The organism is Nonomuraea sp. NPDC049725 (assembly GCF_040674795.1).
Classification (GTDB): Bacteria; Actinomycetota; Actinomycetes; order Streptosporangiales; family Streptosporangiaceae; genus Nonomuraea; species Nonomuraea ceibae.
This window is the reverse complement of record NZ_JBFANJ010000013.1, coordinates 54,313-267,194: the sequence shown is the minus strand read 5'-3', so window position 1 is coordinate 267,194 and position 212,882 is coordinate 54,313. Positions and strand designations below refer to the sequence as shown.

The 212,882-nt window shown below is 73.9% G+C and carries 201 protein-coding genes and 1 riboswitch (1 of these 202 running past the window's edge); of the genes, 98 read left to right on the top strand and 103 right to left on the bottom strand.

The features are described from left to right. Positions 1 to 404, top strand: a 404-nt coding sequence (locus tag AB0J53_RS31615) for a transposase (protein ID WP_364179222.1), incomplete at its 5' end; no start/stop codon positions are given. Positions 405 to 899: 495 nt separating this feature from the next. Here the strand turns inward: AB0J53_RS31615 and AB0J53_RS31610 are convergent. Continuing rightward, a complete protein-coding gene (locus tag AB0J53_RS31610) occupies positions 900 to 1,490 on the bottom strand; it encodes a hypothetical protein (protein WP_364179220.1) in 591 nt (196 codons plus the stop codon). Positions 1,491 to 1,644: 154 nt separating this feature from the next. Here AB0J53_RS31610 and AB0J53_RS31605 point away from each other — a divergent pair, with 154 nt between their 5' ends. Further along, complete coding sequence (locus AB0J53_RS31605) at positions 1,645 to 2,592, top strand: DUF1731 domain-containing protein (protein ID WP_364179218.1); 948 nt, start codon at positions 1,645 to 1,647, stop codon at positions 2,590 to 2,592. Positions 2,593 to 2,747: 155 nt separating this feature from the next. Then, positions 2,748 to 3,350: a hypothetical protein gene (locus AB0J53_RS31600; RefSeq protein WP_364179216.1), complete on the top strand. Its 603-nt coding sequence runs from the start codon at positions 2,748 to 2,750 to the stop codon at positions 3,348 to 3,350. 6 nt (positions 3,351 to 3,356) lie between these two features. On the opposite strand, the gene AB0J53_RS31595 is transcribed toward AB0J53_RS31600, so the two are convergent. The 3 genes from AB0J53_RS31595 to AB0J53_RS31585 form a co-directional block, all read right to left on the bottom strand. Further along, positions 3,357 to 4,271 carry a pirin family protein gene (locus AB0J53_RS31595; RefSeq protein ID WP_364179214.1) on the bottom strand — a complete coding sequence of 305 codons (915 nt, stop codon included), beginning with the start codon at positions 4,269 to 4,271 and terminating at the stop codon, positions 3,357 to 3,359. A gap of 34 nt (positions 4,272 to 4,305) precedes the next feature. Beyond that, positions 4,306 to 5,427: an MBL fold metallo-hydrolase gene (locus AB0J53_RS31590; RefSeq protein WP_364179212.1), complete on the bottom strand. Its 1,122-nt coding sequence runs from the start codon at positions 5,425 to 5,427 to the stop codon at positions 4,306 to 4,308. An 87-nt stretch (positions 5,428 to 5,514) separates the two neighbouring features. After that, on the bottom strand, positions 5,515 to 6,330 hold the full coding sequence (locus tag AB0J53_RS31585; protein ID WP_364179210.1) for an SDR family oxidoreductase: 816 nt from the start codon (positions 6,328 to 6,330) through the stop codon (positions 5,515 to 5,517). An 83-nt stretch (positions 6,331 to 6,413) separates the two neighbouring features. On the opposite strand from AB0J53_RS31585, the gene AB0J53_RS31580 reads away from it, so the two are divergent. Next, a complete protein-coding gene (locus AB0J53_RS31580) occupies positions 6,414 to 6,992 on the top strand; it encodes a helix-turn-helix domain-containing protein (RefSeq protein ID WP_364179208.1) in 579 nt (192 codons plus the stop codon). Between the two features lie 14 nt (positions 6,993 to 7,006). Here the strand turns inward: AB0J53_RS31580 and AB0J53_RS31575 are convergent, their stop codons facing one another. From AB0J53_RS31575 to AB0J53_RS31565, 3 genes are read right to left on the bottom strand one after another with little or no spacing between them, the layout of a single operon-like run. Then, complete coding sequence (locus tag AB0J53_RS31575) at positions 7,007 to 8,437, bottom strand: carboxylesterase family protein (protein ID WP_364179206.1); 1,431 nt, start codon at positions 8,435 to 8,437, stop codon at positions 7,007 to 7,009. A gap of 60 nt (positions 8,438 to 8,497) precedes the next feature. Then, positions 8,498 to 9,172: a DUF3152 domain-containing protein gene (locus AB0J53_RS31570; protein WP_364179204.1), complete on the bottom strand. Its 675-nt coding sequence runs from the start codon at positions 9,170 to 9,172 to the stop codon at positions 8,498 to 8,500. 55 nt (positions 9,173 to 9,227) lie between these two features. Continuing rightward, positions 9,228 to 10,514 carry an FAD-dependent oxidoreductase gene (locus tag AB0J53_RS31565; RefSeq protein ID WP_364179202.1) on the bottom strand — a complete coding sequence of 429 codons (1,287 nt, stop codon included), beginning with the start codon at positions 10,512 to 10,514 and terminating at the stop codon, positions 9,228 to 9,230. Between the two features lie 34 nt (positions 10,515 to 10,548). Here AB0J53_RS31565 and AB0J53_RS31560 point away from each other — a divergent pair, with 34 nt between their 5' ends. The 3 genes from AB0J53_RS31560 to AB0J53_RS31550 are packed head-to-tail and all read left to right on the top strand — an operon-like array spanning position 10,549 to position 12,983. After that, positions 10,549 to 11,757 (top strand): Tm-1-like ATP-binding domain-containing protein, encoded by a 1,209-nt coding sequence (locus tag AB0J53_RS31560; RefSeq protein WP_219509484.1) that lies wholly within the window; start codon positions 10,549 to 10,551, stop codon positions 11,755 to 11,757. Beyond that, complete coding sequence (locus AB0J53_RS31555; RefSeq protein WP_219509483.1) at positions 11,754 to 12,575, top strand: phosphoenolpyruvate hydrolase family protein; 822 nt, start codon at positions 11,754 to 11,756, stop codon at positions 12,573 to 12,575. Before AB0J53_RS31560 ends, AB0J53_RS31555 begins: the two co-directional genes overlap by 4 nt. Further along, positions 12,576 to 12,983 (top strand): cupin domain-containing protein, encoded by a 408-nt coding sequence (locus AB0J53_RS31550; protein ID WP_364179199.1) that lies wholly within the window; start codon positions 12,576 to 12,578, stop codon positions 12,981 to 12,983. 21 nt (positions 12,984 to 13,004) lie between these two features. On the opposite strand, the gene AB0J53_RS31545 is transcribed toward AB0J53_RS31550, so the two are convergent. Then, entirely contained in the window at positions 13,005 to 13,436 is a 432-nt protein-coding gene (locus tag AB0J53_RS31545; protein WP_357588357.1) for a type II toxin-antitoxin system PemK/MazF family toxin, read from the bottom strand. 160 nt (positions 13,437 to 13,596) lie between these two features. On the opposite strand from AB0J53_RS31545, the gene AB0J53_RS31540 reads away from it, so the two are divergent. Next, a complete protein-coding gene (locus AB0J53_RS31540) occupies positions 13,597 to 18,984 on the top strand; it encodes a metallophosphoesterase (RefSeq protein WP_364179196.1) in 5,388 nt (1,795 codons plus the stop codon). Positions 18,985 to 19,014: 30 nt separating this feature from the next. Here AB0J53_RS31540 and AB0J53_RS31535 read toward each other — a convergent pair whose 3' ends face one another. The 3 genes from AB0J53_RS31535 to AB0J53_RS31525 all read right to left on the bottom strand — a co-directional run bounded on the left by AB0J53_RS31535 (position 19,015) and on the right by AB0J53_RS31525 (position 22,127). After that, positions 19,015 to 19,722, bottom strand: coding sequence for a DUF2071 domain-containing protein (locus tag AB0J53_RS31535; RefSeq protein ID WP_364179195.1), 708 nt, complete (start codon positions 19,720 to 19,722; stop codon positions 19,015 to 19,017). 61 nt (positions 19,723 to 19,783) lie between these two features. Then, positions 19,784 to 21,049 carry a phosphopyruvate hydratase gene (gene eno, locus AB0J53_RS31530; RefSeq protein WP_364179194.1) on the bottom strand — a complete coding sequence of 422 codons (1,266 nt, stop codon included), beginning with the start codon at positions 21,047 to 21,049 and terminating at the stop codon, positions 19,784 to 19,786. 139 nt (positions 21,050 to 21,188) lie between these two features. After that, entirely contained in the window at positions 21,189 to 22,127 is a 939-nt protein-coding gene (locus tag AB0J53_RS31525) for a winged helix-turn-helix transcriptional regulator (protein WP_364179192.1), read from the bottom strand. Between the two features lie 151 nt (positions 22,128 to 22,278). Here AB0J53_RS31525 and AB0J53_RS31520 point away from each other — a divergent pair, with 151 nt between their 5' ends. From AB0J53_RS31520 to AB0J53_RS31510, 3 genes are read left to right on the top strand one after another with little or no spacing between them, the layout of a single operon-like run. Beyond that, positions 22,279 to 22,605 (top strand): PadR family transcriptional regulator, encoded by a 327-nt coding sequence (locus tag AB0J53_RS31520; protein ID WP_219509477.1) that lies wholly within the window; start codon positions 22,279 to 22,281, stop codon positions 22,603 to 22,605. After that, the gene (locus AB0J53_RS31515; protein WP_364179190.1) at positions 22,602 to 22,958 is read left to right on the top strand and encodes a DUF1048 domain-containing protein; all 357 of its coding nucleotides are present in this window, start codon (positions 22,602 to 22,604) and stop codon (positions 22,956 to 22,958) included. Before AB0J53_RS31520 ends, AB0J53_RS31515 begins: the two co-directional genes overlap by 4 nt. Position 22,959: 1 nt before the next feature. Beyond that, positions 22,960 to 23,286 (top strand): DUF1048 domain-containing protein, encoded by a 327-nt coding sequence (locus tag AB0J53_RS31510; protein WP_364179188.1) that lies wholly within the window; start codon positions 22,960 to 22,962, stop codon positions 23,284 to 23,286. On the opposite strand, the gene AB0J53_RS31505 is transcribed toward AB0J53_RS31510, so the two are convergent. Continuing rightward, complete coding sequence (locus AB0J53_RS31505; RefSeq protein WP_364179186.1) at positions 23,255 to 24,808, bottom strand: MFS transporter; 1,554 nt, start codon at positions 24,806 to 24,808, stop codon at positions 23,255 to 23,257. The two genes, AB0J53_RS31510 and AB0J53_RS31505, sit on opposite strands and share 32 nt — an antisense overlap. Before the next feature lie 92 nt (positions 24,809 to 24,900). Here AB0J53_RS31505 and AB0J53_RS31500 point away from each other — a divergent pair, with 92 nt between their 5' ends. Further along, positions 24,901 to 25,503, top strand: a complete 603-nt coding sequence (locus tag AB0J53_RS31500; protein WP_364179184.1) for a TetR/AcrR family transcriptional regulator — start codon at positions 24,901 to 24,903, stop codon at positions 25,501 to 25,503. A 178-nt stretch (positions 25,504 to 25,681) separates the two neighbouring features. Here the strand turns inward: AB0J53_RS31500 and AB0J53_RS31495 are convergent, their stop codons facing one another. Next, on the bottom strand, positions 25,682 to 26,443 hold the full coding sequence (locus AB0J53_RS31495) for an MBL fold metallo-hydrolase (RefSeq protein WP_364179182.1): 762 nt from the start codon (positions 26,441 to 26,443) through the stop codon (positions 25,682 to 25,684). A gap of 93 nt (positions 26,444 to 26,536) precedes the next feature. Here AB0J53_RS31495 and AB0J53_RS31490 point away from each other — a divergent pair, with 93 nt between their 5' ends. The 9 genes from AB0J53_RS31490 to AB0J53_RS31450 all read left to right on the top strand — a co-directional run bounded on the left by AB0J53_RS31490 (position 26,537) and on the right by AB0J53_RS31450 (position 35,420). Beyond that, on the top strand, positions 26,537 to 27,004 hold the full coding sequence (locus tag AB0J53_RS31490; protein ID WP_364179180.1) for a GNAT family N-acetyltransferase: 468 nt from the start codon (positions 26,537 to 26,539) through the stop codon (positions 27,002 to 27,004). 94 nt (positions 27,005 to 27,098) lie between these two features. Then, positions 27,099 to 28,346: an MFS transporter gene (locus AB0J53_RS31485; protein ID WP_364179178.1), complete on the top strand. Its 1,248-nt coding sequence runs from the start codon at positions 27,099 to 27,101 to the stop codon at positions 28,344 to 28,346. Positions 28,347 to 28,746: 400 nt separating this feature from the next. Beyond that, a complete protein-coding gene (locus AB0J53_RS31480; protein WP_364179176.1) occupies positions 28,747 to 29,802 on the top strand; it encodes a SagB/ThcOx family dehydrogenase in 1,056 nt (351 codons plus the stop codon). Beyond that, the gene (locus tag AB0J53_RS31475) at positions 29,799 to 30,794 is read left to right on the top strand and encodes a SagB/ThcOx family dehydrogenase (protein WP_364179174.1); all 996 of its coding nucleotides are present in this window, start codon (positions 29,799 to 29,801) and stop codon (positions 30,792 to 30,794) included. Before AB0J53_RS31480 ends, AB0J53_RS31475 begins: the two co-directional genes overlap by 4 nt. Further along, positions 30,794 to 31,825, top strand: coding sequence for a ThiF family adenylyltransferase (locus tag AB0J53_RS31470; protein WP_364179172.1), 1,032 nt, complete (start codon positions 30,794 to 30,796; stop codon positions 31,823 to 31,825). The genes AB0J53_RS31475 and AB0J53_RS31470 overlap by 1 nt, the downstream gene beginning before the upstream one ends. Continuing rightward, positions 31,818 to 32,780, top strand: a complete 963-nt coding sequence (locus AB0J53_RS31465) for an ABC transporter ATP-binding protein (protein ID WP_364179170.1) — start codon at positions 31,818 to 31,820, stop codon at positions 32,778 to 32,780. The genes AB0J53_RS31470 and AB0J53_RS31465 overlap by 8 nt, the downstream gene beginning before the upstream one ends. Beyond that, positions 32,777 to 33,541, top strand: a complete 765-nt coding sequence (locus AB0J53_RS31460) for an ABC transporter permease (protein WP_364179168.1) — start codon at positions 32,777 to 32,779, stop codon at positions 33,539 to 33,541. Before AB0J53_RS31465 ends, AB0J53_RS31460 begins: the two co-directional genes overlap by 4 nt. Then, the gene (locus AB0J53_RS31455; protein ID WP_364179166.1) at positions 33,541 to 34,317 is read left to right on the top strand and encodes an ABC transporter permease; all 777 of its coding nucleotides are present in this window, start codon (positions 33,541 to 33,543) and stop codon (positions 34,315 to 34,317) included. The genes AB0J53_RS31460 and AB0J53_RS31455 overlap by 1 nt, the downstream gene beginning before the upstream one ends. Then, complete coding sequence (locus AB0J53_RS31450) at positions 34,317 to 35,420, top strand: metallopeptidase TldD-related protein (RefSeq protein WP_364179164.1); 1,104 nt, start codon at positions 34,317 to 34,319, stop codon at positions 35,418 to 35,420. Before AB0J53_RS31455 ends, AB0J53_RS31450 begins: the two co-directional genes overlap by 1 nt. Before the next feature lie 39 nt (positions 35,421 to 35,459). On the opposite strand, the gene AB0J53_RS31445 is transcribed toward AB0J53_RS31450, so the two are convergent. Next, positions 35,460 to 36,221, bottom strand: coding sequence for a LuxR C-terminal-related transcriptional regulator (locus AB0J53_RS31445; RefSeq protein WP_364179162.1), 762 nt, complete (start codon positions 36,219 to 36,221; stop codon positions 35,460 to 35,462). A 339-nt stretch (positions 36,222 to 36,560) separates the two neighbouring features. On the opposite strand from AB0J53_RS31445, the gene AB0J53_RS31440 reads away from it, so the two are divergent. Further along, entirely contained in the window at positions 36,561 to 36,866 is a 306-nt protein-coding gene (locus tag AB0J53_RS31440) for a hypothetical protein (protein WP_364179160.1), read from the top strand. Here the strand turns inward: AB0J53_RS31440 and AB0J53_RS31435 are convergent. The 6 genes from AB0J53_RS31435 to AB0J53_RS31410 form a co-directional block, all read right to left on the bottom strand. Further along, complete coding sequence (locus AB0J53_RS31435; protein WP_364179158.1) at positions 36,842 to 37,240, bottom strand: DUF6223 family protein; 399 nt, start codon at positions 37,238 to 37,240, stop codon at positions 36,842 to 36,844. The genes AB0J53_RS31440 and AB0J53_RS31435 overlap by 25 nt on opposite strands. Positions 37,241 to 37,359: 119 nt before the next feature. Further along, entirely contained in the window at positions 37,360 to 38,379 is a 1,020-nt protein-coding gene (locus AB0J53_RS31430) for a hypothetical protein (RefSeq protein WP_364179156.1), read from the bottom strand. Then, complete coding sequence (locus AB0J53_RS31425) at positions 38,376 to 38,726, bottom strand: helix-turn-helix transcriptional regulator (RefSeq protein WP_364179227.1); 351 nt, start codon at positions 38,724 to 38,726, stop codon at positions 38,376 to 38,378. The genes AB0J53_RS31430 and AB0J53_RS31425 overlap by 4 nt, the downstream gene beginning before the upstream one ends. A gap of 44 nt (positions 38,727 to 38,770) precedes the next feature. Next, complete coding sequence (locus tag AB0J53_RS31420; protein ID WP_364179154.1) at positions 38,771 to 39,619, bottom strand: cytochrome c biogenesis CcdA family protein; 849 nt, start codon at positions 39,617 to 39,619, stop codon at positions 38,771 to 38,773. A gap of 7 nt (positions 39,620 to 39,626) precedes the next feature. After that, positions 39,627 to 40,205 carry a redoxin domain-containing protein gene (locus tag AB0J53_RS31415; protein WP_364179152.1) on the bottom strand — a complete coding sequence of 193 codons (579 nt, stop codon included), beginning with the start codon at positions 40,203 to 40,205 and terminating at the stop codon, positions 39,627 to 39,629. Between the two features lie 63 nt (positions 40,206 to 40,268). Further along, on the bottom strand, positions 40,269 to 40,622 hold the full coding sequence (locus tag AB0J53_RS31410) for a metalloregulator ArsR/SmtB family transcription factor (protein WP_364179150.1): 354 nt from the start codon (positions 40,620 to 40,622) through the stop codon (positions 40,269 to 40,271). A gap of 51 nt (positions 40,623 to 40,673) precedes the next feature. Between AB0J53_RS31410 and AB0J53_RS31405 the strand changes: the two genes are divergently transcribed. Then, positions 40,674 to 41,441 (top strand): glucose 1-dehydrogenase, encoded by a 768-nt coding sequence (locus AB0J53_RS31405; RefSeq protein WP_364179148.1) that lies wholly within the window; start codon positions 40,674 to 40,676, stop codon positions 41,439 to 41,441. Between the two features lie 159 nt (positions 41,442 to 41,600). Next, positions 41,601 to 42,812: a cation:proton antiporter gene (locus tag AB0J53_RS31400; protein WP_219509465.1), complete on the top strand. Its 1,212-nt coding sequence runs from the start codon at positions 41,601 to 41,603 to the stop codon at positions 42,810 to 42,812. Between the two features lie 37 nt (positions 42,813 to 42,849). Here AB0J53_RS31400 and AB0J53_RS31395 read toward each other — a convergent pair whose 3' ends face one another. Further along, complete coding sequence (locus tag AB0J53_RS31395) at positions 42,850 to 43,305, bottom strand: helix-turn-helix domain-containing protein (protein WP_364179146.1); 456 nt, start codon at positions 43,303 to 43,305, stop codon at positions 42,850 to 42,852. 156 nt (positions 43,306 to 43,461) lie between these two features. Here AB0J53_RS31395 and AB0J53_RS31390 point away from each other — a divergent pair, with 156 nt between their 5' ends. Together AB0J53_RS31390 and AB0J53_RS31385 are read left to right on the top strand one after the other, a co-directional pair. After that, a complete protein-coding gene (locus tag AB0J53_RS31390; protein ID WP_364179144.1) occupies positions 43,462 to 44,724 on the top strand; it encodes a glycosyltransferase in 1,263 nt (420 codons plus the stop codon). Between the two features lie 151 nt (positions 44,725 to 44,875). Beyond that, entirely contained in the window at positions 44,876 to 47,266 is a 2,391-nt protein-coding gene (locus AB0J53_RS31385; RefSeq protein ID WP_364179142.1) for a PEP/pyruvate-binding domain-containing protein, read from the top strand. Positions 47,267 to 47,279: 13 nt separating this feature from the next. Here the strand turns inward: AB0J53_RS31385 and AB0J53_RS31380 are convergent, their stop codons facing one another. Then, complete coding sequence (locus AB0J53_RS31380) at positions 47,280 to 47,861, bottom strand: TetR family transcriptional regulator (protein ID WP_364179140.1); 582 nt, start codon at positions 47,859 to 47,861, stop codon at positions 47,280 to 47,282. 50 nt (positions 47,862 to 47,911) lie between these two features. Next, on the bottom strand, positions 47,912 to 49,423 hold the full coding sequence (locus AB0J53_RS31375; protein ID WP_364179138.1) for an MFS transporter: 1,512 nt from the start codon (positions 49,421 to 49,423) through the stop codon (positions 47,912 to 47,914). A gap of 131 nt (positions 49,424 to 49,554) precedes the next feature. Here AB0J53_RS31375 and AB0J53_RS31370 point away from each other — a divergent pair, with 131 nt between their 5' ends. The 3 genes from AB0J53_RS31370 to AB0J53_RS31360 are packed head-to-tail and all read left to right on the top strand — an operon-like array spanning position 49,555 to position 52,644. Next, a complete protein-coding gene (locus AB0J53_RS31370) occupies positions 49,555 to 50,226 on the top strand; it encodes a helix-turn-helix domain-containing protein (protein ID WP_364179136.1) in 672 nt (223 codons plus the stop codon). Further along, positions 50,219 to 51,091 (top strand): ABC transporter ATP-binding protein, encoded by an 873-nt coding sequence (locus AB0J53_RS31365; protein WP_364179134.1) that lies wholly within the window; start codon positions 50,219 to 50,221, stop codon positions 51,089 to 51,091. The genes AB0J53_RS31370 and AB0J53_RS31365 overlap by 8 nt, the downstream gene beginning before the upstream one ends. Beyond that, entirely contained in the window at positions 51,088 to 52,644 is a 1,557-nt protein-coding gene (locus AB0J53_RS31360) for a hypothetical protein (RefSeq protein WP_364179132.1), read from the top strand. Before AB0J53_RS31365 ends, AB0J53_RS31360 begins: the two co-directional genes overlap by 4 nt. A gap of 43 nt (positions 52,645 to 52,687) precedes the next feature. Here AB0J53_RS31360 and AB0J53_RS31355 read toward each other — a convergent pair whose 3' ends face one another. Next, entirely contained in the window at positions 52,688 to 53,083 is a 396-nt protein-coding gene (locus AB0J53_RS31355) for a RidA family protein (RefSeq protein ID WP_219509491.1), read from the bottom strand. A 107-nt stretch (positions 53,084 to 53,190) separates the two neighbouring features. On the opposite strand from AB0J53_RS31355, the gene AB0J53_RS31350 reads away from it, so the two are divergent. Both AB0J53_RS31350 and AB0J53_RS31345 read left to right on the top strand, forming a co-directional pair. Further along, positions 53,191 to 54,159, top strand: coding sequence for a WYL domain-containing protein (locus AB0J53_RS31350; protein ID WP_219509458.1), 969 nt, complete (start codon positions 53,191 to 53,193; stop codon positions 54,157 to 54,159). Between the two features lie 64 nt (positions 54,160 to 54,223). Continuing rightward, a complete protein-coding gene (locus AB0J53_RS31345) occupies positions 54,224 to 54,655 on the top strand; it encodes a TIGR03618 family F420-dependent PPOX class oxidoreductase (RefSeq protein ID WP_364179129.1) in 432 nt (143 codons plus the stop codon). Positions 54,656 to 54,674: 19 nt separating this feature from the next. On the opposite strand, the gene AB0J53_RS31340 is transcribed toward AB0J53_RS31345, so the two are convergent. Then, positions 54,675 to 57,047 carry a SpoIIE family protein phosphatase gene (locus AB0J53_RS31340; protein ID WP_364179127.1) on the bottom strand — a complete coding sequence of 791 codons (2,373 nt, stop codon included), beginning with the start codon at positions 57,045 to 57,047 and terminating at the stop codon, positions 54,675 to 54,677. Positions 57,048 to 57,106: 59 nt separating this feature from the next. After that, positions 57,107 to 61,081: a HAMP domain-containing protein gene (locus AB0J53_RS31335; RefSeq protein ID WP_364179125.1), complete on the bottom strand. Its 3,975-nt coding sequence runs from the start codon at positions 61,079 to 61,081 to the stop codon at positions 57,107 to 57,109. Between the two features lie 141 nt (positions 61,082 to 61,222). Between AB0J53_RS31335 and AB0J53_RS31330 the strand changes: the two genes are divergently transcribed. Together AB0J53_RS31330 and AB0J53_RS31325 are read left to right on the top strand one after the other, a co-directional pair. Beyond that, the gene (locus AB0J53_RS31330) at positions 61,223 to 62,407 is read left to right on the top strand and encodes a PP2C family protein-serine/threonine phosphatase (RefSeq protein WP_364179123.1); all 1,185 of its coding nucleotides are present in this window, start codon (positions 61,223 to 61,225) and stop codon (positions 62,405 to 62,407) included. Between the two features lie 26 nt (positions 62,408 to 62,433). After that, positions 62,434 to 62,976, top strand: a complete 543-nt coding sequence (locus tag AB0J53_RS31325) for a MarR family transcriptional regulator (protein ID WP_219509455.1) — start codon at positions 62,434 to 62,436, stop codon at positions 62,974 to 62,976. Between the two features lie 23 nt (positions 62,977 to 62,999). On the opposite strand, the gene AB0J53_RS31320 is transcribed toward AB0J53_RS31325, so the two are convergent. The 7 genes from AB0J53_RS31320 to AB0J53_RS31290 form a co-directional block, all read right to left on the bottom strand. Then, positions 63,000 to 63,428: a YkvA family protein gene (locus tag AB0J53_RS31320; RefSeq protein WP_364179121.1), complete on the bottom strand. Its 429-nt coding sequence runs from the start codon at positions 63,426 to 63,428 to the stop codon at positions 63,000 to 63,002. Positions 63,429 to 63,491: 63 nt separating this feature from the next. Continuing rightward, complete coding sequence (locus tag AB0J53_RS31315; protein ID WP_364179119.1) at positions 63,492 to 64,526, bottom strand: NAD(P)-binding domain-containing protein; 1,035 nt, start codon at positions 64,524 to 64,526, stop codon at positions 63,492 to 63,494. A gap of 48 nt (positions 64,527 to 64,574) precedes the next feature. Further along, positions 64,575 to 65,288, bottom strand: a complete 714-nt coding sequence (locus AB0J53_RS31310) for an AraC family transcriptional regulator (RefSeq protein WP_364179117.1) — start codon at positions 65,286 to 65,288, stop codon at positions 64,575 to 64,577. Continuing rightward, positions 65,285 to 65,911 carry a vitamin K epoxide reductase family protein gene (locus tag AB0J53_RS31305; RefSeq protein ID WP_364179115.1) on the bottom strand — a complete coding sequence of 209 codons (627 nt, stop codon included), beginning with the start codon at positions 65,909 to 65,911 and terminating at the stop codon, positions 65,285 to 65,287. Before AB0J53_RS31305 ends, AB0J53_RS31310 begins: the two co-directional genes overlap by 4 nt. Further along, positions 65,892 to 66,581 (bottom strand): thioredoxin domain-containing protein, encoded by a 690-nt coding sequence (locus AB0J53_RS31300; RefSeq protein ID WP_364179113.1) that lies wholly within the window; start codon positions 66,579 to 66,581, stop codon positions 65,892 to 65,894. Before AB0J53_RS31300 ends, AB0J53_RS31305 begins: the two co-directional genes overlap by 20 nt. A gap of 106 nt (positions 66,582 to 66,687) precedes the next feature. Further along, a complete protein-coding gene (locus AB0J53_RS31295) occupies positions 66,688 to 67,620 on the bottom strand; it encodes a M56 family metallopeptidase (RefSeq protein ID WP_364179111.1) in 933 nt (310 codons plus the stop codon). Next, the gene (locus AB0J53_RS31290) at positions 67,617 to 67,988 is read right to left on the bottom strand and encodes a BlaI/MecI/CopY family transcriptional regulator (RefSeq protein WP_308125959.1); all 372 of its coding nucleotides are present in this window, start codon (positions 67,986 to 67,988) and stop codon (positions 67,617 to 67,619) included. The genes AB0J53_RS31295 and AB0J53_RS31290 overlap by 4 nt, the downstream gene beginning before the upstream one ends. A 101-nt stretch (positions 67,989 to 68,089) precedes the next feature. Here AB0J53_RS31290 and AB0J53_RS31285 point away from each other — a divergent pair, with 101 nt between their 5' ends. Continuing rightward, positions 68,090 to 68,506, top strand: coding sequence for a hypothetical protein (locus AB0J53_RS31285; RefSeq protein ID WP_364179109.1), 417 nt, complete (start codon positions 68,090 to 68,092; stop codon positions 68,504 to 68,506). A gap of 435 nt (positions 68,507 to 68,941) precedes the next feature. Here the strand turns inward: AB0J53_RS31285 and AB0J53_RS31280 are convergent, their stop codons facing one another. Next, on the bottom strand, positions 68,942 to 69,748 hold the full coding sequence (locus AB0J53_RS31280; RefSeq protein WP_364179107.1) for an AraC family transcriptional regulator: 807 nt from the start codon (positions 69,746 to 69,748) through the stop codon (positions 68,942 to 68,944). An 87-nt stretch (positions 69,749 to 69,835) separates the two neighbouring features. Between AB0J53_RS31280 and AB0J53_RS31275 the strand changes: the two genes are divergently transcribed. After that, positions 69,836 to 70,186, top strand: a complete 351-nt coding sequence (locus AB0J53_RS31275) for a VOC family protein (protein ID WP_357588287.1) — start codon at positions 69,836 to 69,838, stop codon at positions 70,184 to 70,186. A gap of 93 nt (positions 70,187 to 70,279) precedes the next feature. Continuing rightward, positions 70,280 to 71,056: a thioesterase family protein gene (locus AB0J53_RS31270; protein WP_364179105.1), complete on the top strand. Its 777-nt coding sequence runs from the start codon at positions 70,280 to 70,282 to the stop codon at positions 71,054 to 71,056. 22 nt (positions 71,057 to 71,078) lie between these two features. Here the strand turns inward: AB0J53_RS31270 and gndA are convergent, their stop codons facing one another. Further along, positions 71,079 to 72,509 carry an NADP-dependent phosphogluconate dehydrogenase gene (gene gndA / locus AB0J53_RS31265; RefSeq protein WP_219509448.1) on the bottom strand — a complete coding sequence of 477 codons (1,431 nt, stop codon included), beginning with the start codon at positions 72,507 to 72,509 and terminating at the stop codon, positions 71,079 to 71,081. 60 nt (positions 72,510 to 72,569) lie between these two features. Next, a complete protein-coding gene (locus AB0J53_RS31260; RefSeq protein WP_219509447.1) occupies positions 72,570 to 73,262 on the bottom strand; it encodes an HAD family hydrolase in 693 nt (230 codons plus the stop codon). Positions 73,263 to 73,285: 23 nt separating this feature from the next. Between AB0J53_RS31260 and AB0J53_RS31255 the strand changes: the two genes are divergently transcribed. Then, the gene (locus AB0J53_RS31255) at positions 73,286 to 73,927 is read left to right on the top strand and encodes an NAD(P)H-binding protein (protein WP_364179103.1); all 642 of its coding nucleotides are present in this window, start codon (positions 73,286 to 73,288) and stop codon (positions 73,925 to 73,927) included. A gap of 177 nt (positions 73,928 to 74,104) precedes the next feature. After that, positions 74,105 to 76,597, top strand: coding sequence for an ATP-dependent Clp protease ATP-binding subunit (locus AB0J53_RS31250; RefSeq protein ID WP_364179101.1), 2,493 nt, complete (start codon positions 74,105 to 74,107; stop codon positions 76,595 to 76,597). Between the two features lie 22 nt (positions 76,598 to 76,619). On the opposite strand, the gene ptsP is transcribed toward AB0J53_RS31250, so the two are convergent. The 8 genes from ptsP to AB0J53_RS31210 are packed head-to-tail and all read right to left on the bottom strand — an operon-like array spanning position 76,620 to position 83,496. Further along, complete coding sequence (gene ptsP, locus AB0J53_RS31245; protein ID WP_364179099.1) at positions 76,620 to 78,209, bottom strand: phosphoenolpyruvate--protein phosphotransferase; 1,590 nt, start codon at positions 78,207 to 78,209, stop codon at positions 76,620 to 76,622. Further along, on the bottom strand, positions 78,202 to 78,762 hold the full coding sequence (locus tag AB0J53_RS31240) for an HPr family phosphocarrier protein (protein WP_364179097.1): 561 nt from the start codon (positions 78,760 to 78,762) through the stop codon (positions 78,202 to 78,204). Before AB0J53_RS31240 ends, ptsP begins: the two co-directional genes overlap by 8 nt. Before the next feature lie 11 nt (positions 78,763 to 78,773). Continuing rightward, entirely contained in the window at positions 78,774 to 79,778 is a 1,005-nt protein-coding gene (locus AB0J53_RS31235; RefSeq protein WP_364179095.1) for a zinc-dependent dehydrogenase, read from the bottom strand. Then, on the bottom strand, positions 79,775 to 80,200 hold the full coding sequence (locus AB0J53_RS31230; protein WP_219509442.1) for a PTS sugar transporter subunit IIA: 426 nt from the start codon (positions 80,198 to 80,200) through the stop codon (positions 79,775 to 79,777). The genes AB0J53_RS31235 and AB0J53_RS31230 overlap by 4 nt, the downstream gene beginning before the upstream one ends. After that, positions 80,193 to 80,501: a PTS lactose transporter subunit IIB gene (locus AB0J53_RS31225; RefSeq protein ID WP_219509441.1), complete on the bottom strand. Its 309-nt coding sequence runs from the start codon at positions 80,499 to 80,501 to the stop codon at positions 80,193 to 80,195. Before AB0J53_RS31225 ends, AB0J53_RS31230 begins: the two co-directional genes overlap by 8 nt. A 3-nt stretch (positions 80,502 to 80,504) precedes the next feature. Beyond that, positions 80,505 to 81,677 carry a PTS mannitol transporter subunit IICB gene (locus AB0J53_RS31220; RefSeq protein WP_364179092.1) on the bottom strand — a complete coding sequence of 391 codons (1,173 nt, stop codon included), beginning with the start codon at positions 81,675 to 81,677 and terminating at the stop codon, positions 80,505 to 80,507. Positions 81,678 to 81,725: 48 nt separating this feature from the next. After that, the gene (gene pfkB / locus AB0J53_RS31215; RefSeq protein WP_364179090.1) at positions 81,726 to 82,724 is read right to left on the bottom strand and encodes a 1-phosphofructokinase; all 999 of its coding nucleotides are present in this window, start codon (positions 82,722 to 82,724) and stop codon (positions 81,726 to 81,728) included. Between the two features lie 10 nt (positions 82,725 to 82,734). Next, a complete protein-coding gene (locus AB0J53_RS31210) occupies positions 82,735 to 83,496 on the bottom strand; it encodes a DeoR/GlpR family DNA-binding transcription regulator (protein ID WP_364179088.1) in 762 nt (253 codons plus the stop codon). 88 nt (positions 83,497 to 83,584) lie between these two features. On the opposite strand from AB0J53_RS31210, the gene AB0J53_RS31205 reads away from it, so the two are divergent. Then, positions 83,585 to 84,544, top strand: coding sequence for a hypothetical protein (locus tag AB0J53_RS31205; RefSeq protein WP_364179086.1), 960 nt, complete (start codon positions 83,585 to 83,587; stop codon positions 84,542 to 84,544). Here AB0J53_RS31205 and AB0J53_RS31200 read toward each other — a convergent pair. Beyond that, on the bottom strand, positions 84,526 to 85,173 hold the full coding sequence (locus tag AB0J53_RS31200; protein WP_364179084.1) for an SAM-dependent methyltransferase: 648 nt from the start codon (positions 85,171 to 85,173) through the stop codon (positions 84,526 to 84,528). The two genes, AB0J53_RS31205 and AB0J53_RS31200, sit on opposite strands and share 19 nt — an antisense overlap. A 205-nt stretch (positions 85,174 to 85,378) precedes the next feature. Here AB0J53_RS31200 and AB0J53_RS31195 point away from each other — a divergent pair, with 205 nt between their 5' ends. Beyond that, positions 85,379 to 86,977 carry a DUF4082 domain-containing protein gene (locus AB0J53_RS31195; protein WP_364179082.1) on the top strand — a complete coding sequence of 533 codons (1,599 nt, stop codon included), beginning with the start codon at positions 85,379 to 85,381 and terminating at the stop codon, positions 86,975 to 86,977. A 39-nt stretch (positions 86,978 to 87,016) separates the two neighbouring features. Here the strand turns inward: AB0J53_RS31195 and AB0J53_RS31190 are convergent, their stop codons facing one another. From AB0J53_RS31190 to AB0J53_RS31180, 3 genes are read right to left on the bottom strand one after another with little or no spacing between them, the layout of a single operon-like run. Then, entirely contained in the window at positions 87,017 to 87,709 is a 693-nt protein-coding gene (locus tag AB0J53_RS31190; RefSeq protein ID WP_219514970.1) for a phenylalanine--tRNA ligase beta subunit-related protein, read from the bottom strand. 42 nt (positions 87,710 to 87,751) lie between these two features. Beyond that, positions 87,752 to 88,090, bottom strand: coding sequence for an MmcQ/YjbR family DNA-binding protein (locus AB0J53_RS31185; RefSeq protein ID WP_219514969.1), 339 nt, complete (start codon positions 88,088 to 88,090; stop codon positions 87,752 to 87,754). 9 nt (positions 88,091 to 88,099) lie between these two features. Beyond that, positions 88,100 to 88,534, bottom strand: coding sequence for a CBS domain-containing protein (locus AB0J53_RS31180; protein ID WP_364179079.1), 435 nt, complete (start codon positions 88,532 to 88,534; stop codon positions 88,100 to 88,102). Between the two features lie 123 nt (positions 88,535 to 88,657). Between AB0J53_RS31180 and AB0J53_RS31175 the strand changes: the two genes are divergently transcribed. Next, a complete protein-coding gene (locus tag AB0J53_RS31175; RefSeq protein WP_364179077.1) occupies positions 88,658 to 89,452 on the top strand; it encodes a methyltransferase domain-containing protein in 795 nt (264 codons plus the stop codon). A 24-nt stretch (positions 89,453 to 89,476) separates the two neighbouring features. Here AB0J53_RS31175 and AB0J53_RS31170 read toward each other — a convergent pair whose 3' ends face one another. Together AB0J53_RS31170 and AB0J53_RS31165 are read right to left on the bottom strand one after the other, a co-directional pair. Continuing rightward, on the bottom strand, positions 89,477 to 89,998 hold the full coding sequence (locus tag AB0J53_RS31170) for a hypothetical protein (RefSeq protein ID WP_219514965.1): 522 nt from the start codon (positions 89,996 to 89,998) through the stop codon (positions 89,477 to 89,479). Positions 89,999 to 90,009: 11 nt separating this feature from the next. Continuing rightward, positions 90,010 to 90,951: a hypothetical protein gene (locus AB0J53_RS31165; protein WP_364179075.1), complete on the bottom strand. Its 942-nt coding sequence runs from the start codon at positions 90,949 to 90,951 to the stop codon at positions 90,010 to 90,012. Positions 90,952 to 90,986: 35 nt separating this feature from the next. Here AB0J53_RS31165 and AB0J53_RS31160 point away from each other — a divergent pair, with 35 nt between their 5' ends. Both AB0J53_RS31160 and AB0J53_RS31155 read left to right on the top strand, forming a co-directional pair. After that, complete coding sequence (locus tag AB0J53_RS31160) at positions 90,987 to 91,919, top strand: GNAT family N-acetyltransferase (protein ID WP_364179073.1); 933 nt, start codon at positions 90,987 to 90,989, stop codon at positions 91,917 to 91,919. A gap of 36 nt (positions 91,920 to 91,955) precedes the next feature. Then, positions 91,956 to 92,732, top strand: a complete 777-nt coding sequence (locus AB0J53_RS31155) for an arylamine N-acetyltransferase (RefSeq protein ID WP_364179071.1) — start codon at positions 91,956 to 91,958, stop codon at positions 92,730 to 92,732. A gap of 25 nt (positions 92,733 to 92,757) precedes the next feature. Here the strand turns inward: AB0J53_RS31155 and AB0J53_RS31150 are convergent, their stop codons facing one another. Then, complete coding sequence (locus AB0J53_RS31150; RefSeq protein WP_364179069.1) at positions 92,758 to 93,009, bottom strand: hypothetical protein; 252 nt, start codon at positions 93,007 to 93,009, stop codon at positions 92,758 to 92,760. After that, positions 93,006 to 93,644 (bottom strand): nucleotidyltransferase domain-containing protein, encoded by a 639-nt coding sequence (locus AB0J53_RS31145; protein ID WP_364179067.1) that lies wholly within the window; start codon positions 93,642 to 93,644, stop codon positions 93,006 to 93,008. Before AB0J53_RS31145 ends, AB0J53_RS31150 begins: the two co-directional genes overlap by 4 nt. Before the next feature lie 148 nt (positions 93,645 to 93,792). Here AB0J53_RS31145 and AB0J53_RS31140 point away from each other — a divergent pair, with 148 nt between their 5' ends. Together AB0J53_RS31140 and AB0J53_RS31135 are read left to right on the top strand one after the other, a co-directional pair. Further along, positions 93,793 to 95,658 (top strand): propionyl-CoA synthetase, encoded by a 1,866-nt coding sequence (locus AB0J53_RS31140; RefSeq protein WP_364179065.1) that lies wholly within the window; start codon positions 93,793 to 93,795, stop codon positions 95,656 to 95,658. Positions 95,659 to 95,734: 76 nt separating this feature from the next. Further along, positions 95,735 to 98,761: a hypothetical protein gene (locus AB0J53_RS31135; protein WP_364179063.1), complete on the top strand. Its 3,027-nt coding sequence runs from the start codon at positions 95,735 to 95,737 to the stop codon at positions 98,759 to 98,761. On the opposite strand, the gene AB0J53_RS31130 is transcribed toward AB0J53_RS31135, so the two are convergent. Next, positions 98,758 to 99,900 (bottom strand): HAMP domain-containing sensor histidine kinase, encoded by a 1,143-nt coding sequence (locus AB0J53_RS31130; RefSeq protein WP_364179061.1) that lies wholly within the window; start codon positions 99,898 to 99,900, stop codon positions 98,758 to 98,760. The genes AB0J53_RS31135 and AB0J53_RS31130 overlap by 4 nt on opposite strands. Beyond that, positions 99,897 to 100,553, bottom strand: coding sequence for a response regulator transcription factor (locus AB0J53_RS31125; RefSeq protein ID WP_364179059.1), 657 nt, complete (start codon positions 100,551 to 100,553; stop codon positions 99,897 to 99,899). Before AB0J53_RS31125 ends, AB0J53_RS31130 begins: the two co-directional genes overlap by 4 nt. Before the next feature lie 154 nt (positions 100,554 to 100,707). Here AB0J53_RS31125 and AB0J53_RS31120 point away from each other — a divergent pair, with 154 nt between their 5' ends. Together AB0J53_RS31120 and AB0J53_RS31115 are read left to right on the top strand one after the other, a co-directional pair. Then, complete coding sequence (locus tag AB0J53_RS31120; protein WP_364179057.1) at positions 100,708 to 102,066, top strand: hypothetical protein; 1,359 nt, start codon at positions 100,708 to 100,710, stop codon at positions 102,064 to 102,066. Further along, positions 102,063 to 102,272, top strand: coding sequence for a hypothetical protein (locus tag AB0J53_RS31115; RefSeq protein WP_364179055.1), 210 nt, complete (start codon positions 102,063 to 102,065; stop codon positions 102,270 to 102,272). Before AB0J53_RS31120 ends, AB0J53_RS31115 begins: the two co-directional genes overlap by 4 nt. Here the strand turns inward: AB0J53_RS31115 and AB0J53_RS31110 are convergent. After that, complete coding sequence (locus AB0J53_RS31110; RefSeq protein WP_364179053.1) at positions 102,235 to 102,519, bottom strand: hypothetical protein; 285 nt, start codon at positions 102,517 to 102,519, stop codon at positions 102,235 to 102,237. The two genes, AB0J53_RS31115 and AB0J53_RS31110, sit on opposite strands and share 38 nt — an antisense overlap. 122 nt (positions 102,520 to 102,641) lie before the next feature. On the opposite strand from AB0J53_RS31110, the gene AB0J53_RS31105 reads away from it, so the two are divergent. The 4 genes from AB0J53_RS31105 to AB0J53_RS31090 all read left to right on the top strand — a co-directional run bounded on the left by AB0J53_RS31105 (position 102,642) and on the right by AB0J53_RS31090 (position 105,797). After that, the gene (locus AB0J53_RS31105; RefSeq protein WP_364179051.1) at positions 102,642 to 102,809 is read left to right on the top strand and encodes a LuxR C-terminal-related transcriptional regulator; all 168 of its coding nucleotides are present in this window, start codon (positions 102,642 to 102,644) and stop codon (positions 102,807 to 102,809) included. A 178-nt stretch (positions 102,810 to 102,987) separates the two neighbouring features. Continuing rightward, positions 102,988 to 103,875, top strand: a complete 888-nt coding sequence (locus AB0J53_RS31100) for a hypothetical protein (RefSeq protein ID WP_364179049.1) — start codon at positions 102,988 to 102,990, stop codon at positions 103,873 to 103,875. 70 nt (positions 103,876 to 103,945) lie between these two features. Continuing rightward, positions 103,946 to 104,851, top strand: coding sequence for a hypothetical protein (locus AB0J53_RS31095; RefSeq protein WP_364179047.1), 906 nt, complete (start codon positions 103,946 to 103,948; stop codon positions 104,849 to 104,851). 70 nt (positions 104,852 to 104,921) lie between these two features. Next, positions 104,922 to 105,797, top strand: a complete 876-nt coding sequence (locus AB0J53_RS31090) for a hypothetical protein (protein ID WP_364179045.1) — start codon at positions 104,922 to 104,924, stop codon at positions 105,795 to 105,797. On the opposite strand, the gene AB0J53_RS31085 is transcribed toward AB0J53_RS31090, so the two are convergent. Together AB0J53_RS31085 and AB0J53_RS31080 are read right to left on the bottom strand one after the other, a co-directional pair. Continuing rightward, positions 105,782 to 106,939: a UDP-N-acetylglucosamine--N-acetylmuramyl-(pentapeptide) pyrophosphoryl-undecaprenol N-acetylglucosamine transferase gene (locus AB0J53_RS31085; protein ID WP_364179043.1), complete on the bottom strand. Its 1,158-nt coding sequence runs from the start codon at positions 106,937 to 106,939 to the stop codon at positions 105,782 to 105,784. The genes AB0J53_RS31090 and AB0J53_RS31085 overlap by 16 nt on opposite strands. A gap of 4 nt (positions 106,940 to 106,943) precedes the next feature. After that, complete coding sequence (locus AB0J53_RS31080; protein WP_364179041.1) at positions 106,944 to 107,954, bottom strand: formylglycine-generating enzyme family protein; 1,011 nt, start codon at positions 107,952 to 107,954, stop codon at positions 106,944 to 106,946. Between the two features lie 54 nt (positions 107,955 to 108,008). Here AB0J53_RS31080 and AB0J53_RS31075 point away from each other — a divergent pair, with 54 nt between their 5' ends. From AB0J53_RS31075 to AB0J53_RS31065, 3 genes are all read left to right on the top strand, one after another. Then, positions 108,009 to 109,454, top strand: a complete 1,446-nt coding sequence (locus tag AB0J53_RS31075) for a hypothetical protein (RefSeq protein ID WP_364179039.1) — start codon at positions 108,009 to 108,011, stop codon at positions 109,452 to 109,454. Positions 109,455 to 109,464: 10 nt separating this feature from the next. Beyond that, complete coding sequence (locus tag AB0J53_RS31070; protein ID WP_364179037.1) at positions 109,465 to 110,415, top strand: Ppx/GppA phosphatase family protein; 951 nt, start codon at positions 109,465 to 109,467, stop codon at positions 110,413 to 110,415. Positions 110,416 to 110,494: 79 nt separating this feature from the next. Beyond that, positions 110,495 to 110,629: a hypothetical protein gene (locus AB0J53_RS31065; RefSeq protein ID WP_281427400.1), complete on the top strand. Its 135-nt coding sequence runs from the start codon at positions 110,495 to 110,497 to the stop codon at positions 110,627 to 110,629. Here AB0J53_RS31065 and AB0J53_RS31060 read toward each other — a convergent pair. The 3 genes from AB0J53_RS31060 to AB0J53_RS31050 form a co-directional block, all read right to left on the bottom strand. Beyond that, positions 110,624 to 111,052, bottom strand: coding sequence for an ATP-binding protein (locus tag AB0J53_RS31060; protein WP_219513846.1), 429 nt, complete (start codon positions 111,050 to 111,052; stop codon positions 110,624 to 110,626). The two genes, AB0J53_RS31065 and AB0J53_RS31060, sit on opposite strands and share 6 nt — an antisense overlap. A 115-nt stretch (positions 111,053 to 111,167) precedes the next feature. Continuing rightward, on the bottom strand, positions 111,168 to 111,719 hold the full coding sequence (locus tag AB0J53_RS31055; RefSeq protein ID WP_219513840.1) for a TetR/AcrR family transcriptional regulator: 552 nt from the start codon (positions 111,717 to 111,719) through the stop codon (positions 111,168 to 111,170). 83 nt (positions 111,720 to 111,802) lie between these two features. Further along, positions 111,803 to 112,117 (bottom strand): STAS domain-containing protein, encoded by a 315-nt coding sequence (locus AB0J53_RS31050; RefSeq protein ID WP_219513838.1) that lies wholly within the window; start codon positions 112,115 to 112,117, stop codon positions 111,803 to 111,805. A gap of 66 nt (positions 112,118 to 112,183) precedes the next feature. Here AB0J53_RS31050 and AB0J53_RS31045 point away from each other — a divergent pair, with 66 nt between their 5' ends. After that, positions 112,184 to 113,113, top strand: coding sequence for a GNAT family N-acetyltransferase (locus AB0J53_RS31045; protein ID WP_364179034.1), 930 nt, complete (start codon positions 112,184 to 112,186; stop codon positions 113,111 to 113,113). A gap of 17 nt (positions 113,114 to 113,130) precedes the next feature. Here AB0J53_RS31045 and AB0J53_RS31040 read toward each other — a convergent pair whose 3' ends face one another. The 8 genes from AB0J53_RS31040 to AB0J53_RS31005 are packed head-to-tail and all read right to left on the bottom strand — an operon-like array spanning position 113,131 to position 122,140. Further along, positions 113,131 to 114,459 (bottom strand): AAA family ATPase, encoded by a 1,329-nt coding sequence (locus AB0J53_RS31040; RefSeq protein WP_364179032.1) that lies wholly within the window; start codon positions 114,457 to 114,459, stop codon positions 113,131 to 113,133. Continuing rightward, positions 114,456 to 115,883, bottom strand: coding sequence for a hypothetical protein (locus AB0J53_RS31035; protein WP_219513832.1), 1,428 nt, complete (start codon positions 115,881 to 115,883; stop codon positions 114,456 to 114,458). The genes AB0J53_RS31040 and AB0J53_RS31035 overlap by 4 nt, the downstream gene beginning before the upstream one ends. Then, on the bottom strand, positions 115,880 to 116,977 hold the full coding sequence (locus tag AB0J53_RS31030; RefSeq protein WP_219513830.1) for a hypothetical protein: 1,098 nt from the start codon (positions 116,975 to 116,977) through the stop codon (positions 115,880 to 115,882). Before AB0J53_RS31030 ends, AB0J53_RS31035 begins: the two co-directional genes overlap by 4 nt. Beyond that, complete coding sequence (locus tag AB0J53_RS31025; protein ID WP_219513828.1) at positions 116,974 to 117,777, bottom strand: hypothetical protein; 804 nt, start codon at positions 117,775 to 117,777, stop codon at positions 116,974 to 116,976. Before AB0J53_RS31025 ends, AB0J53_RS31030 begins: the two co-directional genes overlap by 4 nt. Before the next feature lie 48 nt (positions 117,778 to 117,825). After that, positions 117,826 to 119,229, bottom strand: coding sequence for an NAD(P)/FAD-dependent oxidoreductase (locus tag AB0J53_RS31020; protein WP_364179029.1), 1,404 nt, complete (start codon positions 119,227 to 119,229; stop codon positions 117,826 to 117,828). 25 nt (positions 119,230 to 119,254) lie between these two features. Continuing rightward, entirely contained in the window at positions 119,255 to 119,944 is a 690-nt protein-coding gene (locus AB0J53_RS31015; protein ID WP_364179027.1) for a class I SAM-dependent methyltransferase, read from the bottom strand. 31 nt (positions 119,945 to 119,975) lie between these two features. Further along, positions 119,976 to 120,950 (bottom strand): phosphotransferase family protein, encoded by a 975-nt coding sequence (locus tag AB0J53_RS31010; RefSeq protein WP_364179025.1) that lies wholly within the window; start codon positions 120,948 to 120,950, stop codon positions 119,976 to 119,978. Continuing rightward, complete coding sequence (locus AB0J53_RS31005; RefSeq protein WP_219513814.1) at positions 120,947 to 122,140, bottom strand: acyl-CoA dehydrogenase family protein; 1,194 nt, start codon at positions 122,138 to 122,140, stop codon at positions 120,947 to 120,949. The genes AB0J53_RS31010 and AB0J53_RS31005 overlap by 4 nt, the downstream gene beginning before the upstream one ends. 61 nt (positions 122,141 to 122,201) lie before the next feature. Here AB0J53_RS31005 and AB0J53_RS31000 point away from each other — a divergent pair, with 61 nt between their 5' ends. After that, positions 122,202 to 122,564 carry a DUF6285 domain-containing protein gene (locus AB0J53_RS31000; protein WP_364179023.1) on the top strand — a complete coding sequence of 121 codons (363 nt, stop codon included), beginning with the start codon at positions 122,202 to 122,204 and terminating at the stop codon, positions 122,562 to 122,564. A gap of 10 nt (positions 122,565 to 122,574) precedes the next feature. On the opposite strand, the gene AB0J53_RS30995 is transcribed toward AB0J53_RS31000, so the two are convergent. Next, the gene (locus tag AB0J53_RS30995) at positions 122,575 to 124,110 is read right to left on the bottom strand and encodes an MFS transporter (RefSeq protein WP_364179021.1); all 1,536 of its coding nucleotides are present in this window, start codon (positions 124,108 to 124,110) and stop codon (positions 122,575 to 122,577) included. 126 nt (positions 124,111 to 124,236) lie between these two features. Between AB0J53_RS30995 and AB0J53_RS30990 the strand changes: the two genes are divergently transcribed. After that, positions 124,237 to 127,533 carry a BTAD domain-containing putative transcriptional regulator gene (locus AB0J53_RS30990; RefSeq protein ID WP_364179019.1) on the top strand — a complete coding sequence of 1,099 codons (3,297 nt, stop codon included), beginning with the start codon at positions 124,237 to 124,239 and terminating at the stop codon, positions 127,531 to 127,533. Here AB0J53_RS30990 and mctP read toward each other — a convergent pair. After that, positions 127,502 to 129,112, bottom strand: a complete 1,611-nt coding sequence (mctP, locus tag AB0J53_RS30985) for a monocarboxylate uptake permease MctP (protein ID WP_357591662.1) — start codon at positions 129,110 to 129,112, stop codon at positions 127,502 to 127,504. The genes AB0J53_RS30990 and mctP overlap by 32 nt on opposite strands. Continuing rightward, positions 129,109 to 129,318, bottom strand: a complete 210-nt coding sequence (locus AB0J53_RS30980; RefSeq protein WP_219513799.1) for a DUF3311 domain-containing protein — start codon at positions 129,316 to 129,318, stop codon at positions 129,109 to 129,111. Before AB0J53_RS30980 ends, mctP begins: the two co-directional genes overlap by 4 nt. A 311-nt stretch (positions 129,319 to 129,629) precedes the next feature. Here AB0J53_RS30980 and AB0J53_RS30975 point away from each other — a divergent pair, with 311 nt between their 5' ends. Further along, the gene (locus AB0J53_RS30975) at positions 129,630 to 130,523 is read left to right on the top strand and encodes an SDR family oxidoreductase (protein ID WP_219513797.1); all 894 of its coding nucleotides are present in this window, start codon (positions 129,630 to 129,632) and stop codon (positions 130,521 to 130,523) included. A 15-nt stretch (positions 130,524 to 130,538) separates the two neighbouring features. Here the strand turns inward: AB0J53_RS30975 and AB0J53_RS30970 are convergent, their stop codons facing one another. From AB0J53_RS30970 to AB0J53_RS30945, 6 genes are all read right to left on the bottom strand, one after another. Then, the gene (locus tag AB0J53_RS30970) at positions 130,539 to 131,495 is read right to left on the bottom strand and encodes a WYL domain-containing protein (protein WP_364179016.1); all 957 of its coding nucleotides are present in this window, start codon (positions 131,493 to 131,495) and stop codon (positions 130,539 to 130,541) included. After that, positions 131,477 to 133,096 carry a CocE/NonD family hydrolase gene (locus tag AB0J53_RS30965; RefSeq protein ID WP_364179014.1) on the bottom strand — a complete coding sequence of 540 codons (1,620 nt, stop codon included), beginning with the start codon at positions 133,094 to 133,096 and terminating at the stop codon, positions 131,477 to 131,479. Before AB0J53_RS30965 ends, AB0J53_RS30970 begins: the two co-directional genes overlap by 19 nt. A gap of 68 nt (positions 133,097 to 133,164) precedes the next feature. Next, a complete protein-coding gene (locus tag AB0J53_RS30960; RefSeq protein WP_364179012.1) occupies positions 133,165 to 136,668 on the bottom strand; it encodes a S8 family serine peptidase in 3,504 nt (1,167 codons plus the stop codon). A 128-nt stretch (positions 136,669 to 136,796) separates the two neighbouring features. Beyond that, positions 136,797 to 138,233 carry a glycosyltransferase family 39 protein gene (locus AB0J53_RS30955; protein WP_364179010.1) on the bottom strand — a complete coding sequence of 479 codons (1,437 nt, stop codon included), beginning with the start codon at positions 138,231 to 138,233 and terminating at the stop codon, positions 136,797 to 136,799. Positions 138,234 to 138,266: 33 nt separating this feature from the next. Further along, positions 138,267 to 138,851, bottom strand: coding sequence for a TetR/AcrR family transcriptional regulator (locus AB0J53_RS30950; protein ID WP_219513774.1), 585 nt, complete (start codon positions 138,849 to 138,851; stop codon positions 138,267 to 138,269). Further along, entirely contained in the window at positions 138,848 to 140,023 is a 1,176-nt protein-coding gene (locus AB0J53_RS30945; RefSeq protein WP_364179008.1) for a cytochrome P450, read from the bottom strand. Before AB0J53_RS30945 ends, AB0J53_RS30950 begins: the two co-directional genes overlap by 4 nt. A gap of 219 nt (positions 140,024 to 140,242) precedes the next feature. Here AB0J53_RS30945 and AB0J53_RS30940 point away from each other — a divergent pair, with 219 nt between their 5' ends. The 4 genes from AB0J53_RS30940 to thyX all read left to right on the top strand — a co-directional run bounded on the left by AB0J53_RS30940 (position 140,243) and on the right by thyX (position 147,432). Continuing rightward, positions 140,243 to 142,369: an anthranilate synthase component I gene (locus tag AB0J53_RS30940; protein WP_364179006.1), complete on the top strand. Its 2,127-nt coding sequence runs from the start codon at positions 140,243 to 140,245 to the stop codon at positions 142,367 to 142,369. 59 nt (positions 142,370 to 142,428) lie between these two features. After that, positions 142,429 to 143,574 (top strand): amidohydrolase family protein, encoded by a 1,146-nt coding sequence (locus AB0J53_RS30935; RefSeq protein WP_364179004.1) that lies wholly within the window; start codon positions 142,429 to 142,431, stop codon positions 143,572 to 143,574. A gap of 437 nt (positions 143,575 to 144,011) precedes the next feature. Next, the gene (locus AB0J53_RS30930; protein ID WP_364179002.1) at positions 144,012 to 146,621 is read left to right on the top strand and encodes a M4 family metallopeptidase; all 2,610 of its coding nucleotides are present in this window, start codon (positions 144,012 to 144,014) and stop codon (positions 146,619 to 146,621) included. 100 nt (positions 146,622 to 146,721) lie between these two features. Next, a complete protein-coding gene (thyX, locus tag AB0J53_RS30925) occupies positions 146,722 to 147,432 on the top strand; it encodes an FAD-dependent thymidylate synthase (protein ID WP_219510481.1) in 711 nt (236 codons plus the stop codon). 6 nt (positions 147,433 to 147,438) lie between these two features. Here thyX and AB0J53_RS30920 read toward each other — a convergent pair whose 3' ends face one another. Both AB0J53_RS30920 and AB0J53_RS30915 read right to left on the bottom strand, forming a co-directional pair. Next, positions 147,439 to 147,747 carry a hypothetical protein gene (locus tag AB0J53_RS30920; RefSeq protein ID WP_053174846.1) on the bottom strand — a complete coding sequence of 103 codons (309 nt, stop codon included), beginning with the start codon at positions 147,745 to 147,747 and terminating at the stop codon, positions 147,439 to 147,441. A 3-nt stretch (positions 147,748 to 147,750) separates the two neighbouring features. Beyond that, entirely contained in the window at positions 147,751 to 148,830 is a 1,080-nt protein-coding gene (locus AB0J53_RS30915) for an exo-alpha-sialidase (protein WP_364178999.1), read from the bottom strand. A 185-nt stretch (positions 148,831 to 149,015) separates the two neighbouring features. On the opposite strand from AB0J53_RS30915, the gene AB0J53_RS30910 reads away from it, so the two are divergent. Then, positions 149,016 to 149,765, top strand: a complete 750-nt coding sequence (locus tag AB0J53_RS30910; RefSeq protein ID WP_364178997.1) for a helix-turn-helix transcriptional regulator — start codon at positions 149,016 to 149,018, stop codon at positions 149,763 to 149,765. A gap of 3 nt (positions 149,766 to 149,768) precedes the next feature. On the opposite strand, the gene AB0J53_RS30905 is transcribed toward AB0J53_RS30910, so the two are convergent. Further along, entirely contained in the window at positions 149,769 to 150,896 is a 1,128-nt protein-coding gene (locus AB0J53_RS30905; RefSeq protein WP_364178995.1) for a globin domain-containing protein, read from the bottom strand. 434 nt (positions 150,897 to 151,330) lie between these two features. Between AB0J53_RS30905 and AB0J53_RS30900 the strand changes: the two genes are divergently transcribed. Genes AB0J53_RS30900 through AB0J53_RS30890 form a run of 3 tightly spaced genes read left to right on the top strand, consistent with a single transcriptional unit; the run spans position 151,331 to position 153,727 of the window. Continuing rightward, entirely contained in the window at positions 151,331 to 152,017 is a 687-nt protein-coding gene (locus tag AB0J53_RS30900; protein ID WP_364178993.1) for a gamma-glutamyl-gamma-aminobutyrate hydrolase family protein, read from the top strand. Between the two features lie 10 nt (positions 152,018 to 152,027). Continuing rightward, a complete protein-coding gene (locus AB0J53_RS30895) occupies positions 152,028 to 152,951 on the top strand; it encodes an alpha/beta hydrolase (RefSeq protein WP_364178992.1) in 924 nt (307 codons plus the stop codon). Then, the gene (locus tag AB0J53_RS30890) at positions 152,948 to 153,727 is read left to right on the top strand and encodes an enoyl-CoA hydratase/isomerase family protein (protein ID WP_364178990.1); all 780 of its coding nucleotides are present in this window, start codon (positions 152,948 to 152,950) and stop codon (positions 153,725 to 153,727) included. Before AB0J53_RS30895 ends, AB0J53_RS30890 begins: the two co-directional genes overlap by 4 nt. A 120-nt stretch (positions 153,728 to 153,847) precedes the next feature. Here AB0J53_RS30890 and AB0J53_RS30885 read toward each other — a convergent pair whose 3' ends face one another. Further along, entirely contained in the window at positions 153,848 to 155,029 is a 1,182-nt protein-coding gene (locus tag AB0J53_RS30885) for an acyl-CoA dehydrogenase family protein (RefSeq protein WP_219510473.1), read from the bottom strand. Continuing rightward, a complete protein-coding gene (locus AB0J53_RS30880) occupies positions 155,029 to 155,646 on the bottom strand; it encodes a methyltransferase domain-containing protein (protein ID WP_219510472.1) in 618 nt (205 codons plus the stop codon). The genes AB0J53_RS30885 and AB0J53_RS30880 overlap by 1 nt, the downstream gene beginning before the upstream one ends. Positions 155,647 to 155,774: 128 nt before the next feature. Here AB0J53_RS30880 and AB0J53_RS30875 point away from each other — a divergent pair, with 128 nt between their 5' ends. The 13 genes from AB0J53_RS30875 to AB0J53_RS30815 all read left to right on the top strand — a co-directional run bounded on the left by AB0J53_RS30875 (position 155,775) and on the right by AB0J53_RS30815 (position 170,537). Then, entirely contained in the window at positions 155,775 to 157,376 is a 1,602-nt protein-coding gene (locus tag AB0J53_RS30875) for a histidine kinase (protein ID WP_246646164.1), read from the top strand. Continuing rightward, positions 157,373 to 158,071 carry a response regulator transcription factor gene (locus AB0J53_RS30870; RefSeq protein WP_219510471.1) on the top strand — a complete coding sequence of 233 codons (699 nt, stop codon included), beginning with the start codon at positions 157,373 to 157,375 and terminating at the stop codon, positions 158,069 to 158,071. Before AB0J53_RS30875 ends, AB0J53_RS30870 begins: the two co-directional genes overlap by 4 nt. Positions 158,072 to 158,131: 60 nt before the next feature. Beyond that, on the top strand, positions 158,132 to 158,575 hold the full coding sequence (locus AB0J53_RS30865) for a hypothetical protein (RefSeq protein WP_364178986.1): 444 nt from the start codon (positions 158,132 to 158,134) through the stop codon (positions 158,573 to 158,575). 115 nt (positions 158,576 to 158,690) lie between these two features. Continuing rightward, a complete protein-coding gene (locus AB0J53_RS30860; RefSeq protein WP_219510470.1) occupies positions 158,691 to 159,284 on the top strand; it encodes a phosphoribosylanthranilate isomerase in 594 nt (197 codons plus the stop codon). Between the two features lie 159 nt (positions 159,285 to 159,443). Then, a complete protein-coding gene (locus AB0J53_RS30855; protein ID WP_364178984.1) occupies positions 159,444 to 160,205 on the top strand; it encodes a GNAT family N-acetyltransferase in 762 nt (253 codons plus the stop codon). A 283-nt stretch (positions 160,206 to 160,488) separates the two neighbouring features. After that, complete coding sequence (locus AB0J53_RS30850; RefSeq protein ID WP_219510468.1) at positions 160,489 to 161,070, top strand: CDP-alcohol phosphatidyltransferase family protein; 582 nt, start codon at positions 160,489 to 160,491, stop codon at positions 161,068 to 161,070. Positions 161,071 to 161,074: 4 nt separating this feature from the next. Continuing rightward, positions 161,075 to 163,579: a mannose-1-phosphate guanyltransferase gene (locus AB0J53_RS30845; protein WP_364178982.1), complete on the top strand. Its 2,505-nt coding sequence runs from the start codon at positions 161,075 to 161,077 to the stop codon at positions 163,577 to 163,579. A gap of 237 nt (positions 163,580 to 163,816) precedes the next feature. After that, complete coding sequence (locus AB0J53_RS30840) at positions 163,817 to 164,329, top strand: FHA domain-containing protein (RefSeq protein ID WP_219510466.1); 513 nt, start codon at positions 163,817 to 163,819, stop codon at positions 164,327 to 164,329. A 23-nt stretch (positions 164,330 to 164,352) separates the two neighbouring features. After that, positions 164,353 to 164,979 (top strand): MerR family transcriptional regulator, encoded by a 627-nt coding sequence (locus AB0J53_RS30835; RefSeq protein WP_364178979.1) that lies wholly within the window; start codon positions 164,353 to 164,355, stop codon positions 164,977 to 164,979. Between the two features lie 106 nt (positions 164,980 to 165,085). Beyond that, the gene (locus AB0J53_RS30830; RefSeq protein WP_082310546.1) at positions 165,086 to 165,556 is read left to right on the top strand and encodes a bifunctional nuclease family protein; all 471 of its coding nucleotides are present in this window, start codon (positions 165,086 to 165,088) and stop codon (positions 165,554 to 165,556) included. Between the two features lie 147 nt (positions 165,557 to 165,703). Then, positions 165,704 to 166,324, top strand: coding sequence for a MerR family transcriptional regulator (locus tag AB0J53_RS30825; RefSeq protein WP_364178977.1), 621 nt, complete (start codon positions 165,704 to 165,706; stop codon positions 166,322 to 166,324). A 162-nt stretch (positions 166,325 to 166,486) separates the two neighbouring features. Next, positions 166,487 to 166,579, top strand: a riboswitch (glycine riboswitch). A 166-nt stretch (positions 166,580 to 166,745) separates the two neighbouring features. Further along, positions 166,746 to 169,565, top strand: coding sequence for an aminomethyl-transferring glycine dehydrogenase (gene gcvP, locus AB0J53_RS30820; protein WP_219510463.1), 2,820 nt, complete (start codon positions 166,746 to 166,748; stop codon positions 169,563 to 169,565). A gap of 138 nt (positions 169,566 to 169,703) precedes the next feature. Beyond that, positions 169,704 to 170,537, top strand: a complete 834-nt coding sequence (locus AB0J53_RS30815) for a tetratricopeptide repeat protein (RefSeq protein WP_364178975.1) — start codon at positions 169,704 to 169,706, stop codon at positions 170,535 to 170,537. Positions 170,538 to 170,680: 143 nt separating this feature from the next. Here the strand turns inward: AB0J53_RS30815 and AB0J53_RS30810 are convergent, their stop codons facing one another. Next, entirely contained in the window at positions 170,681 to 171,037 is a 357-nt protein-coding gene (locus tag AB0J53_RS30810; RefSeq protein WP_364178973.1) for a hypothetical protein, read from the bottom strand. Positions 171,038 to 171,119: 82 nt separating this feature from the next. On the opposite strand from AB0J53_RS30810, the gene AB0J53_RS30805 reads away from it, so the two are divergent. Beyond that, positions 171,120 to 171,713, top strand: coding sequence for an alpha/beta family hydrolase (locus tag AB0J53_RS30805; protein ID WP_219510458.1), 594 nt, complete (start codon positions 171,120 to 171,122; stop codon positions 171,711 to 171,713). Between the two features lie 49 nt (positions 171,714 to 171,762). Here the strand turns inward: AB0J53_RS30805 and AB0J53_RS30800 are convergent, their stop codons facing one another. Next, entirely contained in the window at positions 171,763 to 171,960 is a 198-nt protein-coding gene (locus AB0J53_RS30800) for a DUF5999 family protein (protein ID WP_364178970.1), read from the bottom strand. Positions 171,961 to 172,158: 198 nt separating this feature from the next. Then, a complete protein-coding gene (locus AB0J53_RS30795) occupies positions 172,159 to 172,719 on the bottom strand; it encodes a TetR/AcrR family transcriptional regulator C-terminal domain-containing protein (protein ID WP_364178968.1) in 561 nt (186 codons plus the stop codon). A gap of 130 nt (positions 172,720 to 172,849) precedes the next feature. Here AB0J53_RS30795 and AB0J53_RS30790 point away from each other — a divergent pair, with 130 nt between their 5' ends. Then, positions 172,850 to 173,248, top strand: coding sequence for a hypothetical protein (locus tag AB0J53_RS30790; RefSeq protein WP_219510455.1), 399 nt, complete (start codon positions 172,850 to 172,852; stop codon positions 173,246 to 173,248). 63 nt (positions 173,249 to 173,311) lie between these two features. Here AB0J53_RS30790 and AB0J53_RS30785 read toward each other — a convergent pair whose 3' ends face one another. From AB0J53_RS30785 to AB0J53_RS30775, 3 genes are all read right to left on the bottom strand, one after another. Further along, the gene (locus AB0J53_RS30785; protein ID WP_219510454.1) at positions 173,312 to 174,625 is read right to left on the bottom strand and encodes an RNA polymerase sigma factor; all 1,314 of its coding nucleotides are present in this window, start codon (positions 174,623 to 174,625) and stop codon (positions 173,312 to 173,314) included. 152 nt (positions 174,626 to 174,777) lie between these two features. Continuing rightward, positions 174,778 to 175,122: a hypothetical protein gene (locus tag AB0J53_RS30780; protein WP_364178966.1), complete on the bottom strand. Its 345-nt coding sequence runs from the start codon at positions 175,120 to 175,122 to the stop codon at positions 174,778 to 174,780. A 46-nt stretch (positions 175,123 to 175,168) separates the two neighbouring features. Continuing rightward, complete coding sequence (locus AB0J53_RS30775; RefSeq protein WP_364178964.1) at positions 175,169 to 176,314, bottom strand: AMP-binding protein; 1,146 nt, start codon at positions 176,312 to 176,314, stop codon at positions 175,169 to 175,171. 48 nt (positions 176,315 to 176,362) lie between these two features. Between AB0J53_RS30775 and AB0J53_RS30770 the strand changes: the two genes are divergently transcribed. Together AB0J53_RS30770 and menD are read left to right on the top strand one after the other, a co-directional pair. After that, positions 176,363 to 177,289 carry an o-succinylbenzoate synthase gene (locus AB0J53_RS30770; protein ID WP_308126022.1) on the top strand — a complete coding sequence of 309 codons (927 nt, stop codon included), beginning with the start codon at positions 176,363 to 176,365 and terminating at the stop codon, positions 177,287 to 177,289. Next, positions 177,286 to 178,950: a 2-succinyl-5-enolpyruvyl-6-hydroxy-3-cyclohexene-1-carboxylic-acid synthase gene (gene menD / locus AB0J53_RS30765; protein ID WP_364178961.1), complete on the top strand. Its 1,665-nt coding sequence runs from the start codon at positions 177,286 to 177,288 to the stop codon at positions 178,948 to 178,950. Before AB0J53_RS30770 ends, menD begins: the two co-directional genes overlap by 4 nt. A 50-nt stretch (positions 178,951 to 179,000) precedes the next feature. Here the strand turns inward: menD and AB0J53_RS30760 are convergent, their stop codons facing one another. From AB0J53_RS30760 to AB0J53_RS30745, 4 genes are all read right to left on the bottom strand, one after another. Continuing rightward, positions 179,001 to 179,357, bottom strand: coding sequence for an STAS domain-containing protein (locus tag AB0J53_RS30760; RefSeq protein ID WP_357591687.1), 357 nt, complete (start codon positions 179,355 to 179,357; stop codon positions 179,001 to 179,003). A 106-nt stretch (positions 179,358 to 179,463) separates the two neighbouring features. Next, the gene (locus AB0J53_RS30755; protein WP_219510447.1) at positions 179,464 to 180,204 is read right to left on the bottom strand and encodes a GntR family transcriptional regulator; all 741 of its coding nucleotides are present in this window, start codon (positions 180,202 to 180,204) and stop codon (positions 179,464 to 179,466) included. 10 nt (positions 180,205 to 180,214) lie between these two features. Then, positions 180,215 to 180,943 (bottom strand): HAD family hydrolase, encoded by a 729-nt coding sequence (locus AB0J53_RS30750; RefSeq protein ID WP_364178958.1) that lies wholly within the window; start codon positions 180,941 to 180,943, stop codon positions 180,215 to 180,217. A gap of 4 nt (positions 180,944 to 180,947) precedes the next feature. Further along, complete coding sequence (locus AB0J53_RS30745; RefSeq protein WP_246646161.1) at positions 180,948 to 181,613, bottom strand: GntR family transcriptional regulator; 666 nt, start codon at positions 181,611 to 181,613, stop codon at positions 180,948 to 180,950. Between the two features lie 58 nt (positions 181,614 to 181,671). Here AB0J53_RS30745 and AB0J53_RS30740 point away from each other — a divergent pair, with 58 nt between their 5' ends. Beyond that, complete coding sequence (locus AB0J53_RS30740; protein ID WP_219510444.1) at positions 181,672 to 182,859, top strand: CoA transferase; 1,188 nt, start codon at positions 181,672 to 181,674, stop codon at positions 182,857 to 182,859. Continuing rightward, a complete protein-coding gene (locus AB0J53_RS30735; protein ID WP_364178955.1) occupies positions 182,856 to 183,701 on the top strand; it encodes a CoA ester lyase in 846 nt (281 codons plus the stop codon). Before AB0J53_RS30740 ends, AB0J53_RS30735 begins: the two co-directional genes overlap by 4 nt. A gap of 9 nt (positions 183,702 to 183,710) precedes the next feature. On the opposite strand, the gene AB0J53_RS30730 is transcribed toward AB0J53_RS30735, so the two are convergent. Further along, on the bottom strand, positions 183,711 to 184,343 hold the full coding sequence (locus AB0J53_RS30730; RefSeq protein ID WP_246646160.1) for a TetR/AcrR family transcriptional regulator: 633 nt from the start codon (positions 184,341 to 184,343) through the stop codon (positions 183,711 to 183,713). A 124-nt stretch (positions 184,344 to 184,467) separates the two neighbouring features. Here AB0J53_RS30730 and AB0J53_RS30725 point away from each other — a divergent pair, with 124 nt between their 5' ends. The 8 genes from AB0J53_RS30725 (at position 184,468) to AB0J53_RS30690 (ending at position 192,659) form a co-directional block, all read left to right on the top strand. Beyond that, the gene (locus tag AB0J53_RS30725; RefSeq protein WP_357591695.1) at positions 184,468 to 185,445 is read left to right on the top strand and encodes a sugar ABC transporter substrate-binding protein; all 978 of its coding nucleotides are present in this window, start codon (positions 184,468 to 184,470) and stop codon (positions 185,443 to 185,445) included. Then, entirely contained in the window at positions 185,442 to 186,464 is a 1,023-nt protein-coding gene (locus tag AB0J53_RS30720; protein WP_364178953.1) for an ABC transporter permease, read from the top strand. Before AB0J53_RS30725 ends, AB0J53_RS30720 begins: the two co-directional genes overlap by 4 nt. Then, positions 186,461 to 187,216 (top strand): ATP-binding cassette domain-containing protein, encoded by a 756-nt coding sequence (locus AB0J53_RS30715; RefSeq protein WP_219510438.1) that lies wholly within the window; start codon positions 186,461 to 186,463, stop codon positions 187,214 to 187,216. The genes AB0J53_RS30720 and AB0J53_RS30715 overlap by 4 nt, the downstream gene beginning before the upstream one ends. Before the next feature lie 83 nt (positions 187,217 to 187,299). After that, entirely contained in the window at positions 187,300 to 187,668 is a 369-nt protein-coding gene (locus AB0J53_RS30710; RefSeq protein ID WP_357591699.1) for a nuclear transport factor 2 family protein, read from the top strand. Between the two features lie 134 nt (positions 187,669 to 187,802). Next, positions 187,803 to 189,110, top strand: coding sequence for an MFS transporter (locus tag AB0J53_RS30705; RefSeq protein WP_364178950.1), 1,308 nt, complete (start codon positions 187,803 to 187,805; stop codon positions 189,108 to 189,110). Beyond that, the gene (locus AB0J53_RS30700) at positions 189,107 to 190,030 is read left to right on the top strand and encodes a hypothetical protein (protein WP_364178948.1); all 924 of its coding nucleotides are present in this window, start codon (positions 189,107 to 189,109) and stop codon (positions 190,028 to 190,030) included. The genes AB0J53_RS30705 and AB0J53_RS30700 overlap by 4 nt, the downstream gene beginning before the upstream one ends. Further along, a complete protein-coding gene (locus tag AB0J53_RS30695; protein ID WP_364178946.1) occupies positions 190,027 to 191,106 on the top strand; it encodes a DUF917 domain-containing protein in 1,080 nt (359 codons plus the stop codon). The genes AB0J53_RS30700 and AB0J53_RS30695 overlap by 4 nt, the downstream gene beginning before the upstream one ends. 38 nt (positions 191,107 to 191,144) lie before the next feature. Continuing rightward, on the top strand, positions 191,145 to 192,659 hold the full coding sequence (locus tag AB0J53_RS30690) for a helix-turn-helix domain-containing protein (protein WP_364178944.1): 1,515 nt from the start codon (positions 191,145 to 191,147) through the stop codon (positions 192,657 to 192,659). Between the two features lie 17 nt (positions 192,660 to 192,676). Here AB0J53_RS30690 and AB0J53_RS30685 read toward each other — a convergent pair whose 3' ends face one another. Beyond that, on the bottom strand, positions 192,677 to 195,943 hold the full coding sequence (locus tag AB0J53_RS30685; protein WP_364178942.1) for a BTAD domain-containing putative transcriptional regulator: 3,267 nt from the start codon (positions 195,941 to 195,943) through the stop codon (positions 192,677 to 192,679). 64 nt (positions 195,944 to 196,007) lie between these two features. Between AB0J53_RS30685 and AB0J53_RS30680 the strand changes: the two genes are divergently transcribed. Next, positions 196,008 to 196,874: an NAD(P)-binding domain-containing protein gene (locus AB0J53_RS30680; protein WP_364178940.1), complete on the top strand. Its 867-nt coding sequence runs from the start codon at positions 196,008 to 196,010 to the stop codon at positions 196,872 to 196,874. Positions 196,875 to 196,912: 38 nt separating this feature from the next. Here AB0J53_RS30680 and AB0J53_RS30675 read toward each other — a convergent pair whose 3' ends face one another. The 5 genes from AB0J53_RS30675 to AB0J53_RS30655 form a co-directional block, all read right to left on the bottom strand. Beyond that, a complete protein-coding gene (locus tag AB0J53_RS30675) occupies positions 196,913 to 197,677 on the bottom strand; it encodes a glucose 1-dehydrogenase (RefSeq protein ID WP_219508060.1) in 765 nt (254 codons plus the stop codon). Between the two features lie 83 nt (positions 197,678 to 197,760). Beyond that, positions 197,761 to 198,615: a helix-turn-helix transcriptional regulator gene (locus tag AB0J53_RS30670; protein ID WP_364178938.1), complete on the bottom strand. Its 855-nt coding sequence runs from the start codon at positions 198,613 to 198,615 to the stop codon at positions 197,761 to 197,763. Positions 198,616 to 198,717: 102 nt separating this feature from the next. After that, a complete protein-coding gene (locus AB0J53_RS30665) occupies positions 198,718 to 200,295 on the bottom strand; it encodes a hydantoinase B/oxoprolinase family protein (protein WP_364178937.1) in 1,578 nt (525 codons plus the stop codon). Then, a complete protein-coding gene (locus AB0J53_RS30660; RefSeq protein WP_364178935.1) occupies positions 200,292 to 202,325 on the bottom strand; it encodes a hydantoinase/oxoprolinase family protein in 2,034 nt (677 codons plus the stop codon). Before AB0J53_RS30660 ends, AB0J53_RS30665 begins: the two co-directional genes overlap by 4 nt. Positions 202,326 to 202,395: 70 nt before the next feature. After that, entirely contained in the window at positions 202,396 to 203,508 is a 1,113-nt protein-coding gene (locus AB0J53_RS30655; protein ID WP_364178933.1) for an epoxide hydrolase family protein, read from the bottom strand. Positions 203,509 to 203,588: 80 nt separating this feature from the next. Here AB0J53_RS30655 and AB0J53_RS30650 point away from each other — a divergent pair, with 80 nt between their 5' ends. Continuing rightward, a complete protein-coding gene (locus AB0J53_RS30650) occupies positions 203,589 to 204,230 on the top strand; it encodes a YigZ family protein (RefSeq protein WP_364178931.1) in 642 nt (213 codons plus the stop codon). A 13-nt stretch (positions 204,231 to 204,243) separates the two neighbouring features. Here AB0J53_RS30650 and AB0J53_RS30645 read toward each other — a convergent pair whose 3' ends face one another. Next, positions 204,244 to 205,476 (bottom strand): isochorismate synthase, encoded by a 1,233-nt coding sequence (locus AB0J53_RS30645; RefSeq protein WP_364178929.1) that lies wholly within the window; start codon positions 205,474 to 205,476, stop codon positions 204,244 to 204,246. A gap of 194 nt (positions 205,477 to 205,670) precedes the next feature. Between AB0J53_RS30645 and AB0J53_RS30640 the strand changes: the two genes are divergently transcribed. Beyond that, positions 205,671 to 206,522 (top strand): GDSL-type esterase/lipase family protein, encoded by an 852-nt coding sequence (locus AB0J53_RS30640; protein WP_364178927.1) that lies wholly within the window; start codon positions 205,671 to 205,673, stop codon positions 206,520 to 206,522. Here AB0J53_RS30640 and AB0J53_RS30635 read toward each other — a convergent pair. Beyond that, positions 206,505 to 207,221 carry an HNH endonuclease family protein gene (locus tag AB0J53_RS30635; protein ID WP_364178925.1) on the bottom strand — a complete coding sequence of 239 codons (717 nt, stop codon included), beginning with the start codon at positions 207,219 to 207,221 and terminating at the stop codon, positions 206,505 to 206,507. The two genes, AB0J53_RS30640 and AB0J53_RS30635, sit on opposite strands and share 18 nt — an antisense overlap. A gap of 83 nt (positions 207,222 to 207,304) precedes the next feature. On the opposite strand from AB0J53_RS30635, the gene AB0J53_RS30630 reads away from it, so the two are divergent. Together AB0J53_RS30630 and crcB are read left to right on the top strand one after the other, a co-directional pair. Then, positions 207,305 to 207,748, top strand: a complete 444-nt coding sequence (locus AB0J53_RS30630; RefSeq protein ID WP_364178923.1) for a CrcB family protein — start codon at positions 207,305 to 207,307, stop codon at positions 207,746 to 207,748. Further along, entirely contained in the window at positions 207,745 to 208,104 is a 360-nt protein-coding gene (gene crcB, locus AB0J53_RS30625; protein WP_364178921.1) for a fluoride efflux transporter CrcB, read from the top strand. Before AB0J53_RS30630 ends, crcB begins: the two co-directional genes overlap by 4 nt. 463 nt (positions 208,105 to 208,567) lie before the next feature. Here crcB and AB0J53_RS30620 read toward each other — a convergent pair whose 3' ends face one another. Further along, a complete protein-coding gene (locus AB0J53_RS30620) occupies positions 208,568 to 209,803 on the bottom strand; it encodes a glycosyltransferase family 4 protein (protein ID WP_364178919.1) in 1,236 nt (411 codons plus the stop codon). Between the two features lie 186 nt (positions 209,804 to 209,989). Next, positions 209,990 to 212,882 carry the 3' portion of a PDZ domain-containing protein gene (locus AB0J53_RS30615; RefSeq protein WP_357593402.1) on the bottom strand. 224 nt of this gene lie beyond the right edge of the window, so only the last 2,893 of its 3,117 coding nucleotides appear in the window; the start codon falls outside the window, past its right edge — the gene reads right to left on this strand; the stop codon is at positions 209,990 to 209,992.

Below are 212,882 nucleotides of genomic sequence, written 5' to 3'. Positions count from 1 at the left end.
TCCTGACACCGGGCCAGTACGGCGACAGCCCGCAGTTCCGGCGAGTGCTGGCCACCATCCGCATACCCCGGCTGGGGCCGGGACGCCCACGCACCTGGCCTGACAGCCTGGCCGCGGACAAGGCGTACTCTTCCCGCGCCAACCGCTCCTACCTGCGTCGCCGCAAGATCCGGCACACCATCCCCGAGCCACGCGATCAACGTGCCCATCGCCGACGACGAGGCTCAGCCGGAGGACGGCCCACCGGTTTCGACGCCGAACGCTACAAAGCGCGCAACGTCGTCGAACGGGCGATCAACCGGCTGAAGAACTTCCGGGCCGTGGCCACCCGCTACGACAAACGCGCCTACATCTTCCTCGGCACCGTCACCCTGGCCGCCCTGGTCATCTGGCTCCGAACCTGATCCAAGAAACAGCTCCTAGTGCCCCGGTAGCGGTCGACACCACGGTCCCAGTCGAAATGACCATGATGGCGACCAGTGAGGCCAGCACCCTGAATAACTTCGATCTACGGCCGAGTGCTTTCATGGGCCCTCCGCAGCCTATGTAGGTGAGGGGATCGTCCACATCATCAGCGAGGCTGGGCTATTTGGCCAGAAGTTCTTTGCCCGCGTTTCATCACGGTGCTGGACAAGATCCGGGTGGCCCGGTGTGCCAGGGGTCGTCGTGCGCCCAGATCCGCAGCAGGCCGCAGCGGCCGGGCCCAGTGGCCCCCGGTGCATGGGCGACCTCCTGGCCGGCACGGCAGGTGCCTGGCCTGTGGTGCTTGCGGGCGTCGGGGGAGTCCTGCTCTCCCATCGCCCGGCGGCGCGGGCCGTCCGTACGCTCACCCGGCGCCCCGAATGTCCCCATCCCCTGGGTCCGGGGGTGCTCGAACGATTCAGCCGTTCATAAGAGAGTTACGCGTCACCTGAGCGCTTCAGTTCGGGCCGGGTTTCGTGCGCCGGGAGCTTGCTCGCGAAAGTGCTGAGCTGCCACTCGTAGGTTCCGGGCGCCCCCGCCTCCCGCATGCCGATCTCGCGCTTGACCACGCGATAGAACTCTCCGCGCGCCCGGCTCGTCGCCTGGACGGCGAGATCCCAGGTGAGGTCCGCCTCCTGCCCGTCGGCGATCAATTCCAGCCGGAAAACAGCTTCGTGCCACTTTCTTCCGGCGACGATGGCCTCGTCGCTCCCGAACAGAAGCACGGCCTCCCAGCTTATGGTTCGTTCTTCCTCCGCCGCCGCCAGGTCCGACTTCGAGTATTCCGGGGCGAGAAAGTTCAGTTCCGCGCCCACGCCTCGCTGAGAGGCCAGTTTCATGCAGATGGAAATGGTCTTCTTGACGGCGTGCGCGTACTCCATGTACGCGATCACGCGCCGCTCGTCCCATCGCGTGGCGAGCTGTCGTTTCCACCTCGTGCGTTCGGTGAGTGCGGTGACGCCGTACGTTCCGATCGCGCCCAGCAGAACGCCGATGAGTGCGGGGAGTTGTGCCAGGACGTTCTGCAACTCGCACGACCTTTCTCGGCGGGCGGTTCACGCGCCGGGAAGATCAATATACTGCCGGGCGCCGGCCCGGGGGAGAGGTCCTGTTCGCCGGGGCGCCCGGTGCCCCGGGAAGGAGAGCGTCTAGGCTCAGTCCCGGCATCTAGGGGGGAGCCTGATGAAGGTTGTCATACCCGGCGGCACCGGGCAGGTGGGTGCGATCCTCAGGCGGGCGCTGACCGGCGCGGGCCACGACGTCGTGGTCCTGACCCGGCGGCCGGCGCGCGAGGGCGAGGTTCACTGGGACGGCGAGACGCCGGGGCCGTGGACGGCCGAGATCGACGGCAGCGACCTCGTGGTCAACCTGGCCGGCCGGAGCGTCAACTGCCGCTACACGCCCGAAACGCTGAGCGCCATGATGCGGTCGCGGGTGCGCTCCACCCGGGTGGTGGGCGAGGCGATCGCCGCCGCCGCGCGGCCGCCCCGGGTGTGGCTGCAGATGAGCACCGCCACCGTCTACGCCCACCGCTTCGACGCGGCCAACGACGAGGCGACCGGCGTGATCGGCGGCGGCGAGCCCGGCGTCCCGCGCTACTGGGCCTACAGCGTGGAGATCGCCAAGGCGTGGGAGCGGGAGCAGGAGCGGGCCGGCACGCCGGGCACCCGCAAGGTCGCCCTGCGCACCGCCATGGTGATGAGCCCCGACCGCGGCGGCGTGTTCGACGTCCTGCTGCGGATGGCGCGGCTCGGCCTCGGCGGAGCGATCGCGGGAGGCGCCCAGTACGTGTCGTGGATCCACGAGCGCGACTTCGCCCGCGCCGTCGAGTTCCTGGCCGGGCGCGACGACCTGACCGGGCCGGTGAACCTCGCCGCCCCCGACCCGCAGCCGCAGCGCGCGTTCATGCGGGAGCTGCGCCGGGCGAAGGGCGTCCCGGTGGGGCTGCCCGCGACGCGGTGGATGGCCGAGCTCGGCGCGCTCGCGATGCGTTCGGACACCGAGCTGCTGCTGAAGAGCCGCCGGGTCGTCCCGGGGCGGCTGCTCGACGCCGGTTTCACGTTCGACTTCGGCCAGTGGCCGCAGGCCGCCCGCGACCTCGTCCGCCGCTCACGCACCGGCGCCCGCTAACCCCTTTTTGCCGGCGGTCGCTTGAAATCTCCAATCACCGGACGCTTACTGGAAGTAAGAGGCCCGTGCATATCGGGAGCCGCAGGCGAATTGTCGCCGGGAAATCGCGGCGTTGTGCGCCGGTATTCGGCTCCCCGGAGAGGATCGTGGTATCCGTGACCGGCCTTCGCATTCCTGATGTCCGTCGGTCGGCGGTCGTCTGTTCGGTGGTTGCCGCGCTGCTTCCCGCCGCGCCGTCGGCCCACGGGGACATGGCCGCCTGCGACCCCGCGCTCGTCGCGGGAGCCGGGAGCCTCGTGGGGGACTACTGGCGCTCGAAAGGAGAGGAGACCAGCGTCTATGGTTGCCCGGTGACCCAGGAAACGGGTTTCCCGGACAAGCGCGGATCGGTGCAGAGATTCCGCAACGGGCAGATCGCGTGGTCGCCCAACATGGGGGAGCAGAATCTGCTCCGCGTTTACCGCAAGAGCGGGAAGATAAATCTCCGGTGGGGGCCGACGTCGCGCGACTGGGACTTCTTCCACGTGCGATGGAACATCGACGCACAGCCCGACCCGGCCCGTGACGTGCAGCGGCGCGTCGCACGGGAAACGCCGTGGACCGGCTCGTACGCCTTCAATCCCCATCCCGGCGTCTCTCATCAGGGGGACAAGTACGAGGTGTACAACTTCTCGTTCCAGGGATGTGACCGGGGGACCTTCGGCTCCACCTGCGGCCCGTGGAGCAATGTCAACATCCACATCCTGTGGCGCAGCTGAGACGCGTCATTCGCGGACGCGGCCGCGGGGGCGGAGCCGGGTGCCGGGCAGGGCGGGGGCGGGCAGCGGCGGGCCGTCGAAGCCCTCGACGACGCCGAACCCGTCGCCCGACGCCCACTCCTCGCGGAAGGCCACGATCTCGTCGTGGTCGCGGCCGACGAAGTTCCACCACATGACGATCTCCTCGCCGAACGGCTCCCCGCCGATCAGCAGCACCCGCCCGCGCCCGCTCAGCCGTACGCGGTCACGTCCCGGCGGCAGGTAGCGCAGCGAGCCCGCGCGCAGCGGCTCGACCTCGCCGTCGAGCAGCAGCAGCCCGTGCTCGAACGCCGGATCCAGCGGCAGCTCGGCCGTCCCGTCGACCGCCGCCTGCGCGCCCACGAGCGGGCTGAAGACCGTGGCGGGGGAGACGGCCCCGCCCAGCGCCCCCATGAACACGGTCGCCGAGAATCCGTCGCCCGTCAGCTCCGGCAGCGCGGCGTGGTGCTCGAAGGCCGGGGCCGTGCGCCGGTCGGTCCCGGGCAGCGCCACCCAGAGCTGCACCCCGTGCAGCGTCTCGTGCGGCGACTCCTCCGAGTGCGAGATGCCGCGCCCGGCCGTCATCAGGTTGAGCTGCCCGGGCCGTACCTCGCGCAGGCTGCCGAGGCTGTCGCGGTGCAGCACCCGGCCCGCCAGCAGCCAGCTCACCGTCTGCAGGCCGGTGTGCGGGTGCGGCGGCACCCGCATCCGCGTCACCTCGGGCCCGTAGGCGTCGGCGAAGCACCAGGCGCCGATGAGCCGCCGCCGCACGCCGGGCAGCGTGCGGCTCACCGCCATCGCCCGCGGCCCGCCCAGCGGCACGGACCGCCCCTCCAGCAGCTCCTCGCCCCCGCCGTCGGCGGCGCAGCGGATCTCGCGCGGGTCCGTCTCAAGGTTGCTCACCCTGAGACTGTACGGCTGCGAACTGTACGGCTGCTCAGCCGAGCGTCTCCCACCACCCGTCGACGGCCGGGGCGGCGGCGGTGTCGACGGCCTCGCCGGGACGGGGCACCACGATCCGCACGTCACGCGCCTTGGCCTCGCGCCACAGCCGGTCCACCGGCTCCGACCAGGGGTGCAGCGCCAGCGTGAACGTCGCCCAGTGCACCGGCAGCAACAGCCGCCCGCCCAGGTCGAGGTGGGCGTTGACCGCCTCCTCCGGGTTCATGTGCACGTCGGGCCAGGCCGGGCTGTAGGCGCCGATCGGCATGAGCGTCAGGTCGAACGGCCCGTGCGCCGCCCCGATGCCCTTGTAGCCCTCGAAGTAGCCGGAGTCGCCCGCGTAGAAGACCCGCTTGGCGGCCCCGGCCACGACCCAGGAGCCCCACAGCGTGTCGTTGCGGGAGAACGTCCGGCCGGAGAAGTGGCGGGCCGCCGTCGCGACGAACCGCAGCCCGCCGACCACGGCCTCCTCGTCCCAGTCGAGCTCGACGATCCGGTACGCGGGCACGCCCCAGCGCTCCAGGTGGGCGCCGATGCCGAGCGGCACCAGGAACGGCGCCTTCTGCGTGCGGATCAGCGTGCGCACGGTCGCCAGGTCGAGGTGGTCGTAGTGGTCGTGGGAGATGACCACGGCGTCGACCTGGGGCAACGCGCCGAGCCCCACGGGCGGCTCGTGGTGGCGCTTGGGGCCGACGAGCCGCGTCGGCGACGGCCGCCTGCTCCACACCGGGTCGAACAGCACCCGCCGCCCCTCGATCTCGACCAGCGTGGACGCGTGGCCGTACCAGACGGCCCGGACGCCGTCGGCGGGCGGCGCGTCGGCGGGCGGGATGCGCACCGGGATCCGGCCGGGCGGCCGGCGCAGCTCCTTGTCCTTGGCCAGCTCGCCGAGCAGCCCCACCGGCGGCGTGGTGATCATCGCGGTGCCCTCGGGCATGGTGTTGACGAACGCGCCGTCCCTGAACTGCGGTGAGCGCCGGATCCGCGCCGCCCGTTCCGGGCCGGACGTCAGCGGGCGCACGCCCAGCTCGGCGGGCACGTCCCGGAGCGCCCATCCCGCGGCGGCGAGCGCCGCGCCCCCCACCAGGATGCGTCGTGCCGTCCGAAAACCTGCCATCGCTCACTCTCCCCTGAATTCCGGTACACCAGCTCAACTGATCGCGGGGCCGCCGGTGTTCCCGGGGACGGACGCCGTTTCGCGGCGTCAGACGGTCTTCGTCGCGCCGCCGTCGACGACGTAGTCGGCGCCGCTGACGCTCGCGGCGAGCGGCGAGGCCAGGTACGCCACCAGCGAGGCGACCTCGTCGGGCGTGACGAACCTGCCGGTCGTCATGCCCATCGTGCCGGGCAGCCCGGCCAGCAGCTGCTCGTGCGGCAGGCCGAACGCGCCCGCCAGCGCCGCGCCGTAGCCGTCGGGCGCCTCCCACATGGCGGTCAGCACCGGGCCGGGGGAGACGGTGTTGACCCGCACCCCCTGCGGCCCGAACTCCTCGGCCAGCGCCTTGCTCCAGGCGGTGAGCGCGGCCTTGGCGGTCGTGTAGGGGACCGGGCCGGCGTGCGGCATGCGGGCGCCGTTGGAGGAGACGTTCACGACGGCGCCGCTCCCGCGCAGCAGGCTGGGCAGCGCGGCCCGGGTGGCGCGCACGGCACTGAGGAAGTTGAGGTCGTGGGTGAGCCGCCACTGCTCCTCGGTGAAGCCGAGGAAGCCGCCGGTCTGGCCGTCGCCGCCGTCGCCGCCGCCCACGTTGTTGACCAGCAGGTCGATCTCGCCCAGCTCGGCCAGTGCCCGCTCGACCAGCTCGCCGGGCCCGGCGGGGGTGGACAGGTCCACGCTGACGCCGGTCGCGCCGGTGGCGATCAGCTCGGGCGTGATCGTCCTGGCTCCGGCCACGACGCGCATGCCCTCCTCGCGCAGCGTGCGGACGATGGCCAGCCCGATGCCCCGGCCGGCTCCGGTGACGACGGCGGTCTTCCCGGTGAGTCGCAGGTCCATGATGTAGCCCTTCGTCAGTTGCGACAAGCTCGATGCGTAGACCATAGAACCTGCAACACTGATGATGCAACTCTGCGGCAAAGCGGTACGGTGCTGTATCCTCGTGACGTGTGAGCCAGGGAACCCGGGCCCGCCGGTCAGACGCCGAGCGGACCGTACGCACGATCCTGGAGGCCGCCGAGCGCGTCCTCAGCCGCAACCCGTCGGCCAGCATGGAGCAGATCGCCGAGGCGGCCGGCGTCGCCCGCACCACCGTGCACCGGCGCTTCGCCTCCCGCGAGGCGCTGGTCGAGGCCATGACCGAGTGGGCCACCCGGCGCTTCGCCGAGGCCGTCGCCGCGGCCGGCCCGCAGACCACGCCGCCCCTGGTCGCCCTCTACCAGGCCACCGCCAACGTGCTCCGGGTGAAGATCGACTGGGGCTTCGCCATGAGCCGCGCCGCCACGGCCGGGCCCGAGGTCGCCCGCGTCCACGCCGAGGTGGAGGAGAGCTGCGCCGAGCTGTTCCGCCGGGCGCAGGCGGCCGGGGTGCTGCGCGGCGACGTGGACCTCGACTGGGCCAGGCGCGTCTACTACGCGCTCATCCACGAGGCCGCGCAGAGCCCCGGCGAGCCCGACGCCCTGGCCACCCGCCTGGTCGACACCCTGCTCAGGGGCGTCGGCGCGGAGCGGCTCAGCGACGCGGGCTGATCACCGCCGGGCGTTCAGCCGATCACCCGCACGCCCGTCTTCGACCACAGCGCCCGCGAGGCCGCCTCCGGGTCGGCCACGTCCGACGGCTTCACGTCGAACAGGTGGGTGACCGCCGTCGCCGGGTCGTAGGCGGGCCAGCCCGGGTCGCCGGTGGCCGCGAACCGGGTCCAGGCCGTGCGGAACTGCTCCGACATCGCCTCCAGGTCCGGCGAGCCGCCCGCCTGCATGAGCGCCAGCTCGCCCCGCGTCGTGCCGAACACCAGCGGCACGTCCAGCCCGTGACACGCGCCGAGCACCGGGGTGGGCGCCCAGGTCAGCTCGTAGGCGTACGTGGTCCCGTGATGGGCGTCGGCCAGCAGCGCGCTCGGCATCCTGAACAGCCAGTCCGACATCAGCCGCACGTACAGGTCGCCGTCCGAGGCTCCCGGCAGCGCCGCCCGGTAGGCGGCGTCCGCACCGTCGGGGGCCAGCGCCTCCAGCGCCGCCGCCAGGTTAGGCGGCCCGCTCGCCATCGCGTGGAAGACGGTGAACTCGTCGCGGTTGTACCCGACGATCAGCTCCACGTCCGCGCCCGCCCCGGCCGCCAGCGCGTTCCACGGCGTGTCCGGCAGCACCTCGCCGTCGACCACCGGCGCCACCGGCATCCCCATGTGCGTCAGCAGCCCCCACCGATCGCTCGCACCCGGCAGCTCCTCCCGGGCGAACGCCGCCGACGCCGCCACCAGCCCTTCCGGCGTCGTCTCGTACGGGGACCCGCCGCCCAGCCGGGCCATCACCGCGCCGGTCACCCGCGAGGCCAGCTCGGAGGTCAGGAACGGCCCCGGCACGCTCTGCGCGATCGCCCGCCGGAACAGCCCGGCCGCCGACGGCATCACCATGAGCGCCGCCACCGAGCCCGCCCCCGCCGACTCGCCGAAGACCGTGACGTTGTCCGGATCGCCGCCGAACGCCGCCACGTTCTCCCGCACCCAGCGCAGCGCCGCCACCTGGTCCAGCAGCCCCCGGTTGGCCGGAGCGCCCTCGATCTGGGCGAATCCCTCCATGCCGACCCGGTAGTTCAGCGTCACCACGACCACCCCGTGCCGGGCCAGCCGCGCGCCGTCGTACTCGGGCCAGTCGGCCGACCCCATCCAGTACGCGCCTCCGTACAGCCACACCATGACCGGCAGCCCGGAGCCGCCGGGATCGGGCGTCCACACGTTCACCGTGAGGATGTCCAGCCCGGCGGCCGGATCCCACGGCTCCTGGCCGGGCATGATCGCCGGCTGCGGCGGGCGTGGCCCGAACGCGGTCGCCTCCAGCGTGCCCTCCCACGGGTCCGCAGGCTCCGGCGCGGCGAACCGGAGCGGCCCGAACGGGATCTTCGCGTACGGGATGCCCTTGAAGACGGCGACACCGTCGTCCTCCAGGCCGCTGACCTTCCCTGTGGTGATCGTCGGCATGACGTGAGCCCTTCTCGTCGTCGTGTTGCGATCACCAGTCTTCTCCGCTATGGGGTCGGTCTACCTTTCGGGGTGCGGCCACGGGTTCGGGCGGCAGCGGCCCAGCGACTTCGTCTGTTGCGCCATCACCGGGGCGAGCCGGCCGGGGCCTGGGCACGGCCGGTGGCGGTGGCCCAGCGCGTGACCGACCTCGTGGCTGATCAGATAGCGGCGGTAGGCGGCCAGGTCGCCGCCGTACTGGGGGACGCCCCGCGCCCAGCGCAGCGCGTTGATGACCGAGCGGGTGCCGTTCCAGCAGGACAGGTGGCCGCCGGTGCGCAGCGGGCGGCACCTGCGGTCGGTCGTCGCCGGGCTCGACAGCGCCACCCGCACCCGCACCGGCGGGCGGGACACGCGCCGGAACCGCGTCCAGCCGCGCGGGTCGTTCAGCGTGCGGTGCACCTGCGCCGCGAAGGCCCGGCCGTCGAACGGCAGCCCGCGCTCCACCTCCACCAGGTAGCGCACCGCCCGGCCCGGCCCGCGCCGGGCCGCCGCGCTCCCGCCGACGACCTCGTAGTGCCCGGACGCCGCCCTCGGCACCACGACCTCGCGTGCCTCCCCGGCTTTTCGGGCCTCCGCGCTCTCGGGGCCGGGCGCCGTCGCGGCCACGCCCGGCACCGGCGGGCCCGTGGGCGTGACCGCCTCGCCGCAGCCCGCCGTCAGCAGCACCAGGGCCAGGACCAGGAACGGGCGCATCGCCGCCTCCCCCTACTCGCGCACGGTGGGGGAACGACGATCATACGCCCGGCTCTCACACCGGCGGGCCGTACGGGGTGAGGTCGATCGGCGGCTCCTCGCCCAGCGCCAGCGCGGCGGCGATCCGGCCCGCGAACGGCCCCGCCGTCAGCCCGTACGCGCTCAGGCCCGTCGCCACCACCACCCGGTCGGTGAGCCGCCCGATGAGCGGCCGGCCGGGCGCGTACACCGGCCGCAGCCCCACCCTCGCCTCCGTCACCGTCGCCCCGAACAGGCCCGGCGCGATCCGCAGCCCCGCCTGCAGCACCTCGTCCAGCCCGCCCATCGTCACGCGCGGCGCGAACCCCACGTCCTCCACCGTCGCCCCCACCACCAGCCGCGACCCCGGGAAGCCCAGCAGGTACGGCCCGCTGCGCGGCAGCACGATCGGCCACCATGCGGTGTCGACGCCGTCGAGCGTGGCGTGCACGATCTGGCCCCGCCTCGGGAACACGGGCAGCTCCACGCCGAGCGGCCGGCACGCCTCCCCGGCCCACGCCCCGGCGGCCACGATCACCGCGTCCGCCTCCAGAGCCTCCCCGGCCTCGCCGCCGGGCCCGCCCTCGACCTCGCGCCCCACCCCGAAGGCGGGCCCGGCGGACGGCGCTCCTTCGGCAGGCGCTCTCTCGCCCGGCGACCCCGTCCCGGGCGCGCCGGAAGGGGCGCCGGGGACGGGGTCGCCCTGGCGCCAGGTGCCCGCGGGGGGCGGGGGAGCGGCGTGGCGGGCGTGGACGCGGGCGCGGGCGTCGGCGGCGCGGGTCTCGCGGACTAGGACCTGCCCCGACGGGGTGAGCACCGCCGTGCCGGGACGCACCTCGGCCCCCCGGGCGACGGCGGCGTGCAGGAGCGCGTCGCGGACGGCCCGGCCGTCGACCCGGGCGGCGCCCGCGACGTGCAGCGCCACCAGGTCCTCGGCCAGCGGCGGGAACAGCGCCGACGGCGCCGGCACGTCGGTGACCTCGCCCATCTCCGGCGCCTCGGCCCGCCGCCGCTCCAGCAGGGCGCGCACCGGCTCCAGGTCGGCGGGCTCCTCGGCGACGAGCAGCGCGCCCACGCGGGCGTAGCCGAAGTCCTCGCCCAGCTCCTCCACGAGCCCCGGGTAGTGGCGGGCGCCCTCGCGCGTGAGTCGGTACCAGTCCTCGTCGTCCCAGTGGTCCACCCACGGGCAGACGATGCCCGCCCCCGCCTGCGTGGCCTCGCCCGGGTAGGCGCCGTCGACCACGGTCACGGACACGCCGCGCCCGCTCAGGTGGTGGGCGGCGGCCGCGCCGACGATGCCGCTCCCGATCACTGCAACACGCATGCTCCAATGATCGCAGCCGGGATAACGTCGGAGAATGACAGTCGTACTCATCGGCACCCTGGACACCAAGGGGCACGAATACGGATGGCTGCGTGACAGGCTGATCGAGCTCGGCCGCGACGTCGTCGTGATCGACGCGGGCACCGGCGAGCCGGGCGTGTCGTACCCGGTCGACGTCCCCAACGACCGGGTGGCGGCCGCGGGCGGCGCGGACCTGGCGGCGTTGCGCGCGGCGGGCGACCGGGGAGCCGCCGTCACGGCCATGGGGGAGGGCGCGGCGGCGGTCCTGGCGGACCTGCACGCGCGGGGCCGGGTGGCCGCGGTGCTGGCGGTGGGCGGCAGCGGCGGCTCGTCGATCGCCGCGCGGGCGGTCCGGGACCTGCCGATCGGGCTGCCCAAGATCATCGTGTCCACGATGGCGTCCGGCGACGTGTCCCCGTACGTCGGGGCCAAGGACGTCACGATCATGTACAGCGTGGTGGACGTGGCGGGCGTCAACCGGGTCTCGCGGGCGATCCTCGGCAACGCGGCGGCGGCGGCCTCCGGGATGGCGCTCGCCTACCGCGAGCAGCGGCCGGAGGCGTCCGACCGGCCGCTGGTCGGGGCGACGATGTTCGGCGTGACCACGCCGGCCGTCGACGCCGCCCGCGACCGGCTGGAGGAGCTCGGCTACGAGGTGCTCGTCTTCCACGCCACCGGCGCGGGCGGCCGGGCGATGGAGGGGCTGGCGGCCAGCGGGATGCTCGCCGGGGTGCTCGACCTGACCACCACCGAGCTGGCCGACGACCTGGTCGGCGGGGTGCTGTCGGCGGGCCCCGACCGGCTCACGGCCGCCGCCCGGCACGGCGTCCCGCAGGTGGTGGCGCCGGGCGCGCTCGACATGGTCAACTTCGGGCCGCGCGACAGCGTGCCCGCCCGGTTCGAGGGCCGCACCCTGTACGTGCACAACCCGGCCGTCACGCTCATGCGCACCACCCGCGAGGAGATGGCCGAGCTCGGCCGCCGCGTCGCCGCCAAGCTGGCCGGGGCCAGGGCTCCGGCCGTCGTGTTCGTCCCGGCCCGGGGAGTGTCGGCGCTCGACGCCGAGGGCATGCCCTTCCACGACCCGGAGGCGGACGAGGCGTGCTTCGACGCCCTGGCCGCCCACCCCGACACGGTGCGGCTCGACCTGCACATCAACGATCCGGAGTTCGGCCGGGCCATGGCCGGCCGGCTCCACGAACTGATCGGAGGACACCGGTGAACCGGACCACGGCACTCGAACGGCTGCGCCGCGGCGTCGCGGACGGCAGGCCGGTCATCGGCGCGGGCGCGGGCACCGGCCTGTCGGCCAAGTGCGCCGAGGCGGGCGGCGCCGACCTGATCATCATCTACAACTCGGGCCGCTACCGCATGGCCGGGCGCGGCTCGCTGGCCGGGCTGCTCCCGTACGGGGACGCCAACCAGATCGTCGTCGAGATGGCGGCCGAGGTGCTGCCGGTGGTGCGCGACACGCCCGTGCTCGCCGGCGTGTGCGGGACCGACCCGTTCCGCGTCATGCCGGTCTTCCTCGACCAGCTCAAGGCGATGGGCTTCGCCGGGGTGCAGAACTTCCCGACCGTCGGCCTGTACGACGGGGTGTTCCGCCAGAACCTGGAGGAGACCGGCATGGGCTTCGACCTGGAGATCGAGATGGTCCGGCTGGCCCACGAGCGCGACCTGCTGACCGCGCCGTACGTGTTCGACGAGGACCAGGCGCGGGCGATGGCCGAGGCGGGCGCCGACGTGCTGGTGCCGCACGTGGGCCTGACCACCAAGGGCAGCATCGGCGCGGGCACCGCGCTCACGCTCGACGAGGCCGTCGCCCGGGTGCAGGCCATGCGCGACGCGGCCGCCGCCGTCCGCCCCGACGTGCTCGTGCTGTGCCACGGCGGGCCCATCGCCGAGCCCGCCGACGCCCAGTACGTGCTGTCGCGGACGAAGGGCGTGGCGGGCTTCTTCGGCGCCTCCTCCGTCGAGCGTCTCCCCACCGAGCGGGCCATCACCGAGCAGGTGACCGCGTTCAAGAACCTGGAGCTGTAGATGCTGATCAAGCCGGACACGGTGCCGACGATGACGTTCGGCTGGGGCGCCATCAAGTGGTTCGTCACCCCGTCGCTGGTCCCCGGCGCGGCCAGCACGCTCGGCGAGGTCGTCGTCAACCCGGGCGAGGGCCACGCCCGCCACAACCATCCCGACGCCGAGGAGGTCATCTACGTGATCTCCGGGGAGGCGGAGCAGATGGTCGACGACGGCGACCCGTTCCCGATCCGCGAGGGCGACACGGTGCACATCCCGATGGGGGTGTTCCACTCGACGTACAACACCACGTGGCGCCCGCTGCGCCTGATCGTCACCTACACGCCGGGCGGCGAGGAGAAGGCGCTGGAGGGCGCCCCTGACCATCACCTGCACGCGCCGGGGCAGCAGCCGCACTGGCTGCACCCCTGACCCGGGGGCCGCCGCCGCGCGTCAGCGGCCGGCGGCCCAGCCGTAGGTCTTCATCAGCCGGGCCGCCACCCGGGCGAACCGGTCGGCGTCGAGCACCGCGCCCTCGCGCCGGATGTCGTCCTCGTCCAGCGCGAACACCCGGTCCAGCCGCAGGTGGGAGACCTTCCCGTCGCGGCCCCACGCGCCGATCTCCACCCAGTCGGGGCCGTCGCCGCCCCGGCTCGACAGCATCATCGCCAGCAGCCTGCGCCCGCTGCGGCCGACCACGAGCAGCGGCCGGTCCTTGCCGCGCGACGGGTCCTCCTCGTACGGCACCCACGCCCAGACGATCTCCCCGGGGTCGGCGAGACCGTCGAGGTCGGGGGAGTAGTGCAGCGTGGCCGCGCCGCTCATGGAGTGGATCTCGCGCACCGCGCCCCGGACGGGCCTGGGGTCCTCACCTGGATCACGCACGGGCGGATCCTACTCCGGAACGCGACCCAAGCGGAGTAGTTGTCATGGTTTCGGCCCTCGTTCACCTTTAGCACATGAGTGCGAGACAAAGCGTTCTACCTGTCGTGGTTTCTGTGGAAAGCACTTTTGTCCCGCTGGACCCACGTGAAACGGCAGAAACATGACGCGCATCAGCGCACCACGACGCGCCTGGCCCGGAGCGATCACCGCGATCGCCCTCGCGGCCGGCGCACTGGCCCCCCAACCCGCCGCCGCGGCCCCCGAGGACCGGCCCACCTACCTGGGCAGGAGCCTCTACACCGGCGAGTTCCACTCGCACACCTCCGTGAGCGACGGCGTCAAGCTGCCGCCGGACGCCTACGAGCACGTCCACGGCACGACCGGGGCCGACTTCTTCACGGTGTCCGAGCACGACGTCATGTGGGACATCCGCAACGGCGACGACTACCTCGACGACTGGCGCGAGGCCGACTCGGCCGAATGGCGCTACCTGCACGAGAGCGCCGAGAAGTTCAACGCCGGCCAGGACAAGCTGGTCGCCGTCCCGTCGATCGAGAACACCTGGTACGACGGCACCGGCCACATCAACGTGTTCAACGCCGACTGGCACGCCACGGCCAGGGCGACCGAGAAGGGCAGCGTCGACGGCTACGGCAACGCCTTCGGCACCGGGGACCTGAAGTACGACTACTTCACGTTCCTGGCCCGCATCAAGCAGGACCCGGACGCGATCGGCCAGTTCAACCACCCGTCCCCGACCGCGAAGGGCGACTTCTTCGGCTTCAAGGGCCTCGACCCCGTCGCCGACGAGCGGATGGAGCTCATCGAGGTCAAGTCCGCCGACGCGGTGAAGGAGTTCCAGAAGGCGCTCGACGCCGGCTGGCACCTGGCCCCCGTGTGGAACGGCGACGAGCACTCCGCCACCTGGGTGTCCGGCAACCCGTCGATCACCGGCGTGTGGGCCGCGGAGCACTCGCTCAAGGGCCTGTACGCGGCCATGCGCGAGCGCACCCTCTACTCGACCACCGACGTCGACGCCGTCGTCGCGCTCGGCGGCAACGACAAGCCCATGGGCACGATCCTGCCCGCCACCACCACCGCCCTGAACGTGGACCTGCGGCTCGCCGACCCCGGCGACGGCGACTCCTTCACCGGCGCCCGCCTCATCACCAACGGCGGCGCCGTCGCCCACGACTTCGGCAAGCTCAGCGGCAACGACCTGACGCTGAAGGCCGAGCTCGCCGTCCGCGACGGCGACTTCTTCTACGTCCGCGCCGACCAGGCCGACGGCGACTTCGTGGTCTCCGCCCCGATCTGGATCGGCGAGACCACCCGCGGCGCCAACTACGCCCCGAAGATCACCGTCTCCGGCGTGCCCGCCACCGCCCGCCACGGGGACACGATCACCCTGCCCCAGGCCACCGCCACCGACGACTCCGGCACCCGGCCGGCCGTCAGCGTCGAGGTGTACGACTCCGCCGGCGAGGTCCCGGTCACCGGCGGCGCCTTCCGCGTCCGCTCGTACGACGACGCGTTCGTCGTCGTGAAGGCCACCGACAACCTCGGCAACACCAACGCCGAACTGCTCCGCATCCGGATCTCCCAGGACAAGCCGGACCCCGAGTCCGTCTTCCTGCGCGCCAACGTGGCCGTGGGCGACAAGCCCGGCACCGCCGGCATCGCCGTCACCACCGACCGCGCCATCCGGAAGGTCTACGCGCAGGTCCTGCCCGAGGGCTCGGGCGACTGGGCCGAAGCCCCGGTCCTCACCTCGGAGAACAGCCGCCCGTACGAGGTCGACGTGGTCGGCAACGACGAGCCCGTCCGCCAGCACGCGATCACCGGCCGGACGCTGCGCTCCCACGAGTTCCGCCTGACCGGGCTGAAGACGGGCACCGCCTACCGCTACCGGCTCAGCGCCGACCGCTCCTCCTGGACCGGCGAGCGCGGCCCGTTCCTCGCCGGCGACGCCGGACCCGTCTACCTCCTGGGCGACGTCCAGGTGCCCGACGGCGACCCCGGCGCCCTCGCCCTGCCCGGCAAGGTGCTCGACCGGCTCAAGGCCCAGCGGCCCGGCGGCGGCACCGTGCTCCAGGTCGGCGACCTCGTCGACCGGGGCGGGCGCGGCGAGCAGTGGGCCGAGGTCCACGAGCACTTCCTGTCCCGCCTCGGCCTGCAGTACGCGGGACTCGTCGGCAACCACGAGACGTACGAGGACCTGGACTACGACGTGGTCGGCGGCAAGCCGGCCGCGATCTTCACGAACACGTTCGCGCTGCCCGCCAACGGCGCCATCGGGGAGAGCAACTACTCCTTCGACCGCGGCGAGATCCACTTCTCCGTGCTGAACTCCAACACGCGCCTCGACGAGCAGCTCGCCTGGCTGGTCGACGACGTGCGCGCCTCCGGCGCCAAGTGGAACGTCGTCACCGGCCACTTCTCCTACTACGGCGGTCAGCACGCCGACGACGCCGGCATGGACCTCGCCCGGGAGAAGGTCACCCGCGTGCTCGACCGGCTCGGCGTCGACCTGTACCTCGGCGGCCACGACCACGTCTACAAGCGCTCCACGATCTTCGAGGGCCGCCTGGCCAAAACCCCCGAGGAGCAGGCCGCCGGCACCACGTTCGTGACCCTGGGCTCCTCCGGGCCCAAGTTCTACGACAACCAGCAGTTCTGGTGGGACGACAAGGTCTTCGACGAGAACGTCCAGATGGGCGCCGTCCTGGAGGCGACCGACTCCGGGCTGAAACTGTCGGCGTACACGATCGACGGGCGGCCCGTCGACGAGGTGACCGTCACCAAGCCGCAGGGCTCCTGGAAGGTCTCCGCCGCCGAGGTCGAGAACCGCGAGCTCGCCGGCGTGGGCCTGCTGTCCTACCCCGGCAGCCTGGACAAGGCCACCGTCATGGCCGCCACGTACGACAACACCCACCAGCGGATGATCGACGTGCGCACGGCCGACGTCACGTTCGACCACCTCGGCCGCGAGCAGTACGTCCGCTTCCGCACGCCGCTGCCGGTCGCGCCCAGCGCGACCGTCAAGCTGTACGTGTGGGACTCGCTCGCGTCCGGCAGGCCGCTGCGGCCGGTCATGACCGTGCGCGAGGGCCTGGCCGGTGAGGGCACCGCCGAGTCGCCCTACCTGATCGACTCCGCCGACGACCTGGCCAAGGTCGACAACGACCCGGCCGGCCACTACCGGCTGACCACCGACCTCGACCTGACCGGCGTCAGCCGCGCCCAGCTCGGCCGCGCGACCACGTTCACCGGCGTCCTCGACGGCGACGGGCACACCGTCTCCGGCCTGGCCGCCCTGCCCGACCAGGGGCCCGGCCTGTTCGCCGACAACCACGGCACCATCGAGGACCTCGTCGTGCACGGCGACGTCACCACCGACCGCACCCCCGCCGGGCTGGTCGCCGACCAGAACCACGGCACCATCCAGCGGGTCCGCGCCGGCGGGACGCTGACCGCGCACAGCTACGCCGGCGCCGTCACCGGCCACCACTTCGGCACCGTGCGCGACAGCGTCTCCACCGCCGACGTGCGCGCCACCACCCAGTACGCGGGCGGCGTCGTCGGCGTCGCCGTGGGCGGCTCCGTCACCGAGAACGTGCTCGCCACCGGGGCCGTCAGCGCGCAGAGCGCCTCCGCCGGCGGCGTGGCCGCCTACGGCTACACCGGCACCCAGGTGAGCCACTCCGTCGCCCTCAACGCGAACATCACCGCGTCGAGCTACGCGCACGCCATCGTCGGCCGCGTCTACGGCGGGCAGACCGCCACCCTGGAGGACAACCACGTCAGCAGATCCGTGCCGATCAGCGGCCAGACCATCACCGACCCGCCGTCGGCCGGCAACCAGAAGGGCAACGTCGCCGCCCCCTCGGAGATCCAGCGGCAGGCCTTCTACGAGGCGCGCGGCTGGGACTTCGGCGCCGTCTGGCAGTGGGACGACGCCGCCAGGAGGCCGACCCTGCGGATGGCGCCCGAGAAGCTCGAACCGGCCCCGGCGCCCCCGCTGCCCACCGACCCGCGCGGCTTCCACCTCGTCGACAGCGCCGAGGACCTGACCGTGATGGGCGAGCACCCGTCGCACGACTACGCGCTCGCCGCCGACCTCGACCTGACCGGCACGCCGTTCACCAGCCTGCCCAGGCCGTTCACCGGCGAGCTCGACGGCGCCGGGCACAGCATCAGGGGCCTGACCGCCCCGCTGTTCACCCAGGTCTCCGGCCGCGTGCACGACCTCGCCCTGGCCGGCGTGGTGAACACCACCGCCGCCCGCGCCGGCATCCTGGCCGCCACCAGCACCGGCACCATCGAGCGGGTGCTCGTCTCCGGGTCCGTGACCGCGGGCTCGCGCGCGGGCGGCCTCGTCGGCGACTCCCAGGGCGTCGTGCGCGACTCCTACTCCACCGCCGACGTGCACGTACGCGCCACCGAGGCGGGCGGCGTCGTCGGCGTGGCCCTGGCCGGCTCCACCACCGAACGGGTCTTCGCCACCGGGACCGTCCGCGCGGACACCCGCAACGACGGCGGCGTGGCCGGATACGGCTACACGGGCACGGTCATCCGCGACTCGATCGCCCTCAACCCGGCCGTCTCGGCCCCGTCCTGGGCGCACCGCTTCCTGGGCCGCGTCGGCGCGGGCCACGTCGCCACCCTGGAGAACAACTGGGCGCTCGAAACCGTCCAGGCCACCACCCAGACCGACACCACGACAGGCCCCGCCACCCTCAACGGCGCCACCGCCACCCGTGACCAGGCCGCCGCCGAGGCGTTCTGGTCGGGCGAGCTGGGCTTCGACCTGGCCTCGACCTGGCAGTGGGACGCCGCCCTCGGCCACCCCACCCTGCGGGCCACCGCCGCGGCCGCCACGAAGCTCTCGGCCGCCGCGGCCCTGTCGGCCACGGCGGCCTCGACAGCCCCGGAGGTCTCGGCGGCGACGGGGAGCGGGATCAGCCACGCGGCGACCGCGGGCGACGGGACGGTCACCGTCGCCATGTCGGCGGGCGCCGGCGCGGCCGGGGCTCAGCTGTCGTTCCTCCTGCTGAAGCCCGGCGCCTCGGCGTCGGCGCCCGGCGAGGCCGACATCGCCCACCTCGGCGAGGTCCGGCTCGACGAGCGGGGCAACGGCGCCCTGACCGTACGCCTGGCCGAGCCGGCCGGGACCGTCCTGGCGCTGAACACCTCGGCCGGGACCCAGCGCTACACCGCGCCCCTGCTCGGGCGGGAGCCCGGCGGCGCGGGGATGAGCGTGGCCGGCGACACCGTCACCGCCACGCTCAAGCCCGGCAACGCCCCCGCCCAGGCGACGATCACCCTGATCTGCGCCGGGAAGAGCAAGTGTCAGGAGCAGGTCACCGTCACCCACGACGGCGACCCCGTCGACGCCAAGAAGGTCACGCTCCAGCCCGGCAAGAGCCGCGACCTGAAGCTGAACCTCCGCGGCGACGCCCGCACGGCCCTGCGCGCCGGCACCCCGATCACCCTGGAGGTCCGGATCGGCGCGTCCCCGCCCACCCGGGTCACCGTCACCCCGTGACCCGCGGCGCCCGTGACCGCAGGGTCATGGTCACGGGCGCCACATCCCCACCCGGACCGGCACCCCGGGCGAGGCGTGGAGCAGGGCGGGCCCCTGCGGGTCCGGCAGTCCCGCGGCCCGGGTCAGGTCCTGCTCCAGGCTGATCAGGCTCGCGTGCCTCAACGGCCAGGGCGGATGCTCCACCGGCGCCCACACCGTCCGGCCCGCCACCCTGGTGAAGAGCCGGAACCGGGCGGTCAGGAAGTGCGCGAGCTCGTCGCGTTCGTCCTCCGTCAGCGTGCCGCCCAGCTCCACCTCGACGTCGCAGCGCGGGCCGCCCGGCCAGTGGCGGCGGCACCGGTAGCGGACGCGGCTCCCGCCGTCCACCGACATGTCCGACCAGAAGTACGGCAGCCCGTACCCGGCCCGGCCGCCGATCGCGGCGGGCAGCCGGCCGACGTCCAGGGACAGGAACCACAGGCCCGTACGTCCACGGGCGTCGCGGACGTACGTGCGCAGGTTGGTCTCCGGGAACGTGGACAGCCACGGCAACGCGGGCACGCCCGGGACCCGTACCCCCTCCATGAGAAAGGGCGTCAGCCCCACCCACGCCGTCCCGTCGAAGGTCTCGGGGGTGAGGCCGGCCGGCAGCAGCGCCCGCACGTCGGCGACCGGATAGCGCCAGTGGATGAAGGTCAGCCGCGACCAGCGGTGATACATCACCGGCCGGGTGACGTGAGGGGACGGCGGGGCGCGCATCCCGCACCCCTGCCCTCCGGCGCCGGGTCCAACCCGGCCCCGGGCCCGCGAGGTCCGGGCGTCAGGGCAGGCGGCCGGCGTACCGCGCCTGCGCGCCCAGCTCCTCCTCGATCCGGATGAGCCGGTTGTACTTGGCGGTGCGCTCCGACCGGGACAGCGAGCCGGTCTTGATCTGGCCGCAGCCGGTGGCCACGGCCAGGTCCGCGATCACGGTGTCCTCGGTCTCCCCCGAACGGTGTGACATCACCACGCCGTAGCCGGCCTCGTGGGCGGTCCTGACGGTGGTGAGCATCTCGGTCAGCGTGCCGATCTGGTTGACCTTGACCAGGATCGCGTTGGCGACGCCGTGCTCGATGCCGCTGCGGAGCAGGGCGGCGTTGGTGCAGAAGACGTCGTCGCCGACGAGCCGGCAGGCGCCGCCGAGGGTGCTGGTGACGAGCTGCCAGCCCTCGAGGTCGTCCTGGGCCATCGGGTCCTCGATCGAGACGACGGGGTAGGCGGCGGCCAGCCCGGCGAGGTAGGCGACGTGCTCGGCGACCGACCGCGTGGCGCCCTCGCCGGAGTAGACGTAGGCCCCGTCGCGGTAGAACTCCGACGCCGCCGGGTCGAGCGTGATGGCGACGTCCGTGCCGGGGACGTAACCGGTGTTCTCGATCGCGGCCATGATGAAGTCCAGCGCCTCCTCGGCCGAGCGCAGGTCGGGCGCGAAGCCGCCCTCGTCGCCGACGCCGGTGTGGTGCCCGGCGGCCTTCAGCGCCGCCCGCAGGGTGTGGAACACCTCCGAGCCCATGCGCACGGCCTCGGCGAAGGTGGCCGCCCCGATCGGCGCGATCATGAACTCCTGAAAGTCGAGCAGGTTGTCGGCGTGGGCGCCGCCGTTGATGATGTTCATCATCGGCAGGGGCAGCAGCGCGGCGTCCGCGTCGAGATAGCGGTAGAGCGGGAGCCGGTGCGAGGCCGCCGCGGCCTGGGCCGAGGCCAGGGAGACGCCCAGGATCGCGTTCGCGCCGATCCTGGCCTTGCTCGCCGTGCCGTCCAGCTTGATCATCGTCTCGTCGATCGCCGTCTGGTCCTCGGCGTTCATGCCGGTGACGGCGTCGGCGAGCTCGGTGCGGACCGCCTCCAGCGCCTTCCGCACGCCCTTGCCGTGATAGCGGCGCGGGTCGCCGTCGCGGAGCTCCACGGCCTCGTTGGCCCCGGTCGAGGCGCCCGACGGGATGGCCGCGCGCCCCAGGCTGCCGTCCTCGAGGATCACGTCCACCTCGACGGTCGGGTTGCCGCGGCTGTCAAGGATTTCCCGGCCGGTCACCCGGACGATCGCTGTCATACTCGCCCCTCAGCATGAGTTTCAGTATGGAACTCGGTAAGTTCCAGAGCAAAACTTAACCGGTCGCCGCGTCGAGCGCCACTCGCCGCCCTCCGCTGCGGGGCCGAGCTGTGGGGCCGAGCTGTGGGTGGCCGGCGCGTCAACGCCGGGTCGAGGCCCTCAGGCGCTGCGCCATGCCCCCGGACGCGGCCCGCCGCTCCTCCGCCACCTCGGCGCCGAGTCGCAGGGCCTCCTCCACCGCGCCGGGAATGTCGGTGATCGGATAGAGGACGTGGCGGATCGTCCGGGCGGAGTCGACGACGACGACGGCCCGCTTGAGGCGCAGGGCCTGGCCGGCCCGGAAGGTGGGCAGCCGCAGGGCCGCGCACAGGGCGAGCTCGGCGTCGGAGAGAAGGGGGAAGGGGAGGTCCTCGGCCTCGGCGAAGGCCTGCTGCTCGTCCGGGCCCTGGGTGCTCACCCCGCGCAGGGCGATCCCGGCGTCGGCGAAGGCGGCGGCGGAGTCGCGGAACAGCCGGTTCTCCAGCGTGCAGCCGGCCGCACCGGGGATGTGCGACCAGTTCGCCGGCAGCGGGCCCGGGATGCCGGTGGCCGGGTAGGTGAAGACGACGGTGACGGGCGCGTCGCCGGCCACGACGTCCAGCTCGCCGCCGCCCGTCGCGGGCAGGCGCAGCGGGGCGGGCACCCGGGAGCCGACGAGGGTGTGCAGCCGGTCGGCCTGGGGACTGCCGGGGGCGGCGTCGCCGGTGACGGAGCCGTCGCCGAGGACGAACCGGTCCGCCCAGTCCTGCAGGCCGATCAGCACCGGCGCCAGCGCCCGGCCCGCGTCGGTCAGGTGGTATTCGTACCGGGTCGGCCGCTGCTGGTAGGGGCGGCGCTCCAGCACGCCGTGGTCGAGCAGGTGCTTGAGCCGCTCGGCGAGCACCCGGCGCGAGATGCCCAGCTCCGTGTGCAGGTCGTCGAAGCGGCGCCGGCCGCGGATGACCTCCCGTACGAGGAGGAGGCTCCACCATTCGCCGACCACGGCCGCACCCTGTGCGATCGCGCACACGGCGTCCTGCTCCCGCACCTGTCGTGACACTGCCCGTCTCCTTGCCGATCACCGCGCCGTGCGGCGACACTCGCTCCAGTGTAGGTATCGAAGCGAAACCCACCGGGTCCCGCCGCACTACTCTGTGATGCTGTATAGTGGTACTCGGTGCTACAGAGTACCGAGAACGAAGAGGGCCAGGATGGACGACCTGACGGAGATGCTGAAGGGCACGCTGGAAGGCTGCGTGCTCGAGATCATCGGCAGCGAGGAGACCTACGGGTACGCCATCACGCGACGGCTGAACGAACTCGGGTTCGCCGACGTCGTCGAGGGGACGGTTTACACCATCCTGCTGCGACTGGAGAAGAAGGGGCTCGTCCAGGTCACGAAACGACCGTCCGGGCTGGGCCCGCCGCGCAAGTTCTACGCGCTCAACGACGCGGGACGCGAAGAGCTCGCGACGTTCTGGGCGAAATGGGAGTACATCACCTCCCGGATCGACAAGCTCAAGGAGGGCGGGACATGAACTTCTGGGAGACCGTGACAGGCAGCGATCTCACCAGGGAATGGAAGGAGTTCGAGACCCGGGCCCGGAAACTGCCCGCCGACCACCAGGCGGCGTGGGAGGAGATCAAGGGCCACCTCGTCCTCTACTCCGACTTCACCGGCCGGAACCTGATGCCGATCTTCGACAGCGCCCTCGGGCTGCTCGAAGAGACGGCGGCCGACGGTCAGAGCGTGCACGAGGTGCTGGGCGACGACATCGCCGGCTTCTGCGCGGCGCTGGCCGGAGGCAAGGGCGGCCGGACCTACCGCGACCGGTGGCGCGAGCAGCTGAACAGGAACGTCGCCCGCAAACTGGGCCGGTTGGGAGGCTGACATGGGCATCCGGGACATCATCGAAGGCAAGAGGCAATGGCGGGCCCACATGGCGCGGGTCAAGGCGCTGCCGCCGGACTACGAGATCGTCTACAAGGAGATCCAGCGCTACTTCTTCAAGGTCGGACCGGTCGGCCTGCTCGACGGCTCCCTGCTCCCGGGGCTTCTCGACTTCTTCGAGGAGGGCGTCGCCGCCGGCAAGGGCGTCCTGGAGCTCATCGGTGACGACGTCGCCGCCTTCTGCGACGACCTGATCAAGGACTCGCCCACGTACGCCGAGCTCTACCAGCAGTCGGTCAAGGGGAAGTCCGGCCCGGCGGAGAAGTGACACCGGACTCCCCGGACGTCTCGGACCCTCTGGGCGCGGCCGGGGTGCCGTCGCGCCGCCGCGGCAGCGCCACCGCCAGAACGGCGACGGCGGTCAGCACCACGGCGATGGCGGCGAACGCGTCCCCGTAGCCGGCGGCCGGCACGTGCGCCGGTGCCGGGCCGCCGCCCGGCGCCGCCGTCAGCGCGACCAGAACCGCCAGGCCGAGGGCGCCGCCGACCTGCTTGGCGGTGTTCAGCAGCCCGGAGGCCGCTCCCGCGTCGGCCGGGGCGACCCCCGAGGTGACCATGACGGTCAGCGGCGTGTTCAGCAGGCCGCCGCCGAGCGAGATCAGTACGGCCGGGCCGAGGACGGCCGTCAGGTAGCCCTGGCCGGGGGCGATGCCGCTCTGCCACCAGAACCCGGCCGCGCCGGCCAGCGCCCCGGCGGCGACGAGCACGCGATGATCGACACGGAGCATCAGCCACGGGGTCAGGCGCAGGCCGACGAGCATGGTCAGCACGGTGTGCGGCAGGAACGCCAGCCCGGTCAGCAACGGCCCGTACCCGAGGACGTTCTGCAGCGACAAGGTCAGGAAGTACCACATCGGGTTCAGGCACGCCCCCGCCAGCAGCATCGTCACGTTGCCCAGCCAGATCGCCCTCGGCCGCAGCAGCGACGGCGGGATCAGCGGCGCCCGCGCCACGCGCACCTCGACCAGCGCGAACAGCCCCAGCAGCACGACCCCGCCGAACACGGCGACGAGCGTGACGGCAGGGGCGAAGGCGAAGGCGGCGGGCGTGGCGGCGGGGGCGGCGGGGGTGACGGCGGGCGCGTCGGGCAGGCCGCCCGACAGGCCACAGGCCAGCGCGGCCAGCCCGCCGGTGGCCAGCACCGCGCCGAGCACGTCCAGCCGCCGCCCACTGCGTCCGCTGTGCCCGCCGTGCCCGCCGTGCCCGCCGTGCCCGTCGCGCTCGCCCTGCCCACCGCGCCGGTCGGGACCAGGCGCGAGCCGGCGGATCGCGGCCAGGCAGGCCAGCCCGATCGGCACGTTGATCAGCAGGGTCCAGCGCCAGGACAGAAACTCCGTCAGCGCCCCGCCGACCAGGTTGCCCGTCGTGCCACCGGCCAGGCTCACCGCCGTCCACACGGCGATCGCGCGCGTGCGCCGCGCGCCCTCGGGGAAGGCGGACGTCAGGATCGTGAGCGTGGCCGGGGCCAGCACCGCCGCCCCCACCCCCTGACCGGCCCGGGCCGCGATCAGCCAGCCCGGCGCCTCCGCCAGCCCGCCGCCCAGGCCGGCCACGGTGAACACCACCAGCCCGGCGGCGAACACGCGCCGGTGCCCGTACAGATCGGCCAGCCGCCCGCCGAGCAGCATCAGCCCGCCGAAGGTCAGCGCGTACGCGTTGCCCACCCACGCCAGGTGCGCCGCGTCGAAGCCGAGCGCCCGCTGAATGGACGGCAGCGCGACGTTCACCACGGACACGTCCAGCACGACCATGAACTGCGCCGCGCACAGCACCGCCAGCACGACCGGCACCGGCTCCTCCTCCTATCGCAATGCGATCACATCGGATTACGACGTCCACCATATAATCCGATGTGACCACATGGGAAAGCTGGGGAGGACTCATGGGCCGGGGACCGGGAGCGCACCACGAGCAACGCCGCGCGGAGATCGCCGACGCGGTGCTCGCCATCGTCGCCGAACGCGGCCTCGCCGCCGTCTCCCTCACCGAGGTGGCCGCCCAGGCGGGCATCTCACCCGGCCGCGTACAGCACTACTTCCCCGCCAAGCGGCAACTCCTGGAAGCCGCCTTCGAACGCGGCAACGACCTGTCCAGCGCCCGCATCCGCGCCAAGGCCGGCGCCGACCTGCGGGCCGCCGAACCACGCCTGGTGCTCACCACGGTGCTGGGCGAGCTCATCCCGTACGACGCCGCCACCGAGGCGCACATGCGCGTCCGGCAGTCCTTCCACGCCTTCGCCTTCGCCGAGGAGGCCATCGCCGCCCGCCTGCGCGTGCTGTACGCCGACTTCCACCGCCGGCTCGCCGACCTCATCACCCGCGACCAGCAAGCCGGACGCATCCCCGCCGCCCTCGACCCCCACACCGCGGCGCTCACCCTGGTGGCGCTGGCCGAAGGACTGGCCGCCTACGTGCTGACCGGCGTCACCCCCGCCCCCACCGCACGCGCCCAGCTCCTGACAGCCGTCGCCGCCCTGTACGACTGAGCCGCCGGGGCCCTACGCCTCGCCGTCCCCGGCCCTCAGATGATCAACCGAGAGGACGGGGAGGCGGAACCCCACCTCGCCGCTCACGAGGTCGACGGCCGCGACCTGAACCTCGCCGCAAGGACCGGTCTCTCCCGCCATGCTTCCGCGCATCCCCAGGCCAGCTCCCTCGACGCATTCATGCGCTACCCCGGGCAGGGCGGCCCAGGGGGATGGTGAGGTCCTCGTCCGCGATCAGGATCTCGCCGGGGAAGGTCGTCCCGGCTGCCTGTAGTGCGGCGGTCCGGTCGTTGCCGGGCCAGAAGTGCGTCAGCATGAGCCGGCGCGCATGCGCACGCCGTGCCCACAGGCCGGCTTCGGCTGCGGTCATCAGGTTGCGGTCCGGGCGTTCGCGCTCGCCCGGCCGGTCGGTGGCCTCGACGATGAACAGGTCCGCGTCGCGGCCCAGGCCGGCCAGCAGGGGAGTGGGCCCGGCGTCGCCCGAGTAGGCGATGGCCGTGCCGTCCGCCTCCAGCCGGATGCCCGCGTTGTCGACCCAGTGCGGCAGCAGGGTCCCGGTGAGCGCGAAGGGGCCTGCCTGGTGGTGGCCGGGCAGGGGGCGCGGGTCGAAGACGGTGCGCAGGTCCACGTCGGGCTCCAGCCCGGCCAGCCGGTCGAGGACCCCGGGCGGGCAGTACAGCGGCAGCCTCGGCCCGCCGGAAGGGCCGTACAGGCGCATGCGGAACAGCGCGTGCAGGTCGACGCAGTGGTCGGGATGCTCGTGCGTGATCACGACCGCGTCCACGGCGGCGTCGGGCCAGCGGGCGAGCAGCCGGGGGAACGTGGCGTAACCCAGGTCGAGCACCAGCCGGAAGCCGTCCCATTCGATCGCGAACCCGCTGCATGCCCGGCCGGGTTCGGGGAAGGCCCCGCAACTGCCGAGAACGGTCACCTGTCTCACGGCACCAACTTCTCACCGCCGCGGTGGTGGTTCCCCCATTACGCGCGCAAGTGGTCATGCCCTGGCGGCCGCCTCCGTCCCTATCGTGTACGGATGATCGACATTGGGCCGCTGTCAGCCAGTGAAAGAGCCGGTTGGGAAGCCCTGTTCCGCGACTACCTCGCCTTCTACGGGCGGACCGAGCCCGCGTCCATGTACGAGCAGGCGTGGCGCAGATTCCAGGACGGCGCGGGCGTACACGCTCTGGGCGCCCGCATGGACGGCGCGCTGGTCGGCATCGCGCACTTCCTGTCCCATCCCAACACCTCGGCGCCCGGGACCGACTCCTGCTACCTGCAGGACCTCTTCACCGCCCCGGCAGCCAGGGGCAAGGGCGTGGCGCGGGCGCTGATCGGCGCGGTGCGGGAGTGGGCGGCCGAGGCCGGATGCGGGCGCCTCTACTGGCACACCCAGGACACGAACGCCACCGCCCGCCGCCTGTACGACCAGGTGGCCGATCACCGTGGCTTCATCGTCTACCAGGTGGCGCTCACCCCGCCCGGCGGGGGAGCCGAGCGGTAAGATCTGCGGCATGCCTCTGATGGATGTCTAGCGCGGGTCGGCGTTCCCTGAGCGGAAACCCCCGACCTCCCGTGCTGAAATCCGAGGCTCCGTCATGCCCTCCCTGTCTTCGTCGAGCCGTGGCGCCGTCGCGCTCGTGGCCTCCCTTCTGCTCGCCTCGATCGGCAGCGGGCTGTTCATGCCGCTGTCGATCGTGTACTTCACCACGCTGTCCCACGTCCCCCTGCCCGTGCTGGGCGTTCTGCTCGGCGTGGCCAGCGTGCTCACGATCCCCGTCCCGCTGTGGGCCGGGGTCCTCGCCGACCGGTACGGGTCGCGCACGCCGGTGATCGGCGCGCAGCTCCTTCAGGCCGGGTCCTTTCTCGCCTACGTGTGGGTCAGCGAGCCGATCGGGATCTTCCTGGCCGCCTCGGTGGGCGCCCTCGGCGTCAGGCTCTACTGGTCGTCGATCTTCACGCTCATCGCCGACCATGCCGATCACCGTCCTTCCACGGGCAAGGATCTGTGGTACGCGCGGGCCAACATCGCCAGGACCGTGGGCATCGGCGTCGGCGGGTTCGTCACCGGCCTGCTCGTCACCGACGGCCGCCCCGCCGCCTACCACGCGGTCGCCTGGGCGTCCTCCGCCTGCTTCCTGCTGGCCGCGCTCGCCCTGGCCGCCCTGCTCCGCCTTCCCCGCCGCCCCGGCCCGGCCGCGCCGGCCGCCGGTTACCGCGAGCTCGCCGGTGACCGGGTGTTCCTGGGGCTGACGGCGCTGAACGTCGTCTTCGCCCTGTCCACTCTCATGCTCGGGCTCGCGCTCCCGACCTTCGTGCAGACGGCGCTGCGCGGCCCCGCCTGGCTGACCTCGGCCGTGCTGGCGGGCAACGCGATCATCGTCTTCGCCCTCGGCGGCGCCCTCACCAGGCGCCTCGCCCCCTACCGCCGCACCCGCGTCCTGTGCGCCGCGGCGGGCCTGTGGGCCTGCTGGAGCCTGTCCCTCGCCGCCCTCACCCAGGACCCGGGCCGGTGGGCGATCGTGACGCTCGTCGCGGCGACCTTCCTGTTCACCGTCGCCGAGATCATGCACGCGCCCGCCTCCATGGCCCTCGCGGCCACCCTCGCACCGCCGCACGCCCGCGGCCGCTACCTGGCGGTGTTCCAGTACTCCTTCGTCGCGGCGGAGATCCTCGCCCCGGTCCTGTTCGCCACCCTGTTCGACCTCGACCACGCGGCGCCCTTCCTGGTGCTCTCGGTCCTGAACGGCGTCGCGATCGCCTGCACCCTCCGCCTCGAACGTCACCTCCCGGACCCGGCCCTGCACGCGACACCCCGGCCCGCCCCCAGCACCGACCTCACCTGAGCCCCATAGGCCCGGCGGGCGCCGGCCGAGGCGGCTTGCAGCAATGTGCCTGGCATGTTCGTGCATCGCGAGGTCCGGCGGCCGATCCCGTGGCAGCACCCTGACGGGCCGGTTGCTGCCGTGTCCAGGGCGCAGACAACGGCCCTGCCGCCGACCGATGCTGGGCGGGCGAAACCCCGAACGACAGGAGGGAGGTGCACAGAGATGACGAAGATCGAGACCGTCGAGGCCGTGGAGGCCGGCGAGATCGTGGTCGAGGAGGTCCCCGCGTACGCGTTCGCGCGACTCCAGGGCTGCGGCGACTAGCGAATCGCCCCGGGGTGGGCGGTATCGCCCACCCCGGTTCACCTCACCAGAGAGACCACCCACCCGGTTGACATCACCGAGGGGAAGAAGCAGGTTGACCGACACGATCACTGAAGCCCTCCACGTTCCGGCGCACGTCGAGCTGGTCCGCGGTCCCGACGGCCGGTGGCTGGCCGACGACCTGCTGACCAACCGCCGCTTCGCCCTCGACGCCACCACCCTCAAGGTGCTGGTGTCGGTCGCGGCCGGCGCCGACGCCGCCGGGCTCGACCCCGAGCGGCTCGCCCGGCTGGCCGCGCTCGGCCTCGTACGGCGTGGCACGGCCTGGTCCGAGGAGCTGCGCCGCGGCTGGCGCGCCCGGAACTGGGAGGCGGCCGCCCGCTATCACGTGGCCACCTTCGACTATCCGTTCCTCGACTACTCGGCGGCCAAGGGAGGCTTCGCCGTCGACCGACAGCAGATGGGCGAGTTCCGGCAGATCGAGCCGGACATGAACCGGGTGAAGAGCTATCCGGGCGCCGAGACGTTCCCACTGCCCCGCCCGTCGGCCGGCCTGCTGGACGGTCCGGTCGCCATGACGCCTGAGACGGCGCGCCAGGAGCCGCCCCCCGACGCGCTGGCACGGGTGCTGTCGATGGCCTTCGGCGCCATCGGCGAGATCCACTACGACGTGCAGCCCGCGGCGCCCGCGCTCCGGCGGACCAGCCCGTCGGGAGGCGCCCGGCACCCCTGCGAGGCGTACCTCTACAACCTGGGCTTCGAGGAGTTCCCGGCGGGCGTCTACCACGTGCACCCGACGGAGCCGCGGCTGGAGTCCGTCGCGGAGGTGCCGCCCGAAGAACAGCTCGCCGCCCAGTTCCAGGCCACGTGGGTGCGCGCCCCGTTCACCGTGCGCGCGATCGTGGTCGTCACCTGCGTGTTCGAGCGGAACATGTACCGATACCGGGAGCCCAGGACGTTCCGCACCGTCCACATGGACGCCGGGCATCTCGCCGCGACCGTGGAGCTCGCCGCGCGCAGCCTGGGGCTGCGCACGTTCACCCAGTACCGCGACAGCGAGCCGCTCGTGGAGGCGCATCTCGGGCTCCACCACCTGGAGGAGGGCTACCTGCTTTCGGTGGGGCTCGGCAGATGGGAGGAAGCACCATGACCGACCGTGTGATCGACGACGTGGACATCGTGCCCGGCACCCGGATCAGCATGCTGGACGGCGAGCTCACGGTCGCCAACCCGGAGACCGGGCGACGCTTCCGGGTGTCGGCGCCGGCGGCGCACGCGCTGCTCGACGACATGGTCCCGGATGGGCTGCGCCCCCTCGGCGAGCGCCCCCGGGACGCGAGGACCCGCGCCGGAGTGGACCACTGGGTCGCCCGCGGCTGGGACCTCTGCCTGGACTACTACCTGGCTTCCCGCGGAATCGTGTACGCCGACCGTGCCGATGCGGACGACTCGGTCCGGCGCGGCCTCATGGAGCGCGCTGTGGCGGACGAACCCGTGCCGGCACGCAAGGACGTGCCGGGTGACCGCATCGGGCTCCCGCCCGCCGGCCCGCTCCCGGCCCGCGGCCTCGGTGAGGTGCTGCTCGGCCGCCGCTCGGTACGCCGGTACCGGACCGGCGCGACCACCGCCGACCAGGTGAGCCAGTTGCTCCACCACGGCCTCGAACCGGTCAGAAGGCTGCGCGACGCCGTGAACACCCCGCTCGACCTGCTGCTGAAGAGCTTCGGCTCGGCCTTCGACGTCTACGTCGCCTGCTATGACGTCAACGGGATCGAGCGCGGCGTGCACTACTACGACCTGGCCGCGCACGCGCTCGTCCGGTTGTCGGAGATCCCCGAGCTGGAGCAGGAGGACTGGTTCTGGGGCATGCCGGGGCCGCGTACGGCGGCGGGGACCGTGGTGCTCGTGGCCGACTTCGCGCAGTGCAGCTACCGCTACCCGCACGAGCGCGCGTTGCGTGACCTGTATCTCGAAGCGGGCAGGATCGCCCAGCGGCTGATCGTCATGGCCGGTTACGCGGGGCTCGGCACCGTCGTCACCCCCGCCGTGCGCGACACCTTGGTCAACGCGCGCTTCGGGCTGGATCCCGCGCGCGAGGCCGTCGTCTACACCGTCACCTTCGGCGTGGACGGGCGGCAGTGATGCTCCGGCTGCACCAGGCGTGGGAGACCAGGGTCCCCGCGGAAGGAGGCGGCATCCTGCTGTCCGATCTGCGGACGGGGCGGCTGCTGCGGCTCCGGGGCGACACGGCCCGCTGGCAGAGCCTGTTCCGCCTGCTCGGCGAAGGGGCGGACGAGCAGGACCTCGGCGACGTCCTGTGGCCCGCCGCCCGGGTGGCGCTCGACTACCTGCGCGACGAGGGGGCGCTGGTCAGCCGCGAGCTCGGGGTGATCACGGACGCCGCCTTCGATCGGCAGATCCGCTTCTTCGACCTGTACGAGACCGGCGAACTGTCCGGGACCGACCTCCATGAACGCCTCCGGGACTCCCGGGTCGTGCTGGTCGGGCTGGGCGGCTACGGGGTCTGGCTGGCTACGCTCCTCAGCCGCATGGGAGTGCGGGACCTCGTCGGCGTCGATGACGACGAGGTCGAGCTGTCCAATCTGCACCGCCAGTTCCTCTACACCCGCGACGACGTCGGCCGGCACAAGGCCGCGGTGTGCGCCGAACGCCTGGAGAGCTTCACCCCGGTCGTCGAGCGCGTCACCGACCCCGGCCGCTTCGCCGAGCTTGTCTCGGGCGCCGACCTCGTCGTCAACGCCTTCGGGTACGGCCTGCCGGACGAACGGCACGAGCACCCGCGCACCTTCCACACCGTGGCGCGCGGCTGCGAGCTGGCGGGGACACCGTCGCTCACGTTCGGCGGGTCCTGGCACGGCCCGCTCCGGGTGCCCGGCACGGCCGGAGCCTGCGCCGGATGCCTGACCATGACCGAGCCCTTCCGATCACGGCTGGTTCATCATCCTCGGCCTGTGCTGCGTTCGCCGGCCCCCGCCATGCCCGCCCGGCTCGGCATCAACGCCTCGATCTGCGCGTGGGAGGCCGCGCGCCACCTGTCGGGCATGGGCACCCCGCTCCGCTCGGCCGCCGCGGTGCTCGACACGATCGACTACACCACCATGCGCCTGGTTCCCCTGGAACGCGTCGCCGGCTGTGTGGTGTGCGGTGAGTAGCGTCGTCGTGGGGGAGGCCGCCGCCGTCGTGGCCCTGCGCGGGATCGCCTTTTCCTACCGCGGTGGTTCGGGGGTGCGCGACCTCGACCTGACGGCCTCGCCCGGTGACATCGTCGCGCTGCTCGGCCCCAACGGCGCGGGCAAGACCACCACCATCAAGATGCTCGCCGGCCTGCTGCTTCCCTCTTCGGGCGAGATCCTCGTGGACGGACGCTCCAGGGACGTGCCGGCGCTGCGCCGCCTGGTGGGTTACGCGCCCTGCGGTGAGCGCGGACTGTATCCACGGCTGTCCGCCCGCGACAACCTCCGGCTGTTCGCAGCCCTGCACGGTCTGTCCCGGAGCCTGACCCAGGAGCGTGTCGCGGCCACGCTCAGGCAGGTCGAGCTGGACGGCGTGGCGGACAAACCGGTCAACGCCCTGTCCCGCGGGATGCGGCAGCGCCTGCACATCGCCAGGGCCCTGCTGCACCGCCCACGGCTGCTGCTGATCGACGAGCCGACCCTCGGGGTCGATCCGGAGGCGGCGCGCGGTGTCCGCCTGCTGCTCAAGAGCCTGGCAGCGGACGGCGCGGCCGTCGTGCTGGCCACCAACTACCTGCCGGAGGCGGCCGACCTCTGCTCACGACTGGTGGTGCTACGGGACGGGCGCAGCATCTTCTCCGGCCCGCCCGGCCGCCTCATGGAGGTCTGCGCCGGGCGCACGGTGTCGGAGACGTTGCTGCGCACCGGCATGACCGACGAGCAGGTGGCGACGGCACTCGGCGGCCTCGGCACCGTGCACGTCGTCCGGCGCGGGGAGTTGTGCCTGGTGGAGGTGCTGGCCGGGGAGAACGAGGCGCCCGACGGTGAGCGCATAGCCCGGTTGCTCGGCGCCCCGTCTCCGTCGTGGCACGCGGTGCGCGCGCCCAACCTGGAGGACGCCTACTCCTGCCTGGCCCGGGAGAACACCGAATGATCCACTTCCTGCGCATCTGCGCGATGGAGATGAAGCTGGCACGCAGCAGCTGGTCGGAGTCGTTCGCCGTGGTGGTGGAGCCGACCGCGTACGCGTTGATCATCGGACTGCTGTTCAGGGGCGCCGACCCCGGCAGGGCCGCACTGGCCGTCCTGGGCGCGGGCATGATGGGCGCCTGGACGAGCGTGCTGTACGCGGCGGCGTCCAGCCTGCAGACCAGCCGCCAGATGGCGGTCCTGGAACCGCTCACGGCCACTCCGACGCCGCTCTACCGTGTGACGGCCGCCGCCTCGGTCAGCGCCGCCCTCCTCGGGCTCGTGCCGGTGGGAGCCGCCGGGCTCATCGGCCACTTCGTGTTCGGCCTGCGCATGACGCCCGCCGATCCGGGCACGTTCGCACTCGGGCTCGCCCTGTTCTTCCTCGGCCTCGTCACGGTCGGCATGCTGATCGCGCCACTGTTCGTGAGCTACCCCCACGCCACGGCCCTGGCCAACGTCGGCGACTACCCCGCCTTCATCATCGGCGGGCTCCTGGTTCCCGTCACCTTCCTGCCCGCCTGGGTACAACCGCTTTCCTACCTTTTCCCGCCCTCATGGGGCGTACGACTCATGCAGGACAGCCTGCCGGGCACAGCCGGAGGCGTCGTTCTTCCGGTGACCCTGGCCCTGGTCTCCTGCACCGTCGCGGCTGTCGGCGGGGTCGCGCTCATGCGCAGGCTCGAAGCGGCCGCTCTGCGTTCGGGAACGCTGGGAGTGATCTGATGAGGAACGCGTGGATCTCCGGCTGGCTGAGCGCCCGCGCCCTGTTCCACTGGCTGGCCCCCGCCGCCTACCTGCCCTCCCTGGTGATCAGCCCTGCCCTGCACGTGACCTTCTTCGGCCTGGTCATCACGTACTCCGGCCGCGATCCGATGAGCGGCGTCACCGCGCTCATCCTCATCAACGCCGCGGTCGCGGGCCTGTACGGCGGCCTCATGGTGGTGAGCGGCGACCGATGGCACGGCACACTCGAACCGGTCGTGCAGACCGGCATGCGGGCCGGGACGCGGCTGCTGGGCCGCCTGGTGCCGATCATCGCGTACGCGAGCGCGACCAGCCTCATCCTGCTGATCGGCGCTGCCCTGTCGCAGATCGTCACCTTCGCGGACGCGGGGCGGCTTCTGGCGGTCGCCCTGCTCGCGACAGCGGGAGCGGCCTCGGTGTCGGCGCTCGGCCTGCTGGTCGGCACGCTGGGACTGCTCCTGCGCGACGCCTTCGTCTGGGGAAACGTACTGATCCTGCTGCTCCAGGCGACCTCCGGCGCGTTCCTGCCCCGCCAGGAACTGCCCGAGCCGGTGCGTCTCGCGACCTCCGTCCTGCCGCTGGGGCACAGCGTCGAGGCGGCCCAGGCCATCGTCGGGTCCGGCGTGTACGACGCTCTTCTCAGTGGCATCGTGGCGGAGCTGGCGATCGCGGTGGTCCTGGGCGCCCTGTCCGCGTTGATCTCGCGGCGGCTGGAGATCGTCGCCATGCGCACCGGTCGTCTGGGGTTCACCTGATGCGGATCGATTTCGGCTCGATCCGCCACCTCCACGTGGCCGACGGGGACGGGGTCAGCCCGGGGGTGCTGGGAGGCGGCATCAGCAGGTGGGACCCCGGGACGGCGACGCTGGTCTCCGCCCCGGCACACGAACTGAGCGGGGAGCCGTCGCTCGTGGCGGCGGCACGGGAGGCGGCCGCCGAGCGCTTGCTGACCGGCTGGGACGACGTGCTCGCGGAGGCGTCCGCCGCTGTCGGTCCGCCGCACCGGATCGTACTGACCTGCGGCAGGACGCTGACCCGGAGCACCGGACCGCTGCACCGGCAGGACTTCGCGCGGGTCCGGGTCGTGGCGCGGCTCGCCGACGGCACGGCGGCCTGGCGGGCGGTGACGCTGCCCGACCCGGACGTCACCGACGCGAACAGGGACGCGCTGCTGGCGGCCGTCACGGCGCCGTTCCCGGAGCGCGCGGCCCGGCCGGCCACGCCGGCGCCGACGCTCACCGGCCGGCCGGTGCTGCTGCGCGAGGAGGCGGCCTGCTACCTGGCGCACGAGATGCTGGGACACCTCTTCGAATGGTCGGAGGCCAACGCGAGGAGGGTCGACCGCCTGGGAGAACTGTCCCCGCTCATCACGCTGACCGACGATCCCGCCGGACCGTCGTACGTCAGCTACACGCGTGACACCGAGGACACGCCCGTGAGCGAGCCCACCGCGCTGGTGAGGGATGGGCAGGTGCTCGGATTCCTCCGGGCGCGGCGGAGCGGCGGCCGGCCGACCGGGCACGGGCGGCGGCAGGACTACTGCTTCCCGCCGCTCACCAGGATGGCGGCGCTCCGGATGCACCCGGGCAGCGGGGTCACGGAGGCGTCGATGGTGGTGAACGAGGTCGTGCAGGGCCGGATGTACGCCGAGCGGGGACTGGCCGAGCTCGACGCCCTGTCCACCGCCGGGGCGGTCCGGCTGACGTTCCGGCTGGACCAGGTGCTCACCGACGGCCTCCTCGGCGTGGGGACGACGACCACCACGTCGGTGCACTCCTGCGGCAAGGACGGACAGGAGGTCAACGTGGTCATCACCGCCCCCGACCTGCTGGTCCTGGGCAACGCCCGCCCTTTGTGAAGCACGCGGCCTCTGAAGCTCCCGGCTCGCCGAAGGGCGTCAGAGCCAGCCGCGCCGAGCTGCCTTGACGCCTGCCTCGAACCGGCTGCTCGCCTCCAGCTTGGCCATGACCTCCGACGCCAGCCTGCGCACGGTCCTGACGGAGATCGCCAGCTTCTTGCTCACCACCTCGTCGGTGTGCCCCTCGGCGAGCAACCGCACGAGTTCGCGTTCCCGGGGCGTCAGCCCCCGGTCATCCCTCGGCGCCGGCTCTCCCCAGGGCGTCGCCGCAGACCAGACCTGCTCGAACAGCGCGCGCATGGCCTCCACCACCCCGCGATTGCGCAGCTCCAGCACGCCGCCCTCCCCGTCGGCCGGATCCACCGGCACGAGGGCGCTCTCGTCGTCCACGATGAACGCGCGCGCCGGAACCCGGGGCGCGGTCCTGCTCTCCGCCCCGCGCAGAGCCAGTTGCCGAGCCTGATACTGGACGGCCGGGCGGTTGAGCAGGCCGTCCTGATAGACGATCCGCACGGCCACACCCCGCCTCAGCAGCCCTGGCTCCAGCGGCAGGACGTCCGTCGGCTGCAGGAACAGCATCTGGTGCCGGGCCGCTGCCGCCAGCTCAGCCATCCGGCCGTGCACCTCGTCCCACCGGTCGAACCGCTCGACCACCTCGAAGGCGGGCTCCCGGGCGTCGGCGCACGCGGCCGCCCAGCTCAGCGCCGCCCGTGTCGCCTCGATCCTGCGCAGTTGCCGGTCCAGCTCCACCCGCCCCCGGGCCACCAGCGCGGGTATCTCCCGTGACACATCGAGATCCACGAAGTCCCCCTTCGCCCCGAACACACTCGCCATGCATCGCAGAACGAGGTATAGCCGACCCTGTTATGGAACGGCTTTAACCACCGGAGCCCGGCCGGGACGATCCGTCCGGGCCGAAAGCGCGGCGAAAGCGGGGTGCCGTAGCGGCGGGGGACCGCGGGTTCCTGCCGCCCCGGTCACGACCGCTGAGGATCGGCTGTGCGACCCGATCGCGGGCGGGCCCCGAAGCCGGCTCAAGCGGAGCCCATACGGCGGAAGTATGGAAAAGCGAGGGCTCCCCGTGCCCGGCGATCGGTGCTGATCTGAAGGTGTTCTCCCACCCGACCGTGAGGAGCCTCCGTGAAGATCCGCAGCTTGTCCGGCGCAGCCCTGGTCGCGGCGGCGCTGGGCGCCGCCGCGCTGGCCGGGGCGGCGCCCGCCTCCGCATCCGTGGCCGAGGCCACGCCGGCCTCGGCCGGAGGTCACGCCCTCGCGCCGGTGCCGCCGGACTGGTACTGGTCCAGCCGCTACGACACCCTGGCCGCCTGCGAGGTGGCCTTCGAGGACGCCGCCGTGAACGGCCAGTACACCGGGCTCGCCCCCTGCCGGTGGTACCAGGACCGGTACCGGGCGGCCGGTTACTACTTCCTCATGTACATTCCCTGACCCCGGGTCAGGGCCAGTCCGCCGAGGGCCGCGCCCGCCAGTCCGAGGGTCAGGGCGACGGCTCCGCCGAACACGCCGTTGCCGGTGCCGAGCCCGCCGTCGGCGACGGCCAGGTTCGCCGCGCCGTTGAGCCCGCCGGCCAGCCCCAGGACCAGGGCCGCGACGGCTCTCCTCCGCCCGCCGCCCGACCGGCGGGCGGAGCGCGGGGCCGGCAGGCCGGCGATCACGCCGGCCAGCGAGACCAGCGCCGCCACGCTGGCCCAGACGCGCTGCGGGGTGCCGAGGAAGGTGTCGATTCCCTGGCCCGCGCACTCCGCGGCGGACGTGCAGACGGGTGAGGCCGCTTGGGCGGCGAGCACCGACAGGACTGACATGGAGTTCTCCTCCGCTTTCCCGCGACCGGACGTCAGAACTATGTCCGCCGGCCCCGCCGCCGGTCATCCCGCCGGCGGAGACATCTCTCCCTGCTGCGGATGCCGTACGGCCGCGGGATCTACCGCGTCCGCGGCAGTCCGGGAAGCGCCGTCGCGTGAGGGCGGGGCAGGGCGCGCACGGCCGAGACGATCAGCGCCAGGCACAGGAGCAGCAGCGCCGCGCTCTGCGCGGTCAGGGTGATCGTGAGCGGCTGCGCCGGGGCGACGTCGATCAGGAAGTGCGGGGAGCGCGCCGCCATCAGCGGCACCGCGACGACGGCGAGGGCCAGCCGCCGGGCCGGGGCGGTCCCGCGTAGCAGGCTCACCAGGCCGGCGACCAGGAGCGCCGCCGTGGCCACCCCCTGCGGGTCGAGCCAGCCGGCAGCCCACGCGGCCGCCGCGTCCGTCCCGCCTCCGAGGCCGGTGACGGTGAGCACGGCGGCGGCGTACGCGACGGTCAGCCCCAGCGGCAGGGCGGACAGCGGCGGGGAGCGCCGCACCGGGGCGTCCCGGTGGTAGGCGGTCAGCAGGGCCGCGACGGGCACCACGGTGACCAGCAGGTGAGGCGCGGAGTCGACGAGCGATCGCGGCCAGGTGAAGGCGTCGACCCCGAACATGACCAGCACGTACAGCAGTCCCAGGCCGGCCAGGAGCTTGGCCGCCCGCACCCTGCCGAGCGCGAGCGTGGCGAAGGCGGCGATCCACACCAGGCTCTCGGCCGCCGACACGAGCTCCGGCGCCGCCCCCCGGGGCGTGAGGACCGGCGACTGCCCCGGCAGCGGGCCGAGCACCTGCACGGAGAAGGCCAGGCCGATCCAGCCGATCACGGCCTGGTAGCCCAGCCCGAGCAGGGCGGCCAGCCTGACGGCGTCGCCGACGGCGCGGGAGCGGGGGGCGGCGCCGATGCCGCCGACCCTGATCCTGATCGCCAGTGCGGCGATGGAGACGACCTCGCCCCAGTCGGGCTGCGTGCCGCGCTCGCCGTGGGCGTGGCGAGCGCCTTCGAGGAAGGCCTCGACCATCTCCTCCTCGCGCTCGGCCCGGTAGGAGGCGGGCAGCATTCTGAGGGCGAGGCGGTAGCGCTCCTCCAGGAGGGTCATGCGGGACCTCCGGCGGTCGAGGGGCCGATGGTAAAACCGCGCCGCCGGGCGCCGAGGCGTTCGGCGGCGAGCCGGAGGGTGCCGGTCAGCCTGGCGAGCTCCGCCGTCAGTGCCGCCTCGCCCTGCTCGGTGATGCGGTAGTAGCGGCGCAGGCGGCCCGAGTGGGCCTCCTCGTGGTCGAGCTCCACCAGGCCGTCGGCGGTCAGGCGGTCGAGCACCCCGTACAGCGACCCGATCTTGAGCTGCACGGTGCCTTCGGACAGCCGGTCCACCTCCCGCACGATCCCGTAGCCGTGGCGCGGCTCGTCCAGGAGTGCCGTCAAGGCCAGGAACATCGGCTCTGTCATAGTCACGCGGCCATCATAACTTGCGAGGCAAGATATGCGAAAGGTCATGGCTTCTCGCGGGACCTGCGCACGGCCGCCGCCGCCAGGACCAGCAGGAGGACGAGCGCGAGCAGGAGCGGGCCCGGCCCGAGTCCGGCCACCCAGCGGGCCAGGGCCGCCTGCACCTCCGTCGCCGCGCCCACGATCGGGTCGCGCGCGTCCTGCCCGGCGAGGACGCGCAGCTCGTACCAGCCGTAATAGAGCACGTACAGGCCCGCGAGGGCGAGCAGGCCGCCGCTGACCCGGGACACGTACGGCAGCACACGCCGCAGCCGGGCCACGACGGCGGCGCGGGCGAGCGCCACCGCCAGCGACAGGACGGCGACGATCAGCCCCATGCCCAGCGCGTACGCGGTGAAGGCCGCCATCCCGCCGGCCACGCCGCTGCCGGACAGCGCCGCCGAGGTCACCGCCAGGAACGGGCCGGCCGTGCACGACAGCGAGGCCACCGCGTACGACAGGCCGTAGCCGTACAGGGACAGCGGCGAGGTGGTGGGACGGCCGGTGGGCAGGCCCGGCAGGCGCAGCACCAGCTCGCGGCCGGACAGCAGCCACAGGCCCAGCCCGGCCAGCACCGCCCCGATGACCAGGGTCGCCCACGGCAGCCGCCCGCCCACCGAGACCGCCAGCACGGTCACGACCAGCCCGAACAGGCCGAAGATCGTGACGAACCCGGCGGTCATCGCCGCCGCGAGGACCAGCGCCTGGCGGACGGGCGCGGCGCTCCGGCCGGTGATCAGCAGCGTGAGGTAGGCCGGCAGCATGGCGAAGCCGCAGGGATTGAACGCGGCCACCATCCCGGCGGTGAGCGCCAGAGCCAGCGGCGCCTCGGACAGCGACGAGGACAGGGACACGGCGGGGCTACCGGGTGGCCAGGGCGCGCAGGTGGGTCTCCAGCTTGTCCTGGCCGAGCGGGCCGGTGACCTTCTGCGTGGAGCCGTCCGGTCTCATGAACACGAAGGTGGACTGCTCGCTGACGCCCAGCTTCGTCCAGAGCGCCCCTTCGGCGTCGGACAGGTGCACGAGGTCACCGGTCCCCGTGCGCCGGACGAACTGCTTCATCGCCGCCTCGGTGTCCAGGCCGGCGACCCCGACGACCGTGACGTCGCCGTGCCGGGCGGCGGCGGCCTTGACGGCGGGCGCGTCCGACAGGCACTTGGGGCACCACGGCGCCCAGAACCAGAACGCGACGGGCCTGCCCGCCAGGCTCTCACCCTCGAACGGCTCGCCGTCCAGCGTCCGGGCGTCGAAGCGTAACGCGGCGGGCGCCGAGGACGCGCTCCCGGGCCCGGCGGGGGAGGCCGCCGGGGCCGAGGTCCTCATGGCCGTGTCTCCCGTGTTCCCCATGTCTCCGGGCTCGTCCCGCATGCCGGTGCCGCACGCGGCGGCCAGCAGGGCGAGCGCCGCCATCGCGGCGGCCGCGCTTCGCACGTTGCTCATGCCGGTCACCCTAGGAGCGCGCGGCGGCCCGATTCCTTACGAGGCGATGACGGCCCGCCCGGTTCAGGCGGGCTGCGGGCTGTCGTGCGTCCCGACGTGCGCGCCGACGTCGTCGGCGTCCGCCACCTGGAGCACCACGTCGAGCAGTCCAGGGAAGCGGACGTCCAGGTCGGCGCGGCGCAGCCGCACGAAGCAGCGGGTGCCCTCCTGCCGGGTCCGGGTGATGCCGGCGTCGCGCAGCACGCGCAGATGGTGGCTGAGCGTCGACTTGGCGACGGGCGCGCGCAGCTCGCCCCAGCCCCGCTCGCGGCCGTCGGCCAGCACGCGCACCAGCCCGACGCGGATCGGGTCGCTGAGCGCGCCCAGCACCGCGACGAGGGTCATCTGCTCAAGCTCGGGATGCTGCGCCTGCTTCACGATCCCATGCTACCTTGTTCGACGTTTCACGAACAACGAACAAAGGAGTTCATGGTGGACCAGCAGCCCTGCGCGGACCTCACCGGCAAGGTAGTCATCGTCACCGGCGCAGGCTCGGGCATCGGCCGGGCCGCCGCCCGGGAGTTCGCCCGCGCCGGAGCCCGCGTGCTCGGCGTCGCCCGCCGCCTGCCGACGCTGGAGGAGACCGCCGACGGCCACCCCGGCATCGCCGTCCACGCCGCCGACCTGCGCGACCCGGACGCCTCCCGGCAGGTCGTCGAGGCCGCCGCCGACCGGTGGGGCGCCGTGGACGTGCTGGTCAACAACGCCGGAGCCACCAGGAGGATGCCCCTGGCCGAGGTCACCGCCGACGGCGTCGCCGACCTGTTCGCCCTCAACGTCACCGCGCCCAGCCTGCTCGCCGCCGCCGCCCTGCCGCACCTGCGCGCCACCCGGGGCGTGATCGTCAACGTCTCCAGCACCTACGGCCACCGGCCGCTGCCCGGCGCCGCCCACTACGCCGCCTCCAAGGCCGCACTCGAACAGCTCACCCGGAGCTGGGCGCTGGAGCTGGCCGCCGACGGCATCCGCGTCAACGCCCTGGCCCCCGGCCCCACCGAGAGCCAGGCCCTGGCCGCCGCCGGCCTGCCGGACGACGTCGTCGAGCAGATCAAACGGGACGAGGCCGCCCGCATCCCGCTCGGCCGCCGCGGCGCCCCCGAGGAGGTCGCCGCCTGGATCGTCCACCTCGCCACTCCCGCCACCGCCTGGGTCACCGGCCAGGTCCTCACCGTCGACGGCGGCCTCGAACTCACCTGAGCCGCCCCTGCCGCCCCGTCGCATCGCCCGCACGGCGGCGTCTGTCGCCCGGGCGGCGCTGCTGTTAGGGTGAGCGCGGTGCGCCGGGAAGCCTGGTCGGCAAGATGTTCTCTGTCCCGACCGGAGGTGCCCGATGATCTTCCCTGCGCGGTGTCCCTGATGGGCGTGCTGCTGACCGCCTTCGCCTGCGTGCTCCTGCTCGCCGTGCTGCTGTCGAGCCTGGCCCACCGCACCATCCTGTCCACGGCCGCGCTGTTCCTGGTGGCCGGGTTCGTGCTGGGCGACGGCGTGCTCGGCGTCGTGTCGCTGAGTCCCGGCGACGACCTGGTCGCCACGCTCGCCGAGCTGGCCCTGTTCACCGTGCTGTTCACCGACGGCATGCGGGTGGGCTGGACCGAGCTGCGCAGCGCCTGGCGGCTCCCCGGACGGGCGCTGGGCTGGGGCCTGCCGCTCACGCTGGCCATCACCGCGCTCGGCGCCCACTACCTGCTCGGCCTCGGCTGGGTCGAGGCGCTGCTCATCGGCGCGATCCTGGCGCCCACCGACCCGGTGTTCGCCGCGGCCCTGGTCGGCAACGACAAGGTGCCGCCCCGGCTGCGCCAGTTGCTGAACGTCGAGTCCGGCGTCAACGACGGCCTGGCGCTGCCGTTCGTGATCGTCTTCCTGGCCGTCGCGGCGGGGTCGCACGATCTGCACCTGGGCGAGCTGGGGTTGGAGCTCGGACTGGGCATCGTCATCGGGGTCGCGATCCCGTGGGCGGCGATCAAGCTGGAGCGCACCCGCTGGTTCGCCGCGTCCACCGCCTACGAGCCGCTCAACGCGCTGGCCATCGGCCTGCTCGTGCTCGCCGTCGGCAAGGCCACGCACGGCAACCTGTTCCTGGCCGCGTTCTCGGCCGGGATCACCGTGGCCACGTTCGGGCCCCGGCAGCGGGAGTCGTTCGAGCACTTCGGCGAGCTCATCGCCGAGGTGTTCAAGCTGGCCGCGCTGCTGGTGTTCGGGGCGCTGATCACGCCGGCGCTGCTCGGCGCGGTCGGCTGGGCCGGCTGGCTGTTCGCGGTGCTCGCGCTGGTGGTGGCGCGGCCGGTGGCGATCTGGCTGTCGTTCCTGCGCTCGGGGCTGTCGGTGCGCGAGCAGGCGGCCGTGGCCTGGTTCGGGCCCAAGGGCTTCGCCTCGGTCGTGTACGGGCTGCTCGTGCTCGGCTCCGGCATCGCGGTCGCCGAACCGGTGTTCCAGTACGTCGCGGTGACCATCGTGGTGTCGATCCTGCTGCACTCCTCGACCGACATCGTGGTGGCCCGCTGGTTCGACGACGAGCGCGAGGTCCCCGCCTGGCACACCGCCGTGACGCGCCGCATCCGCCGCCCATGAGCGCGCCCGGCGCCCTGCGCGGGATCCCGGGGCCGGGTCAGCCGTTCCGCTGCTGCCAGCGGTGCAGCAGGCCCGGCAGCTCGCTCAGGAGGAACTGGTAGAAGTCGCGCATCCGCGCGAGCCGGACGTGGGCCGGGTCGCCGGGGGCGGTGGTGGCGATGCCGGTCTCGGCGGCCTCCAGCATGGTGTGGACGACGGTGTTCTGGGTGGAGAACAGGGTGGGCCAGGCGTCGTCGCGCAGCCGGTAGTGCTCGCGGCGGCTGCCGGGGGCGGGCAGCCGCTCGATCAGCCCGGTGGAGAGCAGCGCCTTGACGGCGCCGGACACGGAGCCCGCGCTGACGCCGAGCCGGTCGGCGATGTCGCCCATGGTGACCGTCTCCGCGCCGGTGAACAGGAAGACCGCCAGGGCCCGGGCCGACATGCGCTGCAGGCCGCCCTCGGTCAGCACCAGCGCCAGCCGTTCGGCAGCCTCCCACCGTTCCCGCTCGCTCACCGCGTCACCTCCGGAGATCAGAATAGCCGAGCCCATGAAACTTCAGAAATTTCAGAATTTTGGGTAATGTGACGGTATTCGCCCCCGCAGCGGGGCGACGGTGTGCCGGGAAGCCTGGTCGGCGAACGCAGCAGTTCCTCCGAGCAGGGAGCACCGATGAAGGTCCTCATCCTCACCCACGGCACCCGCGGTGACGTGCAGCCGTACGCGGCCCTCGCCCTCGCCCTGAGAACGGCCGGCCACGAACCGGTCCTGGCCGCGCCGGCGGCGATGGCGTCCCTGGCCGAGCCGTACGGGCTGGCGTTCGCGCCGGTCCATGACGGGCCGAACACGCTCATCGACGACCCCGAGATCCTCGAGGCGATCGAGACGAACTACCGGGGCCTGCGCGGCAAGAAGGTCGCCCTGCGCGTCATGCGGCGCAGCAAGCCGCTCATGGCCCGGGTCTTCGACGACATGGCGGACGTGGCGGAGGACGGCGCCGACCTGGTGGTGCACGCCCCGGGCATCCCCGCTCAGCACTTCGCCGAACGGCTGGGCGTGCCAGCGGTGCCCGCCACGATGCAACCGGTCTGGGTGCCGACCGCCGCGTTCCGCAACCCGATGATCCCGGTGCCGCTGCCCCGGTCGCTGAACCGGGCGTCGTACCTGCCGATCAAGCTGATGCTCCGCTCGTTCGGCGGCGTCGCCGACAGGCTGCGCGCCGGACGGCTCGGCCTGCCGCGCCGCCGGGGCCGCCATGACATCCTGCGCCGCCCCGACGGCCGCCCGGCCACGGTGCTGCAGGCGTTCAGCACCAGCTTGCTGCCCGGCGGGCTCGACTACCCGTCGTGGGTGCACACCACCGGCTTCTGGTTCCTTCCCGCCGCCTCCGGCTGGTCGCCGCCGCCGGAGCTGGCCGCCTTCCTGGCGGACGGGCCCCCTCCCGTGTACGTGGGCTTCGGCAGCATGGCGGGCACCGATCCGGTACGGGTCGGCCGCGTGGTCACCGAGGCCGTCCGGCTGGCCGGGGTGCGCGCCGTGCTGGCGACCGGCTGGGGCGGGATGCGGACCGGAGACCTGCCCGAGGCGGTGTTCCCGCTGGAGCAGGCTCCGCATGACTGGCTGTTCCCGCGCATGGCCGCGATCGTGCACCACGGCGGCAGTGGCACCACCGGGGCCGCGCTGGCCGCGGGCAGGCCGCAGGTCCTCTGCCCGTTCGTGGCCGACCAGCCGTTCTGGGCCGCCCGCGCGCACGCCGCCGGGGTCGCCCCGGCCCCGCAGCCGCAGCGCCGCCTCACCCCGCGCGGCCTGGCCGAGGCCATCCGCCGGGCCGTCACCGACCGGGGCCTGGCCCGCGCCGCCGCCCAGACCGGCGAGCGCGTCCGCGCCGAGAACGGCGTCCAGCGGGCGGTCCAGATCCTGGAGACCCTGGCCTGACCGGGGGACCGCCGCCTACTGGACGGATGGTCACGTACGCGTAGATTGACTGCTGAAGGCTGCTGCGGGTTCACGGGGACCGCGCCGACCGGCCGTTCCGGGTGGCGGACCGGCCGGATCCCGGGCGCCAAGGCTGCGAGGAGGATCCGGGATGAAGCTGATCCGGCTGGCCGAGATCGACGCCTCGATGATTGGCCTGGTGGGCGGCAAGGCCGCCGGGCTCGGGGAGATGATCAGAGCGGGGGAGCGGGTCCCCGACGGCTTCTGCGTGACCGTCGAGGCCTACGCGAGCGGGCAGGTCCCGCAGGAGGAGCTGGCCCGCGCCTACGAGCGGCTCGGCGGCGGGAAGGTGGCGGTGCGGTCGAGCGCCACCGCCGAGGACCTGCCGCACGCCAGCTTCGCCGGCCAGCAGGACACCTACCTGGGTGTCGAGGGCCAGGACGCGCTGGCCGAGGCCGTCCGCCGCTGCTGGGACTCGCTGCACACCGAGCGCGCCGTGGCCTACCGGGCGAACGCCGGCATCGAGGACGCGGCGATGGCCGTCGTGGTGCAGCGGATGGTCGACCCCGAGCGCGCCGGGGTGCTGTTCACGGCGAACCCGATCACCGGCCGGCGCACCCAGATGGTCGTCGACGCCGCGGAGGGCCTGGGCACCGCGATCGTCGACGGCACCGTGGTGCCCGACCACTACGAGTTCGACGACGACGCCCCGCAGACCGGCTGGCTGGAGGAGCTGCGCGCGGCGGGGCTGCGGCTGCGCGAGCACTTCGGCTCGCCGCAGGACGTCGAGTGGGCCCTCGACCGGGACGGCGTGCTGTGGTTACTGCAGTCCCGCCCGGTCACGACGCTGTTCCCGGCGCCGCCCGCGACCGCCGACACCCGGCTCTACCTGGAGTTCGGCCACATCCAGGGCATGCTGCGGCCGATGACGCCGATGGGCGTGTCGATGCTCAGGACCGGCGCGGGCCTGTGGTTCGAAGCGGCCGGAGCCAGGATCGACCGCCGCGATCCGCTGCCCCGGATGGTCGCGATCGGCGGCAGGCTCTACTTCGACCTGACCGACTTCCTGCGCAGCAGGGCGATGCGCGACCGGCTCGGCACGTCCTTGGAGGTGTACGGCCCGCGCGTGCAGGGCGCCGTGCGGCGGATGCTGGACGACCCGCGCTTCGCCCCGCGGCCCGGCCTGCCGTTCGACGTGCGCGCCGTGGTCAAGGGGGTTGTGCGCATCGCGCCCCGGGCCGTCGCCGGCGTGGTCGCCGCGCTGGCCTGGCCGGACGCCGCGCGGGGCCGGGCCTATCGCGGCGTCCGGCGCATCAGACGGCTGACCGTGCCGCCCGGACCGGACGCGAGCGCCGCCGAACGCCTGCGCTGGGTGGCGGAGGACTCGCACCGGCCGATCATGACCCTGGACATGCAGGGCATCGTCTGGCCGCTGACCGCCGGGATCGTGGCGGGCACCGTCCCCTCCGCCCTGCTCGACGGGGTGGCGAGCGAGGAGGAGCTGGACACCGTCCTCGGCGGCATGCCGTACAACGTGACCACCGAGATGGACCTGGCCCTGTGGCGGCTCGCCGTCAACGCACGCGAGCACCGCGAGCTGTTCGCCGGCACCCCCGCGCCGGAGCTCGCCGCCCGCTACCGGGACGGCGACCTGCCCGACATCGGCCTGGCACAGTTCCTGGAGAGGTACGGCCTGCGGGCCGCGGCCGAGATCGACGTCGGCATGCCGCGCTGGGCGGAGGATCCGGCGCCGCTGTTCGCCACGATCGCCAACTACCTGCGGGTCGGCGATCCCGAGCAGGCGCCGGACCGGCGCTTCGAGCGCGCCGCGGATCGGGCGGAGCGGACGCTCGCCGCGCTGGCGCGGCGTGTCACGCGCGGGCGGCCGGTCCGCGGCAGGGTCGCGGTCTTCCTCATGCGCAGGTCCCGCGAGCTCACCGGGCTGCGCGAGCTGGGGAAGTTCGCCTGGCTGATCCCGCTCCAGGCGGCGCGGGAGCAGCTGCTGCTGGCCGGCGCGGAGCTGTTCGAGCGGCCGGACGACATCATGTTCCTCGACCTGGCCGAGGCCCGCCAGGCCGTCCGGGGCGCGGACCTGCGCGAGGTGATCGCGGCCCGGCGCGCCGCGTACGAGCGTGAGCTGCGGCGGCCCAGCGTCCCCGGCGCGCTGCTGTCCGACGGCACCGACGTGGAGGCGCTCGCGCCGGCGGTCCAGGCGGGCGACGGGGTGCTCACCGGCATGGCCGGGGCGGCGGGCCGCGCGACCGGCCGGGCGCGGGTAATCCGCGACCCGGCCGGCGCGTACATCGAGCCGGGCGAGATCCTGGTCGCGCCCACCACCGACCCCGGCTGGACGCCGCTCTTCCTGACGACGGCGGGCCTGGTCACCGAGACGGGCTCCCCGGTCGCGCACGGCCCGACCGTCGCCAGGGAGTACGGCATCCCGGCCGTCATCTGCGTACGCGACGCCACCCGCGAGATCAGGACGGGCCAGCTCATCACCATCGACGGCGCCGCGGGCACCGTGCGCATCGAGGAGGAATGAGCCCCAGGGCCGCTCAGGAGACGGCGGCGGCGGGGTGCGCGTGGACGGCGCGGGCCAGGATGCGGTGCACGTAGCCGGCGTCAGCGGGGGCGTTGTCGATGAGGATGGCGGTGCACAGGCCGTCGGCGGCGGCGACGACGGCGGCGACGGCCTCGGGGTCGTCGGTGAGGGTGGCGGCGAGCTCGCCGATGTCCTGCCGCCAGCGGCGGGCGACGGGCGCGAGCGCCGGGCGGCGAGCCGCCAGGGTGGACAGCTCGCGCTCGGCCAGGGCGTGGTCACGGCCGGGGCCGCCGGACTCGGCGATCAGCTCGGCCAGCGCGCGGAGCTTGTCGCCGGGGCCGTCGATGATCTGGCGGATGCGCCGGGTGTAGGTGTCGGCGACGCTGGACAGGGCCGCGACGAGCAGGTCGTCGAGGGTGGCGAAGTAGTAGGTGCTCAGGCTGGTGGTGATGCCGGCCTGCTTGGCGACGGTGCGGTGGGTGACGCCCGCCGCGCCCTCGCGCGTCACGACGGCGAGGGTGGCCTCGATGATCTCGGCGCGGCGCCGGTGGCCCCGGGCCTTGCGGCCGTCGATGTGCCCGCTGTCGTCGTTCATGCACCCCTCCCGTGAGGTCCAGGGTAGACGAGCCAGGATGGACGAGCACGTCACCGCTCGTTCTCCCCGAGAGGCCGCACGTGCCGCAGCGCCGTCAGGCACAGCGCCGCCGCCGCGACGATCGCGACGCCGGCCACGGCCGAGGCGATGTTCACCCCGCTGGTGAACAGCGCCTGCGCCTCCAGCACCACCGGGGCGGGCACCTGGCCGGCGACCGACAGCGCACCGGGCAGGCTGTCGGTGAGACGCGCCGCGAGCTCGGGCGGGACGTCCGCGGGAGCGGTCATGCGGGCGGTGTAGAGGACGGTGGTGAGGCTGCCGAGGACGGCGACGCCGACGGCGATGCCGAGTTCCTGGACGGTCTCGGACATCGCGGCGGCCGACCCGGACTTCGAGGCCGGCGCGGCGCCGACGACCATGTCGGTGCCGAGGGCGGCGATCGCGCCGAGGCCGAGGTAGACGAACGCGAATCCGGCCACCACTCGTGCCGCGTCCCCGGTGCCGGCGGTGGCCAGCAGTGCGTAACCGATCACCGAGAGGGCGAGCATGAGCGCCATGACCAGGCCGGGACGCATCCGCCTGGCGATGATCGGCGCGCCGATCGCCGCGGCGAACATCGCCAGGGCGGGCGGTCCCATCCACAGGCCGGCCGCGAACGGCGTCAGGCCCTCGACGAGCTGGAGGTACTGGGTGACCAGGTACATGGTCCCGCCCACGCCGACCAGCCCGATCAGCAGCACGGCCAGCGCCGCGGAGAACGCCCGGCTGGTGAACAGCGTGACGTCCAGCAGGGGCGAGGCCAGGCCGCGCTGACGCCGTACGAAGAGCGCCCCGGCCACCGCGCCGAGCACGGCCAGGGCCGCCGTGCCGGGGCCGGGACCGTCCGCCGCCGCGTGCTTGATCGCGTAGACGACCGGCAGGATCGCGGCCAGCGACAGGCCGACGCTGGCCAGGTCGAGGCGGCCCGCCTGCGGGTCGGCGTACTCGGGCAGCAGCGCCCGCGCCCCGGCGAGCACGGCGACCGCGACGGGGACGGCGAGCAGGAACGCCGCGCCCCACCAGAACGTGCCGACCAGGGCGCCGCCGGCCACCGGGCCGGCGGCCATGCCCAGGGCGAACATCGTCGCCCAGATCCCGATCGCGACCGCGCGCTGCCGGGCGTCGGCGAACATGTTCGAGATCAGCGACAGCGTCGAGGGCATCAGCGTGGCCCCGGCGACCCCGAGCAGCGCCCGGGCGACGATCAGCAGCTCGGCGTTCGGCGCGAAGGCGGCGAACACCGACACCGCAGCGAACGCGGCCGTCCCGATCACCAGCAGGCGGCGCCGCCCGATCCGGTCGCCCAGGGTCCCCATCGTGATGAGGAACCCGGCGATGAAGAACCCGTACGCGTCCATGATCCAGAGCGTCTGGGTCGCCGACGGGTCCAGGGCCTCGGCCATGCTCGGCAGGACCAGGTACAGCACGGTGACGTCCAGGCCGAGCAGCACCGTCGGCAGCGCCAGCAGTCCCAGACCGGCCCACTCCCGCGTTCCCGCACGCCGGGTCACGACTTCGGGCATGACAATCCTCCCTAGGCAAGAATATTTGAACGATAGTACAACTAGTACGATCGTTCAAGTAAAGGGGAGTCCGCCGAGTCGCTGCGGCAATATCTTGATATGGTTTTCAATATTCAGATATTGTTCCCGGTATGTCGATACCGCCAACGGGGGATCGCCCGCCGGAGGACCTGACCGCGCGTGCCCGCATCCGCGACGCCGCGCTGGAGCAGTTCGCCGCCCGGGGCGTCAAAGCCGCCACGCTGAAGGACATCGCCGACGCCGCCGGCGTCTCCGTCGGCCTGGTCCAGCACCACTTCGGCTCCAAGGACCGCCTGCGGGAGGCCTGTGACCAGCACGTCCGCGACACCGTCCTGGGCGCCGCCGGCCAGGTCCAGGAGGGGGCCGAGGTCAACGCCGACTTCCTCAGGGGCATGTACGAGGCGAGCGAGCTCAGCGTCCGCTACCTGGCCCGCGCCCTGGTCGACGGCTCGCCCGTGGCGGCCGAGCTGTTCGACGAGGGCTCGGCCGGGGCCGAGCGGTTCTTCACCGACACCTGGCCCGACACGTTCACCCCCGGCGAGGCGAAGGTGCGTGAGCGCGCCGCCGTCATGGCCGCGATGCACCTGGGCACGATCGTCCTGCACGAGCACCTGTCCAGGCGGCTCGGCATCGACGTGCTGCGCCGCCCGAACTCCGGCCTGCTCGGCGCCGCCATGCTCGACGTCTACGCCCGCATGGGGCAGTGGATCGCCACCCAGCAGGGGGACCGGGTCCGCCAGGCCGTCACCGACATCCACGACGAGGAGCACCCCGATGCCTGACGCGATCCGGATCCACCGGCTGGTCAAGAACTTCGGCAAGGTCCGCGCGCTGGACCAGCTGGACCTGACCGTGCGGGAAGGAGAGGTCCACGGCTTCCTCGGCCCCAACGGCGCGGGCAAGAGCACGACCCTGCGCATCCTGCTCGGCCTGCTGCGCAAGGACTCCGGCGAGGTGAGCCTGCTGGGCGGCGACCCCTGGAACGAGGCCGTCGAGCTGCACCGGCGGCTCGCGTACGTGCCCGGCGACGTCACGCTGTGGCCGAGCCTGTCCGGCGGCGAGGTGATCGACCTGCTCGGCCGGTTGCGCGGCGGCGCCGACGCCAAGCGGCGCGACGAGCTGATCGAGCGGTTCGCCCTGGACCCGCGCAAGAAGGCCCGCACCTACTCCAAGGGCAACCGGCAGAAGGTCGCGCTGATCGCCGCGCTCGCCTCCGAGGTGGAGTTACTGCTGCTCGACGAGCCGACCTCCGGGCTCGACCCGCTGATGGAGGCGGTCTTCCGCGAGGTCATCGGCGAGGAGCGGCGCGCGGGCCGCACGGTCCTGCTCTCCAGCCACATCCTCGCCGAGGTCGAGGCGCTCTGCGACCGGGTGAGCATCATCCGCGACGGCCGGATCGTGGAGTCCGGCACGCTCGCCGAGCTGCGCCACCTCACGCGCATCTCGGTCACGGCCGACCTGGCCAGGGTTCCGGAGGCCGGCCTGCCCCACGTCCACGACCTCACCGGCGAGGGTGGCCGCGTCCGCTTCCAGGCCGACGCCGACCACATCGGCGAGGTCCTGACCCGCCTGACGGAGTACGGCATCCGCGACATCACCGCCCAGCCCCCCACCCTCGAAGAGCTGTTCATGAGGCACTACCGATGAACACCGGCACCCTGATCCGGCTGATCCTGCGCCGCGACCGCGTCTGGCAGCCGCTGTGGATCCTGAGCGTCACGCTCTTCGTCGCGGCCACGGTCACCACCATCCGCGAGCTGCTGCCGACCCCGGAGGCGCGCCGCGACTACTTCGTGAACATCATCGACAACCCGGCCATCATGCTGCTGCAAGGGCCGGCGTACGGCGACAGCGTGGGCGCGGCCGCCGCCCAGCAGCGCGGCGCCGCCACCACGATCTTCGCCGCCCTGGCCAGCATCCTGCTCGTGGTCAAGCACACCCGCTCCGACGAGGAGCAGGGGAGGCGCGAGCTCGTCGGCTCGGCCGCCGTGGGCCGCCACGCCCCGCTCACCGCCGCCCTCGCCGTCGTGCTCGGCGCGAACCTCGTCCTGGCCCTGCTGATCACCGTGGTCGGCGCGAGCGCCGGGCTCGGCCTGGCCGGGTCGCTCGCCTGGGGGCTGATGGCCGCCTCCGCCGGCTGGCTCGGGGCCGGGCTGGCCGCGGTGACCGTGCAGCTCACCCGGAGCGCCCGCACAGCCGGGGCCGCGGCCTTCGCCGTGTTCTTCGCCGCCTACCTGGTCCGCGGCATCAGCGACCTGGCCGGTCCCGGCCTGGAATGGCTGGGCTGGCTCGTCCCGAACGGCTGGATCCTGCGCGCCCGCGCGTTCGGCGCCGAGCGGTGGTGGGTGTTCCTGCTGCTCGCGGCGTTCGTCGCGGCCCTGGCCTGGATCGCCTACACACTGTCGGCCCGGCGCGACCTCGGCGGCGGCCTCCTGGCGCCGCGGCTCGGGCCCGCCCGCGCCCCGGCCGCGCTGCGCGGGCCGATCGGGCTGGCCTGGCGCGTCCACCGGGGCGCCGCGCTGGCGTGGATCGCGGCCGCCGCGTTCGTCGGCGCCGGGCTCGGGCTGGCCGGGCCGAGCGTCCTGGAACAGTTCGGCCAGAGCGGCGGGCTGGACCACTGGGCCAGGCGGACGGGCACGGACGACCCCGTGGAGATCTTCTTCCGGCTCGTCGTGTACGAGCTGGCCGTGTTCTCCATGTCCCTGTACGCGATCATGACGGTGCTCCGGCTGCGCGGCGATGGGGCCACTGAGCTGTTCCTGTCCGGGCCGGTGAGCCGGGCGCGCTGGGTCCTCGGCCATCTGGCGTTCGCGGCGGCGGTGCCCGGCGCCATGCTCGTGGTCGCCGGGCTCGGACTGGGCCTGGGCAGCGGCGACGTCGGCAAGGGCCTGGCCCTCACCACGGTCGTCCTGCCCGGCGTCTGGGTGATGGCCGGTGTCGCCGTGGCGGCGTACGGCCTGTTCCGGCGCGCCGGGACGGTCGTCGCGTGGACCGCGCTGGCGCTCGCCATCGCCCTCGAACTCGGCTGGGAGCTCCGGCTGGTGAGCGACGCGGTCTTCATGATCTCGCCGTTCGCGCACGTCCACTACTCCACGCTGGCCGACCCGGGGCCCGGCACGCTGCTCGGCCTCACGCTCGTGGCGGCCGCCTTCACGGCGCTCGGCCTGTACGGGCTCCGCCGCCGCGACCTGACCCTGTGACGGCCTGCCGCCTCCGGCAGGGGACGCCGGAGGCGGCGGGGCGTCACGCCACGGCGGTGCCCTCCAGCTCGATCATCAAGGTGGGGATCGCCAGCCTGGTCACCCCGAGCATCGTGGTGGGCGGCGCCACCCCGGCGGCGCCCAGCCGCGACGCCAGCACGCCGTAGTGCTCGAAGAGCCGGTCGACATCGGTGGTGTAGACGTTCAGCCGGACCAGGTTCGCCAGCGACATCCCGGCCTCGCCCAGCACGGCCTCCAGGTTGTCGAGGCTCAGCGCCAGCTGCGCCGCCATGTCGTCGGCGTGCTCGGGCTTGCCGTCGCCGTTCATCGCCGTCTGCCCCGAGCAGTACAGGGTCCGGGTGTGCCCGGAGACCACCTCACCCTGGTGGTATCCGAGCTGCTGCGACCACGCCCACGGGTTGACGGCCGTTCGTTCCACTGCCATGTCGGCTCCATTCGGTTCATCGACAATCGCGTTCCGATCGGGCAAGAGCCTCGCAGCCAATCACGACATCTTTTGTCGTGTATTTCGGTACAGTTCGGGATATGCGCGCCGACCGGTTGGTCTCGCTGGTGCTGTTGCTGCGCCGGCACGGCCGGATGTCCGCGACCGCGCTGGCCCGGGAGCTGGAGGTGTCCACCCGGACCGTGCTGCGCGACATCGAGGCGCTGTCCTCGGCGGGCGTCCCCGTGTACGCCGAGCGCGGCCGGCACGGCGGGTTCGCGCTGCTGCCCGGCTTCCGGACCGAGCTGACCGGGCTGAACCACGACGAGGCCCTCGCCCTGCTGGTGGCCGGGTCGCGGCGCGGGGCGCAGGCGTTCGGGCTCGGCTCGGCGCTCGCCTCGGCGATGCTCAAGGTGGTCGACGCGCTGCCGGAGAGCTACCGGGACACGGCGGCGGGCGCGGCCGAGCGGCTGCTCATCGACCCGGAGACCGACCTGCTCTCACGCCGCCTGGCCGACGAGGAGGTGCCCGACGCGATCGTGGCCGAGGTGCTGCGCGCGGTGTTCGCCGGGCACAAGCTGCGCATCCACTACGCGGCCGTGAACCAGGCGGCGCAGTGGCGCACGGTGGACCCGATCGGCCTGGTCACCGTGCGCGAACGCGGCTACCTGCTGGCCACGCGGGCGGGCGCGGACCGCACGTACCGGCTGTCGCGGATCCTGGCGGCCGAGGAGCTCGCCGAGCGCGCGGAGCGGCCGGACCGGGTTGACCTGGACCGGGCCTGGCAGGAGCGCAGCACCCGGTTCCGGGCCGGCGGCGACCAGGTCAGCGTGCTCGTGCGGGTGAACCCGGTGCGGCGGGAGGACCTGGTGGGCACCGCGCTGGCCGTCCGCGCGGAGCGGGCCGACGCGGACGGGTGGCTGCGGATGGAGGTGTCCTTCCAGGACCGCAGGCACGCCGAATGGGCGCTGTGGCAGCTCACCACGAACGCGGAGGCGCTGGAGCCGCAGTGGCTGCGCGACGCGCTGCGCGACCGCGCCGCCGCGATCGCCGCCCGCTACGGCGGCTAGATTGTCTGCAACGAAACTATCTGTTACGGTCCTCTCGTTGGCAGCCGCACGACGGAGGAGAACCGTGGACGAGAACCAGCAGGGGCCCGCGCCCCGGCCGCTGAGCGAGGACGAGCTGGTCAAGCTGCTCGAAGGGCAGCGGTTCGGCGTGCTGGCGACGGTCCGGAGCACCGGCCACCCCGCCCTGTCCACGGTCCTGTACCGATGGGACCCCGCCGGGCGCGCCATCAGGATCTCCACCACGGCCGGCCGGCTCAAGGCCCGCCAGATCGCCCGCGACCCGCACGTCGCCCTGCACGTCCGGGGCCCCGACGTGTGGTCGTTCGCCGTCGCCGAAGGCGAGGCCGAGGTGTCCGGCGACCCCGCCGACCTGCTCGCCTTCGCCGGCGACCAGCCCGACCCCGCAGCCTTCCTGGAGCAGCAGGCCCGCGAGGGGCGCGTGGTGATCAGGATCAGCGTGTCGCGCCTGTACGGCACGGCCCTCGACCTGCCCTGACGACACGCCGCCGCCCGGCTCAGCGCACCTGGATGCCGAGCAGGCAGGTGTCGTCGTCGGTGTCGGAATGGCTGTGGGTGAGAAGATGGTCCAGGCGGTGATCGAGGCTCGTCACCGGGTGCTGCACCGTCGTCAGGAGCTGCTGCTGCGAGTGCTGCAGGGCGCGGTCCCGGCGCTCGATGAGCCCGTCGGTGTACATGAGCAGCGTGTCCTCGCCCGCCAGGCGGATCTGCCCCTCCTCGTAGTCGGTCTCGGAGACGGCGCCGAGCATGATCCCGTGGACCAGCGGCAGCTCCTCGGCCGTGCCGCCCCGCACCAGGATCGGCGGCAGGTGCCCCGCCCTGGCCCAGCGCAGCACCCGGGTCGCCGGGTCGTACAGGCCGCAGAGCGCGGTGGCGGTCAGGCTGTTGGTCAGGTGGTGGGCGACCATGTTGAGCCAGGTCATGAGCTGGCCGGGCCCGGCGCCGGTGACGGCCAGGCCGCGCAGGGCGTTGCGCAGGATGACCATGCCGGTGGCGGCCTCGATGCCGTGGCCGGCGACGTCGCCGAGCGAGAGCAGCACCTGCTTGGAGGGCAGCACGACGGTGTCGTACCAGTCGCCGCCGACGAGGTGCTCCTTCTCGGCGGGCCGGTAGCGGACCGCGATGTGCAGCCCGGACGCCTCGATGATCCGCTGGGCGGGCGGCATGATGGCCCGCTGGAGCTGCAGGGTGAGCCGGTTGCGCTCGGAGATCTGCTGCTCGGAGTGGGCGAGCTGGTCGCGGGTGGCGGCCAGCGCGACCTCCGTCCAGTGCTGGGCCGAGACGTCCTGGTACGCGCCGCGCACCGCCAGCATGCGGCCCTCGGCGTCGATGACGGGCTCGGCCACGACCCGGGTGTGGCGGGCCACCCCGTCGGGGCGCTGGAGGCGGAAGGCGACCGAGGCGGGCAGCCGGTGGTGCAGCACGGTCCGCAGGAAGCGGCCGATGGCGGTGGCGTCGTCGGGGTGGGCGTGCTCGGCCAGCCGGTCCAGCGGGATCGGGTGCTCGCCGGGCGGCAGGCCGTACAGGTTGAACAGCTCGCTGTTCCAGGTGATCTCGCCGGTCTGCACGTCCTGCTCGAAGCCGCCGATGCGGCCGAGGCGCTGGGCGTGCTGGAGCAGGCTGGCCAGGCGGACGGCCTCGTCCTGGACCCGCCAGATGAGCAGGACGCAGTCGCCGTGGCGGGTGATGCTGATGTCGGCGACCGTGGTGAGCGGCACCTGGTCGACCAGCGCCGTGAGCGGCACCCGCTCGGCCCGGTACGGCTCGCCCGTCCCGTACACGTGCTCGATCTTGCCGAACAGCCCGTCGTCGTGGGCGGCCAGCGGGTACGCCTCCAGCATCGTGGCCCCCGTCACGACGGCGCGGGGGCGTCCGGCGGGGTCGGCGAAGCAGTTGTTGGCGTGCTCGATGAGGAAGTCGGCGAGCAGCCCGTCCTTGCCGAACGCGGGCCGGAGCAGCAGGGCGGAGTCGTGCAGCCCGTCGGTGAGGTTGACCAGCTCGGCCAGGTCGGGCGCGGGCTCCTCGCAGGGTTCGAGCGTGTGCGCGCACAGCTCGGCCAGCGCCTCGACCTGCTTGTGGATCTGCGGCGGCTGCGGCTCCAGCGCGTGCGGCCAGCCGATCTCCAGCACGCCGAGGACGCGCCCTCCGGTGCCGGCGGGGACGGCCACCCGGCCGCCCGGCAGGTGGTGGTGGCCGATGGAGGGCAGGCCGGTGCCGGAGAGGCTGGGGAACCAGACGGTCCGGCGTTCGACCAGCGCGCGCCGGGCGGGCGTGGCCACGCCGGGCGGGACGTACCGCCAGCGCCTGGCCTCCTCGGCGCTGTAGCCGGCGTAGCCGGTCAGCGTGAGCGAGGCGTCGGCGCCGGCCGCCCACACGGCGACCGCCGTCGCGCCCAGCGGGGCGAGCGCGTGCTCCAGCAGGGATTCGGCGACGAGCTGGCTGTCCGTGGCGACGAGCGCGCCGCTCTCGGCCGCGCGCAGCCGCACCGCGATGGAGGTGTCGTCCGCGCCCGCGCCGCCCGGCTCGCTCCGCGCCCAGGCGAGGAAGTCGCGCGCGGCGTCGCTCAGGCGGTCGTGCGCCGCCTGGTCGATGAGGTCGGCGGCCAGCTCCAGCGGGGAGAGCCCGGCCTTCTCGGCCAGGTCGGCCAGCTGGCGGGCCGCCTCGGCGGGGCCGCAGCGCAGCCGCTCGATCAGGATGCCCTTGGCCAGCTCGATGAGCGCCCGGCCCTCGGCCGCGTGCTGGGCCTGCCTGATCTGCTCGCGCAGCCGCTCGATGGTGGCGGCGAGCCTGCCGACGTTGGTGGCCTCCTCGGGGGAGGCGGCGTCACCGGGGGAGGCCGGCTCGTCGCCCGGGTGTTGCTGGATGCGCACTGCGTGCAGCTCCTTCGTACGTGGCGCGAAGACGATGGGGGGACGGACGCGCCGGGGGGTTACGCCGTCAGCCAGCGCTGGATCAGCCCGAGGAGGTGATCGGCGTCGACGGGCTTGGTGACGTAGCCGCTCGCGCCCGAGGCGAGGCTCTTGTCCTGGTCGCCCGGCATGGCCTTGGCCGTGACCGCGATGATGGGCAGGTCCGCGTACTGCGGCATGGCCCTGATCGCGGTGGTGGCGGCGTAGCCGTCCATCTCCGGCATCATCACGTCCATCAGCACGATGTCGATCTCCGGGTGCGCCACCAGCGTGTCGATGCCCTTGCGGCCGTCCTCGGCGTGCAGCACCCGCAGGCCGTGCATCTCCAGGATGCTCGTCAGCGCGAACAGGTTGCGCGCGTCGTCGTCGACCACCAGGACGGTGCGGCCGGTGAGCGCGCCGTCCTCCGGCCGTTCGACCGGCAGGTCCTCCTCCTCCGAGCGCACCAGCGGCAGCACGTCGCCGGGCTGCTCGGCGGTCAGGTGCAGGGCGATCCGCTCGCGCAGCTCGTCCAGGCTCGACAGCAGCTCCAGCGGCTGCGAGACGGCCCGCGCCTGCAACGCCCGCTCCTGCGCCGCGTCCATCCGCCAGTTGTTGTAGGCCAGGACCGGCACGCCGTGCAGGGCGGCGTCCCCGTCGATGGCCTCCAGCAGTCCGAACCCGGCCCGCCCCGGCATGTCCAGGTCGAGCACGATGCAGTGGCAGGGGGCCGCGGCCAGCGTCGCCGCCGCCTCCTGCCCGCCCACGGCGGTCACGATCTCCACGGGCGCGTGCGCGCCGCCCGCGTCGCGGCGCGCCAGGTCGGCCACGACGCTCTCGGCCACCAGGGAGAGCAGGCCGCGCGAGCGTTCCTCCACCACCAGCAGTCTGCGCTGCTGGGACGGCGCCGGGGCCGCCGCCTTGACGGGCTCGCCGTCGGCCGGGGCCTCCGGCAGCTCGCGGGGCGAGGGCGCGGCCTGGCGCGGTCCCTGCTCGGCGAAGTCCGGGCGGGCGGCCGGCAGGAAAAGCGTGAACGTGCTGCCCTGGCCGGGCGTGCTCTGCGCGGTGATCGCGCCGCCGAGCAGGTAGGCGATCTCCCGGCTGATCGACAGGCCGAGCCCGGTGCCGCCGTACTTGCGGCTGGTGGTGCCGTCGGCCTGCTGGAACGCCCCGAAGATCGCCTCCAGTTGCTGCTCGGCGATGCCGACGCCGGTGTCGATGACGCGGAAGGCGATCGCCGCGCCGTGCGGCCGCACGGAGGCGGGCACCTGCGCCGGGGCGGCCGGCTCGATGCGCAGCTCGACGCTGCCGCTCTCGGTGAACTTGACCGCGTTGGACAGCAGGTTGCGCAGCACCTGGCGCAGCCGCGAGTCGTCGGTGAGCAGGCTGTCGGGCACGCCCGGCGCCGTCGTGATGCGGAACTCCAGGCTCTTCTCGGTGGTCATCGGCCGGAACGTGGCCTCGACGTAGTCCAGGAGCTGACGCATCCCGACCCGTTCGGGACTGATGTCCATCTTGCCCGCCTCGACCTTCGACAGGTCGAGGATGTCGTTGATGAGCTGCAGCAGGTCCGAGCCCGCCGAGTGGATGACGCTGGCGTACTCGACCTGCTTGGGCGTCAGGTTGCGGGTCGGGTTCTGGGCGAGCAACTGCGCGAGGATGAGCAGCGAGTTCAGCGGCGTGCGCAGCTCGTGGCTCATGTTCGCGAGGAACTCGCTCTTGTACGTGGAGGCGAGCGAGAGCTGCTGGGCCCGCTCCTCCAGCTCCTGGCGGGCCTGCTCGATCTCCAGGTTCTTGGCCTCGATGTCCTGGTTCTGCGAGGCGAGCAGCGCCGCCTTCTCCTCCAGCTCGGCGTTGGAGCGCTGCAGCTCCTCCTGCTGGTTCTGCAGCTCCTCCGAGCGGGCCTGGAGCTCGACGGTCAGCCGCTGCGACTCCGCCAGCAGCTCGTCGGTGCGGGCGTTGGCGACGATGGTGTTGACGTTGACGCCGATCGTCTCCATCAGCTGGTCGAGGAAGGCGCGGTGCACGGGCGTGAACGTGCCGAGCGAGGCCAGCTCGATCACGCCGAGCACCTGCTCCTCCACCACGATCGGCAGCACGATCAGCGAGCTCGGCGTGGTCCGCCCGAGCGCCGAGGAGACCGTGACGTAGCCGGGCGGGACGTCGTCGACCGCGATCGTGCGGCGGGCCCGCGCCGCCTGGCCCACCAGCGTCTCGCCGAGGCCGACCCGGGTGGCGGTCTGGCCCGCCGGGAACCCGTAGGCGTTGATGAGCCGCAGCTCGTCCTCGTCGGCCAGGAAGAACGCGCCGTACTGGGCCGAGACCAGCGGCGCCAGCTCGTTCATGACCAGCTCGGCGACCGCCGCCAGGTCGCGGTGGCCCTGCATGAGCCCCGACAGGCGCGCCAGGTTGGTCTTCAGCCAGTCCTGGTCCTCGTTGGCCTTGGTGGTCTCGCGCAGCGACTTCACCATCGAGTTGATGTTGTCCTTGAGCTCGGCCACCTCGCCCGAGGCGTCGACGGTGATGGAGCGGGTAAGGTCGCCGGAGGTGACGGCGCTGGTCACCTCGGCGATCGCGCGCACCTGCCGGGTGAGGTTGCCGGCCAGCTCGTTCACGTTCTCCGTCAGCCGCTTCCAGGTGCCGGAGACGCCCTCGACCTCGGCCTGGCCGCCGAGCCTGCCCTCGCTGCCCACCTCCCGGGCGACCCTGGTCACCTCGGCGGCGAAGGAGGAGAGCTGGTCGACCATCGTGTTGATCGTGGTCTTCAGCTCCAGGATCTCGCCGCGCGCGTCCACGTCGATCTTGCGGGTCAGGTCGCCCCTGGCCACGGCCGTGGTGACCTGGGCGATGCTGCGCACCTGGTTGGTAAGGTTGTCGGCCATCGAGTTGACGTTGTCGGTGAGGTCCTTCCAGGTGCCGGACACGCCGCGGACCTGGGCCTGGCCGCCGAGCTGTCCTTCGGTGCCGACCTCGCGGGCGACGCGGGTGACCTCGTCGGCGAACGCGGAGAGCTGGTCGACCATCGTGTTGATGGTCTGCGCGAGCGCCGCCACCTCGCCCTTGGCCTCGACGAGGATCTTCTGCGACAGGTCGCCCTGGGCCACCGCCGTGGCCACCTGGGCGATGCTGCGCACCTGGCCGGTCAGGTTCGAGGCCATGAAGTTGACGTTGTCGGTGAGGTCCTTCCAGGTGCCCGACACGCCGCGGACCTGGGCCTGGCCGCCGAGCTGTCCCTCGGTGCCGACCTCGCGGGCGACCCGGGTGACCTCGTCGGCGAACGCGGAGAGCTGGTCGACCATCGTGTTGATGGTCTCCTTGAGCTCCAGGATCTCCCCGCGCGCGTCGACCCGGATCTTCTGCGACAGGTCGCCCTTGGCCACGGCCGTGGTCACCTGGGCGATGCTGCGCACCTGGGCGGTGAGGTTGTCGGCCATGACGTTGACCGACTCCGTCAGCGCCTTCCACGTGCCGGACACGCCCTTCACGTCGGCCTGGCCGCCCAGCCGTCCCTCGGTGCCGACCTCGCGGGCCACGCGGGTGACCTCGTCGGCGAAGGAGGAGAGCTGGTCGACCATCGTGTTGAGGGTGTTCTTCAGCTCCAGGATCTCGCCCTGGGCCGAGACGGTGATCTTCTGCGACAGGTCGCCCTTGGCCACCGCCGTGGCCACCTGCGAGATGTTGCGCACCTGGCCGGTGAGGTTGCCGGCCATCGCGTTGACCGACTCGGTGAGGTCCTTCCAGGTGCCCGAAACGGCCGGCACGTCGGCCTGGCCGCCCAGGCGTCCCTCGGTGCCGACCTCGCGGGCCACCCGGGTGACCTCCGAGGTGACGAGCGAGAGCTGGTCGACCATGCCGTTGAACACCGAGGCGATCTCGCCCAGCAGGCCGTCGGCGTCGGCGGGCAGCCGCGTGCCGAAGTCGCCGTCCCTGACGGCGGTCAGTCCGGTGAGCAGCTGCCGCAGTTCGAGCTCCCCGGCGTCGTGGACCCGCTGTGTTCCCGACCGGCTGCCACTCACGGTGTTGCCCACCTCTCAATAATTGCCATAGTGCAAATAATTGGCTTGGAGGCTAGCGTAGGCGCACGCGGCACGACAACCGCAGCGCACACGAGGGGCAGCTCGGGTGCGCCACTTCCCTGCCCATGAGGAACTACGCCCGTGACCACCGACAACGACATGAGCGCCGTCTACCGGGCGCTACGCGCGGCACCCCCGTACCGGCTGGGGGAGGCCGCCCGCGACGCGCTCGTCGCGCACACGGCCGCGACCGGCGTCGAGCTGCTGCTCGCCGACTACGCGCTGACCGTGCTCAGGCCCGTGCTGGACCCGCCCGGTCCCGACGCGCCCGAGATCCGCATCGACGCCAGCGAGCGCGGCCGCGTGTTCGCCTCCCAGCGGCCGGCGTGGGACCCGGAGCGCGGCGCCCTGCACCTGCCGATGTCGGCGTGCGGGGAGCGCCTCGGCGTCCTCAGCCTCAGCCTGCCCGCCGCCCCCGGCGACGAGCGGATCCGCGAGTTCCACGAGCTGGCCTCCGCGCTCGCCGCCGCCCTGTGGGGCGCGGGGCGGGTCACCGACCGCTACCGCAGGGCCCGCCGCCTGTCCCGGCTCACCCTCGCCGCCGAGATGCAGTGGGAGCTCCTGCCCGGCTACGGCCACCGGGGCGACTCCTACGACCTCGCCGGCCAGCTCGAACCGGCCTACGCCGTCCACGGCGACAACTTCGACTGGAGCTGCGACCGCGACTCGCTGATGCTCTCCGTCACCAACGGCATGGGGGAGGGGCTGCGCGCCGCGCTCCTCACCTCGCTGGCCGTCACCGCCATCCGCAACGCCCGCCGCTCCGGCGCCGACCTCGTCGAGCAGGCCGGCCTCGCCGACGAGGTCGTGCACGCCCAGTACGGCGGCCGCGAGCACGTCTCCACCCTGCTGCTGCGCTTCGACGCCGTCACCGGCGAGGTCGCCGCGGTCGAGGCCGGGTCGCCGCGCATCTTCCGGCTGCGCGGCGCCGAGGTCGAGACCGTCAAGCTGGACGCCCAGCTGCCTCTCGGCATGTTCGGCGCCACCGCCTACGTCGAGCAGCCCGTCCCGCTGCAGCCGGGCGACCGGCTGGTCATCGTCAGCGACGGCGTGTACGGGGCGCGGTCGACGGCCGACGTGGAGTTCGGCGCCGGTCTGCTGGAGACGACGGTCCGGTCCACCCGCCTGCAGCCCGCCGGAGAGGCCGTCCGTACGATCGTCCGTGACATGATGGCGTTCAGGGCCGGGGTGGACGTCATCGACGACGCCGTCGTGGTTTGCCTAGACTGGACCGCCGCGGCACCCGCGCGAGGCATACGCGCGTAGTCACGCTTCGACCCCTGGAAGCCAGCATGAGCCACCGCGATCTCAGCCACCTCCCCCCGACCGCAGCCGGAGCCTCCGGCGAGGCCTCCACCGGGGCCGTCGTCGAGAACGCGGCGGCCGCCCTGGTCGCCGTCTGGGCGCACTCCCGGCACGCCGCGGTCACCAAGGTCTCCTCCATCCAGCTCCAGGCGCTGCTCACCCTCGAACCCCACCGGCACATCAACCTCGCCACCCTCAGCGAGGCCCTGGGGGCGCTGCCGTCGTCCACCAGCCGGCTCTGCGACCGGCTGGAGGCCACCGGCTGGGTGCGCCGCTCCACCTCCCACGACGACCGGCGGGAGCTGACCATCAGCCTCACCCCCTCCGGGCGGGCCCTGCTGGCCGAGCTGCGCGCCCGGCGCCGCGAACACCTGGCCGAGGTCATCGACGAGATGCCGCCCGACGCGCGGGCGGCTCTCCTGCTCGGGCTGCGCGCGTTCACCACGGCCGCGAGCCGCGTCCACGCCGCCCAGCGGCCGGGCCAGTCCGACGACACCTGGACGAACATCGCCGGCCGCTTCACCGCCTGACCCCCGACCGGCGCGGCGGGATTTCAGGGCGCGGCGGGCGGCCTGTCCAGCCCGGTCAGCCGGGTCAGCACGGCGAAGCCGTCGTCGGTGCCCGGCCAGTGCCGGCGCACCGCGGGCAGACCGGCGCGGCGGACCACCGAGCGCAGCACCGCGGTGACGATGATCGCGTCGTCGGCGTACCCCAGGACGGGGATGAAGTCGGGCACCAGGTCCAGCGGCAGGGCCAGGTAGGCGATCAGCAGCGCGAGCCGCACGCGGACGCCGCGCGGCAGGGCGGGGTCGGCGGCCAGGCGGCGCACCAGGCGCAGCACGTCGGGCAGCAGCCGCAGCGCCTCACGCAGGAGGTCGCCCGAGGGGCGCACGATCGCCAGCGCGGCGACCAGCGCCAGCCAGGCGGCCAGCAGCGCGGCCACGACGCCGAGCAGGAGGTCCCACCCCCACGCCCCGGTCATGGCCGGCGGCCGCGTCGCCCGCCGGCGTCACCTGTCACGGGGCCCATGCTACGTCCGGGCCGATCACGCCCGCCGGGCGGCGTGGGCCTCGGCGACCAGCGCGGCGTCCTCGCCGACCCAGCCCAGCAGGGCCGAGCCGCGGCAGCGCTGGAAGGGCAGGCCCACGAACGTGAGACCGGGCACCGGGCTGATCCCGCCGGTGTGGCGCGGAACCCCGCCGGCCAGGGCGCCGGGCACGCGCAGCCACCCGTAGCCGGGCCTGTAGCCGGTCGCCCAGATCACGCTGCGCGGGGCGAGCCGCAGGCCGGAGGCGGTGCGCAGCAGCGGCCCCTCCCCATCGACGCCGCTGTCGACGACTCGGTCCACAACGCGCACGCCCATCCGGCGCAGCCCCCGGGGGCCGAGCCCGATCAGCGGGTCGCGGGCGCGGACCAGACGGCCGAGCCGGCCGGTGACCGGGGCCCGGACCACACCGAGGGCGCGTAGCCAGGTGAAGACGTCCAGGCCGCCGAGACGCTGGGGGAGGACCGGCTGCCGGGCGCCGGCCGCGAGGGTGACCGGGTGGGTGGCGGCGAGCTCGGCGGCGATCTGCACGCCGGAGTTGCCGCCGCCGACGACCAGCACGGGGCCGTCGGGAAGCCGGTCGGGGGCGCGGTAGGCGGAGCTGTGCAGCGCGTGGACGCCGGGCGGCAGCTCCAGCGCGGGAACGCGCGGCTCCTGGAACGGGCCGGTGGCGACCACGACCCCGTCGCCGGCGATCACCCCGTCGCCGGTCACCGCCTCGAACCCGCGGTCCGGGCCGGGGCGCAGCTCCGACACCCGCGCGCCGAGGCGGACGGGCAGGTCGAAGCGGGCCGCGTACGCCTCCAGGTAGCCGGCCACCTCGTCCTTGCCCGGGTAGCGGCTCCCGCCGGGCATCGGCAGGCCGGGGAGCGAGCTGAGCCGGGCCGGGGTGAACAGCCGCAGGGAGTCCCACCGCCGCCGCCACGACTCGCCGATCCGGTCATGGGCTTCGAGGAGTACGACGTCAAGCCCGGCCAGACGGAGGGCGCGGCCTGCCGCGAGCCCCGCCTGACCGGCGCCGATCACGATGATCATGGGGTCAAGCCTGCCCGGCCGGGCGGCGGCCGGGCTTGAACGAACCTGCTAGGAAAGCCACCGCACCCCGGCGGTCATGGCGGAGGGCGCGTTCCCCATCATCCGGCGGACCACCCGGCTCAGGTGGGCGGCGTCGGCGAACCCGGCCGCGTGGGCGGCCTCGGTCAGCGTGGCCCCGGCCGCCAGCGACGACCACACGCCGTCCAGCCGGGCCCACAGCACGTACGGCCGGAACGGCAGCCCGAACTCCGCCGTGAACAGGTGGGACAGCCGGCTCTCCGACAGGTGGACGGCACGCGCGACGTCGGACAGCCGCACCCGGCCGGGCAGCATGCGCCGCACGGCCCGTTCGGCGCCGGCGAGCGCGGGGTGCGGCGGCCGGGGCGCGACGTGCCCGGTCAGGGCGTCGACCAGCGCCGTCAGCGTGTCCAGGTCGCCGGTGACGGGGACGTCCGGCCCGAGGCGCCACGCGGCGGCCGAGCCCGGAGCCGCCTCGCCGCCGCCCGGCTGCCCGATCCGGGCCGGGTCGACGAGGGCCAGCAGCCCGTCGGCCGTCCCGCGCACGATCGTGTGCGGGGCGTTGGCGGGGATGAGCGCGGCGCGTACGGCATGATCGCGGCCGTCGGCGCCGCGCAGGACCAGCCCCTCGCCGGTCAGGAGCTGCGCGGCGCGGTGGGCGTGCCGGCCGGTCGCGCCGATCCGGCCGCCGTAGCACAGCACGCCCGGCCGCAGCGCCGCCCACCCCTGCCAGCGAGGAGTCACAGCAGGGTGCTCCAGTAGCTCCAGAAGCGGGCGCCGATCAGGGTGACGACGGTCAGGAACCACACCGTCAGCACGACGCCGTGGTAATCGGTCAGCGCCCCGACCGGGCGGCGCACCGGACCGGGGACGGGCAGATGGCCCTCCCGGAGGTTGTGCAGGCTCACGTACCAGAAGACCGGGACGGTGACCGACCACACCACCATGCAGTACGGGCACAGCGCGCCGATCTCGTACAGGCTCTGGACGATCAGCCAGTGCACGAACACCGCCCCGGCGGTGACGCCGATCTGCAGGCCCACCCAGAACCAGCGCCGGAACGCCGCGCCGGCCAGCAGCGCCGCGCCCACGGCGGCGACGACGGCGAAGGCGGCGACGCCCAGCAGCGGGTTCGGGAAGCCGAACACGGCGGCCTGCGGCGTGCTCATGACCGACCCGCACGACAGCACCGGGTTGAGGCTGCAACTGGGCACGTAGCCGGGGTCCGCCAGCAGCGCGATCTTCTCCACCGCCAGCACGAACGCGGCGAGCAGGCCGATCAGCCCGCCGGCCAGCAGCAGGCCGGGCAGCAGCCGGGGGAACGGGCCGGTGGAAGGCCGCGCGGCGTCACTCGGCGAGTGCCGCATCGATGGCCGCCCTGAACTCCGCCAGGGTGCGGGGTTCGATCCTGGTGCCGTTGAGGAAGAACGTCGGGGTGCCCTGCACGCCCAGGGCCCGGCCGTCGGCCATGTCCTTCCGGATGCGGGCCAGCGTCGCCGGGTCGTCGTAGGCCTTGTCCCAGGCCGCCAGGTCCAGGCCCAGGTCCTTGGCGAAGCCGCGGAACGTCTCGTCGGCCGGGACCCGCTTCTCGCCCCACTGGGGCTGCGTCTCGTACATCCGCCGGTACATCGCCTCGAAGGCGCCCTGCGCGGCGGCGGCCTCCACCGCGCGGGCGGCGCGCTCGCCGTTGAAGTGGCCGGGCATCGGGAAGTAACGCGCCACGAACGTGACCTTCCCGGCGTAGTCCTCGCGCAGCTCCTCCACCGCCGGGTAGTAGGCCAGGCAGCCCTCGCACTCGAAGTCGAGGAACTCCACCAGCGTCACCTTGCCGTCCGCGGCCGACTGCAGCCGGTGGCTGTCGGCGCGCACCAGCTGCGACTCCCCGGCGGACAGACCGGCCTGCTCGACCGCCTCAGGGCCGGGCCGGCAGAACGCGAACAGCACGGCCACCGCCAGCACGAAGACGCCGATCACGGTCACCGACACGGTGACGTTGCGCTTACGGGCCGCCTGGCGACGCTCGGCCTCTGATGACACGGGTGCTCCCCTTTTCGGTCCACGGCTTACTTCTACTTTGTGTAGAAGATAGTGGGCCGTGGTCCCGCCTCCCCTTCCAGGGGTGCCGCCCGGCCGTCCGCGCCTCTCAGATCGCGGCGCAGACCAGCGGGGCGACCAGTACCGCCAGCGGCCCGCTGAGCAGCAGCCCGGCCGTCGAGCAGGCCGCCGCGGGCGCCCAGCGGGGCCGCTCGCGCTCCGTGAGCAGGCGCTGTAGCCGCTCGACGACCCCCTGCTCGGCGAGCGCCGGCGTGGACGCCTGCGGCCCAGGCCCGCCGGCCGTCATCCGCACCAGCGCGCCGGCCAGCGGCAGGCCGCCGTGGGCGCGGCGGGCATGGTCGTCGGCGACCATCTCCAGCAGCACGGCCACCGCCCGCCGGGCGGTCCGCGCCGACGGCAGCCAGGGGAAGGCCCGCGCCAGCGCGACGAACGGCAGCAGAGCCAGGTCGTGGTGGCCCCGGGCGTGCGCGCGCTCGTGCCCGAGCACCGCCGCCAGCTCCTGCGCGCTCAGCGCGTCCAGGGCGCCCTGGCTGAGCACGATCCGCCGCCGCCTGCCCGGAACGCAGTAGGCCACCCGGCCGGACGCGGGCAGGATGTACGCGTCGTGCTCCGGCGAATGATCGGCGACCACGTCGATCAGCAGCCGCCGGCGGCGCCGCTCCCGGAACGTCCCGGCGGCCACCCGCGCCGTGTGGACCACCAGCCAGACCGTCAGGCCCGCCGACCAGGCCAGCGCCACCAGGTGCGCCGGACCCAGCCCCGCCAGGCCGTGCCCGCCGGCGATCCGGCTCACCAGCGTGTGCACGCCGTGCGGGAACACCGCGGCCGACGGCGCCACGGCCGCCACGAGCCCCAGCCCGATCGCCCCCAGCCCGGCGGACGCCCCGGCCGCGTGCCACAGCACGAGCGCCGCCCGGGGACAGCGATGCGTCCACGCCGCACCGGCCAGCGCCCGCGCCGCGCGATCGCCCAGCGCCACCGGCAACAGCGCCACCCCGGCCGCCACCAGCCAGGCGATCATCGCGCCGAACCGTCCCGCTCGCCCAGCGCCGCACGCAGCGCCGAGGCCACCTCGGGCGACACCGTGCCCACGAAGCGCTGCACCGCCGCCGCGACGTCACCCGCCTCGTCCAGGGCCGCGCGCATCGCCTCGGCGACGAAGGCGTCCTTGCCCGCCGTCGCACGGTACAGATGCGCCCGGCCCACCCGCTCGCGCGAGACCATGCCCTTGTTCGACAGCCGCGTCAGCACCGTCAGCACCGTCGTGACCGCCGGGCCGGACGGCAGCAGCGGCGCCAGGTCGTGGGCGAACATGCCGCCGGGATGCTCCCACAGGGCTTCCATGACCGACCGCTCCAGATTGCCGAGCTGCACCGTCACCCTCCTCACGCCCGCGCCTTCGCGAGAAGGCTACTGCCGCCGTGGTGAACCTCCCGCGCCGCCGGTGCGTACCTGCGGCAGGAACGTTTCACCGTCCACGGGATGAGGCCATGCAGACTTCCACCGGCAAGCCGCTCGCCGCCGCCGCCGCCGTCGCGCTCGCCGCGCTCCTCACCGCCTGCACGGCCCCGGCCGCCCCGCCCACCCTGGCGGCCCCGGCGGCCCCGGCCGCTCCGGCCGCTCCGGCGGGCATCGACCAGATCGGCGCCGCCGCCGGATGCCCCCGCCCCGCCCTGCAGATCGACGCCGCCGACCTGCGCCAGGCCGACTGCCGTACCGCCCGGGGCCACTACACCCTCGTCACCTTCACCACCGAACGAGGCCAGCGGGACTGGCTGGAGCTCGCCCAGATGTACGGCGGCGCCTACCTCGTGGGCGAGCGCTGGGTCGTCGTCTCCACCCCACCCCTGCTGGAAGGCGTCCGCGCCCAACTGGGCGGCCGGATCGAGTCCGCCCACCACCACTGACCGGCTCCACCCCGCCCCCACCCGCGCCCGCTCCCGCGCCCGCCCGCGCCCGCACGCCGGCTCCGTCGCGCGCCTCCACCGGCCGCGCCCGTCGCGCGCTGGCGCCCGGTCCGCACGGCTCGCCGCAGCCGTCCGCTCCCGAGACTCCCTGGCGAGTCCGCCATAGTGCGTCGCCATCCGTTGGCCGCCGCTCGCGGTGCTCCACGCCGCCAGACCGCGCCTGGGGCGGCTGGCTTCGAGGGGAGGAAGAGGTGCGGCAACGGGAGGAGACGGCAGGGGGTCCAGGGAAGGAGCAGGCGGTGCGGCAACGGGAGGAAGCGGCGAGAGGCGAGGGAGGAGGCGGCAGGGTGCGGGGGACGAGCCCGGCAGTGCGGGGGACGAGCCAGGCAGTGCGGGGGACGAGGCACGGTGCGGGCACGGGGAGGTGGCGGTGCGTCAGGGGGTGAGAAGGTGCCGGAGGGTGGTGGGGGTTTGGGCGGTGTGGCGGCGGATGGTGCGCGTCAGGTGGGCCTGGTCGGCGAAGCCGAGGTCGGCGGCGAGCGTGGCGAGGCTGGGTTCGCCCTGCTCCAGCCGGTCGAGGGCCCGGCTCACGCGGACGCGGTTGCGGTAGTGGGTGAGGGAGACGCCGAGCTCCCGGGTGAAGGCCCGGCTGAGCCGGTAGGGGGAGACGCGCAGGAGGGCGGCGAGCGAGAGCAGGTCGCCGGCCTCCGGGTGGTCGGCGGCGATGGCCTCACGGGCGGCGTCGACGAGGGCGGCGCTCGTGGCCCGGGCGGGGCCGCCGCCGGTGGGCACGGGGGCGGCGGCGCGGGTGAGGGTGGCGGCGACGAGCGGAAGGAGCGCCTCGGCGAGGGCGAAGGCGGGGTCGCCGGCGCGGGCCGCGCGCAGGAGGCGGCGGTGCGCCACGTCGAGCCGCGCGTCGGCGTACAGGGCGGGCCGGGGCGGCAGCGGGCCGCCGGCGAGCGTGTGCCACAGCGCGGGCGACAGGCGGAGCGAGGTGCACACGTCGCCGCCCGCCGGGTGGGCGAAGCGCTCCTCCTCACCGGGCGCGGTCACGTACGCCGTCGTCGGGTCGAGCGTGGCGGAGCGGCCGCCGGCGAGGCGGCGGAAGCGGCCACGCCGGACGAGCACCACCCGATGGGCGGTGCTCTCCTCAGCCGGTGACCACCGGCGGTGGTCGTCGCGGCAGGTCACCTCGTCCAGGGTGAACCCCGCCCCGGCGCCCAGTCGCAGAGCCGATCGCATGCGCCGCACGCTACGGCACGGCTACGACAGTCCCGGGGGTGCAAGGATGTTCAAGACCGGCGCGGCCGGGGCGGGCAGGCTGGCCGCATGACCATCACTTCCCTCTCATCGATCGTGTTCGACTGCGCCGACCCGCAGGCGCTGGCCACCTTCTACGCCAAGGCCACCGGCGGGCGGGTGACCGGCTCCGACGCGGACTTCGCCACTGTCGGGGGCGGCGCGGCGAGCCTGTCCTTCCAGCGGGTCGACGGCTACCGGGCGCCGGGCTGGCCCGCGGTCAAGCACGCGCACCCCGACTTCCAGGTGGCCGACGTCGAGCAGGCCGTCAAGGAGCTCGTCGAGCTCGGCGCGACGCTACCCGGCCACCAGCCGGGCGGCGACGGCTGGACGGTGCTCCTCGACCCGGAGGGTCACCCGTTCTGCGTGGCCGCCGGGTAGAGGCCCGCGAAGAAGGCGCGGATGCCGCCCGGCGGCAACGTGGCCGCCCGCGTCGAGCGCCGGGCGAACGGCTCTCCACTAGAATCTGATTCTGTGACGTCTGCCTTCTTCACCACGGCCGGGGACGAGCTCGTCCCTGCCCCCCACGCCCGCAGCCCCTGGGCCCTCGACATGCTCCACGGCCGCCTGCTCGGCGGGCTGGCCGCCCGTGCCGTCGAGGACCGGTACGGCGATCCGGAGATGCAGTTCGCCAGGCTCACCGTCGACCTGTTCCGCAACAGCCCGATGCTGCCCGTCACCGTCGAGACCACCCTGGTCAGGGACGGGCGGCGGATCCGCGTGGCCGACGCCGTCATCCGCACCGAGCAGGGCGTGATCGGCCGGGCGAGCGCCGTACTTCTCAGGAAGGGCGAGCAGCCCGGCGGCGAGCGGCCGGTGACCCCCGCGTGGGACGAGACGCCGCCCGACGGGCCGCCCGCCGAGGGGCCGGGCTGGACGCCGCCGTTCGACCTGTGGCGCCTGTCGGAGTGGGGCGACCCGGGCCGCAGGCGGGTCTGGACGCGGGAGAACCGGCCGCTCGTCGACGACGAGGAGGTCAGCCCGTTCGTCCGGGTGGCGCTGGCGGCCGACTTCGCCAGCCCGCTCAGCGGCATGACGGCGGGCGGGCTGCCGTTCATCAACGCCGACTACACGCTCACGCTGGCCCGGCTGCCGCGCGGCGAGGTGATCGGCCTGGACGCCACCGGCCATCTCAGCGCGGACGGAGTGGCCAACGGGCAGTGCACCGTGCACGACGCGTCCGGGCCCATCGGCTACTGCGTGGTGACGGCGCTGGCCAACCGGATCCCGCCGCCCCCGGCGGCGAGCTGACGCCCGCCGGGGGGAGACGGTCTCAGGAGGCGGGACGCTCGGCGCGGTCGCCCGACCAGTCGGTGTGGTAGGCGCCCTCCTTGTCGACCCGCAGGTAGGTGTGCGCGCCGAAGTAGTCGCGCAGCCCCTGCACCAGCGCGGCGGGCAGCCGGTCGCGCCGCAGCCCGTCGTAGTAGGCCAGCGCCGAGGAGAAGCCCGGCGTCGGCACCCCGATCTTCACCGCCGTGGCCACCACCCGGCGCCACGACTCCTGCGCGGCGTTGAGCGCCTCGGCGAACGACGGGTCGGCCAGCAGCGTCGGCAGCGCGCGGTCGGCGTCGTAGGCCGCGCGGATCCGGTCCAGGAACTTGGCCCGGATGATGCAGCCGCCCCGCCAGATGGTCGCCATCGCGCCCAGGTCGAGGTCCCAGCCGTACTCCTTGGACGCCGCCGCCATCTGGTCGAAGCCCTGCGCGTAGGCGACGATCTTGGACGCGTACAGGGCCTGCCGCACGTCCTCGACCAGTTCCTTGCCGCCGGTCCCGGTCAGCTCGGGCCCCTGGAGGAGCGGCCGGGCCGCCTCCCGCTGCTCGGGGTGGCCCGACAGCGCCCGCGCGAACACCGCCTCGGCGATCCCCGTCACCGGCACGCCCAGTTCCAGCGCGCTCTGCACGGTCCACCGGCCGGTGCCCTTCTGCTCGGCCCGGTCGACCACCACGTCCACGAACGGCTTGCCCGTCTCGGCGTCGACCTGGTCGAGCACCTCGGCGGTGATCTCGATCAGGTAGGAGTCCAGGTCGCCCTGGTTCCACTCCCGGAACACCCCGGCGAGCTCGGCGGGCGTCGCGCCCAGCGCCTGGCGCAGCAGGTCGTAGGACTCGGCGATGAGCTGCATGTCCGAGTACTCGATGCCGTTGTGCACCATCTTGACGAAGTGACCGGCGCCGTCGGGGCCCACGTGCACCGCACACGGCACGCCGTCCACCTTGGCCGAGATGTCCTGGAGGATCGGGCCGAGCGCCTCCCACGACTCCTTCGAGCCGCCCGGCATGATGCTCGGGCCGTTCAGCGCGCCCTCCTCGCCGCCGGAGATGCCGGTGCCGACGAAGTGGATGCCGCGCTCACGCAGCGCCGCCTCGCGCCGCCGGGTGTCCTCGAAGTACGCGTTGCCGCCGTCGACGATCATGTCACCCGGCTCCATCAGCGCGGCGAGCTCGTCGATCACCGCGTCGGTGCCCGGCCCCGCCTTCACCATGATGATCGCCCGGCGTGGCCGCTTCAGCGACGCCACGAACCCGGCCAGGTCCTGCGACGGCAGGAACGTGCCCTCGCCGCCGAACTCCCGCACGAGCTGTTGCGTACGGGATTCGGTGCGGTTGTGCACGGCCACCGCGTAGCCGTGCCTGGCCAGGTTGCGCGCCAGGTTGCGGCCCATGGTCGCCAGGCCGGTGACGCCGATGTCTGCCAATTCCATAGTCAGCTCCTCCAAAAGGGGTACGCGTGATCAAAGCTCCGTGGTTCGGCCGGATATTCCTCAGTCGCTCTGCCGCACGCCCAGCTCGTCGAGCCGGTCGAGCATGTCGGCCGGGTCGGCGTAGACGCGGAACGCCCCCGCCCGCTCCAGTTCGTCGCGGCCGTAGCCGCCCGACAGCAGCCCGATGCCGAGCGAGCCGGCCCGCCGCGCCGCCAGCAGGTCCCAGATGCTGTCACCCACCACCATCGCGTGCGCCGGGTCGACGCCGAGCCGCGCCGCGCCGGCCAGGAACAGGTCGGGGTCCGGCTTGGCCCGGCGCACCAGGTCGCGCGTCACCATCGGCGCGTCGTCCGGCAGCCCGAGCAGGCCCAGCGCCAGCCGGGCCGTGCGCGCGTAGCCGCTGGTCGCGATCGCCCACGGCACGCCGCGCGAGGACAGCTCCGCCAGCAGCTCCACCGACCCCGGCAGCGGCCGGACCGAATCGGCCTGCTGCTCGTACGCCTCGGCGTGGGTCGTCTGCAGCTCGTCGATCTGCGCCTGGGTGAGCTTCAGCCCGGTCTCGCGCAGCAGGGCGTTGACGAACAGGCCGCCACTCATGCCGATGCGCCGGTGGATCCGCCACACCGACAGGTCGATGCCCATCCCCGCCAGCGCCTGCCGCCAGGCGATGACGTGCTGGTAGACGCTGTCGATCAGGGTGCCGTCCAGGTCGAACAGAAACGCCGGGGCGGGCGCGTGCGGGAAGTCGTTCATGGCTCCATGACACCATGACGCCCATGAGGATCATCATCGCGGGCGGGCACGGGCAGATCGCGTTGCGGCTGGAGAGGCTGCTGGGCGCGGCGGCCGTCGGCCTGGTGCGCAACCCGGCGCACCAGGCCGACGTCGAGGAGACCGGCGCGCAGGCCGTGCTGTGCGACCTGGAGAAGGCGGGCGTGGAGGAGGTCGCCGGGATCGTCCGGGGGGCGGACGCGGTGGTGTTCGCCGCGGGCGCCGGGCCGGGCAGCGGCGCGGCGCGCAAGGACACCGTCGACCGGGCCGCCTCCGTGCTGATGGCCGACGCCGCCGAGCGGGCCGGGGTGCGCACGTTCGTGCAGATCTCGTCCATGGGCGCGGGCAAGCCGCCCAAGCCGGGCTCCGACGAGGTGTGGGCCGCCTACATCGCGGCCAAGACCGCCGCCGAGGACGACCTGCGCCGCCGCGACCTCGACTGGACCATCCTGCGGCCGGGCCGCCTCACCGACGAGCCCGGCACCGGCCTGGTCCGGCTGGCTCCCGAGGTGCCGCCCGGCCCGGTGCCGCGCGACGACGTGGCCGCCGTCGTCGCCGCCCTGCTCCAGGCCCCGGGGGCGGGCCGCCGCACGTTCGAGCTCGTCTCCGGTGACACGCCCATCGTGGACCTCCTCGCGACGGAGTGACCCGCACCCCCCGGAGTGACCCGCACCCCCCGGAGTGAGCCGCACCCCCTGAGGCAGCCGCACCCCCGGAGTGAGCCGCACCCCCTGAGGCGCGGAGGCATTTTGCCGATCGCTGGCTATGCCTTGCGACGGGCCCGGCAAGAGGTCCCGGAGGTGCGCGAGAAGGGGACGAGCAAAATGTCGGATATGTCGTTCTTTGGGCGGGATCCTTTCCGGGGTTTCGAAGAGCTGACCGGCCGGGTGTTCGGCGGGATGGACGCCTGGCCGCCGACCCGGCCCAGCGTCCAGCGCGTCGACGTGGGCAAGCTGCTCAGCGCCTCCGCCCGCGAGGTGCTCGCCGACGCCGTGGAGATCGCCGGTCGGCGCGGCGCCGCCGACCTCGACGCGCTCGACCTCCTCGGCGCCCTCGCCCGCGCCGAGCCCACCCGCGAGCTGCTGCGCTCGGCCGGCGTCGACACCGGCAGGCTCGGCGACCGCATCGGCACGCTCGCCGGGCAGGGACCCGCCGCCGAGCCGCCCGACACGCTCTCCCCGTCGGCCAAGCGCGCCGTCCTGGACGCCCAGCGCGTCGCCCGCGCCCTGAACTCCTCCTACATCGGCCCCGAGCACCTGCTGCTCGCGCTCGCCGCCAACCCCGAGTCCACCGCCTCCGAACTGCTGCGCGAACAGGGCGTCTCCGCCAACGAGATCCAGCGCGCCCTGCTCTCCTCCGGCCCCGGGCAGCCCGGCGGCGAACGCCGCGACAGCAGCACCCCCTCACTCGACGAGTACGGGCGCGACCTCACCGAGGAGGCCAGGCAGGGCCGCGTCGACCCGGTCGTCGGCCGCGAGGACGAGATCGAGCAGTCCATCGAGGTCCTGTCACGCCGCACCAAGAACAACCCCGTGCTCATCGGCGAGCCCGGCGTCGGCAAGACCGCCATCGTCGAGGGCATCGCCCAGCGCATCGTCAACGGCAGCGTCCCCGACACGCTCAAGGACCGGCGCGTCATCGCCCTCGACCTGACCGGCATGGTCGCCGGGTCGAAGTACCGGGGCGAGTTCGAGGAACGGGTCAAGAAGGTCGTCGACGAGGTACGCGCCCACGCCGACGAGGTCATCGTGTTCATCGACGAGGTGCACACGCTGGTCGGCGCCGGGTCGGCCGAGGGCGGCATGGACGCCGCCAACATCCTCAAACCCGCCCTGGCCCGCGGCGAGCTGCACGTCATCGCCGCCACCACCATCGACGAGTACCGCAAGAACATCGAGAAGGACGCCGCGCTGGAACGCCGCTTCCAGCCCATCCTCGTCACCGAGCCCACCGTGGAGCAGACGGTCGAGATCCTCGCCGGGCTGCGCGACGCGTACGAGGCCCACCACCAGGTGCGCATCACCGACGAGGCGCTCGACGCCGCCGCCACCCTGTCGGCCCGCTACGTCGCCGACCGGTTCCTGCCCGACAAGGCCATCGACCTGATGGACCAGGCCTCCGCCCGGGTCCGGCTGCGCTCGCGCACCCCCGGCAGCGACGTGCGCGAGCTGGAGGAACGCCTCGCCTCCCTGCGCCGCGACAAGGACCAGGCGGTCTCCGCCGACGACTTCGACCGGGCCAAGGAGATCACCGGCCAGATCGACAAGCTCCGCCCCGAGCTCGACCGGGCCAGGCAGGGCCGCGACGCCGCCCCGCAGGTCATGGTCGAGGACATCGCCGAGGTCGTCTCCCGCCGCACCGGCATCCCCGTCACCCAGCTCACCACCCAGGAGCGCGACCGGCTGATGCGGCTGGAGGAGCACCTGCACGAGCGCGTCATCGGCCAGGACGAGGCCGTCGTCGCCATCGCCGAGGCGGTCCGCCGGGCGCGCGCCGGCCTGGCCGACCCGAACCGGCCCATCGGCAGCTTCCTGTTCCTCGGCCCGACGGGCGTCGGCAAGACCGAGCTGGCCAGGGCGCTCGCGGCGGCCCTGTTCGGCGGCGAGGACCACATGGTGCGCATCGACATGAGCGAGTTCCAGGAGCGGCACACGGTCTCGCGGCTCATCGGCGCCCCGCCCGGCTACGTCGGCTACGAGGAGGCCGGGCAGCTCACCGAGGCCGTCCGCCGCCGCCCGCACGGCGTCATCCTGCTCGACGAGATCGAGAAGGCGCACCCGGACGTGATGAACATCCTGCTCCAGATGCTCGACGACGGCCGCCTCACCGACGGCCAGGGCCGCACCGTCGACTTCACCAACACGATCGTCATCATGACCAGCAACATCGGCGCCCAGATGATCCTCGACGCCGAGGGCGACACGCCCGACCTGCAGGACCGGCTCATGGACCTGCTGCGCCACTCCATCCGGCCCGAGCTGCTCAACCGCATCGACGAGACCATCGTCTTCCGCCGCCTGGACAGGAGCCAGCTCCGCCAGATCGTCGACCTGCTGCTGGAGCGCACCCGGCAGCGGCTGCGCGGCCAGGACGTGGCGCTGGAGGTGAGCGACGCGGCCAAGGACTGGCTCGCCGAGCGCGGCCACCAGCCCGAGTTCGGCGCCCGCCCGCTGCGCCGCACCGTGCAGCGCGAGCTGGACAACCGCCTGTCCACGATGCTGCTCACCGGCGAGGTCGGGGAGGGCGGGGCCGTCGACGTGGACGCCCAGGACGGCGAGCTCACCCTGCGCGCCCGCACCCCCGAACCGGCGAGCTGACCACCATCCACTCCCGGCCCTGTCAGGAGAGGGCGGCGCGCGCCAGCTCGCGGCATTCGGCGTACGTGTGCCGTGACAGCGCGTCGCGGACGGCGGGGACGCACGACGGCGCCATCGACAGGCTCGTCACCCCCAGCCCGGCCAGCACCGGGGCGAGCACCGGATCGCCGGCCGCCTCGCCGCAGACGCCGACCGGCTTGCCCGCCGCCAGGCTCGCCTCCGCGCACGCCGCCACCAGGCGCAGCAGCGCCGGCTGCGCCGGGTCGAGCAGGTCGGCCAGCGCCGGATGCTGCCGGTCGGCGGCGAAGGCGTACTGGCTGAGGTCGTTGGTGCCGACGCTGAGGAAGTCCACCTCCTCCAGCAGCCGGTCGGCCACCAGCGCGGCGGCCGGGATCTCCACCATCACGCCCACCCGGGCCACCCCCCGGGCCCGCGCCCTCGCGGCGAACCCGGCGGCCTCGTCCCGGGTGGCGACCATCGGCGCCATCACCCACGCCTCCGCGCCCGTCCGCCGTGCCGCCTCGGCGATCGCGTCGAGCTGCGTGTCGAGCACGCCCGGCAGCACCCGGTCGACCCGCAGCCCGCGCACGCCCAGCGCCGGGTTGTGCTCCGGCGGCAGCCCGAGGAACGGCAGCGGCTTGTCGGTGCCCGCGTCCAGCGTCCGCACCACGACGTGCGCCACCCGCCCGAACACCTCCGCGTAGGCCGCCACCTGCTCGTCGAACGACGGCTCCCGCTCGCGCCCCAGGAACAGGAACTCGGTGCGGAACAGCCCCACCCCCTCACCGTCGGGCACCAGGTCCGCGGCCGAGCCGATGTTGAGCAGCAGCCTGACCGGCCGCCCGTCGGCGGTCCTGCCGGGCCCGCCGGTCGCGGCCAGCCGCTCCCGCTCCCGGCGGTCGCGCTCACACGCCGCCTCGGCCTCCTCCCGGCTGATGCCCGCAGTGACCTCGCCGGTCACGCCGTCCACGCACACGTACGTGCCGTCCGCCAGGTCCATCACGCCCGGGCACGCCACCACGGCGGGCAGGCCCCGGCCGCGCGCCAGGATGGCGGTGTGGCTCGTCGGGCCGCCCTTCGCCGTCACCAGCGCCAGCACGTCCGGCCCGAGCCCGGCGGTGTCGGCGGGCGACAGGTCCTCGGCGGCCAGCACGTACGGATGCCCGGGGGAGGGCAGGCCCGGCATCGGCACGCCCAGCGCGAAGGCGACGGCCCGGTGCCTGAGGTCGTCCAGGTCGGCCGCCCGTTCGGCCAGGTAGCCGCCGAGCGCCGCGATCGCCTCCCGGTGGCGGGTGAACGCGGCGTCGAGCGCGTGCGGGGCGTCCAGGCCGTCGCGTACGCCCTGCTCGGCCTCCTCCCGCAGCATCGGATCGTCGGCGATCATGGCCAGCGCGCCCAGGATCTCGGCCGCGTCACCCTCGGCCGCGGCGGCGCGCTCACGCAGCCCCGCGGCCACCGCCCCCAGCGCCCCGGCGACCACCGCCCCCTCGGCCTCCGCGTCGCCGACCGGCCGAGGAGCCGGAAGCACGGGCGGCGCGGCCATCCGCACCACCGGCCCCGCCACCACCCCCCGGCTGACCCCCAGCCCGGCCAGCCTCACCACCTCACCCACCGACAACCTCCCCAGCCCCCAACCCTGCCCCCTGGCCTGTACCCGATATCGCGCCCAAGCCCGAGCCCGCACCTCCGCCCAAGCCCGCGCCCCCTTCCGAAGCCGCACCTCCGTCCGGGCCCGCGCCTCCCTCCGGGGCCGCGCCTTCCTTCGGGGCCGGGGTTTCTTCGGGGGGTGGGGGTCCGTCCGGGCCCGCGCCTTCCTCCGGGGACGGGGCTTCTTCGGAAGGTGGGGGTCCGTCCGGGGCCGCGCCTCCCTTTGGGGGCGGGGGTCCGTCCGGGGGTGGGGGGTCGTCGAGGTCGCGGGAGAGGAGGGCGGCGAGGGTGTCGAGGGCGGCGTCGGCGCCGGGGGCGTCGGACTCCAGCGTCACCTCGGTCCCGCGGACCGCGCCCAGCGACAGCACGCCGAGCATGCTGGACGCCGGGACCGCCTTCCCGTCGCCCGCCCGGATGCGCACCGGCACCCCCAGCCGCGCCGCCTCCTGGACGAACAGCTTGGCGGGCCGCGCGTGCAGCCCGCTCGCCGACGCGATGGTCACCGTCCGCGATGCCATGGCCTGCCTCCTCAGGGTTCGATCGTGACCTTGATGGCCGCGCCCCGGCTGACGAGCTCGATGCCGTCGAGCACCCGGGACAGCGGCAGCCGGTGGGTGATGAGGTCGCCGACCGGCACGGCGCCCGTGGCGATCAGCCCGAGCGCCTCGGCGTTGTGGGCGGGGCTGGAGCCGTTGGCGCCGACGATGGTCAGCTCCCGGTAGTGCACCAGGTTGGAGTCCAGCCGGATGACCGGGTCGTCCTTGGGCAGCCCGCCGAAGAAGCTGACGCGGCCCCGCCGGGCGGCCATGCGCACGGCCTGCTCCTGGGCCACGCCCGACGCCGCGGCGGTGACGACCACGTCGGCGCCGCGGCCTCCGGTCAGCTTGAGCACCTGTTCCACCACGTCCCCGTCGATGGCCGCGTCGGGCCGTACGAGGTCAGCGGCGACGGCGAGGCGGGCGGCGTTGACGTCGGTGAGGAAGACGCGGCCCGCCCCGCGCGCCCGGGCGAGCCGCACGTGCAGGCAGCCGATCGGCCCCGCCCCCATGACCACCACGTCGTCACCCGTACCCACGCCGGCCAGCGTCTGCCCGTTGAGCACGCAGGCGAGCGGTTCGGCCAGCGACGCCTCGGCGAACCCGACGCCGTCCGGGACGGCGTTGACGCCGTTGACGGCCAGCACCTTGGCGGGCACGATCAGCCATTCGGCGAAGCCGCCGTCGTAGTGGTAGCCCATCGACTCCTGCGCCGGGCAGACGGCGGGGCGGCCCCGGCGGCACTCCGCGCAGGCGCCGCACGGGATCGCGGCGATCACCTGGACCCGCTCGCCGGTGCCCGCCACCTCGCCGGCGATCTCGTGCCCCATCACGCGGGGCGGCCGGATGTGGTGGTGCCCGAACTTGTAGATCTTGGCGTCGGTGCCGCACGTCGAGCAGTTGCGCACCCGGATCTTCAGCTCGCCGGGCCCGGCGACGGGCTCCGGCGCGTCCTCCACCCGGATGTCGCCCGGGGCGTGGAATCTGGCGACCTTCACGTCAGCTCCTCGATCACGTGGTTCACCTCGGTGGCCTCGCGCAGCGTCCGGGCCCGGGCGGGGTCGAGCAGCACGTCGGCCAGCGCGGCCAGCAGCGGCACGTGCCCGTCGCCGGCGGCGGCGATGCCGACGCACACGGTGACGCGCTCGCCGTCCCAGTCGACGCCTTCGGGGAAGCGCACCACGCAGATCGCGTCGCGCAGCACGTCCTGCCTGGCCGCCGCCGTGCCGTGGGGGATGGCGAAGCCCTCACCGGCGTAGGTGGAGATCGTCCGCTCGCGTTCGAGCATGGCCTCGATGTACGGCTCGGCGACCGCGCCGACGTCGGCCAGGGCGCGCCCGCACCGGCGGATCGCCTCGTCGCGGCCGGACGCGCTCTCGTGCAGCAGCACGGCACGGGGGTCGAGCAGGCCGTCACGCATCGACGACGCCGCCGTTCCTGATGGTGGTGACGAGCCTGGTCACCGCCGGGTCGCCGAGGAAGATCTGGAACGGCACCAGCGCCTTGCCCGGCGCCGCCGCTCTCGCCCTGGCGGCCAGGCCCGCGTGGCAGAGCACCACGTCGGCGTCGGCCGGGATGTCGTTGACCGGCGTGTGCTCGACGGCGACGCCGCTGTCCTTGAGCTGCTTCCTGAGCTGGGAGGCGAGCATCACGCTGCTGCCCATGCCCGCGTCGCAGGCGACGACGATCTTGCGGATGTCCTTGCTGTCGATGCTCGTCATGGCTCATGCCTCCTTGGCGGCGGTCCGGTGCTCGGGGGAGTCCTCGCGGGCGGCGGCGTCGCGGGGCTCGTCGGCGGCGGCGGGCGTGGCGCTCTCGGCGGGCGGCCCGGCTCCGGCGGGCGGTTCCTTCTCGCCGCGGCCGAACCCCATGAGCAGGGCGGCGACGGCGAACGTCACGGCGGTGGCGATCGCGATCCCGAGGATCATGCCCAGCCAGCCGCCTCTCGGCGTCACCGCCGCGTACGCGAAGATGCTGCCCGGCGACGGCGTCGCCACCAGCCCCGAGCCGGTGACCATGAACGTGAACACCCCGGCCGCGCCGCCCGCGATGACGGCGAGGATGAGGCGGGGCTTCATGAGCACGTACGGGAAGTAGATCTCGTGGATGCCGCCGAAGAAGTGGATGATCATCGCGGCGGGGGTGCTGGGACGCAGCGGGCGCGGGCCGAACAGCAGGTAGGCCAGCAGCAGGCCGAGTCCGGGGCCCGGGTTCGACTCCAGCATGAACAGGATCGACCTGCCGGTCTCGGCCGCCTCCGCGACGCCGAGCGGGCCGAGCACGCCGTGGTTGACGGCGTTGTTGAGGAACAGCACCTTGGCGGGCTCGATCAGCGCCGAGGCCACGGGCAGCAGGCCGTTGCCGACCAGCCAGTCGACCGCGTCGCCGGCGACGTTGGTGATCACCTGGACGACCGGGCCGATGCCCCACACGCCGGCGACGGCCATCGCGCCGCCGACGATGCCGGCGCTGAAGTTGTCCACCAGCATCTCGAACCCGGACCGGGTCCGCGCCTCGGTGAACTTGTCCACATATTTAAGGATCAGGGCGGCGAGTGGGCCGACGATCATGGCGCCGAGGAACATCGGGATGTCCGCCCCCACCACGACGCCCATCGCGGCGACCGCGCCCACCACCGCCCCGCGCTGCCCGTGCACCATCCGCCCCCCGGTGTAGGCGATGAGCACGGGCAGCAGGACCTTGATGATCGGCTCGACCATCGCGGCGAACGACTCGTTCGGCAGCCAGCCGGTGGGGATGAACAGGGCGGTGATGAGTCCCCAGGCGATGAACGCGCCGATGTTCGGCATGATCATCCCGGCCAGGTGGCCGCCGATCCGCTGGATCGTGGCCTTGACGCCGGTCCCGTGGACCGGAGGGGTGTAGGTGTCGGCCATTGGACATGCTCCTTCGGGGGGATGAGCAGACTCCAGGGGGTGAGCCGGTCAGCGACCCGGCGGCGGCCGCGCCGGGCCGGTGGTCGAGCTGAGCGGACGCGCCGGGTCGAGGACCGAGGTGAGCGGGCGCGCCGGGTCGGGGGCGTGGACGCGTACGGCGTCGCGGCGGATGTCGCGCGGGCCCGGCATGCGGCTGCCCGGCAGGCCGACCGCCGCCGCGCCCCAGGCCAGCGCCTCCACCAGGGCGCGCTCGCCGCGCGCTCCGGCGGCCAGGAAGCCCGCCAGCATCGCGTCGCCCGCGCCGACCGCGCTGCGCGGCCCGGCGACCGCGGCCTCGCCGTACCAGATCCCGCCGTCCTCGACGAGGACCGCGCCGTCGGCGCCCAGGCTGGCCAGGACGGTACGGGCCCCGGCGGCGCGCAGCTCGCCCGCCGCCTCCACCACGTCGCCCAGACAGCGCAGCGCCCGGCCGGTGGCGGCGGCCAGCTCCTCCAGATTCGGCTTGACCAGCGCCGGGCCGGCGTCGAGCGCGCGGGCCAGCGCGGCGCCGCTGGTGTCGACCGCCACGTGGATCCCGGCCCCGGCGAAGCGGCGGCACAGCCGCGCGTAGACGTCGTCGGGCACCCGCGGCGGCAGGCTGCCGGAGGCGACCACCCAGTCCGCCTCGTGCGCGGCGGCCAGCACGGCGTCGGCGACGGTGTCGAGCTCGGCCGGCGACAGCGCGGTGCCCGGCTCGTTCACCTTGGTGACGGTGCCGTCGGGCTCGGCGAGCGTGACGTTGGACCGGGTCCGCCCGGCCACCGGCACCGTCACCATGTCCAGCCCCTCCTGGCCGAGCAGGCGCACGAGCTGCCGCCCCTCGTCGCCCCCGAACGGCACCACCGCCCGCGACGCCACGGCGTTGGCCAGCAGCGCCCGCGACACGTTCACCCCCTTGCCGCCGGGGTCGAGCCGCGCCGCCGCCGCCCGGATGACCGCGCCCCTGGCCAGGGCCCCGATCTCGATCGTGCGGTCCAGGCTCGGGTTCAGCGTCAGGGTGAGGATCACCGCCGCCCCCTCAGGCCCGGACGACCTCGGGCCCGGCGGCCGACAGCTCGGCGGCCAACGCCGGGTCGAGGCCCGTGTCGGTGATCACCACGTCGATCTCGGCCAGCGTGGCGAACGACGCCAGGTACGTGTTGGTGAACTTGGTGTGGTCGGCCAGCAGCACGCTGCGCTGCGCGGCGCCGACCATCGCCCGCTTGATCGCCGCCTCCGCGGGGTCCGGCGTGGTCAGCCCGCGCGCCGCCGAGCAGCCGTTCGTGGCCATGAACGCGACGTCCACGTGGAGCTGCGACAGCGGCCGCAGCGCCCAGTCGTCCACCGTCGCCAGCGTGCGCCCGCGCACCCGGCCGCCGAGCATGATGACGTTCAGGTTGGCGCGGGCGGCCAGCGCTGTGGCCAGCGGCGGCGAGTTGACCACCACGGTGAGCTCGCGGTCGGCGGGCAGCACCCCCACCAGGCGGCCCGTGGTGGTGCCCGCGTCGATGATCACCGACCCGTCCTCGGGCAGCTCGGCGAGCGCGGCCTTGGCGATGCGCTCCTTCTCGGCCGTCATCACCTCGTCGCGGGCCGCCAGCGCGGGCTCGAACCCGAGCCGCTCCACCGGGATCGCGCCGCCGTGCACCCGGCGCAGCACGCCCGCCCGCTCCAGCGCCGTCAGGTCGCGGCGGATGGTCTCGGTCGTCACGTCGAGCTCGCCGGCCAGGGTCACCACGTCGACGCGGCCCGCCGCGCGCGCCCTGCGGAGGATCTCCTGCTGCCGCTCCTCGGCGTACATGATGTGGGTTCACCGCCGTTTCGAGTTGGATTCCCCTTTGTTTAACTCCGTTTCTGTGGAGTCGTCAAGACTCTGATAGGTATGTCGGATGCGTATGAAGCCGTGGGCCGCCGTGGCGGCAGCCGTACCACTCGCAGCGGGATGCGTCGCCGGGCCCTCGGCCGGCCCCGCGTCGGCCACCACCGCCCCCGAGACGCTGAGCGCCCCCGCGGCCACGCCGTCCGACTCCGCCTCCGACTCCGCGTCCACGGCCACGGCCCGTGCGGCCCGGCCGCCCAAGGTTCCGGCGGGCACCACGGCCTCCTGGCTCGTCTTCGACCGGACGAAGGGCAAGGCGGTCGCCACCCGTCACGCGCACCGCAAGTTCCGCTCCGCCTCGGTGATCAAGATCCTGATGGCGATCGACCTCCTGGAACGGAACCGGCAGGTCTCCGCCGCCGACGCCCGGCTGCTCAAGATCATGCTGCGGGAGAGCGACGACGACGCCGCCTCCACGCTGTGGGACCGGGGCGGCAAGGGCGCCATCGTCACCCGGATGGCCCGCAAGCTGCGGCTGTCCGACACCACGCCGCCGCCCGCCACCCACCCCGGCTTCTGGGGGTACGTGTCGCTGAGCGTCCACGACATCGTGCGCACCTACCGCTACCTGCTCGACACCGCCGAGCCGCGCGTGCGCGACACCGTGCTCGGCCACCTGCGCGAGGCCACCCCGTGCGGCAGCGACGGCTTCGACCAGACCTTCGGCATCCCCAGCGCGGTACCCCGGCCGTTCGCGGTCAAGCAGGGCTGGTCCGGGTTCGGCACCGTGCCGCCGGTCCGCTGCGACGCGCGGGCCCAGGGGGCGTCCATCTCCACGGTCGCGCTGCGCTCGCGCGGCTCGGGCATCCCCGACCTCGGCCGTCCCGTGCTCCACACCACCGGCCTGGTGGGCAAGGGCGAGCGTTACGTCATGGCCGTGCTCACGGCGCACCCGGCGGGCGCGACCTGGAGCAGCTCGGTCCGCCGCATCACCGGCCTGACCAAGGACCTCTACCGAGGGCTCTCCTGAGCACGCGAGCCGCCCGGGAGGAAGGTGAACATCCGCTCGCCCCGCCGCAGCGGCGTGGGCGGACCGGCGTAGCGGTGCACGCCGACGCCGAACTCCGCCGTCTCCAGTGAGACCCGGTCGAACCCCGTCTCCTCGAACCCCGTCTCCTCGAACCACGCGCAGATCGACGGAACCAGGTCGGGCTCGCGGGTGTGCCGGGTCCACACCACCGTCGCCCCCGGCGCGCACAGCTGGGGCAGCGCGGAGACCGTACGGCGGACGTCGGCGTCGCTGAGGTTGCCGAACAGGCCGCAGACCAGCACCAGGTCGGCCGGTACGGCGCCCGCGTAGGCGTCGGTCAGGGCCGCGTCGCCGCGCACCACCTCCACCCCGGCCGGCGCCCGCTCTTCGGCCAGCCGCGCGTTGCGCTCGTCGAGCTCGACCAGCCGGGCGCGCACCCGGCCGCGCCGGGGGTGCGCGGCCAGCACCGGCAGGAGGTCGCGGCCCTGGCCCGCGCAGAGGCTCACCACCCGCTCCGCGCCCGCGTCGAGGGCGGCGCGGACGGCGCCCTGGACCACGGCCAGGCGCCGGCCCAGGCTCGATCCGGGCCGGTCGTAGTCGTCGTGCCAGCTCACCCAGTCGCGTGTCATGATCCCGATACTGATCAATACGCGCCCGGCAGGCAACGACATTCTTGAATTTGGGGCCGGCTGCAATCAACGCCGGGCAACGGACCTATTTCTGGCGTATCTCGGTTGGATAACTGAAATATGCGGAAAAGTGCCCGGAGTGGCGCGTGATGCTGGCAGCATGGGGCCGGTTCGCTGATCGGGGATTCATTCTGGAGGCCTCCTCGTGAACGGTTCACCGCACCGCACCCTGACGGCGGCCGCCGCCGCGCTCGTCGCGCTCGCGGCGCTCGCCGGCCCGGCCCCCGCGCTCCCCGCGGAGCGGCAGGCGGCCGCGTTCCCCGTGACGCCCAGGGCGGCGGCGCAGGAGGAGAGCTTCTGGTCGCCGACCAGCGTCGTCCCGGCCAAGCTGGGGCGTGACCGCAGGCCCGTCGAGCTGGGCATGCGCTTCACCGCGTCCCGCACCGGGTCCGTGGTCGCGGTCCGCTTCTACAAGCACCGCCGTGCCGCCGCCGGTCACTCCGCCAGCCTGTGGGACGGCGCCGGCAACCGGCTGGCGCGGGTCGCGTTCGGCACGGAGACGGCCTCCGGCTGGCAGGAGGCGCGCCTGCCGGAGCCCGTCACGCTGCGGGCCGGCCGCTCGTACGTGGTCTCCTACCACGCCCCCGACGGCCGTTACGCGGTCGCCCGGCACTACTTCCGCCGCTACCTGCCGGGGACCGACTCGCTCAGCGCCTCCCGCTGGAACGGCGCGTTCGCGTACGGCGCGAGCGCGTTCCCCCGCACGACCAGCGCCGGCCACAACTACCTCGTCGACGTGGTCTTCCGCCCGGGCACCGGCACCCCGTCCCCGAGCCCGTCCCCGACCAGGACCCGCACCCAGACCCCGACCCCCACGGTCACCACGACCGTCACCCCCACGGCCACGGTGAGCCCCACCCGCACCCCGACGAGCACCCCGGAGCCCACCAAGCCCCAGCCCACGAGCCCGCAACCCACGAGCCCGCAGCCCACCGGCCCCGAGCCGTCGACGCCCGGCAGGCCCGGCTGTGAGCTGCCCGCGCACCCGACTCCCGCCTGCACCGGCGTGCCCGACTCCCTGCGGCTGTCCACGATCAAGGGCGACTTCACGGCCGCCAAGCCCGGCCAGGTCCTCGACGGCGTGCACATCACCGGCGACCTGACCGTGGAGGCGTCCGGCGTCGTCATCAGGAACAGCCGGATCGACGGAATGATCACCAACTGGAAGACGGGCGGCTCGTTCACCATCACCGACTCCACAGTCGGCCCGGAGAAGGGCTGCCGCATCTACCCGGCGGTCGGCGAGAAGAACTTCACCGCCACCCGCATCGAGGTGCGCGGCTTCGACGACGGCTTCCGCATGTCGGGCAGGAACGTCACGATCAGGGACTCGTACGTGAACCTGTGCGGCCCGCCGACGAGCCACTCCGACGGCATCCAGGCGTACTGCCCGGGCGGTATCGTCTGCAGCGGCCTGGTCTTCGACCACAACACGATCGACCAGCGCGAGGCGCCCCAGCACTCCGACCCGGTCAACCTCGTCGACAAGAACCTGAGCGCGGTGACGGTGACCGACAACCTGCTGGCCGGCGGCAACTACACGCTGTTCCTGCAGTGGCGTTCCGGGCCGAAGTGGAAGGTGTCGGGCAACAAGCTCGTCCATGACGCCTGGGACTTCGGCCCGGTCAGCTCGGCCGACACGTGCGAGAACATCGACTGGGGCCCGGGCAACGCGGTCGTCACCATCGACAAGCACTACCGCATCACCAGGACGGTCCGGCACCTGCACGACTGCGTCGAATAGAGCGTCGAACAGGGCGTCGAACAGGGCGTCGGGCTGGGCTCAGAACTCCAGGCGCGGCGACGCCGGGCCGAGCACCGCGGCGGCGGGCGTGACGCCCCATGCGGCGCTCAGCTCGCCGCTCAGCACCTCGGTGAGCTTGCGCACGTCCTCGGCGGCCGTGGGGTGCAGGGCCTCGGCGACGATCAGCACGGAGGCGGTCGTGTCGCGGACGGCCGACAGGCCGCTCTGCCGGTTGGTCCAGCGGCGGGCGTGCGCGTGGCCGCCGCCGTCGGCGAAGATCACCTCGCCGGGCTCGGGGTGCTCCCGCTCGCCGGCGAGCGTGACGTACTCCTCCTGGCCCGTCGCGCGCCGCACCTCCAGGAAGCCGTCCACGCGGGACAGGTCGAACACCGCGACCGGGATCGCGAACGCCACCGACACCGCGTTGCACAGGTCGATCAGCGGATGGATGCGCGGCAGCGCCCCCTCCTTCTTGAACCGGCGCAGCAGGGACTCCGAGGCGCACCGGTACTGCGTCGGCTTGAGCCCCATGCGGGAGAAGGCCCGCCGCCACGCCTGGATCTCCGGCAGCCCGGACTCCGGCCCGGCCGCCAGCCGCTCGGCCGCGGCCGCGTGGTGGGCGCGCAGCGCCTCGTCGACGGAGGCGCCGGGCGTGATGCCCTCGGCCAGGATGGTGCCCGGGACCAGCTCCGGGAAGTCGCGCCAGACGGCGTCGTCGTGCTGGAAGTGCATGGGCCCATCGTCTCAGACCGTCTGAGACCGTCGCAGGCCGTCTCAGGCGATGTAGGCGGCGTAGACCTTCTTCGGCACGACCATCCGCCACGCCTCCACGACCAGCTCGCGCATCTCGGCCTCGTCGAGCGCGGCCATGCGCGCGCAGACCCAGTTGAAGCGCAGGTCGGACTCGGGCGGCAGGAGGAACTTGGCGGGCTCGGCGGCGACCAGCGCGGCCCGCTCCTCCTTCGGGAAGGCGAAGCCCATCACGGTCTCGTCGCGCGAGAACGCCAGGTAGACGATGGCGCCCACGCGGAACTTGACCCGGTCTCTGATCAGGTGCTCCGACGACCTCGGCAGGGTCGCCGCGAGCCGCCGCACGTCCTCGACTGTGACCACGGGGCCACGTTAGCGGTTGCCCTCCGCGGCCGAGATGTCGGCCAGCGCCGAGTTCGGGTCGCGTTCGACGGCCAGGTCGCCGATGCTGAGGATGCCGACGGCGCGGCCGTCCTCGACGACGGGCAGGCGGCGCACCGCGTGCGAGCGCATGAGCTGGACGGCCTGCTCGATGCTGGTGTCGGGGCCGATCGCCTCGACGTCCGACGAGCACGCCTCCTTGACGGGCGTCTGCGGGCCCTTGTCGTCGGCGACGAGCCTGACGGTGATGTCACGGTCGGTCACGATGCCGCGCATCCGGCCGTTGTCGTTGACGATGATCGCGCCGGTGTCGTTGTCGCGCATGAGGGCGGCGGCGGCGCTGGCCGGCTGGTCGCCCTCGATGGTGGCGGGGTGGGTGGTCATCACGTCTGCCACGGTCTTGGCCATGGTGAGCTCCTTGTTCATCGGTGGAGCCTCCCAGCTACCCGCTGTCGGGCCGCTAATCCTGACCGAATAGTGAGACGTTTTCTCTTGAATAGCGAGACAGATGTTAGCCTGCCGGGGACGATCACGAGATGAGGAGTCCCGATGGACGCCGTCTACACCCACGGTCACCACGAGTCGGTGCTGCGCTCCCACCGCTGGCGCACGGCCGCCAACTCGGCCGCCTACCTGCTGCCCCACCTGGAGCCGGACATGACGCTGCTCGACGTGGGTTCCGGGCCCGGCACCATCGCCGCCGACCTGGCCGCGCGGGTGTCGCGGGTGACGGTGTCGGAGGTGACGCCCGAGGCGCTGGCGCTGGCCGAGGCCGAGCTGGAGGCCAGGGGCGTGAGCAACGCCGACTTCCGCGTGGCCGACGCCCACGCGCTCGGCTTCCCCGACGGCGCCTTCTCCGTCGTCCACGCCCACCAGGTGCTCCAGCACGTCGGCGACCCCGTCCTGGCCCTGCGCGAGATGGGCCGGGTGACCAGGCCGGGCGGGCTGGTGGCGGCGCGCGACAGCGACTACACCGCCTTCGCCTGGTATCCGCTGCTGCCCGCGCTGGAGGAGTGGATGGCCCTCTACCAGAAGCTGGCCCGCGCCAACGGCGGCGAGCCGGACGCCGGGCGGCGCCTGCTGTCGTGGGCCCGCGCCGCGGGCTTCACCGACGTCACCGCCACCGCCTCCGTCTGGTGCTTCGCCACGCCCGCCGACCGGGCCTGGTGGGGCGGCATGTGGGCCGAGCGGATCCTGCGCTCCGCCATGGCCGAGCAGGCCCTGACCAGCGGCGCGGCCACCGAGGACGACCTGCGCCGGATGTCCGGCGGCTGGCTGGAGTGGGCCGCGGCCGACGACGCCTGGCTGTCGATCACCCACGGCGAGATCCTCTGCCGCGTGTGACGGGCGGCGTCCGCGACCGGTCGTTCAGAGGCCGAGCGTGCCCGCCCGCTGCCACTGCGGGTCGCGGTAGAGCACCACGTCGGTGCCCTCGATCAGCTCGTCCGGCGCCGACAGCATGGTGATCTCGCCGGCCGCCTGCAGCTCCAGCAGCAGGTCACGCACCCGCGGCCCCACCGGCAGCCGCCCCGCGGGCAGCCGCAGCCCGTCGCGGATCGTGTCGGCGATCTGCGACAGGCTGAACGGCCCGTCGAACCCCGAGACCACGCCCCGCACCATCGTCATCGTGATGCGCTCCTCGGCCTCGGCGTGGGCGAGCTGCCAGGTCATCTGCTCGCGCCGGCCGCCCGTGCCGGCGCACGACGGGCAGCGGTGCGTCAGGCCCGGCGCCAGCACCTCCTCGGCCGAGCCGAGGCAGGCCGTGCACAGGTGGTTCTCGGCGGCGTGCAGCTCGGCCGCCATCCGCCCGGCGAACTGCGCGCCGCAGTCGCACGAGTAGGCGTCGCCGAGGATCGTGCCGGACGGTGCGGAGATCGTGTGTTTCGTCATCGCGGGTCACCCTACCCGCGCGCGGCCAGCCCGCGCAGACGGCGCAGCGCCTTGCGGGCCGAGGCCGACACGCGGGCGTCCGGGTGGTGGTCGATGAACACCCGCAGCACCGCCTCCGCGCCCGGATGGTCGGCCAGCGCCAGCAGCGCGACGGTGCCCGCCTGCTCCTCCGGGTCCAGCCCGAGCGCCACCGACTCGACCACCTCGTCCGCCTCGCCGCCGAACTCCAGCAGCGCCGCCGCCATGTCCACCAGCGCCCAGGCGAGCTCACCCGACCCCGGCCGCCCGTCCCCGCCGCCGGTGCCGTCGCCGTCGGCGCCGCGGTGGTCGCGGCCCAGCCTGGCGGCGACGACCGCGCCCGTCCGGGGCTCCGCCAGCAGCCCGTCGAGCGCCCGGCGGCCGTCCTCGCCGAACCGGGTGGCCAGCAGCTCGATCCCGACCGCCCGGCCCAGCGGGCTCGCCCCGCCGACCGCGGCGGCGATCTCCGCCGCCGCTGCCGCCCGGTCGCGGCCCGCGAGCCAGCCGGTCAGCTCCTCGTCGCGTTCCGGCTCCGGGTACGAGCGCAGCCCGTGCAGCAGCGCGGCGGCGTCCCCGCCGGCCAGCGACCCCATGACCGGCACCCGCTGCCCGGTCACCTCGGCGATCAGCTCCCTGCCGGTCCACAGGCCGAGCGGCGTCAGCTCGTACGGCGCGGAGTCCCGTACCAGGCCGAGCCGGGCGAGCGCGGCGGGCGGCTCGCCGGCGGCGGGGTCGCGCGCCAGGAACCGGCGGACCAGCTCCAGCAGCAGCCCCTCCTCACCGCCGAGCACGTCCCGGCAGGTCAGCGCCCACGCGCGCAGCACCTGCGCGGGATCGCCGCCCTCGGGGGCGCCGGGCACGGCGGCGGCCAGCTCGCCGTCAGGCGGTAAATGGATGGGCGGCTGGAGTGGCAGGGTGTCATCGTAGGGGGCCATTGCCCCATCCTGTCGGATATTTGTGGAGATCATCTATGCTGTTCCGTCCCGCGGCCGAGTCCGAACTCGACCGCCTGCTCGGCTGCGTCGTCGACGAGCCCGTGAGCTGGGCCGACCCCGACCGGCTGCGCGCCTTCCTCGCGGACGGGCACTACCGCTACGACCGCATCTGGGTGGCCGAGCGCGACGGCGAGATCCTGGCCCGCGCCGTGTGGTGGGGGTTCCCCGACTCCGGACCCCTGGCCCTCGACTGCCTCTACGTCGACCCGTCCGTCCCCGACCGGGTGGAGCTCGCCGCCGACCTGCTGCGGCACGCCCACGAGGCGTTCGGCGACAGACCCGCCTACCACCTGTTCGTCCCCGCCGGCTGGCGCGACCAGCCCGCCGTCACCGCCGCCGTCGCCTGGCGGTGGGAGGCCGGCGGCCGGGCCGGGCTGACCGACGAGCTCGAACGCCTCCGCTACGCCTGGAAGCCCGGCGCGCCGGTGCCCGAGCCGACCGGCCGGCTGGAGTTCCGCGCCGAGCCCGACGACGAGGCGTTCGCCGACGCGTTCCGGCAGGCCGCCGAGGGCAGCCTCGACCACCACACCCGCCAGGCCCTGCTCGTCAAGGACGCCGCCGCCGTCGCCCGCGAGGACCTCGACGACTACCTGCGCATGCCGGGGGAGCGGTCCTGGTGGCGGCTCGCCTACACGCCCGGCGGCGAGCTGGCCGGGTTCGCGCTGCCGTCCGCCAACCAGGCCGGGCCCGTCGTCGGCTACCTCGGCGTCCTGCCCGCCCACCGGGGCCGCGGCTACGCCGCCGAACTGCTCGCCGAGATCACCCGCTCGCACGCCGGGCGCGGCGCCACCCGGATCGCCGCCGACACCGACGCCGGCAACGTCCCCATGGCCAGGACCTTCGAACGGGCCGGCTACGAACTGTTCGCCGTCCGGCTCGTCCTGTCCCCGGATCCCGCGAACCCGTGATGCGGCACCCCATCCCGCTCCGTCACCCTTGAACGCATGAACTGGGACATCGACCACCTCGACCTCGAGGCGTACCTCACCAGGATCGGTCACGACGGGCCCCGCGACGCCACCCCCGGGACGCTGCGGGCCGTGCACCGCGCGCACGTGACCGCCATCCCGTTCGAGAACCTGGACGCCGTCCTGGGCCGCGGCGTCCCCATCGACCTCAAGTCCGTGCAGGACAAGCTGGTCGGGGGACGGCGCGGCGGCTACTGCCACGAGCACAACCTGCTGCTCGCCGCCGCGCTCGAACGGCTCGGCTTCCCCGTGACGCGCCACCTCGCCCGCATCCGGCTCGGCCGCCCGCACCTGCCCCGCTCCCACGCCGTCCTCACCGTCGAGGCCGGCGGCATCCGCTGGCTCGCCGACGCCGGCTTCGGCGGCGACGGGCTCGTGGAGCCGCTGCCGCTCGCCGACGGCGCCCACGCGGCGCTGGGGGAGTGGCGCTGGCGGCTCGGCCGCGACGGCGGCTTCTGGGTGCTGCACGCCGGGTCCGCCGAGCTGTACGCCTTCCGCGAGGACGAGCCGCAGTACCCGAGCGACTTCGAGATGGCCAACCACTACGTCGCCACCCACCCGCGATCGCCGTTCGTCCGGCACGTGCTCGCCCAGCGCACCGTGCTCTCCCCGGACGGTCACGCCGCCCGGGTGCGCGTCGGCGACCTCGGCGCCACCACCGCCCGCGAGCTCGCCGACGCGCTCCGGGACCGGATCGGCATCACGATCACCGAACAGGACGCGGCCCCGCTCCTGTCCCGCCTCACGGGGTGACCGCTCCTCTCCGCCCGGGGGCCGGTCAGCGGGCGAGGCGGGTGCGGACGACGAGGTCGTGCAGCGCGTCGTGGGCGGTGGCGGCCTCCGGGAGGCGGGAGGCGGCCCCGGCATTCTCCAGCTCGGCCGTCAGCCGCGCCACGTCGGCCTCCGCCGCCGGGACCGCGGGGGCGGCGCCGTGCTCGGCCTCCCGCTTGGCGGCCACCCGGTCGGGAAGGTAGGCGGGCAGGTACGCGTACAGCCGGGTCACGTCCGCCGGCCAGCCGGGCAGTTTCACAGGTGGTCCCTCCGTACGTCGATCAGGAACGCCTCCACGGCGGCCCGGTCGGGCCGGTCCGGCAGGACGGACGGCGCGCCGGCGAGGTCGGCGGCCAGTTCGGCGCGCCAGGCGTCCACCCGCTCCCAGGGCACCTCGCCGCGCCGGACGGCGAGCAGCCGGTCGCGGTGCGCGCCCACGTCGACCAGCGGCTCGCCGTGCCGCACCAGGTGCAGGCCGTTGATCAGCAGCCGGATCATGTGCATCGCCTGCTTCCACTTGGGCGCGGCCGGGTCCAGGCGGCGGAACTGGGCGTCGGCGTAGCCGGTGAACGTCTCGTGGGCGCGCCGCGACAGGAACGCGCCGCGCAGCTCGCGCAGCCGCCGCCCCTCGGCCGTCTCGACCTCGACGATCGGCGACCACAGGCACTCCAGCACGGTCGGGTTCGCGTCCAGCGCCAGCCGGCAGAACCGCTCGACCTCCCACGAGAACTGCTCGGGCAGCGGCCCGTCGCGATGCGTGACCGGTTTGTCCAGCCGCCAGAAGTCCGCCGTCGGCGCCACGAACACGCCCCGCCGGTCGGTGTCGGACGCGCCGGTCCGCAGCCCGTACGCCCGCGAGCCCGTCACGACGGAGAGGATCAGGTCATCGTCCACCCGGCCACCTTGCCAGGCCGGGCCGGCGGGCCGCTCACCAGGTCCGCCGGGCCGCCCCTGCCGCATCGTGAGCAGGGTGGAAAGGATCTCCCCGACACCCGGGCCCGAAGGGCTTGCACAGCCCGGAGGGGCCTGGTCTGATCAGGAAGTGCGAGGTTATGAGGCTGCCTATCGGCAGAGCATCGAGGACCCCGAGACGTTCTGGGGCGAGGCTGCGCGCGGGATCGACTGGGACGTGCCGCCGGAGCGGGCGGCCACCGAAGGCGGCTGGTTCGCCGGGGGCAGGCTCAACACCTGTCACAACGCCGTCGACCGTCATGTGGCCGCGGGCCGGGGCGGGCAGGACGCGCTGATCCACGACAGCCCGGTCACCGGCACGGTGCGCCGCTACACCTACGCCGAGCTGCTGGAGCAGGTGTCCAGGACGGCGGGGATGCTGCGCGGGCTCGGTGTCGGCCGGGGCGACACCGTGGTGATCTACATGCCGATGGTGCCGGAGGCGGTGTTCGCGATGCTGGCCTGCGCCAGGATCGGGGCGGTGCACTCGGTGGTGTTCGGCGGGTTCGCGGCCGGTGAGCTCGCGGTGCGGATCGACCACGCCCGGCCCAAGGTCGTGCTGTCGGCCTCGTGCGGCATCGAGCCGTCCCGGACCGTCGCGTACAAGCCGCTGCTCGACGCGGCGCTGCGGCAGGCCGCGCACCGGCCGGAGCACTGCGTGGTCCTGCAGCGGCCGCAGGGCCCGGCCGAGCTGAGCGAGGGCCGCGACCTCGACTGGGCGCGGGCGGTGCGGGAGGCCGAGCCCGCGGAGTGCGTGAGCGTGGCGGCGACCGACCCGCTGTACGTGCTCTACACCTCCGGCACGACCGGGGTGCCCAAGGGGGTGGTGCGCGACAACGGCGGGCACGCGGTCGCGCTGCACTGGAGCATGTCCCACGTGTACGGGGCCGCGCCGGGGGAGGTCTTCTGGGCTGCCTCCGACGTGGGCTGGGTGGTCGGGCACTCCTACATCGTGTACGGGCCGCTGCTGGCGGGGTGCACGACCGTGCTGTACGAGGGCAAACCGGTGGGCACGCCGGATCCGGGGGCGTTCTGGCGGGTGGCCTCGACGTACGGGGTGCGGACGCTGTTCACGGCCCCGACGGCGATCCGCGCCATCAAGAAAGAGGACCCATCAGGAAATTTCGCCAAGAAGTGGGACTTGTCGGCACTGCGCTACCTCTTCCTGGCCGGTGAGCGCCTCGACCCCGACACCTACCACTGGGCCGCCGGCCTGCTCGGCGTCCCCGTGATCGACCACTGGTGGCAGACGGAGACCGGCTGGCCGATGGCCGCCAACTGCGTCGGCATCGAGGAGCTGCCCGTCAAGCCGGGCTCGCCGACCAAGCCCGTCCCCGGCTACGACGTGCGCGTCCTCGACGAGGAGGGCCACGAGTGCCCGCCCGGCGCCGAGGGCGCGGTCACCGTGCGCCTGCCGCTGCCGCCCGGCTGCCTGCCCACGCTCTACCGCGACGACGCCCGCTTCGCCGAGTCCTACCTGTCCCGCTACCCCGGCCACTACCTGACGGGCGACGGCGGCTATGTGGACGACGACGGCTATCTGTACGTGATGGGTCGCGTCGACGACGTGATCAACGTGGCCGGGCACCGGCTGTCCACCGGCGCGATGGAGGAGGTAGTCGCGGCGCACCCGGACGTCGCCGAGTGCGCGGTGATCGGCGTGGCCGACGAGCTGAAGGGCCAGCTCCCGATGGGCTTCGTGGTGCTCAAGGCGGGAGCCGGGCGCGATCCGGCCGAGGTGGAGCGCGAGCTGGCGGCGATGGTGCGCGAGAGGATCGGCCCGGTGGCGGCGTTCCGCACGGCCGTGGTGGTGCCGCGGCTGCCCAAGACCCGCTCGGGCAAGATCCTGCGCGGGACGATGCGCGACATCGTGGCGGGGCGCGCGTACCGGGCGCCGTCCACGATCGAGGACCCGGCCGCGCTGGCGGAGATCGCCGAGGCCGTCACGGACCGGTGAACTCCACGGTGAATCACCCAAAGAATCACCATAAAAAGCGTCATGATGGGATTTCTCACGCTCTTCGGAGACGCGCATGACGGACATCCTCAGCTACGCCGACGCCCTGAAGATCCTCGGCTGCGACCAGAGCCGCCTCGTCAAACTCGTCGACCTCGCCTCGACCGTGTCGCTGACCGGCTGGGCGCTGGCCGGCGGCGCGCGCCTGCCGATGGGCCTGCTCGACCTGCGCGCCGACGTGGTCCGCTACACCGAGGACGTGGTCCGCCGGATGACCGGCCGAGGCGGCCACCGCTTCGAGCGCACCCAGCGGCTGGCCGCGGCCCACGCGGTGATCGTCGTGTCGGCGTACTTCGAGGCGCTGGGCGAGGCGCGGCTGCCGGTCGGGCTGGAGTCGCTCGACCACACCGCCCACCCGGGCACCGGTCCCGCCGAACGGTTCGCCGCCCTGGTGGAGAGCCTGCTGCTGACCCCGCTGCCGATGCCCGAGCCGCACCGCCCGTACGAGGAGACCCGGCAGGCCGTCCAGCGCGTCCACCAGCGGATGTCCGAGGCGGTCACCGCCTACGCGCGCGGGCTGCCCCTGTGGGACAAGCTGCGCGCGGGCGACCGCACCCGGCTGCCGATCCTGCTCGCCGACGGCGCCGCCGCGCAGGCGCTGCGCGTCTACGACGAGGACTACCGGCTGCTCAGCCGCGACAACCCCGAGTTCGGCATGTGGAGCCTGGTCACCGAGACGCCGCCGCTCGGCGCCGGCCTGTCGCGGGTGGCGCGGCTGCTGGCGGAGCTGGCCCCGCCCCGCCTGGGCGACCGGCCGATGATCCACCTGGTGCGGCTCGCCGCCACCGCCCTGGACCAGCCGCTCATGTCGGGCGGCACCGCGCCCGAGGACGTCACGCTGCCGCTGCTCGGCGAGGGCTACATCAGCCCCCGCTGCCGGGTCGCGGAGATGACCCGCGAGGCCACGCCCGCCGCCCGGAGCTGGTGGAACGACCGCCGCCGGCTGCCCGACGCGGAGGCGTTCCTGGTCGGCCACCTCACCTCGCTCGGCGCCACGCAGGCGCCGCTCGTCGTGCTCGGCGAGCCCGGCGCGGGCAAGTCCAAGCTGGCCGAGGTGCTCGCCGCCCGGCTGGCCGGCTCGGAGTTCCTGCCGATCAGGGTCGAGCTGCGCCACGTCGTCGCCGAGTCCACCGTCATCTCCCAGATCGACCAGGGCCTGCGCAACGTGCTCGGCGAGGAGGTGCGCTTCGAGGAGCTGGTCGACGCGGGCGGCGGCGCGCTGCCGGTCGTCATGCTCGACGGCTTCGACGAGCTGATCTCCAGCCGCCACGACTACCTGGAGCAGATCCAGGAGTTCCAGGCCGGGCAGTACCGGGTGGGCAGGCCCGTCGCGGTGATCGTGACCGGCCGCACCGTGCTCGCCGACCAGGTCAGGTTCCCCGAGGGCGTGCTGGCGCTGCAGCTCCAGCCGTTCGAGGAGGACCAGGTGCGGCGCTGGCTGGACATCTGGGACCAGACCAACCGGGCGCTGCTGGCCCGCCACGACCGGGTGCCGCTGAGCGCCGACGCGGCGCTCGCCCACGGCGAGCTCGCCACCCAGCCGCTGCTCCTGCTGCTGCTCGCGCTGCACGACGCCACCGGCGACCCGGTCCGGCCTGACGGCACCGGCATCGGCCGCGCCGCCCTGTACGAGTCGCTGATCCGCGACTTCGCCCAGCGCGAGGTGGCCAAGGACGCCGCGGCCGGCGGGCTGCCCCCGGCCCGCCAGCGCGCCCTGGTCGACCGGGAGCTGGTGCAGCTCGGCGTGGTGGCGCTGTCGATGTTCGCCCGCGGCCGGCCGGTCGCGGCGGAGGCGGCGCTGGACGCCGACCTGGCCGCCGTGTGCGGGCAGGCCCGCCGCGACGCCGGTGGCACCGTCAACTGGGCCCGCCGCGCCACCCGCCGCTTCTTCTTCGTGCACCGCACCGAGCCCGGCGACCGGGTGCCGCGCTACGAGTTCCTGCACGCCACGTTCGGCGAGTTCCTCGTCGGCTGGCTGGCCGTCCACGCGGTGCGCGAGCTCGTGCGGCGGCACGACCTGCTCGACAGCGAGCTGGCCGCCGCCCCCGCCCAGGACCTCGACGACGACCTGCTCTACGCCGTCACCTCGTTCTCCTGCCTGGCCGAACGCGGCCCGGCGATCGGCTTCGCCGTCGAGCTGCTGTCGGCGCTGCCCGCCGACGTGCGCGCCCGCGCGGTCAGCCTGCTCGGCGCGCTGCTGCGCGAGTCGCTGCACGAGCGCCGCCGCCGCTCCTTCACCGCCTTCGAGCCCGTACGCCATCCCGTCACGCGGCGGCTGGCCGCCTACTCCGCCAACCTCACCCTGCTGTACGCGGCCGCCGCGGGGGAGCCGGTCCGCGTCTCGGAGCTGCTCGGCGACGGCGACCACCTGGCCCGCTGGGCCTCGTACGCGCATCTGTGGCGCAGCCAGCTCGGCGAGGACGGCTGGAACGGGCTGCTAGCGGCGCTGCCCGCGCAGCGCGTGTCGGAGGGCGGCGAGCGGGACGTGCTGCTGGGCGGCGCCCCCGAGCCGCCCGCGGCCGAGGGGCTGAGCTGGTGGTTCGACCACCGGATGCGGCAGCGGGCCACCGTGCTGCGTCACCGCACCCGGGCCTTCGCCGAGCGCCCCTACCTGCTCAGCCTCGACACCGACCTGCTGGCCGACCTGCTCGCCGACGACGCCGACCTGCCGCTCGTGCTGCGCCCGTCGGGGAACGTGGCCAGCGCCACCCACCTGGTGCAGGAGCTGCTGACCGGCGGCCCGGCGGGGCCCGAGGAACGCGTCGCCCTCTACCTGGACGCGATCGGCGCCGTCACCGCCGCGAACATCTCCGGCGGCGGCCGGCTGCTCGGCCTGATCGCGCACGCGGTCACGCTGGACGGCGGCGCGCTGCCGTTCGCCGAGCGCGGCCGCATCCTCAGCGAGCTGCTGCACGGCGGCGCCGAGCACGCGCTGCTGCGCCCGCTCGTCGAGTCGATGATCGCCGAGCGGTTCGAGAGCTGGGAGAGCCTCGTGCAGGCGGGCATCCCGGAGGACGTGCTCCGCAAGATCCACAGCCCCTAGGCGGCCGGAAGCTCGACCGTGATCGTCAGCCCGCCCTCCTCGCGGGGCCGGGCGACGACCGTGCCGCCGTGCGCCTCGGCGATCACCCGGACGATCGACAGCCCGAGCCCGCTGCCGCGCTCGGAGCGCAACCGGTCGCCGTGCAGCCGCCGGAACGGCTGGAAGATCGTCTCGATCTCGTACGGGGGCACCTGCAGCCCGGTGTTGGCCACGACCAGCTCGACCTGCTCGGCCCGCTGCCGCGTCGTCACCCACACCTCGCCCTTGGGGTGGTTGTGGCGGATCGCGTTCTCCACCAGGTTCTGCACCAGCCGCTCCACCAGCACCGCCTCGCCCGCGGTCGGCGCGGCGTCGAGCAGCCGGTGGATCGTCACCTCCCGGTCCTGCGCCTCGGCGGCGGCCAGGTCGAGCACGTGCTCGGCCACGTCCGTCAGGTCGAACGGCCGCCGGTCCAGCACCGCCTGCTCGCCCTCGGTCAGCGCCAGCAGGCCGTCGATGAGCCGCTCGTGCCGGGCGTTGACCAGCAGCAGCGACTCGCCGAGCCGTTTGACGTCCTCGGTCGCGTCCGGCCGCCGCACCGCCACGTCCACCAGCGTCCGGTTGATCGTCAGGGGCGTGCGCAGCTCGTGCGAGGCGTTGGCGACGAAGCGCCGCTGCCCGTCGAACGAGCGGGCCAGCCGGTCGAGCATGGTGTCGAAGATGTCGGTCAGTTCCCTGACCTCGTCGCGCGGCCCCCGCCAGCCGATCCGTTCGGTCAGGTCGTGGCTCTGCGCCACCCGCCGGGCGGTCTCGGTGGCGTGCCGGACCGGGCGCAGCGCCCATCCGGCGGCCCGCCAGCCCAGCGCGAACGCCACCCCCGCGCCGCCCAGCACGACGAGGGCGCCGACGGTGCGCACGTTGGCGAGCGTGTCGCGCTCGTACACGGCGCGCACGTGCATGACACGGTCGCGGGTGAACTCGTAGACGGTGCTGTAGCGGTGGGTGATCCAGCCGGCGTCGCGGACGTAGTCGGGGGTGATGAGCCCGGAGCGGTAACTGAGGCTCTGCTGCACCACGACGTGCACGCCCGCCAGCACCAGCACGCCCGCCACGAGGAACACCCCGGCGCAGGCCAGGCCGAAACGCAGTCGGACGCTCATGGGATGCGATACCCCGACCCCGGCACCGTCTCGATGACCTGCGGCTGGCCGAGCTTCTTGCGCAGCTTCGTCATCGTGGTCCGCACGGTGTTGGTGAACGGGTCGATGTGCTCGTCCCACACCTTCTCCAGCAGCTCCTCCGCCGACACCACCGCGCCCCGCGCCCGCAGCAGCTCGGCCAGCACGCCGAACTCCTTGCGCGCCAGCGGCACGTACCGGCCCTCGCGGAACACCTGCCGGTGCGCCCAGTCCAGCCGCACCCCGGCCCGCTCCAGCATCGGCGGGTCGGCCCGCCTGGCCCGCCGCCCCAGCGCGTGCACCCGCGCCAGCAGCTCCTCGAACGCGAACGGCTTCGGCAGGTAGTCGTCGGCCCCCAGCGACAGCCCCGCCACCCTGGAGCGCAGGTCCGACGCGGCGGTCAGCATGAGCACGCGCACCAGCCAGCCGCGCTCCACCACGTGCGCGCACACCTCGTCCCCGTGCCTGCCCGGCAGGTCGCGGTCCAGGATCAGCACGTCGTAGTCGTGGACGCCCAGGCGTTCCAGCGCGGCCTCCCCGTCGTAGGCCACGTCCACGGCGAGCGCCTCGTTCCGCAGTCCCTCCGCGATCGAGTCGGCGAGCATCCGCTCGTCCTCGGCGATCAAGACACGCACCTTGGCCCCCAAAGATCCATAAATGAAGAACAGTGTGACCTTAGAGGCATAACGCCGACGTAACCACTTCAGGTGACGCCCCGGTTATGCGCCCGGCGCTGGACTTTCTCCCCTCCGGCCGGGATCCGCCCGGCCCGCCCGGGGGGAGTGCCGCATGGCCGCGCACCGCCTGTTCGCCGTCGTCCTCGCGCTCGCCGCCGCCCTGCGGGTGCTCGTCATGCTCGGCTACGACACCGCGATGGTGTACTGGTACGACTCGTTCACGTACCTGGACACGGCGGTCCACCTGCAGCCGCGCGGGGCCTTCCACCCCGCCGGCTACTCCGGGTTCCTGTGGCTGATGCGGCCGTTCGGCAGCGTCGAGCTGATCGCCGGGGTGCAGCACGCGATCGGCCTCGGCATCGCCGTCATGATCTACGCCCTGCTGCGGCGGCGCGGGCTGCCCGGCTGGGGGGCCACGCTCGCCGCCGTGCCCGTGCTGTTCGACCCCGCGTTCGTCAGGCTGGAGCACGCCATCCTGTCCGACCTCCAGGTCATCGCGCTCGTCGTGGCCGCGCTGTGCGCGCTGATGTGGCGCGAGGAGGTCACCTGGCGGGCCGCCGCGCTCGCCGGGCTGCTGCTCGCGCTCGCCGGGGTCACCCGCACCGCCGCCGCGCCGCTGATCGGCCTGGCCGTCCTGTGGCTGCTGCTGCGCCGCGTCCCGTGGCGGGGCGTCGTCGCGCTCGCCCTGGCGGGCGCGCTGCCGCTGATCGGCTACGCCGGCTGGTACGCCCAGCACAACGGCCGCTTCGCGCTCAGCGGCTCCGACGGCGTCGCGCTCTGGGCGCGCACCATGACGTTCGCCGACTGCTCGATCATCAAGCCGCCGCCCGAGGAGGCCACGCTCTGCCCCAACGGCACCGTCCTGGACGCCGCCTCCGAGTACGTGTGGGCGCCCGGCGCGTCGCTCAACCGGCTGCCCGGCGGCCGGTTCGCGCACAACGACCTGGCCCGCTCCTTCGCCGTGCGCGCCATCGCCGCCCAGCCGCTCGACTACCTGCGCGAGGTGGCCGCCAACACCGCGCTCGCCTTCACCTGGGAGCCCGTGCCGCACCCCGACCGCATGACGCCCACCTCCCGCTTCCCGTACGGCACCTGGACCCTGCCGGGCAACCCGCTGGTGGACAAGGTCCGCGCCGAGTACGACCCGGACATCCGCGGCATGCGCTCGGTGGAGCCGTTCGGGTCGATCCTGGCCGCCTACCCGTACCCGTGGTTCCTGCACGGGACGCTGTTCGGGGTGATGCTGCTGGCCGGGGCGGCGGGCTCGATCGGCCGCCGCCGGGCCGCGCTGCTGCCCTGGACGTTCGCGATGTTCCTGCTCGTCGCGCCGGTCGCCGCGCTGGACTTCGACCACCGGTACGTGCTGCCCGCCATCCCCCTGGCCGCCGTGGCTGCCGCGCTGGCCGTAGCCGCGATACCGCGTCCGCGGCATCGCGCGCCCGTACGGGAACGCGTTACCGTGCCCGTATGAAGACCTTCGCCCTGGTCTGCGGCATGGGCGTGGTCGTGGTGTACTCGACCCTCCTGGCCACCGGCAACCAGCCGGACGCCCGGCCGCTCGACCTGGCCGGCTACGTGCTGCTGGCCGTCGCCGCGCTCGGGCTGGCCTGGCTGCCGCGCGACCCCGTGGCCGCGCTCGTCACCTGCGCCGGTGCGGCCGCGCTCTGCTTCGTCTGACCGGCGCGATCGCCCATCCCTCGGCGGACCGGCTCGTCAGCGTCGTCATCTGGGCGCTGCTCGTCCTCGTCGTCGCCCAGCCCGCCGAGGTGTCGCGGGCCCGCCGCGACCACACCGCCGAGGCCGAGCGGCGCGCCGCCGACGCCGAGCGCACCCGCGAGGAGGAGGCGCTGCGGCGCGCCCAGGAGGAACGGCTGCGGGTCACCAGGGAGCTGCACGACGTCACCTCCCACACGATCTTGGTCATCGCCCTGCACGCCGCCGTCGCCGCGTCACGCGGCGGCTCATCGAGGAGTTCACCGCCCGCCGGACCTCAGCCCCGCCCGGCTCGCCCCGCTCACCGCCCGCGAGCACGAGGTCCTGACCGGCGTGGCGCGCGGGCTGACGAACGGGCAGATCGCGGGGGAGCTGTTCATGAGCCCGGCCACGGTCAAGACGCACGTGAACCGGATGATGGCCAAGCTCGGCGTGCACGACCGGGCGCAGCTCGTCGTCCTCGGCTACGAGACCGGCCTGGTCCGCCCCGGCCGCCCCTGAGCCGGGCCGGAACCCGCCCATCGGCCAGGCCGTCACCAGAGCCCCGGACCGCTCGGGGACGGCCCGGCTGAGGGGCGGCCGGTGAGGCCGGGCTGGTTCGAGGCTGCCGTTTCGGCGGATTGTTACGTAAAATTCGGGCATCGCGAGTGTTGGGGGCGCCAGGGTGCCGAGACAGGGCGTGGGTGTGGTGGTCGATCCCACCGTGCCGCCGGAGGTCGCCGGGATGCTGCGGGGCAGCGGCGCGCTCCTGTCGAGGTTCAGGGCCGGCTGGGTGCCGCCCCCCGTGGAGCCGATCGAGCGGCCGCGCGGCCCGTCGAGCCTCGCGCTGCTGGCCGCCACCCCGGTGGTCGTCGCGGTGGTGGCGGTGCTGCGGGACACGCCGCTGTCCGTGCTGGGGTTCATGGTGCTGGCGATGTTCGTGCTCGTCGTCCTGTTCAGGATCGCCGGCATCAGCGAGGTGCCCGAGGACGACCGGCCGCGCGAGCGGGCCGTCTACGAGCAGGCCCGCTGGTACGAGGGCCGCTACCTGTTACCGGGGGACTTCGACGAGGACGCGGCCCGGATGCTGGCCCGGGCGCAACGGGCCATCGGCACCGTTCTGCGCTCCCACGTCAACGCCGAGGGCCTGCTGGACGACGCGCGCAACGCGGTGATCCTGCCCGAGCAGGAGTGGGAGCTGGCCAGGCTGCTGGCCAAGCTGTCGGCGCTGCGCGCCGAGCACCGCGAGCTGACGGAACGCGGCATCGCCCCCGAGGTCGCCGCCGTCGTGCGCCCCCTGGACAACGCCCTGGCCGGCAGCGAGGCTGCCATCCTGGCCCGCGTCGAGGCGCTGGAACGTTACGCCCGCCACGTCGCCGACGCCGAGCGCGCCTATCACGCGCGCGCCCAGATCGAGGAGCTGCGCGCCCGGCTGCCGCGCTACGAGGAGCTGCTGGCCGAGTCGGGCGCCGACGCGCTGGCCGTGCCCGAGCTCGACCGGCTCAGCGAGGACGCCGAGGACGTCGAGCGGGCGCTGCGGCGCAGCGTCACCTCCGCGCACGAGGCTTTTCGCTATCTGGAGAGCTGACCCGCGCCGGACGGCGTGAGCTGACCGCAGGGCCTGCCGCCGGGACAGAGTGCCACATAGGATCAAAAATGTGCCCGGTCGTCCTGCGAAGGTGATAGTCGAGCCCACTGTTCCAGCCGCGACCGCCGACCTGCTCCGCGGCAACCGCAAACTGCTGCTGCGCGTCCGTTCCGGCTGGGTCCCGGCGCACCGCCACCCACCCGCTGTCGGCCTGGTGACCCGGACGGTGGCGACCGTCGGGGCGCTGATGGCGATGTCCGCCGGGCTCGGGTTCTTCCTGGCTGGCCGCTACACGCCGTTCGTCGCCGTGATGACGCTGGCCGCGCTGCTGGCCGTCGCCGTGCTGGCCAGGCCCCGCCCGGACGCCGAGGTGGAGCGGCGGCACGAGATCGAGCGCCAGGTCTACGACAGCGCCCGCCGCTACGCCGGCCGGTTCGTGCTGCGCGAGGACCTGGACGAGGCGGCCCGCGCCCTGATGACCCGGGCCCAGACGGCCGTCGACGCCGTCCTGGACTCGAACGTGCACGCCGAAGGGCTGCTCGACGACATCCGCAACGCGGTGATGCTGCCCGCCCAGGAGTGGGAGATCGCCCGGCTGCTGGCCAAGCTGTCGGAGCTGCGCGCCGAGCATCGCGGGGTGGTGGCCGAGGGCATCACCCCGGAGGTGGCGGCCGTCGCCGAGCCGCTGGCCCACGCCCTCGACAGCAGCGAGGCCGCCGTGCTGGCCCGCGTCGAGGCGCTGGAACGTTACGCGGGCCACGTCGCCGACGCCGAACGCGCCTACCGCGCCCGCGACCAGATCGAGCGGCTCGGCGCCCGCCTGTCCAGTTACGAGGAACTGCTGGCCGAATCGGGCGCCGACGATTCGGCCGTGCCCGAGCTGAGCCGCCTGGCCGAGGACGCCGGCCGGCTGGAACAGGCCCTGCGGGACAGCGTCACTTCAGCCCAAGAGGCATTCCGCCATTTACGCGAATGAAATGCGCAATTACCGATAACCAGCAGGAGAATGAAGCCGGCAAAGAGAAATTCCCCTAGGATCCCGATTTGTGGAAGTGGTGGTGGATCCGGGGGTGCCGCCGGAGGACGCGCAACTGATCCGGGACAGCGGCAAGGTCCTGACCCGGATGCGGCGTGGCTGGGTCCCCCCGCCGCCGCCCCCCGCCAAGCGCCGCGGCGTCGGCATGATCATCGCCGTGGTGGCCGCCGGAGCCGCCCTCATGGCGCTCGGCGCGATGCGCGGAGGCGTCGGGCTGCTGCTCATCTTCATCGGCATCCCCGTCCTGGTCGCCGCCTTCATCCGCACCGACCTCTCCGACGATGACGACGAGGCCGTCGTCGACCGGCAGATCTACGAGCAGCTCCGCTGGTACGAGGGCCGCTACGTGCTGGCCGACGACCTCGACGAGTCGTCACGCAGGCTGCTGGCCCGCGCCCAGAAGGCGATCAAGGCGGTGACCGAGTCGGCCGTCAACATGGAGGGCCTGCTCGACGACGTACGCAACTCGGTGATGCTGCCCGCCCAGGAGTGGGAGATCGCCCGGCTGCTGGCCAAGCTGTCGTCGCTGCGCGCCAAGCACCGCCGGACCGTGACCGGCGCCGTCACCCCCGAGGTCGCGGCCGTGGCCGAGCCGCTGGCCCGGGCGCTCGACAGCAGCGAGGACGCCGTCGTGGCCCGGGTCGAGGCGCTGGAACGTTACGCCGCCAACGTCGCCGAGGCCGAGCGCGCCTTCCGGGCCCACCACCAGATCGAGGAACTGCGCGGGCGGCTGCACCAGTACGAGGAGCTGGTGGCCGAGTCGGGCGCCGACGGCTTCGCCGTGCCGGAGATCGAGCGGCTCAGCCGCGACGCCGACCAGCTGGAGCAGGCCCTGCGGCGCAGCCTCAACTCCGCCCACGAGGCCTTCCGCTACCTGGAGCCCTGACCCGCGATCCCCTGGGCGTCCTGGCAGGTGCGTACGAGCAGGTCGGCCAGCACGTCGGCGGCGTCGACGCGGCCCAGCTTGCGCGCCGCCTCGCCCATCGCCGCCCGCAGCTCCGGATCGGTCAGCAGCGGCATCAGCTCGGCCAGCAGGTCGTCGGCCGTCGGGTGCGGCTCCAGCAGCGCCCGCCCCGCCCCCGAGGACATCAGGTAGGCGGCGTTCTTGCGCTGCTCGTCACCGCCCGTCGGGATGAGCGGGATCAGCACCGACGGCTTGCCGATCGCGGTCAGCTCCGACACGGTGCCGGCGCCGCTGCGCGCGATCACCACGTCGGCCGCCGCGTACAGGTCGGGCAGCTCCGAGCCCACGTACGGCACCGGATGGTAGCGGTCGGCCAGGCCCGGCGGCAGCTCCACCGCCCGCATCTGCTCGATCCAGGCCGGCCCGCACTGGTGCACCACCTGGGCGTGCGGCAGCAGCCGGGGCAGCAGCTCGGCGATCAGCGTGTTGATCTGCTTGCTGCCCTGCGCGCCGCCCGTCACGTAGATCAGCGGCACCTCGAACGTCAGCCCGAACAGGTCGTAGGCGGCGGCCCGGTTGCCCTGCAGCAGCTCCGGCCGGACCGGGTTGCCCGTCACGACCGCCTTGGAGCGCGCCGAGGCCGGCAGGTAGTCCAGCGACGACTCGTGCGACAGCGCGATCCGGGTCGCCAGCCGCGACAGGATGCGGTTGGCCAGCCCCACCACCGTGGTCTGCTCGTGCATGACCAGCGGCCGGCGGATCAGCTTGGCCGCCACCCCGATCGGCACCGCCACGTAACCCCCGGTCGACAGCACCACGTCGGGCAGGTAGCGGGCGGCGTGCCCGATCGCCTGGAACACGCCCACCGGGATGCGGAACACGTCGGCGACGTTGGTGCCGAGCTCGCGCAGGTTGGGCCGGCGGCGCAGCTTGCCCGTGGTGATCGCCTTGAACGGGATGCCGTGCTCGGCGGTGAGACGGGCCTCCAGCCCGCCGGCCGTGCCCACCCAGAGCACGTCGTGCGGCACCTGGTGACGCCGCAGCGCCGCCAGGGTCGTCAGAGCCGGGTAGGTGTGACCGCCGGTGCCGCCGCCGGTGATCAGCAGTCGCAGGGTTCGTGACATGCGCTCAGACTATGGCCGCACAGCGGAAACCCGTGTGCCCGGTGGCGGAGTCGGGGGTGTTGGAGGTGCGCGCCGCCACCCGGTAGCGGTTGCAGTAGGAGTCGTGGCACATGTACGAGCCGCCGCGGATCACCTTGGCCTCGCCCTCGGCCGGGCCGGTCGGGTTGTCGGCGTACGGCTCCCACTCGACGCCCCACCAGTCGGCGGTCCACTCCCACACGTTGCCGGAGACGTTGTAGAGGCCGTAGCCGTTGGGCTGGAACGACTTGACCGGCATCGTGCCCTTGCTCGGCGCCGACGGGAAGTGGCCCTGCCAGATGTTGCACCGCTGCCGCCCCTTCGGCGCCAGCTCGTCGCCCCACGGATAGCGGGCCCGCTCCAGGCCGCCGCGCGCGGCCATCTCCCACTCGGCCTCCGTCGGCAGCCGCTTGCCCGCCCACGCCGCGTAGGCGCTCGCGTCGTGCCACGACACGTGCACGACCGGGTGGTTCTGCCGGTGGCCCACCGAGGAGCCCGGCCCCTCGGGCGTGCGCCAGGTGGCGCCCTCCACCCCGGCCCACCACGGCGCCCCGGGCACGCTCGCCTCCAGGACGCCCCGGCCGGCGAACTGCCGGAACACGAACGACCAGCCGATGCGCTCGGCCTCGGTCACGTACCCGGTCTCCTTCACGAACGTGGCGAACTGCGCGTTCGTCACGCACGCCGGGTCGATGAGGAACGGCTCCACCCGCACCCGGCGCACCGGGCCCTCGCCGTCCTCCGGGCGGCCGTCGGGGTCGTCGCCGCCCATCCAGAACTCGCCGCCGGGGATCCGCACCATCCCGCGCGGCGGCTCCCGCCGCACCGTCACGGGCCCGGGCGCGGACGTCGGCATCGGCGCCAGCGTCGGCGTCGGCACGGTGAGCACCTCGCGCGCCGCCGTGACCGCGCCCGCCCCGCTGCCCGTCCCGCCGCCCGCGCCGGACCCGCCGGGCTCCCCGGCCGCCTCACGGCTCGGACCGCAGCACGCGCCCATCCCGGCCCCCCTCTCACGTGTGTCGTGGCCTCTAGGAAGGGTAGTCGCCCTGCCATGCGCACGATCACGCGGCCGCCGCGCGCGAACGCCGCCGAGACACTTCGGCTGGGCCTCACCCTGGTCCTGCCGGCCCTCGCGCAGGGCGTCATCGTGCGCCGCCCGCTCATGGTCCGGCTCGCCGCGCTCACCCGCGCCGACGACCGGGCCGTCCGGCTGCTCGCCCGGCTGCGCGCCCGCCACGGCGACGGCCCGCTGCTGGTCCGGGTGCCGCTGCGGGGCTGGGCGGTGCTCGTGCTGTCGGCCGCCGACGTGCGGCGGGTGCTCGACGACCGCTCCCTCACCCCGGCCAACCGGGAGAAACGCGGCGCCCTCGGCCACTTCCAGCCGGACGGCGTGCTCATCACCCCCGAGCCGAAGCTGCGGGAGCGGCGTCACGACTACAACGAACGGGTGCTGCTCCCCGACTTCGGGCCGGTCGCGCGGGCCGCCGCCGAGGAGGCGGCCACGCTGCCGTACCGGGGCGTGCTCACCTGGACGGACTTCCACGCCGCGTTCTGGCGGCTGGCCCGGCGCGTCGTGCTCGGCGACGGCGCCCGCGACGACGTGACCCTCACCCGGATGCTCGACCGGCTGCGCGGCGACGCCAACTGGTTCTACCTGCGCGGGCGCCGCACCGACGTGTACCGCGCCTTCCGGCGGCGGCTGGACGGCCACCTGGCGCGCGCCGAGCCCGGCAGCCTGGCCGCTGCCCTGGCCGCCACCCCGGCCCCCGCCGACGTGTGCCCGGAAGGCCAGGTGCCGCACTGGCTGTTCGCCTTCGACGCCGCCGCCATCGCCGCCTACCGCGCCCTCGCCCTCCTGGCCACCCACCCACCCCCCAGAACCGCCCACCCGGGCCCACCCAGCACGCCCGCCCACCCGGCCCCGCCCGGGACTCCCGGAGAAGGGACCGCCGCCAGGGACGGGGCCGCCGCGGGCGGGACCGCCACCCACCCAGGCCCGTCCGGGGTCGCCACTCACCTGCGCTCGGCCGGGGTTGGCGGGCGTGGGGTCGGTGGGGCGGGGGTGCGGGCGGCGGTGTTGGAGTCGGTGCGGTTGTGGCCCACCACGCTGGCGATCCTGCGCGACACGACCGGCCCCACCGAGTGGGGCGTCCCCGAGGGCAGCCTCGTGGCGATCTACAGCCCGTACGTGAACCGCGCCGAGGCAGGCGACCACTACCGCCCCGACCTGTGGACCGGCGACGACGCCTGGGACGACGGCGAGCCGCTGGACGGCGGCGGCGCGTGGGCGGGCGGCGACGCGCGCACCGGGGTGCCGTTCAGCGCGGGGTTCGCCCGGTGCGCGGGCCGCGACCTGGTGCTGTTCACCGCGGCGAGCCTGCTGGGCGCGTTCCTGCGCGAGCGGGAGGTGTTCGCGTCGGTGCGCCTGGAGGGCGCGCTGCCCGCCTCGTTCGACCACACCGGGCTCCGCTTCGCCGTGCGACAAGGGGACCTGTAGCGTTCGTGCCATGCGACTCGGCGTGCTGGACATCGGCTCGAACACTGTCCATCTTCTCGTCGTGGACGCCCACCGGGGCGCCCGGCCGATTCCTGCCTTCTCCCACAAGGAGGAGCTGCGCCTGACCGAGCACCTCGACGAGCGCAACCGCCTGTCGGGGGAGGGCGTCGAGCGGCTGGGCGCGTTCGTGGCGGAGGCCGTCCGGCTGGCCGAGGACAAGGGCGTGGAGGACCTGGTCGCCTTCGCCACCTCCGCCGTGCGTGAGGCGGCCAACGGCGATCAGGTGCTGGCCGAGATCGACGCGCGCTGCGGCGTGCACATCGAGGTGCTGTCGGGCCGCGACGAGGCGAGGCTGACGTTCCTGGCGGTGCGGCGCTGGTTCGGCTGGTCGTCGGGCCGGCTGCTGGCCTTCGACATCGGCGGCGGCTCGCTGGAGATCGCCTGCGGGGTCGACGAGGAGCCGGACGTGGCCGTGTCGCTGCCGCTCGGCGCGGGGCGGCTGACGCGTGACCGGCTGAGAGCCGACCCGCCCGGCGCCGACGAGGTGCGCGCGCTGCGCCGCCACGTACGGGCCGAGATCGCCCGCACGGTCGGCGACGTGGTCCGCTTCGGCGAGCCCAACCGGGCGGTGGCCACCTCCAAGACGTTCAAGCAGCTCGCCAGGATCGCCGGCGCGGCTCCCAGCAGCGAGGGCGTGTACGTGTCGCGTTCGCTGTCCCGGCAGGACATGGCCGACTGGGCGGTCAAGCTGACCACGATGGGCTCGGCGGAGCGCGCGGAGCTGTCGGGGGTGTCGGAGGGGCGGGCCATGCAGCTCGCGGCGGGCGCGATCGTCGCCGACGCGGTGATGGACCTGTTCGAGGTGGAGCGGCTGGAGGTGTGCCCGTGGGCGTTGCGCGAGGGGGTCATACTGCGCCGGCTCGACCTGCTGCCTGGCGGCCGCCTCGACACCACCGAGTAAGGGCGAAATATCGTCATATAACGACCAACTGGCCGCGCTGAACTGCATCAAATGGTGTTATGCGGGCAATCGTTGCCAGATGTGGTCACTGCTCAGCGCGGTCGCGTCCCTGGCGATCGCCCTCTCCCTGTCGTTCCTGGCCGTGATCCTCATCTCGGTGGTCGTGCTCGTCTGGCTGGCGCTGCTGGCGAGCCTGACCGCCAGGGAGTCATGACGCCAGGAACTGCCCCGCCGCCCCCGGGCTGTAGCGCAGCCTCTTCTCCAGGCACACCACGGCGCCGTCCTCCGGCTTGTTGACGAACCGCACGTCGTCGGCCAGCGCCCGCATGATCTGCAGCCCCCGGCCGTGCTCCGCGCCCGGTTTCGGGGGCCGTACCGCCTCGGGGTCGAAGCCGTCGCCGGTGTCGATCACCCGGATCACGCACAGGTCGTCGCGCACGCCCGCGGTGACCGTGTACTCCTCGCTCGGCTCCGCGTGCCTGATCACGTTGGAGCACGCCTCGGAGAGCATGAGCTCGATGTCGTCGCGGATCTGCGGCTCGACGCCCAGCGACCGTAGCGTGCCGTCGAACAGCCGCCTGATCAGCGGAACGCTGGCCGCGTCCCTCGGCAGCCGGAGCGCTATCGTCGCCTCCACGGCGTCTCCTCCCGTCTCGACCGTGGAAGCCCTCTGCCCGTGATCCGGCGGCCCAATCCGCACCCCCTGCCGGGTCAGGAGGCGACTCCCTGCTCGGAGCCGGAAAATTCGTTCGTCAGTCGGCCGGTTCCAGCAGTCGCAGCGCCACCTCCAGCGAGGCCGCGGCGGCCTCCTCCTCGCTCAGCGTGTCGTCGTGCCGGATCCACTTGGGCGCGTGCAGCGTGAACAGCGCCATCGACCGGCTGACCCGGGTGACGGCCGGGGTGCCCGGCTCGCTCATCGCCGCGACCATCTCCAGCAGCACCTCGCGCAGCCGCAGGATCTTCGGGTGGTCGCGCAGCGCGGTCTGGTTGCGCTCCAGGAACCGGGCCACCTCCAGGTAGCGCGGGTGGCGCAGCCGGTCGGCGTAGCGCAGCACCAGCTCGCGCCGCATCTGCGGGGTCTTCGGCTGCGCCCGGGCCCACTCCAGCAGCTCCTCCAGCTCGGCCACGCGCAGTTCGGCCAGGCTGGCGACGATGTCGTCCTTGGTCTTGAAGTGGTAGTAGAGGGCGGCCTTGGTGACGCCGAGCCGTTCGGCGATCTCCCGCAGCGAGGTCGCCTCGTAGCCCTGCTCGATGAAGAGGCCGAGCGCGATCTCCTGGATCCGGGACCGGGTGTCTTCCCGCAAAACGCACCTGTCTTGACTGTACGGGGGTGTCGGGGCCCCAGTTTAGGAGCCCAACTAGCCGGTCGGCAAGTAAGGAAGATCGGTCAGCCGGGCGGCAGGCCGAACAGCCGGTCCAGCGCCGTCATCTTGAGCAGCCCGCGCAGGTAGGGCGTCACCGCGACCAGGCGCAGTTCGGCGCCGCTGGCGCCGGCCCGCTGCCACAGCCGCACCAGCGCGGCCAGCCCGGAGGAGTCGACGAACGTCAGCCCCGACAGGTCCAGATCGAGGCGCTGCCAGCCGTCGGGCAGCTCGGCCAGCTCGCCGGCGGTGTCGTGGTCGAGCTCGCCGCTGAGCGCCACCCGCGTCGCCGTCGCGTCGAGCGCGACGACGTCCACGGTCAGCGGTGTCTTCTCGGACATCCTTCCAGATTAGACCCGCGACAAAATTGGGAGGCGGGCGGCACGCGACTTGTGCAGAATCACCGCATGCACACCCTCAGCCGGCCGCGTCCCGAGGACGCCGCCGCCATCCACGAGCTCGTCGCCGCGCGCGACGTGGCGGTGCTCGGCGTCCCCGACCTGACGCTCGACGACGTCCGGGGCGAGCTCGCCGAGCCCGCCTTCGACCTGGAGGCGGACGGCTGGCTGGCCCGCGACGCCGACGGGGGACTGGACGGCTGGGCGTGGGCGTGCGCGCCCGGCGACGGCGACGTGGTCGACGTCGAGGTGGTCGTCCGCCCCGGCGTGACCGGGCTCGCCGAGCGGCTGTGGCCGCTGGTGCTCGGCCGCGCCGCCGAGCTGGGCCGCGCCCGCGGCCACGCGACGGCCTCCGCCTCCGTCGGCGTCTACCGCACCGACCAGCCCCAGCGGGCGCTCGTCCAGGGCTACGGCTTCGAGCCCGGCACCAGCTTCTACCGCATGCGCGCCGACTTCGACGGCCCGGTCGAGCCGCCGCCCGTGCCCGCCGGCGTCACCCTGGAGACGGGGGAGAGCGACGACGTCCGCCGCCGGGCCCACCGCGTCCACCAGGACGGCTTCGCCGGCCACTACGGCTTCACCCCCACCGGCTACGACCAGTGGTACGAGCGCCGCCAGGCGCACGCCACCACCGACTGGAGCCAGCTCACGCTCGCCAGCGTCGGCGGCGAGCCCGCCGCCGTCTGCCTCGGCAACGACCAGTTCGCCGCCGACGAGGGCTGCGGCTACGTCGCCCTGCTCGCGGTGCTGCCCGCCTTCCGGGGCCGCGGCCTGGGCCGGTTCCTGCTGCGGCACGCCTTCGCCGCCGACGCCGCCCGCGGGCGCAAGGGCACGATCCTGCACGTCGACTCCAACAACACCACGCCCGCCCTGGGCCTGTACGAGTCGGCCGGCATGCGCCCCGTCCTGATCATCGACATGTGGCGGCGCACCGTCTGAAGGTCGCGTGAAGGCGGTCAGACCCGGTGCCGCGCCAGGTGGTCCAGCACCGCCTGGTTGGCCTCCCAGCCGTCGGGGAACTTCACCGGAGCCCCCAGCCGCACCGGCTCGGCCGACGGATGGGCGTCGAGCAGCTCGGCGATGCCCGCCCTGGCCACGACCACGCAGGCGTGCCGGTGCCGTGACGCCAGCACGCACAGCCGCCCCGACTCCAGGTGGAACGCCGTGGCGTCGCGCCGCCCCGACAGCGGGTGCAGCACGATCGTCACGTCGTACTCGCGGCCCTGCAGCCGGTTGGCGGTGTCGACGGTGATCTCCGGCGGCAGCCCGGCCGCGCGGATCGCCGCCACCTGGTCGCGGTGCGCCGCGCCGACCGCGATCCGGTCGGCGGTCACCGGCCGCTCGCCCTGCTCCGAGCCCGCCACCGCGCCGCGCTGCAGCAGCCGGGCCGCCAGCAGCGCCACCGCCTCGACGGCCTCGCCGTCGGTGCGCACGGTGTGCCGGTTCGGCAGCTCCAGCAGCGCCCACCCGGAGCGGGCGGCCTCCTCCAGCGCCCGGTCGTGCACGGTGCCCATGCCGCCGGTGGTCAGCTCCAGCCGCCGCTCGCCCGGCCCGGTGCCGGAGCGGAACCCGGTGAACGGGTAGAACGCCCGCGACACCACCGGCGCCGCCGACGCGGGCAGCCGCCACGACACCGGCAGCCGGTGCACCGGCAGGTCGGGGTTGTGCCGCAGCAGCACCGACACCGCGCTCTGCAACGGGTCCCACGACAGCCCCGACCACCGGTCGCCGTCGACGACGGAGAACGGGTCGAGCTGCCCCGGGTCGCCCACGAACAGCGCCCGGTCGAACAGGGCGGCGATGCGCAGCAGCTTGTCCGAGCGCATCTGGTACGCCTCGTCGACGATCGCCCACGGCCAGGTCCGGCCCGCGATCCACGCCCACTTGTCGGCGGTGGCGATGACGATGTCCGGGTCGCCCAGGTCCTGCACGCGGGTGCCGACGGTGACGCCGGGCAGGTCGAGCAGCCGCGCCGGGGTCACGTAGCCGCCCGCCGACAGCCGGCCGACGGTCAGGTGCGGGTGCTTGTCGCACAGCCGGGTCACCAGGTCGTCGACCTGCTCGTTGGTCTGCGCGACGATCATCAGCGGCTCGCCGGTCGCGGCGATGTGCGCGGCGGCCCGTACGACGAGCGTGGACTTGCCCGCGCCCGGCGGCGAGTCGACCACCACGCCCCGGTGGCGCGGCAGGTCGGCGAGCACGGCCGTGATGACCTGCTCGGGCGTGAGCTCGGGAGCGGCCCCAGAAACGGACCCTGCAACGGCCTCCGGAGCGGCCTGCGTCATGACCATTCCTCCACGGCGTCCTCGTCGGCGGGCACGTAGGCGGGCGGCGGGCCGCCGTGCGTCCACGGCGTGGCCTCGGCCTCCGGCAGCGCGGGCGCGCCCTGGAAGTCGTCGGTGAGCGAGGTGTAGCAGACCCGCTCGCCGGGCTCGGGCACCGCGCCGGGCGTCGGCGTCCGGCCCCGCCCCATGCCCTTGGTGATCTTGAGGGTGACCAGGCCGCCGTCCGCCGACACCAGCTCCGCGCCCTGCCCGCGCCGCTGCGGCGTGCCCAGCGACGTGCCGGGCGGTATCCGTACCGGATCGTCGGTCTTGACCACCACGAGCGGGCGCAGCTTGCGCGAGCGGCCCTCGCCCTCGGTGTTGTCCGGGACGGTCTCGACGACCTCGCCCGCGAACGCCTCGCCGGTCAGCCGGTATTCGGCCATGACGAGCGGGTCGTCGTAGGCGCGCTGCACGTCGTAGGCCGCCTGGGCGCGTTCCATGCGCGCCAGGCGGGCGGCGGCGGCCACCGCGCCGTCGCGCCGCGCCTGCGGCGGCGCGCCCTCCTCGATCTGCGCCGCCATGCCGCTGAACGAGGCCCGGTCCTGCTCCCACCGCTGGGCGACGCCCGCGCCCGGCTCCAGCGCGCGCAGCAGGTCGACCGCCTGCCACATGAGCCGCCAGGTGGGGGCGAGCTGCGTGCGCAGCGCCTCGGTGACGCGCTCGGCGGACTCGCTCTCCATCGCCGGCGCCAGCACCTCGGCGTCGAACCCGGGGTCGGTCGCCGGGCCGGCCGGCGGCCAGACCAGCGGGTCCTCCGCCTCGTCCGACGGCCCGGTGGTGATCCAGGCGACCAGCGCCGCCAGGTTGGCGTCCTCCAGCGCGCTCTGCCCGCTCGCCCAGTGGCGGGCCAGCTCCTCCGTCGCGGCCATCGCCAGCGACGAGCCCGGGTACGCGGCCCGCTCGGCGAAGTACGTCAGCCACCGGCCCAGCAGCGGCACCCCCTGCGGCACCGGGTACGGCCCGTCGGTGCGGCGGAAGCGGGTGGAGCGGCCCAGCAGCCGGGTGAACGCCACGCCCGCCCGGTTCGGCAGCAGCAGCTGCGGCGCGTCCAGCGCCCGCTCGTACGGGTCGGCGTTGCGGCGCTCGACCGTCTCCGTGCTGCCGAGGAAGCTCTCCACGTACGGCACCAGCACCCCGGCCAGCTCGGCGGCCCAGGCGAAACGCAGGTCGCGGTTGCGCGGCTGGGTCACCACCAGCAGCCGCGGCGCGTCCCGGTCGGTGCCGAGCATGGCGGCCAGCGGCGCGGCGGCCTCCCCGGCGAGCTTCAGCGGGATGAACACCATCGGCCGCTCGGACAGGTGGCAGTGGCGCACGGTCGCGATCGGCTGCGCCCGGCCCGCTTCCACGGCCCGCAGCCGGGCCAGCGAGGTGAGCAGGCTCACGTCAGGCACTCCCTGCGCAGCCGCTCGGCGCCGCGCAGCAGGCGGGCGATCTCCTCCTGGCCCTCGGCCGGGGCGCGCGCCCCGTCGGCCAGCGCCAGCGCCTCGCCCACCGAGGCGACGCCGCCGAGCTCGTCGCGGACGTGCCGGCCCAGCAGGTCGGAGGCGCCCTCCTGGCGAGCCTCGTCCCGGCAGAAGAAGCACAGGTCGCAGGTGGACAGGCAGTCGGGCGCGTAGCGGGCCGCCGCCCCGCGCACCGCGTCGGCCAGCTCGGCCACCGGCCGCGACGGCAGCCCGTCCTCGTCCGGCATCAGGTCGAACGTGAGCCCGTCGGGCAGCGCGTCGATCAGCCGGTCCAGGTCCGTCATGCGGGCGAGCTGGCGGCGCAGCACCGCGAGCTGGCGGCGCACGTCCACCAGCGTCGCCACCGGCCGGTTGGCGAAGTTCTCCGGGCAGACCAGCACCACCTCGTGCGAGACCCGCAGCGGGTCGTGGCCCAGCTCCTCCAGCAGCCCGCGCAGCGCCAGCACGTAGACGGCCGCCTGCCGGGCCGCCGCCGCGGCCGCCGCCGGGTCGGCCTGCCCGTCGATCACCGCGAACGACTTGATCTCCACGATGTGGAAGCGCCCGCCGAGCTGGAAGGCCACCACGTCCGGCTCCAGGTAGGCGGTGTGCCCGGCGATCTCCAGCGTGAACAGCGGATGGTCGTAGACGGTGCCCGCGTCCTCCTCGCGCACCGCGCGGTCGATCAGCGCGCGCGTGTGGGTGTGGCGCAGGTGCGCGCCGACGTTCTCCACGTCGTGGTAGGCCACCTCGGCGATCGGCAGGCCGAGCAGCTCGCGCAGCATCCGCAGCAGCTCGGCGCACCCGTCGGCCTTCACCAGCGCCTCGAACGCGTTGCCGCGCGTGATCGCGAACGGCGACTGCCCGAACGGCGCGGGGAAGCCCAGGTGGCGGGCGGCGGCGCCCTTGTCGATCCCGGCGCCGTCCATCAGCGCCCGGCGGGTGCAGCCGGGGTTGGCCGCCAGCGCGGCGATCGCCCGCGCGTCATGCGGCTTCGGCGGCGTGGTGCCGCGCAACGCGTCAAGCCGGTTCATCGTTCTCCTGATCTTGCGACGGTGTTCAGCGTAGCGGCGCCGAACAGCCTTGCCACGTCACCGAGCTGGGATGTCGCGCGACCGGCCAGCTCCGCCCGGTCCAGCGCGTCGCGTTCGGCGTGCACGGCCAGCTCCCGCCGGGCCGCGTCGGCCACCCGCGCCGGGTCGGGCGGGCCGAGCCCGTCGCCGCCCGCGCCCGGGATGTTGCGCGCCATCCTGGCCAGCAGCCGCTCGCCCTCCGGCGGCGCCTGGCCGAGCCCGGCCAGGTGGGCGGCGATCCGGGCGGCGCCGGTCAGGAAGTCGACCCTCGGGCTGAGCGGCCCGACCACCCGGCGCTCCACCGGCCAGGTGCTGAGCGTGAGCAGGGCGCGCGCGGGGGAGAGGCGGTCGGTCAGGGCCGCGCACAGGTAGTACGGCCTGCCGTACGGCGAGGAGCGGAACGAGCGCTCCTCGTCGCGGCGCAGGCTGGTGAGCTGGGCGCTGCGGATCGTGCCGGCGAAGAACGCCTGGCTCACGGTGACGATGAGCCGCGGCTGCGCGGGCGCGTCCAGCAGCGCCAGCGCCTGGTGGACCTGCTCGCGCACGGTGACCAGCCGCAGCCCGTCGCCGCGCCCCTTCGCCGGGCCGCTCCGCGCGGGCTCGCCGGGGGTGCTGACCAGGGCGTCCCAGGCGCGCTCGGCGGCACGCAGCTCGGCGCGGAGCCCGCGCGCCGTGGCCGTGTCCCGGACGCGCATCGCCGTACGGACACCGGCCCGGAGCTCGTCGATCCGCCTTTCGAGATCGTCCAGCCGGTCACTCATGGCGCGACTGTAGCAAGAGTTCCAGTAATCTCCAGCAATTTCAGGACATCAGAGGCCGTACGCCTCCAGCAGCCGCAACCACACCTCGCTCACCGTCGGGAACGACGGCACCGCGTGCCACAGCCGCTCCAGCGGCACCTCGGCGGTCACCGCGACCGTCGCCGCGTGCAGCAGCTCGGCCGTGCCCGGCCCGGCGAACGTGACGCCGAGCAGCACCCGCCGGTCCTCGTCCACGACCGCCTTGGCCCGCCCCCGGTAGCCGTCGCCCAGCAGGTAGGCGCCCGCGACCGAGGCCAGGTCGTACTCCACCGCCCGCACCCGGAACCCGTCACGCCGGGCGGCGGCCTCGGTCCGGCCGACGGAGCACACCTGCGGATCGGTGAACACCACCTGCGGCGCCCCGAAGCCGTCGGCGCTCGCCCGCAGCGAAGGCAGGTCGTCCGGCTCGCCCTTGGCGCGGGCGGCGATCACGTCACCGCACACCCGGCCCTGGTACTTGCCCATGTGGGTGAGCAGGTTGCGCCCGTTGACGTCGCCGACCGCGTACAGCCAGTCCAGGCCGGGCACCCGCAGGCTGTCGTCCACCTCGACCGGCCCGTCGGCCAGCCCGACGCTGTCCAGCCCGAGCCCCGCGGTCGCCGCCCGGCGGCCGGTGGCCACCAGCAGCTCGTCGGCCTCCAGCGGCGGCCCTTCCGCCAGGTGCACGGTCACCGGGCCGCCCGGCACCGGCCGCTCGACCCGGGCCGCCTCGGCGCCGGTGCGCACGTCGATGCCGGACGCGGCGAACGACGCGGCCACCAGCTCGCCGGCGAACGGCTCCATCCGCTCCAGCAGCGAGCCGCCGCGCACCAGCACGGTCGTCCGGCGGGCGCCGAGCCCGTGCATGGCCTGGGCCATCTCGCACGCCACCACGCCGCCGCCGATGACGACCAGCCGCTCGGGCACGGACGTGGCGGCGGTCACCTCGTGGCTGGTCCACGGCTTCGCCTCGCGCAGGCCGGGCACCGGCGGCACCGACGCCGTCGTGCCCGTGGCCAGCACCACGGCGTGCCGCGCGGTCAGCACCCGCTCCCCGCCGCCGGGCGTGTCGACCCGCACCCGCCTGGGGCCGTCGAGCCGGCCGCGCCCGCGCACGTACGCGGCCGGCAGGCCCTCGATCCAGCCGACCTGGCCGGAGTCGTCGTAGCGGGACACCGCCTCGTCACGGCGCGCCAGCACGGCGGCGGCGTCGATCGGGCCCAGCGTCAGGCCGGGCACCCGCCCGGCCTCGCCGGCCAGCTCCACCGGCCGCAGCAGCGCCTTGCTGGGGATGCACGCCCAGTAGGAGCACTCACCGCCCGCCAGCCGGTCCTCCACGATCGCCGCCGACAGCCCGCCGCGCACCGCCCGGTCCGCCACGTTCTCGCCGGCCGGACCGGCGCCGATCACGATGACGTCGTACTCCTCGGACATGACCACCTCCAGAGCGCCCAGTCTTTCAGGCGTCCGGCACCGCCTTCAGCCAGGCCCGGTCCTCGGTGAGGAACCGGTCCAGCCGCAGCCCCGCCTCCGCCAGCGCCTCGGCCAGCCGCTCGTCGGTCAGCAGGCGGGAGGTGAACGACTGCGTCCACACGCGCCCCTCGTGCGAGTAGCGCATGGTGGCGTTGACGACGCCGGGCGCGACCTCCTCCTGGGCCGCCAGCTCCAGCCGCAGGCCGCCGTCCGTGGTGCGGCCCTGGCCGACGGCCACCTTGCCGTGCCGCTCCGGCGGCGTCCACTGGATCAGCACCGAACCGCCGGGCGCCACGTGCCGCGCGCACGTCTCCAGCAGGCCCCGCCGGTCCTGGTCGTCGGCGGTGTGCACGAGCTGTGAGGCCAGCAGCACGCCGTCGAAGCGCCGCCCGAGGTCCAGGTCCTGGATGCGCGAGCGCACGGTCCGCGCGCCGCGCACGTGCTCCAGCATCTCGGCCGACTCGTCCACCGCGACGACCTCGTAGCCGAGCTCGATCAGCGGGTGCGCGATCCGGCCGACGCCCGCGCCCAGGTCCAGGACCGACCCGCCCGAGGGCACCACCCCGGAGATGATCTCCGGTTCGCCGTTGGCGCCCATCAGCAGGTAGAAGGAGACGGGCGAGCCGTCGGGGGTGATCGAGCCGGTTCCGGTGCCGCTGTTCGGGATGATCGCCATGATCCGACGCTAACCGAGCGCCTCACCGCTGTCAGTCGAGCATCCGCAGAAGGTCCCACTCGTTCTCGCACACGCGCCGCCCGATCGCCGCCAGCTCCACCGACCGCTCGCCGCCGCGCAGGTGCCGCATCGCCTGCATCACGCAGATGATGCCCCACTTCAGCACCCCGAACGTCTCCCACCAGCGCAGCGCGTCCCGGTCGACGGGCCGCCCGCCCGCCCGCTCGTACGCGCCGATCAGCTCGTCGTAGTGGCCGAACCCGCCCACCGGCGGCGCCGCGCCGAACCGCCACGCCCGGACGCACAGCCAGCCCAGGTCCTCCAGGGGGTCGCCGGGGTGGGCGAGCTCCCAGTCGAGCACCGCGCGCAGCCCCTCGGGGCCGACGATCAGGTTGCCGTTGCGGAAGTCGCCGTGCACCAGCACGCGCCCGGCGGGGGCGGGACGGGTGCCCGCCAGCCGCCGGAAGGCCAGCTCGAACACCGGGTGCGGCTGCCCGGTGAGGTCGAGCAGGTCCCGCCACCGGCGCAGCGGGTCGGCCGCCTCGCCGCCGGGCACCGGCATCCGGTGGATCGCGGCCAGCGCCTGCCCGCACTGCGCCGCCAGCCGGGGCCGGGCGTCGCGGTAGAGGTCGTCGCGCAGGATGCGGCGCGGGATCGTCTCGCCCTCGACGCGCGTCATCACCAGGTACGCGTCCGTGGCGGCGACGACGCCGGGCACCGGCACCCCGGCCCGGCCGGCCTGCCGCATCAGCTCCGCCTCCCCGCGCAGCCCGCCCTCCAGCTCGCCGCCCAGGCCGCCCGCCGGTCCGGGACCGGAGGCCAGGCGCAGCACCAGCGCGTGCCGCCGCCCGGCGGCGTCGGCCACGTCCACGGACCAGGTCTCCCGCGACGCCCCGCCGGACAGCCTCGACCGCGCCACCACCCGGGCCGCGCCGCCGAACACCTCACGGACGACGCCGCCGGGACCGGTCGTCCCCCGGCCGTCCGTCTCCCGGCCGTCCGTCACCGGAGCCCGAACTCCCACGTGCCGCCCGCCGCGTAGACGCCGAGCACCCGCCGCCCCACCGAGTCGATGTGCACCTCGTCCGGCCCGTCGTAGATCCGCCCGGCCCGCGCGTGCCGGTACATCCGGTCCAGCGGCGTGTCCGGCGTGAGCCCCGCCGCCCCGTGCACCTGGATGGCCCGGTCGATCACGTTGTGCAGCATCCGGGCGCCCACCACCTTGATCGCGCCGATCTCCACCCGCGCGTCGCCCCCCGAGTCGACCACCTCGGCCGCGTGCAGGGTGAGCAGCCGGGCCGCCTGGATCTCGGCGTAGGAGTCGAAGACGTGCTCGCGCATGAGCTGCTTCTTGGCCAGCGGCTCGCTGAACGCGGTCCGCTCGTGCAGCCGGCGGCACATCAGGTCGAAGGCCCGCTGCGCCTGCCCGAGCCACCGCATGCAGTGGAAGATCCGCCCCGGCCCGAGCCGCCGCTGCGCGATCACGAACCCCTGCCCCCTGGCCCCGAGCAGGTTGCCCGCCGGCACCCGCACGTCCTCGTAGCGCACCTCGCAGTGCGCCCCGCCGAGCCCCAGCACCGGCGTCTCGCGCACGATGTTGTAGCCGGGCGTCGCGGTCGGCACCAGGATCATGGAGAAGGCCAGGTGCGGCGGCGCCTGGTCGTCCTCGGTCCGGCACATCACGGTCGTGTACGCGGCCTGTGAGGCGCCGGTGGTGAACCACTTGTGCCCGTTGATCACCCATTCGCCGCCGTCGAGCACCGCCGTGGTCATGATCTGCGTGGGGTCGCTGCTGGACACGTCGGGCTCGGTCATCGCGAAGCTGGGCGAGATGTCGCCGCGCACCAGCGGCATCAGGTAGCGCTCCCGCTGCTCGGCCGAGGCGTGCTCGTGCAGCATCAGCGAGTCCTGCAAGGTGTACGAGCCCAGCACGAGCTGCCCGAACTCGCTGCGCCCCTGCACCTCGTTCACGTACACGTAGTCGAGGAACGGCAGCCCGCCGCCGCCCAGCTCGCGCGGGTGGCCGAGCGCCCACAGGCCCTCCTTCTTGGCCTCCTCGCGCAGCTCGCGCAGGGTCGCCGCGGCCGCCTCCCCGCCCTCGTGCAGCACCCGCTCCGACGGCTCGACCCGCTCGGTCATGAACGCGTGGACGGCGTCGCGGACCGGCCGGACGCTGTCGGGTACGGCGAAGCTCATGGCCCGATCCCAGCCGAAAACGGTTGCGGGGTCAACGGCCCGGTCCGGGAGAATGCGGGTCATGACAGGTGATGGGCGCGGCCCGCACGACGCCCCCTCGGCCGCCGAGCTGGTCGCCGCCGTGCGCGAGTTCCTGACCGCCGACGTGCTGCCCGCCGTCGAGGGCCGTACGCGCTTCCACGCGCGGGTCGCGGTCAACGTGCTCGCCATGGTCGAGCGTGAGCTGCTGCTGGGCCCGGCGCAGGCGGACGAGCACGCCGCCCGCCTGGCCGAGCTCGGCGTGGGCGACGACGCCGAGCTGGCGCGGGCCGTGCGGGAGGGCCGCTTCGACGGCGACGACCGGCGGGCGGAGCTGACCGAGCTCCTGACCCGCGCGGTGCGCGCCAAGCTGGACGTCGCCAACCCCGGCTACCCGGCCGGCTGAGCGACGCCGGTCACCCCTGCTCCGGCGGCGGCTGCCGCAGCAGCGCGACCGCGGCGACCGCCAGCACCGTCACGACGGCGGCCGCGATCCCGGCCGCCAGGTTCAGCCCGTCGGTGAACGCCTCCCGGGCCCGCTCCAGCACCTGGGCGGCCACCGGGCCCGGCAGGTCCGCGGCCACCGCGCCGGCGAGCGTGTCGCGCACGGTCTCCGCCACCGGCCCCGGGAGGCTCCCCGGCAGCGTGCCGCCGAGCTCGCCCCGGTAGACGGCGGTGACGGCGCTGCCCAGCCCGGCGACGCCCAGCGCGATGCCGAACTCCATGCCCGTCTCCGACATCGCCGCGGCCGACCCGGCCCGGTCCGGCGGCGCCGAGCCGACCACCAGGTCCGTGCCGAGCGCCATCAGCGGCCCGATGCCGGTGTAGACGAGCACGAACCCGGTCACCAGCAGCGGCAGGTCGCCGGTCCCGACCTGGCTGATCATCACGTACCCCGGCGCCGAGAGCAGCAGCGCGCCGCCGAGGACGTACCCGGGACGCAGCCGCCGGGTGAGTGCGGGCGTCAGCGAGGAGGCCGCGGTCACCGCCACGGCCGCGGGCAGCAGCCACAGGCCCGCGACGATTGGCGACAGCCCCGCCACGAGCTGGAGATACTGCGTGACGAACAGGTACAGCCCGCCCATCAGGCCGAGGCCGAGCAGCAGCACCAGCAGCGCGGCGCTGAACGCCCGGTTCGCGAACAGCCGCAGGTCCAGCAGCGGATCGGCCGGCCGGCGCTGGCGCAGCACGAACAGCGCGCCGAAGACCACCCCGGCCAGGACCGCCCCGGCCGCCAGCGGGCCGGGCCCGTGCTCGGCCAGATGCTTGACCCCGTAGATCACCGGCAGCACCGTGAGCAGGGACAGCACCACGCTGGCCAGGTCGATCCGGCCCGCCTCCGGGTCCCGGTACTCGGGCAGCAGCAGCGGCGCCGCCACCAGGAGCAGCGCCATCACCGGCAGCGCGAGCAGGAACACCGAACCCCACCAGAACCACTCCAGCAGCGCCCCGCCCAGGACCGGGCCGACGGCGACGCCGACGGAGAAGCAGGTCACCCACACGCTGATGGCGACCCCGCGCTGCCGGGGGTCCTTGAACATGGTGCTGATCAGCGCCAGCGTCGAGGGCATCAGCGTCGCGCCGGCGATGCCGAGCAGCGCGCGGGCCGCGATCAGCATCTCCGGGCTGGTGGACACGGCGGCCAGGGCCGAGGCGAGGCCGAAGCCGAGCGCCCCGGCCATCAGGAGCCTGCGGCGGCCGATCCGGTCCCCGAGCCTGCCCATGGTCACCAGGAAACCGGCGATCATGAAGCCGTAGATGTCGACGGCCCACAGCAGTTCGGCGCCGGTGGGCTCCAGGTCCGCGCCGAGGTGGGGGACCGCCAGGTTCAGCACGGTCGCGTCCAGGGCAAGCAGGACGGTGGGCAGCGTGAGCACGAAGAGCCCCAGCCACTCCCGGGGCCCGGCCCTGAGATCCGCCGGGGCGGGGGACACGGGGGACACGCTCGTCATGGAAGATCCTTCGTGGTCGTGAATCGCGGGTACGCGCCCAGCCTGCGACGGGGCGCTCTCGACCGGCTCTCGTCCCGCTCTCGGCCGGCTCCCGGCACGTCCCGGCGCTGCACTACCGTGGATCTCATGCGATTCGGGGTGCTGGGGCCGCTCGGCGTGTGGCGGGCGGACGGCAGCCCGGTCACCGTGCCCGGCCCCAAGACCCGCCTGCTGCTGGCCGTCCTGCTGGCGTACGAGGGCCGTCCCGTGTCGGCGGACCGGCTCGCCGGCGAGGTGTGGGCGGACGGCGAGGCCCCCGGCGACCCGTCCGCCGCGCTGCAGACGCGGATCTGGCAGCTGCGCAAGGCGCTGGAGAGCGCCGGGGAGGGCGGCCGCGACCTCCTGGCGCGGCGCGACGACGGCTATCTGCTGCGCACCGGCCCCGAGGACGTCGACATGGGCCGCTTCGCGATGCTCACCGCCCGCGCCCGCGCCACCGACGACCCCGGCGCCCGGGTGGGCCTGCTGTCCGACGCGCTCGCGCTGTGGCGGGGCGCCGCGTTCTCCGGCTTCGCGGACGCCGCGTTCGCCCGCCCGGTCGTCACCCGGCTCGAGGAGGCCCGCCTGGCCGCCCTGGAGGCCCGCGCCGACGCCCTGATCAGGCTGGGCCGCCACCTCGAGGTGGCCGAGGAGCTGCACGAGCTCGCCGTCCGCCACCCGCTGCGCGAGCGGGTGCACGTCCTCCACCTGCGCGCGCTGCACGCCGCCGGGCGCACGGGCGAGGCGCTGGCCGCCTACGGGGAGCTGCGCACCCGGCTCGCCGCCGAGCTGGGCCTGGACCCCGGGCCCGAGCTCGCCGCCCTGCACCGGACCCTGCTGGAACGCGACCCGGCGCCCGCCCTCGCCCGCCGCCCCGCGACGAACCTGCCCGCTCCGCTGACCGAGCTCGTCGGCCGCGAGGGCGCGGTGCGCGAGGCGGCGTCCGTGCTGGCCGCCGCGCGGCTCCTGACGCTGACCGGGTCCGGCGGCGTCGGCAAGACCAGGCTCGCGCTGGAGACGGCGGCCCGGCTCGGCGGCGGCTTCCCCGACGGCTCCTGGCTGGTCGAGCTGGCCCCGCTGACCCCTGCCGGCGGCCCGGACGCCGTGGCCCGGGTCGCCGAGGCCGTCATGACCGCGCTGGGCGTCCGCGAGGGCGCGGGCACGGCCGAGCTCACCCCGCCCGCGCTCGGCCTGGCCGATGCACTGGCCGATGCACTGGCCGGCGCACTGGCCGGCAAGCGGCTGCTGCTGCTCCTCGACAACTGCGAGCACCTCGTCGGCGCGGTCGCCGAGCTGACCGCGCTGCTGCTCCGGCGCGCCCCCGGCCTGCGCGTCCTGGCCACCAGCCAGGAGCCGCTGGGCATCCCCGGCGAGGTCGTCCTGGCCGTGCCGCCGCTGGAGCTGCCCGCACCCGCCGCCGAGCCCGATCCCGGCACGCTGGCGCGCTCCAGCGCCGTCGAGCTGTTCGTCGCCCGGGCCGCCGCCGCGGCGCCCGGGTTCAGGCTCGACGCCGGCAACGCCCGCGACGTGGCGGAGATCTGCCGCCGGCTCGACGGCATCCCGCTCGCCCTCGAACTGGCCGCCACCCGGGTCCGGGCCCTCGGCGTGCGCGGGCTGATCAGCCGCCTCGACGACCGTTTCCGGCTGCTCGCCACCGGTTACCGGGGCGCGCCGCCCCGCCAGCAGACGCTCCGGGCCACGATCGACTGGAGCTGGGACCTGCTGACCGGCCCCGAGCGCGCCGTGCTGCGCCGGCTCGCCGTGCACGCCGACGGCAGCACGCTGGAGGCGGCCGAGGCCGTCTGCGCCGGTCCCGGCGTGCCCGCGCAGGACGTGCTCGACCTGCTCGCCCGCCTCGTGGACCGCTCGCTGGTCATCATGACCGAGCACGCCGACGGGCCCCGCTACCGCCTGCTCGAATCGGTCGCCGACTACGGCCTGGCCCGGCTGCGGGAGGCGGGCGAGGAGGACGACGTACGCGGGCGCCACCGCGCCCACCACATCGGCCTGGCCCGCCTGACCGCGCCGCTGCTGCACGGCCCCGAGCAGGGGCGCGGGCTGCGCCTGCTGGACGCGGAGGCCGCCAACTTCGGGCGCGTCCTCGACGACGCCGTCCGCCGGGGCGCGGCCGGGGACGCGCTCGCCCTGGTCAACGCGCTGAGCTGGTACTGGTTCCTGCGCGGCAGGCTCCGGGCGGCCGGCCGGTCCCTGGACGCGGCGCTCGCCCTGCCCGTCCGCGACCCGGCCGCCGAGGCGTCCCCCCGCGCGCAGGCCCGGGCGTGGCGGGAGGGTTTCGCCGCCCTCGTCGGCGACGGCGCCGGGCGGATGCCGTACGGCGACGTCGCGGAGCTCCTGCGCGGCGTGAGCGGCCCGGGCGAGCGGGCCAGAGCCCGGTGGTTCCTCGGCTTCGCCCTGTTCGGGGTCGGCGACCAGGCCGCCAGCGAGGAGCTCGTCGACCGGGCGCTGGAGGAGTTCGGCGCCCTGGGCGACACCTGGGGGACCGCGGCGGCGCTGAGCGTGCGGGCCAACCAGGCGCACGTGCGCGGCGACCTCGACCGGCTGGCCCGCGACGGGCGGCGCAGCGCGGAGCTGTTCACCGGGCTCGCCGACGCCTGGGGGCGGCTGCAGACCGCCGAACCGCTCGCCGCGCTGGCCGAGATGGCGGGCGACTACGAGCACGCGGCCCGCCTGCACCGGGAAGGGCTGCGCCTGGCCGAGGACCTCGGGCTGTGGCCGGAGGCCGCGGACCGGCTGACCAGCCTGGGCAACGTCGCCATGCTCACCGGGGACCACGCCAGGGCGCGGGAGCTCCACCGGCGGGCGATGCGCCTGGCCGCCGAGCACAGCTTCAAGCCCGGGGAGATCCACGCCGAGGTCGGGCTCGGCCTCGGCGCCCGCCGCGAGGGACGGCTCGACGCCGCCGAGACCCACATGCGCCACGTGCTGACCTGGCAGGCCGCGACCGCCTTCGAGCCGGGCCGCGCGCTCGCCCTGGCCGAGCTCGGCTTCGTCGCCGAGCTGCGCGGCGACGCCGAGCGGGCCCTGCGCCTGCACCTCGACGGGTGGACCGCCGCCCGCGCCACGGGCGACCCCAGGGCCCTGGCGCTGGCCCTGGAGGGCCTGGCCGGGGCCCAGGCCCTCGCCGGACGCCACACGGGCGCGGCCGTGCTGCTCGGCGCCGCGCACGCCGCCAGGGACTCCGTGGGGATGCCGCTGCCGCCCGCCGAACGGGGCGACGTCGACCGGATCACCGCGTCGATCCGCCGGCACCTGACCGAGGACGCCTACCGGGACGCACACCGGCGCGGCGGCGAGCTGACCCCCGAGGAGGCGCTCGCCGCCGCCGTCCCCGAGCACGGGGCCGGCCGCCGGGTCAGTGCGTCCCGGTCAGGTCCATCGGCTTGACCTTCGGGTCGCCCTCGTCGGCGAAGTAGTCGCTCCGCGCCGTCGCGTCCTTGCCGTCGGCCACCTTCAGCGCCCGGAACAGGTACGTCCCCAGCACCGCCACGACCAGGTTCACGGCCAGCGCCAGGAAGCCCGCGTAGATCGTCATCTTGGTGTCGAACCCGAGGTTCCCCAGCGAGAACGCCGACCCGCCGAAATGCGCCTTGCCGCTGGCCGGGTTCGGGATCAGGTAGAGCATCCACAGGCCGGCGCCGAGCCCGGCCGCCCAGCCGGCGATCAGCCCGCCCTTGTGGAACCAGCGCGTGTAGAGGCCCAGCCCCACCGACGGCAGCGTCTGCAGGATGATGACGCCGCCGATGAGCTGCAGGTCGATGGAGAACTGCGGGTCGAGCATCAGGATGCACAGCACCGCGCCCACCTTGACGACCAGCGACACCAGCTTGGAGACCTTGGCCTCCTGGGCGTCGGTGGCGTTCTTGTTCAGGTACTCGCGGTAGACGTTGCGGGTGAACAGGTTCGCCGCGGCGATCGACATGATCGCGGCGGGCACGAGCGCGCCGATGCCGATCGCGGCGTAGGCGACGCCCGCGAACCAGTCGGGGAACATCTGGTCGAACAGCGCGGGCACGATCGTGTTCGTGTCCGCCTTGCCGTTGGCGCCCACGACCGGCTTGGTCCCGGCGGCGATGGCCATGAAGCCGAGCAGCGCGATCAGGCCGAGCAGGAAGCTGTAGGCGGGCAGCGCCGACATGTTGCGCTTGATCACGGCCCGGTTCCTGGACGCCAGGGCGCCGGTCAGGCTGTGCGGGTACAGGAACAGCGCCAGCGCCGACCCGAAGGCCAGCGTGATGTACTGGAGCTGGTTGGAGGCGTTCAGCGTGATCCCGTCCGCGGGGTTGGGCGTGGCGGCGAACTTCGCCGCGGCGGCGTCGAAGATCGACCCCCAGCCGCCCAGCTTGGCCGGGATGTAGATGACGGCCGCCAGGATCACCACGTAGATCAGCGTGTCCTTGACGAACGCGATCAGCGCCGGGGCGCGCAGCCCCGACTGGTAGGTGTAGGCCGCCAGGATGGCGAACGCGATGATGATCGGCAGGTGCCCGGTGATGCCCATCGTCTTGAGCACCGCCTCGATGCCGACGAGCTGCAGCGCGATGTACGGCATCGTCGCCACCAGGCCGGTGATCGCGATGAGCAGCGCCAGCGTCGGCGAGCCGAACCGGGCCCGGACGAAGTCGGCCGGCGTGACGAACCCGTGCACGTGCGACACCGACCACATCCGCGCCAGCACGAGGAACACCAGCGGGTAGATCACCACCGTGTACGGCAGCGCGTAGAAGCCGAGCGCCCCGGCGCTGAACATGAGCGCGGGCACGGCCACGAACGTGTAGGCGGTGTAGAGGTCGCCGCCCACCAGGAACCAGGTGATCCAGGTGCCGAAGTTGCGCCCGCCCAGCCCCCACTCGTTGAGGCTCTCGATGCTCTCGGGCCGCCGCCATCGGGCGGCGACGAAGCCCATGCCGCTCACGAGCAGGAACAGCAGCGTGAAGACGACCAGCTCGGTCGTGTGCGCGCTCACTTGGTCATCCGGTAGACGAGCGTGGTGCAGCCGACGCCGACGGCGATGAAGGCGATCTGCAGCCAGTAGAACAGGGGGAAGCCGAGCAGGCGGGGCTCGTCCGCGTTGAACAGGAACGTCAGCAGCGGCAGCACGATCGGCACGAACAGCAGCCAGTTCCACGGGCTGCGGTCGGTCCGCGGCTCGGCGTCTCGGGGGGTGGTCATCGGTGTCTCCCGTGTCCACGTCAGGAGCCAGGGGCGCCGTGACCGGGCCCGTGACTCGCGGTCAGTGGTGGGAGAGTAACGCTGCGGGGATATTAACCCCAACGTCACCTTTATCACGATTTAGCGTAGAAAGTCCGGTCCGGGCCGGCCGCCGCCACCGGGCCGCGACGAAGCCCGTGCCGAGGCTCTGCCCGGCACATTAATCAGGCCCGGAAATCGGGTCAGGCCACCGATCGGCGAATGGTCGGCTCCCCGCGACGAACGGGGAAAACATGACAGGGGATGTCCTCTTACCGGACCAGGGTGGCCGCATGATTGCTTTGGTGGCGGGCGCGACCCGCGGCACAGGACGGGGCATCGCGGTCGAACTGGGCGCCGCCGGTGCGACCGTCTACTGCACCGGCAGGTCCACGCGCGAAGGACGCTCGGAGATGAACCGGCCGGAGACCATCGAGGAGACCGCCGAGCGGGTGAGCGCCGCCGGAGGCACCGGCATCCCGGTCCGCGTCGACCATCTGGACCCGGCCCAGGTCAGGGCGCTGGCCGAGCGGATCGACCGCGAGCAGGGCAGGCTGGACGTGCTCGTCAACGACGTCTGGGGCGCCGACGCGCTGTGGCAGTGGCACACCCCCGTCTGGGAGCACGACCTGGACAAGGGCCTGCGCCTGCTCCGGCTGGCCGTCGACACCCACCTCATCACCAGCCACCACCTGCTGCCGCTGCTCATCCGCAACGAGGGCGGCCTGGTCGTGGAGGTGACCGACGGCACCAGCGACTTTAACGCCACCCGCTACCGCGAGTCGATCTTCTACGACCTGGCGAAGACGGCCGTCAACCGGCTGGCGTACGCGCAGGCCGAGGAGCTGCGCCCGCACGGCGGCACGGCGGTGGCGCTCACGCCCGGCTTCCTGCGCTCGGAGGCCATGCTGGAGAACTTCGGCGTCACCGAGGAGACCTGGCGTGACGCCGTCGCCGGGAATCCCACGTTCGGGGTGTCGGAGACTCCGGCGTACGCGGGCCGCGCGGTCGCCGCGCTGGCCGCCGACCCCGGCCGGGGCCGCTGGTCGGGCCGGTCGGTCTCCAGCGAGGAGCTGGCGCTGGCGTACGGGTTCACCGACGTCGACGGCAGCAGGCCGCAGGTGTGGCGCTACATCGCCGAGGTGCGCGAGGGCGGCAAGGACGCGGCCCCCGAGGACTACCGGTAGCGGTCCTGCCCCTCCCTACAGGCCGGGGTCCGCGCGGTAGAGCTCCGCCGTGCGGGCCGCCGCGCCGGCGACCAGGGCCCGCAGCTCCGGCGGGCCCAGCACCTCGGCCTCCGGCCCGAACCGCAGCACCTGCGAGAACGCCACCTCGACCGACTCGACGGCCAGCCGCACGGTGCCGTCGGGCCGCAGCGAGGCGAGCGCGCCGGGCAGCGCCGCCGGGTCGGCGACGTGCCGCAGCATCCGCACCCCGAGCGGGCTCAGCCGCAGCGTGATCTCCTCGCGCAGCAGCGACCGGGTGAACTCGGCGGACCGCGCGGCCCAGAACGCGGCCAGGTCGAAGCCGGGGTCGCGGTCGAACCGGCCGCCGTCCTGCTCGACGCTGCCGAACCGGTCCACCCGGTAGACGAGGAACCGGCCGCGCGAGCGCGCGGCCAGGTACCAGGAGCCCGCCTTCAGCACCAGCCCGTACGGCTCCAGCGCGCGCACCCGCTCCCGGTACGACGCGCTCACCGTGCGGTCGTTCCACACGGCCCTGGCCAGCGGCGCGAGCGCGCCGGGCGGCGGGTCGGCGGAGGCGAACCAGCCCGGCGCGTCCAGGTGGAAGCGCTGCGCGGCGGTCGCGGGGGCGTCGCGCAGGCCGGGGGCGAGCGCGGCGGCGGCCTTGAGCCGGGCCGTCGCGGCCACCTCCTGCAGCCCCATCTCGCGCAGCGCCGCCGGCACGCCCGACAGGAACAGCGCCTCGGCCTCGGCCCGGTCCAGCCCGGTCAGCCGGGTGCGGTAGCCCTCCAGCAGCCGGTAGCCGCCGCCGCGCCCCCGGTCGGCGTAGACCGGGACGCCCGCCTCCGACAGCGCCAGCACGTCGCGGTGCACGGTCCGCTCCGAGACCTCCAGCTCGCGCGCCAGCTCCGCCGCCGTCATCCCGCCCCGGCCCTGCAGCAGCAGGACCAGCGACATCAGCCGAGCGGCGCGCACAGCGGGAGGATCACGGCGGACGGGTGCGCGGGGGAGCGGAACACCTCGACGTCGGCGGCCACCATCGGCCCGCCCTCGCCGAGCGGCCGCCCGGTGCCCGGGTTGCGGGCGATCGTCGGGTACGCGCCGGCGGCCACGTGGACCCGGATGCGGTGGCCGCGCCGGAACCGGTGGCCCACCGGCCACAGATCCACCAGCACTCTCCGCACATCGCCCACTTTATCGGGCATTTCCGAATTATCAGGCAGCTCCGGCCGCAGCCTCCGCACGCCCTCGCACACGTTCATGGACTTCCCGCCCGGACGCACGTCGCACACCCGCACCACCACGTCCACGTACGGCGTGCTGGACCGGACGAACAGCTCGGCCGAGACCGGCCCGATCGCCTCCACGTCCGACTCCAGCTCCGCCGAGGAGTAGACGAGCACGTCGCGCCGCGCCTCCAGGCGCCGCTGGTCGCGCGGCCGGGAGTCGGCCAGCAGCACCGGCCCGCCGATCACCGGCGTCGGATGGTCCGGGTGGTAGCGGAAGCGGTCCGCCCCGCCCGCGCGCGGCGGCTCCCGCTCCAGCCCGCCGTCCTCGCGCAGGTGCCAGCGCACCTGCCGCGAGCCCGGCACCGGCCAGTCGGGATAGTCGCGCCACTCCCCGGCCCCCGTCACGTACAGCCGCACCGGCTGCTCGCGCAGCCCCGACGGGTCGCCGAGCAGGTGCGCCCGGAACCAGGCCAGCGACTCGGCCAGCGCCACCCGCCCGTGCCGCGCGTCCACGTGCCACCACGGCCCGATCGTCAGCTGCGGCCGCCGCCCCGCCGCCCGCAGCGCCAGGTAGTCCTTGAGCTGCCACGGCAGGAACACGTCGTACCACCCGCCGAGCATGGTGACCGCCGCCTCCACCTCACCCACCCGAGGGGAGAAGTCACGCTTGTCCCAGTACGGCACGGCCGGGTCGGCGTGATGGGCCAGCAGGTCCCGGTAGAAACGCAGCGGGCGGCCCGCCGAGGCCAGGTCCAGCTCGGACACCGGCCGCCCCGACAGCCCCGACAGCACGGCCCGGCGCGTCAGCCGGGGAGCCGTCAGCGGCGCCGCCGCCCCGCCGAACCGGCGCGACATCGCGTCCGTCAGCGTCGTCCAGCTCAGCGCCGACTCCAGCGCGAACGCCCCGCCCACGTACGCGGCGTCGCGGAACTGGGAGGCGGTGATCTGCGTGGCCATCGCCTTCAGCTCGGGCCCGGCCTCGGCCGCCACCGCCCACTGCGTGTAGCCCAGGTAGGAGGGGCCGAACATGGCCAGCGACCCGCCGTACCACGGCTGCCCGCGCAGCCAGCCGAGCGTGGCCAGGCCGTCGTCCCGCTCGTCGCCCAGCGGGTCGAGCTGCCCGCCGGAGCCGAACCCGCCCCGGCAGCTCTGGATCACCACGTGGAAGCCGTTGCGGGCGAAGCCGCGCCCGTACACGAACCCGAACACGCCCCGCCTGCCGTACGGCGAGCGGATCAGCACCACCGGAGCCGGGCCACCGCCGGGCGCCTCGTAGCGGTCGGCGAGCAGCACCACGCCGTCGGGCATCTCCACGGGAAGATCGCGATGGATCCGCACACGTCGCATGACCCACCAGTAACAGATGCCGCCCGGGCGGTGGTAGCCCGGGCGGCATCAGCTGTAAACGGCGCTGATTAGGGCGCGGTCTTGTCCGGCCGCTCGGAGACGCGGATCGCGTTCACGATCGTCGCCCCCTGCCGGGTGGCGAAGCGCACGTTGAGCTGGCCGTCGCTGACGCGGACCGTGTACTGCCTGCTGACCGCCGTGTACGTGCCCGCCTCCAGGGCCAGGTCGAGCGCCGGGATGGCGAGCTGGCCCTCGACGAGCACGTCGAACACCCGCCGGCCCATGTCCATGCCGCGGATCTCGGCGAAGTCCAGCTCGACCGTGTAGACGCCGGCCGGCACCCCGTCGAAGCGGTACTCCAGCATGCCCTCGCGGGCCGTGCGGAACAGCGTCTGCTCCTCGGTGCCCTCGATGGTCCTGCGGGTGTCGCGCTCGCGGGTGCCGCTGCCCACGTACCCGTGACCGCCCTCCCGGTAGCGGGCGTCGGGCGTCCAGGCGTCACCGGCGGCGTCGGTGGACGCGCGGCGCGCCCCCACGTCGACGGCCACCTGGTGCTTGGGCACCACGACCGTCACCGTCACCTCGATGACCGGCTGCCGGCCGCTGGCGGACTTGATGACGAGCTTCCCGGCGCGGGCCGTGCCGGCCGCCACGCCGTCGCTCGACACCGTGACCTCCAGCGTCGCCTTCTGCCCCTTGGCCAGCTCGCCGGAGGCCGGCGTGACGCCGAGCCAGCCGCCCGCCGGGTCGGTGGCGACCGTGTACGGCGTCGGCGAGCCGAGGTTCGTCAGCTCCAGCGTCCGCTTCCTGCTCGCGTCCGCCGGCATCACCACCGTGACCTCGGCCGTCGAGGCGGCCACCCGGCCCGTCACCAGCGCCGTGTCCACCTCGGTCACCGTGGCCGGGGCGACGGTGACCGCCTGGGTGAAGGTGCCGTAGTGCTCCTTGGACACGACCACCTCGTAGTCGCCCGCCAGGAGCTGGCCGTAGAAGCCGCCGTCGGCGCCCGTGGTGAACGTCGCCACGTCGCCCACCTTGACGGTCGCGCCCGGCAGCGGGTCGCCGTCGTTGGCGTCGGTGACCACGCCCGTCACCAGGCCGTGGCGGGAGGCGCTGAATGTCAGGCCCTGACCGGTGGCCAGCGCCGGCTCCTCGTAGAGGTACTGCAGCGCGTCGTCGCCGGCCGCGTTCTCGATGCCGACGGTCCCCGCCGCGCCCTGGTCGCGCTCGCTCTCGACGTCCTTGTACCGGTAGCTCACCGTGCCGTCCTCGCCGAGCAGCGCCGCGAACGACACCCGCTGCGTGGCGTCGGCGTAGAAGCGGACGTTGCGCCACTCGACCACGAACTGCCGGTGCGGCGCCGTCCCGGTAACGCCCGTGTAGACGCCGGCCTGCGCGTCCACCACGAAGTCGTCCCAGAACGGGAAGACGGCGTTGTTCGGCGTGGCCGTCGCGGGCAGCCTGCTGTTGCCCGCCGCCACCACCCGGTCGGCCGCGAACGTGACGAACCCATTGGTCGCCACCCACGCCCGGCTCTGGCCGGCGCCGTAGAACGGGACCGCGAACGGCAGCGTCACCTGGAGCGCCTCGTCGTCGCCGGTGAGCGCCAGCTTGTCGGTGCCCGCCACATAGGGCGCCGGGGCGCTGCGGCAGGTGTAGCCGAAGTCGTCGCCGCGCAACGGCAGCTCGACGTCCTCGGTCACGTCCCCGGACACCGTGACGGCCGCCGTCGCGGGGCTCGCGCAGCGCGAGGACGGCGTGACCTCCAGCACGTGCTCGCCGTGCGGCAGCGTCAGCTCGTAGCGGCCCGAGGCGTCGGACACCGCGCTCAGCGGGGTCCCCCTGGCCGCCACGCGGGCGCCGGGCTCGGGCGTGCCGGCGGTGCTCACGACGCCCGACACCACGCCGGTGGCCTGCTGGACCAGCGTCACGTCCGCCGTGGCCGTCGCGCCGGCGGTCACGGCCGCCGTCGCCGTGGCGGCGTCGTAGCCGAACTTCTCCGCCTTCACCCGGTACTCGCCCGGCAGCAGCCGGACGAACGCGTACGTGCCGTCCGCGCCGGTCACGACGCTGCGCGAGGTCGGGCCGTCCGTCGTCACCGTGACCCCGGCCAGCGGCGCGCCGCCCGAGGTGACCGTGCCCGACAGCCCGCCGAGGCCGTCCTGCGGCGCGGCCTGGACGGCGGCGTAGGCGTCCAGCCTGCCCTCGCCCCAGATGTTGTTGTCGGCCGCGGTGCCGCCGCAGGCGGTGTCGGCCACGTCGATCGCGGTGCTGTCGAGCAGCGGCCGGGTGGCGTCCACGTCACCCTGGAGGCTCGGCGCCGCCGACCAGATGAGCGCCACCGTGGCCGCCACGTGCGGCGAGGCCATCGAGGTGCCCGTGTAGGAGGCGTAGGAGCCGCCCGGCACCGAGGAGCGCACGTTGACCGCCGGGGCCGCGATGTTCGGCTTGATCTCGCCGTCCTCGCCCTCGCCCTTGCTGGAGTTCGTGTACAGCGCGTTGTTCACGTCGAAGCCGCCCGCGCTGTAGCTGACCCGGTACTGGCCGGGCGAGCCGCTGGTGTCGCAGGCCGGGCCCTCGTTGCCGTTGGCGAACATGGGGAAGATGCCGGCCGCCACCCACGCCTCGACCGTCGCCTTGTACCAGGGGTCGAAGCCGTCGCCGCCCCAGGAGTTGTTGACGATGTCCGGCGCCAGGTCCGGGCGCGGGTTCTCGCCGTTCAGGTCCGTCGGCGCCAGGACCCACTGGCCCGCGGCCAGCAGCGAGGCGTCGGTGCAGGTGTTGGTCTCGCAGCCCTTGGCCGCGATCCACCGGGCGCCCGGGGCCACGCCGATGCCGCCGGCGCCGACCATCGTGCCCATCACGTGCGTGCCGTGCCCGTTGTTGTCGCACGGGGCCGCGCTCGGGCAGACCCGGCCCGGGTCGAACCAGTTGTAGTCGTGCCGCAGCGAGCCGTCCGGGGCGCGGCCGCGGTAGGCCGCCGCCAGGTCCGGGTGGTCGAACTGCACGCCGCTGTCGATGTTGGCGACCACGATGCCCTCGCCGCGGTTGCCGAGCTCGCTCCACACGCGGGGGGCGCCGACCCGGTCGACGTTCCACTCGGCCGCGTTCACCTTGACCTCGGCCTTGCCGGGGACCGGCTTGGGCAGCAATACGGTGCGGATCGGGTCGATCCTGTCCACCTCGGGCAGCTTGGCGATCTCGGCGGCCAGCTTCGGACCGGCCGTCACCTTGACTGCGTTGACGATCCAGAACGGGGTGTGGTCGGCGCCGTTGGACTCCAGCAGCTTGCGCAGGGCCGCCTGGGACGTCCTGGCCCGCGCGGTCTTGGCCTCGTAGACGCGCTCGGCCTTGGCCTCCTTGGTGGTGGCCCGGCGCGCGCCGCCGAGGTCGGCCTCGCCCTTCATGCGCACCCAGAACGTCGCCTTGCCGTCACCGTCGAGCTGGGCCTGGACGGAGTCGCTGATCTTGCCGGGATCCGGGGCGGCCTGGGCCACGCCGGGCGGGATGACGAGACTTAACGATGTGATCGCTCCCACCAGGAGCGCACGCCAGCGGGGGGTGCTCGGCACAAGTTCTCCTTCACCGCGATGGTGCAGAGGTGATCTTTACGCCTCTGTGGAGAAGAGTGAAGAGATGATGTTGAGAATGCAAGGGGCATTCTCCAACAAAAATTGACAAGTTCTGAAATGTAATCTGGTCAGCTGAAATGTCGCCAATTGTGCCAGGTGGCGCTCCAGGGCCGCTCCAGGCCGCGGCACAACCACACCCGCATGCCCGCCTCCTCGTTCTCGATCCCGGCCCGGTTGCCGACCCGCCCCTTCTCCTCGCAGGTGGCGAACTGCCCGTCGCGCAGCCGCCTGCCGATGTTCATCAGGACCGCCACGTCCCCGCTCTCGGGCGGCGGCCCGTACTGCCAGAGCTGGTTGTGGCCCGCGTACACGCGCGGGACGCCCGCACGGGCGAGCGAGCCGTGCTCGCCGTAGTTGCCGGCGATCACCACGGCGCGGGCGCGCTCCTGCGGCGTGAGCGTGGACAGGACGTCGGTCACGGTGGCGTTCAGCTCCGGCCAGCCGACGGACTCGCGGGCCACCTCGTTGACCGCCGGCACCGGCGTCGAGGCCAGCACCGTCAGCGGGATCAGCGGCAGCGCGAACAGCGCGCACCCGGCGGTGTTGACGCCCAGCGACACCAGCGCGTCACGCCGCCGCCCGGCCGCCTCGGCGGCCACGCAGCCCGCCGCGAACAGCATCAGGACCAGCCCCGCCGAGTAGTCGAACCGGCCGCCGCTGATCAGCGTCAGCCCCGCCGCCACCGGGTAGGCGACGGCCAGCGCCCGCACCCGCCGGTCACGCCACAGCCGCACGAACCCGAACGCCGCCATCACCGCGACCACCGGCCCGAACAGGACGACCTGCATGGGCACGAACAGCGCCCGCATCTCCGCGCCCTTGTTCTCGCTGAGCGCCGCCGCCATCTCCAGCTGCGGCCACCCGTGGGTGATCTGGTAGACCAGGTTCGGCGCCGCCAGCACGGCCGCCACCAGCGCGCCCGCCCACAGCCACGGGCTCGCCAGCACCCGGCGCGGCCCGGCCGTGACCAGTCCGGCCGCCAGCCCCAGCACGAGCAGCACGATCAGGTGCTTGTTGTAGCTCGCCACCCCGATCACCGCGCCCGCCGCGAGCCACCAGCGCGGCTCCGCGCGCAGCAGCGCCCGCAGCACGAACAGGATCGCGCCCGACCACAGCGCCAGGTCGAAGCTCAGCGTCAGCAGCACGTGCCCGGCGATGAGCGTGAACGCGCCGCCCGCCGTGCCCAGCGCCGCCATCGTCTGCGCCGCCGCCCCGCCGCCGAGCTCGCGGGCGATCAGCGCCACCAGCACCACCAGCAGCGCCACCGCCAGCGCGGGCGGCACCCGCAGCGCGGTCAGCGTGTCGCCGAACACCCAGATGGCCAGCCGGGCCATCATCGGCGTCAGCGGCGGCTGGTCGACGTAGCCCCAGTCGGGGTGCTGTGACAGTACGCGGAAGTACAGCTCGTCACGGTGGTAGCCGTAGCCGCCGCTGACCGCCAGCAGAACGCCGGACAGCAGGACCGCGATCACGGTGATCGACCGCCACGCCAAGGGCCGCTCCATGACTGCCCAACCTAGATCCTTACGGCGCTCCTGTCAGGTGGTCCGGTATCCCACCTGTTCCAGCATGCCGACCAGATACGCCTTCATCTCGGCTGGTTCGCCGCCGTCGGGATGAAAGCCCAGGTGGTGCAGGATCGCCCCGTTGAGCAGTTGCTGGACGGCCGTCAGGTCGCGCTCGGGCGGCAGCCGCCCCGACTCGGCCGCCCGCCGCAGCGTCTCGCGCACCGCCGAGGCCCGCAGGCCTCCGTTGGCCGCCAGGTAGGCCGACAGCAGCTCCGGGTAGTCGTCCACCGACCCGTACAGGCGGCGCAGCAGGCGGCGGTGGCGCGGCACCGACAGGTAGGCCGCCCAGTCGGTCAGCATGTGGTCGACGTCGCGCCACTCGGGCGGCGGCTCCTCGTCGTGGTGGGCCGCCACGATCGCCCGGACCAGCAGCTCGGTCTTGCCGGGGAAGCGGCGGTAGACCGTGGCCCGGGTGACGCCTGCCTGCTGGGCCACCCGTTCGATGCTCGTCTCGCCCGCGCCGCGCTCGATGAGCAGGTCGAGCGCGGCGGCGAGGATGGCGGCGTCGGCCTCCTGGCTGCGCGGCCGCCCGGCCGGCCGCTGGACGCCGCTCACTCCCACGTCACCGGGAGCGCGTGGACGCCGTAGATGAGCATGTCGGTGCGCAGCGGCACCCGCTCCGGGGCCACCGCCAGGCGCAGCCCGGGGAAGCGCTCGAACAGCGCCGGCAGGCCCGCCAGCAGCTCGACGCGGGCGAGCTGCTGGCCCAGGCACTGGTGGATGCCGTGCCCGAACGCCAGATGGCCGCCCGCCGCGCGGCCCAGGTCGAGCAGGTCGGGCTCGGCGAAGCGGAGCGGGTCGCGGTTGGCCGCCTGGATCGACACCGTCACCGTCTCCCCGGCCCTGATCGTGTGGCCGTCCAGCTCGACGTCCTCCAGCGCCACCCGCAGCAGGAACGGGATGACGCTCAGGTAGCGCAGCAGCTCCTCGACGACCTCCGCCGGGTTCGTGCGCAGTGCCCGCGCGCGTGCGGCATCGGGGTCGGACAGCAGCGCGAACACGCCGAGCGCGAGCTGGTTGGCGGTCGTGTCGAGCCCGGCGCCGAGCAGCGTGAAGCCGACGCCGGCCAGCTCGTCGTCGGTCAGGTCACTGGCCGTCAGCCCGCTGAGCAGGTCGTCGGCCGGCGCCGCCCGCTTGGCCGTGACCAGCTCGCGCATCATCTCGCGCAGCTCCAGGTAGGCGGCGATCTGCTCCTCCCGCGTCACCTCCAGGCTGGACAGCGCCCGGGCCTGCCGCTGGAAGCGGTCGCGCCCGGAATCGGGCACGCCGAGCAGCTCGCAGATCACCAGGGCGGGCAGCGGCCCGGCGAACGCCGCCACCAGGTCGGCCTCCTTGCCGCCGGCCTCCATCGCGTCCAGCAGGCCGGTGGCGAGCTCCTCGGTGCGGCTGGTGAGCTGCCGCATGCGGCGCACGGTGAACTGGCCGGTGAGCAGGCGGCGGTAGCTGGTGTGGTCGGGCGGGTCCATGGAGGTGAACATGCCGGGCGGCGAGGGCTGCCCCGTCCCGCCGGCGGCCGGGCCGGGGACGGGGTGGTGGCGCAGCTCGGGCCGCGAGCTGAAGCGCGGGTCGGCCAGCACGGCGCGGGCCTGCGCGTGGCCGGTGACGAGCCAGCCCTCGTGGCCGTCGGGGTAGGCCAGCCGCGTGACGGGCCGCTCGGCGCGGATCTCCGCCAGCGCCTCGGGCGGGTCGAACGGGCTGGTCCGGGTGGTGGGCAGCGTGCCGATCATTCCAATACAGTACAACACTGTATTGTAAATGCAAGGCGTGTCGCATTGCGCGATCTTGATGGGACGGAGTAGCCTGTTCCCATGCGAAATCGCGCCCGGCTTCAGTGGTGGCGCCGCTCCTAGGCGGCGCGGGATTCGCATACCTCAAACGGACGGCCGCCCCGGTTGGCGGCCTTTGTCGTGTTCGCCCCGGGGCTTGTGACATTCAAAGGGGCAGCAGTGGAGACGAGCGGATATACCACCGCCGGGGGCGTCGGCGTCGAGCGCGAAGTGCGCGAGGTGTCCGAGGACGCGCTCGAAGAGATCGTGACCGCCCTCGGCGAGCGGCGCGGCGGCGCCTTCTCCTCGGGCATGGACTACCCGGGCCGCTACAGCCGATGGGCCTTCGGCTACGTCGACCCCTGCCTGGAGCTCGTCGCCAAGGGCCGCGTCATCTCGGCCAGGGCGCTCAACGAGCGCGGCCGCGTCGTGCTGCCCGCCGTCGCCTCCTGCCTGCTCGCCGCGGGCAAGCCCGTCGAGGAGCCCACCGCCGACCTCGTCCAGGTGCACGTCCCCGAATCGGAGGACCTGCTGCCCGAGGAGATGCGCAGCCGCCGCCCCACCGTCTTCACCGCCATCCGCGAGGTCATCGCCGCCTTCAAGGGCGACGACCCGCACCTCGGCCTCTACGGCGCCTTCGGCTACGACCTTGCCTTCCAGTTCGAGCCCATCAGGCAGCAGCTCGTCCGCCCCGACGACCAGCGCGACCTCGTCCTGCACCTGCCCGACCGGCTCGTCGTCATCGACCGGCAGCGCGAGACCTGCCGCGAGCTGCGCTACGAGTTCACCGTCGACGGCGCCACCACCCGCGGCCTGGAGCGCACCGGCGAGACCACGCCCGCCGTCGCCCCGGGCGAGCTGCCCCCCGACCCCGTCAAGGGCGAGTACGCCAAGGTCGTCGCCGCCGCCAAGGAACGTTTCAAGCGCGGCGACCTGTTCGAGGTCGTGCCCGGCCAGATCTTCCACGCCACCTGCACCGACCCCGCCGCCTTCTACCGGGGCCTGCGCAAGAGCAACCCCGCCCCGTACGAGTTCATCATCAGCCTCGGCGAGGGCGAGCACCTCGTCGGCGCCTCACCCGAGATGTACGTGCGCGTCAGCGGCGACCGTGTCGAGACCTGCCCCATCTCCGGCACCATCGCCCGCGGCAGCAACCCGGTCGAGGACGCCGAGGCGATCCGCACCCTCCTGTCCAGCGTCAAGGAGGAGTCGGAGCTGACCATGTGCACCGACGTCGACCGCAACGACAAGTCGCGCATCTGCGTCCCCGGCACCGTCAACGTCATCGGCCGCCGCCAGATCGAGCTCTACTCCCGCCTCATCCACACCGTCGACCACATCGAGGGCAGGCTGCGCCCCGAGTTCGACGCGCTCGACGCCTTCCTCACCCACATGTGGGCCGTCACCGTCACCGGCGCGCCCAAGACCTGGGCCATGCAGTTCATCGAGGACCACGAGGCCACCACCCGCCGCTGGTACGGCGGCGCCATCGGCTTCATCGGCTTCGACGGCTCCATGAACACCGGCCTCACCCTGCGCACCGCCCAGATCAAGGACGGCATCGCCATCGTCAGGGCCGGCGCCACACTGCTGTTCGACTCCGACCCCGAGGCCGAGGAGCGCGAGACCGAGCTCAAGGCCAGCGCCCTGCTCGGCGCGCTCGCCGCCGTCAACCGGCCCGGCGCCGAACCGGTCGCCGAGCCCAGGCCGCAGCCCGGCCAGGGCATGAAGGTGCTGCTCGTCGACCACGAGGACTCCTTCGTCAACACCCTCGCCGACTACTTCCGGCAGGACGGCGCCGACGTCGTCACCCTGCGCCACGGCTTCCCGCCCGCCATGATCGACGAGATCGGGCCCGACCTCGTCGTGCTCTCACCCGGCCCCGGCTGGCCGACCGACTTCGGCATGTCGGCGCTGATCGACCAGATCTACGCGCGCGACCTGCCCGTCTTCGGCGTCTGCCTCGGCCTGCAGGCCATGGTCGAGCACGCCGGCGGCTCCCTCGAACTGCTCGACTACCCCGAGCACGGCAAGCGCGGCCGCGTCTCCCGGCTCGGCGGCAGCGCCCTGCTCGACGGGCTCCCCGAGGAGTTCACCGCGGCCCGCTACCACTCGCTGCACGCCAAGGTGCCCGGGGTCGTCGGCTTCACCGCCACCGCCGTCACCCCCGACGGCAACGTGATGGCCCTGGAGGACACCGCCAACCGCCGCTTCGCCGTCCAGTTCCACCCCGAGTCCATCCTCACCGCCGAAGGGGGCGCGGGCGCGAAGATCATCGCCAACGTGCTGCGGCTTTCCCGCAGGTGAGGCCCTTTCGTCGGTAAAACGTCCACGGGGGCGTGCGGAGAACGCCTAGAGTTCCCCGCATGCTCCCCGTAGACCTGCCGGACACGGTGCGTGAGGCCCTGCTCGCCCCGCTCGTCGACCACGCCTGCCACGGGGTGCGCCGCGACGAGCTGTCCCGGGCCCGCTTCGAGCTGCTGATCAACGACGACACCAGCCCCGCGCCGCCCGGCACCACCCACTTCGACACCCCCGCCGGCGCCGCCATCCGCCGCTGGTGCGCCCCCGTCCTCGGCCTCGAACCCCACGCCGCCCCCTCCCTCTACCTCGCCCGCCGGGCCGAGCTCGGGCCCGCCGAAGCCAACCGGCTGCTCCTGCGCGCCGCCGGCATCGTCGCCTTCCTCGTCGAGAGCGGTGCCGAGAACCTCGGCCTGCTCACCGCCGGCGAGATGGGCCGCGCCGGCGCCGCCGCCGCCGACGAGATCCTCCGCGTCGAACACGTCGAACAGGACGTCGCCGAGACCGCGAGCGTCGCCCTCGACTACCTCGACAGCCTCGCCGACGAGCTCGCCGCCCGCGCCGGCCGCGCCGTCGGGCTCAAGACGACCGCCGCCGCCCGCCTCGGCCTCGCCTTCGAACCCGCCCGGCCCAGCCGCGGCTCCGTCATCGCCGCCGCCAACCGCCGCCTGTCCGACCCCAAACAGCCGCTCACCGAGCCGGTGCTGCTGCGCCACCTGCTCTGGACCGCCGCCGACCTGGCCCGCGAACGCGGCCTGCCCCTGCAGTTCCACACCGGCGCCGCCGACGCCGGCACCCCCCTGCGCGGCGCCGACCCGGCCGCGCTCACCGGCTTCATCCGCGCCCTCCAGCCCACCGGCGTGCCGGTCGTCCTCCTCAACTGCTACCCCTACCAGCGGCACGCCGGTCACCTCGCGCACGTCTTCCCGCACGTCTACCTCGACGCCGGCCCCGCCCTCGCCCGCACCGCCTCCGGCTCCGGCCGCGTCCTCGCCGACCTGCTCGAACTCGCCCCCTTCCACAAGATCCTGTACGGGTCGGGCACCCGGGGCGTCGCCGAGACCTGCCTGCTCTCGGCCGTCTACTTCCGCCTCGGCCTCGCCCGCGCCCTCAAGGAGCGCCTGGACGACGGCGAATGGAGCCCCGCCGACGCCGCCCGGATCGCCTCCATGATCGGCTCCGGCAACGCCCGCCGCATCTACCGCCTCTAACCCCACCCGCAGGCCCCCAGCCCGAGGCCCCAGCCCGAGGCCCCCAGCCCGAGGCCCCAGCCCAGGCCCCGCCCGCCCCCCAGGCCCCCGCCCCAGCCAGGGCCCCGCCCCAACCCCAGGGCCCCGCCCCAACCCAGGGCCCCGCCACACCGCGTCCGCCGCACCCCAGCCCGCCACACCCAGGTGGGTCCACCCGGGAGAGAGGCCGCCCCGCGGTACGCCTGCCCGGGGCCTGTGCCCGTGAAAGGCGCCTGCGGGGGCCGCGCCCGTGAGGAAGCTGGGCGGGGAAGTGCGCTCCCGTGCGGGGCGCGGGTGCGGTGGGGCGGTTTGGTGAGGGGAATTTCCCAATTTGGGTGATCGAATCGTTATTTGTCTGACCGTCAAGGGCGCGGTCATGATCGAGGGCGCCAGACCCCTACGCCACACCTGGAGGTGTCGTGTCCTGGCGTCCCATCACTCTCCTGGTCGCGCTGACCGTCGCGCTGGCCGTACCCGGAACGGCGCACGCCGACGATCCGCCGCCGCCCGCGGTGGAGCCGCGCGCCGGCACCGAGGCTCCCGCCGAGGTGAGCGGGCTCGCCGAGCCCGCCGCGGCGGGGGACCCGGTGGCCGCGGCCAAGGCGCACCTGGCCGATCCGCGGTATCACCTGGATCCCACCGACCTGGTGCACTTACGCACGGTCAAGGATGGCAAGGACGAGACGGTCAGGTTCGCCCAGCGCTACCGGAACCTGCCGGTGCTGGGCGGCCAGTACCTGGTCCGCTTCCGCACCGAGAACGGCGTGCGGACGGTCACCGGGGCGGGCGGCCGGTTCCTCACCGAGCTGAAGGTCGACCCGGTCCCCACGGTCGGCGCGGAGCTGGCCGGTCGGCTGGCGGTCGCCACGCTGGTCCGCGACCGGACGGACCGGCGGACCGTGAAGGCCGGCGCGGGCGAGCTGGTCGTGGTGCCGCGCGGCGCCGGCGTGCTGGCCTGGCGGGTGCCGCTCAGCGGTGTGACGGCCGGGCGCCCGTTCGTGCGCGACGCGTACGTGGACGCCCGTTCCGGCCGCCCGCTGTTCGCGGTGGACCGGCTGCACTTCGCGGCCCCCGAGGGGCCGGTGGAGGCGAGCGGCGCGACCTCGGACGGCCGCGAGGTGACGTTCCCCGCCTTCCGGCGCGCCGACGGCGCGCACGAGCTGCGTGACCGCTCCCGCCCGATGTGGAACGGGACCACCGGCGAGATCCTCACCTACGACGCCGCGGGCCGGGACGTCACCGAGTTCCTCGGCGGCGGCGTCCCGGCGGACGCGAAGCTCGCCGAGTCGGCCACCGCGCGGTTCGGCCCGCAGCACACCGCCAGCGGCGCGGTGGACGCCCACTGGGGCGCGGGCCAGGTGTACGCGTTCTACCGCGGCCTGGGCCGTGACGGGCTCGACGGCGCGGGCGGCAGCATGTACTCGGTCGTCAACGTCACCTTCGAGGGCCAGCCGTTCGCCAACGCGTTCTGGGACGGCACCAAGATGGTCTACGGCGGCGGCGGGCCCGACTACCACTCGTTCGCGGCGGGCCTGGACGTCGTCGGCCACGAGATGACCCACGGCGTCATCACCAACAGCGCCGACCTGGTCTACCTGGGCCAGTCGGGTGCGATGAACGAGGGCCTGGCCGACTACTTCGGCAACGCCGTGGAGGTCGACGCGCTCGGCGTCCCCATGTCCGACCCGGACGCGAGCCTGCTGGGCGAGCGGCTGTGCAAGACGCTGCCGCCGGCCCAGTGCGCGATCCGCGACCTGGACGACGGCCGCGACGCCACCGAGGACTACATCGGCGTGACCGTGAGCCTGGACGGCGGCGGCGTGCACCTCAACTCGACGATCTTCTCCGGCGCGCTGTGGGACATCCGGGAGAAGATCGGCGGAGCCAAGGCCGACAAGCTCGTCTACAAGGCGCTGACGGAGTACATGACGCCGCTGGACGAGTTCCTGGACGGCCGCCGCGCCGTGGAGTCGGCCGCCCGCGCGGCGGGCCTGCCGGCGCGTGACCGGCTGGCCGTGGCGCTGGCGTTCGACCGGCACGGCATCAAGCCGGGCTGGGACCGGCGCATCCGCACCGACAGCCGCGTCGTCGCCGACGGGCTGACGGAGGCGTTCTTCGCCCCGGACCTGGCCGGCGGCCGCTACGTGGTGATGAACAACAGCGCCTCCGCGGATGAGCCCAGCTCCGTCCACACCGGCCGGCTGCGCGGCGGCGCCCTGGTCAGGCTGTCGCAGAACGCCGAGTGGAACTACATCCCCGTCACCGACGGCGAGCGGGCCGTGTGGGGGTCCTTCGACGACGCCCAGACCCGATTCCGCATCCTGTCGAGGCCGCTGGACGGCGGCGCCCCCGAGACGACGGTGCACGAGACGACCGGCTACCTCGTGCAGCTGGCCGTCGAGGGCGACGTCGTCGCCTGGGAGGAGCAGGACCTGGCCACGCAGCGCAGCGAGATCTGGGTCAAGCGCGGCGGCGCGGCGCCGGTCCTGGTCACCGCCGCCGAGGACGTGACCGGCGTGTTCCCGTCGCTGAAGGACGGCAGGCTCGGCTACGTCCGCGTGCGCGGCGCGGAGCGCGTCCCGGCCGTGTACGACGTGGCGAGCGGGAGGGAGACGGTGCTGCCGGTGCCCGGCTCGCGGGCCGGCATGCTGGTGCTGACCTCCCGGTACGCCGTCTGGACGCACAACGAGGACGGCGACTACACCGCCGGCCTGAGCCGGGCGGGCCTGGACGGCACGGGCGTGACCACGCTCGTCCCGGACGGACCCGACGCGCCGATGTCCTACTGGCTCGACGCCGGCGACGGCTACGTGACGATCGCCGAGCAGATGGGCTTCGGCCTGACGAACGACGACCTGCCCAAGCTGTTCCAGCTGCCGATCGCGGGCGGCGAGCTGGAAAGGGTCTCGTGCAACCGCGGCGACCAGTACCTGTTCGCCTCCGGCGAGGACCGGCAGGTGCTGTGGCTGGACGGCACCGCGGCCGACACCGACCTGGTCACCCGCCACCGGCCGGCCGGCCGCTGCTGACGGGCTGACCTGGTCCACGTCCGCCCGCCGCGCTCCGGAGGGGGGCGCGGCGGGCGTACGATGGCGGGCGGCCTGTGTCGAGACGAAGGGGGATCCTCGAGTGCGGTTTCTGGACGACGTGACGGTGGAGCTGGTCAAGCACAGCGCGTCCGACACCGACGTGCTGTGGGCGGCGCGCGTGTCCACGGCCGGCGAGCAGTCGCTGGCGGAGCTGGAGAAGGACCCCGAGCGGTCCAAGGGGCTGATCAACTATCTGATGCGCGACCGGCACGGCAGCCCGTTCGAGCACAACTCCATGACCTTCTTCGTCAGCGCGCCGATCTTCGTCTTCCGCGAGTTCCAGCGCCACCGGGTGGGCTGGTCCTACAACGAGGAGAGCGGCCGCTACCGCGAGCTGCAGCCGTCCTTCTACGTGCCGGGGGAGGACCGCAAGCTGGTGCAGGAGGGCAAGCCGGGCCGCTACGTGTTCGTCGACGGCACCGCCGAGCAGCACAAGCTCGTCACGCAGCGGATGGAGGAGTCCTACCGCCAGTCCTACGCCGCCTACGAGGAGATGCTGGAGGCCGGCATCGCCCGCGAGGTGGCCCGCGCGGTGCTGCCGGTCGGCCTGTTCTCCACCATGTACGCCACCTGCAACGCCCGCTCGCTCATGCACTTCCTGTCGCTGCGCACGCAGCACGAGCAGGCCCGGGTCAAGTCGTTCCCGCAGCGGGAGATCGAGATGGTGGCCGAGCGGATGGAGGCGGTGTGGGCGGAGCTCATGCCCCTGACCCACGCCGCCTTCGTCGCCAACGGCCGCGTCGCCCCGTAGGCGGGCTCAGGCCAGGGCGGGCAGGACGTAGACCTCGGCGCCCGGCGGCAGCGCGCAGTCGAGGCCGCCGAGGCCGCGGGAGTTCTCGCCGCACACGATCATGCTGATGTGGCGGCGGATGCGCCCGTAGTCGTCGCGGATCCGCTCCTCCAGCAGCGGATGGGTGCGGCGCAGCATGTCGAGTGCCGAGCCCAGCGTGGGCGGCGACTCATGGTCGGCGCCCACCGCGAACACCTTCACCTCGGTACGGCCGCTGACCCAGCGCCGCAGCGAGGCGGGCAGCACGAAGACCACCATGGTCACGGACTTGGCCATGGATCACAGCACCGCCGCGCGCACGGTCAGCACGTCGGGCAGGTGCCGGGCGACCGGCTCCCAGGTCTCGCCGGCGTCGCGCGAGCCGTGCACCTCGCCGTCGCGGGTGCCGAAGAACAGCCCGGCCTCGGAGAACGTCATCGCGTCGCGCAGCACGGTCGCGTAGACCGGCCCCTCGGGCAGGCCGCGCTCCAGCGGGCGCCAGGCGCCGCCCGCGTCGTCGCTGCGGTAGAGGCGGTAGCGGTGATCGACGGGCGTGCGGTCCACGTCGGCGTGCAGCGGCAGCACGTACACGCTGTCGGGCTCGGCGGGGTGGGTCACGATCGGGAAGCCGAAGTCCGACGGCAGCGCCGAGCCGATGTCGTGCCAGGTGCCGCCGAAGTCGTCGCTGCGGTAGACGCCGAAGTGGTGCTGCAGGAAGAGGCGGCCGGGCTGGGACGGGTGCATGGCGACCTTGTGCACGCACTGCCCGAACTCGGGGTACTGCTGGCCTTCGGGCAGGAACGGCGCGCGGATGCCCTGGTTGGCGGCCTCCCAGGTGAGGCCGCCGTCGGCGGTGCGGTAGAAGCCGGCGGCCGAGACGGCGATCGCCATCACGCGCGGGTCGGACGGGTGGCAGACGATCGTGTGCAGGCACAGCCCGCCGCCGCCCGGCTGCCACTGCGGGCGGTGCGGGTGCTCCCACAGGCCCTCGACGAGGCTGTAGGTGACGCCGCCGTCCTCGGACCTGAACAGCGCGGCCGGCTCGGCGCCCGCCCAGACCACGCCGGGCTCCGACGGCGACGGGGTGAGCTGCCAGACCCGCGTGAGCGTCGCCCCGGTGTCGTCCGGGAAGACGACCGGCGGCCGGTCGGCCTCCTGCCAGGTCTTGCCGAGGTCGTCGGAGTAGAGCACCGACGGGCCGAAGTGGCCGTACTCGATGCCCGCGAGCAGGCGGGGGGTCGTGCCGCGGGTGTCGATCGCCACCGCGTGCACCGCGACCGTGGAGAACTGGATCGGCTCGATCTCGAACGCGCTCCCGCCGGAGGAGCGGGCGAGGAACAGGCCCTTGCGGGTGCCGATCGCGAGCATTGCGTCAGTCATGGCATCGCTCCCATGTTCGCTTCCGGCCATCGTGCCACGTGGTTCCCTGCCGTGCGCGGGCACTGGCGAGGACTGGGCGATTTGCCGCACGATTACCCAGGAGGTAATCGAGACACTTCCCGCGAAGCGCTACGGTGCCAGACATGGGAGCCATTGCTATACAAGATGAGACTTTTGGTGATTTGTTGCGCTCGTGGCGGCAGCGGCGCCGGGTGAGCCAGCTCGACCTGGCGATCGAGGCGGACGTCTCCTCCCGGCACGTGAGCTTCCTGGAGACCGGGCGGGCCAGGCCGAGCCGCGAGATGGTCATGCGCCTGGCCGAGGAGCTGGAGGTGCCGCTGCGCCACCGCAACCGGCTGCTGGTCGCCGCCGGCTTCGCGCCGGTGTTCCCCGAGCGCGAGGTGCGCGCGCCGGAGATGGAGTCCGTACGGCTGGCGCTCGACAAGATCCTGGCCGGGCACGAGCCGTACCCGGCGCTGGTCGTGGACGCGAACTGGGACCTGGTGGCCGCCAACGCCGCGGCCGCGATGTTCATGGCGGGCGCGCCGGCGGAGCTGCTGACCGAGCCGGTCAACGTGATGCGCCTGTCGCTGCACCCCGACGCGATGGGCGGCAGGCTGGTCAACCTGCCCGAGGTGCGCGCCCACCTGCTGCACCAGCTGCGCAGGCAGGCCGAGATGTCGGGCAGCGGGCGGCTCGCCGAGCTGCACGACGAGCTCGCCGCCTACACCTACCCGGGCGTGGACCTCAACGTGGTGCGCGCGCCCGGGCCGGCCGACATCCTGATCCCGCTGCGCATCCGGGACGGCGACCGGGTGCTGTCGATGTTCACCACGATCGCCACCTTCGGCACGCCGGTGGACGTGACGGTCTCCGAGCTGGCCATCGAGACGTTCTGGCCGAACGACGAGGAGACCGCCGCCGCCTTCAGGTGACGCTCAGGCGATCCACCCCTCCCCGTGCACCACGTCGCGGTGGATGCGCGACAGCGGCACGCCGTCGCCCTGCAGCCGCCGGACCGTCTCGTTCACCATCGGGGGCGGGCCGCACACGTACACCTCGTGCTCGGCCCAGGAGTGGAAGCGCTGCGCGACCTCGGGCAGCCGCCCGCGCAGCCCGTCGTAGCCCGGCTCGTCCGACACCACCGGCAGCACCCGCAGCCACGGGTACGACGCCTCCATCCTGATCAGGTCGGGCAGGTCGTACAGCTCGCCGGAGGTCCGGGCGCCGTACAGCAGGTGGACGCCGCGGCGGCCGCCGGAGGCGATCACCTGCTCGATGATCGCCTTCAGCGGCGCCAGGCCGGTGCCGCCCGCCACGAACAGCAGGTCGCGCGTGCCCTCGCCGGGCGGCGCCAGCGTGCCCATCGGCGGCCCCAGCATGACGGTGTCGCCGATGCGGGTGTCGCGGTTGAGCGTGGTCGAGACCCAGCCGCCGGGGACCGAGCGCACGTGCAGGCGGACGGTGTTGTCGGGACGCGGCGCGTTGGCGATGCTGAACGTCCGCCACACCCGGGGCCAGCGCGCGGTCTGCACGTTGACGTACTGCCCGGCGGTGAACGGGAGGTGCTGCGTGGGCCGCAGCGTGACGACCGCGATGTCGGGGCGGCGGCGTTCGTGGTCGACGACCTCCGCCAGCCACCACGCGGGTGACATCCCGGCGTCGGCCTCGGCCGACTCGATCATGAGCGTGGCGGCCGCCTCGTAGGCGGCGACCCAGGCGGCCTCGATCTCGGCGGTCCAGACGGCGGCGGCGAAGCGCCGCACGGTGGCCAGCAGAGCCGAGCCGATGGCGCTGTAGTGGTCGGCGACGACGCCGTACTTGCGATGGTCCCTCCCTAGTTGCCCCAGGTATGACGCCATGCTGTCCGGGCTGTCCAGGCTCCACACGATGCGGGTCAGCGCATGGAAGAGCCGGTCCCGCTGCACGTCCATCGAGGGCGGGAACATGCCCCTCAGGTGCGGGTTCTCGGCGAACAGGCGGCCGTAGAAGTAGGCGGCCGCCTTGCCGGCCACCGGTTCGATGATGGAGAAGCTCTCTTTGACCAGGCGCGGATTCAACGACATATACCCAACCCGTCCTATTGACCGGAAACGCATTCCGGTCGTGTCGTCCCACCTCCCTGACGGCTCCGGGTGACGAGCGTCCGGAGTACCCCGGCACGTCCGATCGCTCGAAATCTAGTGTTACACCACCTCCTGGACCTCACAACCGATTCACCCCAATGAGGTGCGGATCTGAACTATCCGTAACTGGAGGGTTATTAGCAGCATTCAGCGTCAATGGGATTTAGGTCGGTAAATGTGAATGATAATTCTCTTCATATCTCCCCTCCCAAGTGCGGCGCGAGAGTGCCGCCGGACCCGGAGAACGTCAGACGGGCAGGAGCGAGGAGATCTGTGGGAGAAGCGACATAGGCGAAATGGAGTGCGCCATGATGGGCCTGTGGCTGCCGCGACCGGCGACGCCACACCGGAGAGAGCGCCCCCTGGAGATCGCCATGTCCCGACCGCTGATTGGCATCACCGCCTACTTCGAAGCCGCCCGCTGGGACGTCTGGGTACGCGAGGCCGTGCTCTCACCACCGGCCTACGCCAAGGCCGTCGAACGGGCCGGCGGCGCGCCCGTGGTGCTGCCCCCGCTCACCCCCCACGCGGCCGACGACTACGTACGCGGCCTGCGCGGCGTGGTGCTGACCGGCGGCGTCGAGGTCGCCGCGTCGGCCTACGGGGACGAGCAGGACGAGCGCGCCCCCGCCCCCCAGCCGCAGCGCGACCGCTTCGAGCTCGCCCTGGCCCGGGCGGCCGTGCGGGCCGACGTGCCGGTCCTCGGCATCGCCCGCGGCATGCACGTGCTCAACGTCGCCCAGGGCGGCACCCTCATCCCGTGGCTGCCGGAGATGCTGGAGAGCGACCGCCACGGCGAGGCAGGCGCCCGCCACCGCATCCAGGTCAGCGTCTCCAGCAAGCTCGGCAAGGCGGTCGGCGACCACGTCGAGGTCGTCGCCCCGCACACCCAGTCGGTGCGCCGCCTGGGCACCGGCCTGCTGGCCGTCGCCTGGGCCGAGGACCAGGTCGTCGAGGGCGTCGAACTGCAGGGCCACCGCTTCGCCGTCGGCGTGCAGTGGCACCCCGAACGCGGCGACGACAACGGCCTGTTCGATGCGCTCGTGGAAGCGGCCCGCTAGGCTTCGGATCATGCCGCTGCACCCCCAGGCGCAGGCTTACGTCGCCGCCTATCCGTCGGACCTCAACACCGACCTGGCCACGCTCGACCTGGAGAAGATCCACGAGCTGCGGGCCGTCGACGGGTTCGCCGAGCAGCGCGGGCCGCTGCCGCAGCTGCCGTTCGTCCGCGACGAGACGGCCGAGGACGTGCCGATCCGCATCTACCGCGCCGACCGGGGCGACGAGCCGCTGCCCGTGCTCGTCTACTTCCACGGCGGCGGCTGGGTGTTCGGCAGCGTCAAGCGCAACGACGCCCTCGGCCGCGACCTCGCCATCCGCACCGGCGCGGTCGTCGTCTCGGTCGACTACCGGCTCGCCCCCGAGCACCCGTTCCCGGCGGCGGCCGACGACGCCTGGACCGTGCTGCGCGACATCTTCGCCCGGCCCGCCTTCTACCAGAGCACCGGCAGCGTGGCGGTGATCGGCGACAGCGCGGGCGGCAACCTGGCCGCCGTGGCCGCCTGGCAGGCCCGCGACGCCGGGCTGCGGCTGGCCCACCAGGTCCTCGTCTACCCGGTCCTCGACGCCGCCCTCGACACCCCCAGCTACCGCGAGTTCGCCAAGGGCTACGGCCTCGACGCCGCCGAGATGGACTGGTACGTGCGGCAGTACGCCGGCGACGCCGGCGACGTCGACCGTGCCGACCCGCGCCTGGCGCCGCTGCGGCTGGAGTCGGCGGCCGGGCTGCCGCCCGCCACCGTGGTCACGGCGGGCTGCGACGTGCTGCGCGACGAGGGCGAGCGCTACGGCGAACGGCTGGCCGAGGCGGGCGTGCCGGTCGAGGTGCGCCGCTTCGAGGGCGCGGTGCACGGCTTCTTCGGCCTGCCGCGCCTGTTCGACCAGGCCGCCGAGGCCCGCGACTACGTGGCCGGGCGGCTGAGGGAGTTCCTGTGACCTACGAGCGGCTCATCACCGACACGCCCGCCGACGGGGTCCTGCGCGTCACGATCAGCGCGCCCGGCAGGCTCAACGCCGTCGACGCCACCGGCCACCGCGAGCTGGCCGGGATCTGGCGCGACATCGACGGCGACGACTCCGTGCGCGCCGTCGTGGTGCGCGGCGAGGGCGAGGCGTTCTCCGCCGGCGGCGACCTGTCGATGATCGAGGACATGACCCGCGACCACGCCACCCGGATGCGCGTGTTCGCCGAGGCCCGCGACCTCGTCTACAACGTGATCAACTGCTCCAAGCCGATCGTCTCCGCCATCCAGGGCCCCGCCGTCGGCGCCGGGCTCGCCGTCGCCCTGCTGGCCGACATCTCCGTCGCCGGCCGCACCGCGCGCGTCATCGACGGCCACACCCGGCTCGGCGTCGCCGCCGGAGACCACGCCGCGATCGTCTGGCCGCTGCTGTGCGGGCTGGCCAAGGCCAAATACCACCTGCTGCTGTGCGAGCCCGTCACCGGCGAGCAGGCCGAGCGGATGGGCCTGGTCAGCCTCTGCGTCGACGACGACGAGGTGCACGAGACCGCCCTCGGCCTCGCCGTCCGGCTCGCCGCCGGCGCCCAGGAGGCCGTCCGGCTCACCAAGTACGCGCTCAACAACTGGCTGCGCCTGGCCGGGCCGTCCTTCGACGCCTCGCTGGCCATGGAGTTCCTCGGCTTCACCGGCCCCGACGTGGCCGAAGGCGTCCGCGCGCTGCGCGAGAAGCGTCCCCCGTCCTTCGGCTGAACAAGTGGTTTCGCCCCCGCCCCGCGGGTAGGCGGAGAGCGGAGCGGGGCGACAGACCCAGGGCCTGTCTGCCGGGGCCGAGAACGCCGCCCGGGGGGACGAAGCAGCGGCCCGCGAGGGTCAGAAGCCGCGGGGCAGGCCGAGCACCTGGGTCGCGAGGTAGTTGAGCAGGAGCTCCTCGGTCACAGGTGCCACCTTCCCGATCCGGGCGTCGGCCAGGAGCCTGGCCACGGGATACTCCAGCGAGTAGGCCATCCCGCCGTGCGTCTGGAACGCGGCGTCGGCCGCTTCCCAGGCGGCCTGCGACGCGGTCAGCTTGGCGATGTTGGCCTCGGTGCCGCACGGCAGCCGCCGGTCGAACGACCACGCCGCCTTGTAGATCATCAGGCGGGCCAGCTCGATCTTCGCCTTGACCTGGGCCAGCGGGAACGCGATGGCCTGGTTGGCGCCGATCGGCCGGCCGAACACCTCGCGCTGCTTCGCGTAGTCGACCGCGACGCGCAGCGCCACCTCGGCCCCGCCCAGCGCCGAGGCGGCCAGCAGGACGCGCTCGGGGTTGAGGATGTCCCACAGCACGGCCGCGCCCTCATCCGGCCGCCCCACGACCCGCGAGGCGGGCACCCGCACGCCGTCCAGGAACACCAGGTTGGACGGCGTGGTGTTGGCGCCCATCTTGGGGATCGGCCGGTAGGTCAGCGTCCCCGCCGCGACCGCCTCGGGCACGTTCACCAGGAACACCGTCAGCCCGGCGCTGCGCGGGCGCGCCTCGGCCGCCGGGATCGTCCGGGCGACCAGCAGCATCCAGGTGGCCCGCTGCACCCCGGTGATCCAGATCTTCTGCCCGTTGATCACGTAGTCGCCGCCGTCGCGGCGCGCCGACGTCGTGATCGCCAGCGCGTTGGACCCGGCGTCCGGCTCGGTCAGCGCGAAACACGTCTCGACCTCGCCCGTCGCCAGCGACGGCAGCAGCTCCGCCTGCTGCTCGGCGCTGCCGTGACGGCTCAGCGTCAGCGCCCCGAACCCGGGCGTGAGCACGTACGTGAACGCCGACCCGCCCGCCGCGCCCGAGGCTGCGATCGTCTCGGTCGCCACGGCCAGCTCCAGCAGCCCCTGCCCGCCGCCGCCGAACCGCTCCGGCACCGCCAGCCCCAGCCAGCCGCCCTTGGCCAGCTCGTCCCACACCTCCTGCGGCCAGCGCTTGTCGCTCTCGCAGCGCTGCCAGTAGTCCAGGTCGTAGCGGGAGCAGATGGCGGCCACGCCGCTCCGCACGGCCAGCGCGGATTCGGGGAGGGTGAAGTCCATCACATCATCGTAGAAGGAAGTTCTGCCGGCGGGCGAGGGCGCCGCGCGTGGAAGACGAACGCCGGGGGAGCGTTGCGCCACACCGTGCGCCCCGCCACCACCTCCTCGAACCGCTCCGACAGCAGCGACCGGAACCGGCGGGCCGAGCTCATCGGGATCGCGTGGATGTAGGAGAACGTGGTGAACGCCCCCGCCGGGCTCATCGCCGCCGTCACCGCGCCCAGCAGCGCGAGCTGCAGCTCCGTCGGGAAGGCCGCCCACGGCAGCCCGCTCACCACCACGTCCGCCTGCCGCAGGCCGCGCTGCGACAGCAGCCCGGTCAGCTCCGCCGCGTCGCCGTGCACCACGTCCACCGCCGGGAACCGCTCGGCCAGCAGCGCCGCCATCGGCTCGTTCAGCTCCACCGCCAGGTGGTGCCCCCGCCCGGCCAGCCGGCGCTGGATCTCCGCCGTGAACGGGCCGGTGCCCGGTCCCAGCTCGACGACGGTGGGCTCGCCGCGCTCGGGCACCGGCGCGCAGACCGCCGAAGCCAGCCGCTGGGAACTGGGCGCGAACGCGCCGATGGTCGCCGGGGCACGCAGGAACTGACCGAGGAACAGTGCGCTGTCGTTGGGCATGCACCGACGGTAAGTGCGAAGATCGTGTACGGGAGTCCGTCATCGGGCCGGGGATCCGGCCAGTAGGAGGAGAAGCCATCCTCCGCCGGGAGGACTGTCCACGAGTGCCACCTGGATACCTTTGACGCATGAGTTGGCGTTGGCGTGGCGCGCCCCTCGACCTGCTCCTCGCCGCCGCCGGAGTCAGCCTCGACCTGCTGATGTCCGGCCAGGCGCGGATCGGCGACCTGCCGCCCGCATACACGGTCGGACCCTTCGCGCTGCTGGTCGGCGCGCCCATGGGGTTCGTGCGGCGCTGTCCGCTGCCCACCGCGCTGTGGTTGTCGGTTGCGCTGATCTGCACCGACCGGCTGGACGCCTTCAGCTCCAACACCGCCCAGGTGCTGCTGCTCGTCGCCGTCGGCGTCACCGCCTACAGCGCCGGCTGGCGATCGGTGATCATGGCGATGGCCGCCAGCGGCGTCGCCACCGGGCTCAACCTCGCCGACCCCGGCATCGCCTTCACCAGCACCTCGCTGATGTACGCCGCGGGCATCACCGTCTTCCCCGTGATCGTCGGCGGCTACCTGCGCGGCTCGATAGGCGAGCTCGAACACCGCGACGTCACCCCCGACGTGCTCCTGGCCGCCGGCGGCGTCGCCCAGACCGTCCTCAGCACCTGGACGAGCTGGCACAGCGGCGGCCACCCCGCCTGGGTCATCGGCCTGTTCGCCGTCGGGGCCGGGCTCGCGCTCGGCGTCGCCAGACGGCTGCCCGGCCTCGTCTTCCTCCTCCAGGGCATCGTGCTCGTCGCCGCCGACAGCTACCTGCCCGAGGTCGTCAACAGCTGCCTGGTGCTCACGCTCATCGCCCTCGGCGTGTTCGCGATGCGCGTCGCCTCCTGGACCTGGACCGTCGTCGCCTACCTGGCCACCTGCCTGCTCGCCGCCATCGCCGTCGTCGGGCCCGGCACCGAGGTCACCGGCTTCCGCGCCGCCGTGCTCTGCGCCCTCGTCATCACCCCCGTCGCCATCGGCCGCTACCTGGGCATGAAACAGGCCGCCGCCGCCGCCGAACGGCTGCGCGTACGGGAGTCCACCCGGCTCACCGTGGCGCAGGTCCGCGCCGACCAGCTCGCCGAACGCGAGCGCATCGCCCGCGACGTGCACGACATCGTCGCCCACCACGTCGGCGCCATGGTGCTGCGGGCCAGCGCCGCCCGCTACACCGCCCCCGACGGGCCCGTCGCCGACGCCCTCACCGACATCCGCGAGACCGGGCACCAGGTGCTGGAGGACCTGCGCGGCCTCATCGACCTGCTGCGCGACCCCGACCGCCAGCCCGACCTGCTCGCCGACCCCGCCGACGTGGTCCGCGAGGCCGCCGAACGGATGTCCGCCGCCGGGCTCCTCGTCGACCTCGACCTCGACCCCGCCACCGACCACACCTCGCTGCTCGCCCGCACCTCCGCGGCCCGCATCGTCCAGGAAGGCCTCACCAACGTGCTCAAACACGCAGGACCCGGCACCGAGGTCCGCGTCCGCGTCCGCGCCGACGGCGACAGCCTCGCCGTCGAGATCCGCAACGGACGCCCGCCCACCGGCATCGAACGGCTGCCCTCCTCCGGACGCGGCCTGGCGGGCATGCGCGAGCGCGTCAAGACCCTCGGCGGCACCCTCACCGCCGGGCCCGACGAGGACGGCGGCTGGCTCCTGGCGGCCAGCCTGCCCGCCGCCAGGGGCAACGCGTGATCCGCGTCCTCATCGCCGACGACCAGGTGCTCGTCCGCGCCGGCGTGCGGATGCTGCTGCAGGCCAACAGCGACATGGAGGTGGTCGGCGAGGCCGACGACGGCGCCGAGGCCGTCCGCCTGGCCGAACGCCACCTGCCCGACGTCATCCTCATGGACCTGCGCATGCCCCGCGTCGACGGCCTGGAGGCCATCCGCCGCGTCCTGGCCGCCCGGCCGTCCACCCGCATCGTCGTCCTCACCACGTTCGCCGAGGACTCCAACGTGTACGCGGCCCTGCGCGCCGGCGCCGTCGGCTTCCTCGTCAAGGACGACGAGCCCGAACGCATGGTCGACGCCGTCCGCCGCGCCCACGCCGGCGAGCAGCTCCTGGCCCCCTCCGTGCTGCGCCGCGTCGTCGACCGCTTCCTCGACGCCGAGGAGCAGGCCGCCGCCCCCGCCCCGCGCGGCCTCACCGAACGCGAGATCGAGGTGCTCGCCCTCGTCGGCACCGGCCTGTCCAACGCCGAGATCGCCGAGGAGCTGCACGTCGGCGTCACCACCGTCAAGACCCACATCGCCGCCGCGATGGAGAAGCTCGGCCTGCGCAACCGCATCCAGGCCGCCGTCGTCGCGCACCGCGCCGGCCTCGTCGACGCCTCCTTCCGCACCGTCCGTCCGCCGCGTGGCGGACCGGCGGGTAGCCCGTCAGGCTGACGACCGGGGGAGGGGGCGGGCGCGATCCTTCTGCTCTCACCACCGATCGGAAGGATCGCCATGTCCGACTCCACCTACGACACGACCACGCGCGCGGGCGCCCGCCCAGGACCGGCCCCCGCGGGCGGCCGGGTGTCCCCGGGACTCCTGTACGCGCTCCGCGTGGCCGTCGTCGCCCAGGCGGCGTCGCTGCTGGTCGCCGCCTCCCTGGCGGGCCAGGCGGTCGCCTCGGACGGCGCCATGGCCGAGGCGCACGTGATGGCGGGGCTCGTCGTCCACCTCGTCGCGCTCGTCCAGATCGTCCTGGCGGTGCTCGTCTGGCGGCCCGGCCGGGGCGCCGGCTGGCCCGCCCTGGCCAGCGTCGCGCTGTTCGTCGTCGGGATGGGGCAGCACTTCACCTGGCTGTGGCTCGGCGCCCACCTGCCCAGCGGCGTGGTCCTGTTCGGCCTCGTCACCGCGATGCTGCTCTGGTCCTGGTCCCCCACCGCCTCCCGCCGCCGCTAGCCCCCTGGTTCCGGGATCGGGGTGTCTCCCGGCCGGCCCGCCAGGGTCCGGGCGTCTGCCCGCCGGCCCGTCAAGGTTTGGGGTGTCTCCCCTCCTCTCCGCTAGGGTTTGGGGTGTGTATGTGAAGATCTGCGGTCTCAGTGAGCCCGAGCACGTGGCCACCGCGGTCGAGGCCGGCGCCGACGCGATCGGCTTCGTGCTCACCCGCAGCCCGCGCCAGGTCACCCCGGAGCGGGCCGCCGAGCTGGCCGCTCTGGTGCCGGAGCACGTGCTGACCGTCGGCGTCTTCCGCGGCGAGGACCCCGCCACCGTGCGGGCCGCCGCCCTCACCGCCGGTGTCCGCGCCATCCAGCTGCACGGCCGCCACCCGCACGGCGACTTCACCGCGCTCAAGGACCTCGGCCTGACGCTCGTCCGCGCCGTCGACGCCAGCGCCGACCTGCGCTGCGGCGCCTTCGACGAGAGCATGCTCATCGTCGACGCGCCCCGGCCGGGCTCCGGCGAGCCCTGGGACTGGGCCGCCGTCCGCGACCGCCCCTCGGGCCACTGGCTCCTCGCGGGCGGCCTCGACCCGGCCAACGTCGCCGAGGCCGTCGCCGCCGCCCGCCCCTGGGGCGTGGACGTCTCCAGCGGCGTCGAGACCGCCCCGGGCGTGAAGGACTCCGCCCTCATCGAGGCATTCCTCGCGGCCTCCCGCGCCGCCGCCTGACCACCCCGAACAACCCCGAGCACCCCGAGTGCCCTCGGGGCCAAGGGGTCACGCCAGAGCCGTCCCGGAGCGCGTACGGGCGCCCGGGTTTCCTGCCGCCTGCCCCGGATCATCCGGGAGGGCCGGACGTTCGACGACCGAGTGACGGAGGGGCCGGACATGGGCCGAGAGGACGTGGAGCTGCGGCGGGCGCTGGAGTTCGTGCGGGGGTTCGCGCGGCGGCGGGCGCCGCGGGTCGTGGACGTGCCCGGCGGGTTCGCGGTGCTCGACGACCGCTACCCGGGCTCGTACGACGACAACAAGCTCGTCGTGTGGGCCGGTGACGACCCCGGCGCGGTGCTGGAGGCGGCGGAGCGGGTGCTCGGCGGGAGGGAGCACCGGCAGGTCAACGTGGACGACGACGCGCTCGGCGCGGCCTTCGCGCCCGCGTTCGCGGCGGCCGGGTACGAGCACGAGGAGACCCTCGTGATGGTCTTCCGCGGCGCCCCGCCGGCCGGGCCGCCCGAGGCCGAGCGCCTGGAGGTGGCCGAACTGCTGCCGGTGGTGCGGGAGAGCTGGCGCGCGACGCTGCCGGAGGCGTCCGAGGAGGTCGTCGACGGGCTGGCCCGGCGGATCGAGACCCGGCTGCGGGGCGCCGACCGGGTGGGGTTCCGGGGCGTACGGGCGGCGGACGGCGGCCTGGCCGCGTACGCCGACCTGTACGCGCACGAGGGCGTCGCGCAGATCGAGAGCCTGGTCACCCTGGCCCGGCACCGGGGCAACGGCCACGCCCGCGCCCTCATGCGCTCGCTGCTGGCCGAGACGGCGGGGGCTGACCTGGTCTTCCTGCTGGCCGACGCCGCCGACTGGCCCAAGGACTTCTACGCCCGCCTCGGCTTCGAGACGGCCGGACGCACGCACTCCTTCCTGAAGACCCCGTAGCGGCGCCCCTGAGCCCCGCAACGCCCCTCCGATCGTCCACCCTCCGACCGTCCACCCTCCGGCTGGGAAATCGGAGGGTGCGTCCGCCCCCACCTGTCGCCCCTGAGCCGCCGAGCGGGCCGTCCGCCGGGGGTGACCCGAGGTGGGGATCGGGGGATGCGGCCGCCCCACCCTCTGTCGGCCCTGAGCCGCCGTCCGGCCGTCTGCCGGGGTGACCCTGAGGTGGGGAATCGGGGGATCGGGGGCCGCTGGGCAGGAAGTTTGACGCAGTAGGGTCTGGGGCGTGAGTGAAACTTCCGCCGAGGACCGAATCTGGACGGTTCCGAACCTGCTGAGCTTCCTGCGCCTCCTCGGCGTGCCCGTGTTCCTCTGGCTGGTTCTGGGCCCGAAGGCGGACGGGTGGGCCATCGCGATCCTGGCGGTGGCCGGCTTCACCGACTGGCTCGACGGCAAGATCGCCCGGGCGTTCAACCAGACCAGCAAGCTGGGCCGGATCATCGACCCGGCGGCCGACAAGCTCTACGTGTTCGCGACGATCCTGGCGCTGCTCGTGCGGGAGGTCATCCCGTGGTGGCTGGCGGCCGTGATCCTGGCGCGGGAACTCTTCGTCGCGTGTTTCATCCCCGTACTTCGCAAACATGGCTATAAGGCACTTCAAGTGCATTTTCTGGGCAAGGCAGCCATGTTCAACCTCATGTACGCCTTCCCTCTGCTCTTCCTTGCCTCCCATGACGGGTGGTATGCCGATATAACGCGCATTGTCGGGTGGGCGTTCGCGCTCTGGGGAACGGGCCTGTACTGGTGGGCAGGCGTGTTGTATGTGATACAGGTGCGCCGGCTCGTAACCGCGACCACGAAGGAGTGATCGGGTGAAGGCGGTCGTCATGGCGGGCGGTGAGGGCACCCGGTTGCGTCCGATGACGGCCAACCAGCCCAAACCCCTGCTTCCCGTGGTCAACCGCCCGATCATGGAGCACGTCCTGCGGCTGCTCAAGCGGCACGGCGTCACCGAGACCGTGGTGACGGTCCAGTTCCTGGCGGCGCTCGTGCGCAACTACTTCGGCGACGGCGACGAGCTCGGGATGAGCCTGCAGTACGCCACCGAGGACGTGCCGCTCGGCACGGCGGGCAGCGTGAAGAACGCCGCTGCCCGGTTACATGACGATCGTTTCCTGGTCATCTCCGGCGACGCCCTGACGGATATCGACTTATCCGACATGGTCCGCTTTCATCGCGAAAATTCGGCACTTGTCACCATCGGCTTGAAGCGCGTCCCGAACCCCCTCGAGTTCGGCATCATCATCGTCGACGAGTCCGGCCGGGTGCAGCGCTTCCTGGAGAAGCCCACCTGGGGCCAGGTCTTCTCCGACACCGTCAACACCGGCGTCTACGTCATGGAGCCCGAGGTCCTGGCGCACGTGGCCGCGGGCGAGCCCGTCGACTGGTCGGGCGACGTCTTCCCCCGCCTCCTGGAGCGCGGCGCCCCCATCTACGGCTACGTGGCGGCCGGCTACTGGGAGGACGTCGGCACCCACGAGAGCTACCTCAAGGCCCACGCCGACGCCCTGACCGGCAAGGTCAGGCTGGACATCGGCGGCTTCGAGGTCTCGCCCGGCGTCTGGGTGGCCGCCTCCGCCTCCGTCGAGCCCGACGCCGTGCTCAAGGGCCCGCTGTTCATCGGCGAGTACGCCAAGGTCGAGGCGGGCGCCGAGCTGCGCGAGTACACGGTCCTGGGCAACAACGCGGTGGTGCGCGAGGGCGCGTTCCTGCACCGGGCGATCGTGCACGACAACGTCTACCTCGGCCCCGGCACCCACCTGCGCGGCTGCGTGATCGGCAAGAGCACCGACGTGATGAGCGGCGCCCGGATCGAGGAGAACGCGGTCGTCGGCGACGAGTGCGTCATCGAGCCCGAGGCGTACGTCTCCAGCGGGGTGCGGGTCTACCCGTTCAAGACCATCGAGGCGGGCGCGGTCGTCAACACGAGCGTCATCTGGGAGTCGCGCGGCCAGCGCAGCCTGTTCGGGCCGCGCGGCGTCAGCGGGCTGGTCAACGTGGAGATCACCCCCGAGCTGTGCGTGCGGCTGGCCAGCGCGTACGCGACCACGCTCAGCAAGGGCGCGAACGTCGTCACCTCGCGCGACTCCTCGCTGGCCGCGCGGGCGCTGAAGCGGGCGGTGATCGGCGCGCTGACCGCCAGCGCCATCAACGTGCTGGACCTGGAGGCCGCCCCGCTGCCCGTGGCCCGCTTCCACGCCACCCGGGGCACGGCGGCGGGCGGCATCGCGATCCGCACGACGGCCGGCGACCCGCAGAGCGTCGACATCGTCATCATGGACGACCGGGGCGCCGACCTGCCCCCGGCCGCGCAGCGCAAACTGGAGCGGGTCTTCTCCCGGCAGGAGTTCCGCCGCGCCTTCCCCGGCGAGATCGCCGAGCTCACCTACCCGGCCAGGGCCGTCGAGGACTACGCGCACGAGCTGCTGCGCCGGGTGGACATGACGGGCGTACGGGACATGAAGGTGGTCGTCGACTGCGCGGGCGGCACCTCGTCGCTGGTGCTGCCCCGGCTGCTGGGCCGGGCCGGGATCGAGGTGCTGACGGTCAACGCCGTCCTGGACGACCTGTCGCCCACGGAGACGATCGCCGAGCGCCGCCGTGACCTGCAACGCCTCTCCGAGCTCGTCAGCTCCTCCAGGGCGGCCTTCGGGGTCCGCTTCGACCCCGTGGGGGAGCGCATCGCGCTGGTGGACGAGATGGGCCAGCTCATCGGCGAGGAACGGGCCCTGCTCGTGGTGCTCGACCTGGTGGCCGCCGAGCGGCGCGGCGGGCGGGTGGCGCTGCCCGTCACCACCACCCGCGTCGCCGAGCAGGTGTGCCGCTTCCACGGCGTCGAGGTGGAGTGGACCTCGACCGCCGTGGACGCCCTCACCTCGGCCGCCGCCGGGCCCGGCATGATCTTCGCGGCCGACGGCCGGGGCGGCTTCGTGGTGCCGGAGTTCAGCCCGGCGCTCGACGGCCTGGCCGTGTTCATGCGCCTGCTCGGCCTGGTCGCGCGCACCCGGCTCTCGCTCAGCCAGATCGACGCCCGCATCCCCGAGGTCAACCTGCTCAGGCGGGCGATCCCGACGCAGTGGGCGGTCAAGGGCGCGGTCATGCGCTCGGTCATCGAGGCCGCCGAGGCCGCCCGCGACGGCCACCGCGTCGACACCACCGACGGCGTGCGGGTGGCGGGGGAGGACGGGAGCTGGGTGCTCATCCTGCCCGCGGCCACCGAGCCGGTCACCCACCTGTGGGCCGAGGCGGCCGACGTCGACACCGCGCAACTCCTCCTGGAGCGCTGGGCGCGCGTGGTGGAGCGGGCGAGCACCTGATCCCGGTGATTTGTCGGGATGGCGGGCAAGATCGTAATGTTGGAAAGGCGCGGCGGCATGGACCTTCGGGCGGGGGCGGCGGTAACTTTGTCAGCGTCCAGCCTGTCGTCCAGCGCCCCGCCTTGACCTTTGCCGCTGATCAGCGTAAGTTGCGGCATTCGCAAAATCTTGAGAGCGAAGCGAGGCGCGCCCCGAGCACCGTTGCCGCGTCTTCGCGGTAGGAGGCCGAGCCGATCGATGCCGAGCGTCTACTGCACGCAGTGCGGGCACGCCAACCCCGAGGATGCCCGTTTCTGTTCCCGTTGTGGGTCACCGTTGACCAGACCCGAGGTCTCAGGGGATACCACATCGACGATCTCCGTCGCGGGAATAGAGGCGTACGAGGCAGAGACCGGTGACATGCTGCTGGCCGAGCGGGCGCTGGTCGAGCAGCTTCCGCCCGGCACGGCGCTGCTGACCGTGACCAGGGGGCCCAACCAGGGCAGCCGTTTCAAACTCGACAAGGACCTCACCACCACCGGCCGCCATCCGGAGAGTGACATCTTCCTCGACGACATCACGGTCTCGCGCCGCCACGTCGAGTTCTACCGCCATCGCGGCGGCCAGTTCTCGGTGCGCGACGTGGGCAGCCTCAACGGCACCTACGTCAACCGCGAGCGCATCGAGGAGGTTCCGCTCCATTCAGGCGACGAGGTGCAGATCGGCAAGTTCCGGCTCCTGTTCCTGATGCGGACACCCGCCGGCACATGAGTTCGCAGGCGGCACGCTCGCACATGAGCATCGGGGAGGTGCTCGCCCTGCTGCAGGGCGAGTTCCCCGACGTCACCGTCTCCAAGATCCGGTTCCTGGAGGGCGAGGGGCTCATCGAGCCCGAGCGCACCCCGTCCGGCTTCCGCAAGTTCACCCACCTGCACGTCGAGCAGCTGCGCTACATCCTCACCGAGCAGCGCGACCACTATCTGCCGCTGCGGGTGATCAAGGACAAGATGGCGGAGGGCTTCGGCCGCCCGCGCGCCCTCCAGGACAAGCAGGAGGTCCGGCTCAGCCGCGCCGAGCTGCTGGAGGCCGCCGGGATCGACGAGGAGACGCTCACCGAGCTGGAGGACTACGGCCTGCTCGCGGCCAAGGCCAGGCGCTACGACGAGGACGCGCTGAAGGTGGCCCGCAGCGTCGGCGCGCTGGCCAGGTTCGGCCTGCACGCCCGCCATCTGCGGGCGGTCCGGGCGGCGGCCGAGCGCGAGGCGGGGCTGGTGGAGCAGACGGTGGCGCCGATCCTGAAACGCCGGGCGCCCGGCGCGATCGGGGAGGCCGACGAGACGGCCAGGGAGCTGTCGGCTCTGCTGCTCGACCTGCACGCGGCGCTGCTGCGCACGGGTGTGCGGAGCGTTCTGGGGCGATGAGCGGCCCGCGGGACATTCAGGGCTCCCCGGGTGTTACGTTGAATTGCAGAAGCGGACCAGCGATGACCTGTGCCGGGCCACCGGCCAGTCGAATATGGAGCAGCCCGTGTTGCAGATGGAGGTCGTGGGCGTTCGCGTAGAAATGCCTACAAATCAACCGATCGTCTTGCTCAAGGAGGCACACGGGGAGCGGTTCCTGCCGATCTGGATCGGCATGACCGAAGCGACGGCCATCGCCCTGGCCCAGGCGGAGGAGCCTCCCCCGCGGCCGCTCACCCATGACCTGTTCCGGGACGTGCTGAGCGCGCTCGGCGTGGGCCTGCGCGCGGTCAACATCGTCGCGCTGCGTGACGGCATCTTCTTCGCCGACCTCGTGTTCTCCAACGGGGTGGAGGTGAGCGCCCGGCCGTCCGACTCGATCGCGCTCGCCCTGCGCACCGGGGCCCGCATCTTCGCCAGCGAGGAGGTGGTCCAGGAGGCCGGCGTGATCATCCCGGACGACCAGGAGGACGAGGTGGAGAAGTTCAGGGAGTTCCTTGACACGATCTCTCCCGAGGACTTCGGCAGGGCGGGGTAGGTATTTCAGTGCATTTACGCTTCACGACGCGCCGAGCCGGATCGTTGACTGAGCATGGTCACGGTCCTACGGTGCAAGTGAAACCCGCGGTCGCCTTTTACGAACCCCCAGATCAGGCCGCGGGATGAGAGAAAGCCGGAGGTCCGCGTGGCGGTCAGCAGCGGCGAGGGAAAGACGGCCGGCCAGGAAGATCCGGTGCGGCGCGAGAGCGCGCGGCAGCGTGCCGGGGAGCAGGGTCTGCTCTTCGACGAGCAGCCCGCCAAGCTTCCCGACGACATCGGATACCGCGGGCCGACGGCCTGCGCGGCGGCCGGCATCACCTACAGGCAGCTTGACTACTGGGCGCGCACCGGACTGGTGGAGCCCACGATAAGAGCCGCCCAGGGCTCGGGATCGCAGCGGCTCTACAGCTTCCGCGACATCCTGGTCCTCAAGGTCGTCAAGCGGTTGCTCGACACGGGAGTCTCCCTCCAGCAGATACGCACCGCCGTGCAGCATCTGCGTGACCGCGGGGTCGCCGACCTCGCGCAGATCACGCTGATGAGCGACGGGGTCAGCGTCTACGAGTGCACCTCGGCCGACGAGGTGATCGACCTGCTCCAGGGCGGTCAGGGCGTGTTCGGCATCGCGCTCGGCCGGGTCTGGCGCGAGGTCGAGGGCTCCCTCGCGGAGCTGCCGGGGGAACGCGCGGCGGTCGCGGACACCGTCCCGGCCGAACATCCCGCTGACGAGCTGGCCCGGCGGCGCCGCGCACGGCGCACAGGGTGACCACGACGCACAGGTGACCGCGACCTACGGGTGAGCACGGGGCGACGGGGAACACCGGGTGACGGGAATCACCAGGTGACGGGGAGCGACTCTCCCGGCGTGCGCATCAGGCCGCCTGCGGTGGGGTTGCCGGACAAGGCGTAGTAATCTGGGACATGCTGTCGACCCCGTGCGGGAGAGACCCCGGCTGGCCCGGGGCGCCGAAGGAGCAACCCTCCCCGGAATCTCTCAGGCATCCCGTACCGCTCGGGTGAGGCAACTCTGGAAAGCAGGTGCGCCCGCCAGGCGCGCTTCACCGACGGTGCAAGCCCCGCCGGGGCGAAGCTCTCAGGTCGCGATGACTAGCGCGCGGTGACAGAGGGGGAGATCCGGCATTCGCCCGCGCCCAGCGCCGGTCTCCAAAGCCTCGGGAGGCATCTCCATGACAGATCTGTCAGCACCGCCGTTCTCGGCCCGGCACATCGGCCCGTCCGCGGCCGAGCAGCAGCGCATGCTCGAGGCCGTCGGCTTCGAATCGGTGGCGGACCTGGTCGCCGTCGCCGTCCCCGAGTCCATCAGGGCCAAGGACCGGCTCAAGCTGCCCGCCGCCGCGAGCGAGACCGAGGCGATCGCCGAGCTGCGCGCCCTGGCCGGTCGCAACCGCGTCCTCACCTCGATGATCGGCCTGGGCTACCACGACACGGTCACGCCCGCCGTCATCCGCCGCAACCTGCTGGAGAACCCGGGCTGGTACACCGCCTACACGCCCTACCAGCCGGAGATCTCGCAGGGCCGCCTGGAGGCGCTGCTCAACTTCCAGACCGTGGTGTCCGACCTCACCGGCCTCCCCGTCGCGGGCGCGTCCCTGCTGGACGAGGCCACCGCCGCGGCCGAGGCCATGACGCTGGCCCGGCGCGCCGGCAAGGCGAAGAGTGACGTGTTCGTCGTCGACGCCGACGCCCTCCCGCAGACCAAGGCGGTGCTGGCCACCCGCGCCGAGCCGCTCGGCATCACGCTCGTGGAGAGCGACCTGGAGGGCGAGCTGCCCGAGTGCTTCGGCGTGCTCGTGCAGTACCCCGGCGCCTCCGGCCGGCTGCGCGACTTCCGCGCCGTGGCCGGGCGGGCGCACGAGGCGGGCGCGCTCGTCGTGGCCGCCGCCGACCTGCTCGCGCTCACGCTGCTCGCCGCCCCCGGTGAGCTGGGCGCCGACATCGCGATCGGCTCCTCGCAGCGGTTCGGCGTGCCGTTCGGCTTCGGCGGCCCGCACGCCGCCTACATGTCCGTACGCGACGGGCTGCAGCGGCAGATGCCCGGCCGCCTCGTCGGGGTGTCGGTCGACGCCGACGGCGACCCCGCCTACCGGCTGGCCCTGCAGACCCGCGAGCAGCACATCCGCCGCGAGAAGGCCACCAGCAACATCTGCACCGCCCAGGTGCTCCTCGCCGTGATCGCCGGCATGTACGCCGTCTACCACGGCCCCGACGGGCTGCGCCGCATCGCCGCCCGCGTCCACCGCCACGCCGCCACCCTGGCCGAGGGGCTGCGCCGGGGCGGCGTCGAGGTGGTGCACGGCGAGTTCTTCGACACCGTGCTCGCCCGCGTGCCCGGCCGCGCCGCCGAGGTCGTGGCCGCCGCCGCCGAGCGCGGCGTCAACCTGTGGCAGGCCGGCGACGACCACGTCTCGATCTCCTGCGACGAGAAGACCGGCGCCGCCGAGCTGGCCGCCGTCTGGGCGGCGTTCGGCGTCGAGCCCGCCGGGGAGGCCGCCGACGCGCTGCCCGCCGCCCTGCTGCGCGAGTCCGACTACCTGACCCACCCGGTCTTCCACGAGCACCGCTCCGAGACCGCGATGCTGCGCTACCTGCGCAAGCTCCAGGACAAGGACATCGCGCTCGACCGCTCCATGATCCCGCTCGGCTCCTGCACGATGAAGCTGAACGCGACCACCGAGATGGAGCCCATCACCTGGCCCGAGTTCGCCGCGATCCACCCGTACGCGCCCGAGGCCCAGGCCGCCGGCTACCGCGAGCTGATCGAGACGCTGGAGGGCTGGCTGGCCGAGGTCACCGGCTACGACGCCGTCTCCATCCAGCCGAACGCCGGCTCCCAGGGCGAGTTCGCCGGGCTGCTGGCCATCCGCGCCTACCACCGGGCCAACGGCGACACCGAGCGCGACGTCTGCCTCATCCCGTCCTCGGCGCACGGCACCAACGCGGCCAGCGCCGTCATGGCCGGCATGCGGGTCGTCGTCGTGGCCTGCGACGACGACGGCAACGTCGACCTCGCCGACCTCGACGCCAAGATCGGCAAGCACCGCGACCGGCTCGCCGCGATCATGGTCACCTACCCGTCCACGCACGGCGTGTACGAGGAGAGCATCACCGAGGTGTGCGCCAAGGTGCACGAGGCCGGCGGCCAGGTGTACGTCGACGGCGCCAACCTCAACGCGCTCGTCGGCCTGGCCAAGCCGGGCGAGTTCGGCGCCGACGTGTCCCACCTCAACCTGCACAAGACGTTCTGCATCCCGCACGGCGGCGGCGGCCCCGGCGTCGGCCCCGTCGCGGTCCGCGGCCACCTGGCCGCCTACCTGCCCGGCCACCCGCTGCGCGACGGCAGCGCCGTCGGCCCCGTCTCCGCCGCCCCCTACGGCTCGGCCGGCATCCTGCCGATCTCGTGGGCCTACGTCCGGATGATGGGCGCCGAGGGCCTGACCGCCGCCACCGAGCAGGCCATCCTGTCGGCCAACTACCTGGCCAGGCGGCTCGCCCCGCACTACCCCGTCCTCTACACCGGGCGCGGCGGGCTGGTGGCCCACGAGTGCATCGTGGATTTGCGCCAGATCACCAAGGAGACCGGCGTCACCGTCGACGACGTGGCCAAGCGCCTCATCGACTACGGCTTCCACGCGCCGACCATGTCGTTCCCCGTCGCGGGCACGCTCATGATCGAGCCGACCGAGAGCGAGGACCTGAACGAGCTCGACCGGTTCGTCGACGCGATGATCGCCATCCGCGGCGAGATCGCCAAGGTGGCGTCCGGCGACTACGACAAGTCGGACAACCCGCTGCGCAACGCCCCGCACACCGCCGAGGCGGTCACCGCGGACGAGTGGCCGCACCCCTACACCCGGACCGAGGCCGCCTACCCGGTGCCCTCGCTGCGCGACGGCAAGTACTGGGTGCCGGTGCGCCGCATCGACCAGGCGTACGGGGACCGCAACCTGGTGTGCTCGTGCCCGCCGCTGGAGGCGTACGAGGACTGACCGGACCGTTCGGCCGCCCGGAGGACCCCGCCCGCGCAGGGCGGGGTTCTCCGCTTTCCAGGCCGGCTGGGTCAAGTGAGCAGACATGATCGTCAGAAGTGGTTAAGCTCGGTGCGATCGCCGCGCGAAGGAGCTCTCTTGACGTCCTCAGAGCTGCAGACCCCGCCCCTCGACACCGCTCGCCGGCTGGCCGAGCACGGTGACCTCGACGGCGCGGCGGCCATTCTCGCCGACCTCGCCGCCGCCGACGGGCCCGACGCCGCGCAGGCCGCCGTGGGGCTCGCCGTCGTCCTCGACGAGGCGGGCGACGTCGAGGGCGCCCGCGCCGCCGCCCGCGCCGCGCTCGCCACCGGCCATCCCGAGTTCGCCGCCCAGGCGGCCTGCCACCTGGCCCAGGGCTTCGAACGCGAGGGCCGCCTCGGCCAGGCCCGGGGCGCCTGGCAGGCCGTTCTCGGCGTCGGGACGCCCGCGTACGTGCCGCTGGCCCACCTGGCGCTCGCCCGGCTCGCCCTCGACGCCGACGACCCCGACGAGGCCGAGTCCGCCCTGCGCGCCGCCCTCGACACGGCGGGGCCCGCCGACGGTGAGCCGCGCGCCGGGGACGCCCCTGAGGGTGCGACCGGCGTGCGGATGCACGCCGTCCAGCAGCTCGCCGACCTGCTCATCGAGCGTGGCGACCCGGGGGAGGCCGCCGACCTGCTGCTCGACGCCCTCCGCGACGCCTCCGGTGACGACGCCGCCCGGCTGCGCGTCCAGCTCGGCATCGCCCACCTGGAGCTCGCGTGCGCCGAGTTCGCGGGCGCGGTCGAGGACGGCGGCGAGGCCCAGACGAGCGCGCTGGCGATCGAGCTGCTGGCCCGCACGCTGCCGCTGCGCGGCCGGGCCGACGACGCCGACCACGTGTGGGCGTACGGCCTGGACCACGAGGACGAGACGCTCGCCTCCGAGGTCCGCCTCCGCTACGACCGCTGACCCCACCCGCAGCGACCGGCAGCGGCAGCGCCTCCTGCGGCAGGCGGCCCCGCAGGGCGGCGGCCGGGCTCCTGGGGGTGGCCACGTCCCGCAGCGGCGGGTGGCTGGGGCGGTCCCGTGCGGCAGGGCCACGGGGGACGGGGTCAGGGGCGGCGGATGATGGCCGCGGCGGCGGCGACGTTGATGACGACGATGGCGATCCAGGTGATCAGCAGGCCCGCGATGCCCGCGCTGCCGGCCGCGATCGCCGTCAGGGGGATGCCGATGCCCATCGAGCCCAGCGCGACGGGGATGATGCCGGTGCCGCTGGACTTGTGCTTGGGCGGCTTGCGCGGGGCGACGCCCTGATACTGCAGCTCGGCGGCGACGCGGGCGGCGATCGTCGCGTCGATGCGCTCGACCAGCGAGTCGACCAGCGCGGCTTCGTATTCGGGCCCGAGGTCGCGGCGGGCGTCGAGCGTCGCCTGAAGATCTTCGCGCATGGGACTCGTCTCTCGCATGCTGGCCATCCTGCACTCCGGGCGGCGCGCCGTCATCAGACCTGAGAGCCATCTTCGCCTCATCCCCAGGTACGGTGCTGCCATGGAGATCATGACGGCGCGGGGCCCGGCGCGCGTCGAGATCGACGAGGCGGAGCGCGCCCGGGTGCTGCTGGTGCTGACGCACGGGTCGGCCGGGGGAGTCGACGCGCCCGACCTGCTGGCGGTGCGGGACGCGGCGCTGGGGGCGCGGGCGCACGTGGCCCGGGTGACGCAGGCGTTCCGGGTGGCGGGGGCGCGGGCGCCGGGGTCGGCGGAGCGGCAGGACGAGGCGTGGCTGACCGTGCTGGGGGAGCTGCGGGCGCGCTGGCCGGAGCTGCCGCTGGTGCAGGGCGGGCGGAGCAACGGCGCGCGGGTGGCGTGCCGGACCGCGAAGGCGGCGGGGGCGGCGGCGGTGGTGGCGCTGGCGTTCCCGTTGCACCCGCCGGGCAGGCCGGAGCGTTCCAGGGCGGAGGAGCTGCGAGGCGCCGGGGTCGACGTGCTGGTGGTGAACGGGGACCGGGATCCGTTCGGGGTGCCGGAGGCGGCGGACGCGGCGCGGCTGGTGGTGCTGCCCGGGGAGGGGCACGACCTGAAGAAGGACCCCGCCCGGGTGGGTGAGGTGGTGGCCGACTGGGTGAAGCTCTACTGGAGGTAGCCGGGGCCCCGGCCCGTGAGGGGCCGGTGGCCGCATGAGGAGCGTGCGGTCAGGCCGCGCCGACCATGGGTTCGGGCCGGTGCGGGGCGATGGCGGTGCCGCCAGGAAGGAGCTCCCCGGTGTCCTCGAACAGGACGACGCCGTTGCAGAGGAGGCTCCACCCCTGCTCGGGGTGGCAGGCCAGGGTGCGTGCGGCCTCGCGGTCGGGCGCCTCGGCAGACGGACAGGCCGGGTCGTGCGGGCACATCGGCGTGCCTCCGATATCTCGTGGGTGGCTCCCGGTGGGGGCGGGAGCGGCTCGGGTATTCGTTTCCAGCAAGTGTGCGACGTGTGTCACATGTTCCGACATAGTCCGTTAGGACGGTTGGAGGAGGATGCACTTTGGCGTGTGACCTTCGACACAGCGTGCCTTATGCAGGATAACGGTCCAAGCGAGACACGCACACTACGTTTCCAAGCCTCGGAGCAATGCGTCGAGACCGCGTTCGAAGTCGGCGTCGGCCCGTTCGTCGCGCCGGATCCACTCGTCCGCCTCGGGGTCGGCCCAGCCCGACTGCTGCACCTCGACCGCCACGCTGCCGAATACGAACGCCCGCAGCGACCGTACGGCGTCGGCCGCGTCGGGCAGGCCGGCGTCGGCGAGCTGGGAGATCTGCTCGCCGATGGCCACGGCGGTGCCGCCCTTGGGCGGCTTGGTGAGCGCCAGGGCCAGCACGCCCGGGTGGTCGCGCAGGACCTCCCGGCCGGCCCGGCACCACGCCCTGGCGGTCTCCTGCCAGGTGCCGGCGGGCTCCACCTGGACGGCGGTGACGTGCTCGGCCAGGGCGTCCATCAGCGCCTCCTTGCCGCGGGGCAGGTGGTGGTAGATGGCCATGGCCTCGACCTCCAGGGCGTCGCCCAGGCGGCGCATGGTGAGCCTGCGCAGGCCCTGAGTGTCGGCGATGTGCAGCGCGGCCTCGATGATCCGCTCGCGCGAGAGGGGGACGGGTGGTCGCTTGGCGGGCATGGAGATCATCTTACTATGTAAAGGGCGCCGGCCGGGAGACGTCCGGTTGCCGGGCGTGGCGCCGGACGGCGTACGCTTGTCGCTGGTAAGAGCCGACAGTGCTGACGACAGTGGTGAAGGGCAGAGTTCGATGGCGTTTTTCCGTCCGCGGGTCAGCCGCGAGGCCGAGGTCCGCTTCCACGCGGATGTGGAGATCTCCAAGAGCTACCCCGCGCTGCTCGACAAGGCCCGTGAGGCCGAGAGCACGCTGCGCGACCTGCGGGCCGCCGACGCCGACGACGTCGAGCTGATGGCCGCCGGGATCGCGTTCGACCAGGCGCTGACCGAGGCGCTGCGCGCGGCCGAGGCGGGCCAGCGGGCGACGTTCGGCGTCAAGGCCTACGACGACCGGATCGCCCGCCGCAAGGCCAAGGCGACGCCGGCCGGGGCCATGTGGACCGCAGAGGTGGAGCGGCTGCGCACGCTGCGCGAGAACAACCGCATGTGGGGCATCCCGCGCGTCCCCCGCCCGGTCCCGGCCGTCCGCTGACGCTTCCGCGGACATGAGAAAGCCCCGGCCGGGTGGCCGGGGCTTTTCCTGGTGGGTGGCCGCTCAGCTGGCCCAGTCGAGCAGCGGGCGCGTGTTGCTGGGGTGGCGCAGCTTCGACAGCGACTCCTTCTCCAGCTGCCGGATGCGCTCCCGGGTCAGGCCCATGTGCTTGCCGATCTCGTCGAGCGTGTGCGGCTTGCCGTCCACCAGGCCGAACCGCAGCGCCATGATCTTCGCCTCGCGCGGCGACAGGTTCTGCAGCACGCCCCGGAGCTGGTCGCCCAGGAGCTGGCGGTCGACGATCTCCGACGCCTCCGGCGAGTCGACGTCCTCGATGAGGTCGCCGATCGTGGTCTCGCCGTCCTCGCCGATGGTCGCGTTCAGCGAGATCGGCTGGCGGCTGGTGCGCAGCAGTTCCTCGATCTGGTCGGGCGTCTTGTCCAGCTCGACGGCCAGCTCCTCCGGCGTGGGCTCGCGGCCCAGCCGCTGGTGCATGTCACGCTCGATGCGCGACAGCTTGGAGAGCATCTCCAGCACGTGCACGGGCAGCCGGATGGTGCGGGCGGAGTCGGCGAAGCCGCGCTGGATGGCCTGCCGGATCCACCACATGGCGTAGGTGGAGAACTTGAAGCCCTTGGTGTAGTCGAACTTCTCCACGGCCCTGATGAGGCCCAGGTTGCCTTCCTGGACGACGTCCAGCAGGGACATGCCGCGGTCGGTGTACTTCTTGGCCACGGACACGACCAGCCGGAGGTTGGCCTCCAGCATGTGGTCCTTGGCGGCCTTGCCGTCCTCGACCACCATGAGCAGGTCGTCGCGGGCGGCGGGGGACAGGTCCTCGCCGATCTCCAGCTTGTACTCGGCGTACAGTCCGGCCTCGATGCGGCGGGCCAGGTCGACCTCCTGCGCGGCGGTGAGCAGCGTGCGGCGGCCGATCGACTTGAGGTAGGTGTGCACCGAGTCGCCCATGACCGACTGGTTGTCGTCCAGGTCGAGGGGCTCGCTCTCCAGCTCGGCCTCCTCGGCCTGCAGGACCAGCTCGTCGGGCACGTCCTCGTCGCCGGTTTTTGCGTTGGCGGCCCCGGAGTCGGTAGTCTCGGGACTCGAAGCCTTCTTCCTGGTGGAGCGCTTGGCGGCGGGCTTCCTGGCGGTCTTCCGGGCCTGGGCGGGCGCCTTGGCGGGCGGCTCGTCACCGGCGGCCAGACTCACCCCGGCATCGGTCAGCTCGCGCAGGATCGACCTGCCCTCGGCGGGGCTGATGCCCGCGTGGGCGAACGCGTCACGCAGGTCCGCGAGAGAGAGGTGACCCTGGGCTCGCCCTCGGTCAATCAGCTGCTCGAGGGTTGCGGGTGGGGTCGCCACGGCGGTTCGGGGCATGAGGACACCTCCTCCAACGGAGTGGAAGCGATTCTGGGCGTTTTGGGTGGGGCGGCCCGGCTCCGGCCGCACGACTCACCAGTATCAATAACGCCGATCCGCGCTATTTGTTCCCGAGGGGTGAAAAACGCCCAAAAGGGTGACCGGTGGCGCTATTCGGCCAGCTCGAACTCTCCCTGCCTGACCTCCGGCATGGGCATCGGGTTGGCCTCCTCCAGACGATCGTCCGTCCAGTAGCGGATGACCTCGTCGGGATCGGGGTTGACCTCGCTGGTCACCACGAGATCGTCGTCCGAGGGCCGCGCCGAGGGAAGCCCGGTCGGAGATGTGGACGGGGTGGGCTGCGCGGGCTGCACCACCGACTTCTCGATCACGGCCCGGGTCTGCCTGGCCTGGTCGAGCCTGCCCGCCGAGGCGGCCGCCGCGACGGAGACGCCACCGGCGACGATCACGCCGACGGCCACCGCGGATGCCCACATCTTGCGGGTCTGGTCCATGAACACTCCCTCCGTCTCTTCCCCACTATGACGCACGCACAAGTCATCAGGTTCCGGACTTGAGGCGGATCAGGTCGGTCTTCCCGTTCGCCAGCAGGGGCATGCTCGGCAGGAGCCGCAGGTCACGCGGCACGGCGTACGGCGGCAGCCGGTCGGCGCAGTAGGCCCGCAACTGGGCCAGCGTCGGCGGCGCGGCGGGGTCGGCGGGCACGACGGCGGCCACCACGAGCTCGCCCCACTCGGGGTCGGGGCGGCCCACCACGGCCACGTCGGCCACCCCGGGATGGGCGCCGATGACGGCGGCCACGGACGCGGCCGGCACCTTCTCGCCGCCGGTGTTGATGACGTCGTCGGCCCGGCCCAGCACGCGCAGCCGCCCGTCCGCCAGCTCGCCCAGGTCGGAGGTGACGAACCAGCCCCCGTCGAGCGGGCTCCCGGCACGGCCCCGGTAGCCGGAGAACAGCACCGGCCCGGACACCTCGATCCGCCCGTCCTCGCCGACCCGCACGTCCACGCCGTCGAGGGGCGCGCCGTCGTACACGCACCCGCCGCTCGTCTCGCTCATGCCGTACGTCGTCACCACCCGCGCGCCGAGCGCGGCGGCCTCGGCGAGCAGTCCCGGCCGGGGCGCGGCCCCGCCGAGCAGGACGGTGCGGAACCCCGACAGGTCGGCCCGCATCTCGACCAGCCGGTGGAGCTGGGTGGGCACCAGCGACACGTGGTCGGCGCCCGACTCCAGCACCGCCACCGGGTCGAAGCGCTCGTGCAGGATCGGCTCGCTCTCGCACAGCAGCGACCGGACGAGCACCTGGAGGCCGGAGACGTGGGAGACGGGCAGGCAGCACAGCCACCGCTCGCCCCTGGACGCGCCCAGGCGGCGCAGCGAGGCCGCCGCCGAGGCGCGCAGCGCGGCGGCGGAGAGCATCACGCCCTTGGGGGTCCCCGTGCTGCCGCTGGTGGCGATGACCACGGCCACGCCGGCAGGCACCCCGGCGCCGCCGGCGAGCCGCGCGCCGCCCGCGTGGGTGGGGCGCAGCGCCTCGACCGCGGCGGCCTCCTGGCCCGGGATCAGGGGCAGCACCGCGGGGCCGTCGCCGGACAGCGCGTCGCGGACCGCCGCGAACAGCCGCGGCCCGGCGGGCAGCGCGACCGCGTGCAGCGGGCGGTCCGGATGCGACGGGTTCCTCCACATGCTCGTAAGGTTAATGGCGTCAGATCGGGCAGCGGCGCAGGGAGGGTCGTGACGCGTTCTCCCGTGGTCTTCCGGATTCCGATGCGCACCAGGTTCCGGGGACAGACCGTCAGGGAAGGGGTGCTGCTGCACGGACCGGCGGGGTGGGGCGAGTTCTCGCCGTTCCCCGAGTACGGGCCGCGCGAGTGCGCCCGGTGGCTCGCGTGCGCGCGGGAGGCCGCCTTCGACGGCTGGCCCGCGCCGGTACGCGACGCGGTCCCGGTCAACGCCACCGTGCCGGCGGTCGGGCCGGAGCAGGCCCACGACCTCGTCCGGCGTTCCGGCTGCGGCACCGCGAAGGTCAAGGTGGCCGAGCCGGGGCAGCCGTTCTCGGCGGACGTGGCGCGGGTGGAGGCCGTGCGTGACGCGCTCGGCCCCTCGGGGCGGGTCCGGATCGACGCCAACGGCGCCTGGGACGTCGGCGAGGCCGTGCGGCGGCTCAAGGAGCTCGACCGCTTCGGGCTGGAGTACGCCGAGCAGCCGTGCGCCACGCTGGAGGAGCTGGCGGCCGTGCGGCGGGCCTGCGACGTGCCGATCGCGGCCGACGAGTCGATCCGCCGGGCCGAGGACCCGCTGCGGGTCAGGGCGGCGGAGGCCGCCGACATCGCGGTCGTCAAGGTGCAGCCCCTGGGAGGCGTGCGCGCGGCGCTGAGGGTAGTGGAGGCGTGCGGGCTGCCGGCGGTGGTGTCGAGCGCCGTGGAGACCTCCGTGGGGCTGGCCGCGGGCGTGGCGCTGGCGGCGGCGCTGCCGGAGCTGCCGTACGCGTGCGGGCTCGGCACGATGTCGCTGCTGTCGGGCGACGTGGTGGCCGATTCGCTCGTCCCCGAGGGCGGGATGCTGCCCGTACGCCGCCCGGATGTAAGTTTTGAGCATTTGTCGGATTTTGAGATTGATTGTCCGTCGTGGCTACGCCGGATGCAGGAGGCGTCACTGTGAACCCCGCTACCGCGCTGGCCACGGTCCTGGTCGACGAGCTGGTGCGCTGCGGCCTGACCGACGTGGTGATCGCGCCCGGCTCCCGCTCCGCCCCGCTCGCCCTCGCGCTGCACGCCGAGTCGCGCGTGCGGCTGCACGTGCGCATCGACGAGCGCTCGGCCTCGTTCCTGGCGCTGGGCCTGGCCAGGCGCTCCGAGCGGCCCGTCGCGCTGCTGTGCTCGTCCGGCACCGCCACGGCCAACTTCCACCCCGCCGTCATCGAGGCGAGCGAGTCGAACGTGCCGCTGCTCGTGCTCACCGCCGACCGCCCGCCCGAGCTGCGCGGCACCGGCGCCAACCAGACCATCGACCAGCTCAAGATGTACGGCACCGCGACCCGGTGGTTCGCCGAGGTCGGCGTGCCGGAGGAGCGGCCCGGCCAGGTGGCCTACTGGCGGTCGCTGGCCTGCCGCGCCTACCAGCGGGCGGCGGGCCCGGCCGACCCCGGGCCGGTGCACCTGAACCTGCCGTTCCGCGAGCCGCTGATCCCCGACGGCGACGACTCCTGGTGCGAGCCGCTCGACGGCGGCGCGGCCGGGCCGTGGGTGCGCGCCCGCGTGGCGCCGCCGCCCGTCGCCCTGCACATCGCGCCCACCCGGCGCGGCGTGCTCGTGGTCGGCGACGGCGCGGCCAACGTGCGCCGCTACGTGGCGGCGGCCGGGATGGCGGGCTGGCCGGTGCTGTCGGAGCCCAACGGCGGCGGACGCTACGGCGACCACGCCATCTCCACCTACCACTACCTGCTCGGCATGCCCGAGTTCGCCGACTCCCACCGGCCCGACGTGGTCGTCACGCTCGGCCGGCCCGGCCTGTCCCGGCCGCTGCTGTCGTGGCTGAAGCGGGCCGAGGAGCACATCGTGGTCTCGCCCGGCCTCGACCGCTGGCCCGACCCCACCCGCTCGGCCACGCAGGTGGCGCAGGCGGTGGAGATCCCGGTCGCGGCCGGCGACGACAGCTGGCTGCACGCCTGGCGGCAGGCCGACCAGGCGGCGCGCACGGCGCTCGACGACGTGCTCGACGGCTCCGGGCTGAGCGAGCCCCGGCTGGCCCGCGACCTGGTGGACGGGCTGCCCAACGGGTCCCTGCTGTTCTGCGGGTCCTCCATGCCGATCCGCGACCTGGACCAGGCGATGCGGCCCAGGCGCGGCATCAGGGTGCTGGCCAACCGGGGCGCCTCCGGCATCGACGGGCTGGTCTCGTCGGCGATGGGCGCGGCGCTGGCCCACAACGGGCCCTCCTACGCGCTGCTCGGCGACCTGTCGTTCCTGCACGACCAGAACGGGCTGATCCTCGGGCCGCGCGAGCCCCGGCCCGACCTGTGCCTGGTGGTGGTCAACAACGACGGGGGCGGCATCTTCTCGCTGCTGCCGCAGGCGGCGGTGCGCGACCCGTTCGAGCGGGTGTTCGGCACGCCGCACGGGGTGGACCTCGGCTACGTGACGGCCGCGACCGGGACCCCGTACACGCTGGTGCAGGACATCTCGGAGCTGCCGAAGGCGCTGCGCGGGCAGGGGCCGAGGGTGGTGGAGGTGCGCACCGACCGCGAGGCCAACGCGATCGTGCACGGCCACCTGCGCGAGGCCGCCCAGGAGTCGATCGCGACCTACCTCAAGGAGCTGTGAGCCCGCTTCCGGAGGGTCGGGGGCTGTGACCGCCTCCGGCCTCCGGGGGGTCAGGGGGCGGTGAGGCCGTCGTAGGGGCCCGGCGGGGCGCCGGCCCAGGCCGGGGGCAGGAGCTGGGCGTCGAGGCCGGTGATGCGCAGCAGGCGGGCCAGCGACGCCGGGACCTCGGCCAGGACCAGCGCGGTCCCGGCCGACTCGGCGTGCAGCCGGGCGGCCACCAGCGCGCCCAGCCCGGCCGCGTCGGCGAACGTCAGCCCGCTCAGGTCGAGCACCACCTCGCCGGGCCCGCGCGCGGCGGCCTCGCGCAGGCGGGCGCGCAGCAGGGGAGTGGTGGCGATGTCGAGCTCGCCCGAGACCACGACGGTCACGCGGCCGTCACGGAGGGTGGTCGTCAGGTGGAAGTCCATGGGCGTTCGCCGTTCTCGTGCCGGGGTGGAGAAAGGGCGGCCAGGCGAAGAATACTCCACGTCGCGCCGTGGTGACAGAATGAGACCTATCCGTAGCCATCCGCGGTCACCGTTCGATGAGCGTGACCTCCAGCGAGTAGTGCGAGGCCCGGTAGACGTGCGAGCCGTGCTCGACCGCCCGGCCCTGGTCGTCGTAGGTGGTGCGGATCATGGTCAGCAGCGGGGCGCCGCGCCGTTCGTCCAGCAGTCTGGCGTCGGCCTGGTTGGCGGCGCGGGCGCCGATGCGCTGGTTGGCCACCCGCATCCGCACCCCGGCGCCGCGCAGCAGCTCGTACAGGCCGCGCACCTCCAGGTCGGCGGCGGTGATCTGGGCCAGGCCGATGGGCAGCCAGTTGTGCATGAGCGCCAGCGGCTCGCCCGCGGCGAAGCGGAGCCGCTCCACGTAGAGCACCTGGCTGCCGGGCTCGACGCCGAGGATGGCCGCGATCTGCTCCTCGACCGGGCGGGGCTCCAGGGTGAGCACCTGGGTGGCGGGCTCCTGGCCGGAGCGGCGCAGGTCGTCGTAGAGGCTCGTCAGCTCGACCGAGCGCTTGACCTGGCCGTGCACGACCTGGGTGCCGACGCCGCGCTTGCGCACGAGCAGGCCCTTGTCGACGAGATACTGGATCGCCTGGCGGATCGTCGGCCGCGACAGCCCGAGCTTGTCGGCCAGCAGGATCTCGTTGTCCAGCCGGGATCCGGGCGCCAGGTCGCCCCGCCGGATCGCTTCGGCGATCTGCTCGGCCACCTGGAAGTAGAGCGGCACGGGGCTGGATCGATCCAGGTCGATCGCCAGATTCGCGGTCATGCTGATCAGCTTAACCGAGGTCAGAATGTCCAGACAAATGCTCGCCGGACAGCAGTGCGGGCAGCTCGGCGAGCGTGGTGATGCGCGGGAATCCCGCGGGCGGCGGGGCGACGCCGAGGCGGTCCAGCCAGGCCGAGCGCATGCCGGCCGCGGCGGGGCTGGTGACGTCCTTGGCCACGTCGTCGCCGACGAGCAGCACCTGCTCGGGCGGCAGGCCGAGCGCGGCGGCGGCCCCGGTGTAGCAGGCGAGGGCGGGCTTGTAGCAGCCGTCCAGCACCTCGCCGGTCAGCACCGGGCCGACCTGCCCGGCCAGGCCGATCGCGCGGACCTTGGCCTCCTGCATCTCCTGCGCGCCGTTGGTCAGCACGCCCAGGCGGAACCCGCGCAGCGCGGCCACGGCCGCCGCCGCGTCGGGGTAGGCGCGCCACGCCTCGCGGTAGCGGCGCGCGTACGAGGCGAAGGCCGTGTCGGGGTCGTCCGGCAGGTCCAGGCCCAGCTCCGCGCAGAGCGCCCGCACGCGGCGGCGGCGCTGCTCCTGCCAGGAGCACTCGCCCGCGTGCCAGGCCGCCAGGTGCGGCTCCTCCAGTGCCTCCCACAGCCGGGCGGCCTCGGCCAGGCGCGGGTGGCCGGGCGCGCGCTCGGCCACCCAGGCGGTGATGCCGGCGTCGGCAGCCGCCCGGTGGTCGAGCAGCGTGCCGTCGAGATCGAACAGGACGCCCCGGACCGCGCTGGTGATCACACCGTCATCCTGCCACCGGGCCGCTCCCTCGGCGATGCTCGCCCGCCTGCCGGACGTGGTCGATCATGAGGCGTTCGGCGGCCGGGCCGTCGCCGGCCTCCAGGGCGGCCAGGATGCGCTCGTGCGCGTCGAGCTGGCGGGCCGCCTGGCCGGCGTCCAGCCACAGCGAGACGCCGGGCGGCACCGGGAAGCTGTTGCGCACGGCCCTGGCGTGCTGGCCGAGGAAGGCGGGGCCGCCGATGTCGGCGATCCGCAGGTGGAAGTGCCTGCTCTGCTCGGCCAGGCGGTCGAGCCTGCCCTCGGCGGCGTCGCGGGCCATCGCGGCGTGCAGCTCGCGCAGCCAGGCCAGGTCCTCGGCGGTGACGCGGGCGGCGGCCAGCCGGGCGCCCAGGCCCTCGACGACCGCGCGCAGGCCGTAGAACTCCTCCAGCGCGTCGTCGCCCAGGTCGACCACGGTGGCGCCGTGGTGCGCCTCGTAGCTGATCAGCCGGTCCTTCTCCAGGCGGCGCAGCGCCTCGCGCACCGGCGTCACCGAGACGCCGAGCCGCTTGGCGAGCGCCCCGGCGCGCAACGCGGTGCCGCCGGGGATCCGGGCCGTGCGGATCTCCTCCAGCAGGACGCTGTAGACGTAGTCGGCCTTGCTCATGGGCGGCCGGGGCTCGGTGGTCATGTGTTCCTCAGGGCCGGCGGAATTGACCTATGACATATTTCTTATAACTTACAGAACTATGACAAGCCTCGCAGACCTTCGGGTCATCGACGCCGCGACGCTGTTCGCCGGGCCCTCCGCCGCCATGATGCTCGGGGACTTCGGCGCCGACGTCGTCAAGATCGAGCACCCGCGCCGCGGCGACCCGTCACGGGGGCACGGGGCGTCGGCCGGCGGGGTCGGGCTGTGGTGGAAGTCGCTGTCACGCAACAAGCGGGCCGCCGCCGTCGACCTGTCGCGGGCCGAGGGGCAGGAGATCCTGCGCCGCCTGACCGCCCGCTCCGACGTGCTGGTGGAGAACTTCCGCCCCGGCACGCTGGAGCGCTGGAACCTGTCGCCCGAGGACCTGATCGCGGCCAACCCGAGGCTGATCGTGGCCAGGATGACCGGCTTCGGGCAGAGCGGGCCGATGGCCGGGCGGCCGGGGTTCGGCACGCTGGCCGAGGCCATGAGCGGCTTCGCCGCGATGACCGGCGAGCCGGACGGGCCGCCCACGCTGCCGCCGCTCGCGCTCGCCGACGGCATCGCCGGCCTGGCCATGAGCTACGCGATCATGGTCGCGCTGCACGCCCGCGAGCGCACCGGGCGCGGCCAGGTGATCGACATGGCCATCATCGAGCCCATCCTCGGCCTGCTCGGCCCGCAGATGACCGCCTACAAGGCGCTCGGCGTGGTGCCGCCGCGCACCGGCAACCGGTCCAGCAGCAACGCCCCGCGCAACACCTACCGCACCCGCGACGGCCGCTGGCTGGCCGTCTCCACCAGCGCGCAGCCCATCGCCGAGCGCGTCGTCACCCTCGTGGGCCGGCCCGACCTGGTCGAGCAGCCGTGGTTCGCCACCGGCGCGGGCAGGGTCCAGCACGTCGACGAGCTCGACGAGGCCGTCGCCGCCTGGATCGGCGAGCGCGACGCCGCCGAGGTCATCGCCCGCTTCGAGGAGGCGCAGGCGGCCGTCGCCCCCATCTACGACGTCACCGACATCGCCGAGGACCCGCAGTACGCGGCGCTCGGCACGTTCGTCGAGGTGCCCGACGAGGAGCTCGGCTCGGTCGTCATGCAGAACGTGCTGTTCCGGCTGTCGGACACGCCGGGCGAGGTGCGCTGGCCGGGCCGCCGCCTGGGCCGCGACACCGACGAGGTGCTCGGCGAGCTCGGCTACGCCGCCGCCGACCTGGCCCGGCTGCGCGAGAGCGGGGTGATCGCGTGACGGCCCCGCCCGTGCCGCCGCCGCCCGTCACCTGGCTGTACGTGCCGGGCGACAGGCCGGACCGGTTCGCCAAGGCCGCCGCGTCCGGGGCCGACGTGGTGATCATCGACCTGGAGGACGCCGTCACGCCCGCCCGAAAGGACGAGGCCCGCGCCCACGCCGTCGCCTACCTGCGCGGGCGTCTCGGCGACGGCGCGGTCCACGTACGGATCAACGACCTGGCCACCCCGCGCGGGCGCGACGACCTGGAGGCGGTCGGCGGCCTGGCGGGCGCGGTGCGGCTGCCCAAGGTGGAGCCCGGGACCCCGCTGGAGCTGGTGGAGCGGCTGGGGGCGCGGGCGTACGCGCTGCTGGAGTCGGCGGCGGGGATCGCGGGGGCGCGCGAGATCGCGGCTCATCCGAGCGTGGCGGGGGTCGCGCTCGGCGAGCAGGATCTCGCGGCCGAGCTGTCGATCACCGACGAGGGCGCGATGAACCACCTGCGGATGCAGGTGGTGCTGGCCGCGGCCGCGGCCGGGCTGCCGCCGGTGCCGATGTCGGTCTACCCGGACGTGCGCGACGAGGCCGGGCTGCTGGCCTCGTGCGCGGCCGGGCGGGGGATGGGCCTGTTCGGCAGGACCGCGATCCACCCCCGGCAGATCCCGGTGATCCGGCGGGCGTTCCGGCCGGGCGAGCAGGAGACCGCCAGGGCCGCCGAGATCGTCCGGGCCGCCGAGGAGGCCGAGGCCGCCGGGGCGGGCGCGGTGGCGCTGCCCGACGGCCGGTTCGTCGACGCGCCGATCGTCGCCCGCGCCCGCCGCACCCTGGAGCTGGCCGCCCGGCTCCGCGACGACCTGCCCTGACGGCGGCGGTCAGGGCGTCCAGCGCGCGGAGAGCTCCTCGTCGGCGGCGGGCGGGCCGGGCAGCTCGCGGTGGGCCGGCGGGATGCGCAGCGAGTCCATCATCAGGGCCAGGTAGCGGTGGCGGAGCTGGGAGGTGCGCTCCTCGTCGCCCAGCTTGATCGAGGCGATCTGCTCGAACAGCAGCGCGAGGTCGGCCACCGTCACGTCGGGGCGCAGCACGCCCGCCTCGACCGCCCGGCGGTGCACCTCCTCGGCCACCTCGGCCGAGCGCACCGCGTCGTGGTAGAGCTCCTCCGTGGGGTGGAAGGTGCCCGCCAGCTTGATCGTCAGTGAGTTGGTGTCGGCGTCCACGATGCCGCGCATGTAGCCGGCGAACGCCTCCCACGGGTCGCCGTCGTCGGCGAGGGCCCGCTCGGTCACGGCGATGTAGAGCTTGAGCCCGTCGCCGCAGAGCTTCTGCAGCAGCGCCTCCTTGCTGGGGTAGCGCCGGTAGAGGGCGCTGATGCCGACGCCCGCCCTCTCCGCCACGGCCGCGATGGGGGCGCCCGGATCGGCGGTGAAGACCGCCCTGGCCGCCTGGAGGATCAGCTCGTCGTTCCGTGCGGCCTGCGCCTTGCGGCCGCTCATGGGTGCGGTGGTCATGACCCCATCATACGGGAACGTACAATTCCGTTCTGACTTACATGACCGCTTGGTCCGCATGTCTATACATAGAGTTGATATTGAGGTACAACCGGGGCGAGGCCGTTGCTCATGGAGGTGTCCGATGAGACGAACCCCGATCGTGCTGGCCCTGGCGAGCGCGCTGGCGCTGAGCGGCTGCTCGGCGCCGGCCGGACAGCGGACGCAGGAAACGGCGGCCGCGACGGCGCCCCCCGCGTCCGGCGGCGGCAGCTACGCCGTCATCACCCACGGCGCCCCCGGCGACTCCTTCTGGGACGTGGTCAAGAACGGCGCCGAGGCCGCCGGCAAGCAGTACGGCGCGCGGGTCACGTACCAGGGCGACGGCGACCCCGCCAAGCAGTCCCAGCTCATCGACCAGGCGGTGTCGGCCAAGGCCGACGGCGTCGTGGTCTCCATGGCCAACCCCGACGCGCTGCGCGAGTCCATCGGCAGGGCCGTCGCGGCCGGCATCCCGGTCGTCACCGTCAACTCGGGCGCCGGCGAGTCCAAGGCGCTCGGCGCGCTCACGCACGTCGGCCAGTCGGAGGACGTGGCCGGGCGCGGCGCGGGCGAGCAGCTCAAGGCCGCCGGCGTGACCAAGCTCCTGTGCGTCATCCACGAGGCCGGAAACGTCGGGCTCGACCAGCGCTGCAAGGGCGCCGAGGAGACGCTCGGCGGCGCCGTCGAGCGGCTGCAGGTCGACATGAACAACCTGCCGGACGTGACCTCCAAGGTCGCCGCCAAGCTCCAGTCCGACCAGCAGGTCAACGGCGTGCTCGCGCTCAACCCGGCCGTCGCCGTCGCCGCCCGCGACGCCATCAGGGACGCCGGGTCGCAGGCCAAGCTGGCCACCTTCGACCTGTCGGCGGACGTGGTGACCGCCATCGGCGACGGCGAGATCCTCTTCGCCGTGGACCAGCAGCAGTACCTGCAGGGCTACCTGCCGATCGTCTTCCTGCACCTGTACAAGAACAACCTCAACACCGTCGGCGGCGGCCTGCCCGTCAACACCGGCCCCGGCTTCGTCACCAAGGACAACGCCCAGCAGGTGGCCGAGCTGGCCGGGGCGGGCACCAGGTGACGGACGAGCGGCTGGCCCGCGCCGGCGTGCTGCGCCGCCTGCTGATCCGGCCCGAGCTGGGCGCGGTCGTCGGGGCGATCGTGGTGTTCGCGTTCTTCGCCGCGCAGTCGCCCGTCTTCCGCTCGCTCGACGGCGTCGCCAACTGGCTCGACCCCGCCTCGACGCTCGGCATCATGGCGGTGGCGATCGCGCTGCTCATGATCGGCGGCGAGTTCGACCTGTCGGCGGGCGTGCTCACCGGCACGACCGGGCTGATCCTGGTCACGCTCGCCACCGAGTACGGCTTCGACGTGTGGCCGGCCATGCTGGTCAGCCTCGTGGTCGCGCTGGCCGTCGGGCTGCTCAACGGGCTCATCGTCACCCGCACCCGGCTGCCCAGCTTCATCGTGACGCTCGGCACGTTCCTCATGCTCCAGGGCGTCAACCTGGGCGTCACCAAGGCGCTCACCGGCACCGTCCAGGTCGGCGGGCTGCGCCAGGCCGGCGGCTACGCCTCGGCCCAGGCCGTGCTCGGCGGCACGGTCGAGGTCGCCGGCACCCCGTTCCGGGTGGCGATCCTGTGGTGGCTGCTCGTCACCGCCGCCGCCACCTGGGTGCTCATGCGGTCACGGCCCGGCAACTGGATCTTCGCGGTGGGCGGCGACGAGCGGGCCGCCCGCGCCGCCGGGGTGCCGGCCGCCCGCACGAAGATCGCGCTGTTCATGACGACGGCGTTCGCGGCCTGGCTGGTCGGCTCCATGCTGGCGCTGCGCTACACGTCCGTGCAGGCCAACATCGGCATCGGGCAGGAGTTCATCTACATCATCGCCGCCGTGATCGGCGGCTGCCTGCTCACCGGCGGGTACGGCTCGGCCGTCGGCGCGGCGATCGGGGCGGTGATCTTCGGCATGGCCGACAAGGGCATCGTGTTCCTCGGCTGGGACGCCGACTGGTTCAAGTTCTTCCTGGGGGCCATGCTGCTGCTGGCCACGCTGGCCAACCGCCTGGTCCGGCGCTACGCCGAGGAGGTGCGGCATTGATCCTGGAGACCCGCGGCATCGGCAAGTCGTTCGGCTCGGTGCTGGCGCTGCGCGAGGTGTCGATGGGCGTCGAGGCCGGGCAGGTCACCTGCGTGCTCGGCGACAACGGCGCCGGCAAGTCGACGCTCATCAAGATCCTGGCCGGGGTGCACCGGCACGACTCGGGCGCGCTGCTCGTCGACGGGGCCGAGGTGCGCCTGTCCGGGCCGCGCGACGCGCTGGAGCGCGGCATCGCCACCGTCCACCAGGACCTGGCGATGATCCCGCTGATGTCGGTGTGGCGCAACTTCTTCCTCGGCGCCGAGCCGCGCCGGGGCCTGGCCTTCGACGTGCGCACGGCGCGGCGGGTGGCCAGGGAGGAGCTGCGCGCGATGGGCATCGACATCCGCGACGTGGACCAGCCGGTCGGCACGCTGTCCGGCGGCGAACGGCAGTCGGTGGCGATCGCCCGGGCGGTCCACTTCGGCGCGCGGGTGCTCATCCTGGACGAGCCCACCTCGGCGCTCGGCGTCAAGCAGGCCGGGGTGGTGCTGCGCTACATCGCGCGGGCCAGGGACCGGGGGCTCGGCGTGGTGTTCATCACGCACAACCCGCATCACGCCTACCCGGTGGGCGACCGGTTCCTGCTGCTCAAGCGGGGGACGAGCCTGGGGGAGTACGCCAAGGCCGACATCAGCAGGGAACGGCTGACCGCGCTGATGGCCGGTGAGGCGGAGCTGCGGGCGCTGGCCCACGAGCTGGAACGGGAGTGAGATCTACGCTGTAAAGGCGCCCGGCCGGACGAATACCCTTACGGTGACAAAACACCAAATATCACCGATTAGGGAGCTGTTTCGTGTCTCGTGAAGCCGTGTGGGCCGTCATCTCCGCGATGTACGCGGCCTATACCCGGGGGGACCGCGCGGGCATCGACCGCCTGCTGCATCCGGAAGCCACGATCTTCGACTCGGCCGCGCCCGACCTGATCACCAGCAGGCAGCAGCTCGACAAGGTACGCGACGCCCGGCCCGCCGACGGCCCCGGCGAGACCGGCCTGCACGCCTACGACGAGGTCGTGGACGTGTGGGGCGACACCGCGCTGGCCCGCTACCTGCTGCGCGTGGACTACGCCTCCGGCGAGCACGAGATCGTCAGGACGACCAGCGTGCTGCGCCTCGTGGAGGGCTCCTGGCTCATCGTGCACGTCCACGAGAACACCATCTGACCTGCGCGTATCCTGATACGGCAAGGCGGGGCGCACAGGCCGGGCGGCACGCCCCGGGCGGCGCGCACAGGAGAGCGGTGAGGGGGCGGCCCTATCGTGCGGCAAGACTTCACGCCCCCCTCCGAGGAGCCCCCATGACCGCCGTCGAGCAACGGACGCTGCCCATCGGCGCGGCGTTCGACCGGATGCCGTTCACCCGCAGGCACGTGCTGATCGCGCTGGCCCTGTTCATCGCCTTCGTGATCGAGTCGTGGGAACAGCTCGCGCTCATCTACGTCGCCGGCGACCTGGGCGCCCAGTTCGGCGTCGACGAGGCGGGCATCGGCCTCGTGCTGTCGGCCGTGGCCTTCGGCATGATCCCCGGCGTGCTGATCTGGGGGCCGGTGGCCGACCGGATCGGGCGCAAGCCGGCCGCGTTCTGGTCGCTGCTGGCCTACGGGGTGGTCGCGTTCGCCTCGGCGTTCTCGCCGAACCTGGAGACGCTGGTCACCCTGCGCGTCGCCTCCGGGCTGGCGCTGGCCGGCGTCTACACGATCACGTTCCCGTACTTCCTGGAACTGCTGCCGACCCGGCACCGCGGGCGGGCGGCGGTCTACCTGTCGATCGGCTGGCCGATCGGCATGCTCGCGGCGATCGGCGCGTCGGTCGCGCTGGGCTCGCTCGGCTGGCACGTCGTGGTGATCGCCAGCGCGGCCGCCGGGCTGTGGGCGTTCGCGATCCGGGCCTGGGTGCCCGAGTCGCCGTACTGGCTGGCGGCGCGCGGACGCCAGGAGGAGGCGCGGGCGGTGCTGCGCTCGCTCGGCAGCGCCGACGCCGAGGCGACCTTCACCGTCTCGGCCACCCGGGTGGGCAACCCGCTCGACCTGTTCCGCGGGCGGCTGGCCCGCATCACCGTGCTGATGCTGGTGCTGAACTTCGCGTTCAACTGGGGCTACTGGGGGCTGCAGACGTGGCTGCCGACACTGCTGCAGGAGAAGGGGCTCAGCCTGTCGGCCTCGCTCGGGTTCGCGGCCCTCAGCGCCGTGATGATGATCCCCGGGTACGTGAGCGCGTCGCTGCTGACCGGGCGGTTCGGGCGCAAGAAGGTCTTCCTCGTGTACGTGGTCGCCGCGGTGCTGGGCGGGCTCTGGTTCGCCACCGCGGGGTCGACCGTGGAGCTCTACCTGGGCAACTTCGTGCTGGCGTTCTTCAGCATGGGCGCCTGGGGCGTCTGGAACACCTGGAACGGCGAGTTCTACCCGACGGCGCTGCGCGGCACCGGCTACTCGTGGGCGACTGCCGCCCAGCTCGTCGCCACGGCGGCGGCCCCGTCGGCGGTGGGCGCGATGCTGGCCGGGGCGACCGGGTTCACCGCGACCATCTTGATCATCAACGCGTTCATGGTGGTGACGGCGCTGCTGGCGGTGCCGCTGCCGGAGACGGAAGGGCGCGAGCTGGAGTGATCCTGGGCGTCTGTCTCGGACGGCCGTCGTCGCCGGTGACGGTGGCCGTACGGGACGGCGTGCCCGTTCCCGCCCCCCGGGCCGCCCGGGGGGCCCGGGCCGTGTGCGTGGCCGTCGACCTGGACGGGGCGCCACTGGCCCCGGTGGCGGCGATCCGGGTGGGCGGCCCGTGCCCGGAGGTGCTGAAGCCGCTGGTGGGATGGCCCGAGGGGTCCGGCGTGGCGGCGATCGTGCGGGGCGGGCACAGCCTGACCGGGCGGCCGCTGGCCCCGCTCGACACCGAGGCGGTCCGGCGCTTCGCCGAAGGGTGCGGGCTGAGCGACTTCGCGGTCACGGCGACGGGCTCGCCGGTGCTGGCCGATCACGAGCTGGCCGTCGCCTCGATCGTCGCCGAGGCGGTGCCGGGGGCGCGGATCACGCTCTCGTACGAGTTCGGCGGCCGTGGGCTGCGCGAGCGGGAGCACGACGCGATCCTCAGCGCCGCGCTGGGCCCGCACGCCGGGCGGGTGGCCGACGAGGTGGCGGGCCGGTGGCCGGGCGTGCCGGCGTACTTCGCGCGCTCGGGCAGCGGCCTGGTGTCGGCGCACTACTTCCGCCGCTACCCGCTGGCGTGCCGGGCCGGGGCGACGGCGGCGCGCGACCGGGGGACGGCGGCGGGGCTGGCGGGCGACGCGGCGGCCGCCTTCGGGGCGACGGCCGGCGGGCCGGAGGCGCAGGTCGAGCGGATCGTGCGGGCGCTGGGGCGGGCCGAGCTCGACCGGGCGCTGCGCGACGCCGAGGACGAGGTGCTGACCCGGGTCGTCAGCGCGGGCGCCGCGCCGGGGTCGGCGCGGGTGGTGGAGACGACGGTCAACCCGCTGTCGTACCTGCCCGACGGGCTCTACCGCGTCCGCGTGACCGCCGAGGGGGCCACGCCATGACGCCGCCCGCCGTGACACCGACCGGCACGACGGGTCCCGGCGCCGCCGGGCGGATCGGCGCGGCGGAGCTGGCCGCGTACGTGGCGGGGTCGCGGCTGTTCGCCACCGGGGCCGCCGAGTCGGCGTTCAGCCTGGCGGCCGACTGGGCGGGATCGGTGATCGGCGACGGCGTCGAGGTGGTGGCCGCGGGCGACCTGCCGCAGGACGTGCGCTGCGTGGCCGTGAGCCTGGTCGGCTCGACGACCGCGCTGGGCGAGCTGCTGCCGTCGGGCGACGAGCCGGCGCGGGCCGTACGGGCGCTGGAAGGGCGGCTGGGCGGGCGGGCCGGGGCCGTCGTGGCGCTGAACCTGGCCGCCGAGAACGCGCTCATCCCGCTCGTGGCCGCGGCGGCGCTCGGGGTGCCGCTGGTCGACGGCGACGGGACCGGGCGGGTGTTCCCGCTGGTGGAGCAGACGACGTTCGCGCTGGGCGGGGTCCCGGCGACGCCGCTGGCGCTCGCCGGGGCCTCCGGCGAGGTCGTGGTGATCGACACCGCCGCCGACCGGGTGGAGGAGCTGCTGCGGCCGGTGGTGCTGTCCGTGGGCGGCTGGGCGGTGACGGCCTGCTACCCGATGCGCGCCGGCGTGCTGGCCCGCGTGCTGGTGCCCGGCACCGTGAGCCGGCTGCTGCGCGCCGGCGCGCCCGGGGCCGCCCGCGCGGTGGCGGCGCCGTACGGGGTGCGGACGCTGTGCCGGGGCCGCATCCTCGCGGTCGAGGGCAGCACCGGGCACGGGGCCGAGCTGGCGCTGCCGTCGCTGCCGTCGAGCATCGTCGTCCGGGAGTCCGGCGGCCTCGGGCGGCTCGTCCGGCTGGAGGCGCACAACGAGATCGTCCTGGCGCTGGCCGACGGCGCGGCCGTGGCGATGGCGCCGGACCAGATCTGCATGATCGCCGCGGACGGCGGGACGGTGGTGGACGTGGACAAGGCGGCTCCCGGCATGGAGGTGGAGATCATGGTGGTGCGGGCGGCCCCGGTCTGGCACACCGGCCCCGGCCTGGCCCTCGGCGGGCCGCGCGCGTTCGGGCTGCCGCTGTGAGCGCGGCGGGCCGGGTGGGGTCCGGGTGGGAGGCCCCGGTGACGGTGGCCGAGCTGGTGGACGCCGGGCCGCTCGCGGGGGCGCGCATGTACGGGACCGGCGAGAACCCCGTGCACCGGGTGCGCATCGTGGACGAGCTGTCGGTGCTGTCGACGGTGACGCCCCACACGGCGGTGGTGCTGATCGGCGCGGCGGCCGGCGGCGGGTGGGCCGTGGAGATGGCCATGCGCCGGGCCTGGGAGCAGGCGGCGGCGTGCGTGATCGCGCCCTCGGGCGGGCTGAGCGCCGGCTCCGGGGCCGTGCTGGCGGAACGGCTCGGCGTGACGTTGATCTTCGTGGACGAGGACCCGCTCGTGACCGCCGTACGGGTCGCGTCGGCGGCGTCGCGTCCCGAGGCGGCGCGCACGCAGCTCGTGGCCAGGTGCGCCACCCGGCTGGCGGAGGCGGGCACGTCGGCCCGGCGGGTGCTGGGCGTGCTCAACGCCGAGCTGCCGGGCACCTCGGTCGCCTTCGTGGACCCGTACGGCGAGCTCCTGGCGGGACGGGCCGCCGGGGCGGCGGGACACCGCCCGCGCGACGGCGGCCCGGCGCCCGAGGGGCGGGCCGGTGGCGGGGTGCTGGCGGAGGTGGCGGTGCCGGACCGCGACGGGGACGCGCTGGGGACGCTGGTCGCGGGCGGCGCGGCGCGTTCCCCCGGCTGGCCGTCCGTGGTGCGCGCGGTGCTGGGGCTGGCGGTGGCGCCGCTGGTGGCCTGGGCCGCCGCCGAGCGCCTGTCGGCCTCCCGCGACTTCGTCCACCAGGAGTCCCTGGCCGAACGCCTCCTGGCCCGGCACGCCCGCCCCCTGGAGGAGGGACACGGCCACGTGCCGGAGAGCCCGCTGACGGCGGACGGGGAGGAGCCGGACGAGGTGCGGGGGCGGGCGGCGGCGCTGGGGTGGGCGGTGCGGGGGCCCGTGACCGGGTTCCTGATGCTGCCCGCCGACGGGGTGACGGGGGCCGAGGCGGCGGGGCGGGCGCAGGCGGTCATCGCCGCCACCGTCGGGGAGGCGCCGGTGCTGCGGCGGGGCGGCGGCTGGGCCGGATGGTCGGCGGCGGCGCCGGACGAGCTGGCCGGGCGGCTGGCGAGGTGCGTGGCGGCGATGCCGTGGCCGTGCGCCGCCGGGGCCGGGGCCGCCGCCGTGGGGCTGGACGGGGTGGGGGAGTCGCTGCTGGGCGCGGAGGCCGCGGCGTTCGTGGCCGGGCCGGGCCGGGTGGCGCGGGCGGACCGGATGGGGCCCGCCGAACTGCTCGGCGCGCTCCCCGCCGGGGTGCTGAAGGCGCCCGCCACGGTGATCCTGCGCCCGCTGCTCGCCGTGGACAAGGACGGCAGCCTGCTGGAGACGCTGGCCGCCGTCCTCGACGAGGGCGGCGCGCTGCGGGCGGCGGACCGGCTGGGCGTGCACCGCAACACCGTCACCGCCCGGCTGGAACGGGTCCGGGCGGCGGGCTTCGACCTGGAGGACCCGGCGTCACGGCTGGCCCTGCAACTCGCCTGCCACGTCGTGCTGCGCTGACCGGCCGTCCGCCGAGGTCAGGGCGGGCCGAGGTCGCCGGGGAGCCCCGCGTGGAAGGCGCGTTCGTACGCCTCGGGGGTGAGGGCCGCCCTGACGGCCCGCGTGACGCGGTCGACGTCGGCGCGCTCGGCCGGGGGCAGCGGGGCGTGGACCGCGTCGCGGGCCGCGGCGGCGGCGCCGAGCAGCCGGGCCGCCCGGGTGTGGTCACCGGCGAGGGCCGCGGCGCCGGCCAGCCCTTCGCAGGCGAGGGCGAGCGCGCGCGGGTCGCCGGTGCGGCGGGCGTGGCCGAGCCCCTCCCGGTGGAGCGCCAGCGCGGTGCCGGCGTCGCCGCGCTGTTCGGCGATGAAGCCGAGCTCCGCCAGGATGAACGCCGTCCCGTGGTCGCCCTCCCAGCGGCGGCACCAGTCGAGCCAGGCGCGCAGGTGGGCCTCGGCGTCGTCGAAGCGGCCCTGGCGGCGGGCCACGATCCCGAGGCCGACCTCGGCGAACTCCTCGCCGCGCCGGTAGGCGTGGGCCGCGGCCAGCCGGCGGGCGCGTTCGTGCAGGTCGCGGGCGTGGTCGAGGTCGCCGGTGAGGACGGCGGTGCGGCCCAGCCTGGACAGCATCTTGGAGGCGTCGCTCCACAGCTCCAGGTCGCGGGCGAGCCGGTGTCCCTCCTCGCGCAGGCGTCCGGCCTCGTCGTAGTCGCCGGACATCTCGGCCAGGTCGCCCAGGACGTAGGCGGTCTGGAGCAGGCCCCAGCCGTCGCCGGCGTCGCGGAAGAGCGCCCGCGCCCGGCGGGCGTCCGCGTCCGCCTCGACGGCCCTGCCCTGGTAGAGGTGGACCTCGGCGCGGACCGACAGGGCGGCGGCGGCCCCCCACCGGTCGCCCAGGGCGTCGAAGGCGTCGTGGGCCAGCCCGGCCAGGCGGAGCGGCACGCCGGGGTCGCCGAACCCGGCCCTGGCCAGCGCCACGAACCAGCGCGCCCGGGCCTGCCCGGCCGGGTCGGCGACCGTGTCGTACAGCTTGAGCGCGGCCCGGCTGCCCGCCTCGCCGGTCTCGCTGGGGTCGTCGGCGTCCAGGAGGAACAGGGACATGCCCGCCCGCCAGGCGCGGCCGGCCGCCTTCAGCTCCGGGCCGCCGCCGGTCGACAGCGCCAGGTCGAACGAGCGCCGCGCCTCGGCGAACCGGCCCCGCAGGAACCAGAACCAGGCCAGCGCGCCGACCAGCCGCAACGCGGCACCGCCACCGGTCATGGCGCCGGACCCGGTGCCGAGGCTGGTGCCGGTGCCGGTGCCGGTGCTGGGGTTCGTCCGGGCGGCGTGGGCGAGGGCGGCGCGGGTGTTGGCCGTCTCGGCCTCCAGCCGCCGCAGCCACAGGCGCTGCTCGGGGCCGCGCAGCCGGGCGTCGGCGTGCTCGGCGAAGGCGGTGTAGTGGGCGAGGTGGCGGTCGCGCGTGGCCCGGTCGTCGTCACCGGCGCCGGCCAGGCGCTCCGCGCAGTAGGCGGCGACCGACTCCAGCAGCCGGTAGCGGCCCTCGCGCTGGTGCACGAGGGACCGGTCGACCAGCCGGGCGAGCAGGCCGAACACGTCGTCGCGGCCCACCGGCCCGCCCGCGCAGACGGCCTCGGCCGCCTCCAGGGTGCAGCCGTCGGCGCAGACGGCCAGGCGGCGCAGCACGATCTGCTCCGGCTCGCTGAGCAGGCCCCAGCTCCAGTCGATGGCCGCGCGCAGCGTGCGCTGGCGTGCCGGGGCGCCGCGCAGGGTCGCGGTCAGCAGGCGGAAGCGGTCGTCGAGGCGGGCGGCGAGGTCGGTGACGGGCATGGCGCGCACCCGCGCGGCGGCCATCTCCAGGGCGAGCGGGATGCCGTCGAGGCGGCGGCAGATCGTGGCGACCGCCTCGGCGTCGCCCGGTCCCAGGTGGAAGCCCGGGTCGGCGGCGGTGGCGCGGGCGACGAAGAGCCGCACCGCGTCCGAGCGTTCCGGGCGCTCGTCGTACGGATCGGGCAGGGACAGCGGGGCGACGGGCCACAGGCGCTCACCCGCGACGGCGAGCGGCTCCTGGCTGGTGGCCAGGACGCGCAGGGCGGGGGCGGCGCGCAGCAGCCGCGTGGTCAGCTCGGCGACGGGCTCGACGACGTGTTCGCAGTTGTCCAGGACGAGCAGGAGGTCGCGGCCGGCGAGGGCGTCGGCGAGGCGGCCCGGCCGGGAGCGGGCGGGGGCACGGACGTCGTCACGCAGGCCGAGCACCGCCGCCACGGCCTCGTGCACCTCGGTGGCGGTGCGCGCGGGGGCGAGCTCCACCAGCCAGGCCCCGTCGGGGTGGCGGGCGGCGACCTGCCCGGCCGCCTCCAGCGCCAGCCGCGTCTTGCCGACGCCGCCCGCGCCGGTCAGCGTGATCAGCCGCTCGTCGGCGAGCAGCGCGCCGATGCGGCGCACCTCCTCCTCCCGGCCGATCAGCCCGGTCAGCGGCGCGGGCAGGTTCCCCCGGGCCCGCGCCCCCGTCCCGTCGGCGAAGCCGGCAGCGTCGGGAGCGGCAGCGGGGGCGGGGGTGAGAGCGGGGTCCTGGCGGAGGATCGCCTCGTGGAGGCGGGCCAGGTCGGGGCCGGGGTCGAGGCCGAGGTCGTCGCGCAGGCGTTCGCGTAGCTCGGCGAGGCCGGCCAGGGCCTCGTCCTGGCGGCCCGCGAGGTACAGGGCGCGGACGTGCGCGTGCCGGAGCCGCTCGCGCAGCGGGTGGGCGGCGACGAGCCCGCCCAGCTCCGCCGCGACCGCGGCGTGCTCGCCGAGGTCGAGCCGGGCGCCGGCCAGTTCCTCGATCGCGGCCAGCCGCTGCTCCTCCAGCCGCCGGGCCTCGGCGCGGGCGAACTCCTCGTCGGCGTGCTCGGCGAACGCGGCCGTGCCCCGCCACAGGCCGACGGCCTCACCCAGCAGCCGCGCCTTCGCGCGCGGGTCGCCGGTGATCCCGTACGCGCGGCGCAGCAGCGTCTCGAAGCGCCCGGCGTCGACGGCGTCGCCGTCCGCCCGCAGCAGGTACGCCGACGGCCGGGACTCGATCAGGTCGTGCCCGCCGGGCTCGGCGTCCTCCAGGACGCGCCGCAGCAGCGACACCTTGGACCGCAGCGTGCGCACGGCGCCGGCGGGCGGCGCGTCGCCCCACAGGACGTCGGCGAGCCGGTCCACGGAGACGGCATGGCCCCGGTGGACCAGGAGCGCGGCCAGCAGGGTGCGGATCCTCGCCTCGGGGACGTGGACGGGCTCCCCGCCCGACGTCCGCACCTCCAGGGGGCCCAGCACTCCGAAACGCACGCCGCAACGTTACCCACAACCTTTCCGGAGACCGTCCGGAACCCCCCTCCCGCACAGTGGAGCCATGACGAACACACCTGACGAATCCGTTACTGTCATCGGCCTCGGCCTCATGGGCCAGGCCCTGGCCGCCGCCTTCCTCACGGCGGGCCACCCGACCACCGTGTGGAACCGCACGCCCGGCAAGGCCGCCGGCCTGGTCGAGCGCGGGGCCGTGCTCGCGCCCTCCGTGGCGGACGCCGTGCGGGCGAGCTCCCTGGTGGTCGTCTGCCTCACCGACGCGGGCGCGGTGCGCGACACGCTCGGCCCGCACCGGGCCGAGCTGGCCGGCCGGACGCTGGTCAACCTGACGTCCGGCACGTCCGGCGAGGCCCGCGAGCTGGCGGCGCTGACGGCCTCCTACGTGGACGGCGCGATCATGGCGGTCCCCGAGGTGATCGGCAGCCCGGAGGCGTTCCTGCTGTTCAGCGGCTCGCAGGAGGCGTTCGACCGGCATCGTGACAGCCTGGGGCGGCTCGGCACCGCGACGTTCTTCGGCACCGACCCGGGGCTGGCGTCGCTGTACGACGTGGCGCTGCTCGGCGTCATGTGGGGCACGCTGAACGCGTTCCTGCACGGCGCCGCGCTGCTGGGTGAGGCCAAGGTCGAGGCGTCGGCGTTCGCGCCGTTCGCCTCGCAGTGGGTGGGCAGCGTGACGGGGTTCATCACCGCGTACGCCGCCCAGATCGACCGGGGCGCCTACCCGGCGGAGGACGCCACGCTGGAGACCCATCTGGCCACGATGAAGTACCTGGTCCGGGAGAGCGCGGCGGCGGGCGTGGACACCGAGTGGCCCGCCCGCATCCAGGCCCTGACCGAGCGCGCGATCGAGGGCGGCCATGCCGGCACCAGCTACGCCAGCCTCGTCGAGGTGTTCCGCGGCCGGGCCTGACCCCCGGGCCTGCCCCAGGCCCGGTCCTGGGGCCCGCGCTACAGCCCGGAGGCCGTGGCGACGAGGCCGCCGTCGATGACGAGGTCCTGGCCGTTGACGTAGGACGCCTCGTCGGAGGCCAGGAAGGCGACGGCGGCCGCCACGTCCTCGGCGGTGCCGATCCGGCCCGCGGGCACCGCGGCGACCACCGCGGCCCGCGTCTCGGCGGTGACGTTGCCGTGGAACATCGGGGTCTCGATGTAGCCGGGGCTCACGGAGTTGACCCGGATGCCGCGCGGCGCCAGGTCGGCCGCGAGCGTGCGGGCCAGGTTGTGCGCCGCGGCCTTGGTCGCGGCGTAGAGGGAGCCGCCGGCCAGGCCGCGGTGCAGCGTCCACGACGCGTTGACGACGATCGCGGCCCCGTCGGTGAGCAGCGGGAGGCTCTTCTGGACGGTGAAGAACACGCCTTTGACGTTGATGCCGAAGATGTGGTCGAAGGCGGCCTCGGTGACGTCGCCGGGCGGCTGGAACGCGGCGATGCCGGCGTTGGCGAAGAGCACGTCCAGCCGCCCGTGCCGGTCCCGTACGGCGTCGGCGATCGTGTCGAGGTCGGCGGGGCTCGCGGCGTCGCCGCGCAGCGCCAGGACGCGGTCGCCGCCGCCGAGCTGCCGGGCGGCGGCGTCGAGCCGGGCCTGGTCGCGGCCGGTGATGACCACGTCGGCGCCCTCGTCGAGCAGCCTGCGCGCGGTGGCGAGTCCCATGCCGCTGCCGCCGCCGGTGATGAGCGCGATCTTGCCGGTGAACCTGGAGGTCTGCTGTGTCATGGGACCCAGCGTGCCGACCGGCGGGGCGGGCATACAGTGCGCGGCTGTCCGGGGAGTGACACCACCACCCTGCGGCGGGCCGGTCAGGCGTGGGCGGCGAGCCGGCCGCCCAGCAGCCGTTCGACCCGGCCGGCGGTCCCGGTGCCGGCGCGGGGGTTGTACAGCTCCAGATACCAGTGCGGCCGGTCGGTGACGGCCAGGGTGGTGGTGTCGAAGAACAGGTCGCCGGCCTCGGGGTGACGCACCGCCTTCACCGTCTGGGGCGGGGAGCCGACCTCGTGGCGCGCCCACAGCTCGGCGAACTCGGGGCTGGCCGCGCTCAGCTCGCCGACCACCCGGTCGAACTCCGGGTCGTCGGTGAAGTGCGCCGTGGTGGCGCGGAAGGCGGCCACGACGGCCGGGGCGGCCGACTCCCACTGCACGTGCATGCCCCGGTAGCGGGCGTTGGTGAAGAACGAGACCAGGCAGTTGTGGTCGACGTCGTCGTAGCCGAACACCGTACGGGTCGCGTCGTTGATCGCGAGCAGGTTCCAGTAGCGGTCGCGCAGGATCGCCGGGCGCGGCATCCACGCGTCGAGCAGGTGCCGCAGCTCCGGTGAGACCTCGGTGTCGCGCCCGCCGCCGGGCCGCGGCGGGTTGAGCCCGGCCAGCAGGTAGAGATGGACGCGCTCGGGCTCGCTCAGCCGCAGCGCGCGGGCGATCGCGTCGAGCACCTCGGTGGAGACGTTGATGTCGCGGCCCTGCTCCAGCCAGGTGTACCAGGACACGCCGACCCCGGCGAGCACGGCGACCTCCTCGCGCCGCAGGCCCGGCGTGCGCCGCCGGCCCGCGCTCGCCATCCCGACGTCGCCGGGCGTGAGCCGGGCCCGGCGGGCGCGCAGGAAGTCGCTGAGCTGCTCGCGGCGGCGCCGCTTCCCGGCGGGGGTTTCGCGGGTCATGACGCCACTGTATTCACCGCCGCATTTACCACCGCATTCACCGCCGCGGGCCGCGCTGTCGAGGGGAACCGGCCGGTACGGGCCGCTGCCCGGGCGGGATGGTCAGCCCTGGGCGGGGCCGTAGCCGCCTCCGCCGCCGGACTCGCAGCGCAGCACGTCACCGGCTCTGACGGGGACGGCGTTGGCCTTGAGCATGGCGCGCTCGCCGGGGGTGCCCGGGTTGAGCGTGACGCGCGGGGGAGCGCCGTCCTGGCCGCCCGCCAGCCCCCAGGCGGGGGTCACGGAACGCTCGAACCACAGCGAGAGGGAGGTGTCGCCGCAGAACTCGTACTCGCGCACCACGCCGTCGCCGCCCCGCCAGCGCCCGGCGCCGCCGGTGCCGGGACGGATCTCGTACCGGGTGACGCGGACGGGGAAGAGCGTCTCCAGGACCTCGATCGGCATGTCACGCAGCGACCCGTTGACGTTGTTGATCAGCGCGGTCTCGCCGTCGCCGCCCTCCCAGGCGCCCCAGCCGCCGACGGTGGCCTCCTGGGAGACGTACAGCTTGCCGGTGCGCGGGTCGGTCCCGGTGAACTGGACGATCATGGAGTCGCCGTAGGAGGCGGCGGCGACCTTGTCCGGCAGCACCGGGGCGAGCGCCTTGACGACCAGGTCGATGAGCAGCCCGAGGTGGGAGTAGTAGTACTGGCAGGCGGCGGGCGACTCGGCGGCCAGCATCGAGCCGGGCCGGGTCTCGACGGTGAGCGGCCGGAAGGAGCCGCCGTTGAGCGGCACGTCGCCGGAGACGAGCAGTTTGTAGCCGACGCGGACGGCGGCGACGGCCTGGGCGGCGCCGCAGTTGACCGGGCCGGTGGCCTGGTCGGCGCAGTCGGTGAGGTCCACGGCGATCGACTCGCCGGACACCGTCACCCGGACGGTCACGGGCAGCGGCGTGCCGAGGTCGATGCCGTCGTTGTCGAGGAACCCGGACGCCTCGTAGCGGCCGTCGGGGATGGCGGCGATGGCGGCGCGTTCCAGCCGCTCGGTCTGGGCGAAGATCTCGTCGCGGGCGGCCATGACGGTGTCGAGGCCCCACCGGGTGACGATCTCGCGCAGCCGCCGCTGCCCGGTCATCGCGCAGCTCACCTGGGCGCGCAGGTCGCCGAGCGTGGCGTGCGGGAAGCGTACGTTGCGGCCGATGACCTCGTGCAGGTCGCGGCAGGGCTGCCCGCCCTCGTACACCTTGACCGGGCCGAGCCGCAGCCCCTCCTGGAAGATGGAGGTGGAGTCCATCGACCCGCCGGGGTCCTTGGAGCCGACGTCGAGCCAGTGGGCGCGGGAGGCGGCGAACCCGGCCAGCTCCCCGTCGGCGAAGATCGGGCCGTAGACGGTGACGTCGTTGAGGTGGGTGCCGCCGATGTAGGAGTCGTTGAGCACCCACACGTCGCCCTCGCGCCACACGTCGCGGCCGTACCGGCGCTCGGTCTCGCGGGTGCACACCTCCAGGTTGCCCAGGAAGATCGGCAGGCCGGACGACTGGCCGAGCACGTGGTGGTCGCGGTCGAGCAGGGCGACGGCGCAGTCCTTGGCCTCGTAGATGACGGGGGTGTAGGAGCTGCGGATGAGGGTGGTGTTCATGTCCTCCGCGGCCTGCAGCAGGGCGCAGCGGATGATCTCCGTGGTGATGGGGTCGATCACTGGTGGGCCTCCACCTTCACGATGAGGAATCCGTTGTCGTCGACGCTCGCCAGGCAGCCGGGCGGGACGACCGTGGTGGCGGTCTCCTCGACCACGATCGCGGGCCCGGCGAAGGAGCCGGACAGCCCGGAGCGGCGCAGCACCGGGGTGGCGTGCACCTCGCCGTCGAAGATCACGTCCCGGACGGCGGGCTCGGCCGGGGCGGGGGGTTCCGCGGCGGCGGCGTCGGTGCGGGGGAAGGAGCCGAAGCCGGTGCTGCGCAGCATGACGAACTCGACGGGCGCCTCGGGGGTGGCGTGCCCGTAGCGGCTGGTGTGCGCCTTGGCGTAGCGGGCCGCGATCGCGGCGAGGAAGCCGGGGCGGGCGGGTTCGGCGGCGTCGAGCAGCGGGATGGTGAGCGTGTAGTCCTGGCCCTCGTAGCGCATGTCGACGGCGTGCTCGACGCGGCGGCGGTCGGCGGGGACGCCCTGGGCGGTGAGCGCGTCCAACGCCTCCGCCTCCAATGAGGCGAAATTTTGTGACATGTCGGGGCCGTCGAGCGTGCCCTGCGGCCGGAAGTACGGCCGCGTCAGGTCCCGCCGCACGTCCGCCTCCAGCATCCCCCACGCCGAGAACGCGCCGGGGAAGCGCGGGATGACGACCTCGCCGATGCCCAGCTCGCGGGCGATGAACACCGCGTGCATGGCCCCCGCCCCGCCGAAGGCGACCAGCGAGAACTCGCGCGGCTCCACCCCGTGCTCCACCGTGAGCGTCCGGATCGCCTGCGCCATCTTGGCGTTGGCCACGTCGCAGATGCCCTCGGCCAGCCGCAGCGGGTCCAGGCCCAGCTCGCCGGCCAGCTCCGCGACCGCCGCCCCGGCGGCCTCGGCGTCCAGCGTCATGAGCCCCCCGGCGAACCAGGCCGGATCCACCCGGCCCAGCGCCACGTTCGCGTCGGTGACGGTCGCCCGGGTGCCGCCCCGGCCGTAGCAGGCGGGGCCGGGCACCGCCCCGGCCGATTCGGGGCCGACCCGCAGCGCCCCGGCCTCGGCGTAGGCCAGCGAGCCGCCGCCCGCGCCGATGGTGTGCAGGTTGACGATCGGCATGAGCACCGGGAAGCCCTCGATGCGCGCCTCGGAGCTGACGTCGGGCCGGCCGTCCACGACCAGCGACACGTCGAACGAGGTGCCGCCCATGTCCACGCAGATGACGTTGCGCCGCCCGCCCAGCAGCCGGGCCGCGGCGACACCGCCCATCGTGCCGCCGACCGGCCCCGACAGCAGCGTCTGCAGCGGCCGGCGCATCGCGTAGGAGGCGTTGACCAGCCCGCCGGACGACTGCATGACGTGCACCGGCACGGTCAGGCCGCGCCCGGCGAAGCGCCGCTCGATGTCGGCCAGGTAGCGGCGCACCACCGGCCCGGTGTAGGCCTCCAGCACGGCCGAGGAGGTCCGCTCGTACTCGCGCCACTCGCGCGCCACCTCGTGCGAGAGCACCACGAGCACGTCCTCGCCGAGCTCCTCGGCCAGGATCTCGCCCGCCCTGATCTCGTGCGCCGGATCGGCGTAGGAGAACAGCAGGCACACGGCCACCGCGTCGAAGCCCTCCTCACGGGCCCGCCGCCCGGCCCGCCGCACCGCCTCCTCGTCCAGGGGTACGAGCTCCGCGCCGCGCCAGTCGAGCCGCCCGCCCGCCTCCATGACGTCGCCGGGCGGCACCAGCGGGGTGGGCTTGCGGTAGCGCAGGTCGAACATGCGGTCGCGGTTGCCCCGGGCGATCCGGTAGACGTCGCCGCCGCCCTCGCTCGCCAGCAGCAGCACCCGGGCGCCCTTGCGCTCCAGCAGCGCGTTGAGGCCCTGGGTGGTGCCGTGCACGAAGAACGAGATGGCCGACGGGTCGTCCACGACCCGGCCCAGCGCGGCGAAGACGCCCTCGGCCAGGTCGCCCGGCGTGGTGGGCGCCTTCGACGCGGTGACGGCCCCGGTCCGCTCGTCGTAGCAGACGACGTCGGTGAAGGTGCCGCCGATGTCCATGGCGACGCGATAGCTCATGGACCGACCGTATGCCGACCCCCGCCGCCCGGCCTGTGCGGGGTGCACAGGCCAGGCGAGTGAGCAGTGCTCAGCGCAGCGACTGGAAGAACTCCCGGACGTCGGCGGTGAACTCCTCCGGCCGCTCCAGGGCGGCGAACGTGCCGCCGCGCTCGTGCTCCACCCAGCCGACGATGTTGTTGTCGCGCTCGGCGAAGCGGCGGATCGGCCGCAGCACGTCCTTGGGGAACACCGAGATCGAGGTGGGCACGGTGGCGGGCTTGAGCTCCCACTCCACGCTGGTGTCCTGCTCGGTGTCGGGCGTCTCGACGAACGAGCGCGCCGCCGACCCGGCCGTGTTGGTCAGCCAGTAGATCGTCGTGGTCGTGAGCATCCGGTCGGGGTCGATGCCGCCGTCGCTCCACTCGTGGTAGACGCTCGCGAACCACGACAGCAGCGCCACGGGGGAGTCGGCCATGCCGTAGGCGAACGTCTGCGGGCGGGCCGACTGGATGAGCTTGTAGCCGTACTGCTCGGTCAGGTAGCTCTCGCGGAAGGCCAGCCGCTCCCGTTCGACGTCGGTGAGCCCGTCGAGCTCGCCCGGGGCGCCGATCGGGAAGCAGATGATCCCGTTGCCGTGCATGCCGATCACCCGCTCGGGGGCCAGCACGCCGACCTCGCGGGAGATCCAGGTGCCCCAGTCGCCGCCCTGGACGCCGAACCGGTCGTAGCCGAGCCGGGTCATCAGCTCCAGCCACGCCCCTGCGATGCGGGTGGAGCCCCAGCCCATCTCGGTCGTGGGGCCCGACAGGCCGTAACCGGGCAGGGACGGGATCACCAGGTGGAAGTCGCGGCTGAGCGGCTCGATGACGTCGAGGTACTCCACCGGCGAGCTGGGCCACCCGTGGGTGATCAGCAGCGGCGTGGCGCCGGGGTCGGCCGAGCGCACGTGCAGGAAGTGGATCCGCTGGCCGTCGATCTCGGTGACGTACTGGTCGTGCCGGTTGATCTCGGCCTCGGCGGCCCGCCAGTCGTAGCCGTCGCGCCAGCGGGCGGCGAGCTCCTTGACGTGGGTGAGCGGCGCGCCCAGGCGCCAGCCGGCACCGGGGACCTCGTCGGGCCAGCGCACCCGGTCGAGCCGCGCGCGCAGGTCGTCGAGCTCGGCCTGGGCGGTGTCGAGGCGGAAGGGCCGGACGTCGTTCAAGCGTTCTCCTCAATTGTTCGGTACGCTGTACCGTACAGCATACGGTTCGAGGCGCGCAAGCCGCTCGCTAGATTTGTCCGGTGCCGTACCTCACCCTGAAGACCCGCGTCGAGCACGAGACCGAAGCGCGCCGCTCGCGGTTCGTCTGCGCGATGGCGCCGGTCGCGACGGTCGAGGAAGCCGCCGCGTTCATCGCCGAACGGCGCGCCCTGCACGCCTCGGCCACCCACAACTGCACCGCCTACGCGGTCGGCGGCGCGCAGAAGGGCGACGACGACGGCGAGCCCGGCGGCACCGCGGGCACGCCGATGGTGCAGGCCCTGACCGGGCGCGGCTTCGACCACGTGGTGGCCGTGGTGACCCGCTACTTCGGCGGCATCCTGCTCGGCGCGGGCGGCCTCGTGCGCGCCTACGGCTCCGCCGTGACCGAGACGCTCGACCGCGCCGAGGCCGAGCACGCGGTGGCGCGCATGGTGCCGGCCCGGCTGATGAGCGTGTCGGTCGCGCACGACCAGGCCGGCCGCGTCGAGAACGACCTGCGCGCCTCACGCCACCCGGTCCGCGACGTCTCCTACGGCTCCCGCGTCGAGTTCGCCGTGGCCGTCGGGGAGGACGAGGTGGCGGGCTTCACCGACTGGGTGGCCACGCTGACGGCCGGCCGCGCCCGGGTCACCCCCGGCACGCCCATCCACGTGCCGGACCGCCCGGGACAGACCGGCTGACAGGACGGAGCGGCTAGCCCTCCAGGGCGTACTGCATGACGCGGAACTTGGCCTGCGCCTCCGCCAGCTCGGCCGCCGGGTCGGAGTCGCCCATGATGCCGCCGCCCGCGAACAGCCTGGCCTGGCGGCCCTCCACGATGCCCGAGCGCAGCGCGATGCCCCATTCGCCGTCGCCGTGCGCGTCGATCCAGCCCACCGGGCCCGCGTAACCGGCCCGGTCCATGCCTTCGAGCTCGCGGATCACCCGGATCGCGGTGCGCGTCGGGGTGCCGCCGACCGCCGCCGTCGGATGCATCGCGGCGACCACGTCGAGCACCGACGCCCCGTCGGCCAGCCGCCCGCTCACGTGGCTGGCCAGGTGCTGAACGTTCGGCAGCACCATCAGCTCCGGCTCGTCGGGCGTGCGCAGCGACGAGCACAGCGGCGCCAGCGTCTGGCGGACCGAGGCGATCGCGCACTCGTGCTCGTGCCGGTCCTTGGCCGAGGCCAGCAGCGCCCTTCCGCGCGCCAGGTCGTCGGCCGGCCCGGTGCCGCGCGGCGTCGTGCCCGCCAGCACCAGCGACTCGATCTCCTGCCCGGTGCGCCGGATCAGCAGCTCCGGCGTCGCCCCGACCAGCCCCGCGACCGAGAACGTGTAGCACTCCGGGTAGCGGCGGGCCAGCCGGATCAGCAGCAGCCGCACGTCGATCGGGTGCTCGGCGGTCGCCAGCAGGTCGCGGGCCAGCACCACCTTCTCCAGCTCGCCGTCGCGGATGCGCCGCGCCGCCCGCGCCACCACGTGCTCCCATTCGGGGGCGGTCAGGCTGCCGTCGCCGTAGCTGATGCGGCCCGGGTCGGCCAGCGGCGTGAACGTCTCCAGCGGCGGGTCGTCGCCGATCGTCGTCAGCCACGCCTGCCCGCCCTTGCGGGCCAGGACCGCCTGCGGCACGACCAGCGTGGAGCCCGGCGCGTTCTCGTCGAAGGTGAAGGTGCCGAAGGCGACCGGGCCGCTGCCCGGCGTCCGCACCGCGTCGTCGACGGTGGCGCCGGCGAAGACGGCCGACAGCCAGCGGCGCGCCCAGGTGAACCGGCCGGGGCCGGGCGGCACCTCGGCACGGGCGGCCTCGCCCCAGCCGACGAGCCCTTCGCCGTGCCTCACCCAGGCGTACGGGGCGGTCCTGGGGAGGGACGCCAGCAGGTTACCGGGGTCGCGGACAGGGGTGGTGCGAACCGGTAGCGGGCGGGTTGTTCCGAGCGCGACACTCACTCGACACACTCTATGCGGGAACTGAACACGTTCGACTCGGACCCCCGTGAATGCGTCGTTACGGCCACAACCCGCAAAGAGGGGCACCCAGAGCCGGCGTCGCACGTCAAGCCGCGATATGAACTCGGTCCCGACACGGCAGTCCTCACCCCGACGCCGGGACGGGCCCGTGACCTGCTCTCTACCTTGGCCGCATGATCGGTCGCCTGGGGCCCGCCGTGGCCGCCCTCGCCGTCCTGGCCGCCTCCGGCCCCGTGCACGCCGCCGCCGCGGCGGAGCCGGTGCCCCACGTGATGGCGGCGCTCGGCGACTCCATCTCGTCGGGCTTCAACAGCTGCGGCTGGTACGTCTCCTGCGCCTCCCGATCCTGGTCGGCCGGCGACCACGCCGCCGTCGACAGCCACTACACCCGGCTGCTGCGCCTCGGCCCCGGCCTCAAGGGGCACAACCGCAACTTCGCCGTGCCCGGCTCGACCAGCGCGGACCTGATGGGCCAGGTGCGCCAGGCGATCGAGGCCAAGGCCGACTACGTCACCGTGCTCATCGGCGCCCAGGACGCCTGCAAGCGCACCGAGCGGGAGATGACCTCCGTCTCCGTCTACCGAAGCCGCATCGACGCCGCCCTGGCCGCGCTTCGGGCCGGCGTGCCGCAGGCGCGGGTGTTCCTCGCGAGCATCCCCGACCTGCGCAGGCTCTGGCAGGTCGGCAAGGACAACCCGCTGGCGCGCACGTTCTGGACTGTCGGGCGGATCTGCCAGACGATGCTGGCCCGCCCCGCCTCCGCCAAGAAGGCCGACGCCGACCGGCGGGCCCGCGTGCGCGAGCGCGTCATCGCCTACAACCGCGAGGCCGCGCGGGCGTGCGCGCTGATGGGGCCCTCGTGCCGGACCGACGGCGGCGCGGTCTTCTCCTACCCGTTCACGATCGGCCACCTGAGCAAGTGGGACTACTTCCACCCGAACGCCACGGGCCAGCGGGCGCTGGCCGAGCGCACGTTCACGCGCGGCTTCGACTGGCTGGACCCGGCGTCAACGACACTGCCGTAGCATCGCCGCCTTGTCGGCCCGCGTCACCGGCAGGTCGTACTTGACGGCCACCTGCGCGAACCGCGTCACGTACGCGCAGCGCACCTGCCGCCGGGGCGGCAGCCAGCTCGCCGGGCCGGAGGCGTCCTTGGCCTCGTTCGCGCTGCCCTTGACCGGCAGCAGGTTGAGCGGATCCTGGGCGAAGGCCACCCGCTTGCCCATCGGCCAGCGCCGCGCGCCCATCCGCCAGCCGTAGGCGAGCGGGACCACATGGTCCACCTGCACCTCGTCGGCGTCGCGCTTGCTCCAGTCGATGCGCTGGCCGGTGTAGGGGTCGACGAGGTCCATGGCGACGACCTCGCAGTCGGAGCCCGCGCGGTAGCGGATATTGTGGCCGTCGCGGGCCAGCAGGTCGTCGCGGGTGCGGCAGCCGTTGCGCGCGTAGGGGACACCGGAGGCGGTGTCGGCCCAGTTGCCGCCGTAACGGGTGCGGCGGTAGCCGGAGCTGGAGCCGCGCGCCGCGACGCGGACCCGCTCGATCACGCGCCGGGCGGCCGCCCTGTCCTCGGCGGAGGTGATCGGCGCCAGGCCGGGCCGGGTGCCGCTGACGTTGCCCAGCGGGCTCGTGGCGGTCGCCGGCGGGGCCGACCCGGCGCCGTTGACGGCCGCGGCGACGAGAATGGCCCCTGCGAGGATGGCGACGGCGTCCTTCGTGCTCAAGCACGCCTCCGTGGTGATCGGCTTCTCTAGAGAGGTTCCCGGGCCCGGCTGATCTGACACGGTGACCGTTCAGGGAGGAATGTGTGGCCGAACGGCCGATTGATCCGGATGTGGACCTGCGGGTGCCCGGCCAGCGCGCCGAGGTGGGCTGGGCGGTGCTCGCCGCCATCGCCGCCGGAGGCGCGCTCGGCGCCCTTGCCCGCCACGGCGCGCAGACCCTGCTCCCCGCCGTGCCCGGCGCCTTCCCGTGGGCGACGTTCCTGGTGAACGTCTCGGGCTGCGCGCTGATCGGCGTGCTCATGGTGACCATCACCGAGGTACGCCGCGCGCACCGGCTGGTCCGGCCGTTCCTCGGCGTCGGGGTGCTCGGCGGCTTCACCACGTTCTCCACCTACGTGGTGGAGGCGCGCCGGGTCGTCGCCGACGGCGCCCCGCTGGTCGGCGTCCTCTACCTGGCGGGCACCCTGGCCGCCGCCCTCGCGGCGGTGTGGGCCGGGATGCGCCTGACCCGGTGGGCGGCCTCGTGACGGTCCTGCTCGTCGTGCTCGGCGCCGCCGTCGGGGCGCCGCTGCGCTACCTCGCCGACCGCGCCGTCCAGTCCCGCCACGGCGGCACGTTCCCCTGGGGGACGCTCGCCGTCAACGTGGCCGGCTCCGCCGTGCTCGGCTTCCTCACCGCCCTGCCCGCCGGCCCCGCCTGGACCGCGTTCGCCGCCACCGGCTTCTGCGGGGCACTCACCACGTACTCCACGCTCGGGTACGAGACCGTGCGGCTGGCCGAGGAGGGCGCGAGCCGCAAGGCCGCCGCCAACGTGCTGGCCAGCATCGCCGCCGGTCTCCTGGCCGCCGCCGGCGGAGCGGCCCTGGCCCACGCCGTGCCGTAGGCCCGCGCCCGGCGTGGCCGGGCACGACGCTCGCCACGATCCCCGTCGTGCCCGGCCCGACCAGGGCGCACTTCCCCTGCCACGGGTGATCCGTGACAGGGGGCGACCGGGCGCGGGGCCCCCGTGCCCGCGCCCACGCCCTTTAGAGCACGCCGCCCCGCTTTTGATACGGGGGCTTTTCTAACGGATGTGTATCGACGGGGGAGTCGTCATCGGCCGGGGCGGGGGAGCGGGTCGGCGGTGGTGTTCACGGCCGACGGGTTCCTGCCGTCCCGGTCAACGCGACCACCCGCGCCATCATCGCCGCCCTCGTCCGGGACGGGCGCGTCCGCCGGGCCTTCCTCGGCCTGGTCACCTCGCCCGCCCCGCTGCCGGAGCCGCTGCGCCGGAGCACCGGGCAGGACAGCGCGCTGCGGGTGGTCGAGGTGATCCCCGGCTCACCGGCGGGCCGAGCCGGTGGAGCTCACCGGTTCCGGGCTTTGAGCGCGGCCCGTTCGCGGCGCGCCAGCAGGTCGTCCAGCAGGGTGTCCCACTGCTGCCCGACCGCGTCGATGTCGTAGGCCCGGACCGTCTCCAGCCCGCCGGCGGCCAGGCGGCGGCGCAGCGGCTCGTCCTCGATCACCCGGTTGATGGCGGCGGCCAGGTTGGCGTTGGTGCGCGGCTTGACCATGACCGCGTCGACCTCGTCGGTCAGCATCTCCTTCGGCCCGTGCGGGCTGTTGAAGCTGACGATCGCCAGGCCCTTGGTCATCGCCTCCAGGAGCGTCATCGAGAAGCCCTCGTGCCGCGAGCTCATCACGTAGATCGACGCCTTCTCCAGCTCCGCGCCGACGTCGGCGGTGGGGCCGGGCAGCACGACCTTGCCCTCCAGCCCCGCCTCGGCGATCTGCTCGCGCAGCTTGGGCTCCTGCGGGCCGGCGCCCAGGATGCGCAGCTGCCAGTCGGGATGCGCCTCGGCCACCTGCTCCCAGGCGGTGATGAGCCGGTGGAAGCCCTTGATGCGGGTCATCCGGCCGATCGCGATCGCCACCTTGGCGTCCAGCTTGGCCAGGTCGCCGGCCATCGGCGGCACGCCGTTCGGGATGCGGGCGAGCTTGGGGCCCTTGGGCAGGGCCTCGCGGTAGTCGCGCTGATCGGCCTTGGTCAGCGAGACGAGCGCGTCCAGCCGCCGGTAGCGCCACTTGATGAGCTTCTGCACCGATTCGGGCTGGGTGCGCAGCGCCACGTGCTCCTGGCCGATCGTGATCACGCTGGGCAGCGCGAGCTGGGCGACGGCCAGGTTCAGGCCCGGCCGGGTGGCCATCAGCACGCCGCTGTCGAGGGAGCGGATGAAGCGCGCGAGCTTGAGGTCGGTCCACAGGTTGAAGCGGTGGTAGGCGCTCTCCTCCTCGGGGATGAGCTTGCTGGGCCGCTTCGACAGCAGCGTGCGCACCGGGTCGGGCCCGGGGTTCAGCCGGTCGTCCAGATACGTTAAACGCACCCGCGGGTCGATGGGGAAGAACGGCTCCTCGGCCTCGCGCAGGATGCTGACGATCTCCACCTCGTGCCGTTCGGCCAGGTAGCCCGCCAGGTTGAACACGGTCTTGATGGTGCCGCCCATCCCGTTGGCGTGCAGCAGGAGGATCCTGATGCGCCGGGTGGACGGCGGTGGCGCATGCCGTGCCTTGCGCTGGTTGTAGCCCCGATACAGGCGGGCCATCGCCGATTTGCCTTTACGCGCCAGTCCGCGCACCTGTAGAACCCCCGATCAGCCGACAATACGGTCAAACGCCAGGCCGGCGGCGAGAGCGGATCTCACCACCGGCAGTGTGTCGAGCGAGTGGTCTGCACCGTCCATCCCCGTGGCGCTATCCACTTCTATGATCTTTAGACGCCATAGGGGGTATTAAGGTTGCATCCGCGGTCTATGCGATGGATCAGGCGTGTGCACCGGCCCCTTCTCCAGCAGGTCGAGCGCCACTTCGATCGCCTTCTCCAGCTGCCGGTCCACGCCCGCCGCGTAGTCCTGCGGGGTGATGTCCACCTCGATGTCCGGGTCGGTGCCGTAGTTCTCCACCTGCCAGCCCACGTCGTCGAAGGCGAAGGAGAACTCCGGCTGCGTCGTCACCGTCCCGTCGGCCAGCGTGTGCCGCGGCCAGATGCCGATCACCCCGCCCCACGTCCGCTTGCCCACCAGCGGGCCGAGCCCGAGCAGCTTGAAGGTGTGGCTGAAGATGTCGCCGTCGGAGCCCGCCCACTCGTTCGTGATCGCCACCAGCGGGCCGCGCGGCGACTCCGGCGGGTACGGCTCGGGGTCGCCCCAGCGCGGGTAGTCGTAGCCCAGGCGGCGCCGGGCCAGCTTCTCCAGCAGCAGCGCCGACACGTTCCCGCCGCCGTTGAAGCGCACGTCCACGATCAGCGCGTGCCGGTCGTACTCGGCCAGGAATCCCCGGTGGAACTCGGCGAACCCGGCCCGCCCCATGTCCGGCACGTGCAGGTAGCCGATCCGGCCGCCGGAACGCTGGTGGCAGCGCGCCCGGTTGAGGTTCACCCAGTCGCGGTAGCGGGCCGGCCGCTCGTCGGCGATCGCCCGCACCGTCACCGCGAACACCCGCTCGCCGCGCCGCAGCGTCAGCTCCACCTCCTCCCCGGCCTGGTTGACCAGCCGCTCGTTCGGGGTGGCCGCCGCGCCGATCGGCGCCCCGTTGATCGCCAGCACCGCGTCGCCGGGCCGCACGTCCAGGCCGAGCCGGTTCAGCGGTGAGGTCGCGCGCGGGTCCCACGGGTCGCCGGTGACGATGGCGCGGATGTGGTAGACGCCGTCATGGTGCTCCCAGTCGACGCCCAGCTTGCCCTGGCTGTAGTCGGGGCCGGGCCGGTACTCGCCGCCGCTCTCGTAGGCGTGGCTGGTGGCCAGTTCGCCGTGCAGCTCCCACAGCAGGTCGGAGAACTCGCCCCGGGTCGTCACCCGCTCCACCAGCGGCCGGTAGCGGTCGTACACGGCCGGCCAGTCGACGCCCGCCATGTCCTCGGTCCAGAAGTGCTCGCGCTGCAGCCGCCACGCCTCGCGGAACATCTGCCGCCACTCCGCCTCCGGGCACACCGACACCCTGATCCGCGACAGGTCGATCCAGCCGCTCTCGCGCCCCGGCGTGTCGTCGTCGCCCGGCTGCTCGCCCGCCTTCACCACCCGCAGCCGCTCGCCCGTCGTGCGGTAGAGCAGCGTGCGGTGGTCGCGGCCCAGCTCGAAGTCCGCCACCCCCTCGGCGAACGTCTCGGCCTCTCCCTTGGCGAAGTCGTACAGCAGCAGCTTGCTGTCGCCCTGGAGCGGGCCGGCCAGCACGAGCGCCTTGCCCTTGAGCCCGGCCACCCGCTCGTAGCGGCCCTCCGGCAGCGGGAACGCGGTGACGCGCCGCGCCAGCCCGTCCTCGTCGACCCGCACCGGCTCCGGCTCGGCGTCCTCGTCGTCCTTGGCGTGCAGCGGCCTCGGCTCCGGCACGAACGGGTCGGCCGCGTCCGCGCGCAGCGCCACCGCGTACGGGCGGGTGCCCAGCGGGAAGCACAGGTCGAACTGGAGCTGGTCGTAGGCGGGGGAGAAGACCCGCTGGCCGATGAAGTACAGGTAGCGGCCCTCGGGGTCGAAGCTCGGCCGCGAGTCGCGCAGCAGCGGCTCGGTGGCCGTCACCGTGCGGGCCGTGCCGGGGTGGTACAGCTTGATCGCGGTGGTCTGCGCGTTGAGCGGCCCGGCGTACGCGAGCCACTCGCCGTCGTGCGACCACGCCGGGTCCTCGGGCGCGCCGTGCGGGTTGGCCTCCACCAGCACGGTACGGCCCGCCGCCAGGTCCACCAGGTGCAGCTCGTGCCGGTGGTTGGTGACGGCCACCCGGTCATGGGCCGGGTCGGGCGCCAGCGCGGTGATCCGCCCCAGCCGCGCCACCGGCCGTGCGCCCCCGCCGCCCGTCCGGTCGCTGCCGTGCAGGACGACCAGCTCCTCCTCGTCGCCGTCACCGCTGGCGGCGGCGATCAGGCGGCTGCCGTCGTTCAGCCAGGTGAGGAACCGGTAGCGGACCCCGTCCGGCTCCCCGTACTGCCGCACCGGCCCCTCCCAGCCCGCCATCCCGTACGCCTTGCCGCGCGCGGTGACGGCCAGCGCGCTGCCGTCCGGGCTGAGCGTGGCGTGGTCGAGGTAGTCGGCGGCGTCGACGAAGCGGCGGTTGCGCTGCGTGCGCGTGCTGGCCAGCGACACCCGCAGCCGGCGCGGCTCCTCGCCCGGGTCCAGCAGGTACAGGTCGGCGCCCGCGTGGTAGACGAGCCGGTGCCCGTCGCTCGACAGGTTGCGCGCGTAGTAGCCGTCGTGGTGGGTGTGCTTGCGCAGGTCGTCGCCACCGGGCGTGCACGAGTAGACGTTGCCGACGCCCTCGTGGTCGGACAGGAAGCACACCCGCTCGCCGCTCCAGCAGGGCGAGGCCAGGTTGCCCGGCAGCCGGATGAGCCGCCGGAACTCGCCGTCGCCCTCGCGGTCGATCCACAGGTCGCCCACCGTGCCGCCCCGGTAGCGCTTCCACCGCGCCGGGTCGGCCGTGTTCCGGCCCAGCACGATCATGCCGCCGGGCCCGTGGGCGATGGAGTTCGCCGGGCCGTACGGCAGCCTCTCCGGCACCCCGCCCGGCTCCACCCGGTGCAGCCACTTGCGCCCCTCGAACGGCTGCCCCTGGTCGCTGGCGTACAGGATGCGCCCCTCGGGATCCCACCCGGTCACCGTGCAGCGCGCCCCGTGGAACGTCACCCGCCGCGCCGCC

Bases quoted from the DNA above. Each gene is read 5' to 3' on its own strand.
- AB0J53_RS31315 (WP_364179119.1), bottom strand. From the start codon at position 64,526: ATGATCATCGTGATCGGCGCCGGTCAGGCGGGGCTCGCGGCAGGCCGC.
- AB0J53_RS30915 (WP_364178999.1), bottom strand. From the start codon at position 148,830: ATGACTGACGCAATGCTCGCGATCGGCACCCGCAAGGGCCTGTTCCTC.
- AB0J53_RS31365 (WP_364179134.1), top strand. From the start codon at position 50,219: ATGCCTGACGCGATCCGGATCCACCGGCTGGTCAAGAACTTCGGCAAG.
- AB0J53_RS30810 (WP_364178973.1), bottom strand. From the start codon at position 171,037: ATGCGAGAGACGAGTCCCATGCGCGAAGATCTTCAGGCGACGCTCGAC.
- eno (WP_364179194.1), bottom strand. From the start codon at position 21,049: ATGACAGCGATCGTCCGGGTGACCGGCCGGGAAATCCTTGACAGCCGC.
- AB0J53_RS30980 (WP_219513799.1), bottom strand. From the start codon at position 129,318: ATGACCACCCCCCGAGACGCCGAGCCGCGGACCGACCGCAGCCCGTGG.
- AB0J53_RS31260 (WP_219509447.1), bottom strand. From the start codon at position 73,262: ATGAACGACTTCCCGCACGCGCCCGCCCCGGCGTTTCTGTTCGACCTG.
- AB0J53_RS31065 (WP_281427400.1), top strand. From the start codon at position 110,495: ATGTGGTCACTGCTCAGCGCGGTCGCGTCCCTGGCGATCGCCCTCTCC.
- AB0J53_RS31450 (WP_364179164.1), top strand. From the start codon at position 34,317: ATGCGGATCGATTTCGGCTCGATCCGCCACCTCCACGTGGCCGACGGG.
- AB0J53_RS31040 (WP_364179032.1), bottom strand. From the start codon at position 114,459: ATGACGCAGGCCGCTCCGGAGGCCGTTGCAGGGTCCGTTTCTGGGGCC.
- AB0J53_RS30745 (WP_246646161.1), bottom strand. From the start codon at position 181,613: ATGACCACCGAGCCCCGGCCGCCCATGAGCAAGGCCGACTACGTCTAC.
- AB0J53_RS31160 (WP_364179073.1), top strand. From the start codon at position 90,987: ATGCTGTTCCGTCCCGCGGCCGAGTCCGAACTCGACCGCCTGCTCGGC.
- AB0J53_RS31430 (WP_364179156.1), bottom strand. From the start codon at position 38,379: ATGACCCTCCTGGAGGAGCGCTACCGCCTCGCCCTCAGAATGCTGCCC.
- AB0J53_RS30725 (WP_357591695.1), top strand. From the start codon at position 184,468: ATGAGACGAACCCCGATCGTGCTGGCCCTGGCGAGCGCGCTGGCGCTG.
- AB0J53_RS31500 (WP_364179184.1), top strand. From the start codon at position 24,901: ATGGGCCGGGGACCGGGAGCGCACCACGAGCAACGCCGCGCGGAGATC.
- AB0J53_RS31405 (WP_364179148.1), top strand. From the start codon at position 40,674: ATGGTGGACCAGCAGCCCTGCGCGGACCTCACCGGCAAGGTAGTCATC.
- AB0J53_RS31275 (WP_357588287.1), top strand. From the start codon at position 69,836: ATGACCATCACTTCCCTCTCATCGATCGTGTTCGACTGCGCCGACCCG.
- AB0J53_RS30945 (WP_364179008.1), bottom strand. From the start codon at position 140,023: ATGATCGGCACGCTGCCCACCACCCGGACCAGCCCGTTCGACCCGCCC.
- AB0J53_RS31130 (WP_364179061.1), bottom strand. From the start codon at position 99,900: ATGAGCGTCCGACTGCGTTTCGGCCTGGCCTGCGCCGGGGTGTTCCTC.
- AB0J53_RS30995 (WP_364179021.1), bottom strand. From the start codon at position 124,110: ATGACGAGCGTGTCCCCCGTGTCCCCCGCCCCGGCGGATCTCAGGGCC.
- AB0J53_RS31280 (WP_364179107.1), bottom strand. From the start codon at position 69,748: ATGCGATCGGCTCTGCGACTGGGCGCCGGGGCGGGGTTCACCCTGGAC.
- AB0J53_RS30680 (WP_364178940.1), top strand. From the start codon at position 196,008: ATGACGAACACACCTGACGAATCCGTTACTGTCATCGGCCTCGGCCTC.
- AB0J53_RS30640 (WP_364178927.1), top strand. From the start codon at position 205,671: ATGATCGGTCGCCTGGGGCCCGCCGTGGCCGCCCTCGCCGTCCTGGCC.
- AB0J53_RS30935 (WP_364179004.1), top strand. From the start codon at position 142,429: ATGCTCCCCGTAGACCTGCCGGACACGGTGCGTGAGGCCCTGCTCGCC.
- AB0J53_RS30895 (WP_364178992.1), top strand. From the start codon at position 152,028: ATGCCGCTGCACCCCCAGGCGCAGGCTTACGTCGCCGCCTATCCGTCG.
- AB0J53_RS30805 (WP_219510458.1), top strand. From the start codon at position 171,120: ATGGAGATCATGACGGCGCGGGGCCCGGCGCGCGTCGAGATCGACGAG.
- AB0J53_RS30760 (WP_357591687.1), bottom strand. From the start codon at position 179,357: ATGGACTTCCACCTGACGACCACCCTCCGTGACGGCCGCGTGACCGTC.
- AB0J53_RS30880 (WP_219510472.1), bottom strand. From the start codon at position 155,646: ATGCCCAACGACAGCGCACTGTTCCTCGGTCAGTTCCTGCGTGCCCCG.
- AB0J53_RS31295 (WP_364179111.1), bottom strand. From the start codon at position 67,620: ATGATCGCCTGGCTGGTGGCGGCCGGGGTGGCGCTGTTGCCGGTGGCG.
- AB0J53_RS31205 (WP_364179086.1), top strand. From the start codon at position 83,585: ATGCGTATGAAGCCGTGGGCCGCCGTGGCGGCAGCCGTACCACTCGCA.
- AB0J53_RS30990 (WP_364179019.1), top strand. From the start codon at position 124,237: ATGCGATTCGGGGTGCTGGGGCCGCTCGGCGTGTGGCGGGCGGACGGC.
- AB0J53_RS31190 (WP_219514970.1), bottom strand. From the start codon at position 87,709: ATGCACTTCCAGCACGACGACGCCGTCTGGCGCGACTTCCCGGAGCTG.
- AB0J53_RS31415 (WP_364179152.1), bottom strand. From the start codon at position 40,205: ATGAGCAACGTGCGAAGCGCGGCCGCCGCGATGGCGGCGCTCGCCCTG.
- AB0J53_RS30840 (WP_219510466.1), top strand. From the start codon at position 163,817: ATGCCGAGCGTCTACTGCACGCAGTGCGGGCACGCCAACCCCGAGGAT.
- AB0J53_RS30955 (WP_364179010.1), bottom strand. From the start codon at position 138,233: ATGGAGCGGCCCTTGGCGTGGCGGTCGATCACCGTGATCGCGGTCCTG.
- AB0J53_RS31025 (WP_219513828.1), bottom strand. From the start codon at position 117,777: ATGAGTGACCGGCTGGACGATCTCGAAAGGCGGATCGACGAGCTCCGG.
- AB0J53_RS31455 (WP_364179166.1), top strand. From the start codon at position 33,541: ATGAGGAACGCGTGGATCTCCGGCTGGCTGAGCGCCCGCGCCCTGTTC.
- AB0J53_RS31560 (WP_219509484.1), top strand. From the start codon at position 10,549: ATGACAGTCGTACTCATCGGCACCCTGGACACCAAGGGGCACGAATAC.
- AB0J53_RS30885 (WP_219510473.1), bottom strand. From the start codon at position 155,029: ATGGACTTCACCCTCCCCGAATCCGCGCTGGCCGTGCGGAGCGGCGTG.
- AB0J53_RS30920 (WP_053174846.1), bottom strand. From the start codon at position 147,747: ATGGCCAAGTCCGTGACCATGGTGGTCTTCGTGCTGCCCGCCTCGCTG.
- AB0J53_RS31135 (WP_364179063.1), top strand. From the start codon at position 95,735: ATGACGGACATCCTCAGCTACGCCGACGCCCTGAAGATCCTCGGCTGC.
- AB0J53_RS31050 (WP_219513838.1), bottom strand. From the start codon at position 112,117: ATGTCCGAGAAGACACCGCTGACCGTGGACGTCGTCGCGCTCGACGCG.
- AB0J53_RS30730 (WP_246646160.1), bottom strand. From the start codon at position 184,343: ATGACCACCGCACCCATGAGCGGCCGCAAGGCGCAGGCCGCACGGAAC.
- AB0J53_RS30965 (WP_364179014.1), bottom strand. From the start codon at position 133,096: ATGCGACGTGTGCGGATCCATCGCGATCTTCCCGTGGAGATGCCCGAC.
- AB0J53_RS31605 (WP_364179218.1), top strand. From the start codon at position 1,645: ATGAAGGTTGTCATACCCGGCGGCACCGGGCAGGTGGGTGCGATCCTC.
- AB0J53_RS31110 (WP_364179053.1), bottom strand. From the start codon at position 102,519: ATGACCAAGATCGTGTGGGAGGTGACGTCGTGCAGCTCCCTGGTGACC.
- AB0J53_RS31390 (WP_364179144.1), top strand. From the start codon at position 43,462: ATGAAGGTCCTCATCCTCACCCACGGCACCCGCGGTGACGTGCAGCCG.
- AB0J53_RS31575 (WP_364179206.1), bottom strand. From the start codon at position 8,437: ATGCCGACGATCACCACAGGGAAGGTCAGCGGCCTGGAGGACGACGGT.
- AB0J53_RS31075 (WP_364179039.1), top strand. From the start codon at position 108,009: ATGCGCACGATCACGCGGCCGCCGCGCGCGAACGCCGCCGAGACACTT.
- AB0J53_RS30740 (WP_219510444.1), top strand. From the start codon at position 181,672: ATGACAAGCCTCGCAGACCTTCGGGTCATCGACGCCGCGACGCTGTTC.
- gcvP (WP_219510463.1), top strand. From the start codon at position 166,746: ATGACAGATCTGTCAGCACCGCCGTTCTCGGCCCGGCACATCGGCCCG.
- AB0J53_RS31005 (WP_219513814.1), bottom strand. From the start codon at position 122,140: ATGAGCTTCGCCGTACCCGACAGCGTCCGGCCGGTCCGCGACGCCGTC.
- AB0J53_RS31425 (WP_364179227.1), bottom strand. From the start codon at position 38,726: ATGACAGAGCCGATGTTCCTGGCCTTGACGGCACTCCTGGACGAGCCG.
- AB0J53_RS31320 (WP_364179121.1), bottom strand. From the start codon at position 63,428: ATGACCGGGGCGTGGGGGTGGGACCTCCTGCTCGGCGTCGTGGCCGCG.
- AB0J53_RS30905 (WP_364178995.1), bottom strand. From the start codon at position 150,896: ATGTCGTTGAATCCGCGCCTGGTCAAAGAGAGCTTCTCCATCATCGAA.
- AB0J53_RS30780 (WP_364178966.1), bottom strand. From the start codon at position 175,122: ATGGACCAGACCCGCAAGATGTGGGCATCCGCGGTGGCCGTCGGCGTG.
- AB0J53_RS31470 (WP_364179172.1), top strand. From the start codon at position 30,794: ATGCTCCGGCTGCACCAGGCGTGGGAGACCAGGGTCCCCGCGGAAGGA.
- AB0J53_RS30900 (WP_364178993.1), top strand. From the start codon at position 151,331: ATGTCCCGACCGCTGATTGGCATCACCGCCTACTTCGAAGCCGCCCGC.
- AB0J53_RS31170 (WP_219514965.1), bottom strand. From the start codon at position 89,998: ATGACGAAACACACGATCTCCGCACCGTCCGGCACGATCCTCGGCGAC.
- AB0J53_RS30790 (WP_219510455.1), top strand. From the start codon at position 172,850: ATGGCGTTTTTCCGTCCGCGGGTCAGCCGCGAGGCCGAGGTCCGCTTC.
- AB0J53_RS31000 (WP_364179023.1), top strand. From the start codon at position 122,202: ATGACAGGTGATGGGCGCGGCCCGCACGACGCCCCCTCGGCCGCCGAG.
- AB0J53_RS30855 (WP_364178984.1), top strand. From the start codon at position 159,444: ATGGGCCGAGAGGACGTGGAGCTGCGGCGGGCGCTGGAGTTCGTGCGG.
- AB0J53_RS30675 (WP_219508060.1), bottom strand. From the start codon at position 197,677: ATGACACAGCAGACCTCCAGGTTCACCGGCAAGATCGCGCTCATCACC.
- AB0J53_RS31380 (WP_364179140.1), bottom strand. From the start codon at position 47,861: ATGAACGACGACAGCGGGCACATCGACGGCCGCAAGGCCCGGGGCCAC.
- AB0J53_RS31200 (WP_364179084.1), bottom strand. From the start codon at position 85,173: ATGACACGCGACTGGGTGAGCTGGCACGACGACTACGACCGGCCCGGA.
- AB0J53_RS31115 (WP_364179055.1), top strand. From the start codon at position 102,063: ATGAAGACCTTCGCCCTGGTCTGCGGCATGGGCGTGGTCGTGGTGTAC.
- AB0J53_RS31080 (WP_364179041.1), bottom strand. From the start codon at position 107,954: ATGGGCGCGTGCTGCGGTCCGAGCCGTGAGGCGGCCGGGGAGCCCGGC.
- AB0J53_RS30795 (WP_364178968.1), bottom strand. From the start codon at position 172,719: ATGCCCGCCAAGCGACCACCCGTCCCCCTCTCGCGCGAGCGGATCATC.
- AB0J53_RS31120 (WP_364179057.1), top strand. From the start codon at position 100,708: ATGGCCGCGCACCGCCTGTTCGCCGTCGTCCTCGCGCTCGCCGCCGCC.
- AB0J53_RS31250 (WP_364179101.1), top strand. From the start codon at position 74,105: ATGTCGGATATGTCGTTCTTTGGGCGGGATCCTTTCCGGGGTTTCGAA.
- AB0J53_RS31085 (WP_364179043.1), bottom strand. From the start codon at position 106,939: ATGTCACGAACCCTGCGACTGCTGATCACCGGCGGCGGCACCGGCGGT.
- AB0J53_RS31285 (WP_364179109.1), top strand. From the start codon at position 68,090: ATGCAGACTTCCACCGGCAAGCCGCTCGCCGCCGCCGCCGCCGTCGCG.
- AB0J53_RS31225 (WP_219509441.1), bottom strand. From the start codon at position 80,501: ATGACGAGCATCGACAGCAAGGACATCCGCAAGATCGTCGTCGCCTGC.
- AB0J53_RS31590 (WP_364179212.1), bottom strand. From the start codon at position 5,427: ATGGCAGGTTTTCGGACGGCACGACGCATCCTGGTGGGGGGCGCGGCG.
- AB0J53_RS31220 (WP_364179092.1), bottom strand. From the start codon at position 81,677: ATGGCCGACACCTACACCCCTCCGGTCCACGGGACCGGCGTCAAGGCC.
- AB0J53_RS31460 (WP_364179168.1), top strand. From the start codon at position 32,777: ATGATCCACTTCCTGCGCATCTGCGCGATGGAGATGAAGCTGGCACGC.
- AB0J53_RS31385 (WP_364179142.1), top strand. From the start codon at position 44,876: ATGAAGCTGATCCGGCTGGCCGAGATCGACGCCTCGATGATTGGCCTG.
- AB0J53_RS31305 (WP_364179115.1), bottom strand. From the start codon at position 65,911: ATGCGGCACTCGCCGAGTGACGCCGCGCGGCCTTCCACCGGCCCGTTC.
- AB0J53_RS30660 (WP_364178935.1), bottom strand. From the start codon at position 202,325: ATGAGCTATCGCGTCGCCATGGACATCGGCGGCACCTTCACCGACGTC.
- AB0J53_RS31230 (WP_219509442.1), bottom strand. From the start codon at position 80,200: ATGCGTGACGGCCTGCTCGACCCCCGTGCCGTGCTGCTGCACGAGAGC.
- AB0J53_RS31520 (WP_219509477.1), top strand. From the start codon at position 22,279: ATGGACGACCTGACGGAGATGCTGAAGGGCACGCTGGAAGGCTGCGTG.
- AB0J53_RS31165 (WP_364179075.1), bottom strand. From the start codon at position 90,951: ATGGCCCCCTACGATGACACCCTGCCACTCCAGCCGCCCATCCATTTA.
- AB0J53_RS31485 (WP_364179178.1), top strand. From the start codon at position 27,099: ATGCCCTCCCTGTCTTCGTCGAGCCGTGGCGCCGTCGCGCTCGTGGCC.
- AB0J53_RS30755 (WP_219510447.1), bottom strand. From the start codon at position 180,204: ATGACCGCGAATCTGGCGATCGACCTGGATCGATCCAGCCCCGTGCCG.
- AB0J53_RS31210 (WP_364179088.1), bottom strand. From the start codon at position 83,496: ATGTACGCCGAGGAGCGGCAGCAGGAGATCCTCCGCAGGGCGCGCGCG.
- AB0J53_RS31475 (WP_364179174.1), top strand. From the start codon at position 29,799: ATGACCGACCGTGTGATCGACGACGTGGACATCGTGCCCGGCACCCGG.
- AB0J53_RS31015 (WP_364179027.1), bottom strand. From the start codon at position 119,944: ATGGCGATCATCCCGAACAGCGGCACCGGAACCGGCTCGATCACCCCC.
- AB0J53_RS31045 (WP_364179034.1), top strand. From the start codon at position 112,184: ATGCACACCCTCAGCCGGCCGCGTCCCGAGGACGCCGCCGCCATCCAC.
- AB0J53_RS31360 (WP_364179132.1), top strand. From the start codon at position 51,088: ATGAACACCGGCACCCTGATCCGGCTGATCCTGCGCCGCGACCGCGTC.
- AB0J53_RS30835 (WP_364178979.1), top strand. From the start codon at position 164,353: ATGAGCATCGGGGAGGTGCTCGCCCTGCTGCAGGGCGAGTTCCCCGAC.
- AB0J53_RS31240 (WP_364179097.1), bottom strand. From the start codon at position 78,762: ATGGCATCGCGGACGGTGACCATCGCGTCGGCGAGCGGGCTGCACGCG.
- AB0J53_RS31510 (WP_364179188.1), top strand. From the start codon at position 22,960: ATGGGCATCCGGGACATCATCGAAGGCAAGAGGCAATGGCGGGCCCAC.
- AB0J53_RS31570 (WP_364179204.1), bottom strand. From the start codon at position 9,172: ATGCGCCCGTTCCTGGTCCTGGCCCTGGTGCTGCTGACGGCGGGCTGC.
- AB0J53_RS31370 (WP_364179136.1), top strand. From the start codon at position 49,555: ATGTCGATACCGCCAACGGGGGATCGCCCGCCGGAGGACCTGACCGCG.
- AB0J53_RS30800 (WP_364178970.1), bottom strand. From the start codon at position 171,960: ATGTGCCCGCACGACCCGGCCTGTCCGTCTGCCGAGGCGCCCGACCGC.
- AB0J53_RS30785 (WP_219510454.1), bottom strand. From the start codon at position 174,625: ATGCCCCGAACCGCCGTGGCGACCCCACCCGCAACCCTCGAGCAGCTG.
- AB0J53_RS31515 (WP_364179190.1), top strand. From the start codon at position 22,602: ATGAACTTCTGGGAGACCGTGACAGGCAGCGATCTCACCAGGGAATGG.
- AB0J53_RS30670 (WP_364178938.1), bottom strand. From the start codon at position 198,615: ATGACCCGCGAAACCCCCGCCGGGAAGCGGCGCCGCCGCGAGCAGCTC.
- AB0J53_RS31490 (WP_364179180.1), top strand. From the start codon at position 26,537: ATGATCGACATTGGGCCGCTGTCAGCCAGTGAAAGAGCCGGTTGGGAA.
- AB0J53_RS30775 (WP_364178964.1), bottom strand. From the start codon at position 176,314: ATGTGGAGGAACCCGTCGCATCCGGACCGCCCGCTGCACGCGGTCGCG.
- AB0J53_RS30875 (WP_246646164.1), top strand. From the start codon at position 155,775: ATGAGTTGGCGTTGGCGTGGCGCGCCCCTCGACCTGCTCCTCGCCGCC.
- AB0J53_RS30705 (WP_364178950.1), top strand. From the start codon at position 187,803: ATGACCGCCGTCGAGCAACGGACGCTGCCCATCGGCGCGGCGTTCGAC.
- AB0J53_RS31350 (WP_219509458.1), top strand. From the start codon at position 53,191: ATGCGCGCCGACCGGTTGGTCTCGCTGGTGCTGTTGCTGCGCCGGCAC.
- AB0J53_RS31155 (WP_364179071.1), top strand. From the start codon at position 91,956: ATGAACTGGGACATCGACCACCTCGACCTCGAGGCGTACCTCACCAGG.
- AB0J53_RS30975 (WP_219513797.1), top strand. From the start codon at position 129,630: ATGATTGCTTTGGTGGCGGGCGCGACCCGCGGCACAGGACGGGGCATC.
- AB0J53_RS31400 (WP_219509465.1), top strand. From the start codon at position 41,601: ATGGGCGTGCTGCTGACCGCCTTCGCCTGCGTGCTCCTGCTCGCCGTG.
- AB0J53_RS31540 (WP_364179196.1), top strand. From the start codon at position 13,597: ATGACGCGCATCAGCGCACCACGACGCGCCTGGCCCGGAGCGATCACC.
- AB0J53_RS31030 (WP_219513830.1), bottom strand. From the start codon at position 116,977: ATGAACCGGCTTGACGCGTTGCGCGGCACCACGCCGCCGAAGCCGCAT.
- AB0J53_RS31070 (WP_364179037.1), top strand. From the start codon at position 109,465: ATGCGACTCGGCGTGCTGGACATCGGCTCGAACACTGTCCATCTTCTC.
- AB0J53_RS31175 (WP_364179077.1), top strand. From the start codon at position 88,658: ATGGACGCCGTCTACACCCACGGTCACCACGAGTCGGTGCTGCGCTCC.
- AB0J53_RS30695 (WP_364178946.1), top strand. From the start codon at position 190,027: ATGACGCCGCCCGCCGTGACACCGACCGGCACGACGGGTCCCGGCGCC.
- AB0J53_RS31325 (WP_219509455.1), top strand. From the start codon at position 62,434: ATGAGCCACCGCGATCTCAGCCACCTCCCCCCGACCGCAGCCGGAGCC.
- AB0J53_RS31180 (WP_364179079.1), bottom strand. From the start codon at position 88,534: ATGAACAAGGAGCTCACCATGGCCAAGACCGTGGCAGACGTGATGACC.
- AB0J53_RS31020 (WP_364179029.1), bottom strand. From the start codon at position 119,229: ATGTCCGAGGAGTACGACGTCATCGTGATCGGCGCCGGTCCGGCCGGC.
- AB0J53_RS30865 (WP_364178986.1), top strand. From the start codon at position 158,132: ATGTCCGACTCCACCTACGACACGACCACGCGCGCGGGCGCCCGCCCA.
- AB0J53_RS30620 (WP_364178919.1), bottom strand. From the start codon at position 209,803: ATGGCCCGCCTGTATCGGGGCTACAACCAGCGCAAGGCACGGCATGCG.
- AB0J53_RS31375 (WP_364179138.1), bottom strand. From the start codon at position 49,423: ATGCCCGAAGTCGTGACCCGGCGTGCGGGAACGCGGGAGTGGGCCGGT.
- AB0J53_RS31550 (WP_364179199.1), top strand. From the start codon at position 12,576: ATGCTGATCAAGCCGGACACGGTGCCGACGATGACGTTCGGCTGGGGC.
- AB0J53_RS31255 (WP_364179103.1), top strand. From the start codon at position 73,286: ATGAGGATCATCATCGCGGGCGGGCACGGGCAGATCGCGTTGCGGCTG.
- AB0J53_RS31535 (WP_364179195.1), bottom strand. From the start codon at position 19,722: ATGCGCGCCCCGCCGTCCCCTCACGTCACCCGGCCGGTGATGTATCAC.
- AB0J53_RS31565 (WP_364179202.1), bottom strand. From the start codon at position 10,514: ATGCGTGTTGCAGTGATCGGGAGCGGCATCGTCGGCGCGGCCGCCGCC.
- AB0J53_RS31435 (WP_364179158.1), bottom strand. From the start codon at position 37,240: ATGTCAGTCCTGTCGGTGCTCGCCGCCCAAGCGGCCTCACCCGTCTGC.
- gndA (WP_219509448.1), bottom strand. From the start codon at position 72,509: ATGGAATTGGCAGACATCGGCGTCACCGGCCTGGCGACCATGGGCCGC.